202 protein-coding genes and 2 tRNA genes (1 of these 204 cut by a window edge) are annotated in these 230686 nt (G+C 32.4%); 115 read left to right on the top strand and 89 right to left on the bottom strand.

Annotated elements, in window-relative coordinates:
- Positions 1 to 124: 124 nt before the first annotated feature.
- The 3 genes from pruA to Q0891_RS04400 form a co-directional block, all read right to left on the bottom strand.
- On the bottom strand, positions 125 to 1753 hold the full coding sequence (gene pruA, locus Q0891_RS04390; protein WP_299099120.1) for an L-glutamate gamma-semialdehyde dehydrogenase: 1629 nt from the start codon (positions 1751 to 1753) through the stop codon (positions 125 to 127).
- 212 nt (positions 1754 to 1965) lie between these two features.
- Entirely contained in the window at positions 1966 to 2352 is a 387-nt protein-coding gene (gene apaG, locus Q0891_RS04395; protein ID WP_299099122.1) for a Co2+/Mg2+ efflux protein ApaG, read from the bottom strand.
- A gap of 162 nt (positions 2353 to 2514) precedes the next feature.
- Positions 2515 to 3768 (bottom strand): DUF5103 domain-containing protein, encoded by a 1254-nt coding sequence (locus Q0891_RS04400; RefSeq protein WP_299099124.1) that lies wholly within the window; start codon positions 3766 to 3768, stop codon positions 2515 to 2517.
- A 164-nt stretch (positions 3769 to 3932) separates the two neighbouring features.
- Here Q0891_RS04400 and Q0891_RS04405 point away from each other — a divergent pair, with 164 nt between their 5' ends.
- The 6 genes from Q0891_RS04405 to nqrF all read left to right on the top strand — a co-directional run bounded on the left by Q0891_RS04405 (position 3933) and on the right by nqrF (position 10040).
- Positions 3933 to 5285, top strand: coding sequence for a Na(+)-translocating NADH-quinone reductase subunit A (locus Q0891_RS04405; RefSeq protein ID WP_299099126.1), 1353 nt, complete (start codon positions 3933 to 3935; stop codon positions 5283 to 5285).
- Complete coding sequence (locus Q0891_RS04410; protein WP_299099128.1) at positions 5285 to 6511, top strand: NADH:ubiquinone reductase (Na(+)-transporting) subunit B; 1227 nt, start codon at positions 5285 to 5287, stop codon at positions 6509 to 6511. Before Q0891_RS04405 ends, Q0891_RS04410 begins: the two co-directional genes overlap by 1 nt.
- A gap of 2 nt (positions 6512 to 6513) precedes the next feature.
- The gene (locus Q0891_RS04415; RefSeq protein WP_299099130.1) at positions 6514 to 7263 is read left to right on the top strand and encodes a Na(+)-translocating NADH-quinone reductase subunit C; all 750 of its coding nucleotides are present in this window, start codon (positions 6514 to 6516) and stop codon (positions 7261 to 7263) included.
- 3 nt (positions 7264 to 7266) lie between these two features.
- A complete protein-coding gene (locus Q0891_RS04420; RefSeq protein WP_299099132.1) occupies positions 7267 to 7899 on the top strand; it encodes an NADH:ubiquinone reductase (Na(+)-transporting) subunit D in 633 nt (210 codons plus the stop codon).
- 74 nt (positions 7900 to 7973) lie between these two features.
- Positions 7974 to 8714, top strand: coding sequence for an NADH:ubiquinone reductase (Na(+)-transporting) subunit E (gene nqrE, locus Q0891_RS04425; protein ID WP_299099134.1), 741 nt, complete (start codon positions 7974 to 7976; stop codon positions 8712 to 8714).
- A 12-nt stretch (positions 8715 to 8726) separates the two neighbouring features.
- Positions 8727 to 10040, top strand: coding sequence for an NADH:ubiquinone reductase (Na(+)-transporting) subunit F (gene nqrF, locus Q0891_RS04430; protein WP_299099136.1), 1314 nt, complete (start codon positions 8727 to 8729; stop codon positions 10038 to 10040).
- Positions 10041 to 10460: 420 nt separating this feature from the next.
- Here the strand turns inward: nqrF and Q0891_RS04435 are convergent, their stop codons facing one another.
- A complete protein-coding gene (locus Q0891_RS04435; RefSeq protein ID WP_299099138.1) occupies positions 10461 to 13175 on the bottom strand; it encodes a T9SS type B sorting domain-containing protein in 2715 nt (904 codons plus the stop codon).
- A 144-nt stretch (positions 13176 to 13319) separates the two neighbouring features.
- On the bottom strand, positions 13320 to 13676 hold the full coding sequence (locus tag Q0891_RS04440; RefSeq protein WP_299099140.1) for a cupin domain-containing protein: 357 nt from the start codon (positions 13674 to 13676) through the stop codon (positions 13320 to 13322).
- 87 nt (positions 13677 to 13763) lie between these two features.
- Between Q0891_RS04440 and Q0891_RS04445 the strand changes: the two genes are divergently transcribed.
- The 8 genes from Q0891_RS04445 (at position 13764) to Q0891_RS04480 (ending at position 24494) form a co-directional block, all read left to right on the top strand.
- The gene (locus Q0891_RS04445; RefSeq protein ID WP_299099142.1) at positions 13764 to 14630 is read left to right on the top strand and encodes a DUF4846 domain-containing protein; all 867 of its coding nucleotides are present in this window, start codon (positions 13764 to 13766) and stop codon (positions 14628 to 14630) included.
- Between the two features lie 20 nt (positions 14631 to 14650).
- On the top strand, positions 14651 to 15028 hold the full coding sequence (locus Q0891_RS04450) for a Na(+)-translocating NADH-quinone reductase subunit F (RefSeq protein ID WP_299099145.1): 378 nt from the start codon (positions 14651 to 14653) through the stop codon (positions 15026 to 15028).
- A gap of 1 nt (position 15029) precedes the next feature.
- Positions 15030 to 16007, top strand: coding sequence for an FAD:protein FMN transferase (locus tag Q0891_RS04455; RefSeq protein WP_299099147.1), 978 nt, complete (start codon positions 15030 to 15032; stop codon positions 16005 to 16007).
- Positions 16008 to 16146: 139 nt separating this feature from the next.
- Positions 16147 to 17418: a hypothetical protein gene (locus Q0891_RS04460; protein WP_299099149.1), complete on the top strand. Its 1272-nt coding sequence runs from the start codon at positions 16147 to 16149 to the stop codon at positions 17416 to 17418.
- A 420-nt stretch (positions 17419 to 17838) separates the two neighbouring features.
- Complete coding sequence (locus Q0891_RS04465) at positions 17839 to 19803, top strand: histidine kinase (RefSeq protein ID WP_299099151.1); 1965 nt, start codon at positions 17839 to 17841, stop codon at positions 19801 to 19803.
- A 7-nt stretch (positions 19804 to 19810) separates the two neighbouring features.
- Complete coding sequence (locus Q0891_RS04470; RefSeq protein WP_299099153.1) at positions 19811 to 20560, top strand: LytTR family DNA-binding domain-containing protein; 750 nt, start codon at positions 19811 to 19813, stop codon at positions 20558 to 20560.
- 98 nt (positions 20561 to 20658) lie between these two features.
- The gene (locus Q0891_RS04475; RefSeq protein WP_299099155.1) at positions 20659 to 23304 is read left to right on the top strand and encodes a T9SS type A sorting domain-containing protein; all 2646 of its coding nucleotides are present in this window, start codon (positions 20659 to 20661) and stop codon (positions 23302 to 23304) included.
- Positions 23305 to 23429: 125 nt separating this feature from the next.
- Positions 23430 to 24494, top strand: a complete 1065-nt coding sequence (locus Q0891_RS04480) for a hypothetical protein (protein ID WP_299099156.1) — start codon at positions 23430 to 23432, stop codon at positions 24492 to 24494.
- Between the two features lie 118 nt (positions 24495 to 24612).
- Here Q0891_RS04480 and Q0891_RS04485 read toward each other — a convergent pair whose 3' ends face one another.
- The 3 genes from Q0891_RS04485 to map are packed head-to-tail and all read right to left on the bottom strand — an operon-like array spanning position 24613 to position 26577.
- On the bottom strand, positions 24613 to 24981 hold the full coding sequence (locus tag Q0891_RS04485) for a DUF423 domain-containing protein (RefSeq protein WP_299099158.1): 369 nt from the start codon (positions 24979 to 24981) through the stop codon (positions 24613 to 24615).
- A gap of 11 nt (positions 24982 to 24992) precedes the next feature.
- Positions 24993 to 25757: a class I SAM-dependent methyltransferase gene (locus Q0891_RS04490; protein WP_299099160.1), complete on the bottom strand. Its 765-nt coding sequence runs from the start codon at positions 25755 to 25757 to the stop codon at positions 24993 to 24995.
- A 1-nt stretch (position 25758) separates the two neighbouring features.
- A complete protein-coding gene (gene map, locus Q0891_RS04495; RefSeq protein WP_299099163.1) occupies positions 25759 to 26577 on the bottom strand; it encodes a type I methionyl aminopeptidase in 819 nt (272 codons plus the stop codon).
- 126 nt (positions 26578 to 26703) lie between these two features.
- Between map and Q0891_RS04500 the strand changes: the two genes are divergently transcribed.
- Entirely contained in the window at positions 26704 to 27978 is a 1275-nt protein-coding gene (locus tag Q0891_RS04500) for an acetyl-CoA hydrolase/transferase C-terminal domain-containing protein (RefSeq protein WP_299099165.1), read from the top strand.
- A gap of 4 nt (positions 27979 to 27982) precedes the next feature.
- Here the strand turns inward: Q0891_RS04500 and Q0891_RS04505 are convergent, their stop codons facing one another.
- Positions 27983 to 28381, bottom strand: a complete 399-nt coding sequence (locus Q0891_RS04505; RefSeq protein ID WP_299099167.1) for a BT0820 family HAD-type phosphatase — start codon at positions 28379 to 28381, stop codon at positions 27983 to 27985.
- A 47-nt stretch (positions 28382 to 28428) separates the two neighbouring features.
- Positions 28429 to 29946: a 2,3-bisphosphoglycerate-independent phosphoglycerate mutase gene (gpmI, locus tag Q0891_RS04510; RefSeq protein ID WP_299099169.1), complete on the bottom strand. Its 1518-nt coding sequence runs from the start codon at positions 29944 to 29946 to the stop codon at positions 28429 to 28431.
- A 262-nt stretch (positions 29947 to 30208) separates the two neighbouring features.
- On the opposite strand from gpmI, the gene Q0891_RS04515 reads away from it, so the two are divergent.
- Positions 30209 to 30604, top strand: a complete 396-nt coding sequence (locus Q0891_RS04515; RefSeq protein ID WP_299099171.1) for an ankyrin repeat domain-containing protein — start codon at positions 30209 to 30211, stop codon at positions 30602 to 30604.
- A 45-nt stretch (positions 30605 to 30649) separates the two neighbouring features.
- Here Q0891_RS04515 and Q0891_RS04520 read toward each other — a convergent pair whose 3' ends face one another.
- The gene (locus tag Q0891_RS04520; RefSeq protein WP_299099173.1) at positions 30650 to 31417 is read right to left on the bottom strand and encodes a M48 family metalloprotease; all 768 of its coding nucleotides are present in this window, start codon (positions 31415 to 31417) and stop codon (positions 30650 to 30652) included.
- Positions 31418 to 31567: 150 nt separating this feature from the next.
- Between Q0891_RS04520 and Q0891_RS04525 the strand changes: the two genes are divergently transcribed.
- Entirely contained in the window at positions 31568 to 31993 is a 426-nt protein-coding gene (locus Q0891_RS04525) for a GNAT family N-acetyltransferase (RefSeq protein WP_299099175.1), read from the top strand.
- A 2-nt stretch (positions 31994 to 31995) separates the two neighbouring features.
- On the opposite strand, the gene pepE is transcribed toward Q0891_RS04525, so the two are convergent.
- On the bottom strand, positions 31996 to 32703 hold the full coding sequence (gene pepE / locus Q0891_RS04530) for a dipeptidase PepE (protein ID WP_299099177.1): 708 nt from the start codon (positions 32701 to 32703) through the stop codon (positions 31996 to 31998).
- Between the two features lie 153 nt (positions 32704 to 32856).
- Between pepE and Q0891_RS04535 the strand changes: the two genes are divergently transcribed.
- The 6 genes from Q0891_RS04535 to Q0891_RS04560 all read left to right on the top strand — a co-directional run bounded on the left by Q0891_RS04535 (position 32857) and on the right by Q0891_RS04560 (position 39406).
- Entirely contained in the window at positions 32857 to 33693 is an 837-nt protein-coding gene (locus tag Q0891_RS04535; RefSeq protein ID WP_299099179.1) for a carboxypeptidase-like regulatory domain-containing protein, read from the top strand.
- On the top strand, positions 33680 to 34471 hold the full coding sequence (locus Q0891_RS04540) for a hypothetical protein (protein ID WP_299099181.1): 792 nt from the start codon (positions 33680 to 33682) through the stop codon (positions 34469 to 34471). Before Q0891_RS04535 ends, Q0891_RS04540 begins: the two co-directional genes overlap by 14 nt.
- Positions 34472 to 34518: 47 nt before the next feature.
- Positions 34519 to 35025, top strand: a complete 507-nt coding sequence (locus Q0891_RS04545) for a DUF6702 family protein (protein ID WP_299099183.1) — start codon at positions 34519 to 34521, stop codon at positions 35023 to 35025.
- A 64-nt stretch (positions 35026 to 35089) separates the two neighbouring features.
- On the top strand, positions 35090 to 37387 hold the full coding sequence (locus tag Q0891_RS04550; protein ID WP_299099185.1) for a M1 family metallopeptidase: 2298 nt from the start codon (positions 35090 to 35092) through the stop codon (positions 37385 to 37387).
- A 103-nt stretch (positions 37388 to 37490) separates the two neighbouring features.
- The gene (locus tag Q0891_RS04555; RefSeq protein ID WP_299099186.1) at positions 37491 to 37781 is read left to right on the top strand and encodes a twin-arginine translocase TatA/TatE family subunit; all 291 of its coding nucleotides are present in this window, start codon (positions 37491 to 37493) and stop codon (positions 37779 to 37781) included.
- Positions 37782 to 37897: 116 nt separating this feature from the next.
- Positions 37898 to 39406 (top strand): S8/S53 family peptidase, encoded by a 1509-nt coding sequence (locus Q0891_RS04560; protein ID WP_299099188.1) that lies wholly within the window; start codon positions 37898 to 37900, stop codon positions 39404 to 39406.
- Positions 39407 to 39468: 62 nt separating this feature from the next.
- On the opposite strand, the gene Q0891_RS04565 is transcribed toward Q0891_RS04560, so the two are convergent.
- The 11 genes from Q0891_RS04565 to kynU all read right to left on the bottom strand — a co-directional run bounded on the left by Q0891_RS04565 (position 39469) and on the right by kynU (position 48775).
- Complete coding sequence (locus tag Q0891_RS04565) at positions 39469 to 40110, bottom strand: O-methyltransferase (RefSeq protein ID WP_299099190.1); 642 nt, start codon at positions 40108 to 40110, stop codon at positions 39469 to 39471.
- A gap of 33 nt (positions 40111 to 40143) precedes the next feature.
- Positions 40144 to 40371, bottom strand: coding sequence for a hypothetical protein (locus tag Q0891_RS04570; protein ID WP_299099192.1), 228 nt, complete (start codon positions 40369 to 40371; stop codon positions 40144 to 40146).
- Between the two features lie 54 nt (positions 40372 to 40425).
- Positions 40426 to 41511, bottom strand: a complete 1086-nt coding sequence (locus tag Q0891_RS04575; protein ID WP_299099194.1) for an amidohydrolase family protein — start codon at positions 41509 to 41511, stop codon at positions 40426 to 40428.
- Positions 41512 to 41563: 52 nt separating this feature from the next.
- Positions 41564 to 42043, bottom strand: coding sequence for a 3-hydroxyanthranilate 3,4-dioxygenase (locus Q0891_RS04580; RefSeq protein WP_092447721.1), 480 nt, complete (start codon positions 42041 to 42043; stop codon positions 41564 to 41566).
- A gap of 102 nt (positions 42044 to 42145) precedes the next feature.
- Positions 42146 to 42928 (bottom strand): SDR family oxidoreductase, encoded by a 783-nt coding sequence (locus Q0891_RS04585; protein ID WP_299099197.1) that lies wholly within the window; start codon positions 42926 to 42928, stop codon positions 42146 to 42148.
- Positions 42929 to 43054: 126 nt separating this feature from the next.
- Positions 43055 to 44494 (bottom strand): aldehyde dehydrogenase, encoded by a 1440-nt coding sequence (locus tag Q0891_RS04590; RefSeq protein ID WP_299099199.1) that lies wholly within the window; start codon positions 44492 to 44494, stop codon positions 43055 to 43057.
- On the bottom strand, positions 44491 to 45135 hold the full coding sequence (locus Q0891_RS04595) for a hypothetical protein (protein ID WP_299099201.1): 645 nt from the start codon (positions 45133 to 45135) through the stop codon (positions 44491 to 44493). The genes Q0891_RS04590 and Q0891_RS04595 overlap by 4 nt, the downstream gene beginning before the upstream one ends.
- A 70-nt stretch (positions 45136 to 45205) precedes the next feature.
- A complete protein-coding gene (locus Q0891_RS04600; protein WP_299099203.1) occupies positions 45206 to 45601 on the bottom strand; it encodes a RidA family protein in 396 nt (131 codons plus the stop codon).
- A gap of 132 nt (positions 45602 to 45733) precedes the next feature.
- Positions 45734 to 47131, bottom strand: a complete 1398-nt coding sequence (locus Q0891_RS04605) for an NAD(P)/FAD-dependent oxidoreductase (protein WP_299099205.1) — start codon at positions 47129 to 47131, stop codon at positions 45734 to 45736.
- A gap of 28 nt (positions 47132 to 47159) precedes the next feature.
- Positions 47160 to 47513 carry a hypothetical protein gene (locus Q0891_RS04610; RefSeq protein WP_299099207.1) on the bottom strand — a complete coding sequence of 118 codons (354 nt, stop codon included), beginning with the start codon at positions 47511 to 47513 and terminating at the stop codon, positions 47160 to 47162.
- Positions 47510 to 48775: a kynureninase gene (gene kynU, locus Q0891_RS04615; RefSeq protein WP_299099209.1), complete on the bottom strand. Its 1266-nt coding sequence runs from the start codon at positions 48773 to 48775 to the stop codon at positions 47510 to 47512. Before kynU ends, Q0891_RS04610 begins: the two co-directional genes overlap by 4 nt.
- A gap of 156 nt (positions 48776 to 48931) precedes the next feature.
- Between kynU and Q0891_RS04620 the strand changes: the two genes are divergently transcribed.
- A complete protein-coding gene (locus tag Q0891_RS04620) occupies positions 48932 to 50332 on the top strand; it encodes an ATP-binding protein (protein ID WP_299099211.1) in 1401 nt (466 codons plus the stop codon).
- Positions 50333 to 50490: 158 nt separating this feature from the next.
- Here Q0891_RS04620 and Q0891_RS04625 read toward each other — a convergent pair whose 3' ends face one another.
- Complete coding sequence (locus Q0891_RS04625) at positions 50491 to 51174, bottom strand: hypothetical protein (RefSeq protein WP_299099213.1); 684 nt, start codon at positions 51172 to 51174, stop codon at positions 50491 to 50493.
- Between the two features lie 41 nt (positions 51175 to 51215).
- On the opposite strand from Q0891_RS04625, the gene Q0891_RS04630 reads away from it, so the two are divergent.
- Entirely contained in the window at positions 51216 to 52025 is an 810-nt protein-coding gene (locus Q0891_RS04630; RefSeq protein ID WP_299099215.1) for a methyltransferase domain-containing protein, read from the top strand.
- A gap of 118 nt (positions 52026 to 52143) precedes the next feature.
- Here the strand turns inward: Q0891_RS04630 and msrA are convergent, their stop codons facing one another.
- The 3 genes from msrA to Q0891_RS04645 form a co-directional block, all read right to left on the bottom strand.
- A complete protein-coding gene (msrA, locus tag Q0891_RS04635) occupies positions 52144 to 52806 on the bottom strand; it encodes a peptide-methionine (S)-S-oxide reductase MsrA (protein WP_299099217.1) in 663 nt (220 codons plus the stop codon).
- A gap of 126 nt (positions 52807 to 52932) precedes the next feature.
- Entirely contained in the window at positions 52933 to 53718 is a 786-nt protein-coding gene (locus tag Q0891_RS04640) for a C4-type zinc ribbon domain-containing protein (RefSeq protein ID WP_299099218.1), read from the bottom strand.
- A 2-nt stretch (positions 53719 to 53720) separates the two neighbouring features.
- The gene (locus Q0891_RS04645; protein ID WP_299099219.1) at positions 53721 to 54815 is read right to left on the bottom strand and encodes a Nif3-like dinuclear metal center hexameric protein; all 1095 of its coding nucleotides are present in this window, start codon (positions 54813 to 54815) and stop codon (positions 53721 to 53723) included.
- Between the two features lie 40 nt (positions 54816 to 54855).
- On the opposite strand from Q0891_RS04645, the gene lpxK reads away from it, so the two are divergent.
- Positions 54856 to 55854 carry a tetraacyldisaccharide 4'-kinase gene (gene lpxK / locus Q0891_RS04650; RefSeq protein WP_299099220.1) on the top strand — a complete coding sequence of 333 codons (999 nt, stop codon included), beginning with the start codon at positions 54856 to 54858 and terminating at the stop codon, positions 55852 to 55854.
- Here lpxK and Q0891_RS04655 read toward each other — a convergent pair.
- The 6 genes from Q0891_RS04655 to Q0891_RS04680 all read right to left on the bottom strand — a co-directional run bounded on the left by Q0891_RS04655 (position 55847) and on the right by Q0891_RS04680 (position 61978).
- Positions 55847 to 58087 carry an ATP-binding protein gene (locus Q0891_RS04655; RefSeq protein WP_299099221.1) on the bottom strand — a complete coding sequence of 747 codons (2241 nt, stop codon included), beginning with the start codon at positions 58085 to 58087 and terminating at the stop codon, positions 55847 to 55849. The genes lpxK and Q0891_RS04655 overlap by 8 nt on opposite strands.
- Positions 58088 to 58137: 50 nt before the next feature.
- Positions 58138 to 59133, bottom strand: a complete 996-nt coding sequence (gene gap, locus Q0891_RS04660; RefSeq protein WP_299099223.1) for a type I glyceraldehyde-3-phosphate dehydrogenase — start codon at positions 59131 to 59133, stop codon at positions 58138 to 58140.
- Positions 59133 to 60005, bottom strand: a complete 873-nt coding sequence (lipA, locus tag Q0891_RS04665) for a lipoyl synthase (protein WP_299099225.1) — start codon at positions 60003 to 60005, stop codon at positions 59133 to 59135. The genes gap and lipA overlap by 1 nt, the downstream gene beginning before the upstream one ends.
- A gap of 114 nt (positions 60006 to 60119) precedes the next feature.
- Positions 60120 to 60665, bottom strand: coding sequence for a sigma-70 family RNA polymerase sigma factor (locus Q0891_RS04670; RefSeq protein ID WP_299099227.1), 546 nt, complete (start codon positions 60663 to 60665; stop codon positions 60120 to 60122).
- Complete coding sequence (locus tag Q0891_RS04675; protein ID WP_299099229.1) at positions 60656 to 61768, bottom strand: glycosyltransferase; 1113 nt, start codon at positions 61766 to 61768, stop codon at positions 60656 to 60658. Before Q0891_RS04675 ends, Q0891_RS04670 begins: the two co-directional genes overlap by 10 nt.
- 6 nt (positions 61769 to 61774) lie before the next feature.
- The gene (locus Q0891_RS04680; RefSeq protein ID WP_299099231.1) at positions 61775 to 61978 is read right to left on the bottom strand and encodes a membrane or secreted protein; all 204 of its coding nucleotides are present in this window, start codon (positions 61976 to 61978) and stop codon (positions 61775 to 61777) included.
- Positions 61979 to 62110: 132 nt separating this feature from the next.
- Between Q0891_RS04680 and aqpZ the strand changes: the two genes are divergently transcribed.
- Positions 62111 to 62797, top strand: coding sequence for an aquaporin Z (gene aqpZ, locus Q0891_RS04685; protein WP_299099233.1), 687 nt, complete (start codon positions 62111 to 62113; stop codon positions 62795 to 62797).
- Positions 62798 to 62873: 76 nt separating this feature from the next.
- On the opposite strand, the gene Q0891_RS04690 is transcribed toward aqpZ, so the two are convergent.
- The 5 genes from Q0891_RS04690 to Q0891_RS04710 all read right to left on the bottom strand — a co-directional run bounded on the left by Q0891_RS04690 (position 62874) and on the right by Q0891_RS04710 (position 67152).
- A complete protein-coding gene (locus Q0891_RS04690) occupies positions 62874 to 63662 on the bottom strand; it encodes an anti-sigma factor (protein ID WP_299099235.1) in 789 nt (262 codons plus the stop codon).
- Positions 63663 to 63664: 2 nt separating this feature from the next.
- Positions 63665 to 64207, bottom strand: coding sequence for an RNA polymerase sigma factor (locus Q0891_RS04695; RefSeq protein ID WP_299099237.1), 543 nt, complete (start codon positions 64205 to 64207; stop codon positions 63665 to 63667).
- Positions 64208 to 64405: 198 nt separating this feature from the next.
- Positions 64406 to 65419, bottom strand: coding sequence for a UDP-N-acetylmuramate dehydrogenase (gene murB, locus Q0891_RS04700; protein ID WP_299099239.1), 1014 nt, complete (start codon positions 65417 to 65419; stop codon positions 64406 to 64408).
- On the bottom strand, positions 65419 to 66609 hold the full coding sequence (locus Q0891_RS04705) for a pyridoxal phosphate-dependent aminotransferase (protein WP_299099241.1): 1191 nt from the start codon (positions 66607 to 66609) through the stop codon (positions 65419 to 65421). Before Q0891_RS04705 ends, murB begins: the two co-directional genes overlap by 1 nt.
- Before the next feature lie 117 nt (positions 66610 to 66726).
- Positions 66727 to 67152 (bottom strand): DUF1573 domain-containing protein, encoded by a 426-nt coding sequence (locus Q0891_RS04710; protein WP_299099243.1) that lies wholly within the window; start codon positions 67150 to 67152, stop codon positions 66727 to 66729.
- A gap of 186 nt (positions 67153 to 67338) precedes the next feature.
- Here Q0891_RS04710 and Q0891_RS04715 point away from each other — a divergent pair, with 186 nt between their 5' ends.
- On the top strand, positions 67339 to 69969 hold the full coding sequence (locus tag Q0891_RS04715) for a valine--tRNA ligase (protein ID WP_299099245.1): 2631 nt from the start codon (positions 67339 to 67341) through the stop codon (positions 69967 to 69969).
- A 39-nt stretch (positions 69970 to 70008) separates the two neighbouring features.
- Here the strand turns inward: Q0891_RS04715 and Q0891_RS04720 are convergent, their stop codons facing one another.
- The 7 genes from Q0891_RS04720 to purH form a co-directional block, all read right to left on the bottom strand.
- Positions 70009 to 70344, bottom strand: a complete 336-nt coding sequence (locus Q0891_RS04720; RefSeq protein WP_299099247.1) for a hypothetical protein — start codon at positions 70342 to 70344, stop codon at positions 70009 to 70011.
- A gap of 10 nt (positions 70345 to 70354) precedes the next feature.
- The gene (gene rodA / locus Q0891_RS04725; protein WP_299099249.1) at positions 70355 to 71635 is read right to left on the bottom strand and encodes a rod shape-determining protein RodA; all 1281 of its coding nucleotides are present in this window, start codon (positions 71633 to 71635) and stop codon (positions 70355 to 70357) included.
- Positions 71635 to 73572: a penicillin-binding protein 2 gene (gene mrdA, locus Q0891_RS04730; protein WP_299099251.1), complete on the bottom strand. Its 1938-nt coding sequence runs from the start codon at positions 73570 to 73572 to the stop codon at positions 71635 to 71637. Before mrdA ends, rodA begins: the two co-directional genes overlap by 1 nt.
- Positions 73569 to 74075: a rod shape-determining protein MreD gene (gene mreD, locus Q0891_RS04735; RefSeq protein ID WP_299099253.1), complete on the bottom strand. Its 507-nt coding sequence runs from the start codon at positions 74073 to 74075 to the stop codon at positions 73569 to 73571. The genes mrdA and mreD overlap by 4 nt, the downstream gene beginning before the upstream one ends.
- Positions 74068 to 74889 (bottom strand): rod shape-determining protein MreC, encoded by an 822-nt coding sequence (gene mreC, locus Q0891_RS04740; protein WP_299099255.1) that lies wholly within the window; start codon positions 74887 to 74889, stop codon positions 74068 to 74070. The genes mreD and mreC overlap by 8 nt, the downstream gene beginning before the upstream one ends.
- 10 nt (positions 74890 to 74899) lie before the next feature.
- Entirely contained in the window at positions 74900 to 75928 is a 1029-nt protein-coding gene (locus Q0891_RS04745; RefSeq protein WP_092444594.1) for a rod shape-determining protein, read from the bottom strand.
- A 193-nt stretch (positions 75929 to 76121) separates the two neighbouring features.
- A complete protein-coding gene (gene purH / locus Q0891_RS04750; protein WP_299099257.1) occupies positions 76122 to 77651 on the bottom strand; it encodes a bifunctional phosphoribosylaminoimidazolecarboxamide formyltransferase/IMP cyclohydrolase in 1530 nt (509 codons plus the stop codon).
- A 144-nt stretch (positions 77652 to 77795) separates the two neighbouring features.
- Between purH and Q0891_RS04755 the strand changes: the two genes are divergently transcribed.
- Positions 77796 to 79049, top strand: a complete 1254-nt coding sequence (locus Q0891_RS04755) for an ABC transporter permease (protein ID WP_299099259.1) — start codon at positions 77796 to 77798, stop codon at positions 79047 to 79049.
- Positions 79050 to 79073: 24 nt separating this feature from the next.
- Here Q0891_RS04755 and Q0891_RS04760 read toward each other — a convergent pair whose 3' ends face one another.
- On the bottom strand, positions 79074 to 79532 hold the full coding sequence (locus Q0891_RS04760) for a GAF domain-containing protein (RefSeq protein ID WP_299099261.1): 459 nt from the start codon (positions 79530 to 79532) through the stop codon (positions 79074 to 79076).
- A 90-nt stretch (positions 79533 to 79622) separates the two neighbouring features.
- Between Q0891_RS04760 and xrtF the strand changes: the two genes are divergently transcribed.
- The 6 genes from xrtF (at position 79623) to Q0891_RS04790 (ending at position 84464) form a co-directional block, all read left to right on the top strand.
- Complete coding sequence (xrtF, locus tag Q0891_RS04765) at positions 79623 to 80168, top strand: exosortase family protein XrtF (protein ID WP_299099263.1); 546 nt, start codon at positions 79623 to 79625, stop codon at positions 80166 to 80168.
- Positions 80168 to 80596 (top strand): exosortase F system-associated protein, encoded by a 429-nt coding sequence (locus Q0891_RS04770; protein ID WP_299099265.1) that lies wholly within the window; start codon positions 80168 to 80170, stop codon positions 80594 to 80596. The genes xrtF and Q0891_RS04770 overlap by 1 nt, the downstream gene beginning before the upstream one ends.
- 104 nt (positions 80597 to 80700) lie before the next feature.
- Entirely contained in the window at positions 80701 to 81060 is a 360-nt protein-coding gene (locus tag Q0891_RS04775) for a hypothetical protein (protein ID WP_299099267.1), read from the top strand.
- A 74-nt stretch (positions 81061 to 81134) separates the two neighbouring features.
- Positions 81135 to 83372, top strand: a complete 2238-nt coding sequence (locus Q0891_RS04780) for a TonB-dependent receptor (protein WP_299099269.1) — start codon at positions 81135 to 81137, stop codon at positions 83370 to 83372.
- 87 nt (positions 83373 to 83459) lie between these two features.
- A complete protein-coding gene (locus Q0891_RS04785; RefSeq protein WP_299099271.1) occupies positions 83460 to 83831 on the top strand; it encodes a heavy-metal-associated domain-containing protein in 372 nt (123 codons plus the stop codon).
- A gap of 21 nt (positions 83832 to 83852) precedes the next feature.
- Positions 83853 to 84464, top strand: coding sequence for a hypothetical protein (locus Q0891_RS04790; RefSeq protein ID WP_299099273.1), 612 nt, complete (start codon positions 83853 to 83855; stop codon positions 84462 to 84464).
- 36 nt (positions 84465 to 84500) lie between these two features.
- Here Q0891_RS04790 and Q0891_RS04795 read toward each other — a convergent pair whose 3' ends face one another.
- The 8 genes from Q0891_RS04795 to miaB form a co-directional block, all read right to left on the bottom strand.
- Positions 84501 to 85169, bottom strand: a complete 669-nt coding sequence (locus Q0891_RS04795; RefSeq protein ID WP_299099275.1) for a DUF6090 family protein — start codon at positions 85167 to 85169, stop codon at positions 84501 to 84503.
- A gap of 126 nt (positions 85170 to 85295) precedes the next feature.
- Complete coding sequence (gene groL, locus Q0891_RS04800; protein WP_299099276.1) at positions 85296 to 86924, bottom strand: chaperonin GroEL; 1629 nt, start codon at positions 86922 to 86924, stop codon at positions 85296 to 85298.
- Positions 86925 to 87030: 106 nt separating this feature from the next.
- The gene (gene groES, locus Q0891_RS04805; protein ID WP_299099278.1) at positions 87031 to 87306 is read right to left on the bottom strand and encodes a co-chaperone GroES; all 276 of its coding nucleotides are present in this window, start codon (positions 87304 to 87306) and stop codon (positions 87031 to 87033) included.
- Between the two features lie 176 nt (positions 87307 to 87482).
- Positions 87483 to 87827, bottom strand: a complete 345-nt coding sequence (gene secG / locus Q0891_RS04810) for a preprotein translocase subunit SecG (protein WP_299099280.1) — start codon at positions 87825 to 87827, stop codon at positions 87483 to 87485.
- Position 87828: 1 nt separating this feature from the next.
- Positions 87829 to 88770, bottom strand: coding sequence for a hypothetical protein (locus tag Q0891_RS04815; RefSeq protein WP_299099282.1), 942 nt, complete (start codon positions 88768 to 88770; stop codon positions 87829 to 87831).
- A 3-nt stretch (positions 88771 to 88773) separates the two neighbouring features.
- Positions 88774 to 89277 (bottom strand): LptE family protein, encoded by a 504-nt coding sequence (locus Q0891_RS04820; RefSeq protein ID WP_299099284.1) that lies wholly within the window; start codon positions 89275 to 89277, stop codon positions 88774 to 88776.
- A gap of 71 nt (positions 89278 to 89348) precedes the next feature.
- Positions 89349 to 90623: a sigma-54-dependent Fis family transcriptional regulator gene (locus Q0891_RS04825; RefSeq protein ID WP_299099286.1), complete on the bottom strand. Its 1275-nt coding sequence runs from the start codon at positions 90621 to 90623 to the stop codon at positions 89349 to 89351.
- Positions 90624 to 90625: 2 nt separating this feature from the next.
- Positions 90626 to 92071, bottom strand: coding sequence for a tRNA (N6-isopentenyl adenosine(37)-C2)-methylthiotransferase MiaB (miaB, locus tag Q0891_RS04830; RefSeq protein WP_299099288.1), 1446 nt, complete (start codon positions 92069 to 92071; stop codon positions 90626 to 90628).
- A 205-nt stretch (positions 92072 to 92276) separates the two neighbouring features.
- Here miaB and Q0891_RS04835 point away from each other — a divergent pair, with 205 nt between their 5' ends.
- The 9 genes from Q0891_RS04835 (at position 92277) to Q0891_RS04875 (ending at position 103371) form a co-directional block, all read left to right on the top strand.
- Positions 92277 to 93062 carry a hypothetical protein gene (locus Q0891_RS04835; RefSeq protein ID WP_299099290.1) on the top strand — a complete coding sequence of 262 codons (786 nt, stop codon included), beginning with the start codon at positions 92277 to 92279 and terminating at the stop codon, positions 93060 to 93062.
- A 44-nt stretch (positions 93063 to 93106) separates the two neighbouring features.
- Positions 93107 to 93538 carry a hypothetical protein gene (locus Q0891_RS04840; protein ID WP_299099292.1) on the top strand — a complete coding sequence of 144 codons (432 nt, stop codon included), beginning with the start codon at positions 93107 to 93109 and terminating at the stop codon, positions 93536 to 93538.
- A 154-nt stretch (positions 93539 to 93692) separates the two neighbouring features.
- Entirely contained in the window at positions 93693 to 96224 is a 2532-nt protein-coding gene (gene topA / locus Q0891_RS04845; RefSeq protein WP_299099295.1) for a type I DNA topoisomerase, read from the top strand.
- 6 nt (positions 96225 to 96230) lie between these two features.
- On the top strand, positions 96231 to 97397 hold the full coding sequence (locus Q0891_RS04850) for a formimidoylglutamase (RefSeq protein ID WP_299099298.1): 1167 nt from the start codon (positions 96231 to 96233) through the stop codon (positions 97395 to 97397).
- 159 nt (positions 97398 to 97556) lie between these two features.
- On the top strand, positions 97557 to 98912 hold the full coding sequence (gene gldK, locus Q0891_RS04855; protein ID WP_299099300.1) for a gliding motility lipoprotein GldK: 1356 nt from the start codon (positions 97557 to 97559) through the stop codon (positions 98910 to 98912).
- A 75-nt stretch (positions 98913 to 98987) separates the two neighbouring features.
- The gene (gene gldL, locus Q0891_RS04860) at positions 98988 to 99626 is read left to right on the top strand and encodes a gliding motility protein GldL (protein WP_299099302.1); all 639 of its coding nucleotides are present in this window, start codon (positions 98988 to 98990) and stop codon (positions 99624 to 99626) included.
- Positions 99627 to 99675: 49 nt separating this feature from the next.
- Entirely contained in the window at positions 99676 to 101250 is a 1575-nt protein-coding gene (gldM, locus tag Q0891_RS04865) for a gliding motility protein GldM (protein ID WP_299099304.1), read from the top strand.
- A gap of 50 nt (positions 101251 to 101300) precedes the next feature.
- Positions 101301 to 102212: a gliding motility protein GldN gene (gene gldN / locus Q0891_RS04870; RefSeq protein ID WP_299099306.1), complete on the top strand. Its 912-nt coding sequence runs from the start codon at positions 101301 to 101303 to the stop codon at positions 102210 to 102212.
- 118 nt (positions 102213 to 102330) lie between these two features.
- Entirely contained in the window at positions 102331 to 103371 is a 1041-nt protein-coding gene (locus Q0891_RS04875; RefSeq protein ID WP_299099308.1) for an FAD-binding oxidoreductase, read from the top strand.
- A 44-nt stretch (positions 103372 to 103415) separates the two neighbouring features.
- On the opposite strand, the gene Q0891_RS04880 is transcribed toward Q0891_RS04875, so the two are convergent.
- Positions 103416 to 103799: a DUF983 domain-containing protein gene (locus Q0891_RS04880; protein ID WP_299099310.1), complete on the bottom strand. Its 384-nt coding sequence runs from the start codon at positions 103797 to 103799 to the stop codon at positions 103416 to 103418.
- Between the two features lie 112 nt (positions 103800 to 103911).
- Here Q0891_RS04880 and Q0891_RS04885 point away from each other — a divergent pair, with 112 nt between their 5' ends.
- The 8 genes from Q0891_RS04885 to Q0891_RS04920 all read left to right on the top strand — a co-directional run bounded on the left by Q0891_RS04885 (position 103912) and on the right by Q0891_RS04920 (position 115268).
- Complete coding sequence (locus tag Q0891_RS04885; RefSeq protein WP_299099312.1) at positions 103912 to 105822, top strand: ABC-F family ATP-binding cassette domain-containing protein; 1911 nt, start codon at positions 103912 to 103914, stop codon at positions 105820 to 105822.
- A gap of 69 nt (positions 105823 to 105891) precedes the next feature.
- The gene (locus tag Q0891_RS04890) at positions 105892 to 107031 is read left to right on the top strand and encodes an HlyD family efflux transporter periplasmic adaptor subunit (protein WP_299099314.1); all 1140 of its coding nucleotides are present in this window, start codon (positions 105892 to 105894) and stop codon (positions 107029 to 107031) included.
- Positions 107031 to 110228: an efflux RND transporter permease subunit gene (locus Q0891_RS04895; RefSeq protein WP_299099316.1), complete on the top strand. Its 3198-nt coding sequence runs from the start codon at positions 107031 to 107033 to the stop codon at positions 110226 to 110228. The genes Q0891_RS04890 and Q0891_RS04895 overlap by 1 nt, the downstream gene beginning before the upstream one ends.
- Positions 110218 to 111537 (top strand): TolC family protein, encoded by a 1320-nt coding sequence (locus Q0891_RS04900; protein ID WP_299099318.1) that lies wholly within the window; start codon positions 110218 to 110220, stop codon positions 111535 to 111537. The genes Q0891_RS04895 and Q0891_RS04900 overlap by 11 nt, the downstream gene beginning before the upstream one ends.
- Before the next feature lie 12 nt (positions 111538 to 111549).
- Entirely contained in the window at positions 111550 to 111732 is a 183-nt protein-coding gene (locus Q0891_RS04905; RefSeq protein ID WP_299099320.1) for a CPXCG motif-containing cysteine-rich protein, read from the top strand.
- A 130-nt stretch (positions 111733 to 111862) separates the two neighbouring features.
- The gene (locus Q0891_RS04910; protein ID WP_299099322.1) at positions 111863 to 112705 is read left to right on the top strand and encodes a Two component regulator three Y domain protein; all 843 of its coding nucleotides are present in this window, start codon (positions 111863 to 111865) and stop codon (positions 112703 to 112705) included.
- A 168-nt stretch (positions 112706 to 112873) separates the two neighbouring features.
- Positions 112874 to 112946, top strand: a tRNA-Met gene (locus tag Q0891_RS04915).
- Positions 112947 to 113348: 402 nt separating this feature from the next.
- A complete protein-coding gene (locus tag Q0891_RS04920; protein ID WP_299099324.1) occupies positions 113349 to 115268 on the top strand; it encodes a T9SS type A sorting domain-containing protein in 1920 nt (639 codons plus the stop codon).
- A 636-nt stretch (positions 115269 to 115904) separates the two neighbouring features.
- On the opposite strand, the gene Q0891_RS04925 is transcribed toward Q0891_RS04920, so the two are convergent.
- The gene (locus Q0891_RS04925; RefSeq protein ID WP_299099326.1) at positions 115905 to 120692 is read right to left on the bottom strand and encodes a hypothetical protein; all 4788 of its coding nucleotides are present in this window, start codon (positions 120690 to 120692) and stop codon (positions 115905 to 115907) included.
- A 362-nt stretch (positions 120693 to 121054) separates the two neighbouring features.
- Here Q0891_RS04925 and Q0891_RS04930 point away from each other — a divergent pair, with 362 nt between their 5' ends.
- The 16 genes from Q0891_RS04930 to Q0891_RS05005 all read left to right on the top strand — a co-directional run bounded on the left by Q0891_RS04930 (position 121055) and on the right by Q0891_RS05005 (position 148718).
- Complete coding sequence (locus Q0891_RS04930) at positions 121055 to 122497, top strand: DASS family sodium-coupled anion symporter (protein WP_299099328.1); 1443 nt, start codon at positions 121055 to 121057, stop codon at positions 122495 to 122497.
- 138 nt (positions 122498 to 122635) lie between these two features.
- Positions 122636 to 125428, top strand: a complete 2793-nt coding sequence (locus Q0891_RS04935; RefSeq protein WP_299099330.1) for a LuxR C-terminal-related transcriptional regulator — start codon at positions 122636 to 122638, stop codon at positions 125426 to 125428.
- Positions 125429 to 125681: 253 nt separating this feature from the next.
- Entirely contained in the window at positions 125682 to 128717 is a 3036-nt protein-coding gene (locus Q0891_RS04940; protein ID WP_299099332.1) for a TonB-dependent receptor, read from the top strand.
- Positions 128718 to 128732: 15 nt separating this feature from the next.
- Positions 128733 to 130268, top strand: coding sequence for a RagB/SusD family nutrient uptake outer membrane protein (locus tag Q0891_RS04945; RefSeq protein ID WP_299099334.1), 1536 nt, complete (start codon positions 128733 to 128735; stop codon positions 130266 to 130268).
- Between the two features lie 11 nt (positions 130269 to 130279).
- The gene (locus Q0891_RS04950) at positions 130280 to 132022 is read left to right on the top strand and encodes a LamG domain-containing protein (RefSeq protein ID WP_299099336.1); all 1743 of its coding nucleotides are present in this window, start codon (positions 130280 to 130282) and stop codon (positions 132020 to 132022) included.
- Between the two features lie 103 nt (positions 132023 to 132125).
- On the top strand, positions 132126 to 133499 hold the full coding sequence (locus Q0891_RS04955; RefSeq protein ID WP_299099338.1) for a glucoamylase family protein: 1374 nt from the start codon (positions 132126 to 132128) through the stop codon (positions 133497 to 133499).
- Between the two features lie 2 nt (positions 133500 to 133501).
- Positions 133502 to 134860, top strand: coding sequence for a glucoamylase family protein (locus Q0891_RS04960; protein WP_299099340.1), 1359 nt, complete (start codon positions 133502 to 133504; stop codon positions 134858 to 134860).
- A gap of 10 nt (positions 134861 to 134870) precedes the next feature.
- A complete protein-coding gene (locus tag Q0891_RS04965; RefSeq protein ID WP_299099342.1) occupies positions 134871 to 135668 on the top strand; it encodes a prolyl oligopeptidase family serine peptidase in 798 nt (265 codons plus the stop codon).
- 6 nt (positions 135669 to 135674) lie between these two features.
- Positions 135675 to 138014 (top strand): beta-glucosidase BglX, encoded by a 2340-nt coding sequence (gene bglX / locus Q0891_RS04970; RefSeq protein WP_299099343.1) that lies wholly within the window; start codon positions 135675 to 135677, stop codon positions 138012 to 138014.
- A 6-nt stretch (positions 138015 to 138020) separates the two neighbouring features.
- Entirely contained in the window at positions 138021 to 140240 is a 2220-nt protein-coding gene (gene bglX / locus Q0891_RS04975; RefSeq protein WP_299099345.1) for a beta-glucosidase BglX, read from the top strand.
- Between the two features lie 10 nt (positions 140241 to 140250).
- A complete protein-coding gene (locus tag Q0891_RS04980; RefSeq protein ID WP_299099346.1) occupies positions 140251 to 142854 on the top strand; it encodes a glycoside hydrolase family 2 TIM barrel-domain containing protein in 2604 nt (867 codons plus the stop codon).
- Positions 142855 to 142932: 78 nt separating this feature from the next.
- Entirely contained in the window at positions 142933 to 143817 is an 885-nt protein-coding gene (locus tag Q0891_RS04985; RefSeq protein WP_299099347.1) for an alpha/beta hydrolase, read from the top strand.
- Position 143818: 1 nt separating this feature from the next.
- Positions 143819 to 145525, top strand: coding sequence for a sulfatase (locus tag Q0891_RS04990; RefSeq protein ID WP_299099348.1), 1707 nt, complete (start codon positions 143819 to 143821; stop codon positions 145523 to 145525).
- A 3-nt stretch (positions 145526 to 145528) separates the two neighbouring features.
- Positions 145529 to 147376, top strand: coding sequence for a family 43 glycosylhydrolase (locus Q0891_RS04995; RefSeq protein ID WP_299099349.1), 1848 nt, complete (start codon positions 145529 to 145531; stop codon positions 147374 to 147376).
- A 1-nt stretch (position 147377) separates the two neighbouring features.
- On the top strand, positions 147378 to 148202 hold the full coding sequence (locus Q0891_RS05000) for an endonuclease/exonuclease/phosphatase family protein (RefSeq protein ID WP_299099350.1): 825 nt from the start codon (positions 147378 to 147380) through the stop codon (positions 148200 to 148202).
- 57 nt (positions 148203 to 148259) lie between these two features.
- Positions 148260 to 148718, top strand: coding sequence for an RNA methyltransferase (locus Q0891_RS05005; protein WP_299099351.1), 459 nt, complete (start codon positions 148260 to 148262; stop codon positions 148716 to 148718).
- Positions 148719 to 148806: 88 nt separating this feature from the next.
- Here the strand turns inward: Q0891_RS05005 and rho are convergent, their stop codons facing one another.
- The gene (gene rho / locus Q0891_RS05010; protein WP_299099353.1) at positions 148807 to 150519 is read right to left on the bottom strand and encodes a transcription termination factor Rho; all 1713 of its coding nucleotides are present in this window, start codon (positions 150517 to 150519) and stop codon (positions 148807 to 148809) included.
- Between the two features lie 213 nt (positions 150520 to 150732).
- Here rho and Q0891_RS05015 point away from each other — a divergent pair, with 213 nt between their 5' ends.
- On the top strand, positions 150733 to 151143 hold the full coding sequence (locus tag Q0891_RS05015; protein ID WP_299099354.1) for a DUF4293 domain-containing protein: 411 nt from the start codon (positions 150733 to 150735) through the stop codon (positions 151141 to 151143).
- Between the two features lie 63 nt (positions 151144 to 151206).
- On the opposite strand, the gene Q0891_RS05020 is transcribed toward Q0891_RS05015, so the two are convergent.
- Entirely contained in the window at positions 151207 to 151701 is a 495-nt protein-coding gene (locus Q0891_RS05020; RefSeq protein ID WP_299099356.1) for a metallophosphoesterase family protein, read from the bottom strand.
- A 96-nt stretch (positions 151702 to 151797) separates the two neighbouring features.
- Here Q0891_RS05020 and truA point away from each other — a divergent pair, with 96 nt between their 5' ends.
- Positions 151798 to 152544, top strand: coding sequence for a tRNA pseudouridine(38-40) synthase TruA (gene truA / locus Q0891_RS05025; RefSeq protein ID WP_299099680.1), 747 nt, complete (start codon positions 151798 to 151800; stop codon positions 152542 to 152544).
- A gap of 28 nt (positions 152545 to 152572) precedes the next feature.
- Positions 152573 to 154342 carry an ABC transporter ATP-binding protein gene (locus Q0891_RS05030; protein WP_299099358.1) on the top strand — a complete coding sequence of 590 codons (1770 nt, stop codon included), beginning with the start codon at positions 152573 to 152575 and terminating at the stop codon, positions 154340 to 154342.
- A gap of 96 nt (positions 154343 to 154438) precedes the next feature.
- Here the strand turns inward: Q0891_RS05030 and Q0891_RS05035 are convergent, their stop codons facing one another.
- The 4 genes from Q0891_RS05035 to folP are packed head-to-tail and all read right to left on the bottom strand — an operon-like array spanning position 154439 to position 157610.
- Positions 154439 to 155218, bottom strand: coding sequence for a DUF3667 domain-containing protein (locus Q0891_RS05035; RefSeq protein WP_299099360.1), 780 nt, complete (start codon positions 155216 to 155218; stop codon positions 154439 to 154441).
- The gene (cdaA, locus tag Q0891_RS05040; RefSeq protein ID WP_299099362.1) at positions 155218 to 156000 is read right to left on the bottom strand and encodes a diadenylate cyclase CdaA; all 783 of its coding nucleotides are present in this window, start codon (positions 155998 to 156000) and stop codon (positions 155218 to 155220) included. Before cdaA ends, Q0891_RS05035 begins: the two co-directional genes overlap by 1 nt.
- Positions 156001 to 156035: 35 nt before the next feature.
- A complete protein-coding gene (locus Q0891_RS05045; RefSeq protein ID WP_299099363.1) occupies positions 156036 to 156779 on the bottom strand; it encodes a hypothetical protein in 744 nt (247 codons plus the stop codon).
- Positions 156780 to 156782: 3 nt separating this feature from the next.
- Positions 156783 to 157610: a dihydropteroate synthase gene (gene folP / locus Q0891_RS05050; RefSeq protein WP_299099364.1), complete on the bottom strand. Its 828-nt coding sequence runs from the start codon at positions 157608 to 157610 to the stop codon at positions 156783 to 156785.
- Positions 157611 to 157799: 189 nt separating this feature from the next.
- On the opposite strand from folP, the gene Q0891_RS05055 reads away from it, so the two are divergent.
- From Q0891_RS05055 to Q0891_RS05080, 6 genes are all read left to right on the top strand, one after another.
- Positions 157800 to 158342, top strand: coding sequence for a DUF1599 domain-containing protein (locus Q0891_RS05055; RefSeq protein ID WP_299099366.1), 543 nt, complete (start codon positions 157800 to 157802; stop codon positions 158340 to 158342).
- 18 nt (positions 158343 to 158360) lie between these two features.
- Entirely contained in the window at positions 158361 to 159455 is a 1095-nt protein-coding gene (locus tag Q0891_RS05060; protein ID WP_299099368.1) for a BT_3928 family protein, read from the top strand.
- Positions 159456 to 159612: 157 nt separating this feature from the next.
- Positions 159613 to 160689 (top strand): ABC transporter permease, encoded by a 1077-nt coding sequence (locus Q0891_RS05065; protein ID WP_299099682.1) that lies wholly within the window; start codon positions 159613 to 159615, stop codon positions 160687 to 160689.
- 190 nt (positions 160690 to 160879) lie between these two features.
- Positions 160880 to 161629: a triose-phosphate isomerase gene (gene tpiA, locus Q0891_RS05070; protein ID WP_299099370.1), complete on the top strand. Its 750-nt coding sequence runs from the start codon at positions 160880 to 160882 to the stop codon at positions 161627 to 161629.
- A gap of 200 nt (positions 161630 to 161829) precedes the next feature.
- Positions 161830 to 162666 carry a 50S ribosomal protein L11 methyltransferase gene (prmA, locus tag Q0891_RS05075; protein ID WP_299099372.1) on the top strand — a complete coding sequence of 279 codons (837 nt, stop codon included), beginning with the start codon at positions 161830 to 161832 and terminating at the stop codon, positions 162664 to 162666.
- Positions 162667 to 162730: 64 nt separating this feature from the next.
- Complete coding sequence (locus Q0891_RS05080) at positions 162731 to 163003, top strand: ATP-dependent Clp protease adaptor ClpS (RefSeq protein ID WP_157362944.1); 273 nt, start codon at positions 162731 to 162733, stop codon at positions 163001 to 163003.
- A gap of 141 nt (positions 163004 to 163144) precedes the next feature.
- On the opposite strand, the gene Q0891_RS05085 is transcribed toward Q0891_RS05080, so the two are convergent.
- The 6 genes from Q0891_RS05085 to Q0891_RS05110 form a co-directional block, all read right to left on the bottom strand.
- On the bottom strand, positions 163145 to 163414 hold the full coding sequence (locus Q0891_RS05085) for a heavy metal-associated domain-containing protein (protein WP_299099374.1): 270 nt from the start codon (positions 163412 to 163414) through the stop codon (positions 163145 to 163147).
- 107 nt (positions 163415 to 163521) lie between these two features.
- Positions 163522 to 164928: an MBL fold metallo-hydrolase gene (locus Q0891_RS05090; RefSeq protein WP_299099375.1), complete on the bottom strand. Its 1407-nt coding sequence runs from the start codon at positions 164926 to 164928 to the stop codon at positions 163522 to 163524.
- 71 nt (positions 164929 to 164999) lie between these two features.
- Positions 165000 to 165803, bottom strand: a complete 804-nt coding sequence (locus Q0891_RS05095) for a sulfite exporter TauE/SafE family protein (protein WP_299099377.1) — start codon at positions 165801 to 165803, stop codon at positions 165000 to 165002.
- 1 nt (position 165804) lies between these two features.
- Positions 165805 to 166221, bottom strand: coding sequence for a DUF6691 family protein (locus Q0891_RS05100; RefSeq protein ID WP_299099379.1), 417 nt, complete (start codon positions 166219 to 166221; stop codon positions 165805 to 165807).
- Positions 166222 to 166223: 2 nt separating this feature from the next.
- Positions 166224 to 166781: a YeeE/YedE thiosulfate transporter family protein gene (locus Q0891_RS05105; protein WP_299099381.1), complete on the bottom strand. Its 558-nt coding sequence runs from the start codon at positions 166779 to 166781 to the stop codon at positions 166224 to 166226.
- Positions 166782 to 166836: 55 nt separating this feature from the next.
- The gene (locus Q0891_RS05110; protein WP_299099383.1) at positions 166837 to 167472 is read right to left on the bottom strand and encodes a Crp/Fnr family transcriptional regulator; all 636 of its coding nucleotides are present in this window, start codon (positions 167470 to 167472) and stop codon (positions 166837 to 166839) included.
- A gap of 85 nt (positions 167473 to 167557) precedes the next feature.
- Here Q0891_RS05110 and Q0891_RS05115 point away from each other — a divergent pair.
- A tRNA-Arg gene (locus Q0891_RS05115) sits at positions 167558 to 167631 on the top strand.
- A gap of 119 nt (positions 167632 to 167750) precedes the next feature.
- Here Q0891_RS05115 and Q0891_RS05120 read toward each other — a convergent pair.
- Entirely contained in the window at positions 167751 to 167903 is a 153-nt protein-coding gene (locus Q0891_RS05120) for an SsrA-binding protein (RefSeq protein ID WP_299099385.1), read from the bottom strand.
- A 566-nt stretch (positions 167904 to 168469) separates the two neighbouring features.
- Here Q0891_RS05120 and Q0891_RS05125 point away from each other — a divergent pair.
- Positions 168470 to 170428, top strand: coding sequence for an endonuclease (locus Q0891_RS05125; protein WP_299099387.1), 1959 nt, complete (start codon positions 168470 to 168472; stop codon positions 170426 to 170428).
- Positions 170429 to 170505: 77 nt separating this feature from the next.
- Here the strand turns inward: Q0891_RS05125 and Q0891_RS05130 are convergent, their stop codons facing one another.
- Complete coding sequence (locus Q0891_RS05130; protein ID WP_299099389.1) at positions 170506 to 172848, bottom strand: M56 family metallopeptidase; 2343 nt, start codon at positions 172846 to 172848, stop codon at positions 170506 to 170508.
- 1 nt (position 172849) lies between these two features.
- Positions 172850 to 173209 carry a BlaI/MecI/CopY family transcriptional regulator gene (locus tag Q0891_RS05135; protein WP_299099391.1) on the bottom strand — a complete coding sequence of 120 codons (360 nt, stop codon included), beginning with the start codon at positions 173207 to 173209 and terminating at the stop codon, positions 172850 to 172852.
- 166 nt (positions 173210 to 173375) lie between these two features.
- On the opposite strand from Q0891_RS05135, the gene Q0891_RS05140 reads away from it, so the two are divergent.
- Positions 173376 to 174326, top strand: coding sequence for a calcium/sodium antiporter (locus tag Q0891_RS05140; protein WP_299099393.1), 951 nt, complete (start codon positions 173376 to 173378; stop codon positions 174324 to 174326).
- 58 nt (positions 174327 to 174384) lie between these two features.
- Here the strand turns inward: Q0891_RS05140 and Q0891_RS05145 are convergent, their stop codons facing one another.
- Positions 174385 to 175410: a glutamine synthetase beta-grasp domain-containing protein gene (locus tag Q0891_RS05145; protein WP_299099395.1), complete on the bottom strand. Its 1026-nt coding sequence runs from the start codon at positions 175408 to 175410 to the stop codon at positions 174385 to 174387.
- Positions 175411 to 175588: 178 nt separating this feature from the next.
- Between Q0891_RS05145 and Q0891_RS05150 the strand changes: the two genes are divergently transcribed.
- From Q0891_RS05150 to Q0891_RS05170, 5 genes are all read left to right on the top strand, one after another.
- Positions 175589 to 177775, top strand: a complete 2187-nt coding sequence (locus Q0891_RS05150) for a glutamine synthetase III (protein WP_299099396.1) — start codon at positions 175589 to 175591, stop codon at positions 177773 to 177775.
- 205 nt (positions 177776 to 177980) lie between these two features.
- Positions 177981 to 178118 carry a hypothetical protein gene (locus Q0891_RS05155; RefSeq protein ID WP_299099397.1) on the top strand — a complete coding sequence of 46 codons (138 nt, stop codon included), beginning with the start codon at positions 177981 to 177983 and terminating at the stop codon, positions 178116 to 178118.
- A gap of 203 nt (positions 178119 to 178321) precedes the next feature.
- Entirely contained in the window at positions 178322 to 178975 is a 654-nt protein-coding gene (locus Q0891_RS05160) for an outer membrane beta-barrel protein (RefSeq protein WP_299099399.1), read from the top strand.
- Positions 178976 to 179013: 38 nt separating this feature from the next.
- The gene (locus Q0891_RS05165; RefSeq protein WP_299099401.1) at positions 179014 to 180192 is read left to right on the top strand and encodes an AIR synthase related protein; all 1179 of its coding nucleotides are present in this window, start codon (positions 179014 to 179016) and stop codon (positions 180190 to 180192) included.
- A gap of 20 nt (positions 180193 to 180212) precedes the next feature.
- Positions 180213 to 181217 carry a DUF3078 domain-containing protein gene (locus Q0891_RS05170; protein ID WP_299099404.1) on the top strand — a complete coding sequence of 335 codons (1005 nt, stop codon included), beginning with the start codon at positions 180213 to 180215 and terminating at the stop codon, positions 181215 to 181217.
- Positions 181218 to 181227: 10 nt separating this feature from the next.
- Here the strand turns inward: Q0891_RS05170 and Q0891_RS05175 are convergent, their stop codons facing one another.
- Together Q0891_RS05175 and Q0891_RS05180 are read right to left on the bottom strand one after the other, a co-directional pair.
- Positions 181228 to 181887: an ATP-binding cassette domain-containing protein gene (locus Q0891_RS05175; RefSeq protein WP_299099406.1), complete on the bottom strand. Its 660-nt coding sequence runs from the start codon at positions 181885 to 181887 to the stop codon at positions 181228 to 181230.
- Positions 181888 to 181948: 61 nt separating this feature from the next.
- On the bottom strand, positions 181949 to 182236 hold the full coding sequence (locus Q0891_RS05180) for a hypothetical protein (RefSeq protein ID WP_299099408.1): 288 nt from the start codon (positions 182234 to 182236) through the stop codon (positions 181949 to 181951).
- A gap of 242 nt (positions 182237 to 182478) precedes the next feature.
- On the opposite strand from Q0891_RS05180, the gene prfA reads away from it, so the two are divergent.
- From prfA to Q0891_RS05200, 4 genes are all read left to right on the top strand, one after another.
- Positions 182479 to 183555 (top strand): peptide chain release factor 1, encoded by a 1077-nt coding sequence (gene prfA / locus Q0891_RS05185; RefSeq protein ID WP_299099410.1) that lies wholly within the window; start codon positions 182479 to 182481, stop codon positions 183553 to 183555.
- A 28-nt stretch (positions 183556 to 183583) separates the two neighbouring features.
- The gene (gene lepB / locus Q0891_RS05190; RefSeq protein WP_299099413.1) at positions 183584 to 184255 is read left to right on the top strand and encodes a signal peptidase I; all 672 of its coding nucleotides are present in this window, start codon (positions 183584 to 183586) and stop codon (positions 184253 to 184255) included.
- Entirely contained in the window at positions 184256 to 185077 is an 822-nt protein-coding gene (pyrF, locus tag Q0891_RS05195; RefSeq protein WP_299099415.1) for an orotidine-5'-phosphate decarboxylase, read from the top strand.
- Between the two features lie 85 nt (positions 185078 to 185162).
- The gene (locus Q0891_RS05200; RefSeq protein ID WP_299099417.1) at positions 185163 to 185945 is read left to right on the top strand and encodes an ABC transporter substrate-binding protein; all 783 of its coding nucleotides are present in this window, start codon (positions 185163 to 185165) and stop codon (positions 185943 to 185945) included.
- Between the two features lie 155 nt (positions 185946 to 186100).
- Here the strand turns inward: Q0891_RS05200 and Q0891_RS05205 are convergent, their stop codons facing one another.
- Entirely contained in the window at positions 186101 to 186811 is a 711-nt protein-coding gene (locus Q0891_RS05205; protein WP_299099418.1) for a DUF4197 domain-containing protein, read from the bottom strand.
- Between the two features lie 165 nt (positions 186812 to 186976).
- Here Q0891_RS05205 and Q0891_RS05210 point away from each other — a divergent pair, with 165 nt between their 5' ends.
- Positions 186977 to 188107, top strand: a complete 1131-nt coding sequence (locus Q0891_RS05210; protein WP_299099420.1) for a TlpA disulfide reductase family protein — start codon at positions 186977 to 186979, stop codon at positions 188105 to 188107.
- A gap of 37 nt (positions 188108 to 188144) precedes the next feature.
- On the opposite strand, the gene Q0891_RS05215 is transcribed toward Q0891_RS05210, so the two are convergent.
- Both Q0891_RS05215 and purU read right to left on the bottom strand, forming a co-directional pair.
- Complete coding sequence (locus tag Q0891_RS05215; protein ID WP_299099422.1) at positions 188145 to 189245, bottom strand: OmpA family protein; 1101 nt, start codon at positions 189243 to 189245, stop codon at positions 188145 to 188147.
- A gap of 280 nt (positions 189246 to 189525) precedes the next feature.
- Positions 189526 to 190380 (bottom strand): formyltetrahydrofolate deformylase, encoded by an 855-nt coding sequence (purU, locus tag Q0891_RS05220; RefSeq protein WP_299099424.1) that lies wholly within the window; start codon positions 190378 to 190380, stop codon positions 189526 to 189528.
- A gap of 145 nt (positions 190381 to 190525) precedes the next feature.
- Between purU and Q0891_RS05225 the strand changes: the two genes are divergently transcribed.
- The 4 genes from Q0891_RS05225 (at position 190526) to Q0891_RS05240 (ending at position 196043) form a co-directional block, all read left to right on the top strand.
- Positions 190526 to 193963: a methylmalonyl-CoA mutase family protein gene (locus Q0891_RS05225; RefSeq protein ID WP_299099426.1), complete on the top strand. Its 3438-nt coding sequence runs from the start codon at positions 190526 to 190528 to the stop codon at positions 193961 to 193963.
- Positions 193964 to 194111: 148 nt separating this feature from the next.
- Positions 194112 to 194585 carry an OsmC family protein gene (locus Q0891_RS05230; RefSeq protein WP_299099427.1) on the top strand — a complete coding sequence of 158 codons (474 nt, stop codon included), beginning with the start codon at positions 194112 to 194114 and terminating at the stop codon, positions 194583 to 194585.
- A gap of 245 nt (positions 194586 to 194830) precedes the next feature.
- The gene (locus Q0891_RS05235) at positions 194831 to 195370 is read left to right on the top strand and encodes a sigma-70 family RNA polymerase sigma factor (RefSeq protein WP_299099429.1); all 540 of its coding nucleotides are present in this window, start codon (positions 194831 to 194833) and stop codon (positions 195368 to 195370) included.
- A gap of 58 nt (positions 195371 to 195428) precedes the next feature.
- Positions 195429 to 196043, top strand: coding sequence for a DEAD/DEAH box helicase (locus Q0891_RS05240; RefSeq protein WP_299099431.1), 615 nt, complete (start codon positions 195429 to 195431; stop codon positions 196041 to 196043).
- A gap of 3 nt (positions 196044 to 196046) precedes the next feature.
- On the opposite strand, the gene Q0891_RS05245 is transcribed toward Q0891_RS05240, so the two are convergent.
- Positions 196047 to 196442, bottom strand: coding sequence for a hypothetical protein (locus tag Q0891_RS05245; protein ID WP_299099432.1), 396 nt, complete (start codon positions 196440 to 196442; stop codon positions 196047 to 196049).
- Positions 196443 to 196564: 122 nt separating this feature from the next.
- On the opposite strand from Q0891_RS05245, the gene Q0891_RS05250 reads away from it, so the two are divergent.
- Positions 196565 to 197002, top strand: a complete 438-nt coding sequence (locus Q0891_RS05250) for an Lrp/AsnC family transcriptional regulator (protein ID WP_299099434.1) — start codon at positions 196565 to 196567, stop codon at positions 197000 to 197002.
- Here Q0891_RS05250 and Q0891_RS05255 read toward each other — a convergent pair whose 3' ends face one another.
- Genes Q0891_RS05255 through Q0891_RS05265 form a run of 3 tightly spaced genes read right to left on the bottom strand, consistent with a single transcriptional unit; the run spans position 197003 to position 199575 of the window.
- Positions 197003 to 197977, bottom strand: a complete 975-nt coding sequence (locus Q0891_RS05255) for a YpdA family putative bacillithiol disulfide reductase (protein ID WP_299099436.1) — start codon at positions 197975 to 197977, stop codon at positions 197003 to 197005.
- Positions 197978 to 197986: 9 nt separating this feature from the next.
- Positions 197987 to 198364, bottom strand: coding sequence for a VOC family protein (locus Q0891_RS05260; RefSeq protein WP_299099438.1), 378 nt, complete (start codon positions 198362 to 198364; stop codon positions 197987 to 197989).
- Entirely contained in the window at positions 198364 to 199575 is a 1212-nt protein-coding gene (locus tag Q0891_RS05265) for an MFS transporter (protein WP_299099439.1), read from the bottom strand. Before Q0891_RS05265 ends, Q0891_RS05260 begins: the two co-directional genes overlap by 1 nt.
- A 234-nt stretch (positions 199576 to 199809) precedes the next feature.
- Between Q0891_RS05265 and Q0891_RS05270 the strand changes: the two genes are divergently transcribed.
- Positions 199810 to 200412 carry a DUF1684 domain-containing protein gene (locus Q0891_RS05270; protein WP_299099441.1) on the top strand — a complete coding sequence of 201 codons (603 nt, stop codon included), beginning with the start codon at positions 199810 to 199812 and terminating at the stop codon, positions 200410 to 200412.
- Positions 200413 to 200526: 114 nt separating this feature from the next.
- Here Q0891_RS05270 and crcB read toward each other — a convergent pair whose 3' ends face one another.
- Together crcB and Q0891_RS05280 are read right to left on the bottom strand one after the other, a co-directional pair.
- Complete coding sequence (crcB, locus tag Q0891_RS05275) at positions 200527 to 200892, bottom strand: fluoride efflux transporter CrcB (protein ID WP_299099443.1); 366 nt, start codon at positions 200890 to 200892, stop codon at positions 200527 to 200529.
- Between the two features lie 45 nt (positions 200893 to 200937).
- Entirely contained in the window at positions 200938 to 201972 is a 1035-nt protein-coding gene (locus Q0891_RS05280; protein ID WP_299099445.1) for an SRPBCC family protein, read from the bottom strand.
- 89 nt (positions 201973 to 202061) lie between these two features.
- Here Q0891_RS05280 and Q0891_RS05285 point away from each other — a divergent pair, with 89 nt between their 5' ends.
- The 12 genes from Q0891_RS05285 to Q0891_RS05340 all read left to right on the top strand — a co-directional run bounded on the left by Q0891_RS05285 (position 202062) and on the right by Q0891_RS05340 (position 219711).
- Complete coding sequence (locus Q0891_RS05285) at positions 202062 to 204098, top strand: dihydrofolate reductase (RefSeq protein ID WP_299099447.1); 2037 nt, start codon at positions 202062 to 202064, stop codon at positions 204096 to 204098.
- 169 nt (positions 204099 to 204267) lie between these two features.
- Positions 204268 to 205425: a DUF3095 family protein gene (locus Q0891_RS05290; protein ID WP_299099449.1), complete on the top strand. Its 1158-nt coding sequence runs from the start codon at positions 204268 to 204270 to the stop codon at positions 205423 to 205425.
- A gap of 151 nt (positions 205426 to 205576) precedes the next feature.
- On the top strand, positions 205577 to 207142 hold the full coding sequence (locus tag Q0891_RS05295; protein WP_299099451.1) for a phospholipase D family protein: 1566 nt from the start codon (positions 205577 to 205579) through the stop codon (positions 207140 to 207142).
- 228 nt (positions 207143 to 207370) lie between these two features.
- Positions 207371 to 207817: a DUF2059 domain-containing protein gene (locus Q0891_RS05300; RefSeq protein WP_299099453.1), complete on the top strand. Its 447-nt coding sequence runs from the start codon at positions 207371 to 207373 to the stop codon at positions 207815 to 207817.
- 84 nt (positions 207818 to 207901) lie between these two features.
- Entirely contained in the window at positions 207902 to 210877 is a 2976-nt protein-coding gene (locus Q0891_RS05305) for a TrlF family AAA-like ATPase (RefSeq protein ID WP_299099455.1), read from the top strand.
- Between the two features lie 4 nt (positions 210878 to 210881).
- Complete coding sequence (locus Q0891_RS05310; protein WP_299099457.1) at positions 210882 to 211148, top strand: hypothetical protein; 267 nt, start codon at positions 210882 to 210884, stop codon at positions 211146 to 211148.
- A 69-nt stretch (positions 211149 to 211217) separates the two neighbouring features.
- On the top strand, positions 211218 to 211943 hold the full coding sequence (locus Q0891_RS05315; protein WP_299099459.1) for a tRNA-uridine aminocarboxypropyltransferase: 726 nt from the start codon (positions 211218 to 211220) through the stop codon (positions 211941 to 211943).
- A 107-nt stretch (positions 211944 to 212050) separates the two neighbouring features.
- Complete coding sequence (locus Q0891_RS05320; protein ID WP_299099460.1) at positions 212051 to 213253, top strand: aspartyl protease family protein; 1203 nt, start codon at positions 212051 to 212053, stop codon at positions 213251 to 213253.
- Positions 213254 to 213307: 54 nt separating this feature from the next.
- Positions 213308 to 213532, top strand: a complete 225-nt coding sequence (locus Q0891_RS05325) for a hypothetical protein (protein ID WP_299099462.1) — start codon at positions 213308 to 213310, stop codon at positions 213530 to 213532.
- A gap of 12 nt (positions 213533 to 213544) precedes the next feature.
- Positions 213545 to 214033, top strand: a complete 489-nt coding sequence (locus Q0891_RS05330) for an ATP-binding protein (RefSeq protein ID WP_299099464.1) — start codon at positions 213545 to 213547, stop codon at positions 214031 to 214033.
- Between the two features lie 226 nt (positions 214034 to 214259).
- Entirely contained in the window at positions 214260 to 215504 is a 1245-nt protein-coding gene (locus Q0891_RS05335; protein ID WP_299099466.1) for a glycosyltransferase family 4 protein, read from the top strand.
- 10 nt (positions 215505 to 215514) lie between these two features.
- Positions 215515 to 219711, top strand: coding sequence for a phosphodiester glycosidase family protein (locus Q0891_RS05340; protein ID WP_299099468.1), 4197 nt, complete (start codon positions 215515 to 215517; stop codon positions 219709 to 219711).
- Positions 219712 to 219807: 96 nt separating this feature from the next.
- Here Q0891_RS05340 and Q0891_RS05345 read toward each other — a convergent pair whose 3' ends face one another.
- The 4 genes from Q0891_RS05345 to Q0891_RS05360 form a co-directional block, all read right to left on the bottom strand.
- The gene (locus Q0891_RS05345) at positions 219808 to 220713 is read right to left on the bottom strand and encodes a TIGR01777 family oxidoreductase (RefSeq protein ID WP_299099470.1); all 906 of its coding nucleotides are present in this window, start codon (positions 220711 to 220713) and stop codon (positions 219808 to 219810) included.
- Between the two features lie 380 nt (positions 220714 to 221093).
- On the bottom strand, positions 221094 to 221774 hold the full coding sequence (mnmD, locus tag Q0891_RS05350) for a tRNA (5-methylaminomethyl-2-thiouridine)(34)-methyltransferase MnmD (protein ID WP_299099472.1): 681 nt from the start codon (positions 221772 to 221774) through the stop codon (positions 221094 to 221096).
- Position 221775: 1 nt separating this feature from the next.
- Positions 221776 to 222234 carry a hypothetical protein gene (locus Q0891_RS05355; protein ID WP_299099473.1) on the bottom strand — a complete coding sequence of 153 codons (459 nt, stop codon included), beginning with the start codon at positions 222232 to 222234 and terminating at the stop codon, positions 221776 to 221778.
- A complete protein-coding gene (locus Q0891_RS05360; protein ID WP_299099475.1) occupies positions 222212 to 222712 on the bottom strand; it encodes a DUF4920 domain-containing protein in 501 nt (166 codons plus the stop codon). Before Q0891_RS05360 ends, Q0891_RS05355 begins: the two co-directional genes overlap by 23 nt.
- Positions 222713 to 222829: 117 nt before the next feature.
- Between Q0891_RS05360 and Q0891_RS05365 the strand changes: the two genes are divergently transcribed.
- Complete coding sequence (locus tag Q0891_RS05365; protein ID WP_299099478.1) at positions 222830 to 223903, top strand: branched-chain amino acid aminotransferase; 1074 nt, start codon at positions 222830 to 222832, stop codon at positions 223901 to 223903.
- A gap of 55 nt (positions 223904 to 223958) precedes the next feature.
- Here the strand turns inward: Q0891_RS05365 and Q0891_RS05370 are convergent, their stop codons facing one another.
- Both Q0891_RS05370 and Q0891_RS05380 read right to left on the bottom strand, forming a co-directional pair.
- On the bottom strand, positions 223959 to 224345 hold the full coding sequence (locus Q0891_RS05370) for a nucleoside triphosphate pyrophosphohydrolase family protein (RefSeq protein ID WP_157362990.1): 387 nt from the start codon (positions 224343 to 224345) through the stop codon (positions 223959 to 223961).
- Positions 224346 to 224643: 298 nt separating this feature from the next.
- Positions 224644 to 225297 carry a YceI family protein gene (locus tag Q0891_RS05380; protein ID WP_299099482.1) on the bottom strand — a complete coding sequence of 218 codons (654 nt, stop codon included), beginning with the start codon at positions 225295 to 225297 and terminating at the stop codon, positions 224644 to 224646.
- 154 nt (positions 225298 to 225451) lie between these two features.
- Here Q0891_RS05380 and Q0891_RS05385 point away from each other — a divergent pair, with 154 nt between their 5' ends.
- From Q0891_RS05385 to Q0891_RS05410, 6 genes are all read left to right on the top strand, one after another.
- Positions 225452 to 226003, top strand: coding sequence for a nucleotide exchange factor GrpE (locus tag Q0891_RS05385; protein WP_299099485.1), 552 nt, complete (start codon positions 225452 to 225454; stop codon positions 226001 to 226003).
- Between the two features lie 49 nt (positions 226004 to 226052).
- Positions 226053 to 227174 (top strand): molecular chaperone DnaJ, encoded by a 1122-nt coding sequence (gene dnaJ / locus Q0891_RS05390; RefSeq protein WP_299099487.1) that lies wholly within the window; start codon positions 226053 to 226055, stop codon positions 227172 to 227174.
- Between the two features lie 330 nt (positions 227175 to 227504).
- Positions 227505 to 228431 (top strand): ABC transporter ATP-binding protein, encoded by a 927-nt coding sequence (locus Q0891_RS05395; RefSeq protein ID WP_299099489.1) that lies wholly within the window; start codon positions 227505 to 227507, stop codon positions 228429 to 228431.
- A 2-nt stretch (positions 228432 to 228433) separates the two neighbouring features.
- Positions 228434 to 229747: an ABC transporter permease gene (locus tag Q0891_RS05400; protein ID WP_299099491.1), complete on the top strand. Its 1314-nt coding sequence runs from the start codon at positions 228434 to 228436 to the stop codon at positions 229745 to 229747.
- Between the two features lie 4 nt (positions 229748 to 229751).
- On the top strand, positions 229752 to 230624 hold the full coding sequence (locus tag Q0891_RS05405) for a mechanosensitive ion channel domain-containing protein (protein ID WP_299099493.1): 873 nt from the start codon (positions 229752 to 229754) through the stop codon (positions 230622 to 230624).
- Positions 230625 to 230642: 18 nt separating this feature from the next.
- Positions 230643 to 230686, top strand: partial view of a DUF6268 family outer membrane beta-barrel protein gene (locus Q0891_RS05410; protein ID WP_299099494.1) — the beginning only. The gene runs 847 nt beyond the window's last position; 44 of the gene's 891 nt are visible here — the first part of the coding sequence; the start codon lies at positions 230643 to 230645; its stop codon lies off the right edge, out of view.

Consider the following 230686-nt stretch of genomic DNA (forward strand, 5'->3'; position numbering starts at 1 on the left):
CTGAGCATTACATAATGCTCAGGTTTTTTATGTTTTAATTTAAATTTTGTTAACTCGTTTAGAGTTATAAAAAAGTCCTTAGAAATTTTTACTTCTAAGGACTTAGTTTTTTTGATATTTAGAATTATTCTCCTAAGAATGGATATCTGTAATCTACTGGAGTTACAAATGTTTCTTTTATTAATCGAGGAGACACCCAACGTAATAAATTCTGAGCACTACCAGCTTTATCATTTGTTCCAGATGCTCTAGCACCTCCAAATGGTTGCTGACCTACAACAGCACCAGTTGGCTTATCGTTGATGTAAAAGTTACCAGCACAGTTTTGTAAGGCTTTAGTTGCTTCTTCAACAGCATAGCGACATGTAGATAGTATAGCACCAGTTAATGCGTATTCACTAGTTTCATCAACTAATTTTAAAGTTTCAGAATATTTATCTTCATCATAAACGTAAATTGTCATTACAGGTCCAAATAATTCCGTAGACATGGTGTCGTACTTTGGGTTTGTAGTTACGATTACAGTAGGCTCAATAAAATAACCTTTAGATTTATCATAACCGCCACCAACTATAATTTCAGCTTCATCAGATGCTTTCGCTTCATCTATGTATTTAGCAAGTTTATCAAAAGAACCTTCATGTATAACCGCAGTTACAAAATTGCTCATATCTTCTGGTGAACCTTGTTTAAAAGAGTTTACATCTTCAATGACAAAGTTTTTTACTTCTTCCCAAATGTTGCTAGGAATATATGCTCTAGATGCTGCGCTACATTTTTGACCTTGAAATTCAAAAGCACCTCTAGAAATTGCTGTAGCTACTTGTTTTGGTACTGCCGATTTATGAGCAACGATAAAATCTTTTCCTCCTGTTTCTCCAACAATTTTAGGATACGTTTTGTACGTATGGATATTATTTCCAATTTGTTTCCATAGCTCTTTAAAGATAAAAGTAGAGCCAGTGAAATGTAAACCAGAAAAATCAGGACTAGATAATACCGTTTCAGTGATCATTTGAGGATCTCCAAAAACAACATTAATAACACCATCTGGCACACCTGCTTCTTTAAAAATATCCATAATGATTTTAGCAGAATAGATTTGGCTGTCACTTGGTTTCCAAACAACAACATTACCCATCAATGCCATACAAGCTGGCAAGTTTCCTGCAATTGCAGTAAAGTTAAACGGTGTAACTGCATAAGTGAAACCTTCAAGAGGTCTATATTCTACACGGTTCCAGGCATCACTAGTGCTTTCTGGTTGTTCCATGTAAATGTCAGTCATAAACTGAACATTAAAACGTAAGAAATCTATAAATTCACAAGCTGCATCAATTTCTGCTTGGTGTATAGTTTTAGATTGTGCAATCATAGTAGCAGCATTAATTTTTGCTCTATAAGGACCAGCAATTAATTCAGCGGCTTTTAAGAAAATACCTGCACGTTGTTCCCATGGCATTTGAGACCAAGATTTACGTGCTTCTAAAGCTGTAGATATAGCATCTTCTACATGACTCTTTTCTGCTATATGGTATTCTCCAACGATATGTTTATGATCGTGTGGAGGAGACATGGTTCTAGTATTTCCTGTTTTAACGTCTTTACCGTTAATGTACATTGGTACTTCCACTTTACTGTTAAACATAGTTTTATATGTCTCTTGAACAGCTTTACGTTCTGGAGAACCAGGTGCATAAGACTTTACAGGCTCATTGACTGCAACAGGTACATTAAAGAATCCTTTTCCCATAATATATTTGTTTTTTTTAGTTGATTTTTGAAAGTGCAAAGGTACAATTTTTAACAGAGAAATATTTTGTAAAATGTTATAGTTCTGTGAAGATTTAACCTAGAAAACTTAATAGCCGTATTTATATTCAATGTATCGAATCTTGATTTAGAATAATTACTGAAAGCATTTTATCCTAAATTGAAATAAAAAAAATAACAAAACCGTTGAGGTTAGTTAAGCGCAAAGGGTGCACTTAGTTTAAAAGAAGGAATGTAGACTTTAAATTTATTGGTCTTAGATAGGTTGATCATATTATAATGACCTTGCATAGCACCAAAAGGAGAGGTTAATAGACAGCCAGAATTATACGTGTGAGACTCGCCTGGTTTAAGAACTGGTTTTTTGCCAATAACACCTTCGCCTTCTATAATTTCTTCATTATTTAATGCGTCTAGAATTTTCCAGTGTCTAGTGTTAAGTTGTACAGAATCTTTGCTTTGGTTTTCAATAGTTACTTTATAACCAAACGCAAAATGCACTTTATAATTTTTATAAAATGTGCCTTCAAAATTGGTTTCTACGGAAATTTTAATTCCACTTGTAACTTGTTGTACCATATAATTGAAAATTGTGCTATGCTAAAATAGTATAATTTTTGATTGAAACACCATAAATCGCTAAAGTGCTCATAATTTTAACAAATACAAGATTTGATGTACTAATAATTTGGAAAAAGGAAGAAAACAAGTCGCTTTTTCGTTAAAATCGAAATTAAAAAATTAGTTTGTAATGTTTGTAGAGGAGGCTTCGCCATAACCAATTATGCGATCAAAACGCGCACCTAAATCTCTATAATAGACTAATGCTTTGTAATTGTTCTCTGTTTGCCAAAAATTACCACTAATAGCACCTTCGTCAATTGCTCCCGTTTCTTTGTCTACTGCGACATACTTGTAATTATAAAACCCTTGCTTCAAAAGCATTGTGTTTTCGTAGCGTTTACTTTCTGTATTATATTCCATTTTTGTGAATGGATCAATAGCGTAAGCATTAAAATTACCATATATATGAATATCTTTGTCCTTGATTTCGTCATGTGAAAGTGAAAAATGGATCATGGTGTAGTCTGCTTCAACATCAACGTTATCGGTATCGATAGCAGTTATTAGAAAATTTCCGTTAATATCAGGATTGTAAGTGTATGGTAAGTCTTTTCTAGAAATATTAGTATAAAGGTAATTATTGTATAACTCTTTTAGCTGAATAAATTGAACACCTACATTTGCGGATCTAACATCCTTGTTTTCATAAAACCAAAACTCATTACCAGCCCAAAAGGCTGATTCAGTATCATAACGATAAATAAGTTCATTACCCAAAGTGTATTGTGGTTTTAATCCTGAAATAGATGTATTTTGATTGTTGTTCTGAATAATTAGAGTTTTAATATTGTCTAATGGATTGTTGAAATTAGTACCATTAGTTGAAATAACAATGTCTACGGATTGCTTTTCTCCAATGACCTGCACATCTCTTGATCGCTTTACGCTAACACCAACATTCACATTGTCTTCGTATACCATGAATTTTCTACTAAACATTAATTCATCATAATCATCATAGATAGAAATAATATAATTACCACTTTTCAATAGTCCTAAAGTACGTGAGTTTGGTATTTGTAAATCGTAATGTGAGTATATCTGATAGGTGTTGAATGAATTTTCATAAGTTAATATACGTTGATTGTCTAATCCTTTAAGGTACTCAGATTTTACTAAAGAAGAGGGTGTCCAGTCGTAATTGAAATGCTCAATGACGTAATAAAAATCTTCTTCATTTGCTGTAAGTGCATCAAATTCTAACTCTAATGATTCGCCAAGCTTTAAAACAGGAAGTTGTCCCTCAGTTGTATTACTTTTAAAGGTAATTGTTTTAATAAAATCTGGTGGATTTACTTCTTCGGTTACTTGTGATAGCAATACCAATGGTGTAATTGCAAATAAAACTAGGTTGAAAATATTTTTTTTCATCATATAATTTGAGCGATGTGTAAAGATAATCAAAATTCATGCCTATAAAACGCGCAGCTTATTTATAATGATTACAAATAAAAAAAGATGCTTTTATTTCAACTGTTTTTTAAAGCATTAATTCGTAAATTCGCACGGATTTTTAGATAACTAATCTTTAGTATATGTCAAAAGACATCAAAATTAAAAAGGGTTTAGATATAAAGCTAGTCGGTGAAGCCGAGAAAGCAACGGAAAATGCTATAATCAGTAATTTCTATTCTATAAGACCTGAAGACTTCCACAGTATTATTCCAAAATTAGTAGCAAAAGAAGGTACACGTGTAAAAGCGGGTGAAACTTTATTTTACAATAAAGATAATGAAGCTATGAAATTTGTTTCGCCAGTATCTGGTGAGATTACAGAAGTACAACGTGGACCAAGACGTCGTATCGACGCCATAAAAATAACAGCAGATAAGGAACAAGCTTATGTAGATCATGGTAAGTTTGACTTGACCTCTGATGCAGAAAAAACAAAAGCACATTTATTAGCAACTGGCTGTTGGTCATTTATTAAACAACGTCCTTATGATGTTGTGGCTAAAGCAGATGTTACACCAAAGAATATTTTTATTTCTGGTTATGCAAGTGCACCTTTAGCCGCAGATTTAGACTTTACCTTAGCGGGTAAAGAAGCTGAATTACAAGCTGCAGTTACCGCATTAGCTAAATTAACTGAAGGTAGTGTTCATATTTCTGTGGGTAAGAGTTCTAACTCGCCTTTAGCAAATTTGCAAGACGCTATAACTTATAAAGTTTCTGGACCACATCCATCAGGAAATGTTGGTACATTAATTAATAAGGTAAGTCCTGTAAATAAAGGTGAAGTTGTTTGGACTGTCAATGCACAAGATCTTGTTATCATTGGAGAGTTATTATTAACGGGAAAGTTTAATGCAGAGCGTGTTGTTGCTTTAGCAGGTTCTTCAGTTAAGAAACCTAGATATTTTAGAACTAAATTAGGTTCAGAAATAGCTACAATGATATATGATAATGGTGTTGAAAGAGATGGTAACGATAGAATAATTTCTGGAAATGTTTTAACAGGGAAACAAGTAGCGCCAGATGGTTTCTTGGATTATTACAGTAACGTAATTACTGTGATTCCAGAAGGTGATGACTACGAGTTTTTTGGATGGAACAAGCCCGTTTTTAACAAAGTATCTACATCTAGAGCTTTAACTTTTTCTTGGTTAAGCCCTAAGAAAAAATACGATTTAAATACAAATACTAATGGTGAGCATAGAGCATTTGTAACTACAGGTACATTTGAGGAGGTTTTTCCTTTAGATATTTACCCAATGCAAATTTTAAAAGCTTGTATGTATCAAGATTTAGATGAAATGGAAGCATTAGGAATGTACGAAGTTGCACCAGAAGATTTTGCTTTAACGGAATTTGTATGTGTTTCTAAACAACCACATCAAAAAATTATAAGAGAAGGATTAGACTTAATGCTAAAAGAAATAGGATAATGGGTTTAAAACAAAATTTACATAATTTTAGAGAGAAGAATAAAGATAAGAAGTGGTTGCCAGCATTTTCTGCAATTCATACCTTTTTATTCTTACCAAATGAGACAACTCATAATGGTACTCATATAAAAGCGGCAGATGACTTAAAGAGAACAATGAACACTGTTATTATGGCAATGGTTCCTTGTTTAATCTTTGGAATGTTTAATGCAGGTTATCAACATCATTTAGCATTTGGAGAGATTCAACAGGCTACAGGTGGATTTTTTAGTGCAGAATTCTGGACGTTAGATAACTTCTCGGTTGGTTTCTGGAAAGTAATTCCACTGGTAGTTGTATCATATGTCGTTGGTTTAGCTATTGAGATTTTATTCGCGATAAAAAATAGCCACGAAGTAGAAGAAGGATATCTAGTAACAGGTATGTTAGTGCCACTTATTGTGCCAATTGATACACCATTATGGATGCTAGCAGTAGCAGTTGCTTTTGGTGTTGTTATAGGTAAAGAAGTTTTTGGTGGTACAGGAATGAATATTCTTAATCCAGCGTTAACAATACGTGCATTCTTATTTTTCGCATATCCAACATGGATGTCAGGAGATAAAGTTTGGGTTCATGGTGCAGTAGAACAAGATCAGTTAATAGCAGCTGGTGAGAATGTAGATGCCATTTCTGGTGAAACAATCTTAGGTAGTTTAGCTCAAAACAAAGGTGCAGGTTATGAAATCATGGATATGTTTTATGGTTTAATTCCTGGTTCAGTAGGTGAAACGTCTACACTTTTAATTTTGTTAGGAGGTTTATTCTTAATCTTCGCTAAAATTGGAAGTTGGAGAATTATGCTTTCATCTGTAATTGGCGCCTTAGTCATGGGATTAATTTTTAACGGTGTTGTGGCGCAAGACTGGATTACAGAGTCTAGTAAGTTTTATGGATTAATGAGCACAGATTTCTGGCAACATCTACTAATTGGTGGTTTTGCATTTGGTACTGTGTTTATGGCTACAGATCCAGTAACAGCTTCACAAACAGCTAAAGGAAAATGGATTTATGGTTTCTTAGTAGGATTTATTTCTATTATGATACGTGTATTTAACCCAGCATATCCAGAAGGTGTAATGTTAGCTATTCTATTAATGAATGTGTTTGCACCAACTATTGACCATTACGTGGTTCAAGGAAATGTTAAGAAAAGAATGAAACGTGTAAAAGCTAAAGTTGCGTAATCATGGAACAAAGAACAGATAAAAACTCATATACTATTATTTTTGCCATTGGTATGGTATTAATTGTAGGCGTCATATTAGCAGGTATTTTTTCATTGACTAAGCCAATTATTACGGTAAATGAAGAAATTGAAAAGCAGCAAAATATTTTGTATGCTATGGGAGTTAATGAAAATGAAGGTACAAGTGCAAATTTTGTGTCAGCAGAAAAGGCACCAGAACTTTTTAAGCAATATGTTAAGCAGCAATTGGAAGTTCAAGGTGGCACAGCTGTTGAGAATAACGAAGCTTATTTAATTGATGTAAAGAAACAACAAGCCAATGCAAAGAATGGTGGTGTTAGAAAACTACCTTTATTTGTTGGTGAGAAAGATGGTAAAACATTTTATATCGCACCAATAAGAGGAAAAGGACTTTGGGATGCTATTTGGGGTTATGTTGCCTTAGATAAAGATATGGTAGTACAAGGAGCCTATTTTGACCATAAAGGAGAAACGCCAGGACTTGGTGCAAATATTAAGCAACGTTTTTTTATGGATGATTTTTATGGTGAACATTTATTGTCTGAAGCAGGTGTGTTTAAAGGCATCACTGTTGCAAAGGGTAATGCAGATCCAAAAAATAATGACAAAACAGATAATGAGGTTGATGCCATTGCAGGAGCAACAATTACTGGTGATGGTGTTACAGCAATGATCAAAAAAGATTTAAAGTTGTATTTACCTTATTTTGAAACTTTAAAAGGAAACTAAAACATGGGAAAAGACAGTAAATTAATATTAGACCCATTAGCAGATAATAACCCAATTACAATACAAGTACTTGGTATCTGTTCTGCATTAGCAATTACTGCAGAATTAGAAGCATCTATAGTAATGTCTATATCTGTATTATTTGTATTAGGTATTGGTAACGTTGTTATTTCTTTGATGCGTAACATTATTCCATCGAAAATTAGAATTATTGTTCAACTTATTGTTGTTGCAACATTAGTAATTATAGTAGATTTAGTTTTAAAAGCTTTTGCTTATGAGCTAAGTAAAACGCTTTCAGTATTCGTAGGATTAATTATTACTAACTGTATAATTATGGGACGTTTTGAAGCCTTTGCATTAGGAAATGGTCCTTGGAGATCGTTTTTAGATGGTATTGGTAATGCTTTAGGATATGGTGTAATTCTTATAATTGTAGGATTCTTTAGAGAGTTATTAGGATCTGGAACTTTATTAGGTTTTCCTGTATTAGGAGATCCAATTGAAAAAACGGGATTATATGCTATAGGTTATGAAAATAACGGATTTATGTTATTATCTCCAATGGCATTAATAGTTGTGGGTATTATCATTTGGATACAACGTAGTAGAAACAAAGCATTAATAGAAGATTAAATTAGTTGATAGATAATGGTTATTGGATAGTAGATTCTCCAATAACTTTAAACTAACAACTAAAAACAAAATATATGGAACATTTAGAATTATTTTTCAAATCGATATTTATAGATAATATGGTATTTGCTACATTCTTAGGAATGTGTTCATACTTAGCAGTATCTAAAAAAGTGTCAACTGCTGTTGGTCTTGGAGCTGCTGTTATATTTGTCCTTGCAATTACAGTACCTTTAAACTGGTTACTAGATCAATATATCTTACAACCTGGAGCATTGTCTTGGTTAGGTGAAGAATATGCAAATTATGACTTAAGCTTTTTATCATTCATTATGTTTATTGCTACCATTGCAACAATGGTACAATTAGTAGAGATAGTCGTGGAGAAGTTTTCTCCGTCGCTATATAATTCTTTAGGTATATTTTTACCTTTAATTGCTGTTAACTGTGCCATTTTAGGTGGTTCACTTTTTATGCAGTCTAGAGAAATTGAAACCTTAGGATTAGCATTGAACTATGGTATTGGGTCAGGTATTGGTTGGTTCTTAGCCATATTAGCAATTGCTGCTATTAGAGAAAAAATTAGATATAGTAATGTACCACCTGCATTAAGAGGTTTAGGTATTACATTTATTATTACTGGCCTAATGGCAATTGGGTTTATGAGTTTTGGAGGAATGTTGACTGGAGGTGATGAAGAAGGTGAGCCAACTACAGAACCAACAGCATCTATAGAAGTTATTAAAGAAGATATTAAAAAAGAAGAAGCTAAACTTAAGTCAGACTTAGAGATAGCCGAAAATACAAACAAGTAATTGATTAGTATTATGATATTAGCTGCAAGCACAGTCGGAACCATAGTAGCAACGGTAACAGCCTTTTTGGTGGTTACTTTGATATTGGTTGCCTTATTATTATTTGTAAAACAAAAACTTTCACCTTCTGGTCCTGTGACCATTAAAATTAACGGTGAACGTGAAATTGAAGTTGGTTCTGGAGGTACCTTATTAAGTACATTGGGTAGCCAAAAAATATTCTTACCATCTGCATGTGGTGGAGGTGGAACTTGTATTCAGTGTGAGTGTCACGTTTTAGCTGGTGGAGGAGAAGCTCTACCAACTGAGATTCCTCACTTTACAAGAAAAGAATTAGCTCATGGTGCACGTTTATCTTGTCAGGTAAAAGTAAAACAGGATATGGAAATTACCATTCCAGAAGAAGTATTTGGAATTAAGAAATGGGAGGCAACAGTAGTATCAAACTATAATGTGGCAACATTTATTAAAGAATTCGTAGTTGAGATTCCAGAGGATATGAACTACAAGGCTGGTGGTTATATTCAAATTGAAATCCCTAACTGTGAGATAAAATATTCTGACATGGATATTTCTGCACACCCGGAAGATCATCCTGGAGAACCAGATAAATTTGAAGCGGATTGGGATAAATTTGGTTTACGTCCATTAGTGATGAAAAACGAAGAACTTGTTGAAAGAGCATATTCAATGGCTTCTTATCCTGCGGAAGGAAGAAAAATTATGTTAAACGTGCGTGTTGCGACACCTCCATTTGATAGAGAAAAAGGTGGATGGATGAATGTAAATCCAGGTGTAGCTTCATCTTATATATTTAATCAGAAGATTGGAGATAAAGTAACAATTTCTGGACCTTATGGAGAATTCTTCATTAATGATTCTGATTCAGAAATGCTATACGTTGGTGGTGGTGCAGGTATGGCACCAATGCGTTCTCACCTATACGAATTATTTAGAACCTTAAAAACAGGTCGTAAAGTAACATATTGGTATGGTGGGCGTTCTAAAGCAGAATTATTCTATATCCATTATTTTAGAGCTTTAGAGAAAGATTTCCCGAACTTTAAATTCTTTATTGCATTATCTGATCCTACGGAAGCAGATAACTGGCAACTAAAAGAAGATGTAAATGATGAGTCTGGTGATGGATTTACAGGATTTATACACCAAGTGGTAATAGATCAGTATTTATCTAAGCATGAAGCACCAGAAGATATAGAATTATATTTCTGTGGACCGCCATTAATGAACCAAGCTGTTCAGAAAATGGGTGAAGATTTCGGTATTCCGGATGAACACATTAGATTCGATGACTTTGGAGGATAGATGTCACAAGATATCTAATGTATCAAACTTATTCTAATAATAAAAAAAACCAACGTATTAACGTTGGTTTTTTTATTATATATAGTTTATATAAATACGGTGTTTACTGATGTTTGCTATTGTTATTACATCGCATAGTTGAAGAATAAAAGGGAACATTCATCTAAATTGATTAACTGCTAAATAATTGAAACTCCAATTAGTGGTGATATCCAACCAACAGTTAATATTCACTTTGATCCTTGAAGTATTGCTAATAAATTTAAGGACTTATTAATTTAATTTGACTCAATTAAATATTAGATGTACCTGATGTATAGAATTTCAAAAGATTTCTATGGATAAATTACTTACAATTTAATTTGATTTAAATGAATGCAAGGTACTCTGAGAGTGGTAATAAGGAGAAAGCATCATCTGCTAATGTTTTAATGTAAAATGACCAGTAGCCGATTCTCCATCTTTATAAATTACCTTAAACCAATAATCGTTTGTTGGCATAGTAATATCCTTTCGTTTTCCATCCCAAGTAAAGCTATTTTGTTCATTTAGAATGGCGATAAGTTTACCATATCTGTCAAAAATTCTTACAGACTCAAAGTTATTAGTATCGACGCCTTTTATTCTCCAAAAATCGTTTTTAGAATCATTGTTAGGTGTTATAAACTTTGGATAACCAATTAAGTATAATTTTTTAAATATTGTTTCTTCGCATTGGTTAATATCCCTCACATAAATGGTTTGAATTCCGGATGGTATATGTTGAAAGGTATAGGTATTGGCATTACCATAAAAATTTAAGTTGTCTATAGAATATTCGTAATTACTGTTACCACTAACTTCTACAATAATAGTATTATTGTCATAGTTTAAATCAACATCAATGTTTTCAAATATAGGTGGCTCATTTTGTATTAAAGTATATGTTTTAGAATTAGAACATTCTACGCCATTTAATACATTGTAAGCAATATGAGTATATGTTCCGCTTGTATAAGACGTGAATTGACGTGTGTTAAAGAGAAGTTCGCCACTACTATTTAACCATTCAAATCTTGTGTTAGAATTGTGTCCTGTTAATACTATCGGTTCGTTTTGACAAAACGTATATTCATCTTCTAAATCAATAATAGGCACACTATTTACAATTAAATTTATTGGAGCTAAACCGCTACAAGCCAACCCACTTTCCTCGGCTCTAATCCAAACAGTTGTAGTTGAAGAGGTTAAATTAGACCTTATGTCATTTTGAGTAGTCTGGGCGTCAGCTAATGATGGGTAAAAATTTATATCGGTGGTAATAGGAATATTTAGTGCTTCTCTAACATGTTCTTTAACTTCAAGAATCATAAACAAACCTTCATCGTTATTATCAATATTGTCAGAGTTCTCACAAACATAAAAGTTTGGTATATCAATAGTCTCGGTATAAATAGCATTCAAAAAGAACGACGTTATGGAAGCACAACCATTAGAATTATATACTTTAGCAAAGACCTCTTGATTCGGAACTAAATTAGTATAATTTTCAGGGTTTGAAATAGGATTAGAATTTTGATCCGCATCTTCAAAACTCTCAAAAAACGTGAATTCTTCTTCCAAATAATTATCGAGAATTCTTTCTTTTATGTTGTTGAGATTAAACACAGAAATCCCATCAGTATCAGAATCACATTGAATAAGTTCTTGGCTTGCAATTAAATCTGGAGTATCGAATACCGAAATCCTTTTAGAGGTAGTAATTTGTCTATCATTAACGGTAATTGTAGCTGTTATATTAAAAGTACCTGTGCTCTCATAAGTATGACTAGGAATGATATCATTAGAGGTATTACCATCTCCAAAATCCCATTGAGCTGCTGTAATGTTTGAATAGGTATCTACTTCGAACAAAGCAACTTTATCTTTGCAAAATGTATCACTTGTAATTCTAGTTCTGAAGTATGATTGTATAAAGTTTGGTAAACCTAATCTTGAAAAACTACCACTTAACTGAATACCAGTATGATTGTAGTTTACAGCAGATTCAAGATTTAAAGGACTATTAATAACACCAACATTGTCAGATCCAATATCTGGACTTTCAGTCAGCGCTCTGTATATTTTACCATTTTTTGCAAGCTGTAAACTTCCCGGAATTGTTACGCCAATATTTTCATGTAAAATAGTAATTTCACTACCTCCATTATAGGTTTCTAAATCATATTGAACTAATAAATCCTTTTTTTCTGAATCCTCAGGAACAGTACCAGTGGAAGTATCTAACATACCTTGGCGTCTCAACGTAGCGTATAGCTTATTCGAATCTTTAGAGAATGCTAAACCATATGCAGAAACGACTTCAAAAAACACCTTCGTTGTGAAAAGACTACGTCTGTTACTAACTTCTCCATTACTGCTGTCAAATGTAAATGTGTATAGATGTTTGTTAACATCATCATCAAGAAAATTACTTATGGCAATTTTTGTTCCGTCAGGAGAAAATTTCATTATACCCTCTTTTCTACCTACAAAATATAAATTGTCTGTTATAATTGGATTATCAATTGTTCCGTCCGTATTTATCTTGTATGCGTAAAACGAAAAGTAATCATCGTTATCATTTTTTTTAGTGGTTAAAACCCAAATAGATTGACCATCATCATGGTGAACCGCTGTAACTTTTCCAATTTCAGCACCTGATAATAAAAGAATGTCATTTTCTATAACCTCACCTAAACCAACATTAGCTGTCATATCTACTGTTGAATAATAAAAACCATCAGTACCTATAGAAAACACATAATACTGATCTACAGAATTAGGAATAGGAACGATTATAGAGTTTTGATCAGCGCCAGCATTACCGTTAATATTAGCACCATTTGCCATAGTATCATGGTTCTTATTCCAAATGGTTTGGCTATTGGTATAAAATAATAAGTTTCCATCAAAATCTGAAATACTCGCACAACCAGCAGGCGCAAACATGCTACTATTGTTAATGGCCTGAATATTATCAGGCGTTTCAAAATTTAAACCAGCATATTGTCCAAATAACCAATTATTTGTTTCGTTATTTTGGGCACAAATGGAAAGACTTAAAGTAAATGCAAAAACGTAAGTAAGATTTTTAATAATAAATTTTAATTTCAAAAAATTAGAAAAAATCATTTTTGAGTAGTTAGGTTAGGTAAAATGGATAGATTTTGCTTAAGCATTAAAGGTAATTAATTTTTAATTAAGAAAATGTTAATGTGCTAAAATACACGATAAAGTGTTGTATTTGTTAGCTGTATCCTATTTGTACTCCATAATTAAATATACAGAAGTGGTTTCTCCTATATTTAAGACTTCGTGGGAAGTAATTGAATCTTTACTAAATGTATAACCTGTAGGTACACTTACTTCTCTAACGCCAGAATCATCAGTGATTCTAAACTTACCGCCAACTAAAGTGTAACCAACATGTGGATTATGGTAATGTTTTTCATGACCAACTCCAGGTTCAAATGTACATTTAAGCACTCTCAATTCTTCATTGTCTTCTAAAATTTCGCATACAGATTGCCCTTTCCAGCCAGCTTCTAAAGGATCTGGTAATTTCTGGTCTTCATTACAGTTAATAAAAATCAGAAATATTACACATAGGGTCAATAGTGACGGTTTTATTTTCAAAATACGATTAGACATTATTATTTATAATTTTATAACAAAAGGTGTAAGTATAACGTTCTTAAGGGTATGAAAAAAGGATTATTTATAGTTTTAGTTTTATTCGCTATTGCGGTTTTGGCATTTCAATTGACTCCAGTTCAAAAAACAGTTGATACGGTAGTCTCAGTTATTGATACACCAAGCCTAATAAATAAAGATAGCTTAACTATAAGCACAAGAGTAAATATACCTGAAGGTTATGAACGTCCAGACTACGAAGCCGGAAGTTTTGAAGACCATCTTAGAAATTATAAATTAAAACCCTTTGGTAGTAAAATTATTAATTATGATGATACTAACTATTTTTGGCAAGGCGGACATATTGGTGTTTTAGAAATACCTGTCCCGAAAAACGGATTGCAGCAATGTGCAGACGCGCTAATTAGAATTAGAAGTGAATTCCTTTGGAACAAAAAAAGAAAGGATGAGATAGGTTTTAATTTTACATCTGGACATTATTGTTCTTGGCTAAAATATGCAGAAGGGTATCGACCCAAAATTAACGGCAATAATGTGTCTTTTCATAAAACTGCTCGTGCTAATTCCTCTAAAGATAACTTCTATAAATACCTTAATTTAATCTATATGTATTCTGGTACTTTATCGCTTTTTAATGAGCTAGAATCAGTGAAAGCAGAAGATTTAAAAATAGGAGATATGCTAATAAAAGGTGGTTCGCCTGGTCATATAGTTTTAATTTGTGACGAAGTTATTAATGATGAAGGTAAAAAGTTATTTTTATTATGCCAAGGAAATACACCAGCGCAGAGTGTTCATTTGGTTAAAAATCTTGAAGACACCAATATTTCTCCTTGGTATCATTTGGAGGATGATGCAGTAGTTCCTGTTTCTAATTATACATTTAGTAGTTCAAAATTTGTGAGGTTTAAATAGCAACTTCGTATCTTTGTTATATGAGTAAACCGCTAACGCCTCAAGAAGTACATAATTTAGCTATGAACCACGTAGGTAAAGACCTAGAAGCACGTGGCTTTGAGTTTGTGGCAATAAATAGTACATTAAAAAGGCATCCTCAATTTGTATGTATTGACAAGAATAGTCAATATTATTTTGTAATAGTAAGAGCCGTTATTTTACCAGAAAACCCTAATAATTATGATGTTGTTTGGATGGAGACTTTCAAAAAACACGCTTATGAAAAAGATGCCAAAGTACTATATGCTGGTGTTGGTTTGGGTAATCCTGCAGGTGAAGATTTACCAATTCATTTAGATGAGGATTATTTAATTGAATATAATGGAATACAAGTAATTGAAATGAATTTAAACTAATATGAAGCAATTACTAGCACTAGTCTTAATAATCAGTTTGTATTCTTGTACTGATGATGTGCCAAAAAACATTAAACTTTCAGGTGCCGTTTTTGGTACGAGTTACAATATTCAATATTACTCTGCTGATGATGTAAATTATCAAAAGCAGTTTGATAGTTTGTTTACTGTTGTTAATCAATCATTATCTACTTACATTCCAGATTCTGATATATCCAAACTTAATAGAAATGAGATTACTAAGATAGATTCTCATTTTGAGAATGTTTTTAAAGCTTCAAAAATAATTTATAGACAAACCGAAGGTGTTTTTGATCCTACGATAGGTAATGTTGTAAACGCTTGGAATTTTGGGTCAGAAAAGAACAAATTTCTAACCGATAGTTCAACAATAAATAATCTTATGAAGTTTGTTGGTTTTAATAGAGTGGGCTTGGTTGATCATCATATAAAAAAGTCTGAAGAAAGCTATTTAGAATTTAATGCAATCGCAAAAGGTTATGGTATAGATGTTATAGCTAACTTTTTAGAATCTAAAGGAATTGAGAATTACTTAGTAGATATAGGTGGAGATTTAAGAACATCTGGTGTAAATATAGAAAGTAAAAAAGGTTGGGCAGTTGGAATCGATGATCCTAATTTTGAAGGAGAACAGTCTTACTCTAAGGTAATTACCCTGAAAAATGAAGGTATGGCAACGTCGGGAACATATAGAAAGTTTAAAACAGACGAAAACGGAAATCGTTACGCACACATAATAAATACCAAAACCGGCTATCCTACAAAAACTAATATTCTAAGCGTTTCTGTTATAGCCCCTAATTGTATGTTGGCAGATGGTTATGCAACCGCTTTTCAGGCAATGGGAATTGATAAAGTAACCTGGTTTTTAAACACACATCCAGAATTGAAGGTTTATTTTATTTATGAAGATGAAAACAAACTCTTAAAAACTTTAAGCTTAAATGGTTTCCCATAGTCTCTCCTACTTTTTTTAAATATTATTTTGCACAACAGCCCTAATATTGGGTATGGTATCGAATAAATTAATGCACAACTCTAAATTTTTAGTAGTTTGTTGACCTTTAATTATTTACCAACGTGTTTATTTTATAATTATGAAATCAAAAATTACGATACTAATACTTGCGTTTTTATTGCCTATTTCATTATTCGCTCAAACTAACAGTGAAATAGCTGATGTATATGTAAAACGATCTGAAGCCTTTTTCTTTAATTCGGACATGGATAGGTCTTTAGAGATATTTAATAAAGCTCTAAAATATATGGACAGCGTACCTAATAGTCGTGTGGCTAAATTGGGCACCTTGATACATTTTGAACATAAGCAGTTTTTTGAAGCACGTTCTTACGCTAAATGGTATTTTGATTTAGAAGAGGATAAGACGACTGAAGATTATCAATTTATGTTAGAAACCTATGTAAATATTCAGGAAGAAATTGATAACCATATTGAAGCACAAAAGCAGTTAGAAATTAAGCGACTTAGAGAAGACAAAGAAGCAAGACGAATTGACTCCCTCAAGAGTTTATGGAAATCTAAGTCAAAAGAGTTTGTTGTGGAAATAGATAGTATTTATAAATTTAACACCTATAATTTAGCTGTATTTGCTAAAGATGGGCAACTCGGTATAATGAATGATCTTGGAGAGGTTGTAGAAAAGCCTCAAGATTTTAATCATCATATCTCATATGATGGTTATGTTTTGCTACTAGATAAACCAAGTAATCCTACTAAAATTTACGCGTATCATTATAAGAGTAAAGAAGGGTTTTTATTACCAAGTGTTTCTGAGTTTAATTCTAGTTCTACGCATTACGGTAAGGTAATGTTACCTAGAGCCAATGGGTTATTGGTAACATATCCTAACAATGCAAACAAAGCTTTTATTTATAATTTACAGAGCAAGTCTCTTATGGCTTCAACAAATTTAAAAGAATTTCTAAAGACGTTAAAGAAAAATGATATTATTGAAAAATTTAAGGATGAAGAAATTCGTATAAACAAATTGTGGTTAACATTAGGAAATGAAATAGGAGCTGGATTCTATGAATTATATGAGAATGATGAGAGATATGGTTATTTAAATACCTCAGATGGTAAAATTTATGACGTTAGTTATTACAACTTTTTAGGTGGATTTAACAACGGTAATTTTGAATTAATAGAAAACGGAAAGCGCTTTTGGTTAAATACCGATGGCGTAAGACGAGAAACTAATAATAATGAAGACGGTAAATACCAAGGTAACTCTAGGTTTGTGAAACAGCCAGATGGTAATTATTATATACTTCAGAACAGAGACGGTAAAGATTATTTAATTATTGGAAAAAATGCCCTATTAAATAAAGAGCAATTTGTAAAATAGTAGATTCTTTCGTTGAAAATCTATTCACAATGGCACAGCATAATTCATGGGATTTTTGAAGGTCAAAACAGATTACTTTGAGTTAAATCTTTATATTTTAAAAAAAAATTAAATTTTTTGTGACTTATCAAGAAATGTTGTTTCTAAACTAATGAGTGCCATAAACACTCAATAATAAAGAAAGTTGTACCAGGTTAGGGTGGTGCAGCTTTTTTTTGTGCCAATAATTAAATATGTCTCTACTTATAGAGCACTATTGAGAATACATTTTTTATTATTTCAATAGTAAACTATAGCATTTTAAAGGTTTAAAATATCCGTAAATCAATTATTTAGAAGTTAAAAAGTGTTTTTTAGAAGTTTAAATAAAAACACCTAATATCTTTCGTTTATATTAGTTGTCAATAATTTAGACTAACTATGAAGCCCAATTTACTTAAATGCCTAATTTTACTTTTTCCTATATTATGTACCTCTCAAGAATTAGTTAAAGATAGTTTGTTGCTTCATTTTAATTCTATTACAAACGATAGTTTGCGCAACTTAGAATTTAGAAAAGCAGCCATAACCTATAAAAATTCTAATCCTAAATTGCATTTGTTTGTTCTAGAAAATGCATTAAAAAGAACAAAAAGTAAAAAACATTTAGCCCAATTTACAGCTCAAAAAGGCATGTATTTTGAAAAAAAAGGGCAAATAGATTCAGCAATTGCTTATTATAATAATGCCATATCAAAATTTCAAATTATAAATGATAGTCTAGATCAATATAAAGCTAAAAGCCTTTTGGCAAATGCCTATATCGCAAAAGGTGATTATGAGTTAGCTATTCAAACTATTAAAAAAAATATAACTTTTTTTGAAAGCAAAGAAGGCCATTCTAGAGATGTTCTTTTCAATAAAAACAATTTAGGCGCTTTATATGTAAGTATAAAAGATTGGGAAAACGCAAAAACTTATGTAGAAGAAATTTATAAGCACCCAATTACAAAAAAAAATAAAAGAATGTTAAGCAGTACGCTTATTAACCTAGTAGCCATACATACCGAGGTTAATGAGCTAGATAAAGCTTTAAATTATGCGCACGAAGCCGAAACTCTAGAAAAACGACCACGTAGTTTGGCTAATTTATACCATAATTTGGGTAATCTATATATGCAAAAAGCCAATTATAAAAGTGCAGAAAGCTATTTCTTAAAAAGTTTAAAATTAAACGAAACCTTAAAAAGTGAAGATGCAATACAAATAAACTATAACAACCTTGGGCAAAATGCAATACGTTGGGGTAAATATAAAATTGCAGAACAGTATTTGTTACAATCTAATGCGTCGTTAAAAACATCAAATAATATAGTTTCTCTTGCCACAAACTATAAGTTACTATCATCATTAAATACCAAAACCAAAAATTATAAAAAAGCATTAGAATACAGTTTAAAAGAAAAACAAATTAGCGATTCTATTCTGGGTATTGAAAAACAAAAAGCCATTGCCGATTTTGAAGTAGCTTACCAAACCGAAAAAAAAGAACGCGAAAAAGACATCGCGCAGCAAGAGCTTAAAATATCAAAACTAGAAAGTACAAAAAACAAAAACTTGTTTTACAGTACTTTAATTATAGCAGGTTTGTTATTGCTAACTGGAATGTTTTATTACAGCCGCTTTAAAATCAAGCAAAAAGCTGAGTTAGTAACCTTAGAGTTAAAAGAAACCCAAAAACGATTGGCTTTAGAAAAGCAATATAAAGACAGCGAACTAAAGGCGTTAAAGGCACAAATGAATCCACATTTTATATTCAATGCCTTAAATTCTATTCAAGATTATATTGTGTTAAATCAGAAGAATTTAGCAAGCGATTATTTAGGTAAGTTTGCCGATTTAATTCGTAATTATCTTCATTTTAGCGATACAGGTTTTATTTCTGTTCCTGAAGAAGTTCATAATTTAAAACTTTATTTAGAATTAGAAAAATTGCGTTTTGAAGACGCTCTAGATTTTACATTTAATATTGAACCCAAGGTAAATTCCGAAACCATTAAAATACCAACAATGTTAATACAACCTTATGTAGAAAATGCGTTGAAACACGGTTTGCTTCATAAAAAAGATAATAGAACGTTACGTATTTCAATAGCTAAACAATCAGAAAAAATAATAGAATGTATTGTTGAAGATAATGGTGTTGGTAGAGAAAAATCTAAAGCAATTAACCAAAAACGTGAGCATCAACATAAATCGTTTGCATTAAAAGCCACAACACAGCGCTTAGATTTGCTCAACTTTGGTAAAGAACGAAAAATTGGCGTAGAAATTATCGATTTAAAAAACAACCAAGAAGCGCTAGGTACTAAAGTAATTTTACAAATACCAATTTTAAATACATAGTTTAATTATGAAAGCATTAATAATAGACGACGAGAAAAAAGCAAGACAAGTTTTGCAAATATTGGTAGAAGAAAATTGCCCAAAAATAACCTCTATTTTACAAGCCGATAATTTGTTAACTGGCGTAGAGTTAATAAAACAACAAGCGCCAAACATTGTGTTTTTAGATATTGAAATGCCAGAACATTCTGGACTAGAGATTTTAAATTTTATTGAAAAAGAAGTTCATAATTTCGAGATTATTTTTACTACAGCTTATAGCGAATATGCCATACAAGCGTTTCAGCTTTCTGCTATAGATTATTTGTTAAAACCTGTACGACCAAGTCAAGTAAAAGAAGCAGTAGATAAAGCTGTGAAGTTTTTAGGGAATACGCAAATAAATAAGCGTCTTAACGAATTAAAGGTAAGTTTACAAAATTCAAACTTTAAAAAAATAGGATTACCAAATGCAGATGGTATTAAGTTTGTAGACTTTAATGATATTATAATGCTCGAAGCAGATGGTATGTACACCAACGTATCAACTACTAACGATGGAACCATTTTAGTAAGTAAACCCTTAAAATTCTTTGTAGAAACCCTAAATAAAATAAAAACATTTTACCGTCCGCACCGTTCACACCTTATCAATCTTTCTTACATAAAAGCCTATGTTAAAAAAGACGGTGGTTACATTGTTATGGAAAACGACCAAGCGGTTTCAATTTCAAACGATAAAAAAGAAGAGTTTTTAACCATTGTACAAAATATATAGGCTTTAAAAGTTGAAAACCCTATTTCAGAAATTTGCCATTAAATACAGTAAGATTTAGTGGCATTTTTGTTTTCATAAACTATAAAACCAAATTTATTATGAAAACAAAATTACTCGTAATGTGTTTATTTCTGGGTGTAACCATTGCCCATTCCCAAGTCTATGTAGATGCAAGTGCTACAGGAAACAATGACGGTACAAGTTGGGCAGATGCATATAATAATCTACAAAGTGCTTTAAATAGTAACCCAGCTGGTACATTTTGGATAAAAGCAGGTACTTATATACCTGGAGCGAATAGAACAGATAGCTTTAATTTAACTAATAATCAGAAGCTATATGGTGGATTTAATGGAGCGGAAGTTAGTTTGTCTCAGAGAAATCCAGTGGTAAACATTACTATTTTATCTGGTGATATTAATGGTAATGATAACACGTTGTTTTCTGCTTCTGACCCAAATAGAGTTGAAAATAGCTATAGAATTATAAATGTTAGTGGAGATGGTGTTGTTATCGATGGTTTTAATATTAATAACGGAAATGCTAATGGATCAGCAACTACAGAGAAAGAAGGATCAGCTGTTAGTATTAATATATCAAGTAGCCTTAAAATAAATAACTGTAAATTTATGTATCATACCTTAACTAGAGGTGGTGTCATTAGAACTATTGATGTTGCACCACAAGTGAATCTTGAAATCACTAACTCTATCTTTAAAGATAATGAATCGTCATTCGCAACTGTTTATTATGGTCGAGCAAATGGGAATTTAGATATTAAATTAGAAGGGTGTTTGTTTTCAAATAATATTTCATTGTCAACTACTGGCTCTTTAATTTGGCTTAGGCAAGATATTTCAGGTAGTCAAAGTGCCGAAATTATAAATTCTACATTTTCAGATAATTCGTTAGATTCTAGTAGAGCAATAATTGATAAACTAAATATCAGCGGAGGTACAGTTATCTGTCAAATATATAATTCAATATTCTGGAATAATGGTGACGGTACAGGTGATTTTTCAGATGCAGTAGAATCTGGAACAAGTGGTTCTGTTGTAAATAGTATTTCTAATAATAGTTTTACAAGTAGTTCTAGCACATCAAATGTTTCAAACACAAATCCGTTGTTTACAGATTCTGTAAATGGAGATTATACGTTACAATCTTCGTCACCAGCAATAGACAGTGGCGATAATACTAAAGTGTCTGCTTCTATACTTACAGATTTAACTGGTAATCAACGTATATTTAATACCACTGTAGATATGGGGCCATATGAGTTTGGCTCTAATACTACAACAACTGCCATTGTATATGTAAATGCTAATGCTGCTGGTGCAAATAATGGTACCAGTTGGTCAGATGCATTTACAAGTTTAAAAAATGCGGTTGATAATTATACGAATGTACCAGTAGATTTTTGGATTGCTGCTGGTACTTATTTACCAGGAAACATTAATACTCAAAGTATAGAACCTGGGCAAAATCATAAATTTTACGGTGGTTTTAACGGTACAGAGACCCAATTATCTGAAAGAGATTTTATTGCAAACAGAACCTATATAAATGGTGATATTAATGGAGATGATAGCGGCTCTTTAGAACAAAACAACACGTCTAAAGCTGATAATACATATCGTTTATTTCAAGTTTACAACGATGGTGTTCTTTTTGATGGTTTAGTTTTTGTAAATGCATTTGCATTAGGCTCAACAGCAAATGGTAGTATTGAACGTATGGGTTCTGCTATTTATGCCTCACATGAGTTTCAAGTTCAAAATTGTGAATTTTATGATAATCTTAGTTATAATGGCGGTGTTATTCAAATGCAGCAACAAACATCAGGTGCAAATCATAACATTAAAATATATAATTCTATTTTTCAGGATAATTTTTGTGGAGATGGTGTAATTACAACCTCAAATGGCACTAGTACTAGTCTTAATCTTGAAATTGAAGGTTCTTTAATTACGGATAATTTCTTTAGTCGTGGTCTCATATCTGCTAACGCAGCACGTAATGGTGTCAATATGGTATGTAACATTACAAATACAACCATAGCAAATAACGAAACTGATAATGCGATAAATTTCATTCAGGTGTTGCGTAATCGTATAGGCTCAAATTCATCTTGTGCCTTTAATATTGAAAATTCTATTATCTGGAATAATTTTACCGCAGCTTCAGGTACTAATCAATCTGTAAGACTAAATGGTTTGTCAAATGGCGATACAAGTGGAGGTGGAACTGAAGGAGTGGCTACTTTAGGTTTTTCTATTGCTGAATCTACTATCGGAGCGACATCTACAAATAACACGTCTTCAAATAATCCATTATTTGTAGCAGCAACAGATTATACATTGCAAGCAGCATCACCAGCTGTAGATGAAGGAGATAATCAATATGTTACGCTTAGCGAAGATTTATTAGGCAATGCTAGAATTTATGGAAGTGCCGTAGATATGGGAGCTTATGAGTTTGGTTCTTCATTATCAATAGCTGATGTAGAAGTTAATATAACAGAAGTTAAACTGTATCCAAATCCTGCCTCTAACATCATAAACATTATATCAAACCACGTTAATATTAAATCGGTAGGTATCTATGATGTTTTAGGTAAACAAGTTTTAGCTAAAACTAATAAGAAAGATATAAATGTATCTGATTTAAGAAGTGGAATGTATATCGTTAAAATTGAGTTCGAAAATAATACAAGTACTTCAAAACGCTTTATAAAATTATAGACAAAATAGAAGAGGACCATTAATATTGCTCTTATTTGCTTAAACATTAAAAACAAATTCAAGAATCATTTAACGACCTGTGTTAAAGAAGTTTGGTTGTGATTTGGTTCTAAAAAACAAACAAAATGAAAAAAAAAATAACATTAGCGCTAGCACTTTTTTTAACCCTTGTAAGTTTTTCTCAACAATCCCTTTTTGAAACATTAGAATCTCATGGAGAAGAGGCTGTATACCAACGTTATTATTCCGTGTATAAAGATGATGATGACAAACAAGTAATTAAAGGTAAGCAATACCAATTAAAAGTAGAAATTCTAAAAACTCAAGGTGTTTATTCTGGTATAAAATTAGTTGGTGCAACAAAAGACGATAAAGCAGGTATGTATACCCTAGATGTCACAAAATCTAAATCAAGCAAAATGTATGGATATCCAAATGTATCTCATTTAGTAGATAAAATTTCTAGAAAAGGATTTGTTGTTATAGGTGATTACATTTTTAAAATAGGGAATGTTTGGAAAGAAAGCGATGGATATGGCTTTAATAATATAGATGAAATATACATAAGAGTTGGTGCTGATGTCACAGAAGAGTCAGAGGTTGATGGTAAAAAGAAAAAAAAGAAAAAAAAGTTTGGTGCTTTCATGGGTAAATTAAAAGATGCAGCTATGAATAAAGCACCTGCCGAATGTACAAGTCCTGCATGTAAAAAAGCAGAAAGTATGAATTTAAATAGGTATGTATTAGATTATCTTGAAGAAATGAAAGCAAAGCAAGATGGTTACATGCTTACAGCAAAGGATAAAGCAGATATTGCAAAAATTGAAAATGCAGAGAAATCGTATAGTGATGGGATAGCTGATTACAATAATAAATATAAGAGAAAACCTGAATATCAGCGAGTGCTTCAAAACAATATTAATGCACAAGCAAGTAAAGATCGTAAAAACTTTATACGTGTTGAAGGTACAGATGCTAAAGTAGAAAATTGTAAATACTACATAAAAAATGTAGGTTCTACTACTTATAAATATACAAATTCATCACAGAAAATTGGGAGTATTCTACCTGGAAAAACTCAAGAATTTAGCTGTTATTACTTAGCTTTTGTGGCGGAAGGTGCGGATAAAGGAAAGTTAATTGTCAATGGAGGGCAAAGCTCTAGAGGCAAAACACGGACGGTAAATTAATAGTTTTATAGGGTGTGAAAATTAAGGGGAATTATAAAATAAAAAGGGAAGTCAAAATATTGGCTTCTCTTTTTAGTTCTTAAATGCTACTCATAATTTAAAGATAATTAATGCTGCACTAAAATGCTTGAAAAACAATCAATAGCCAACCATTTACTAAAAGCAAACCACCAATTGGAGTTACAGGTCCTAAAAACCGAAGTTTTTTACCTTTAGCATCAGATAAAACTAAACCGTAAATACTAAAAGAGAAGAGTATTATACCGATTGTAAAACACCAATACGTTGCTGAGGTTACATTGGTTGCGCTAAGTCCTAATGCTAATAATACGACGGCGTGATACATTTGATATTTAACACCAACCTCAAAACTATGTAATTGATCTGTGGTTAAAATTTTTTTTAAGGCATGTGCTCCAAAAGCGCCAAATATGACAGATAACATACCAAAAAGTGCACCTGTTGCAATAATAATATTTTGTGTCATGTTGAAAAATTTTATTTAAAAACAACAGGAATTATCTCACCCTCTGCTAACCTGAATTTATCAATATCTCCTTGAGATAATTGAGTTGTATAATCTATTTCTTCAACCTTAAAACCTATAGAGCGCAGTTTGTCAAAATAATCTCTACCATAAACTCTAACATGATCGTATTGCCCAAAAATTTTAGCACGCTCAGCTTTATTTGTAATGCTATCGTCCTCAAAAGTTTCAGCTCTATTTAAATCTTGCGGAATTTGAAAAATGCCATAACCACCTGGTTTCATAACTCTGTACAATTCTTGCATAGCTTTAGTATCATCTGGTATGTGTTCTAAAACATGGTTACATAGAATAACATCATAGCTATTGTCTTCAAAAGGAAGATTACAAATGTCAGCTTTTACATCTGCAATTGGAGATAATAAATCGGTTGTGGTATAGTCTAAATTTTTAAGTTTTTTAAAACGTTTTAAAAAACACTGTTCTGGCGCAAAATGAAGTACTTTTTTATCTGCTGAGAAGAAGCTGGTCTCATTCTTCAAATAAAGCCATAATAATCTGTGTCGCTCCAATGAAAGTGTAGAAGGCGAAAGTACATTTGGTCTTTGGTTACCGTAACCATATGGTAAAAATGTTCTAAAACTTTTTTCATCTATGGGATCTGTATATTTACTGCCTTTTAATATAAAAGCTAAAATAGGTTTTATCAAGTAACTTAACCTTATTAGTAAAGGTCTGGGAATAAAATTGAGAAAAAATTTAAAAACTGATTTCATTTTATAATACCAAAGCCTTTTGTCTAAAAGGATCCTCTTCATTAGTTAAAATCCCTAAAGCTTCATGCACGTATCCAAATGTTGAAAGAATTTCTGGCTTTCCATCTACAATAGCGATATCATGTTCAAAATGCACACTTGGTTTTCCATCTTGGGTAACAATTGTCCATCCATCTTTTAATTGTTTTACTTTATGAGTTCCCATGTTTATCATAGGTTCTATAGCCACAACCATACCTTCTATAAATTTCTTACCTCTACCACGTTTTCCGTAATTTGGCATTTCTGGATCTTCGTGCATTTTTTTACCTAATCCATGACCAACTAATTCTCTAACGACACCATAGCCTTGAGCTTCGCAATGTTGTTGAATAGCATACCCAACATCACCAACACGATTACCAGTTTTTAACTGTTCAATCCCAACATATAAAGATTCCTTTGTAATCTTTATTAATTTTTTAGTGTCTTCATCAACATTTCCTATCTCAAAAGTATAGGCATGGTCACCATAAAAGTCATTCATTAATGCGCCACAATCTATAGACACAATATCGCCATCTTTTAAAGGAATGTCTGTAGGTAAACCGTGTACAACAGCTTCGTTTACACTACATAGTAAAGTAGACGGACAATCATAAAGGCCTTTAAAACCCGGTAGGGCACCATGATCTCTAATGAATTCTTCAGCGATTTTATCTAAGTGATTTGTAGTTACACCTTCTTTAGTTTCTTTGGCTAACATACCTAAAGTTTTAGATACAATTAGAGCACTTTGGCGCATTAATTCAATTTCTTCTGCAGTTTTTACTATAATCATGTTTCATTCTATTGAGGGGCAAAGATAGGTAATTATAATAATTAAAATATTCATCAAAACATGATATATCGCAGTTTCTAAATAAGATTACTAATATAAATTTGTAATCTAATTACATCTCAAATTATGTTTAAAACAGTAACAGCAGAAACAGCTTTAGAAGTTGTAAAATCTAATGATCGAGTTTATATTCAGGCTGCTGCGGCTGCACCTCAAACATTAATTAAGGCATTAACTGCACGAAGTGAAGAATTAAGAAATGTTGAGATATGCCAATTACATACTGAAGGAGAAGCGCCTTACGCCAACCCAGTTTTAAGTGATAGTTTTCATGTTAACTCATTCTTTATTGGTAAAAATGTTAGGCATACTATAAAAGCAGGTAATGGCTCATATACTCCAGTTTTTTTAAGTGAATTACCAAGATTGTTTAAGCAGCGCATTTTAGAATTAGATGTTGTACTTATTCATGTATCAATACCTGATCGTCATGGCTACTGTTCATTAGGTGTGGCTGTTGAGGCTGTATTAGCAGCTATTGATAATGCTAAGATAGTCATAGCTCAAGTTAATCCGCAAATGCCTAGAACGCATGGAGCTGGAATAATTCACATATCTGAAATTGATTATTTTGTAGAAACAGATGAAGCTATACCAATACATATTAATCCTGAACCTAATGCTATTGAAAGAAAAATAGGAAATAGTGTTGCTAATTTAATTGAGGATCAAAGTACCTTACAATTAGGTATTGGTTCTATACCAAATGCCGTTTTAAAAAGTTTGGTTAATCATAAAGATTTAGGGCTTCATACCGAAATGTTTTCGGATGGAGTTATTGATTTGATTTTAAAAGATGTCATTAATGGTAATTATAAAAAGATAAATAGAGGTCGTGCACTCTCTACATTTGTTATGGGTTCTAAACGATTATATGATTACGTGGACGATAATCCATTCATAGAAATGCGAGCTTCTAATTATACCAATAATCCGGCTTATATTAAACAAAACCCTAAAATGGTAGCGATAAACTCTGCGATAGAGGTAGATTTAACAGGGCAGGTTTGTGCGGATTCGATAGGTTCTCATATGTATTCTGGAGTTGGAGGACAAATAGATTTTATAAGAGGAGCATCTTTAAGTCAAGGCGGAAAAGCAATTATAGCACTACCTTCTGTTACAAAAAATGGTGTGAGTAGAATTGTTCCTATTTTAAAAGCAGGAGCAGGTGTTGTTACTACCAGAGCACATGTACATTACGTAGTTACAGAATATGGAGTAGCAAATTTATATGGCAAAACAATAAAACAACGTGCAAAAGCATTAACTAATATTGCGCATCCAGATCATAGATTAGCAATTGATAAACAATATTTTGAATTACTAAGAGGTGAATAGAATTCTATCTTTGCCACCACTTTTTCTTTGGGATTTTAATGTCTGGCTTTTCATTAGTAATGATTTGGTAGACTTCTCCCCAACCTAGAATTCCTCCAATGTTTCTGTCGTCAATGAATAAATCAGCATGAATTTTTCTACTTCTGCTGTAGTCATATTTTTCTTCAGGGAAACTAGCATTAACAGCATAAAATTCAATGCCGTTTTCTTTACAAAACTCAACAGCTTCATCTAATTTAGAACCGCATCTATAAGTCCATAAAATGAGTCTGTGACCATCATCTTGTAATCGCTTTAAAGTTTCAAACGCAAAAATTCGAGTTTTTCCAATTTTAGGATACGCATCGTCTACTATGGTACCATCGAAATCGACTGCTATTATTAATCTGTTTTGAAAATTCATGCTATTAAATAATTGTAGGTTGGGGCAAAGTTACAACATTAACGTTTTTATACAAGACTTTCTTGTGTCATTGCTTTTGGTTGAGGGATTCCAATAAGTTTAAGTATTGTTGGTGCTACATCTCCTAAGATGCCGTCTTTAATTGATTTTAAATCTTTATCAATTAAAATAATAGGTACAGGATTTGTAGTATGTGCTGTATTTGGAGAACCGTCCGGATTAATCATAGTTTCACAATTACCATGATCCGCAATTAAAATAGTAGTATAATCATTATCTAATGCTGTTGTTACCACATTTTTCACACACTTATCTACAGCTTCACAAGCTTTTATAGCTGCTTCCATAACACCTGTATGCCCAACCATATCTCCATTTGCAAAATTTAAACAAACAAAATCAACTTCTCCTTTCTTAAGTTCAGGGACTAAAGCATCTGTTAATTCAAAGGCACTCATTTCTGGTTTTAAATCATAAGTTGCAACTTTAGGAGAGTTTCTTAAAATTCTTGTTTCGCCTTCAAAAGGTTTTTCTTGACCACCAGAAAAGAAGAACGTAACGTGAGGATATTTCTCCGTTTCGGCTATTCTAATTTGCTTTTTATTGTGTTTTTCTAATACTTCGCCTAAAGTTTCAGAAAGGTTATCTTTATTAAACACAACATTTATGCCTTTATAATTATCATCATAATTGGTTAAGGTTACATAATGAAGATTTAATTTATGCATGTTTTGCTCATGAAAATCACTTTGCGAAAGCACTTCAGTTAACTGACGACCACGATCTGTTCTAAAATTGAAGAAGATCACAACATCATCATCTTTAATCGTAGTAATTGGTTGATTATTGCTATCTGTAGCGATTAAAGGTTTTATAAATTCATCAGTAACATCATTATCATAATTGTTTTGAATAGATTGTGATATGTTCTGTGTTTTTTCGCCTTCACCATTTACCATTCCGTCGTAAGCTAATTTTACACGCTCCCAACGTTTATCTCTATCCATAGCGTAATAACGACCAGTTACTGTAGCAACTTTACCTGAGGTTTTAGCCATATGGCTTTCTAAATCAGTAATAAATCCTTTGCCAGATTTTGGGTCTACATCTCTACCGTCTGTAAAAGCATGTACAAAAACATTTTCTAAGCCATAGTCATGCGTTGCGTTTAATAATCCGAATAAATGATTAATGTGTGAGTGCACACCACCATTGCTAACTAAGCCTAATAAATGAACATCTTTATTATTTGTTTTAGCATACTCAAAAGCATCTTTAAGCACTTTTTCTTCTCTTAAAGTTTGCTTTTCTACCGCAAGGTTAATCTTCACTAAATCTTGGTAAACAATTCTACCTGCGCCCAAATTCATATGTCCAACTTCACTATTTCCCATTTGTCCTTCTGGTAAACCAACATGTAAACCATCGGTTCTTAAGCTAGCGCTAGGATATTTTTTATATAGTGAATCTATAAATGGTGTTTGTGCATTGTCAATTGCTGAAACTTTTGGATCTGGCGATTTCCCCCAACCATCTAAAATCATTAAAATAACCTTCTTATTCATGTGTAAATGTTTTATGTATCAAAGATAATACATACAACGGTATAACAATTCTGTATCCTCAAAAAAAATTATAGAGTTAACTAATTTTTATTTTTATGTAATCTGTTGGTTTTACAGTTATTAGGTTTTGTGATTGTATTAACATATTTGTTTTCAAAGCGTTAAAGAAATGTTATAAAATTATATTACTGTAACAATTTAAATTTGATGTCGTCTATTTAGTATAATCAAAAAACAAATCATTTAATTTAAATCTTTCATCATGAAAAAATCAGTAGTAGTTTTAGCCTTAGCATTAGGCTTTTCAATCAGTAATTTAAATGCATCGAACGTTGCTTTGTTTTCAAATGTAACTGACGTTATTGTTCAGACCGTAGAAGTTAGTCCCTTATGTAAAGCAGTTGCTACAGGAAATACGGAAGAAGTAAAAAAATTAATAAAAAATGGAGTAGATGTCAATGCCAAATCTAATGGAATGATGCCAATTCATTATGCTGCAAAATACAATCGTGTAGATTTAATAAAAGTATTAATAACAGCTGGATCCGAAATTCATAGTACTTGTGATAAAGGCTATTCAGCGTTAACATTGGCTAAAAAAGCAAATGCAAAAGAGGCTGCATTGTTTTTAAAGCGTTTTAAAAAGAAAACGGCCTAGGAGTGGGCAATTATTTGAGTTAGTTTGCAAAAAAAAAGCGTCCTATTAGGACGCTTTTTTATATTTAGAAATAGCTTCTCTTATTTTTTCAATTCTATTTTCAGGGTCAGGATGTGTACTTTGCATCTCTGGTGTTCTGTTTGGTCCAGCTGCCGCTTTAAGTATTTCCATAACACCTATCATTTCTTCAGGATTATAACCTGCATCCATCATAAAAACCACTCCGAGTTCATCACTTTCTAATTCGTCGCCTCTTCCGTTTTTTAATAAAGATCCATTTCCAATTTGCTGAGCAACGCCACCCATATCTATAGCAGAACTTCCCATGGCTAATGTTTTCCAAAAATTGGCATTTGTTATTCGCTCGTTAGAATGCTTGCCGAGTACATGACCAATTTCATGACCTAAAACACCAGCTAATTGATCCTCATTTTCTAATTTTGAAAATAATGAATAGGTTATAAAAATCTGACCACCAGGCAATGCAAAAGCATTAATTGTTTGCTCATCTGCTAACAAATGAAATTCATATTTATATGGCGTATTTTTAGCTAAACTGCTATTTACTAATTTGTTACCAACATTATCTACAAGAGCTTGATATTGATTGTTTGGATGCAATCCTCCATGCTGCTGTGCCATGCCAGGTGCGCTTTGTAGCCCAATAGCAATTTCTTCTTGTGGTGATAAGGATATCGCCTGTTTTTTTCCGGTATATGGATTCACTTCTTCTTGGCTGCACTTCCTTAAAAACGCAAAACCTGCGATAGCTACAAATATTAAAATACGTATTTTAAAATTACCTCTTCTCATAATTGATGGATTAATGGGTTCAATTTACAAAAGTTTGACACAAGTTTTAGTCTTAAGTCATTGATAAGAAACATTTTTTGAAAGTTATTCAAAAATAAATGGACTTATTTATCATTAAATTATCCTACATTTATTCAATTTAATGAAGATATGAGTTACCAATTTAGCATAATTTCTAATGAAAATTTAGACCAAATAATTCCTTTAGTCTATGAGTTAAATGACTTCAAAATAAGTGAAGTTATTTTGAAGACTAGATTTAATGAAATGAAAAATCAAAACTATGAATGCGCAGTGATTTTGGCAGATAATGAATTAGTTGGAGTTACAGGCATGTGGTTTTGCACAAGGCATTATATCGGGAAATCAGTAGAATTAGATCATGTTTTTATCAAACCAGAGCACAGAGGAAATGGCCTTGGTAAGCAATTTATGGCTTGGATCAATAATTATGTAATAGAAAAAGGGTGTAATTCTGTTGAGTTGAATACCTACGTGCAAAATAATCCTTCACATAAATTTTACTTTAATGAAGGATTTGAAATTTTAGGGTATCACTTTTTGAAAAAACTTTAATCTTATTTTAAAAATTCGAGATTAGTAGTTGTTTTAATTTCATATGGTGCTTTGCCATATTCAAAAATTCTTGCGTCCAATTGTCCTTCTAACGTCAACGTATTTTCTTGAACCTTAACCCAACTGCCTTCTCTTAGACCAATAACAGGTTGGGTATTAAAAGCATGAAATTCTTTAATACGCGTTTCTCTAGTTTCTCCCATATGTTTACTTCCTTCAATTGGGTCTAAATAATGTGGATTAATATTAAATGGCACTAATCCCAAAGTTTTAAAACTTGGAGGATACATAATTGGCATATCGTTCGTTGTGTTCATGGTTAAACCACAAATATTACTACCAGCACTCGTGCCTAAATAAGGTGTTCCCTTAGCTACAACATTTTTTATCGTAGATAAAACGTCATTTTTATAAAGTTGAGATACCAATACAAAGGTGTTTCCACCACCAACAAAAATACCTTTTGCCTTTTCTATAGCGTTTTTAGCACTTTTAAATTCATGTATGCCTTTTACTGATTTTCCAATGGAATTAAAAGCTTTTGCAGCAATAGCAGTATACTCATCATGAGATATTCCGCCAGGTCTGGCATAAGGAATAAATAATATTTCATCTGCAGACTTAAAATGAACTTTAAGTTCGTCTAACAAATATTCTAAATAACCACTACCATGAATGGTTGACGTACTTGCAATTATAATCGATTTCAATTTTTAGATTTTTTTGTCAAAATATGAATTCTAAACAGGAATGAAAAATTAAATTTAATAGAAATCAAAAAAATGATTTAACAAAAGTTTGACTGACATTATGGTTATTTTTAAAATATAAAACCGAACTTTAGAAAACTAACCCAATACATTATGAAACCAATTATATTTTTTTTGTGTTGCTTATTGTCGTTATCTATTAATAGCCAGGAAATTAGTAGAATTTCTATTAATGGAAGAATTGTTGTGGCTTCGGAAGATAAAGAAGGAGTGACAGTATTTAATACCTCTTCTAATAAAGGAACAACTACAGACGAAAACGGAACGTTTAAGATTGCAATTGCGCTTAATGATGTAGTAGAATTTGGAGCATTACAGTTTCAGGATTTTAGTGTTGTTATTTCTGAAAGTGTAATGGAATCCAGGCAATTAACAGTAATTTTGGTTGAAGAAGTTAACAAATTAGATGAAGTCGTTTTATTGCCTTTTGGTCTAACAGGAAATTTAAATGCAGATTTCGAAAACGTAAGAACTTACAATGTAGATTTAGATGCCATATATTTTGGACTAGACCATATTGAAGACTTTGAATTTTCAGCAGATTATAAAACTGAAGCAGAAAATTTAGCTTTTAATGAGTATAATCCAAGAATGGAGAATATGCTAAATTTAATTAATGTGGCAGGTTTTTTAATGAAACAAATTGTTAATATAGACGGTGTTGGCCTTGATAGAATTAAATTTAAATCAGAAAAAGAAAAACAAGCAATAGATAAAACACCTTTTAAGCAAGCCCTAGATGATTATAGCGTTAACTATGTTCACACCAATTTCGATATTCCTCTAGAACAAATGGAAGCTTTTACCGATTATGTAGAAAAAGAAGGTGTAAACCAAAAGTTGTTTGCCGATGATAAGGAATTAGAATTACTAGAACGTATTTCTCAATTAAGTAAATCTTTCTTAAAAACGTTAAGTGAAGAAGATTAAAATACTAATAATAGTAACTGCGTTTTTATCAATAAGCATTACTAACGCTCAACTGAATAATGTAAGTGGTCAACTCATTGCCAATGATGAGGTTGCTGGGCTTCATATTCAAAATAAATCTCAAGCAAAATATACTATATCTAACGAAGATGGTAGTTTTATCATTGAAGCAAAAGCATCAGACACTTTAGTGATTTCTGGTGTTCAGTATAAAAAGAAAGAGTTCATAATTACATCCGAAATTATAGAAATAGGGCACTTTAATGTTTATCTCATTGAAAATGTTAGCGAGTTAAATGAAGTTGTAATTGGAAAAATATTGACGGGAAGCTTAGAATCTGATGTTGAAAACTCTGATGCCGAAACCGAGATTAATTTTTACGATTTAGGAATTCCTGGTTATAAAGGCAAACCGCTCACACAAAACGAACGCAAACTTCATGATGCAGATGGTGGAGGTCCAATTTATACGGGATTAGGAGTTAATGTTCATAAATTACTCAACAGAGTGAGTGGTAGAACAAAAAAACTAAAAAATATTGTAGAATTAGATAATAGAGAAGCTTGCACAGAGCGACTAAAAGGAGAATATGAGTCTATTTTATTTGAAAAAGATACGTTAACAAAAAGTCTTAGAATTGAGTACTTTTTATTTTGTCAAGAAGACGAAGAATTCTTAAACTTGTGCAATGCAAATAACGAATTAAAATTACTTGAATTTTTGCAAGCAAAACTATTAGCGTACCAAGAAAATAGAAAATCTGTAACTGAAGATTAAATTTTGGAATACGTTTTGAGATACCAAAAAGAACTATAAAAATTTTTATGAAATCATTACAATTATTAATTACCTTTTTAATACTTCCACTTTTTTTATCTAACCAAAGTTCGCATGAATATTATGTGAGTGTAACGGAAATTGAATACTCTGAAAAAGAAGCGTCTCTTCAAATTATAAGTCAGATTTTTATAAATGATTTTGAAACGCTCATTCGTAAACGATATGATGAATCAATAACCTTAGATTCTAACGATGAATCTGAAAAAGTAGAAACCTACATGAAGCGTTATTTAGAAGATAAACTCAAAATTAAGGTAAACGACAATGCTGTTAAATTCAATTTTATAGGGAAAGAATATAAAGAGGATATTACGTATTGTTATCTAGAAATTCCTAATATTAAAGATATAAATTCTATAGAAGTATCAAACACATTATTATTTGACGTGTTTGACGAGCAACAAAATATCTTAAGGATGAAGCTCTTAAATAAAAATAAAAGTTTTTTATTAGTTCCTGGCAATGAAATATGTGCGTTAAACTTTAAATAAAAAACTTTGTATGCCATCTTAAATTCTTATTTTAGGCTTCACTTTTAATCACAACTAATTATTTATGAAAATTACTAAGTACTTTTTATGCGCTTTGTTATTCTCAACATTCAGCATGTATGCTCAAGATGAGGAAAAGCAAGAGCGTCAACCTGGTCACACCAACGAAAATAAGTTTAAACAACTTTACGATGAGTTTGCGACACCAAATATGTTTAGAACAGGCTCTGGAGCGCCAGGACCAGCATATTACCAACAACAGGCAGATTACAAAATGGATATTGAAATCGATGATGTAAATGCTAAGCTTTATGGAGATGAAACTATTACTTACACAAATAATTCTCCTGACGATTTAAAATACCTTTGGGTACAATTAGATCAAAACATGCGTGCTAGAGATTCTAAAACACCACTTATTCGTTCTTCTGGAATTGGACCAGCAACTTCATCTGCAGGTGCAGTTAAATCTTATTTAAAAGAATCTTTTGATGGTGGTTTTCATATAGAACATGTTAAAGATGTAAATGGAAAAGATTTACAACACACCATAAACCGTACAATGATGCGAGTAGAATTACCTAGCGTTTTAAAATCTGGCGATAAATTTTCTTTCCAGATAAAATGGTGGTACAATATTAACGATCACGTTAAGGATGGTGGACGTTCTGGTTACGAGTATTTTGAAGAAAATGATAATCGTATCTATGTAATGGCTCAGTTTTATCCTCGTATGGCTGTATATAACGATGTAGAAGGATGGCAGAATTCTCAATTTTGGGGACGCGATGAGTTTGCATTACCATTTGGAGACTTTGATGTAAATATTACAGTGCCTGCAGATCATATATTAGATGGTACAGGCTTCTTAGTAAACCGTGAAGACGTGTTTACTAAAGATATGATGAAACGTTTTAAGAAAGCGAAAAAATCATACGACGAACCTGTTATGATTGTAACACAAGATGAAGCTGAGGTATCAGAAAAGTCTAAAAGTAAAAAGAAAAAAACATGGAAACTTTCTGCACAGATGGTACGTGATTTTGGTTTTGCGACATCTCGTAAATTTTTATGGGATATGATGGCTGTAAAAGTAGGAGAGAAGGATGTAATGGCAGTGTCTTTATATTCTAAAGAAGGAAACCCGTTATGGGAACAATGGTCAACTAAAGCTGTTGCGAGTACATTAAAGTCATATTCTCGTATGACGTTTGATTATCCTTACCACAAAGCAATTTCTGTACATGCACCAATGGGAATGGAATACCCAATGATTTGTTACAACTTTGGTCGTCCAGATAAGGAAGGGAATTATTCAGATAGAACAAAATACGGAATGATCAGTGTTATTATACATGAAGTTGGCCATAACTTTTTCCCAATGATTGTAAACAGTGATGAACGTCAATGGACATGGATGGATGAAGGATTAAATACATTTGTTCAGTATGTGGCAGAGCAAGATTTTGGAGAGTGGTATCCAAAAGCATTATCTCCAAGTGATAAAGCTTATCCATCGAGGCGTGGACCAGCAAAAAATATTGTGAGATATATGGGCGGAAATCAAGATTACATTGCGCCAATTATGACAAAAGGTTTAAATACTTACCAGTTTGGTAACAATGCATATAGTAAGCCAGCAACAGGATTAAATATACTTAGAGAAACAATTATGGGTCGCGATCTTTTTGATTATTCTTTTAGAGAATACGCAAACCGTTGGATGTTTAAGCACCCAACACCAGAAGATTTCTTCCGTACTATGGAAGATGCATCTGCTGTAGATTTAGATTGGTTTTGGAGAGGTTGGTTCTACACTACTGATTACACAGATATTGGTATAAAAGAAGTGAAGAAGTTTGCTGTGACAGCAACACCAAATGAAAATGGTAAACAATTAGCTGAGCGTTACAATAGAGACCCAAATAGCTTAGTGTATTTTATTGAAGAAGGAGCAGAAGGTTATGATGACGCTATTAAAAAAGCAGAAGCTATTGATGATTTGCCTACTGTAAAAGAATACATCATGGATAATTTTACACCTGCAGAACAAAAAGAAATGAAGGAAACGCCTAAATTCTTTTATCAAATTACTTTTGATAAGCCAGGTGGATTAGTAATGCCAATTATTGTAGAATATACATATGCAGATGGTACAACTGAAAAAGAAACATATCCTGCTCAAATTTGGAGATACAATGATAAGGAAGTTAGTAAAGCAATAGCAAGTGAAAAAGAAATTGTTTCAATAGCTTTAGATCCAGATTTAGAAACTGCTGATGTGGATACAAGTAACAATTCGTGGCCTAAAGAAGCTGTGACAAGTGAATTTGACAAGTTTAAAGACAAAGTAAAAGACTAAAACTATTTAGTATGTAAAGAGAAGCCGATTTTTTTTAAAATCGGCTTTTTTTTATTTTTAATTTCACTAGGTATAATTCACAAACTCACTTTATATTTGCATTATGATACATCACTTAACATTGTTATTTATTGGAGGTGCCGAAATAATGGTAATACTACTAGTTGTGGTTATGTTTTTTGGTGCAGATAAGTTACCAGAAATAGCTCGCGGTTTAGGTAAAGGTATGCGTCAATTGAAGGATGCTACAAATGATGTTAAGCATGAAATCACCAAAAGTGCCAAAGAAAGTAATATTATTGATACTGAAGTAACTAAAAATGTGAAAGAGGAACTCAATAAAGTAAAAGATGATTTAGAAGACTTCACTGGATCATTAAAAAGAGATAAGTAATTTTATTATTGTTATCTTAAAAGGTAGTTTTTTGCCAAAATCACAAAATTCACTTTAAAATTTTATAATATATTTAATATATTTAGGAAATAAATTAATCAACTAAATCATATTAAATGAAAAAAATGTACCGTTTGGCAATGTTCGCATTGGCGATTGCCGTAGTTTCTTGTTCTAAAGATGTTATTGTTGAGACTGAAACCGTAACTGAAGCATCTCAAACTCCAGAAAAAGCTTTAACCATTCAGCAAATAAACCAGCGAATTACAGAAAGTATTGAATCTACTGGAGATTTTGATTGGAATGATCAAGAAGCTCATTTTGTTTGGAGCGCATTAATGCTTGGCCAGAATGTATTAACCGTTGGCTATGGTAATGAAGGTCAGAGTTACAGTGAAGAAGTTGATGTAGAATTAATTCAAAAAAAGAACGACTTACTTTCAATTATTATGTCAACTGAACAAGTAGATAAAGATGATTTTAAAATGAAAGAAGATGAAATTCTTACCGTTTTTGATGCAGAAGTAACGAAATTAGAAACTATCATAGCACTTAGAAAAAGTGATTATGTCAGGTATTTAGAGCCAAATGGGTATAATCATTATGTAGCAGGTTCAGTACAAAAATCGAGCTCAGGTTGCGATAAAAGTGCAGATTATATTAGTACTGCTCATTATACAACAACCACGCCTAATAACGTACAAGTATCTTGGCATTTTAATGAACACAACATTCAAAGTGCTTGGAATATGTCTACTGGTTCAGGTGTTACAATTGGATTAATTGATACAGGTATTTCAAGATATCAATCACTATTAACTTCAGCAGGTATTAATGATGGTTATTCATCTGGTCGTTATGTTCAGAAATATGGAACTTTTATAGATTCTAATTGGTGGTGGTCTAGTAATTATGATGGTCCAGATGACAAATGTGGACACGGAACAGCAATGGGTTCAACAATGGCGTCTCCTAGAAATAATGATGGTATGCCAGTTGGTGTAGCATACAATGCTAATTTGGTAGCATATAGAGCAACAGAAGATGTGTTACTTAATGATTACCATGAGCGTAAAGGAGTTTCTAAAGCCTTAACGCAATTAGGAAATAGGAGTGATGTGAAAATTATTTCTATGTCTATCGGCTATGTATGGTCAATAGGTAATATTAAAGACGCTGTAAGATATGCTTACGGTAAAGGGAAATTGATTTTTGCAGCTGGCGGAACTTCAACTAGTTTTACAAATGGCTTTGGTGTAATTTTTCCGGCAACAATGAGTGAAACTGTAGCAGTAACAGGTGTAAATGACGGTAATAACTATGAACGTTGTGAAACTTGCCATAGTGGAAGTAAAATAGATTTCACAATTATAATGGAAGGAGATAATAATACAAGTAAAGCACCTCCTGTTTTAAACTTTTATAATGGTCAACGTCGATATACAGGTGGTTCTTCTGCAGCAACAGCAACTACAGCTGGTATCGCGGCTTTAATTTGGTCTAAGTATCCAAATTGGAGTAGAACACAAATATTAAATAGGTTAAAACAATCTGCAGACCTTTATCCTTATAAGAGCAGTAGTTTTGGATATGGAAATATTGATGCGCTTCAAGCAGTACAATAAAGTTTAATACTATGTACAATAAAAAATCCTCTTCAATTTTGAAGAGAATTTTTGTTTTACCTTTATTTTTTTCTACTAATTGTCAATCCATCTCTAATAGGAAGCAGTACAGTTTCAATCCGTTTATCTTCTTTTAAAAGGGTGTTGTAATCTAAAACCGCTTTGGTAGATTTATCTTTTTCGTCTAAGGGTTCTACAACTTTTCCGTGCCATAAAACATTATCTGAGAGAATTATACCTCCAGAATTTAACTTGTCAATTATTAAATGAAAATAATTAGAATAGTTAGGTTTATCTGCATCTATAAAAACTAAATCGAAAGTTTTATCTAGTTCTGGAATAATATCTAAAGCACTTCCTGTATGCTGAATAATTTGTTTTCCATAATTAGATGTGTCAAAATACTTACGTTGAAAGTCAACCAATTCTTCATTAATATCAATAGTATGCAATTCGCCAGCACTAACTAAACCTTCAGCTAAACACAATGTAGAATAACCAGTAAACGTGCCTAATTCTAAAATAGATTTTGGTCGTATTAATTTAGAAATCATACTCAATACACGACCTTGATAAGGTCCACTGAGCATAATAGGTTGTAAAACCTTCTGATATGTTTCTCTAGTGAGTTGTTTTAATAAATCAGGCTCTTGTTCAGAATGTGCAACAACATAGTTGTCTAGATTTTCTGGTAAGAAGTACATATCTATAAATATTTAAAAGAAATGAAAAATATATTATTCAGCAGACTCTTCTTTCGGTAATTCTAGCTCAGTTTCTTCAACTTCTGGTTTTCCCATGAAGAAAAGAACAGCACCTATAACAACAAGTCCGATTTTAATTGCCCAAGCAGGAAACGTACCTAATTCATCAATCCATCCTAAGAATCTAATCGTTAATCCTATGTAAGGTAAAATGATTAATGCTAGGCCAATTACAGCCATGTATCCTCCAATTTTTTTCATAATTTATTTAGTTGGTTAGAGTTTAAATATAGACATAAAAATTAAATTTCAAAGCTAGGATGTTATTCTGGTAATTAACTTTTGTTTAGCGTCTTCATCCTCGCCACACAACCATTGAATAACATTATCTTCCCAAATGGCATCGCCTTCAGTTTCTGTAATTATCTCTCTGTCAATGGCTAAGTCAATTATTTTTCCAGGATAAGAAGACTGTTTTTCGCTTTCCATTTCCCCTAATGGATAAGGGTCATCAAGTCCCATTATCACTTGTTTAGAACCTTGATTTCTTATTAATAACTCTAATCCTCCAGTATCATGCACTAAAGTGTCAAAGAAGATGTTTTTATGTCCTACGGCTTTTCTAGGATGACTTTTGCCTTCAAATAAATCTGGTCGTCCATCAAACCCTTGGATACGTCTTCCTAAATTAATTTGTGCTAATTGTCCGCCATGAGCAAAACAAGTTCTCATATTAGGATATTTATCTTGGTAACCATTTAAAGTTAAAAAGTGATACGCATCGCCACATTGTGCGAGCATCCAAATTAAGTGAAAACGCCATGATGTGTTTTCTAATTTTATAAACTTTTCACCATCGTAAGGATGGATTTCTACAGCCAAGTTATATTTGTTAGCCATTTCAAAAATGGGTTCGTTTTCTTCATCAAAAATACAACGCCAAGTACCTATAGAATCCATATAATGTGTTGGTAAACATAATAATCGCATACCTAATACTTCTACGCAACGCTCAATTTCCCAACAAGCACTTCTAACAAAACCAGGATGAACCACAAAACCACATGTAAATTTACTCGGATGATTATGTTGCACTTTGGCATTAAAATCATTCTGAAAACGTAAAGCTTGCTTCATTTCTTCAACCCTTAAGCCATTACCATAAAGCTGAGATAAATTTAAAACAACAGCGTGGTCTAGCTTATTACGCTCCATCCATTCTAATTTTTCATCTAGGAAGAAACTAGAATCTGTGATAGGACGATTCCAATCTTTTTGAAGCATAAATTTTCGGTCTTTATCTACCCAAAAAATACCTTTGTCTTTCATGAACTGCGGAATTTCTTCAGGATAGGGAAGAAGGTGTGAATGACCGTTTATTCTTAGTTTGCGTTTACTCATATTAGGGTTGAATTGCGAGAGGTTTAATTATGAAATCTTTTTAATTTCTAGTTTAGTCTTTCTTAATAGTCTTATTATATCTGTCAAAAATGGCAGGCATATCAGTTTCTATATTATCCAAAGTAAATTCCTCTTCGTATAGCAGACTAGCATCTTTTTCAGAGTACCATTGCAGTTTGTCTTTTACGCCTTCATCTCTCGGATATTCTATAACTAAACCAACTGTATTTGGTCCACGTTGTGGCGAATGCGGTACTTTTGGTGGTAATAAAAATATATCACCTTCTTTAATATGAATGTCTTTTGGTACACCATCATCAATGACTTTTAAAACAATATCACCTTCTACTTGATAGAAAAATTCTGGTGTTTCATTATAATGATAATCTGTACGGTCGTTAGGTCCACCAACAACCATTACAATAAAGTCGCCATCTTTCCAAACCACTTTGTTACCAACAGGTGGTTTTAATAAATGACGATTTTCTTCAATCCATTCTTTAAAATTTATGGGTGGAAATAATTTGCTCATGGTTATATTGATGATTTTTGTCATTCCTGCGTAGGCAGGAATCTATGTTATTATTGTTTTTATTTTGGATTCCTGCTTTCGCAGGAATGACAAGTCATAAAGTTACAAAGATTTTGTTCGTCCACCATCAACAGGAAGATTAATTCCATTAATATAACTTGCGCGTTCACTTGCTAAAAATGTAATCGCATCGGCAAGTTCTTCTGGTTGCGCAAAGCGTTTTACTGGTACTGCATTTTTCATGACATTAGCAGCTTCTTCTTCCGTGTTTCCTGATTTAGCCGATTTATTTTTAATAATTTGAGTTAAGCGTTCTGTGCCAGTGGCTCCTGGTAACACATTGTTTACCGTAATACCGAATTGACCGAGCTCATTGGCCAAAGTTTTACTCCAATTGGCAACGGCTCCTCTAATGGTGTTACTAACGCCAAGTCCATCTAAAGGCTGTTTCACAGACGTTGAAATTACATTGATGACACGACCAAAACCTTCTTCTTTCATAAAAGGAACAATGGTTTGAACTAGAACATGATTGCACTTTAAATGTTGCGTAAAAGCCGATTCAAATTCATCAACTTCAGCAGAAAAAATAGGACCTCCTTTTGGGCCACCTGTATTATTTACCAAAATATGAAAACCATGATTTTCTGAAATGTATTCTGAAACCTTAGTTTTTAAATCTTCCGGATTCGAAAAATCAGCAACAATATAATCGTGTGTTCTTTGCTGAGGTAATTCTGAAAGTACCGTTTTTAATTTGTCTTCGTTTCTAGCAACAAGTGTGACTTGCACACCTTCTGTGGCTAAGGCTATGGCTGTTGCTTTTCCTATTCCTGCTGTGCTTCCGCAGACTAGTGCGTATTTGTTGTTTAGTTGTAGATTCATAAGCCCATCCCAACCTTCCCAAAGGGAAGGGGTTTTGTTTAGAGTTATTATTTTAAAAATTTATTCAATTTATATTTAGAGTTCCAATCTAGTTTCTTCCCTTATGGGAAGACGGAAGATGGGCTTCTAGTATTTTATACAAACATTTTTAGCCTCTGTAAAAAAGCGCAAGGCTTCAAATCCACCTTCTCTTCCAACACCTGAAGCTTTTACACCACCAAAAGGTGTCCTTAAATCGCGCATCATCCACGTGTTTACCCAAACAATACCTGCTTGTAATTGGTTGCTGAGTTTCATGGTGCGTTTTAGATTGTTGGTCCACAAAGTTGCTGATAAACCATATTTAACTTTGTTTGCCATTTCTAAAACCTCGTCTTCTGTGTTGAAAGGCATTATGGTTACTACAGGCCCAAAAATTTCTTCTTGGTTCACTCTGCAGTCGTCATTTGGCACTTCAATAACGGTTGGTTCTAAATAATAGCCGTTTTCAAATCCTGCTATAGTTACTTCATTGCCTCCACAAAGTACAGTTCCATTTTCTGTTTTTGCGATGTTGATGTATTCTTTTACTTTTTCAAGATGTGGTTTTGAAACTAAAGCACCAATATTGGTGTCTGTTTCGGAAGGATGTCCGACTTTGAGTTGTTTTACTTTTTCTACAAAGTCAGTCTTGAATTTTTCATAAATAGAAGCTTCAACAAATATGCGACTACCACACAAACAAATCTGCCCTTGATTGGCAAAGGACGAACGTACTGTGGTGTTCAGCATATCGTCGTAATCGCAATCGGCGAAAATGATATTTGGGTTTTTTCCGCCTAATTCTAAGGATAATTTTTTAAACATTGGTGCAGCGACTTTGGCAATATGTGCGCCTGTTGCTGTGCCTCCTGTAAAGGAAATGGCTTTAATATCTGGATGCTCAATAATAGCTTGTCCTGTGGTGGTTCCTAAGCCGTGAATAATATTTAAAACACCTTCAGGCAAACCTGCTTCGTTACAAATTTCGCCAAGTAAATAAGCCGTCATTGGTGTGACTTCACTTGGTTTGGCAACCACACAATTTCCTGCAGCTAGTGCTGGGGCGATTTTCCAGGTAAATAAATAGAGTGGTAGGTTCCATGGCGAAATACAGCCTACAACACCAATAGGTTGACGCAAGGTATAGTTAATGGCATTTTGACCTACAGATTCATGACTTTCACTCGCGAATTGCGTAATGGCATTACCAAAAAAACGAAAGTTACTCGCAGCTCTTGTAATGTCAACCGCTTTAGCTAAACTTATAGGTTTGCCGTTGTCCTTACTTTCAGCTTCGGCAAAACGGTCAAGGTTAGCTTCTAATAATTCTGAAATTTTAATTAGAATCCTGCTTCGTACCTCTAACGTGGTTTGCGACCATTGCTTAAAAGCAGCTTTCGCACTTTTATAAGCTTCGTCAACATCATCTTTGGTTGAATTAGGAATTTGTCCATAAATCGCTCCATCTGATGGGTTATAATTATCTATCCAGTTGCCTTGAATTGGATTTTGGAATTTTCCGTTTATGTAGTTTTTGATGTTCATCTTGTCCAGCCGCCTGCGTAGTCTTTAAATTGCCACTTATTATTTGTTTTTTCATATAGAAACCCAGAACCATTTAGATAGGAAAAATCTACTTCTATATATGCTTTGTTTAATGGTTTATTAAAGATAGGTTTACTTATAGAGACACTTCTGTTTTTCTTTAAATACTGATAAATACTTTCTAATGAATCCTTTGTTACAAATACTTGTTCTTCTACTAAACTATCTCCAATATAAATATTTTTCCTAATGTTTTTCCAGTCGATTATTTTATGTCCATTAGGTTGAATGTTTTCTATATTAAAATCGTTATCTAAATATTGATTATACACAAAAGAAGAGTCTTTTTCATTTAAGGTCATTGCAATGATTTGAATATCGGATTTAGTTTGAGTTGTACCTTTAACTTTATCATTGATTAGTCTTTTAGAGTTAACAATTTCTTTATTAAAAATTAATGCATTTTTGTATCTACCCGAAAGAACTATTGAATCTTTTAAAACCTCTTTTAAAAAATCAAGTTTATATTTTTCCGTAATTATTGGGTATCCATTTGAGTCATAGTTTATCAACTCATCCTTGCTGTTTTCACAAGATAAACTCAAAAGAAAAATTAATAAATATGTATAATATAGTTTCAAATAGTAATTAGTTTTTAATGCTATGCGATTCCTCGTCGCTACGCTCTGTCGGAATGACAACGATGATTCTTTATTTTGGTTTATAAGCCATAACTTTTATTTCAACCACTAAATCAGGATGCGGTAATTGATGAACCGCAACAGTTGTTCTGGTTGGTCCTGTTTCCTTTTCAAAGAATTCTGCATAGGCTTTGTTGTAATCTGCAAAATCATTCATGTTGACTAGAAAAGACGTAACGTCAACCACATCTTTAAGGCTTGCTCCAACTTTTGCTAAATTTTTTTCTATGTTTTTTAGAACTTCTTGGGTTTGTGTGTAGGCGTTTAGACGTTTTGTTCCCATCTCGTCAATCAGGTCTACACCTGCAATGGTGTTGTCTGCACGTCTAGAACTCGTACCTGAAATGAATATAAAATCGCCTACTTGTTTTACGTGTGGATATGCTCCTCTTGGTGTTACTTCCATATGTTTAAAAAGCCCCTTTTAATTTCCCGAAAGGGAAAAAATCAGAGCGAAAAATTGAGTTAATATTTATAATCAATATTTTTTATGCGTCAATAGTTCCTTCCCTTAGGGAAGGTTCGGATGGGCTTTTTTTTATAATCCCGCAATCCTATCATCTTCCAAAATAGCTTCAGTTTCCGCGTTTACTTTGTCTAAAATATCTTTTAAATTGTCTTCTGATGAAATTACTTTATCAGTTAACATATTCAATATGGCCTTGTCTTGTGCGCGTCCTTTTAACATGGCTTGTCTATAACCGATGTTTTCATTAAAGGTAACTAAACTATATTTTGAGGAATACGCATTTTGAAATTCTTTTTCTAAAGCCATTTCGATTTTTCGTTTTTCTTGAAAAATAGGATTCGCCACATGACCTTTCATTTCATGGAAATTGTCAATGGCTAAATCGGCAATAGCGTCTGTATCTTTCTTGCGGTTTTTCTCGTACGTTTTAAATATCGCTTCCCAATTCTCTAGGTTTTGGTCTAGTACTTTATCGAATTCAACCACATCTTCAAACGATGCATTCATACCTTGTCCATAAAAAGGGACGATGGCATGTGCAGAATCTCCCATTAATAAGGTATTGCCTTTATAATGCCATGGCGAACATTTTACCGTTCCTAAGGCTGCTGTTGGATTTTCAAAAAAGTCATCGACTAAGTTTGGCATAATGGCTAACGCGTCTGGAAATTCTTTTTGGAAGAATTCCGTTACGGCTTCTGGTGTTGTTAGATTGTTAAAATTGTATTCGCCTTCATCAAAACTTAAAAATAATGTGACTGTAAAACTGCCATCTAAATTTGGTAACGCAATGAGCATAAAGCTGCTTCTTGGCCAAATATGTAAGGCATTTTTATAGGTTTTATAATCGCCAGTTTCAGTTGGTAAGAAGGTTAATTCTTTATAGCCATGACTTAAATAGTCTTGAGAGAAACTGAATAAAAATTTCTTACCCAAATAATAACTTTTTCGCAAAGCTGAACCTGCGCCATCCGTTGCTATAATGCAATCTGCGTCTTCTACAAATTCGTCTTTTGAGTTATAATCTTGAAATAAAGCTGTTGTTTTTTCAAAATCTACAGACTTACATTTTTTGTTAAAATGTATAGTGACATTATCATGTTTTTCGGCTTCATTGAGAAGTAGAGCGTTTAAATCGCCTCTAGAAATTGAATTGATATATTCGTAATCTCTTCCGCTATAATTAGATAAAAAAGTATTGCCTTCTTTATCGTGAAGCATTCTACCATTCATTGGTATGCATAAATCATTGACTTTATCTTCTAAACCAACGAGTTTAATAGCTTTGTTGCCTCTGTTAGAGAAGGCTAAATTAATAGAGCGACCTGCAGAAATGTCTGTTGTTCTAAGGTCTGGGCGCATTTCGTAAACGGTTACGTTATAACCGCGTTGTCCTAATCGTAATGCTAATAGGCTTCCGCAGAGTCCTGCGCCTATGATTAGTATGTTTTGTTGTTTGTTACTCATTTTGAAAATTTTACTTCAAATAACGTAATTAACTGTTTTGATGCTTTAAAAGGTTTTTTATGTCTTGAATTTCTTCATACGATGGTCTAAACCTATTTAAATTAATAATTTGTTTTCTGTTTTGACGGTTTATTACATACAAATTATTGTTGTTAGAATTGAATTTGAGACTTGAAAATAGTTTGTATTCTACATTTTTTATCAAATCATTTTTGATGACTAGAAGTACTCTTTTATCAGTAATAATTAAATAATCATGCCCTAAGTTAAAGAAATAATATAACAGTCCTAAAATTTGATATTCCCAAAAACTAGCCTCAGACTTTTTCTTGATTTTTAAGAGTATATTTTCATCTTTTATAAGGGTAAAGATTTTGTTCATAAAAGTGCTTTCATCTTCTCAACCATTAAATACACATCTTCAAATGAATTATATAAAGGAATTGGTGCGCATCTTATAACATCGGGTTCTCGCCAATCGCTAATAACGCCGGATTCTGTTAATTTATCGTGTAAGGATTTGTCGGCATTTAAAACTTGAATAGAGAGTTGGCAACCACGTTCATCTGGATGTTCTGGTGTGATGATTCTGATAGTATCTTCGCCTAATGTTTTTAATAGAAATTCGAAATAACCGGTTAGCTTTTTCGATTTTTTTAGGATTTTATCAAATCCGACTTCGTGAAACATATCCAATGACGCTTTGATGGCAGCCATGGATAATATTGGCGGATTACTTAATTGCCAACCTTCGGCTCCTGGTAAAACATCAAATTCGTGACGCATATTAAAACGTGTGTCTTTATTGTGGCTCCACCAACCTGTAAATCGGTTGAGTTCTTTATCATAAGCATGACGCTCATGTACAAAGCAACCCGATAAGCTACCTGGTCCTGAATTTAAATATTTATAAGTACACCAAACGGCAAAATCTGCTCCAGAATTATGTAAGTCTAAATCTACGTTTCCGGCACCATGAGCACAATCAAATCCGACTTTACAGCCATAACTATGTCCTAAGTCTGTAATACGTTTAAAATCGAAAAACTGCCCTGTGTAATAATTGACACCTCCAACCATAATAAGCGCGATTTCGTTGCCGTGAGTTTCAAGAATTTTTTCTAAATCTTCGTAACGTAATAATTCTTCATCTTCTCTCGGTTTCCAGAGAATCAATCCTTCTTTATCATCATAGCCATGATGTCTTAATTGGGATTCTACGGCATATTTATCTGAAGGGAAAGCATCACTTTCAATCAGAATTTTATAACGGTCTTTTGTTGGTTGGTAAAACGACGCCATCATAAAATGCAGGTTCGCCGTTAAGGAATTCATAGTAACTACTTCTATGGGTTTTGCACCAACGAGTTTAGCAGTGGCTTCGGTTAAAAATTCGTGGTATGGTAACCATGGGTTTTTAGCATCCGTATGGCCTTCAACGCCGAGATTTGCCCAATCTTCTAATTCTTGATTGATGTATGCCTTGGTTGATTTTGGTTGTAAGCCAAGTGAGTTACCACAAAGGTAAATAAGGTCGTTTCCATCCTTGTCTTGTGGAATGTGAAACTGATTTCTGTACTGAGATAATTCGTCTAATTCGTCTTGTTGTTTTGCATAATCAAGACCTAGTTTATAGTTGGACAATTTGAAAAATTTTTCGGATTGTAACAAAAATAAGATAATTATATGATTTTTTTATAATTGTTAAATGCCTCAATTATTAGATGACTAATTTGTAAGAATTATATTGTCTAATAAACAAATTCTACTTAGATTTAGTGTAATCAATCAATTTATTATATGCTTAAGAAACTATGGTCATCATACTATGAATGGTATATTCAGTTTAGTGGGTTTTCTAGAGGAAATGAACAAGACGAATTATCTTATTTTAGAGATCGACTTTTCATTTCAATTCTCCTCTTAATTTTACCTTTAGGGCTGATTTCATATATTCCAAGTGCTATTTTTAGTATTATTTTGGATAAATGGAATGTCTTCTATGCGGATTCTATCGCTTTTTTGCTCATTTGCTTTTTATTTTTTAATAATAAAATGAGCTTAAGTCTTAAGAAAAACATATTTTCTATTAACCTATTTGTATTATCATTTGCGCTTGTTGTGTATATTGGTTTAAGTAGTAGTAGTAGTAGTAGTGGTTTGTTATTGTTTATGTTAAGTGTTTTAGTAACACTCTATAGTGGAAAGAAAGCAGGACTACTTTCAGTATTATATACTGGCTGTGCTTATGCCTTAATAGCCGTGATTTTTTATTTTCAACTTTTTGACTTCCCTTTTTTTGAAGATGAGGTGTTTGAGGTTGTAGTCATCGTTTTCCTTAATAATGTACTTTTTATTTTGATGACTGTTTTTTCGGTTTCTTTTTTAATAGATAAGATTAATGCTGCGCTTATTAAAGAAAGTAAATTACAAGATGAACTTATAGAAAAACATAAGAATGTAATAATCGCAAAAGAAAGAGCAGAGCAATCTGATCAGTTAAAATCTGCTTTTTTGGCAAATATTAGTCATGAAATAAGAACACCAATGTATGGGATTTTGGGCTCAGCCGAACTTTTAAAAGATTATGAAACTCAAAATGATGAGGATTTTAAAGAGTTTGTTGATGTCATTGAACAAAATGGTTCAAAATTGCTTGATGTTATCTCAGGAATAATTAATATTTCAGAAATAGAAACAGGCGTTATGAAACTTAATATTACTAGATTCAATATTATTGATACCATTTCTTTAATGTATGAACAATATCTGCCAGAAGCCCAATTAAAAGGTGTGCTCTTTATTTTTGAAAATAATATTTTAAAGGATAATTCTGAGATATCAACAGATGAGGCTAAGTTGGTTGTACTGTTAAAGAAGTTGATAGAAAATGCTATAAAATTCACATCGGAAGGTGAACGTATTATTTTAAGAACATCCATGAATAGTTTAACCTTAGACGTGTCTTTAGAAGATACAGGTATTGGTGTGCCAGACGATAAAAAAGACACTATTTTTAATCCTTTTTATCAAGTAGACGTCAATAATAAAAATGCATTACATGGGTCTGGTATAGGTTTGTCTATTGCAAAAGCTTATGCAGAATTACTTGGTGGCAGTTTGTCTTTAATAAGTGCAGAAGGTGTAGGCTCTACATTTATGTTTAGTATTCAGAGCAATTTGAACGTGAAAGCCAATTAAATAATAGATTTTTAAAAAAGAGAAAGCACTTCTATTAGTAATAAAAGTGCTTTCATATATATAGACGCCAAAAGGCGGAAAATGTAAGCTATGCGTATTTAAATAAAAATTTAGAACGCGAATCTTACATTATAGATTGCAAATGTAATGCCATACTATTAGTTTACCAAAGTAATACTCACATCTGTAAAATTTAAGTTCCAATTACCGTCAGCCATTTTGTGATCTGTGGCAATTTTTATGCCGTTATAAACTTTATAGTTCTCAAAAGTGGTAGTTAATGAAGGTTTTTTTGAGTTTCCTTTTCTAAAAACCCATTCTCTAATCATAAAGTCGTTATCGTAATAAATATCATAAGCATCACCAGGTGTATAACCACCTTCGTTAGGATATGTTATCGTAAGCATATTTAATTGTTTCTTGCTTATTGGTGCAACTGTAAATGTCGGTTCTGATACTTTTGCTGAGCTATCCCAAACTAATTGAAAAGGTACTAATAACCAATATTTATCATTAATGAATTTTTGGTCAGTATTAACATGCGTGCTATCCATTTGGCTTCTACGGTATTTTATATTGGTTTCGCTAGTTGTCATTTTGACCTTATCATTTTTAGGAAACCATGTCCATGATCTTCCTTTGCCTTTAATCGTGTCTCTATCGACTTGGAAAGTAAATTTTACTTCCGATACATTTTTCCAGTTTTCAAAACCATGTGCATTCGCTATTTTTTCTGTAATAGTTAATTCTTTTACGTTTTCAGAAACTGGTGTTTCAGTTTTATCAGATTTACAAGAAACGACAAGGAATAGACCAATCAAACTTATATATAATGCCTTCATATTAAAAAGTTGTTATAAATTACATGCAAAATTAACCAACCATGAAAGACAACACTAATTATTTTGAAGTAAATAAATCGACATGGAATAAGAAAGTAGCTATACATGCACAGAGTGAAATGTATAATTTGGAGGCTTTTAAAAATGGAAAAACATCCTTAATGCCTTACGAATTAAAGGCTTTAGGTATTGTTGAGGGAAAGTCACTATTACATTTACAGTGTCACTTTGGGCAAGACACCTTGAGTTGGAGTAGAATGGGAGCCAAGTGTGTTGGTGTAGACCTAAGTAATGAGGGCGTAAAATTGGCAAAGCAACTAAATGAAGAATTAAAGTTAGATGCTGAGTTTGTGTGTTGTAATGTTTTAGATACATCACAGAATATTACCGAAGCATTTGATATTGTTTTTACAAGTTATGGCGTTATTGGGTGGTTACCAGATTTAAAACCTTGGGCAAAAATGATTGCGGAACGTTTAAAGGTAGGAGGAACGTTTTACATGGTAGAGTTTCATCCCATTGCGTGGATGTTTGATTATATAGATGGACAGCCAAAAATGAAATACCATTACAGTCAAGATGAAGTGATATTCGAAGAATATGAAGGTACTTATGCTAATGAAGATTCTGAAATGGTAAGTAAAGAATATGGCTGGAATCATGGATTAAGTGAGGTTGTAAATGCATTGATTGAAGCCGGATTGCAAATTGATTACCTCAATGAATATGATGAAAGTCCGTATGATGTATTTCCGGATTTAGTAAAAACGGAGTCTGGAATGTATATAATGGAAAATCAATTATTTCCTATGATTTTTGAGTTGAAAGCTACTAAGAAGGAGCCCCTTTAATTCCCCAAAGGGGAAAACTGTGCAATCTCAATTTATATTAATAGTACCTGAAAACCTAGTAAATTTTAAAATCTACTAGGTTTATATAAATATCTAGACCTGCTAGGTTTAATTATAATTAATGCTTTTCTTCTTCCTTTAATAGTTCCGGAAATTTAGCTTTAAATTTATTTAATCTAGGAATAGATACATTCCTTATATAGCCTTGATTTGGGTGAAGCCTTTCATAGTTTTGGTGGTAATCTTCACCAACCCAAAATTTTTGAAAAGGATAAACCTCTGCAGCAATTGTAGCATCTAATTCTTTAGCTAAAGCCGCTTTTTTATCTTCTATTATTTTCTTCTGCTCATCGTTTTGATAAAAAATAATTGAACGGTATTGCGAGCCATGATCTGGTCCTTGTCCATTAACTTGTGTTGGGTTTTGAGAGCCAAAATAAACATCTACTAATTCAGAGAAACTAATAACTTCTGGATCGTAAATAATTTCAACCGCTTCTGCATGGCCTGTTCTACCTGTATTACTTGCTTCGTAAGTTGGGTTTTCAGTAAAGCCACCAGAATAACCAGAAATAGATTCTTCAACGCCTTTTACACTTTCATAAACAGCTTCAACACACCAGAAGCAACCACTAGCAAAATAAGCTCTTGCTTTTCCGTCTTCTAGAGGAACTTCAACAGGTTCTGCATCAATAACGGCTTGTTGTTCTGGGTTAACTTGTGCTTGATTATGGCAGCTAAATATTAAACTTAGACTTAATACGGAAAGTAACTTTTTCATATTTATAATTTTTCTTTTTTTGTCGACTTAAGGTACAAATCCTTAACACCAATTATTCTAAAATTATCTTAAATAAAAAAAGCCCTTGCAGTTGCAAAGGCTTTTTTTTATAATATGTAATGATAATTACTTACTAAGCTTAGTAAATAATTTATTCATTTTTACTTTTTCTTCTTCAGCTAAAGCAGCATCAACTAAGATACGTCCACTGTGCTCATCAGTAATTACTTTTTTACGAGAAGCAATTTCTACTTGTACTTGTGGTGGAATTGTAAAGAAAGAACCTCCAGAAGCACCACGCTCAATAGCAACAACAGCTAAACCATTTTTAACGTTGTTTCTAATTCTAAGGTATGCTTTTACTAAACGGTCATCAATTTTCTTTTGAAAATCTAAAGACTTATTAATTAACGCTTCTTCTTCTTTTTCAGTTTCCTTTAAGATCTCGTTAAGCTCACCTTTTTTGTGCTTTAAGTGTGCGTTACGGTCTTTTAAACGGTCTTTAGTGTCAGAAATAACTACTTTTTTCTGCTCTATTTGCGCTTTAAATTCTTTAATGTGCTTTTCAGCCAATTGAATTTCTAGTTCTTGAAATTCAACTTCTTTAGTCAATGAGTTGTACTCTCTGTTATTTCTAACATTTTTTTGTTGCTCACTGTATTTTTTAATTAAAGTTTTTGCTTCTTCAATTAAGTTTTTCTTTCCTTTAATTTCGTCGTCAATAATAGTAAGGCTATCATTTAGCTTTTCCATTCTTAAGTTAAGTCCTTCAACTTCGTCTTCTAAATCTCTAACTTCTAACGGAAGCTCACCTCTGACATTTCTTATTTCATCTACTCTAGAGTCAATTAATTGTAAATCATATAGTGCTCTTAATCGCTCTTCAACAGAAACTTCAGCTTTTTTTGCCATAATTATAAATACTTTATCGGATTTGTATTTGTCTTTGATAAAATGATTGCAAAATTAGTAATTTTTTTCGAGAGATAGTCTACTAAAAACGATTTTGTGAACTGTTCGCTTTCATAATGTCCAATATCTGCTAATACAATACTATTTTCTGCACTAAAAAAGTCATGGTATTTTAAGTCGGCAGTAATGAAAATGTCAGCATTGGCGGCTTTTGCGGCTGATATAGCAAAACTGCCTGAGCCACCTAAAACCGCTATGCGTTTAATAGTTTTATTTAATGATTTAGAATGTCTAATACACTCCGTATTCATCTTAGTTTTAATATATTTTAAACAATCTTCCGTTTTCATTGCCGTTTTTAGTTCTCCAACCATTCCCATACCAATCTGTTGGTTGGCATTTTCTAATGTTGAAATTTCATAGGCGACTTCCTCATAAGGATGTGCTTCAAATAATGTTTTTAATACTTTTGATTCTAGGTGCTTTTTGAAAGTAACGGAAATCGCGACTTCCTTTTCGGTATGTAATTCTCCTTTTTTTCCAATAACAGGATTAGAATTTTCATTGCCTAAGTATGTGCCTTGTCCTTCAACATTGAAGCTACACGATTCATAGTTGCCTAGACTACCAGCACCAGCCTTAAATAAAGCGGATCTTAAATTTGCTGCATTTACTTTAGGAACATAAGTTTGTAATTTTTTTATTGTACCAGATTGCGGAATTAGTATTTGCTTGTTTATTAATTCTAATTGATTACAAATAATTGAATTAACGCCATTTATAGCATTGTCTAACGCTGTGTGAATAGAGAAAATTGCGATGTTATATTGAATTGCTTTAATAACCACACGCTCAACATAAGTTTTTCCTGTTAATTTTTTTAAACCCGAAAAAATGATAGGATGGAAGCTTACTATAAGATTACAATTGTTTTCAATCGCTTCGTCTACAACGGCTTCAAGCGTGTCAAGAGTAACAAGGATGCCAGAAACTTTTTCATTTTTATCGCCAACTAAAAGACCAACGTTATCAAAATCTTCAGCATAAGCTAAAGGCGCTAAGTTGTGTAAGTGATTAATTACGTCTTGTATAATCATAAGTGTATATTTGTTTCAAAAATAATATAATTTAGTCATCGTGAACTTTATCCGTATCATATTGTTTCCTATTGTGCCCATTTATTATCTGATAACATGGTTAAGAAATTGGTTATTTGATATTGGTGGAATTTCTTCTAAATCTTACGACGTCCCTGTTATATGCGTTGGAAATTTAAGTACTGGAGGAACAGGAAAAACACCAATGATTGAATATTTAATAAGGCTATTGAAGGAAGAAAAGGATATTGCAACTTTGAGTAGAGGTTATAAAAGACAGACTAAAGGATTTGTTTTAGCAGATGACAAAGCAAATGCTGACACTATTGGAGATGAACCTTTTCAATTTTTTAGAAAATTTAAAGATGTAAGCGTTGCTGTTGATGAAGATAGACAAAATGGGATTGAAAACCTGATGGAATTAAAACCAGATCTCAACGTTATTTTATTAGATGATGCTTTTCAACATAGAAAAGTTAAAGCAGGTTTTAATATAATGTTAACCGCTTATAATAACTTGTATTATAAGGATTGGGTTTTACCTACAGGGAATTTGCGAGAGCCTAGATCAGGAGTTAAACGCGCAGATATAATTGTTGTTACAAAATGTAATAAAGATATCTCGGAAGCAAAAAAGTTGGAAATTGCATCTCGTATTCAGCTTAGAGATCATCAGCAATTGTTTTTTAGTTATGTAGATTACTCATCAGTAGTAAAGTCCGTAAACTACAAATTGAACTTAGATGAATTGCCAGAATTTACACTTGTCACTGGTATAGCAAATGCAATACCACTTGTAGAATTTTTAAAAGAGAAAGACTTAAAATTTAATCACTTAGAATTTAGTGATCATTACAGTTTTAAGGAGTCTGATATTGAGACAATAGCTTCAAAATCATTAATAATTACTACGGAGAAAGATTTTGTTAGGTTGTCTAGATATGTGGAATTAAAGGATAAATTGTATTATTTGCCAATAGAAGTTAAGATAGATAATTCGGCAGAATTTAATGCTTCAATTATAAATTATATTAACTAAAGTAACTTGAGACTATTTTTTCTCCAGACAAGGCTGCGTGCAATTTAGTTTCAAAATCATCTTGTTTAAATGGTTTAGAAATAATGTCATCAAATCCGGCTTCTCCAAATTCGTGCATTTTATCTTCTAAGGTTACAGCCGTAAGTGCAAAAATTGTTAGTTCTTTATCAAAAGTTCTAATGATTTTTGTGGCTTCTAATCCGCTAATTCCAGGCATATGGATGTCCATTAAAACAACATCATATTCTACCTCTTTTACTTTTTCTACTGCAGCTTCGCCATTATCTACCACATCACAATATAGATTCATTTTGTTAAGAATCTTTTTGGTAATCATTTGATTAATCTTATTGTCTTCTACAATTAGAATTTTAACGTTACTTAAATCTAAACTATCCATCTTATTAACTTTTTTAACTTCCTCTATTTTTGGTTTTTCAGCATCTTTATCATATTCTAATGGTAGTTCAAAAAAGAATGTTGTGCCTTTACCAAGCTCACTCTTTAGATAGATTTTACCTTTTAGAATTTGAATAAGTCCTTTTACAATAGATAGGCCTAGACCTGTTCCTCCATATTTTCTGTTAATTTGAACAGAACCTTGAGAGAAGCTATCAAACATTTGACCTTGCTTTTCTTTTGTAATTCCAATACCATTATCTTCAATTTCAAAGCGAAGGTTGTACATGTTGTCTTTTGCATCAACTTTGTATGCTTTTACCCAGATGTCTCCATCTTTTGTGAATTTAATAGCATTTCCAAGTAGGTTAATTAAGATTTGGGAAATCTTTAGTTGGTCACCAATATAGGTTTCTGGCAACCCTTTTTCATATTCGAAATGAATTTTTGTGTTTTGGTCATTAGCAGAATTACTAAGTGCCGAAATCACATTTTCTAATTTATGTTTAAGATTAAAGTTTTCTGGGTCTAACTCTACCTTATTTGCTTCAATTTTATTTATTTGAAGGATGTCATTAATAAATGTTAGTAGGTAATCACCCGAGAATTTTAATGATTTTAAATGTGGTACTTGATGTTCTTTAGGTTCTTCATCTAGAAGCATATTTGTTAAGCCAGTGACAGCATACAATGGTGTACGTAACTCATGTGTAACCGTAGATAAGAAATTTGCTTTGGTTTTAGAGGCTAACTCTGCTTTCTCTTTTGCAACGATTAATTCATCGTTCTTTTTGTGAAGCATTGTATTGGTATTTAACCTAATATTATTGTTTTTATATAACGATAATGTTAATAAAGACAATATTGTGATTAGTGCAATACTTAAAATTGTAGTAATTCTAGTAAAGGCACTTTCTCGAGTAACTTCATCAATTTGAGCTTGTAATTGCGCATTTTCGGCATCTTTATATTTATCAATATTTTGACCAGACATACCAGGTGGTAAATTATCTCGTTTTATATTTAAGATAGAATCAGATAGTTGTATATGCTTAGTAATATAATTATAGGAGCTTTTATAATCGCCATTTTTTTTGTGGATATCGCTAAGTACAACATAAGCTTCGTTAATGTTTTCTAAGATATCATTCTTTTTAGCAATAGCTAAGCCTTCTTCTGCTTGAGATTGAGCTATTCTTGGCTGATTTAATGCATCTGAAACTTTTGCGCTTTCAATAAGAGCACTACTTAAACGGTCCTTTTGACTATGTTTTTTCGCTAGAATTATAGTTTTAACCAACTGAGATTTGGCTTCTTCATAACGTTTTTGAGCAATAAATATCTTTGCTTCATTAAGAGTTACATCTGAGATATAAGATTCTAAATCTTCTTGTTCGAATAAATTTTTTGCTGAATTAAAATATTGTAGCGCATATTCATATTCTTCTAAATTACTATGAATAACACCTTTAATGTTATAGGTAATAGCTAAGTTAGCGTAGTCGTCAATTTTACGTTGAATTTGAATGGCATTGTGCAGAGAACCATTAGCTAAATCTGGTTTGTTAACTAGAAATTGAACTTTGGCAATCTTGGTATGAATTTTACCTTGATTTATTTTATCGTCAATTTTTTGAGCAATTAATAATGCCTTATCTAAATTGTCTTGAGCATCGTAGTATTTACCACGATCATTGTCTAATTTAGCCTGAGCTAAGTGATTTTGAAGCTGTAACGTTAAGACGTCAGTATCTTCAACGCTATCTTGTTGCGCAAAGATTAGACTACAAAAACATGCTAAAAATACAAATATGTAATATTTGAAACGGGACATTCAGCTCAATTGATTTGAGGCAAATATAAATATTTATTCGATAAAAGCTATTATTTTACCGATAAATTGCATAAAAGGTCTAAAATTCTTGAACTATATCCTGTTTCATTATCATACCAACCAACTATTTTTACCATGTTTCCGATAACTGAAGTCATTTGAGAATCAAAAATGCAAGAGTGCGGATTACCTACAATATCTATGGATACTATAGGGTCTTCTGTATATTCTAAAATATGTTTTAACTGACCTTGAGCTGCGTTTTTAAAAATTTCATTCACATGTTCAATAGATGTTGGCTTTTCAACATTAATTGTAATATCTGTTAAAGAACCGTTTGCTACTGGTACTCTTATACCACAGCCACCAATAACATCTGATAAATCTGGAAATATTTTAGTTAACGCTTTTGCTGCTCCTGTTGTTGTTGGTACAATAGATTGACCTGCTGCTCTAGCTCTACGCAAATCTTTGTGTGGTTGATCATGTAAACTTTGATCTGTTGTATAGGAGTGAATTGTTGTTATATATGCTTGCTTAATGCCAAGATGCTTTTTAATTAATGCAATCATTGGTGCTGCGTTGTTAGTAGTACAAGATGCATTAGAAATTATAGTTTCATTACCATTTATCGTATGGTCATTAACACCTAGAACAATAGTTTTAATATCATCTTCTAACGCAGGAACAGATAAAATAACACGTTTAGCACCATTAGAAATATGATATTGTAGGTCTTGTTTTGTTTTAAATTTTCCGGTTGATTCTATAACAAATTCCGGATTAACTTTAGTCCAATCTATGTTTTTAGGATGCGGTGCACTATAGATAGGAATTGAAACACCATTAACAATAATATGATTATCATCATGAGAAATGGTTTCATTTAAAACACCATGAATACTATCATATTTTAATAAATGACTTAATGTTTTAGCATCTGCTAAATCATTTATAGCAACTATTTTTAAATTAGGATTGTTTAAAGCAAGTCTAAAAACACGGCGACCAATCCTTCCAAAACCATTAATGGCAATAGTAATCATTAATTAATGTGTTTTTGCGCTTTATAAGAAGATCTCACTAAAGCACTACTTTCAACATGTCTAAATCCTAACTCTAATCCTATTTCTTCATATTCTTTAAATTGATCAGGATTAATAAATTGTTTTACAGGTAGATGTTTTTTACTTGGCTGAAGATATTGGCCAATTGTAACAACATCGACATCGTTTTCTCTTAAATCATGAAGCGTCTGTATAACTTCTTCACGTTCTTCACCAAGACCTAGCATAATTCCAGACTTTGTTCTTCGTTGCCCTTGTGCTTTTAAATATTTTAAAACACCTAAACTACGATCGTACTGTGCTTGTATTCTAACCTCACGAGTTAATCGTCTTACAGTTTCTATATTATGTGATACAACTTCTGGTGCTACATTAATAATTCTGTCTATATGTTTTTCTATGCCTTGAAAGTCAGGAATAAGGGTTTCTAGGGTTGTTTCAGGATTCATTCGTCTAACTGATTTTACAGTTTCTGACCACATGATGCTTCCCATATCTTTTAAATCATCACGATCTACACTAGTTAAAACGGCATGTTTTATCTGCATAAGTTTTATAGATCGCGCTACTTTTTCTGGCTCATCCCAATCAACCGTTTCTGGTCTACCTGTTTTAACACCACAGAATCCACAAGAACGTGTACACACATTGCCTAAAATCATAAACGTTGCTGTACCTTCTCCCCAACATTCTCCCATATTAGGGCAGCTACCTGAGGTGCAAATCGTATTTAGTTTATACTTATCAACTAAAGATCTTAATTCAGTATATTTTTTACCTGTTGGTAATTTTACTCTTAACCATTTTGGTTTACGTTCTGGTAAAATATTTGAAGCGACTTTGGTTTCCATGCAATATCAATTTCTTAAAGCAAAGATACGAAGTAAATAATAAATTAAGTTGAATGTGGTAAAGGATAACAAATACTACTTTTAACAATTTTTAGTTCTGTTTCTGTATAGAATTTATGCTTTAACAATAATGGCAGCAAGTAGTTTTTTTGCGCGTAAAAGTTTAACTTTTACGTTGTTGATAGGTTCTTTAAGTTCTTCAGAAATGTCCTTATAACTTAACTCCTGAAAATATCTAAGATTAATAACTTCTTGATAATGAGGTTTTAATTTTTTGATATCTCTAAGTAAATTTGCTAAATTTTGTTCTGTAATGATCTTATCTTCAGGTGTAGGAGAATCATCTACAATTTCAAAGTAATTCTCCTCATCATCTTTTGAGGTGTTTTTGATAGATTTTTTCTGTTTTCGAACTAAATCAATATGAAGGTTTTTAGATATGGTAATTAACCAAGTTTTAAATTTGAAAGCTTCGTTATACGTGTCAATTTTATCGAAAGCTTTAGAAAATGTTTGAATAGTAATGTCCTCAGCATCATTTTCATTTAATGTGCGTTTCAGTTGAAAAGCATAAACATCGTTCCAGTACGTATCTAGCAAAAATTTAAACGCGCTTTGTTCTTTATTTTTGGCTTTAGTAATGGCTTCTTTTATTTCCAATGTTTCGGTTTCGATATCTTATTAGCAATAAAGATACTTAATTGTGAAGTAATTAAAAACACTTCTAAAATAGGAGCTAAAAAAATAAGATCAGTTTCTTCGAGTTTTTTAGCTGTAAATCCTATGCAAAGCCATTGAATAATAAATCGAAGACCAATTAAACTTGCTGTCCATTGCCAAGGAAATGCCGTTAATAATAGAGTAATACCTAGTAGCCAAAACATAAGTTGCGATATGTAAAATACACCAAGTAGAAATTGATGTTTTACCTTATATAAACGAGCAGTACTGATATGTCTTCTTTTTTGAGTTATCCAAGTTTTAAAGGATGGCTTGGCTTCGGACACTGTGAAACTTTCTTTTGAAAAACATAAAGCTGTGTTCGATGAGGTTGCGACTTCATTGATAAATAAGTCATCATCACCAGATTTAATATTTATATGGTTGTTAAAACCGCGATTATTGAAAAATAATTCTTTTCTGTAAGCCATGTTTCTGCCAACTCCCATGTATGGTAATCCTAATTTTGCATAAGAGAAATACTGCATAGCAGTCATTACCGTTTCAAAACGTATAATTTTATTTAAAAACGAATATTTCTTTTTAGCGTAGGCACCATAACCTAAAACTATAGATTCTTTATTAGAAAAATGAGAACTTATATGAGAAAGCCAAAGGTTGGAAGTGGGTACACAATCTGCATCTGTAAATACTAAAAAGTCATTTGATGAGGCTTTAATACCTAAGGTTAATGCGTATTTTTTATTTCCCCAAAATGCTTCGTTACTTTTAACATCAACAATTTTTATGTTTGAGTTTTTAGAAGCAAAATTCTCCATGATTTCTAATGTGTTATCACTAGAACTATCATTTACTAGTACAATTTCGAAATTAGAATAATCTTGGTTTAATACGGATGGTAAGTTTTTTTCTAAATTTTGAGCTTCATTTTTGGCACAAATAATTACAGAAATAGGAATCTGTTTTTTTAAGCGAGTTTCTGATCGTTTTATTGCAAAAGAAAATAAAAAACAAGCGTAATAAACTACTTGAATTATAACTACTACAATAAATGCATAAAACAGTATTGTGATAAATGCCATTAAGGTTTAAGAATGTTGAGGTTCGCTACAATCTTGGTATTGATCAGGAGTTTTACCGCAAAAACCACAAGCTTCCCCTTCTTTATTTAGCATTGGGTTTTGACTTGCACACGTACCAGCAAATTCACCATCTTTTTTTGCCCATAATTTAATGGCAATTCCGGCTACACCTAGAGCTAATAAAGCAAGAGTAATTAATAGTAATTTCATTATTCTTCTAAATTTTGCACAAAGATAATACTTTTACTTTGAATCCTTATTGTTAAATTTTGTGACTTAACTTATTGATTTAGTGTCTTATTAGCATTAATCATTTTTTACTAACTAATTAATTTATCAATTATGAAAAAATTATTTGCAGAGTTCTTTGGAACTTTTTGGCTTGTTTTTGGAGGTTGTGGTAGTGCAATTTTTGCAGCCGGAATTCCAGAATTAGGTATTGGATTTGTAGGCGTTGCTCTAGCCTTTGGTTTAACAGTTTTAACTATGGCTTATGCTGTTGGTCATGTTTCAGGTGCACATTTTAATCCTGCAGTTTCTATAGGTCTTTGGGCTGGTGGAAAATTTGATGCCAAGGATTTGCCTGGTTATATTATTGCTCAAGTTATTGGAGCAATTGCAGCTGCTGGAGTTTTGTATTTAATTATTTCTGGTAAATCAGGATTTGATGGTGTAGGTGGTTTTGCTGCTAATGGATATGGTGAGTTGTCGCCAGATGGTTATAATATGGTTTCTGCTTTAATAGCCGAATTTGTATTAACGGCATTTTTCCTTTTGGTTATTTTAGGAAGTACGTATCCTAAAGCACCTAAAGGTTTTGCTGGTATTGCTATTGGTTTAGCTTTAGTCTTAATTCATTTAATTAGTATACCAATAACAAATACGTCTGTAAATCCGGCGAGATCTTTAAGTCAAGCGATTTATGCAGATGGAGCTTATTTATCTCAAGTATGGTTATTCTGGGTTGCGCCTATTGCTGGTGCAATTGCTGGTGGTTTAATACACAAAACTTTATTTTCTAAAGATTAGGTGCTAAGAATTATAAACAAAAAGAGGCGCAATATTTATTGCGCCTCTTTTTGTTGTTATTTATAAATTAAAACTTCTATTGATTTTTTAATGATACTTCTGCAACTTCAGTATCTGTTTCAATTGTATCATCTTTAGATTTAATCTTTATGCTCAATGCTAGTGCATCTTCCATATATGGAATTTGCTTTAACTTACGGTCAGACTCATCTAATATACCTAAGTTAACCATTTTGTCTTGCATTTCTGCCCAAATCTCATAGTGCTGCTCTTCTGGTAATTGTGGTAGAGAGATAACATCAATCATTGACGTTTTTTCAATAGGATTAATATAAGCAACCGTTTTTAAGTCTTTTGCACGATCATTTCCTGTAATTAAATATTTTTTAGAATCAGGATTGTTTAATTTTAATAATTCTCTAGATAATTGATCTAGCTTAGAGTTATTAGTTTCTATATCACTTCGTAAGTCATAAATTTCATCAACAACAACATTGTTTTCGTTGTTTAATTGCATGTTCTTTTGATATAACATAAATGATGTCGCAGCAAATAATACCGCAGCTGCACTTGCTGCAATACTATACCAAGGCGTTTTTCTGCTCTGTACTAAATTGATAACTTTAGTATCATTCGTTTCTTCTAATGACTCTAATATATCTCCTAAAATATCATGAGGCACTTCTGTAGCACCTGCTTTTGCAATGATTTCTAAATTATCTTGAAGTTTTTCATAAGCATCTGAAGCTTCAGGATAGTTTGAAATAAAGTGTTCAACTTCTTTAGATTCTTCCAAAGAAGTATCTCCAACTAAATACTTATTTAGTAAGTTGGAGTTTAAAAAAGTATGTAATTTTTTTTCCATGATTAACTATTTTCGGGATCGTAAACTTTCTTTAATTCACGTAACCCTATTTTTAATCTAGACTTTATTGTACCAAGCGGAATTTCTAGTTCGTCACTAGCTTCTTGCTGTGTCATCCCTTGAAAAAACAAGGCATCTAACACTATTTGGTATTTTTCTTCTAGTCGCCCAACATGTTCCTTTATGTCCATTACATCTTGGTTTAAATTAGATGTTGGTAGGATATATACGTTAGAAGTTTCAATTTGGACTTCTTTTTGAAAACGATTATTAAAACTTCTTAGTTTATCTATTGCTGTATTTCTTGCTATACGGAACAGCCAAGTAAATAATTTTGCCTTAGAAGGATCGTATTTTCCGGCGTTTTTCCAAACTTTAATAAAGGTTTCTTGTAGAGCATCTTGTGCTACTTCCTCATTAATTGTTATTTTTATAATAACACCATATAAGCTATTTGAATAGTTTTCGTAAAGTAAATTTAATGCACGCTTATCTCCTTTCTGAAGTAAAGTGATTATTTTTTTCTCTATTGGTGTTATACTCAAAGTGTTAAAGTTTGTTTTTTTTGTTTCTAAAACATCCAAATTGGATTTCTAAACGTAAATATAATTAAATACACCTTATATAGGTGCCCTCAATATATTTTTAGAATAGTTTTATCTTCATAAAAGTTTGATTAATAGCATATTCAAAAAAAAATTATTCTAGATTCAAAAGTCCCAATCCAAATTGGGACTTTTGTATTATATAATATTGACCTCTGTTTCTATTGTAATACTAAATAGTCTTTTTACTGTTTTTTTAATCAACAATGCGAGTTCAAAAATTTCTTTTCCTGTAGCATTTCCATAGTTAACTAATACTAAGGCCTGTTTATTATGCACACCATAGTCATTGAAGCGTTTTCCCTTGAAGCCTGCTTTTTCTATGAGCCATCCAGCAGGAACTTTAATAGCATCTTCAGATATTTTATAGGAAGGAACTTCTGGGAAATTGCGTTCTATTATAGCGAATTCCTTAGCAGTAATAATTGGGTTTTTAAAAAAACTACCACTATTACCAATCTCTTTTGGATCTGGTAGTTTGCTTTGTCTTATGGCAATAACAGCATCTGAAATATTTTTAATCGTTGGGTTAATTACACCCTTTCGCTCTAACTCATTAAGAATAACACCATAATCTGTATGCAATTGATGATTGTTGGTAGTTAATTCTAAATTGACGCTAGTAATTACATATTCTCCTTTTAAATCTTGTTTAAAAATAGATTCTCTGTAATCAAAATTACATTCAGACTTTAAAAAGGTGCGTTTAGATTGGTCTTTAATATTTATAGCTTCACAACTATGAAAAACATCTTTTAGTTCAACACCATAGGCGCCAATATTTTGAATAGGTGCAGTGCCAATATTTCCAGGTATTAACGATAGGTTTTCTATACCGCCAAAGTTGTGCTCTAAACACCAAAGAACAAAGTTGTGCCAGTTTTCACCAGCCATAGCCTTAATCATTACTTTTTTTTCTGATGTCGTAACAACTTCAATACCTTTTAAATTAATATGAAGCACTAAAGCGTCAATATCTTTAGTTAATAACATATTGCTACCACCACCAAGAACAAACAACGGATTGTTATGATGTTGTCTTAATATTTCAGTAAGTTGATCAATAGAAGTTATATCGCAATACGATTGCGCTTTAGCTTCTATGCCAAATGTATTGAATGATTTTAAGGAAGCATTTTTTATAATGGTCATTAGTCTTTGTAAACTTTTAAAGCTTCTTTTAAAATTTCAACTGAAGTTCTTAAACTATCCTCATTAAGTACATATGCAATTCTTATTTGATTTAAACCTACGCCTGGCGTTGAGTAGAAACCAGCTGCTGGTGCAACCATAACTGTATTGTTCTTATAATGAAAAGACTGTAAGAGCCATTTAGCAAAATCATCAGAATTTTTTACTGGCAATTCAGCGATACAATAAAATGCTCCATTAGGTTTGGCCACTTTTACACCTTCAATTTTTTCTAATTCTTCAATTAAAATATTTCTACGCTTAACGTATTCTTCCTTAACATCGTCAAAATAACTTTGCGGAGTATCTAGAGCAGCTTCACTTGCAATTTGGGCTAGTGTAGGAGGACTAAGTCTCGCTTGCGCAAATTTTAGAGCAGTCTTTATAAATTCTTTGTTTTTTGAAACTAAATATCCAATACGTGCACCACACATACTATAACGCTTAGAAACAGAATCAATTATGATTGCATGCGCCTCTAGTCCTGGCTCTTGTAGTATTGAGTAATGTTCTACACCATCATACACAAACTCTCTATAAACTTCGTCTGCAATTAAAAATAAATCATGCTTTTTTACTATTGCTGCTAATTGTTTAATCTCAGCTTTAGAATATAAATAACCTGTAGGATTTCCTGGGTTACAAATTAAAATAGCTTTTGTTTTTGGGGTGATTAATTTTTCAAATTCTTCAATAGGAGGTAAGGCGAAATTGTTTTCAATTTTAGAAATTACAGGTACAACATTTACGCTTGATGCTGTTGAGAACCCATTGTAATTTGCATAAAATGGTTCTGGTATTATAATTTCATCATCCTCATCCATTATACTACCAAAAGCAAATAATAGTGCTTCACTTCCTCCAGTAGTGACTATGATATCGTTATGCGAAACTTCAATCTCGTTACGCTTGTAATAATTAGCAATTTTTACTCTATAGGCTTCAGAACCTTCAGAACGTGAATATGCTAAAATATCTAATGAATGTGTTTTTACAGCATCTAAAGCTACGGCAGGTGTTTTAATATCTGGTTGACCTATATTAAGATAGTAAACTGTTTTTCCACTTTTATGCGCTTCTTCAGCATATGGTACCAATTTTCTAATAGGTGATTCGGGCATTTTGATACCCTTGTTTGAAATTTTTGGCATTTGGTTTGAATTTTAGGATGCTAAGTTCTGAAAAATCTAATGTAAATTAGGATAATTTTTCAAAAAAAAAGAGTCCTCAAAATGAGAACTCTCTTCATATAATTTTTTAGAGTTTAATTATTCTTCAATAATACTTTTACTCTTCTTTTCTAAAACACTTGTTTTATTTGCTTCTACAACCATTCCTTTAATTCTAAGTGCAACCGTTTTTGGTTCTGCATTAGTCGTTATAGTAATCGTTTTAGCAATTTTATTAAGATTATTAGTATTATATTTTACTATAATTTCTCCAGTTTCTCCTGGTAAAATTGGCTCTTTTGGCCAGCTAGGAACTGTACAACCGCAAGTAGATTTTGCATTTTCTATAATAAGTGGTGCATCACCTGTGTTTGTAAATTCAAATGTTCTTTTTCCGTCAGCACCTTTTTCTATTGTGCCATAATCGATAACATTAGTCTTAAATTCTATTTTCGGTTTTGCGTCTTGCGCATAAGTCGCAAAACTAATAAGGCTAACAAATAATACTGCTATTAAATTTTTCATCATTTTATTTTTAAAATTGATTATTCAAAACTAGTTACTTTTTAGTTCCAATCAAAATTTATTAGACGTAATACATACCATTTAACAGAATTTATGGTTTTTCAACCCATATTGTTACGCTAATAATTTTTCGAAATAGGAATTATAAGTACTTTTGTCAGTTATATTACAAAAACGATACCAAACATGGAAATTCCATCAAAATATAATGCCTTGTCAGTAGAAAGTAAATGGTACAACTACTGGATGGAGCACAACTATTTTCACTCTACACCAGATGATAGAGAACCTTACACCATTGTAATTCCGCCACCAAACGTAACAGGGATTTTGCACATGGGACATATGTTAAATAATACCATTCAAGATGTGTTAATTAGACGTGCACGTTTGTTAGGTAAAAACGCATGTTGGGTTCCTGGTACAGATCACGCTTCTATTGCTACAGAAGCCAAAGTTGTTGCTAAATTAAAGGCACAAGGCATCGATAAAAATGATTTAACTAGAGAAGAATTTTTAGAGCACGCTTGGGAATGGACAGAAGAATATGGAGGCGTAATCTTAGAGCAGTTAAAGAAATTAGGTTGTTCTTGTGATTGGGACAGAACAAAATTTACAATGGACGACGATATGTCTGAAGCTGTAATTAAGGTTTTTGTTGATTTATATAACAAAGGCTTAATTTATAGAGGCTACCGCATGGTAAATTGGGATCCAGAAGCCAAAACTACGTTATCTGATGAAGAAGTAATCCATGTTGAAAAACAGGGTTTATTATATTATTTGGAATATAAAATTGAAGGTAGCGATGAAAAATTAACCATTGCAACCACAAGACCAGAAACTATTTTTGGAGATTCTGCTATTTGTATCAATCCAAATGATGAACGCTTTACGCATTTAAAAGGTAAGAAGGCGATTGTGCCAATTTGTGGACGTGTTATTCCTATTATTGAAGATGAATATGTTGATGTTGAATTTGGTACAGGTTGTTTAAAAGTAACACCAGCTCACGATGAAAACGATAAAGTTTTAGGCGACAAACACAATTTAGAAGTTATAGATATCTTTAATGAAGATGCTAGTTTAAATAGCTTTGGATTACAGTTTGAAGGTCAAGATCGTTTTATAGCCAGAAAAGCAGTCGCGAAAGCATTAGAAGAAGCCGGAATTTTAGTAAAAACTGAAAACCACCTTAATAAAGTAGGAACATCAGAACGTACAAAGGCAGTTATAGAACCAAGATTAAGCGATCAATGGTTTTTAAAAATGGAAGATTTAGCAAAACCTGCAATTGATGCTGTATTAAAAACTGGCGATGTAAAATTATTTCCAAAGAAATTTGAAAACACCTATCGTCATTGGATGGAGAATATTCGCGATTGGAATATCTCACGTCAATTACTTTGGGGACAACAGATTCCTGCGTATTTCTATGGCGATGGAAAAGAAGATTTTGTAGTTGCTGAGTCTATTGAAGACGCGTTAAAATTAGCAATAGAGAAAACAGGCAACCAACAACTAACAACTAGTAACTTAAAACAAGATACTGATGCGTTAGATACTTGGTTCTCATCTTGGCTTTGGCCAATGAGTGTTTTTGATGGCATTAGAAACCCTGAAAACGACGAAATAAAATATTATTACCCAACAAATGATTTGGTAACTGGTCCAGATATTTTATTCTTTTGGGTAGCACGTATGATTGTTGCTGGTTACGAATATAAAGACGAAAAGCCTTTTGAAAATGTGTATTTAACTGGTTTGGTTAGAGATAAACAAAGGCGAAAAATGTCTAAATCTTTAGGGAATTCGCCAGATGCTTTAAAATTAATTGAAGATTATAGCGCAGATGGTGTTAGAGTAGGATTGTTGTTAAGCTCTGCAGCCGGAAACGATTTAATGTTTGATGAAGCCCTTTGCCAACAAGGAAAAGGTTTAGGGAATAAAATTTGGTCTGCATTTTACCTGACTAATTTATGGGAAGTGGCAGATATTGAACAACCACAATCCAGTGCAATAGCAATTGAGTGGTTTGCTTCTAAATTTCAGAAAGTATTAATTGAAATCGAAGATCACTTTAGTAAATACAGATTGTCTGATGCTTTAATGGCTATTTATAAATTGGTGTATGACGATTTCGCCTCTTGGTTGTTAGAGATCGTAAAACCAGCATATCAGCAGCCTATAGATTCAAAAACCTATAATGCTGTTATGGCGATTTTTGAAGATATCCTAAAAGTGGTTCATCCATTTATGCCATTTATTACTGAAGAAATATGGCAATCGATTAGTGAACGAACACCAGATGACGCGTTAATCGTTTCAACATGGCCAGAAGCAAGACCAGTTAATGAGGCTTTGATTTCTGAATTTGAATTTGCAACGGAAGTTATTTCAGGAATTAGAAACATAAGAAAACAAAAGAATATCGCTTTTAAAGATGCCATTGGTTTTTCTGTTGTAAATAATGAAAATGTAAATACAACATTTGATGCTGTAATTTCTAAATTAGGAAACCTAGAAAGTTTCGATTATGTAATCGAAGCTGTAGAAGGTGCTTTAACGTATAGAGTAAAATCTAATGAATACTTTATTCCTATGGAAGGCAGTATAGATGTTGAAGCTGAAATTAAGAAGCTAACCGAAGAATTAAGTTATACTGAAGGTTTCTTAAAATCTGTTCAAAAGAAGTTATCTAATGAACGTTTTGTTGCAGGTGCACCAGAACAAGTTGTCGCTTCAGAGAAAAAGAAAGAAGCTGATGCTTTGGCTAAGATTGAAACTTTAAATGCTAGTTTAGCTAGTTTAAAGTAATATTTACAACCTACAAGGTTTCTAAAATCTTGTAGGTTTTTATTTTATCACTTCTTTGTCTAAAAATATTATACTGTATCTTGGCTTTCTCGCTGAGATATTTACTTTAAAATATCTATTGACGTAATTATTGTTAGAACCTCTATCTATAGATAAAGTATTTTGATATGATTTTCCTTCAAAACTGTATTCATATCTAATTTTAGGATGAAGTTTTGCTGTTCGATATTGTTTAATGACTTTACCAACTACTTCTATTTTGTGATTTTTAATTTCTGTTTCTTCGTAATGAGTATTTAATTGGAAAAAGAAATAACCAAAAGTAATTAAACAGAATAATATTAAAATAAAAGATTTTGAAATTGGTTTATCCATTTCTATCAGTTTACCACTCATTTATCTTATTACTATCGAGCTTCACAAAAATAAAGAGCAGAATAGTAAAACCCCAAAGTCCGGAGCCACCATAGCTAAAAAAGGGTAGTGGAATACCAACAGTTGGTATTAAACCCATTACCATACCAATGTTAATGGTAAAGTGAACAAATAGAATGGCCGCAACGCTATAGCCATAAACTCGACTAAATTGTGATTTTTGAGCTTCAGCCAAATAAAGAATTCTAATAATTAAAAACACAAATGTTATAACGACAAAGCTAGTGCCTAAAAATCCCCATTCTTCACCTACTGTACTAAAAATATAATCTGTTTCTTGTTCAGGAACAAACTTTCCGGTTGTTCTAGTGCCTTCTAAAAATCCTTTTCCGGAAAAACCTCCTGAACTTATGGCTTGTTCCGATTGAATAAGGTTATAGGCTTCAGATTTTTTCATTCGTTCTAGCTTAGCAGGATCTTTTTCTAATCGAAGCCAAAGACTAATTCTGTTTTGTTGATGCGGTTTTATACCATGTTCATAGAACAATTTTACACCGTAAGAAAAGGCAATACTTATCAGTAAAACTAATATATATTGTAAAATAGAACCACGTTTTTTCTTTCTGAAAAAATAGACACTGATTAAGACAATTGAGACTATAATAGCCGTAATTAAGATTCCAAATTTAAGACCAAGTACAGCAAGAATAATTAAGGAAAGTCCAATAATTAAATAGATTTGCTGCAAACCTTCTCTGTAGAAGACAAAGAAAAATGCCAAATATACAATGGTACTACCTGCATCATTTTGAAGTAAAATTAATAAAGCAGGAAAGAATATAATAGCTGTTACACGCAACTGATCTTTTATGGTTTGCATATTAGTCTGTAAATCGCTTATATACTTAGCTACTGCAAGTGCTGTAGCGAATTTAGCGAATTCACTAGGTTGAATGGTCATGCTGCCAATTCCATACCATGAGCGCGCTCCATTAACGTCTTTACCAAATATAAAAAGACCAATTAAGGCCAGAATGGCGACTAAATAGATGATACTCGCAAACCGTTCGTAAAATTTTGCTTCAAAAGATAGAATAAGGATAACCAAAACAAAAGTTAATCCTAAAAACACAAGCTGTTTTCCATAAAGTTGGGTTGTGTCAAAGTAATTGGTAACTTCTCCAACATGAGATGCTGATAAAATATTGAGATACCCAAAACCCACCAGCAACAAAAAAAGAATGATGATAATCCAATCGAACTTAAAACCTCTATGATTTTCTCTTAACATTAATAATTCAAGTTTTGAAGTTCAGAATTGGTATTAATAGAATATTCATCAATTACTTGAAGCGTGGTTTCTCCGTTAATTTTAAAAGGCTCGCCAGAATAAGGCTTTTTATATTCGTTTTCTAGGCTATGCGTTAAAATCCACTTTTCTAAGTCTGTTCTTGTAATGTGACCTTTTATGTATTTTTCAATCATTAAACTTGCCATTCGTCCTGCAAATCGACTTCCCCAATATCCGTTTTCAACAAAAACAGCAATTGCAATTTTAGGGTTATCTTTTGGTGCAAAAGCGACGAAAATTGAATGGTCAGTTAGTTGTGTCTTAACACTATCTATTTTAATAAAATTCTCTGCTGTACCAGTTTTACCACAGATATCAATACCAGGAATTCGTAGTGATTGCGCTGTTCCTTTGTTATAAACATCAAACATACCTTCTATAACGGGTTCAAAATGACGTTTATCAATAGTGGTATGGTTAGGTGTTTTAAACTTTTTAGGAATAGTATCGCCTTCAATATTTTTAATGATGTGTGGCGTGTAGTAATATCCACGATTTCCTATCGCAGCTGCCATATTTGCTAATTGAATTGGAGTTGCTTCTACTTCGCCTTGTCCAATAGCATTAGAAACGATGTAAGTAGATCCCCAACGATTATCGCCATATTGTCTATCATAATAATCGCCATCAGGAATTCTTCCTTTTCTTCCTACGGATAAATCATTGTTGAGATAATTACCTAAACCAAAACTTTTTGCATGATCAGACCAAATATTCATGCCTTTACCTGCATCATCATATTTGTCTACAATGCGTCGGTAAACATTTACAAAATAGGCATTACAAGATTGTGCAATTCCTGCATTCATATCTACAGGGCTCCTATGATGGTGGCAACCTGTGAGTCGTCTACTTCCGTAATAATAGCCCATTCTACAAGTGAACTTGTCGCCAACATCTACTACATCTTCTTGTAAGCCAATTAAAGCATTTATAACTTTAAAAGGTGAACCTGGAGGATACTGTGCTTGTAAACCTCTATCAAAGGTTGGCATGTTGATCGTATCTCTAAATAGTCGGCTAAAATTCTTGTTTCGTTCTCTTCCTACTAATAAATTTGGATTATAACTTGGCCCAGTCACCATTGCTAATATTTCGCCACTTTGAGGATCAATAGCAACAATACCGCCACGTTTATGTTTCATAAGAAGTTCACCATAGGCTTGTAAATCTGAATCAATGGTAATAGTGATATCTTTTCCTGGTTTTGGTAATGTATCATAAATACCATCTTTGTATGGACCAATATTTTTATTATGTCTATCTTTTTGAATAAATTTTATTCCCTTTACACCACGCAAAACATCTTCGTAAGATAATTCTATACCTTGCTTTCCAATAAGATCTCCTAATTTGTAATACGGTTGACGTTTAATTATTCTACGGTTAACTTCACCAAGATCTCCAAGTACATTAGCTCCAATGCTAGTTTGATAAAATCTAAGGGATCGTTTTTGAATATAGAAGCCTTCAAATTTTCTCATTTTTTCCTGAAGAACAGCATAGTCTGTTTTAGAAAGTTGAGGTACAAAAGGTGAAGGTAGTCGAGGGGAATAGTTTCGAGCTTTGTTTAATTTTTTAGCGTATTCTTCTTTCGTGATTTTTAATAATCCGCAAAATTCTTCAAGTTCTAAAGAGTCTAAAGGAGATACTTCTCTCGGAATCACCATGACATCGTATGATGGTTGATTGGCGACTAGTAATTTCCCATTTCTGTCATACACATAACCTCTTTTTGGGTAATTGTAAACTTTTCTAATAGCTGTGTCTTCAAAAATATTATATGTAGAACTATTATAAACTTGGAGATAAAATAAGCGCGCAATAAAAACTAGACCAACAAGTAAAACAGTTGCTAGAAGTAATAATTTTCTCATTTCTTATTTCGGCTAAATAGAATTATAATCAATACACTAAGTATTATTGTAAAAATACTAGAAAATAACGTCTTTTTTAGAACTAAAAGTATGTTGGAAATGTTAAAAATTTCGAGAGAGAATAATATTAAATGATGTATTAATGTACCTAAAGTAAGATAAGTAATAAGGCTGCCAATGTCTGTAGTACTAAATTTGATACTCTGATGTTCGTAAAGCATACCAAAGGAACTTTTCAATAGAACTGGTCTGGCATATGCTAGAGATACTGCAGCCGCTGCATGAACACCTCCTGAGTCTGAGAACAAGTCAACTAACATACCTAGTATAAAACTAGATAATAATAAAACCAGTCTTTCATCTCTTATAGGAAAAAGGAAAATAAATATGATATAAATATAAGGATTGATATACCCAAAAAGATTAATCTGATTACATATCACTACTTGTACTAAAAGTAGCACTATAAACCGGATAGCATTAATACCTAGAACACTATTCATTGCTGCTGTTTTCTAAGTTAATAATTTCTGGTCGATTTAGATTTTCTAAAATGTATATGGTTCCAAGGTTAGTCATGTCATTAAACAATTTAACCTGTATAGTGTAAGTGTCTCCACTAATATCACTTTCAAAACTTGAAATACTACCAATACCAATTCCTTTAGGGAAAATAGAGGATTGACCACCAGTTTCTATGGTGTCACCTATTTTAACTGGTGCATATTGCGATACATCTTCTAATTGAACAAAATTTGGCGACTTGCTATCCCAAGTTAATGAGCCGATATGATTAGATGTTTTAAGCTTAGCATTTATTCTGCTTTTAGCATTTAAAATAGATAATACAGTTGCGTAGTTATTAGAAGTGTTATCAATGATGCCAATAATACCGTTTGATGTTATAACTCCAAAATCTTCTTTTATACTGTCATTTTTACCTTTGTCTATGGTTAGAATATTGTTTGGCAGAGCGTAACTATTTTTATATACATCAGCAATAGTCACTTTATATTTACCTTTTGTATTTGTGCTATCAATAAAAGTAGAATCTGTTTGCACGTTTAGATTAAGTAATTGTTCTCTTAATCGTTTGTTTTCCTCAGCAAGGGTGTTATTTTCTGTTTTTAAATTGAAATATTGATCCACAGAATTCATGGTACCATAAACTCCACCAGTTAAAAAGTTGGCAGAATTTATAAATTTACTCCTGTGGTAAGAATGCGATTGAATGGTAAGAGCTAAGGCAATACTAAAAAGCAATAAAAACAACAGAAATGTTTTGTTTCGTATAACAAAATTGAAAATTTGTTGCATTATTTATGGCTTATTTAATCAATACGCTTTTGTATTTAGGTAAGTTTTTAAGTACAATACCTGTACCTCTTACTACGGCTCTTAATGGATCTTCAGCGATATAAACAGGTAAATCTGTCTTTTGTGATAAACGTTTATCTAAACCTCTTAACATAGATCCTCCACCAGCTAAATAAATACCAGTATTATAAATATCTGCAGCCAATTCGGGAGGCGTTTGAGATAATGTTTCCATAACAGAATCTTCAATTCTAAGAATAGATTTGTCTAATGCTTTTGCAATTTCACGGAATGAGATTTGAACCTGCTTAGGTTTTCCCGTCAATAAATCACGACCTTGAACGCTCATATCTTCTGGAGGTAATTCTAAATCTTCAGTTGCGGCGCCTATTTGTATTTTAATTTTTTCTGCAGTTCTATCACCAACATATAAGTTATGTTGAGTTCTCATGTAATAAATAATATCGTTTGTAAATACATCACCTGCTACTTTTACAGATTTGTCACAAACAATGCCACCAAGAGCAATCACTGCAATTTCAGTAGTTCCACCACCTATATCTACAATCATATTTCCTTTTGGTTGCATAATGTCTACTCCAATACCAATAGCTGCTGCCATTGGTTCGTGAATTAAATAGACTTCCTTACCATTAACACGTTCACAAGATTCTTTTACTGCTCGCATTTCAACTTCTGTAATACCTGAAGGAATACAAACAACCATACGCAAAGCCGGATTAAAGAATTTCTTCTTTAAAGCTGGTATGTTTTTAATAAACATACTAATCATTTGCTCAGAAGCATCGAAATCTGCAATTACACCATCTTTTAATGGACGAATTGTCTTAATGTTTTCGTGCGTTTTTCCTTGCATCATGTTGGCTTCTTTACCAACGGCTATGATTTTTCCGCTAATGCGGTCTCTTGCTACTATAGATGGATTATCTACAACTACTTTGTCATTGTGGATAATCAATGTATTTGCGGTTCCTAAATCTATGGCTATTTCTTCCGTTAGGAAATCAAAAAATCCCATGTGCTATACTTAATTATTTGGGTTATTCCTGTCTTTATATTAAGACTATCTGTAAAAGTAGTAAAATATACGTTATTTATACCTTTATAGATGTTTAAAGCAAGAATTTTTTTCTTAGTTATTTTGAATGCTAAAAAACTAGTAACCAAGATTTCTACTGTACCGAAATTATTTCGGTACAGTAGAAAGAAGTTTAATGTTTAAAATGACGTGTTCCTGTAAAGACCATTGCCACATTATTATCATTACAATAGTTAATGCTTAACTCATCTTTAATAGAGCCACCTGGTTGAATTACAGCTGTAATACCTGCGTTATCTGCTATTTCTACACAATCTGGAAAAGGGAAAAATGCATCACTGGCCATTACAGCTCCTTTTAAATCAAAATTAAATGATTGTGCTTTGTGAATGGCTTGGTTTAAAGCATCAACTCTACTTGTTTGTCCTGTGCCACTTGCACACAATTGTTTTCCTTTTACAAGTACAATGGTATTAGATTTTGTATGCTTACAAATTTTTGAAGCGAAAATAAGGTCATCTAGTTCGTTAGAGCTAGCTGTAGTTTTAGTAACTGATTTTAAACCTTCTAAAGTATCTGTTACGTTATTTCTGTCTTGAACTAAAACACCATTTAAACAACTTCTTACATTCGTTTTTGGCATTTCAATATCTTGAAGAATTAAAAGAATTCTATTTTTCTTTCCTTTTAAAATTTCTAAAGCTTCAGGAGAGAAAGAAGGCGCAATTACGACTTCACAAAATAACTTATGAATTTCTTCTGCTGTTGCTAAATCAATTTCAGAATTACTGATTAAAACACCTCCAAAAGCAGAAACCGGATCACCAGCTAATGCATCTACATAAGCTTGGTGTATTGTATCGCGTTGTGCTAATCCACATGCATTGTTGTGTTTTAAAACAGCGAATGTTGGTGCATCGTTTTTAAATTCTAACATTAAATTTACAGCTGCATCAACATCTAAAAGGTTATTATAACTTAATTCTTTACCATGTAGTTTAGTGAAAATCTCATCAAAATCTCCAAAGAAAAATCCTTTTTGATGTGGGTTTTCGCCATATCTAAGTACTTTTCCTTTTGTTTCAGAAATTTTTAAAGAAGGGATTTCATGATTTTTATTGAAGTAATTAAAAATAGCGGAATCATAATGAGAGGAAACATTAAAAGCCTTAGCAGCAAATTGTTTTCTATCTTCTTCAGAAGTTACACCATTTTTTGTTTCCAATAAATCTAAAAATTCAGCATAATCATCTACAGAGGATACGCATGTAACATCTGCATAATTTTTAGCTGCAGCTCTAATTAAAGAAATACCTCCAATATCAATTTTTTCAATAATATCTTGGTTGCCTGCGCCAGAAGCTACTGTTTTTTCAAATGGATATAAATCCACAATTACAACATCAATTTGCGGAATATCAAATTCTTTTAATTCGGCAACATCACCATCGTGGTTTTGACGATTTAAAATGCCTCCAAAAACTTTTGGATGTAATGTTTTTACTCTACCACCAAGTATAGAAGGGTAAGAGGTTACGTCTTCTACAGGTACCACGTCGATTCCTAAATCTTTAATGAATTTTTCGGTTCCTCCAGTAGAATAAATTGTGACGTTGAGATCGTTTAATTTTTTTACAATTGGTGCTAATCCATCTTTACTAAAAACTGAAATTAGTGCCGATGAAATGGTTTTGTTACTCATAATGTTGTGTTGTGTTTTAGATGTGGCAAAAATACGTATATTCACAAAGAAAAACTTAGTCCACAATGTAGTTTCTTTAAGTTTTTTGTAACAATAAATTGTTGAAAACGTCCTATCTTTAAAATGTTATAAAACAACGGTTGCATGCTAGTATATTTTCGATTACTAAAAGAGAGTTTTTCATTTGCTATTAATGCACTTAGAAATAATAAACTCAGAACGTTTTTATCACTTTTGGGAGTAACTGTTGGGATTTTTTCAATTATTGCTGTGCTGGCAGCAGTAGATTCTTTAGATAAAACAATAACATCGCAGCTAAGCTCTTTAGATAGTAATACCATGTATGTTGTAAATAGGTCTTTTGGTCCTACGGAAGTTCCACGTTGGCAACGCGAATCCTTTGATCCTATTACATTTAATGAATATAAGAGTTTGAAGTCATCGTTATCTGATGCAGAGCATGTCGCATTTCAACTCGGCGTAAAACCTGAAAATATCAGGTATGAATCTGAATTAGTAAGTGGAGTAAATACTGTAGTGGTTTCGCATGAGTTTACAGATATTCAAGTATTAGAATTTGATAAAGGACGGTTTTTTAATGAATCAGAATCTAACTCAGGAAGACCAGTTGTGGTCATTGGTTCTGAAATCGCAAAATCTCTTTTTGGTGAATTTGAACCAATCGGAAAAAGAGTCCGAATTTATGGTCAAAAATTTACGGTAATTGGTGTGGTTAAAAAAGAAGGTTCTGGGCTCTTAGGAGACAGTAATGATGTCTCTATTTTTCTACCAGCTAATTTTGTAAGAAATAAATTTGGAGATAACAATCCTAATAATATGCCTATTGTAATTATTAAACCCGCTAAAGATGTTGATATAGACGGCTTAAAAGCAGAAGTATCGCAAATACTTAGAAACAAACGCGGACTAAAGCCTAATGAGATAGACACCTTTTTTGTTAATATAATAGCTGGCTTGCAAAGTGCAATTGATGAAATGTTAGGTGTGTTAAACTTAATTGGTTGGGTAATAAGTGGATTTTCATTATTAGTTGGTGGCTTTGGTATCGCTAACATTATGTTTGTTAGTGTAAAGGAACGCACTAATTTAATCGGAATTCAAAAATCTCTTGGAGCTAAAAATAAGTTTATACTATTTCAATTTTTGTTTGAAGCCGTTATTCTTGCTGTTGTAGGTGGTATTGTTGGTTTAATCCTAGTATACTTAGGTACTATAATAGGGAGTAGTTTTACAGATGATTTTGAATTTGTCTTATCACCTCAAAATATGCTGTTAGGATTCTTTATTTCTTCAATGATTGGTTTAGTTTCTGGGGTAATTCCTGCATTAACTGCATCGCGCTTAGATCCTGTAGAAGCTATTCGCACAGGAATGTAATATTTTAAAATTCCTTATTAGGAATTAACTTAAAATAGAAGCCACTTTTTTACAAACGAATTCTAAAAATTTTTCATCAGCATCGGTAAAAGGATCAGGTGTGTTAGAGTCAATATCTATTTGTCCAATATTTTCATTATTAACAAAAATAGGAATAACAATTTCGGCTTTAACTGTTATGCTACAAGCTATGTAGTTGTCTTGTGCAGCAACATCTGGTACAACAAAATTTTCGTTACTAACCGCAACTTGTCCGCAAATACCTTTTCCAAAAGGAATAACGGTATGGTCTGTTGGTTCACCAACATAAGGACCTAATTTTAGTTCGTTTTTATCTCCATTTTTAAAATAAAAACCTACCCAATTATAATAAGTAACGTTGTCTTCTAAGGTTTCACAAATTAATAAAAGACGTTCGTCAACACTAAGATTTTCTTGAGCTATGATGCTTTCTATTTTTGGTTCTAATGCTTGTAAATTCATAAATGGAAAAAACTTTTGGTAAAAGTATTTAAAATGCGCTATTTTGAAATACCGTTTTTATAAATTTAACAACAAATTATTAATTTTAACTTGAAGGCACTTTTAATAAAATATAAATCTGTAATCCGTTTTATTATCACTTTTTTGGGTGTGTATGCTGTTCTAACTATGGGCTACAATGTGTACTTAAATATGTCTGATGGTTCTAAATATTATCCAGATTATTTAACACATTTAGTTGCGGAGCAAACCACTTTGGTTTTAAATAGTTTAAATTACGAGGCAGAGATTTTACCACATCCTAATGAGCCTTCTTTAAAAATTATAATTAATAAAAAGTATGTGGCGCGTGTTATTGAAGGTTGTAATGCCATTAGTGTTATTATTTTGTTTTTGTCCTTCATAATTGCGTTTGCAGGAAAATTAAAAACGACTTTATTTTTTGGATTAGCTGGCAGTATTATAATATATGCTTTCAATCTAATTAGAATTGTAATTCTTTCAGTAGGTCTATATCATTATCCTTGGCGACGAGAAATTTTACATAATGTTATTTTTCCTATGTTAATTTATGGAACTGTATTTTTACTTTGGATGATTTGGGTTAATCGGTTTTCTAAAAAAAGCAACGGCTAATGCAGAAGGTTGTAACTTATATTTCAGTAGGACTATTATTCTTGTTCTTAATCCTTATAAGAACTTTTGAAGACGTCTTATTTTATGATCCCTATTTAACTTTTTTTGAAAACGACTACTTATACATGGACAGTCCTAGACGAGAAGTCGCAAAACTTGTCTTATTTACATCCATTAGGTTTGTCTTAAACACATTAATTTCATTAGGTGTATTATATGTTATATTTAAGGATATGAGTATCATTAAATTTTCAACCCTTATTTACGCAATCGCATATATCTTACTTTTAATTCCGTTTTTATATTTTGTGATTAATCCTAAACAAGAAGATTACTATTTATTTTTTAATGTTAGACGATTTTTAATTCAGCCGATAGGGTTAATTCTTTTATTACCTGCTTTTTATTATTACAGAATGAATCGTTAATAGTTTTATAAATCAATTTTCGATAAATAAGAATTTTGTAAATTTGTAACGTGAATTTTGCAATTACACATAAAATATTTTCTATAGCACTATCTTTTTTGGTTTTGATTTTATCATTATCATTAACTATAGAGAAGCACTTTTGTGGAGAAACATTAGTTGATGTTTCTATTTTTTCTGAACCAGACAATTGCTGTGATGATAGTTTAGAAGTTGCAAAATCAGACACGATAAAAAAAAGCTGTTGTAAAGATGAAGTTGATATTTTAGATGGCTTATCTGAAATTACAATTAATTCATTTGAAGACTTAGATGTCATACATCAGCAAGTATTATTTGCATATAGCTACTCTTATTTAAATCGTTTTGAAGATTTTTCAAATGGAGTTATTTCTTATAAAAATTACTCACCTCCCAAACTCATTAAAGATATTCACGTCTTAGATGAGAAATTCCTTATTTGATTTTAGATATAACCCTTAGAAACAAAAGGATGCACGCTATGTTGTGCAGTTAGTTATATTTATAAATCAAACAAATGAGAATAAATTTAATATTAATTTTTATGGTTTTGTCGCACGCGCTGTCAGCACAAGATCAATTAAAAGGCATTGTCTCTGAATCGAGTACAGGAAAAGTTTTGCCTTTGCCAGGCGCAAATGTATATTGGTTAGGTTCCTCAATAGGAGCTGTTACTTTGGAAGATGGTACTTTTCAGTTACCCTATAAATTTTCATATAACAAATTAGTAATTAGTTATGTGGGTTTTAAAACAGATACATTAACCGTTAATGAAAACAGTTATATTAACCATATACTACAGTCTAGTGAAGAATTAGATGCTGTTGAAATTAAAACACGGAATATACCGACTAGAAAATCGTATTTAAAAGCGGCAAATACGTTTACAGTAACCAAATCAGAGTTGCTAAAAGCGGCTTGCTGTAACTTATCTGAAAGTTTTGAAACCAATCCGTCAATTGACGTAAACTTTGCTGATGCTGTTTCAGGTACTAAGCAAATAAAAATGTTGGGATTAAATTCGCCTTATATTTTAATAGCTACAGAAAACATACCAACAATTAGAGGTGCGTCTCAAGCATATGGACTAAGTTTTATTCCTGGTACTTGGGTAGAGAGTATTCAGATAACCAAAGGAACAGGGAGTGTCGTCAATGGATTTGAGAGTATTGCCGGTCAAATAAACGCGGAGCTTGTAAAACCTTCTAGCGATGACAAGTTATTTGTTAACCTTTATGGTGCATCTAGTGAGCGTTTAGAATTAAATACGCATATCAATACAGAGGTTTCGGACAAATGGAGTACAGGTTTGTACTTGCATGGTAATACGCATCAAGAAAAACACGATGTTAATGATGATGGCTTTTTAGATATGCCTCTATACAACCAGATTAATGTATTAAATCGTTGGCAATATACTAATCTTGAAAAAGGCTTCGTCAGTTTTATAAATCTAAGATATTTAAATGATGAAAAACAAGCAGGACAAGTTGAATTTAATCCAGATACAGATAAAGGAACTACAAATTTCTGGGGAAGCAAAATTAATACGGAACGTTTTGAAGTGGCTGCAAAATTAGGCTATGTAAATCCAGAAATTCCCTATCAAAGTTTCGGTTTTCAAACCTCCTTTAGTCATCATAACCAAGATTCTTATTTCGGACTAAATCTCTACGATATTCAGCACAATAGTTTTTATTCTAATTTGGTGTATAACACAATCATTTCAGATTCTCGTCATAAAGTAAAAACCGGTTTAAGTTTCACTTACGATCATTATGATGAGTTGGTGAATACAGATACTTATGAACGTACAGAAAATTCTATTGGAGGTTTTTTTGAATATGCCTACGATAATTTAGATAAATTAACAATGACTGCAGGTATTAGAGTAGATCAGCATAATAGATTGGGATTTTTTGTTACACCGCGTTTTCATTTACGATATACGCCTTGGGAGAAATCGGCTTTGCGTTTTTCAGTAGGAAGAGGGAAGCGTAGTGCTAATATTTTTGCTGAAAATCAGAATATGTTTTCAAGCTCTAGGCAAATTAATATTGTAAATTCAGGAGGTAAAATATATGGATTAGACCCTGAAATTGCTTGGAATTATGGTGTGAGCTATTTACAAGGGTTTAATCTGTTTGATAGAAAAGCTGATGTAACTTTTGATTTTTACAGAACTGATTTTCAGAATCAAGTTATTGTAGATTGGGAAAATCCTTTTGAGGTAAATTTTTATAATTTAGAAGGTGATAGCTATGCTAATAGTTTTCAGTTTGAATTTAATTACAATGCTTTTGAAGGTTTTGATATAAGAACCGCATATAAATATTACGATATTAAAACAGATTATAACTCTGGTAAGCTTGAAAAACCATTAATACCTGAGCATCGTTTGTTTGCTAATACTTCTTATGAAACTGAAATTACTAAAAATGGTTCGCAATGGAAATTTGATGCCACTTATAATTGGTTAAGTCAGCAACGTTTTCCTAGCACAGTTTTAAGTTCTGCAGAATATCAATTAGATGATAAAACGCCAACAATAGCAACATTAAATTTGCAAGTTACTAAAGTGTTTTCTCCTAAATTTGAAGTATATTTAGGAGGCGAAAATGTAACTAATGTAAGACAAAGTAATCCAGTGATAAGTGCTGATAATCCGTTTGGATCAAATTTTGATAGTAACTTTGTATATGGTCCAATATATGGAAGTATGTATTATGCTGGACTGCGGTATAGGATAAAGTAATCGTCAGTCTTGGGAAACCAGGAATTCAAAATGAAAAATTAAATAAATAGATTCCTGCCTTCGCAGGAATTACAAAAAACATTTAAAATGAAAAAAATAGTATTAATCTTTACATTATTAATTACAACAATCGTTTTTGCTCAAAATAAAAATGCTAAAGCCAGTATAGAGGTCGATGGTGTTTGTGGTATGTGCAAAGAACGGATAGAAAAAGCTGCAATTAGAACCAAAGGTGTAAAATCAGCGGTTTGGAATGTAGATACACACGAGTTAAAACTCATATATGATGAGCGAAAAACCGATTTAAAAACCATTTCTACGAGTGTGGCATCTGTAGGTCATGACACCAAAGAGATAAAAGCTACTGAAGAACAGTATAATTCTGTACATCCATGTTGTAAATATAGAGACGAAGAAGTAAAGAAAGATCATGAACCTAAAAAAGAAACAAAAGAATAATAAAAAACTTAAAATTAAAATATGAAGTATAATTATTTATTTATAGCTCTGTTTTTCATAGCTACCAGTGTTAATGCCCAAAAAGATTATGTTATTACTGTTGACGGTAAGGACTATGAAATTGCTTTAGATAGTAATGAAGATGTTAAGATTAAGGGTAAATTGGTTAACATTGCTTTAAAGAAAAAAGATACTTTATTATTAGATGATGATTATTTTGAACTTAAGTATACTAAACAACACAAAGTATCTCGAGTAGAAATAGAATCAGATATAGAACAAATAATGTTAATGACAGCTGGAGGCTCTGGATTAATTATTCAAAAGTATGGTTCGTTTAATCCAAGTATGCTTCAAGAAATGATGATGAATGAGGTAACAAAAGAAAGCGTGAGTTATGGTTATAACTTGAAACGTGAAGATTATGATAAAGAATTATCCTCTGGCGAAACCATTAAAGTTCTTAAGTCCGTTTTAACTTATAAAGGAGAAACTGAAGTTTATGAAGTGATGGCACATGGAAAAAAAGATGAAGGTATAATAGTTATGACTCTGAATATGAATCTTGGCGTTGAAGACGGAGGAGAGGATATGATACAACTCATGTGGAATTCATTAAGTATTAAACCATAGAAAAAAATTAAGCCTGAATTTATTCAGGCTTTTTTTTTAAATATAATTTAGAGCAGCATCAATTTCTGAAATTAAAGTATCGCAGCTGTTAATACCAAGATTTGTAGCTTCTACCTTATCACTAAATGTAGTTAACAATGCACGAACAATGTTTTTTAATTTTATTTCATCTAAAAATGGAGCATTTCCTTTAGGTATCTGGTCATAATCTGCATTATTAACGAGATAATTGCCTAAGTAATCTTTTATTAAACTAGTATGTCTAACATAAACATCTGATAGTTCATCATAGTTAGAATAATGTTGTTGAATAGCTGTTTTTAGTTTAAAGTCTTCAATAAGTTTTAAATCACCTGAGTTGATTAAGGTTTTGTAGGTTATATTTTTTGGACTGAAATTTTCATACTTCAAAATTGCAAAGATGTTATTCATTAATTGCATGTTTTGCTCATTTTCAGAATTCAATTGAGGAATAATTTTTGAACAAATATTTATTTTTTTAGTTATCGCTTTAATATTCTGCTCTAATTGAATTTTATCAGCCTCTACATCACTCTTTAGGTTAATTAAGTATTCTTCTCTTAGGTTATTGTCTTTTACGTTATCGGAACATTTATTCATGCTAAAGGCTATTGTAATGCCAATTATAACAATAACTATTTCTCTTAATGTGTATTTCCAAGTTGCTTTTGTAGTCTTTGCCATAGAATAGATTAATTAGTTTTCTAAAGCTAAGAAAATTATATATAACAAAAGCCCTTGATTTTCATCAAAGGCTTTTAAAATTTATAACTGACCAAGGTCAATGATTTATCTATGGCGATTCGCCATCTACATCATACCTGGCATTCCGCCTCCACCCATTGGCATGGCTGGTGCATCTTCTTTAATATCTACCAATGCACATTCCGTAGTTAAGATCATACCTGCTACAGAAGCTGCATTTTCTAAAGCAATACGAGTTACTTTTTTAGGATCAATAATACCAGCTTTAAGCATGTCAACATAAGTTTCAGTTTTAGCATCATAGCCAAAATCTTTTTTACCTTCTAAAACTTTATTGATAACAACAGATCCTTCACCACCAGCATTCTCTACGATAGTACGTAAAGGAGCTTCTATAGCTTTATTCACAATCTGTACACCAGTTGTTTCATCTAAATTATCTGTTTCTATTTTTTCTAAAGTTTTCTTAGCTCTTACTAAAGCAACGCCTCCACCAGCTACGATACCTTCTTCAACTGCAGCACGTGTAGCATGTAAAGCATCATCAACTCTATCTTTCTTTTCTTTCATTTCAACTTCAGAAGCAGCACCAACATATAGTACGGCAACACCACCAGCTAACTTAGCTAAACGTTCTTGCAGTTTTTCTTTATCGTAATCTGAAGTAGTTGTTTCTATCTGAGCTTTGATTTGGTTAACTCTGGCTTTAATGTCAGCAGCTTTACCTTCTCCATTAACAATTGTAGTGTTGTCTTTGTCAATAGTTACAGTTTCGGCAGTTCCTAACATAGTTAAGTCTGCATTTTCAAGAGAAAAACCTCTTTCTTCAGAAATAACAACACCACCTGTAAGGATAGCGATATCTTCTAACATTGCTTTACGTCTGTCTCCAAAACCTGGTGCTTTTACAGCAGCAATTTTTAATCCACCACGCAATTTGTTAACTACTAATGTAGCTAATGCTTGTCCTTCTACATCTTCTGCGATGATTAATAATGGACGACCAGATTGCGCTACTGGTTCTAATATTGGAAGAATTTCCTGTAAGTTAGAAATCTTTTTGTCAAATAATAAAATGTAAGGATTTTCTAAATCAGCGATCATTTTATCAGAATCTGTAACAAAATAAGGTGATAAATAACCTCTGTCAAACTGCATACCTTCTACAACATCAACGTATGTTTCCATACCTTTTGCTTCTTCTACAGTAATTACGCCTTCCTTACCAACTTTTCCGAATGCTTTAGCGATTAATTCACCAATAGTATCGTCATTGTTAGCAGAAATTGCAGCAACTTGCTTAATTTTATCAGAATCGCTACCTACTTTTTTAGATTGTTTATCTAAATCTTTTACGAGAGCTTCAACAGCTTTATCAATTCCACGTTTTAAATCCATTGGGTTTGCACCAGCAGCAACGTTTTTAAGACCTTCTTTAACGATCGCTTGGGCTAAAACAGTTGCAGTTGTTGTACCATCACCAGCTAAATCGTTAGTTTTAGAAGCGACTTCTTTTACCATTTGAGCTCCCATGTTTTCAAGCTCATCTTCTAATTCAATTTCTTTTGCAACAGAAACACCATCCTTAGTTACAGAAGGTGCTCCAAATGATTTTCCAATAATTACGTTACGACCCTTAGGACCTAATGTTACTTTTACTGCATTTGCTAAAGCATCTACACCACGCTTTAATCCATCGCGTGCTTCAATATCAAATTTTATATTTTTTGCCATGTTTTTTAGTTTTTGTCATTCCTGCGAAGGCAGGAACCTAATTTATTTAAGTTTATATTGTGGATTTCGCATTAAGAGTGGGAAATCACATAATTAAGAGTTGATATTAAATTATCGCCAAGATGTCACTTTCGCGCATCATTAAATAATCTTTACCTTCTAATTTAAGTTCAGTTCCTCCATATTTTCCATAAAGAACAGTATCTCCAACTTTTACAGTTAAAGGTTCGTCTTTTGTTCCGTTTCCTATTGCCACAACAGTACCTTCTTGTGGTTTCTCTTTTGCGTTATCTGGAATAATAATTCCTGATGCTGTTTTAGTTTCAGCTTGCTTAGGTTCTACAAGAACTCGGTCTGCTAATGGTTTAATGTTTAAGCCCATTTGTTATATGTTTTTTAAATTATTTAATTGTTAATTTACGCTTTAGCGTAGTTCGAAAATTATGCCAATTAAGGTGGACTGACAAAGTTTCATATTGAATTAGTTTTTGATTATGAGAATAAAAAAAGCCAACTTAAAAAAGTTGGCTTTCTATATTGCAAAATAACTAGTATGTGTTATTCCGTATCTGCTCCCTCTGCTGTTGCACCATCATTTGTTGCTGGTGTAGACATTGGTAATTCTGTAGACTCTTCTGCATCGTAAGCTTTAGATTCTGTAGAACCTCCAGAACCAATAGTTAAATTAGATGCTAAAATTAATACGATTAAAGCTGTTGCTAAAAACCAAGTACTCTTATCTAAAAAGTCTCCTGTTTTTTTAACACCACCCATTTGTTGTGTGCCACCACCACCAAATGAAGAAGATAATCCTCCTCCTTTAGGGTTTTGTACCATAATTACTACGACTAGTAAAAAGGCAACGATTACGATTAGTACTAAAAATATTGTAAATGCACTCATTTTATTTTGTATTATTATCTTTTAATTCTTTTACCAATTTTATTTGGTGTGCAAAGAAACTACTTTTTTCTGGATATTTCAAACTTAAAATTTTGTAAGACTGAATTGCCTTATTATAGTTTTTCTGCTCTAAATAAATTCTTGCCAAAGTTTCAGTCATTAAACTGTCTGAAATAACGTCGTCATTGTTTACTAACTTTGGTTTTGGAGCGTTATCTGTAATTGGTTTTATTTTAGGATTTTCACTAATAAACTTGTCGATTAGTGCTAATTTATTTTCTAAAGGTGAAGTAGGCGCTTGTTCTGAAATCTCCTCCGTAACCTCTGGTTCATCAATTGTGACTTCTCTGTTGATAGGCTTAAAACTTGTGATTTTTAACCATTCCGTAAATGAATGATTTTCCGATTTATCAAAATCTAAGGGTTTACCAATGTTGAGTTGTTTTTCTGGAGTAATGTTTTTGAAATCAACAGCTATAATAGAGTCTTCTAGTTTTGGAGATTGAGAAGCTTCTTTTGGCTGAGGTAATGGTTTAGCCTCAAATAAATCTGGATCTAAAACACCTTCTGTTGCTTTTATTTGTTCTTTTAAAGCATCATCAATAGTTACACTTTTATTAATTGAAATATCATCTACTTCATTAACTTCAATACTTTTGATGTGCTCTATGTTTTGCTTTATTTGTTGTGATATTTCATTTTGATTAAATTCAGCAGATGTAATATAGTCAAACAACACACTACGATCAGTAGTATGTGCTGCTGTAATTTTTAAAGCATTATTGTATTTGTAACTATCGGCTTGTTTAAGACCTTTTAAGTAAAGCGCTCTTAATGTTTGAAAATAAGGATATTCCTTTATTGCAGAAGAAAGTTCGTCAGTTTGAGACGCAGAAATTGCTTCTGGCTTTTGAATTAAATATGTTAAATTTTCAAGTTGCATATTTTACCAATCTGCTAATGATGCGTTAAGAATATCTTGTGTTAGTCGTTCTAAAATTTCATCGAATGCAGTGTCTTTAACGCTTCCTGTTAATTGCTCACTCGCACCATAATCATAAAAGAATGAAAATCGCTTATCAAAATCTTTTTCTTCATCCTTGGTATTGATATATCTTACCTGTACACTAATGGTTAAACGGTTTTGAGCGGCAGTATTTTCTGCGGTTGCAGTCATAGGTGCAATTCTATATTCTGTAATTTCGCCTTCGTAAATAACTTCGCCACCAGTATTTACCAAGTTAGAGCTCGTTTGGTTAACGATTAAATCTTGTAATGCATTTGTAAATAATTGGTCTAAACCTGGCTCAACAAGATCTGCTGTATTCTGAAAGAAATTAACTTGAAATGTATCTGGCGTATCGGTAATACCAGTAAATGAATAATTTACTTTGCATCCAAAACTTACAAGGCAAACTGCTAAAACTAAAATGTATTTAAAGTTATTCATTTAAAAGGCTTTTATATTGTATAGGTTTTTTAGTTAACGATATTTACGCTAGGATGTTTCTTAATATAATCCTAAAGATCAAATTGTTTAATTTTTCTATATAAAGTTCGTTCGCTAATCCCTAACTCTGCAGCAGCTAATTTACGTTTTCCGCTATGTCTTTCTAAGGATTTTTTAATCAATTCTAATTCCTTGTCATGTAAAGATAAGGTTTCCTCTTCTTCTATTTCTTCTGCAAAATGATATTTATCTTCATTTTCGGTAGAAATTTCTTCAGGTTGATCTGTATGCGAAGTGTGTGCCGGAATTGATAATACTTCTAAATCTTCAATAGAAGCTTCAAAATCTTCTTCTTTATCGTCGCCGTAAATTTTCTGAATTAAATGTTCGTTGTCTTTTTGAACATCACTAGTAGTTCCTGTTTTCATCAGTTCCATAGTCAGTTTTTTAAGATCATTAAGATCGCTCTTCATGTCAAATAAAACCTTATATAAAATCTCACGTTCACTGCTAAAATCACTTTCTGATTTTGTACTACTTACAACGGCTGGTAAGTTACTACCTGTATTTGGTAAATAGTTCTGCAATGTAACACCATTAATAGTTCTGTTTTGCTCTAGTACAGAAACTTGTTCAGCTACATTTCGTAATTGTCTAATATTACCATTCCATCGGTATTTTAGTAATAAACCAACGGCATCATCTGTTAACTTTACAGTTGGCATTTTATATTTTAAGGCAAAATCACTAGCGAATTTTCTAAATAATAAATGAATATCGTCTTTACGGTCTCTAAGTGGAGGTAAATTGATTTCTACAGTACTTAGTCTGTAGTATAAATCTTCTCTGAATTTCTCCTTCTTAATAGCTTCAAACATATTCACATTTGTTGCAGCTACAATTCTTACATCAGTTTTTTGAACTTTAGAAGAACCTACTTTTATAAATTCTCCATTTTCTAAAACACGCAGTAAACGTACTTGTGTGGTTAATGGTAATTCTCCAACTTCATCTAAAAATATGGTTCCACCATCGGCTACTTCAAAATAACCAGAACGTGTAGATGTTGCACCCGTAAAAGCGCCTTTTTCATGTCCAAACAGTTCACTATCAATTGTGCCTTCTGGTATCGCCCCACAGTTTACTGCTATGTATTTACCGTGTTTTCTGTGTGATAATTGATGAATTATTTTAGGAATACTTTCCTTACCAACACCACTTTCTCCTGTGACTAATACAGAAATATCAGTAGGCGCAACCTGAATTGCCTTTTCTATGGAACGATTGAGCTTAGGATCATTTCCTATAATTCCAAAACGTTGTTTTATGGCTTGAATAGATTCCATAATTAATTTTGTTTAGAATAACCAACAGCTTTACCAATTAGTGTTGCACTTGTACAATCGGTAATTAATACATTTACTAAATCTCCTACTTGATAATGCTCTTTTGGGAATACAGCAACTGTATTGTCTGAAGTTCTTCCAGACCATTGTTCGTCAGATTTCTTAGAAGCTTTTTCTATTAAAACTTCTACAGTTTTATTTAGGTTTTGGCGCGTGTTTAGCTCACTATATTTACGTTCTAATTTTACTATTTCTGTTAGTCGTCGCTTTTTAACGGCTTCAGGCACATCGTCTTCCATTTTACGGCCAGCCAATGTTCCAGGGCGTTCCGAGTATGTAAACATATAGCCAAAGTTATATTTTACGTAATCCATTAAGCTTAGTGTATCTTGGTGGTCTTCTTCAGTCTCGGTAGGGAAACCTGCAATTAAATCGACACTTATAGAACACTCAGGTATAATTCGTTTTATGTTATCTATAAGCTCAAAATACTCTTCACGCGTATGAAGCCTGTTCATTTCTTTTAATATACGGTCGCTTCCGCTTTGCACAGGTAAGTGTATATGCTTACAGATGTTATCATATTTTGCCATTGTTTCAATGACATCTAATGTGAAATCTTGAGGATTAGATGTAGAAAAACGAATTCGCATCTTAGGTTGTGCTTTTGCACATAATTCTAAAAGGTTAGCAAAGTTTACTGCTGTAGCTTTTTGTAAATCAGTTGCGTTTACAAAATCTTTCTTTAAACCACCACCATACCATAAGTAGCTGTCTACGTTTTGTCCTAAAAGAGTTATTTCTTTAAAGCCTTTAGACCATAAATCGTTAACTTCTTCAATTATACTTTGCGGATCCCTACTTCGTTCTCGTCCTCTAGTAAAAGGAACAACACAAAAAGTACACATGTTATCACAGCCACGAGTTATAGAAACAAAAGCAGTAATTCCATTAGTGTTTAGTCTTACGGGAGAAATATCGCCATAGGTTTCTTCTTTTGAAAGAATAACATTAATGGCATCTCTACCTTCATCTACTTCGGCAAGTAAATTAGGTAGGTCTTTATAAGCATCTGGCCCAACAACTAGATCTACAATTTTTTCTTCTTCTAAGAACTTTGTCTTTAGTCGTTCTGCCATACATCCTAAAACGCCAACCTTCATTTTTGGGTTAGTACGTTTTACTGCATTATATTGTTGTAAGCGTTTTCTAACGGTTTGTTCTGCTTTATCTCTAATTGAACACGTGTTTACTAAAACCAAGTCAGCTTCTTCAAGCGTCTGTGTCGTATTAAAACCTTGTTCTGATAAAATAGAAGCCACAATTTCACTATCACTAAAGTTCATGGCGCAGCCATAACTTTCTATAAATAGTTTACGTTTATTACCTTCTTTATTGTCTAAAATTAAGGTTTCACCTTGTTTATTTTCGTCTATAGTTTTTTCCATCAGTTGTAGTGAATACTGCAAAATGCAATAAGCATGCAAAGATAATATTATTTTAGAGATTGTGACAAAGTGGCAGTTATAAAATCGTTAATGTTTAAATTTAACTATGCATAAAAATGATTTATTTTTAGCATTGGTCTACTCATTTGCTTGAATAATTGCAAAAAATAGATTTCTTTTGAAGTACTAACTAAAATAATAAAAGATGAATACCATTGAAATGAAACGTAGAATTGGAAGTGCTAAAGATTTAGATTTCGGCACTATTTTTAATCAATCTATTGAGTTGTTTAAGAAAGTTTGGGTTCAAGGATTGGTGGTTTTGTTACTCGGAATGGTTTTGGCAATGCCTATAGGAATGCTTGTTTATATTCCTTTAATTTTTTCTGGATTCATGGATTTTTACTCTAGTACTTACGATCCATATAGTTCAGCGCAACCAGAAATTGGAGCAATGTTTTTTGTTTCTATGGGATTTGTTTACCTCATTTTAATTTTAGGAATGAGTATAATAACACTTGGTCTTAATGCCGCATTTTATAGAATATGTAAGATTAAGGATTTAGAGCAAATGGGAAGTGAAGATTATTTTTATTTCTTTAAAAAACCATATTTAGGTAAAACGATAAAACTAGGATTGGTATTTGGTGGTATTTTACTATTATCCTTTATGCTATGTTTCTTTCCTATTATTTATGTTTCAGTTCCTTTAGTTTTTTTGGTAACCATTTATGCCTTCAATCCAGATATGGCTATTTCAGATATGGTTAAAATGGCGTTTGATTTAGGAAACAAGAAATGGTTTGTTTCTTTTGGATTAATTTTTGTTTCTGGGTTTTTAGCATTCGTCGTAGGTTTCTTTATGTGTTTTGTAGGTATGTATGTTACGAGATCTTTTTCATATTTACCTGTGTATTTTATATATAAAGAAGTTATTGGGTTTAATGATGAAGACGGATTACCTAAAATTGAGGAAAATACAAGATTTTAACGCAACCTATTTGTAATTTTTACATCTATATAATAAATGGTATAATGAAAAACAATACACTTTTTGCCTACATGTTAATGTGTATACTGCTATTAAATATGCAGTGTGACACTGATGAAACTATAACTATAGAACCTTGCGGTTTAGATATTATAATAGATGATTTAGCTTATAACGAAAGTGAAGGTTATGCTATCAATGAGGTTGTTATCGAAAATGACTGCATAACATTAGGGATTTCGGGTAGTGGTTGTGACAGTGATAATTGGGTTATGACGTTAATAGATTCTGGTAATGTAGCAGAATCATTGCCACCACAACGTTATCTAAAATTAGACTTAACTAATAATGAAGTGTGTTTAGCCTTTTTTACTAAGTATGAGGAGTTTGATTTATCACCTTTGAGAGTTGACGGTTTAAATGAAGTACTTTTAAACATTGAAGGATTTTCAGAGCCGTTGCTCTATACATATTAGTTATAAATATTTATAAACTGTGAAAGCCTTACAATACGTAAGGCTTTTTCCGCTTTATAAACCATAAAAATTACGTTAAAAAGCGTGCTATTTACGACCAAATTAGGATTGTAACTTAATTTTCACATACATTTGTAAACGCAAAATTTTAAGAATGTCGAAGAATCTAGTTATTGTTGAGTCACCTGCTAAGGCAAAAACCATAGAGAAATTTTTAGGAAAAGATTATAAAGTAGAGTCCAGTTTTGGGCACATTGCAGATCTACCATCTAAGGAATTAGGAGTTGATGTTGATGGCGATTTTATGCCAAAATATCAAGTGTCAAAAGATAAAAAGGATGTTGTAAAAAAATTAAAAGACTTAGCGAAGAAAGCAGACATTGTATGGCTAGCGAGTGATGAGGATCGAGAAGGAGAAGCAATTGCTTGGCATTTAGCTGAGACCTTAAAATTAGATAAAGAGAAAACAAAGCGTATTGTTTTTCACGAGATTACAAAGTCGGCAATTAATAAAGCGATAGAAAATCCAAGAAGTATCGATTATAATTTAGTAGATGCACAACAAGCAAGGCGTGTATTAGATCGTATTGTTGGTTATGAATTATCTCCTGTTTTATGGCGTAAGGTAAAAGGAGGGTTGTCTGCAGGACGTGTGCAATCTGTTTCTGTACGTTTAATTGTGGAACGTGAGCGCGATGTACAAGCCTTTGAAGCTAAAGCATCTTATCGCGTAGATGCTGAGTTTACCAATGAAAACGGAAATTCGTTTAAAGCAAAATTACCTAAGAATTTTAATTCAGAAAAAGAAGCATTAGAATTTCTTAATAATAATACAGGAGCAACATATCAGGTTTCAGATTTACAAAAGAAACCTGCTAAGAAATCTCCAGCAGCACCATTTACAACGTCAACACTTCAACAAGAAGCATCACGTAAATTGGGATATTCGGTAAGTAGAACGATGTCTAATGCACAACGTTTGTATGAAGCTGGTCTCATTACTTATATGAGAACAGATAGTGTTAATTTATCTGATGAGGCTAAAAAAGGAGCAGAGAAAGAAATAATTTCGGCTTACGGATCAGAGTTTAGTAATCCTAAAAACTATAAAGGAAAATCAAAAGGTGCGCAAGAAGCTCACGAAGCTATACGACCAACAGATTTTTCTAATCATACTGTTAATGCAGAACGTGATCAAGCAAGATTGTATGATTTAATCTGGAAACGTGCTATCGCTTCTCAAATGAGCGATGCTAAATTAGAACGTACGAATCTAAAAATTCAGATTAATGCAAAAAATAAAATTAGCGAGCAGTTTACTGCGAATGGAGAAATCATCACTTTTGAAGGCTTTTTAAAAGTATATTTGGAAGGTACTGATGATGAAGACGCAGAACAAGAAGGTATTTTGCCAGATTTAAAAGTTGGTGAAGCACTTAAAAATAAATACATCACAGCGACAGAACGTTTTACTAGACCACCAGCAAGATTTACTGAAGCATCGTTAGTTAAGCAATTAGAAGAATTAGGTATTGGTCGTCCGTCAACATATGCGCCAACAATTTCTACAATACAAAATAGAAATTATGTTGAAAAAGGAACGCATGAAGGTGATGAAAGAAAATACAAACAGTTGGTATTTGAAGATCAAAAGATAAAAGATAATACACTTTCTGAGCAAACAGGATCTAATAAAGGAAAATTAGTGCCTACAGATATAGGAATGATTGTTACAGATTTCTTGGTAAATCATTTTGAAAGCATTTTAGATTATAACTTTACTGCTAAAGTAGAAGATAAGTTTGATGATATTGCAGAAGGAAAAGAAGATTGGCGAGAAATGATGAAAGATTTCTACAAAGGGTTTCATCCACAAGTAGAAGATGTGCAAGAAAACGCCGAACGTGAATCTGGTGAACGTATTCTAGGGACAGATCCTAAAACGGGTCGTCAGGTCAGTGTGCGTTTAGGTAAATTTGGACCAATGGTGCAGCTTGGTGTCATGGAAGATGAAGAGAAACCGAAGTTTGCTAGTTTGTCTCCAGATCAACAGCTAAATTCTATTACTTATGATGAAGCAATGGATTTGTTTAAGCTTCCAAAAGCTTTAGGTCATTATAAGGAGGAAGAAGTAGAAGTGAACAATGGACGTTTTGGACCTTATGTGCGTTTTGGTAAAAAGTTTGTGTCTCTACCAAAGGGTGTTGATCCTTTAAGCGTAGATATGGATGAGGCAATGATATATATTAAGGAGAAAGAATTAGCAGATGCTCCTATATATATGTACAAAGATTTAGAGGTAACTAAAGGTAAAGGACGTTTTGGACCGTTTATAAAATGGAACAATATGTTTATCAACGTTAATAAAAAATACGATTGGGATAATTTATCAGAAGAAGATATTGTGACTCTTATTGAAGAAAAGATTCAAAAAGAGATTGATAAAGTTATACATAACTGGGAAGATGAAGGTGTACGTGTTGAGAAAGCGCGTTGGGGAAGACACAATATTATAAAAGGCAAGCAAAAAGTAGAGCTAGCCAAAACTGTAGATGTTACTAAAATGACTTTAGAAAAAGCATTAGGTATTCTCGAAAAAAATGCACCTAAAAAGAAGGCGCCAAAAAAGAGAGCTACAAAAAAGAAGACTACAGCAAAAAAGAAAACGACAACTAAAAAGAAATAATAAACTATGAATTTTAATTTTTTAACGCCTGTATCAGATGCGGTTTTGGCTCACAATGAACTAACAGCGCAACAATCACTAGGAAGAAAAATTAAAATACATTCACGCCAAAACGGACTACCTGATTTAGAAGGTGTACAATTAGCAATTATTGGCGTACAAGAAAATAGAAACGACGTTAATTATATTGGTGCCAAAATTAATTTTGATACTATCAGGAAAACTCTCTACACATTATTTCCTGGTAATTGGCACACAACATTAGCAGATCTTGGTGATATAGAACCAGGTGAAACAGTTGAAGATACTTATTTTGCAATCCGTACTGCAATAGCAGTTTTAGTAGAAAAAGATATTATACCTATTATTTTAGGGGGAAGTCAAGATTTAACTTACGCTAATTATAGGGCATATGATGCTTTGTTGCCTATGGTAAACATTGCAAGCATAGATACTAATTTTGATTTAGGTGATGCAAGTCTTCCTATTAAGAACAATAGTTATGTTGGTAAAGTAATTGTTGAGGAACCTTATAATCTCTTTAATTATGCAACAATAGGATATCAAACTTATTTTAATTCTCAAGAAGAATTAGATCTCATAGAAAAGTTGTACTTTGAAGCCTACCGTTTAGGAGAGATATCTGGAGACATTAATAAGGTAGAACCTTTATTAAGAGATGCACACATTGTATCTGTAGATTTAAAATCTGTAAGAGCAGCTGAGGTTAGTGATAACCAAAAATATTCGCCCAATGGATTTTCAGGTAAAGAGATTTGCGCTATCAGTAGATATGCAGGTATTAGTAATAAGGTATCGTCGTTTGGTATTTATGAATATCATGGGTCAAAGAACGATAATGCAACATCTATGTTAGTGGCTCAAATGATATGGTATTTTATAGAAGGTGTTAATTGTAGAGTAAATGATGATTCATTTAAAGACGAAAAGTATTATCAGAAATACAATGTATTAGTTGAGGATGATGAATTAATATTTTTCAAAAGTTTAAAAACTGGGCGTTGGTGGATTGAAATACCTTTTTTGCCAAATGTTAATAATAAATTAAAAAAGCATACGTTATTACCATGCATGCACTCCGATTATGTGTTAGCAACGCAAGGTGAAATACCAGAACGTTGGTATAAAGCTTACAGGAAGAATAGCTTCTAATTTGTGCATTTTGTCGGATTTTTACGTTTTTTCAGTCGACGAAATGCTTATTTTAAGGATGAAATGCAAAAAAAATGAAAAAAAAGTTGTTTATTCGAAAATATATAAATATGTTTACGACCTCAAAAATAATAATGACTAATTTAACCTCGAGTTACTATGAATATTAAGAAGTTTATTTTACTAACCGCAGTACTAGTTTTGGTAGCCAGTTGTAATTCTGGAGACCGTGGACAATTGGTAGGAGTCAAAGGTAAAGCATGGCATCCAGAAAAGCCATATGGAATGACACTTGTTCCAGGTGGAGCTTTTATTATGGGTAAATCTGATGATGATTTAGCTGGTGTACAAGATGCACCTACTAGAACAGCAACCGTTCGTGCATTTTACATGGACGAAACAGAAATTACAAATAGCGAGTATCGCCAATTTGTAGAATGGGTAAGAGATTCTATTCTAAGATTAAAATTAGCTGAAATGGCTGACTTAGAAGGAAAGACACCAGGAAGTGGAGATATTGGAGAATTTGCATATAAAGATGCAAACCCAGAAGATCTTAACGCTTACGAGAGCTACATGCAAAATACCTACGGCAATGAGCAAAGAAAAATTAATCGTGACGTTGAGTTATTTTTAGATACAGATGATTATCCAGATGAATTGTACGCAGAGGTTATGGACGGTATGTATTTACCTTTAGAAGAGTCATATAATGGACAACGTACTTGGGATGTGAAACAATTTAAGTTTCAGTATACCTTTATGGATATCCAAAAAGCAGCGAAAAACAGAGGTCTTAAGCGTTCTGAGGTTGTAGTTCAACAAGAAGTTGAGGTATATCCAGATACTACAGCTTGGATTAGAGATTTTGCATACTCTTATAACGAACCAATGCACAATGATTATTTCTGGCATGATGCTTATGGCGCATATCCAGTAGTAGGTGTATCTTGGAAACAAGCACAAGCCTTCTGTCAGTGGAGAACATTATATCACAATGCGGATAGAAAGAAAAGAGGTGTACACGCTGTAAATTCTTATAGATTACCATCTGAAGCTGAGTGGGAATATGCTGCTCGTGGAGGATTACAAGGTGCCTCATATCCTTGGGGTGGACCTTACACTAAAAATGATAGAGGTTGTTTTATGGCAAACTTTAAACCATTACGTGGAGATTACGCAGCAGATCAAGCTTTATATACAGTAGAAGCTGATGCTTATGATCCAAATGATTTCAACCTATATAACATGGCTGGAAATGTTTCAGAATGGGTAAATGGTTCTTACGATCCTGCATCATATGAATATGCATCGTCAATTAATCCAAATGTAAATGATCCAAACAATGCTCGTAAAGTAGTAAGAGGTGGATCTTGGAAAGATGTTGCTTACTTCTTACAAGTAAGTTCAAGAGATTACGAATATGCAGATTCTGCAAGAAGTTATATCGGATTTAGAACAGTTCAAGATTACATGGGAACTGAAGTAACGAATAACACAGCAACTAATAAATAAAACTTAACTTAAACTATATATTAATCCCAAATTGAGTCTAACAACCAAACTCAATTAAAACTAAAATTTAAAATCATGGCACAAAAGAAATTATCAACAATGAATATGGTCTACGGACTTGGAGCTGCAATTGTAATTATTGGAGCATTATTCAAAATCCAACACTGGCCTTATGGTTCTGCTATCCTTACTTTAGGAATGATTGTTGAAGCAGTAGTATTTACAATCTCAGCTTTTGAGAAACAAGGAGATGACTTAGATTGGTCATTAGTTTACCCTGAATTAGCTGGTGGTCAGTCAGCAGGTGGTAAAAAGAAAAAAGCAATAGAAGAGCCTAAAGATGCTGAAGGTTTATTATCTAAAAAATTAGATAACTTATTAAAAGATGCAAAAATTGATGGTGCTTTAATGGCAAGTTTAGGAGACAGCATTAAAAACTTTGAAGGTGCAGCAAAAGGAATCTCTCCAACTGTAGATTCAATGGCAGCACAAAAGAAATATAGTGAAGAAATGTCTTTAGCAGCAGCTCAGATGGAATCTTTAAACAGTCTTTATAAAGTACAAATGGACAGTGCTAACCGTCAAGCAGCTATTAACGAAGAAGCTGTTGAAAATGCAACTAAATTAAAAGAGCAAATGCAATCTTTAGCGTCTAACCTTTCATCTTTAAATGGTGTTTACGGTGGAATGTTATCTGCAATGAATAAAAACTAATTGGTTTTATAATCGATTTAATTAATAAACAATTAAAAACTAATTAGAAATGGCAGGAGGAAAACAGTCCGCAAGGCAAAAAATGATTAACCTAATGTATTTGGTATTTATTGCAATGATTGCAATGACAATGTCAAAAGAAGTATTATCTGCATTTGGTTTAATGAACTCTAAATTTGATAGCGCTAATGAATTAGCAGCTACTTCAAATGAAGGTATACTTTCTCAACTAGAGAAAAAAGCTGAGGAGAAGCCGCAAGAATTTGCTGTAGTAGCAAGTAAAGCACAACAAATTAGCAAAGTATCTGATGCTTTTTACAAGTTTATCGAATCTGTAAAAGAGGAAGATATTGTTAAAAAAGGAGGATACATTAGAGAAGAAAATGGTCAGTTACCTTACGAAGAAATGGATAAAGGTGATAAACTTGATGAACTTTGGTTTACGGGTGATCGTTATACTAAGCGTGGTGACGAGATCGTTGCAGCAATAGCTAAGTATAAAACTGATATCAAGAAGATCGTTGGTGATGATGTAAAATGGTCTAAAGTAATTGAAAGTTTTGAAAAGCGTTTCAGTTTAGAAGAAGTTGTAGATAGTGAAGGAGCAAAGAAAAAATGGTTAGATTATCATTTTCAAGGCTTCCCAGCAATTGCATCTTACACTAAGTTAACTGCTATGCAAAATGATATTAAAGCTACTGAGACTAATATGTACAATGGTTTCTTAGGAAACTTAGTAACAGAAGCAGTATCGTTAAAAAACTATAAAGCTATTGTATTAGCTGATAAGTCTGCATTTTTTGCAGGTGAAAAGTTTCAAGGTAGAGTTGTATTAGGTAAATATGCTAATGTAACACCTACTAAATTAAGTGTTCAAGGTCAAGAAATTGATTTAACTAACGCTATTGATTCTACTGGAGCGGCAAAATTAGATTTCAGTGTTGGTAATGTTGGTGAGCACCAAGTTGAAGGTAAATTTACTTTTATTGAAGACGGAAAGCCATTAGATATTCCAATTATAGGAAACTATGTTGTTGTACCAAGACCAAACTCTGCTACAATATCTGCAGACAAGATGAACGTTGTTTATCGTGGTGTTGCTAACCCAATGACTATTTCTTTTGCTGGTGTCCCAGATAATAAGGTTTCTGCAAGTGGAGCTGGTTTATCTAAAGCTTCAGGTGTTGGAAAATACTTAATGAAGCCAGGTTCAGGTAGAGAAGTAACTATTAATGTTTCTGCTACTTTAGATGATGGTTCTAGAGCTAGTGATCAACAAACATTTAGAATTAAAGATATTCCTAAGCCTACAGGTACTATATCTGGTAAAGATGGTATTGTAAAATTACCTAAGCGTAACTTAGAGATTGGTACAGTGGGAGCTAAATTAGAAGATTTCGTATTTGATTTACCAATTAACGTAACATCTTTTAAAGTAAAAGTTCCTGGTCAGCCAACTGTAATAGTATCTGGTACTAAGATGAATAGCCAAGCAAAATCAGCAATTAAAAGAGCACGTAAAGGTGACGTTGTAACGATTTTTGATATCAAAGCTAAGATTCAAGGAAATGCTTCTTACAGATTAAAAGGAGTGTCACCAGTTGCTGTTGAAGTAACGAACTAATTGATAGAAGTATCAATAAAATAAAATCCCAAATTATAATAAAAAATAAGATGAATTTAAAAAGCTTTTTATGTATAGGAATAGGCGTGTTAGCTGCAAACACTATGTTTGCGCAGGCTAATATCCTAAATGCAAAAATACCAGAAGAAATTGGTATGAAAACTGAAGCGCAGTTACTTCTAGATAACGACAAGCCTTTAGAATATGGATATGTTGGTGATAGAGATATCTTATTTTCTAAAATGACTTGGGAAAAGATTGTCTTAGACGAACGTGCTAACTTTCCATTATATTTTCCAATTGAAGATAACTTAGGTGATGATAGAAAATCATTATTTAAAGTATTAATGTCTAACATTGAAGATGGTACAATTCCAAAGGTATATGCAGATGCATATTTCACAGAAGAACGTACTATGGAAGATTTAGCACCAGCTTTAAAAACAGAATTTATTACTGATGAAGGTATTGAATGGATGAATGCCGAAGGTGTATCAGATACATCAGAAGTTCCTGAAGAATATGTTATTCGTCGTGAAATTGGAGCAGCAGATATCAATTCTTATTTAGTTAAAGGATTATGGTATTTTGATAAGCGTCAAGGTGAATTAAAGTATCGTATCTTGGCAATTGCACCTGCAGCGCCAGATGTTAACTTTATTGATTCTGATGATGAAGCTAATAAAGAACCAATAGGATTATTTTGGGTGTTTTTTCCAGAAATCAGAGACATTCTTCATGAAGCTAAAGCATTTAACAACAAGAACAGTGCAGTGCCACTTTCATTCGATCACTTATTAAACAGTAGACGTTTTAGTGGAGTAATCTACAAAGAAGAAAATGTTTATGGTGATAGAGAAGTTAAAGAATATGTTGCTGAAAATGCATTAATGCAGCTGTTAGAATCTGAGCGTATCAAAGACAAAATCAGAAATTTTGAACAAGATATGTGGAGCTACTAATTAGCTACAACATAAAATATATAAAAGCGCTCACTTATTAAGTGGGCGCTTTTTTTTGCAATCATATTATTGTTATTACTAAGGTGATCAGCGAATAGAATTATTTATTTTTGCATGTATGAAAGAAGTAGATTACATCATCGTTGGTTGTGGGTTAGCAAGTATTGCGTTTTGCGAAGTATTACAGAAAGAAAATAAAACCTTTCGCGTGTTTGATGATCAATCTCAAAAATCATCTATTGTTGCTGCAGGATTATATAATCCTGTAATCTTGAAGCGTTTTTCAGAAGTTTGGAAAGCTAAGGAGCAACTCGCCATTGCAATTCCTTTTTATTCTAGCTTAGAAAACAAATTAGATATTTCCATAGATTATAAACTTCGAATTTTAAGGCGTTTTACTTCTATTCAAGAACAGAATAAATGGTTTACAGCAAGTGACAAACCGAGTCTAGAAGACTTTCTTTCTACTGTATTAGTTAAAAATGATAATGATTGTATTGATGCAACTTTAGGTTTTGGTGAAGTTTTGCATGCTGGTAGAATAGATACTAAAATGCTTATTAATGGTTATCGTGATCATTTAAAGGAAAATGATAGTATTGAGGAAACCACATTTGAACATAATAAGTTACAAGTTCTTTCAGAATTTGTTACCTATAAGGACATAAAAGCCAAACATATTGTATTTGCAGAAGGTTTTGGTGTTAAACAAAATCCCTTTTTTAAAGAAATACCGTTAACAGGGTCAAAAGGCGAAATAATTACCATTAAAGCAGTTGACTTACAAATTGATTATGCTATAAAATCTTCTGTATTTATTATTCCACTTGGAAATGATTTGTACAATGTTGGAGCCACATATAATAATGACGATAAAACTAACACACCTACAGAGAAAGCAAAAGAAGAACTTATTTCAAAATTAAAAACCTTTTTAAAATGTGATTTTGAAATAGTGAAGCACGTTGCAGGTGTAAGACCAACAGTAAAAGATAGAAGACCTTTAGTTGGTAGACATGCTGTACATAAAAATTTATATGTGTTAAATGGATTAGGTACGCGAGGTGTTATGATTGCACCTTATGTGGCAGGTAAATTATTTCAACTTATTGAAAATAATCACGCTCTAGATTCTGAAATTGACGTGAATCGATTTTAGTATCTTAAATTCTAAAGATGAAGTTGAAGCTTTTTACAAATCCGTTAAGCTTTACTTTTTTCTTTATCATAACTTATAAAAAAGTTAATCCATATGTTGCGAGAAAGCCGCATTATTATAGGCATAAACACCACTAGTGTTACAATAATTGCTATAAATGCAGTAATAACGGAAGATTCAAAGATAGAGTAGCTAACTACAAAAGCAGTTACTGCAAAAGCGACAGCTACAGCGTAACTTACATACATAGAGCCATAAAAGAATGAAGGCTCTATTTCATATTTAGTATTACAATGAGAGCATGTCTCATTCATTTTTATAATTTCTGATAGTGCGTATGGGTTTTTATTCACGTACATAGATTCTTGATGACATTTGGGACATGCACCAAAAAGAATACTATATAATTTCATTCCTTTTCTAATCATAATTAAACCTTTACTTTTGCATTTTTAAAAACAATACAAAGATAAAATTTAAAAATCCTTGTATTGTAACAATTGTAACTTAATTAAGTGCATTGTCATATTCTAAATTCTTATGTTAAATATCCATAATCTTTCTATATCATTTCAAGGAGAATACCTTTTTGAAGAAATTACATTTAAACTGGGTCTTGGAGATCGAATAGGTTTAATAGGTAAAAATGGAGCTGGTAAATCTACTATGCTCAGAATTTTATCTAAAGAACAAGAAGCCGATTCTGGTCAGATTGCTGCAGATAAGGATATGAAAATTGGGTTTTTAAAACAAGATATTGATTTTGATTTAGGAAAAACCGTTTTAGAGGAATCGTATCAAGCTTTTAAAGAAATCAAGAAGTGCGAAGCACAATTAGAAGAGATTAATACACAGCTAGCTGAGCGTACAGATTACGAAAGCGAATCGTATAACCAACTTATGATTGATTTAAATGACGTACAACATCAGTACGAGATTTTAGGTGGTTATAATTATCAAGGTGAAACAGAAAAAATTCTTCAAGGTTTAGGTTTTAAGCGTGAAGATTTTGATAAATTAACAGATACGTTTTCTGGTGGATGGCGAATGCGTATAGAATTAGCAAAGCTTTTACTTCAAAATAATGATTTGTTACTTTTAGATGAGCCAACGAATCACTTAGATATTGAATCTATAATTTGGTTAGAAAACTTTTTAAAAGGTTACAGTGGTGCAGTAGTGATTGTATCTCACGATAAAATGTTTTTAGATAATGTTACCAACAGAACTATTGAAATTTCATTAGGTAGAATTTACGATTACGCTAAACCATATACTCAGTTTTTAGCTTTACGTAAAGAAATGAAAATTCAGCAATTGGCGGCACAAAAGAATCAAGAGAAACAAATACAACAAACCGAAAAGTTAATTGAAAAATTTAGAGCCAAAGCTTCAAAAGCAACGATGGCACAATCGCTAATTAAAAAATTAGATAAGATTGATAGAATTGAGGTGGATGAGGATGATAACAGCGTTATGACCCTTAATTTTCCGGTCTCAGTAACACCCGGAAAAGTAGTTGTAGAAATTGAAAATGTTTCTAAAAAATACGGCGATTTACAAGTGTTGCATAATGTAAATTTGTCCGTGCCAAGAGATATAAAAACGGCCTTTGTTGGTCAGAACGGTCAAGGAAAGTCAACTTTAGCAAAAATTATAGTTGGTGAATTAGAACATGAAGGTAAGTTAAACCTAGGTCATAATGTGCAAATTGGTTACTTCGCACAAAACCAAGCTGAGTATTTAGATGGTAATAAAACTGTTCTAGACACAATGATTGATGCTGCTAATGAAACCAATAGAAGTAAGGTTAGAGATATTTTAGGATCGTTTCTATTTAGAGGTGAAGAAGCCGAGAAATATGTTAGAGTATTGTCTGGAGGTGAGCGAAACAGATTAGCATTGGCTAAGTTGTTATTACAACCGCTCAATGTTTTAATAATGGATGAGCCAACCAACCACCTAGATATAAAATCTAAAAATGTATTAAAGGAAGCATTAATAAAATTTGAAGGCACTTTAATTTTAGTATCTCACGATAGAGATTTTCTACAAGGCTTAACAGATACGGTTTACGAGTTTAAAGACCAAAACATAAAAGAGTATTTAGGTGATATTGATTTTTATTTAGAAAAACGTAATCTCGAGAACCTACGGGAAGCAGAAAAAAGAACAGTTATTGCTAATACACCTAAAGAAAGCAATAAACAGAATTACGAAGACCAAAAGAAATTGAAATCTTTAAATAACAAGTTGAGTAATATTGAATCTAAAATTAATCAACTAGAAAAAGATATTAAAACTGATGATGTAAAATTGGCAACTGATTATGATAAAACAGCTTCAGATCCAAAGTTTTTTGATGCTTATCAGAAAAAGAAAAAATCATTAGAGCAGTTAATGGAAGATTGGGAAACAATCCAATTTCAACTTGATGAGATTTCAGGTTAACAATTAAGTTTTTTTTAACGTAGTGGCTCAAGTATATAGGTAAATTTGCAGCTTACCGACCATCTCATTATGTTAAGAAAAATTATTTTATCTGTGCTAGGCATTGCATTTCTTGTAGGTGCCTTTATTTATGCAAACTATTTAATTGATAATAAGCACAAGCCTAAACCCGTTGTACCCAAGGTTGTTAAAACCGTAATCGTAGATACGGTTAAAAATGGAATTGTTCCTGTTGTAATTTCTGCCAATGGAAATTTAAGCAGTAAACAACGTGTAGAATTATACTCAGAGGTACAAGGGATTTTTAAAGCAGGTTCAAAACTATTCAAACCAGGACAAAAATTTACTAAAGGAGAAACCCTTATACGTTTAGATGCATCAGAATATTATGCTAGTGTGCAATCTGCAAAAAGTGAATTGTATAATAGTGTAGCTGCAATAATGCCAGATTTACGTTTAGACTTTACAGAAGTGTATCCTAAATGGCAAGCATATTTAAATGGTTTCGATTTAAATAAAACAACTCCAAAACTTCCAGAGATTTCAGGTGAAAAAGAAAACTATTTTATTACAGGTCGTGGTATTGTTAGTGCATACTACAATGTTAAAAACTTAGAACAGCGATTAACTAAATATAGAATTGCAGCGCCATTTACCGGTATTTTAACAGAAGCATTGGTTACAGAAGGAACTTTAATTAGAAGCGGTCAAAAATTAGGAGAGTTTATAAACCCTTCTGTATATGAAATGGAAGTGGCTATAAGTAAATCTTATGCAGATATCTTAAAAGAAGGCGAAAGTGTTAGTTTAACTAGTTTAGATAAGACCAAAGCTTACCAAGGTATTGTATCTCGTGTTAATGGAAGTATTGATGCGACAACCCAAACTATAACTGTATACATTGAGGTAAAACACGAAGATTTAAAAGAAGGCATGTACCTTGAAGCTAATTTAAATGCTGAGAAAATTGAAAACGCCATTGAGATTGATAGAAACCTTTTATTGGACAGTCAAGAAATATATGTTGTTAACGATAGTTTGTTAGATGTTATTACCGTGAAGCCAGCTCATTTTTCTGATGAAACAGTAGTTTTAAAAGAAGTGCCAAACGGAACTATAATTTTAAAAAAGCCAGTTCCTGGCGCTTACGCAGGTATGCATGTAAAAGGTGTAAAAACTAATGTTTCAACAAATGATACGATTCAATAATGAGAAAAATAATTGAATATTTCATAAGATATCATGTTGCAGTAAATGTTTTAATAATAGCATTTATAATTTTTGGTGTAATTGGAGCAGTATCCTTAAAGTCATCCTATTTTCCGCTAACTGAGTCTAAAATCATTACGGTTGCTATAGCTTATCCAGGAGCCTCTCCACAAGAGATAGAGGAAGGAATTGTACTTCAAATTGAAGATAACCTTAAAGGATTAAAAGGCGTTGATAGAGTAACATCTACTTCCAGTGAAAATGGTGGAACTATAACGGTTGAAATAGAAAAAGGAGAGAGCTTAGATTTTATGTTGCTAGAAGTTAAGAATGCAGTAGATCGCGTACCTTCTTTTCCAACAGGTATGGAACCATTAGTAGTATCTAAACAAGAAGCCGTAAGAGAAACAATTTCATTTGCTATTAATGGTAAAGATATTCCGTTGGCAACGCTAAAGGAATTAGCGAGGCAGGTAGAAACGGATTTGAGAGCTCTAGATGGCATTTCTCAAATTGAACTTTCTGGCTTTCCAGAAGAAGAAATAGAAATTGCAGTTAACGAACTCGATTTGCTAGCCTATAATTTAACCTTCAATGATGTTGCCGTTGCAGTAAGTAATGCAAATATTTTAGTTACAGGTGGAAATGTAAAAACCGTTGCTGAAGAATACTTAATTAGAGCAAACAACAGACAATACTATGGTAAGGAACTCTTAAATATTATTGTTAGAGCCTCTTCAGACGGAAAAGTCATTCGATTAAAAGATGTTGCTGTAGTAAGAGACCGATTTTCTGAAACGCCCAATGCTACTTATTTTAATCAAAATTTAGCGGTTAATATTACTGTTACAAGTACTAATAATGAAGATTTGATTTCTTCCGCAGATAAAATTAAAGCCTATATTGAACAGTATAATCAAAAATATAATAATGTAAAATTAGAAGTAGTTAATGATAGGTCCATAACATTAAATCAAAGAACAGATTTATTAACGGAAAATGCCATTGTAGGTATGCTGTTGGTATTACTGTTTTTATCAATTTTCTTAAATACACGTTTGGCATTATGGGTTGCTTTTGGTTTACCTATATCGTTTTTAGGGATGTTTATTTTTGCAGCGCAGTTCGATGTAACCATTAATGTATTATCATTATTCGGAATGATTATTGTAATTGGGATTTTAGTTGATGATGGTATTGTAATAGCAGAGAATATCTATCAGCATTATGAAAAAGGAAAAAAACCTATCCAAGCAGCTATCGACGGTACATTAGAGGTAATTCCACCAGTGGTTTCTGCAATTATAACCACATTATTAGCTTTTTCTCTATTCTTCTTTTTAGATAGTAGAATTGGTGAATTTTTTAGTGAAGTCGCTGTTATAGTGATTTTAACCTTAGTAGTCTCATTAATTGAAGCTTTAGTGATATTGCCTGCACATTTGGCACATTCTAAAGCATTAAGAACACAGAAAGTAGATGAAAACCCATCTAAAATAAAACGATTTTTCTCATTTATGAGGGGCATTAATACTGGTGGAGATCGCTTTATGGCTTTTTTAAGAGATAAAGTTTATACACCATTACTAGATAGAGTTTTACGTTATAAAATTTTCTCTTTGGGAGTGTTTATTGCTTTATTGATATTAACATTTGGTTCGCTTGGAGGTGGAGTCATTGGTGTTACCATATTTCCTAGAGTAGCTAGTGATGCTGCCAATATAGAATTGGTAATGCCTGCAGGAACCAATGTGAAAATTACAGATTCTATTATTTCCTTAATTGAAGAAAAATCATTTATTGTAAATGAAGAACTTACTGAGAAATACTTAAAAGGAACTGGCAAACAATTGTTTGAAAATACAATAATAGATATCAGTAGTAGCTCTAGCGCAAGATTAAGAATAAACTTATTACCAGGAGAAGAAAGGCCAGATGAGATCAAGGCAGATTTAGTTACTAATCGACTAGAGGAATTGGTTGGGCCAGTAATAGGAACCGAACGATTAATCTATGGTTCTGGTGGTAATTTTGGAGGTAGCCCTGTCTCTGTGTCCTTGCTAAGTAATAATATAGAAGAGTTAAAAGCTTCAAAATTAGAGCTTAAAAAGTATTTAGAATCTAATCCATTACTTAAAGATATCGGTGATAACGATCCTGCAGGTATTAAAGAAATCAGATTAGAACTTAAAGAGAGTGCTTATTTGTTGGGCTTAGATCTGAGTAGTGTAATGTCTCAAGTACGTGCTGGTTTTTTTGGTGCGCAAGCCCAACGTTTTCAAAGAGGACAAGACGAAATTAAAGTTTGGGTTCGTTACGATTTAGAAAATAGAAGTTCTATAAACGATTTAGATGCTATGCGCATTGTAACCACTTCTGGTAAGCGTGTTACTCTAAAAGATATTGCAGATTATAGTATTGCCAGAGGTGATGTTGCAATTAATCACTTAGAAGGTAAGCGAGAAATTCAAGTCTATGCAGATTTAAAAGACCCAAGTACTAGTAATACAGATATTATAGATGATATTAAAACATCTTTTATACCTCAATTACGGTCTAAATATCCTTCTATTAATGCATCTTATGAAGGGCAGAATAGAGAAAAAGATAAATTAACTGGTTCTTTAGGAGTAGCTGGTCCAATAATATTATTATTAATCTATATTACCATAGCTTTTACTTTTAGAAGTTATTCACAGCCATTTTTACTTATTTTACTAATACCTCTAAGTTTAACGGCTGTTGCTTGGGGACATTGGTTGTTAGGCTTTCAAGTTAATGTATTATCGCTCTTAGGGATTATTGCCTTAATTGGTATTATGGTAAATGATGGACTTGTTTTAATAGGTAAGTTTAATAGTAATTTAAAGGAAGGAATGGCCTTTGAAATGGCACTGTCCGAAGCTGGAAAATCACGTTTTAGAGCGATATTCTTAACTTCAGTAACAACAATAGCTGGTTTAGCACCTCTATTATTAGAGAAAAGTAGACAAGCTCAGTTTTTAAAACCAATGGCAATTTCAATTTCTTTTGGTATTGCATATGCCACTATACTAACGTTATTAGTTTTGCCACTATTCTTGTCTTTTAGTAATAGTATAAAAAAGAACGGAAAATGGTTAGTGACAGGTAAGGATGTTACAAAAGAAGAAGTAGAACGAGCAATTATTGAACAAAATGAAGCTAATGACCACTAATGTTAAAATTATAATACTTTTTATTTTGTGTCATTTGAGTATAAATGCACAAGAAATATTAACAAAAGAAGAGGCGGTATCTAGTGCTTTAGAAAATAATTACGGTGTTAAAATTGCTAAAAACGCAGTTTCTGTTGCTGATAATAATAAAAGTATTCTTAATTCAGATTTTTTACCAACGGTTTCGGCAAGTGCAGGTGCTAATTATTATGTAGATAATACAGAAGCGGAATTTTCAGACGGAAGAGATGATGCGGTTTTAAATGGTGCTGAGAGTTCTAATTATAATGCCAGTATAACTGTTAATTACACCATTTTTGACGGATTGGGTAGACGTTATAATTATAAACGATTGAAGGAACAATATCAGTTGTCCGAGTTACAAGCAAGAGAAACTATTGAAAACACAATATTGCAATTGTTTTCTGTTTATTATAATGTAGCACAACTTACGGATAATTTAAATGCCTTAGAAGAAACTTTAAATAACACAAAAGATAGGCTGCTTAGAGCAGAATATCAATTTGAATATGGCCAAAATACGAAACTAGAAGTTTTAAATGCTGAAGTAGATATAAATACAGACAGTATCAATATAATTAATACAAAGCAAGATATAAAAGTTGCTAAACGCGATTTAAAACTTGTTTTGGGAGAATCATTTTCTACAGATTTTAATGTTGAAACAGAAGTTGCTTTTTTACTAGAATTGCAAAAAGATAGTTTATTCGAAAAGGCAAAATCTCGTAATATATCATTATTGCAAACTGATAAAAATATAGCCATTAGTAAATTGGATATCAATTCGGGAAAATCAAATTATTTGCCCACTATTGATTTGTACGGCTCATACGGTTGGAATAAAAATAACAACAACGCTGTAGCTTTATTGGCAGTTTCTACGAACACAGGTCTTTCTACAGGTTTGAGTCTTAGTTGGGATATATTCGATGGAGGTTCGACTGTAACAACAATAAGAAATGCAAAATTAGATTTAGAAGCTCAAAAACTTCAAAAGGAGCGTATTTTATTAACCATTGAAAGAGACTTTAATAACGCTTGGGATAATTATCAGAACAAATTAGAGATTTATAATATACAGGAAAAGAATATCATTACGGCTCAGAATAATTTTGATCGTACCGAGGAAAAGTTCAAAATTGGTCAGGTAAATTCAATTGAGTTTAGGCAAGCACAGGTTAATTTACTTAATGCAGAATTAAGTAGAAATCAGGCAAAGTTTTCTGCTAAACTATCAGAGTTAGAAGTGCTTCAAATCAGTGGCGAATTGTTGAATATTAAGTTTTAAATAAATCGGGTTATGGACGAGTATTTTTTTCAATGTCCTTATTGCTGGGAGCAAATTTCAATGCTTATTGATAGGTCTCAAAGCCGTCAAAAATACATAGAAGATTGCGAGGTTTGTTGCAATCCAATTCAATTATCAATCGTTATTGAGAATCAGGAAGTTGTAAGTTTTTATGCGGACAATATAGAACAATGATTGACTATAATAGTCTGATTATAAACATTTTTAGTTTTTACTATGTAGTTCATCGAAAAATGTTGTCGTTTATAGTGTAATTATGTATATTCGTTGCGTTATTGTGTCCCTCCACAAAAATCTACTAGTTATGAAGACACTAAAAATAACAATTCTATTCTGTTTAGTATCAGCATTTTCCTTTGCTGAAGTTTCTCAAATTCAAAAAGCAGCACTTGTAGATTTATATAATGCAACTAACGGCGAAGCTTGGAAAAATTCATGGGATTTAGAAGAGCCAGTTTCCTCATGGTACGGAATAACGTTAAAAGATGATAATGTTGTCGAAATTAATATGAGTTTCAATGACATGGAAGGTACCTTACCGGAATCAATTTCAGATCTAGAATACCTTAAGGTCCTAAATTTAGCTTTTAATAAATTAGAAGGTAAATTACCTAAATCATTAACTTCTATAATTACTTTAGAAGAATTGAAGCTGTTTTCTAATAAGTTTAATGGTTCTATACCAGGAGACATTGGCAATTTATCAAACTTGAAATCTTTAGAATTATATAATAATGATTTTTATGGCGCAATACCTAATTCAATAGGTGACTTAACTAATCTAGAAAATTTAATGCTAAGTAGTAACTTATTAATGGGAACACTACCAGCCAGTTTATCAAAATTACAATCATTAAAAGTTTTGAGTGTATTTGATAATAATTTATTTGGCACAATTCCATCTTCAATAGGTCAACTAACAGAATTAGAAGAGTTAGTGTTATCTAACAATGCTTTTTATGGAAATTTGCCTGGAGTTTTAGTAGAATTAACAGGTTTGAAAACATTATTGTTAAGCAATAATCAATTCAAAGGAAATTATGCTGTGTTAAAAGAATTACTACCTAATATTGTAGATTTTGATTTAGATGAAATAAATTTAAAAGGAGCTATTGCAACCTTAGATAATGAAGATGATGAGGACTAAATTATAATCATATAATGAGAATAACTATAGCGCTAATTTTTATTAAGCGTTTTTTTGTATTAAGTCTTTTGTATATTAAAAAAAGTATTATCTTTGCAGTCCTAAAATGATATAGTCGGCATTATGAACCGAAAGTTAAAAGCTAAGAAAATCATTTTATAATTAAATCGCGGGATAGAGCAGTAGGTAGCTCGTCGGGCTCATAACCCGAAGGTCACTGGTTCGAGTCCAGTTCCCGCTACTAAGTTTAAATTATTGAAAAACGGTTTAGTTTGCGCTAAACCGTTTTTTTATTCCTTTAAGTAATACCTTTCATGGTAATTCACTATAAGAGAATTTTATCTTTCTTTCTCATCATTAAACTTTATATCGATTTCAAAAAAACTATTAGTTAACGTGCTATACTTCAGTTTCTTAATCTATATTTTTGTAGTAAATAGACTATATTTTAGTGTTGTTTATCGATTAATTTGTTCTTATTATCTGATATTGTAAGAAAAACACTTGCATTTTGTCTAAAAAGATTAGAAAATATTTCTTCTTATCAAAAAAAATAGTATTTTCGTTTAAATGCAAATAAATCCGACAAAGTGTAAAATTGTAAAGTTCGGTTATAGTGTCTGTTTTATAAATACCAATTATTATGTTACGTTATTATCGTTTTTTAAATACTACTTCAATTTTTAAAAATAATTATTTTAAATCTAATTATAAGGTTAGATATTACTTAGCATTTGTAATGCTATTTGCTATGCTGTTGTCAAGTCAAGCGCAGCTAAGTGTTAGAAACAATAACTACATATTTGTTAATGACGAAATTGTATTTGTAAATAATGCAATTACGTTAGGTGAATCAGATTCAAAATTTTATCTAAGAGATGAAGCTCAGCTTATACAAGGTGAGGAAACTTCTTTAAATACGGGAATAGGAGAGTTGAGCGTCTACCAAACGGGTAATTCTAGTACTTATACCTATAACTATTGGTGTTCTCCAGTAGGTAATAATTCTATAGCGCAAGGGAACGAGGCTTCGCGCGTTAATCTCATTAATGAGGCTACTAATAATGTGACTTTAGACGATCCAACTGGTTTAATATCTAGTGCTAACGTTTCTTTTACTTCTGGTTTTGATGGGTTTTCATCACCTGTTTTAACGATATCTAATCGTTGGTTGTATACCTATAGTACGTCTAATAATTATGCAGATTGGAATTATGTAGGAGAATCGTCATCAATTTTACCTGGTTTAGGTTTTACTATGAAAGGCGTAGCAGGTACAAACAATCAATTGTATGACTTTAGAGGAAAGGCGAATAATGGTACAATTAGCAATATGGTTACACCAAATAAGTTTACACTAATTGGCAATCCGTATCCATCTGCTATTGACGCTTTGTTGTTTATTCACGATCCTCAAAATACAACTTTGAATAATGGTCCATCGCCTCAACCTACTACAACAGGTGCTTTATATTTCTGGGAACAATCTGATGAAGGGTCTCATAATGTTGCTGATTATATTGGAGGTTATGCTTCTTACACCATTTCTGATACAGGAATGGAGAGCTTTGTTAATGCCATGTTTTCTGCCTATGACGGTTATGGAAATTCTGTTCCATTAGCTCCGTCACCTAGTGGTAATATGGGATCTAAAATATCAAAACGTTTTATTCCTATTGGTCAGGGTTTTATGGTAGAAGGTGCGAGTGGTATACCATTGGGATCAAATGTGTATGTTAAGAATGCACATAGAGTGTATGAAAAAATATCTGATAATAGTAGTGTCTTTTTTAGAAGTGCTGTAACACAAAAAAATGCATCTTCAGAAGGAGCAAATGAAGTTTTATATAATGAATATGGACTAAATATTGTGCCAAGTGATTATAAAAGATTTCGTTTAAATGTTACTTTCAATGATCAATTTACAAGGCAATTAGTACATAATTTTCATGATAGTGCTACACCTAACTTTGATTATGGATTAGAGGCTAAATCGCCTAGTGAAGCACCAACTGACGCTTTCTGGATACTAAACACTGAGCCTTTTACGATACAAGCAAGCGCATTTACTCCAGATTTGACGATACCAGTTGCCGTGAAGTCAGAGAATCAACAACAATTAAAGTTTAGTATTTTCGATATTCAAAATTTTGAAGAATCTCAACCTATTTATTTACATGATATAGAAAATGATATTTATATAGATCTAACGCAGCAAGACTATGATATAAATATTGAGGCCGGAAATTTTAATAATAGGTTTCAAATTGTATTTGTAAATGCTAGCACATTGAGTGCAGATACAATAAATAAACACCAGTTGGATGTTTTAATAAACAATGAAAATTCAGTATTTAGTCTTTTAAACCCAAATAGCCGAAATTTAAAATCTTTTCAGATCTACGATGTCAACGGGAGAGAGGTTTTAAATTATTCAATTTCATCGTTACAAGAGCGTTATGAATATTCTTCAAAGCCTTTAAGTGATGGGATTTACATCGCCAAAATTCAAGTTGAGGGTAATACATCATTCACTAAAAAGCTTATTGTAACACAAAAATAATGGGGTCCACTAATTGTTTATTTTATGAATAATTATTTTCTTCTAAAGATTTTGATAAGCTATTAAAATTCAGCAATATAATTAAGTTTAGTTTGAAGCAAAGGAAATTCAATACATAAATTGTTCTATCTAATTATTGATTATTAGATATTTACTTGCTCAATATTTAATTATCTAAATAGATAAGCTGATTAATTATTATTACATAACCTAAGTTCTAAAATAATTTATATTGCGCTAAGTATTTATTACGTTTTATATAACAACAAATAAACTCAACTTTGACTATATAATTAGCTTTGTTGCTGCTAGTAGATAAATCTTCCATCTATTTATAATAAAGTCTAAAACATTAATTTTAAGACGCTCTAATCTGTTGCATTTATATCTAGTTAGGTTTAATGTTTGAATATATTGATAATGACACAAGAAATATCTTTAATTTGAGTGATAAAACCTTGTAATTGAGGTTGAGTAGATTAATTATAGCTTTTTCTGAATACTAATAAGAATGTATTTAAACTGTCGGTTTGAAAAAAAACTTATATAAACCTCTTATTAATGTTTAGTACAAAAAAAAGTCAAGATGAACTTACAAGTTCATCTTGACTTTTTTTTAATACGGTGTATAATGATTTAGTTTACTGTAGCCGTAACATTAGATTCTGAATATCCCCAATTGTCACTTCCAATATTTCTTCCCCATAGTGATATCGTATAGGTTCCACTACAATTACTATTTGTTCCACTAGTACCTCCGTAACCAGTTGTGTTGTCATGATTGACTTCGGAAAAACTTCCTCCAGATAAATTGATATCAGAACAATCACCACTTCCGATTAAACGGACTTCAAAGTTTAAAGTATCAGTAGTGCTAGTTCCCGTTAATTTAACAATTGTTGACCAATTAACTAATATAACATCACCATCTAAAACATCTAATGAAGCAGAGGAACTAGAAATTCTTCTCCATTCATCTGAGTTATTATAGTTTGCACTAGTTCCTCGAGCAAATGTAGCACTCCTGGTTGATCGAATGTTTAAAACACCTTCACTGTCTGCATATACTACTCTGTTTCCTGAATTACTTAATTCTCGTACGCGGACAGATCCATTATTAATATCTAACTTTTGAGTTGGAGCAGTTGTGCCGATACCTAGCCCAGTTGTGGTCAAAGTCATACCTGTGCTGGTGACTACTGCTGTACCTGCAGTAACACCTTCTGCTATTTCAAATGACATTGCAGCATTTACATTGTTATCAACATTTACGCTAATTCGTGCTGCATTGCCATCTACATCTGGTATTCTAGAAGTGTTGTTAAATGTAATATTTGCGTTTCCACCACCATCATTAGCTGTAAGTGCTACTGATCCTGTATTGATGCCGGTTTCTAATCTATTTACTGCAATTTGTGTATGTGTTGATGCTGCTCGACCTACTTGAATAATGCCACCATTCACATTTAGTTTTTCCTCAGGATCTGACATACCAATTCCTACTTTATTAGTATCCGCGTCCACTGCAAATGTATTACCGTCCACACGAAAAGCATTATCAGCTGAACTAGCAAAATGAAGAGTGTTAGTATTTAAGTTAACTGTACGGTCAGATGTTAAAGTTCCATTAGTACTATAAATATTGTCATTAATTCCACCACCAGCTGCCACAATTTCAGCGGCTGTTCTTCTTCTAATATTACCGCTTGAGTCTCTAGTTAGAATATTATCTGTTGCATCACCACTATTAACGGTTCTTATCCTTAAGTCTCCATTGATATCTAGTTTAGCAGTAGGATTTGAAAGGCCAATACCAACTTCGTTATCACTACCTTCAATAACTAAAGTACTAGAATCGAAATTAACATCGAAGTTATTCTGTGTGATATAACGATTTGCAGTAATAATACCATTATTGCTGTAAAAATTATCATCGCTTCCACCGCCAGCAGCCACAATTTGCGCAGCTGTTCTACGACGAATATTTCCGCTAGAATCTCTTGTTAAGATATAATCACTGTCTTCTCCGTTATTAACGGTTCTAATTCTAGCCGTACCACTAACATCTAATTTAGCAGTAGGATCACTTATGCCAATACCAATATTACCTCCATCTTCTATAAAGAAATCATCCGTGTTATTTGTACCTAATCTTACTTGTCCGGATCCACGATTACGGAAATACATAATACCATTACCTTCATTGTCAATAATGAAATCGCCATCTGTGCCATTATTTCTAATAATCTCGGCATCATTAGAAGCGTCCGCATCTGAGTGGAATTGTATTCTAGAGTTTCTGTTACCAGTACCCATTTCGTTAAGTCTAAAGTCTCCATCGCGAGAAACATTTGTTCCTAATCTACTATTCCCATTAACATGAAGTCGTTCAGCGGGAGTAGTGGTTCCAATACCAACATAACCGTTATTGTTAATTCTTACTCTTTCATTATTATTTGAATAAATGGCTAAAATTCCATCTCCTTGTTGTTGTAAACCTGTATCAGTATCACCAATGGCTAAATCTATATTAGGATTGCTAGTGCCAATACCTACATTATTAGAACTCCCATCAATAACCAAGGTGTTTGCATCAAAATTAACATCGAAGTTGTTCTGAGTAATATTACGATTACCAGTGATAGTACCACTTGTGGAATATATATTATCATCACTTCCGCCACCAGCTGCCACAATTTCAGACGCTGTTCTTCTTCTTATATTACCGCTTGAGTCTCTAGTTAGGATATTATCAGTTGCCGCACCATTATTAACGGTTCTTATTCTAAGGTCTCCATTGATATCTAGTTTAGCAGTAGGGTTTGAAAGACCAATACCAACTTCGTTATCACTACCTTCAATAACTAAAGTGCTAGAATCGAAATTAACATCGAAGTTATTCTGTGTGATATAACGATTTGCAGTAATAATACCATTATTACTGTAAAAATTATCATCGCTACCACCTCCTGCAGCCACAATTTGCGCAGCTGTTCTACGACGAATATTTCCGCTAGAATCTCTTGTTAAGATATAATCACTGTCTTCTCCGTTATTAACGGTTCTAATTCTAGCAGTACCACTAACATCTAATTTAGCAGTAGGATCACTTATACCAATACCAATATTACCTCCATCTTCTATAAAGAAATCATCCGTGTTATTTGTACCTAACCTTACTTGTCCGGATCCACGATTACGTAGATACATTATTCCGTTCCCTTCGTTATCGATAATTAGGCTACCATCTACGCCATTATTTCTAATAATTTCAGCATCATTAGAAGCGTCCGCATCTGAGTGAAATTGTATTCTAGAGTTTCTGTTACCAGTACCCATTTCGTTTAGTCTAAAGTCTCCATCGCGAGAAACATTTGTTCCTAATCTACTATTCCCATTAACATGAAGTCGTTCAGCGGGAGTAGTGGTTCCAATACCAACATAACCGTTATTGTTAATTCTTACTCTTTCATTATTATTTGAGTAAATGGCTAAAATTCCATCTCCTTGTTGTTGTAAACCTGTATCAGTATCACCAATGGCTAAATCTATATTAGGATTGCTAGTGCCAATACCTACGTTATCTGAGCTACCATCAATAAATAAAGTGTTGGCATCAAAATTTACATCGTAATTGTTTTGTGTTATATTACGAGTACTTGTAATTGTGCCACTTGTGGAATATATATTATCATCACTTCCGCCACCAGCTGCCACAATTTCAGCTGCTGTTCTTCTTCTAATATTACCGCTTGAGTCTCTAGTTAGAATATTATCAGTTGCCGCACCACTATTAACGGTTCTTATTCTAAGGTCTCCATTGATATCTAGTTTAGCAGTAGGGTTTGAAAGACCAATACCAACTTCGTTATCACTACCTTCAATAACTAAAGTGCTAGAATCGAAATTAACATCGAAGTTATTTTGTGTGATATAACGATTTGCAGTAATAATACCATTATTGCTGTAAAAATTATCATCGCTTCCACCACCAGCAGCCACAATTTGCGCAGCTGTTCTACGACGAATATTTCCGCTAGAATCTCTTGTTAAGATGTAATCACTGTCTTCTCCGTTATTAACGGTTCTAATTCTAGCCGTACCACTAACATCTAATTTAGCAGTTGGATTACTTATACCAATACCAATATTACCTCCATCTTCGATAAAGAAATCATCCGTGTTATTTGTACCTAACCTTACTTGTCCGGATCCACGATTACGTAGATACATTATTCCGTTCCCTTCGTTATCGATAATTAGGCTACCATCTACGCCATTATTTCTAATAATTTCGGCATCATTAGAAGCGTCCGCATCTGAGTGAAATTGTATTCTAGAGTTTCTGTTACCAGTACCCATTTCGTTTAGTCTAAAGTCTCCATCGCGAGAAACATTTGTTCCTAATCTACTATTCCCATTAACATGAAGTCGTTCAGCGGGAGTAGTGGTTCCAATACCAACATAACCGTTATTGTTAATTCTTACTCTTTCATTATTATTTGAGTAAATGGCTAAAATTCCATCTCCTTGTTGTTGTAAACCTGTATCAGTATCACCAATGGCTAGATCTATATTAGGATTGCTAGTGCCAATACCTACGTTATCTGAGCTACCATCAATAAATAAAGTGTTGGCATCAAAATTTACATCGTAATTGTTTTGTGTTATATTACGAGTACTTGTAATTGTGCCACTTGTGGAATATATATTATCATCACTTCCGCCACCTGCAGCTACGATTTCTGCTGCTGTTCTTCTGCGGATATTACCATTTGAGTCTCTAGTTAATATATTATCAGAGTCAGCACCATTATTTACAGATCTAATTCTGGCTGCTCCATTAACATCTAATTTTGCAGTTGGATTGTTAGTACCAATACCAACTTCATTTTCATTACCTTCAATAACTAATGTATTAGAATCTATATTTAGTTCGTAATTACCGGTCGTAAGTGTTCTGTTGGCATCTAATATTAGATTAGAATTTGCAATATTGGTATCTGATCCTGTCGTTATATCGCTTATAGGTACCGTTGCCGTATTACCATTTTCTAGCGTAATGCTTAGATTAGCTCCTATAACACTAAAGTTAGATACTTTTTGATTATCGGCATTAGAGCCAGCTGCGACGCGAACCCATACACTATTATCCCAATAGTAGTATCCAGGCTGAACATCACTGATCAGTTGTGTATTGTAAATTAATAGACTTTCAACATTACCACCAGTAATGGTTGTGGTATCGTTTGTGCTAGTTAACTCTACTCTGGGAATTAGAATACCTTGTGAATTTGATTCTATATCCAAGATTGAAGAAGGATTAGGTGTTGTAGTTCCTATACCTACCTGAGCATTGGAATAAGTGCAAAAGCCAAAAAATAATATGGCAATTTTAAGGCTTGTCGAGAATTGAGGTTTCATTTTTCTGTTATTTGATGGTACAAATAAATATAAAAATCCGATTAAATGCAAGTTTTTCCGATAAAATGTAAAATTGTAGGCGGAATTTCTTTCTAATTTGATTCAATATGTAAGAAAAATGACAATAATTTTTTGTTGTATGCCTTTTTTTAGAAGTTATTAATTGATGGTTAAATCTACTTATTAGAAAAATAAGCAATACCTTACATATCAGTATTTATTTTGAATATTCAATTAATATGTACCTATTGTTTTTCTAATTGTATTGAAATAGAGTCGTTTTTATAATTTTTAGTTTTCAACAACATATTTCTCTATTGAAAAATTATCTTAATATTTTAGTACTTATATAATTCTTATAAATGAGTTTATCAAAGAAAAAAATAGGATTATTCTTAGGTCCAATTGCTTTCATTTTCATCAAATTGTTTTTTAATCCGGAAGGGTTAGATGCTACAGCAAATGCGGTTTTGGCATCAACGATTTGGATTGCAATCTGGTGGATAACAGAGGCTATAGCTATACCTGCAACTGCATTACTACCCATTGTGTTGTTTCCTTTGTCTGGCGGATTGTCTTTAAGTGAAACAACGGCTTCTTATGGACATAAGTATATTTTTTTATTTGTAGGAGGTTTTATTTTGGCAATAGCTATAGAGAAATGGAATTTACATAAACGAATTGCTCTAAACATTATCAAAGTAGTTGGTACTAATATTAGTAGAATTATTTTAGGTTTTATGGTGGCAACTGCCCTATTGTCAATGTGGATTTCTAATACAGCTACGGCTGTAATGATTTTGCCAGTAGGTATTGCTATAGTTTTGCACCTTCAGGATAACCCAGAAACTAAAGAAAACGAGAATTTAATTTTTGGGAAGGCATTAATGTTGGCAATTGCATACAGTGCGTCAATTGGTGGTATGGCAACATTAATTGGCACACCTCCTAATTTAGTATTGGCAGGTGTTGTAGAAAATACATATAATACCGAAATTACATTTTCTCAATGGTTTGCTTTTGGTTTTCCTATCAGCATAATACTTTTAATTATATGCTGGTTTTATTTAACTCGAATTGCATTTAAATTTAAACAAAAAGAGTTTCCTGGAGGAAAACAAGAAATAGATAAGCAATTGGCAGCATTAGGAAAAATGACCTACGAAGAAAAGGCTGTATTAATTATTTTTTCAATTACTGCTATTGCTTGGATCGCTAGATCTTTCTTATTGGTAAAGTGGTTACCTGCAATTGATGATACAATTATTGGAATGATCGCATCTATGGTTTTGTTTTTAATTCCGAGTAAATTGAAAAACTCAGCATTAGTAAATTGGGAAGATGCTGTTAAATTGCCTTGGGGAATTCTTCTGCTTTTTGGTGGAGGTATGGCATTAGCTAGTGGTTTTGAGTCATCTGGTTTAGCTGCTTGGATAGGAAATCAATTGACGACCTTAATAGGTGTTTCTGTATTTGTAGTATTAATTGTTTTAATTTCATCGGTAAATTTTCTCACGGAAATCACATCTAATATGGCAACAACCGCGATGTTATTACCAGTATTAGTATCATTAGCAGTTATTCTAGATATTCATCCCTATATCTTATTAGTTAGTGCTACAGTAGCAGCATCTTGTGCTTTTATGCTGCCCGTTGCAACACCACCAAACGCGGTTGTATTTGGTTCTGGTTATTTAAAAATTAGTGATATGGTAAGAAAAGGAATTTGGATGAATTTAATTTCAATTGTTATCCTCACATTATTTGTTTATTTCATCTTACCATTAATCTGGAATTTAAATTAATATGAATCAATAAATTACAGGTTTGATCTATTGGAGAAAACGTTTTACAATTACCATTTTTTGTTCAAAGCATATATTCTTAGTTTATAATTATTACTTTTAAATCGTTTTCAATACAAATGAGTCATCGCAAAAAAAATGATTAAACGTTTTACATATATAAGTCTTCTTATCTCTTGTTTATTTTTTTTTAAAGCGAATGCTCAGTTTTCACCTCAAATTCAAAATTATAGTTTAGCAGAATATAAAGCCGCTAATCAAAACTGGGATATTACACGTTCTGAGGATGGCTATGTTTATGTCGCAAATAATAATGGGCTTTTGGTTTATGATGCCTTAAACTGGAAGTTTTATCAATTACCAAATAAAACAACTGTACGTTCAGTTTTTGCACATAACGATCTCATATTTACAGGATCCTATGAGGAGTTTGGCTATTGGAAAAAAGATGAATTTGGGATTTTAAATTACAACTCCCTTAGTGATGATATTATAGACCTTATTTCACCAAATGAAGAAATTTGGCAAATTGTAAAAATTAAAGACAAAATTATCTTTAGGTCTTTTCTAAATATTTATATCTATGATTTTAAGAAAGTAGTTCAATTAAGGCCTATGTCTGCTATAATTTCTTGCAATGTTGTAGATGATAAACTGTACGTTTGTACTTTAAATAAAGGTATTTTTTCTTTAGAAAGTGATGAATTAAAACCTTTTTATTTTGATGAACAATTAGCCGATACTAAAATAGTGTCACTAACTAAATTTAAAGATGGATTACTGGTCTTGACTTCACTAAAAGGTAGTTATTATTTGTATAATAATGAATTAAAGCCGGCTGGTTTTGAGATTGATAAAGAAATAAAACAGCATCAGCTCAATAAATTTGCACAGTTAACTAATGGAGAAATGGTATTTGGGACCATTAAAGATGGCGTGATAATTACAGATTCTCAAGGGAAATTTAAATCTCATGTTAGTAAGGAGAATGGGCTGTTAAATAATACGGTTTTAGGCCAATTTATAGATGCATCCAATAACTTATGGTTAGGTTTAGATAATGGGATTTCAAAAATTGACTTAGATAGTCAGCATTATTTTTATAATGATCAATCAGGAAAACTTGGTGCTGTGTATGATGTATTGCGGTATAAAGGATCTATTTACATAGGAAGTAATACAGGACTCTTTAGGTTAGATGAAAATGAAAGCCTACAATTTATTGAAGGATCTCAGGGTCAAGTTTGGGATTTAAAAATTATTGAAGATCAATTATTTTGTGGGCACAATGAAGGAACATTTATTGTAGATGGCGATCAATTAACCTTAATTTCGGATTTTACAGGAGGTTGGACAATTAAAAAAGTTCCAGAAAGTAGTCATACCTACATTCAAGGAACTTATACAGGCCTTGTAAAGTTTAAAAAAAACAATGATAAATGGATTGTAAAACATTTAGGTAAAACCACAATTCCATCTCGTTTTCTAGTTTTTGAAAATCCTAATACAGCTTGGGTCGCACATGCTTACAAAGGGTTGTATAGAATTAAATTTGATGCAAATTATGATTCAATTTCTAGTGTTAAATCATATAGTAATAAAGGAATAGTTTCAGATTTTAATCTAAGGGTTTATAATATAAAGAACAATATAAGTTTTAAAACAAATGATGGTTGGCAAAAATATGAGCCAATTATTGACTCCATTATTCCGTACAATTTGCTTAATGAAAAATTTGGGAAAGAAAGCTATATAATTTCTGAAGAAGATACCAATCAAATAGCGCTTATAAATAAAGAAGGTGTTATTAGCTTAAAAACATTAAATAATAATACGGATAGTATAACGTTTGGCAACCGAAGAATTAAAAATCGTTATGTAGTCGGTTATGAGAATGTTTCTAAAATTGAAGATTCCATTTATGGCCTTAATTTGGTGAATGGTTTCATGATGATGGAGAATAGTTTTAAAAAGAATCTCGAATTAGTGAAACCTAAAATTCAATCTATTTCAATAAATAAAAAATCAATAGTTCTTCCGTCTGATAATGAATCTATCACATTAGAGTACGGAGAAAATTTAGAATTAGAACTCACATCACCAAAATCTAATAATCATTATTTTGAATATAACTTGTCTAATAATGAAGATAATTGGTATAGAGTTGATAACAATACCATTGAGCTTACTAATTTAATAGAAGGTGATTATAAAATCAAGTTCGTAGCAAATAACGACTTTGGAAATGTTTCGCCAATACAAAGCTTTGAATTCGAAATAAAACCACCTTGGTATAGAGGTGCATTAGGAATTTTACTCTATATCTTAATTTTTGCACTTGCAATTATTGGCTTCTTCTATGTACAGAAGAGAAAAGTATTAAGGCAACAGCGACTTATTAAAATTAAATATCAAAAAGAACAACAAAAATTATTGAGGGAGAAAACACTGGAGAATGAAAAACGAATTGTGCAATTAAAAAACGATGCCCTTCAAAATGATATAAAGCTAAAAAGTAAACAATTAGCAAATAATGCTATGGCTTTAGTTAAAAAGAATGAGTCCTTGCAAGAAATCAAAAAGGAATTAATGATTAATAAAGATGGCTTTCAAAATTACTACGCCTATAAAAAACTTTTAAAACGCGTGGATAATTCTATTGTGTTAAAAGACGAATGGGAAGTTTTTGAGTACAATTTTAATCAAGTGCACGATGAGTTTTTTGTGAAGTTAAAGCAACAAAACCCAAAATTAACACCAAAGGATTTAAAAATTTGTGCATACATCAAAATGAATTTATCCTCTAAGGAGATTGCACCTTTATTAAACATCTCTGTGAGAGGTGTAGAAACACATCGTTATAGACTTAAAAAGAAATTAAATTTAGAAAATGATACTTCTATAGTGGATTATTTATTGAATATTAAATAATCAACACTCTATTTTATCAATTAAGTAATTATTCACTACGTCATTACTACGTCATTCTGTTAAATAACGTGTATCTACAACGTTTTTTTAGTAGCTTTAGAGTACGTCAATCTAGGATATTTCTCTAAAATGACTAAAAATAAAATGAGTGACGTATTTAAAATGTAAATAGATGTTAACAGTATTTAACATTAGGTTATAATTTAGACAAATACAAAAACTAAATAATCAACTCTAATATTTATTAATTTCTATGAAAACAAAATTCAGTTTATTGTTAATGCTGTTTTTTTCAATTTGTGCTTTCGCTCAGCAGATTGAGATTAGCGGAATTGTAACAACCGAAAGTGATGGGATGCCTTTGCCAGGAGCAAATGTCCTAGTACAAGGAACAAGTAGAGGTACTACAACAGATTTTGATGGTAAATTTACTATTAAAGTAACTTCAGGAGAACGCGTTGAGTTTAGCTACATTGGCTTAGAGACTCAAGTAATAGTAATTGAGAACCAAACAGAGCTAACAATTATTCTAAAAGATGACGTAGCTTCATTAAATGAAGTCGTTGTAATAGGTTATGGTACTCAGAAAAAAGAAGATTTAACAGGTGCAATTACTACAGTGAAGTCTGATGACATTGAAAAAACACCTAACAGTAACGTAATGCAATCTTTACAAGGTAAGGTTGCAGGTGTTCAAATTACAAGCAGTGGTTCTCCAGGAGGATCACCAAATGTGAGAGTAAGAGGTGTAAACTCTTATTTAGCAGGTAATAATCCATTATATGTTGTGGATGGTATGTTTTATGACAACATTGATTTTCTAGATTCAAGTCAAATTGAAACCATCTCTGTTTTAAAAGATGCTTCGTCTATTGCTATTTTTGGACAAAGAGGTGTAAATGGTGTTATTATCGTTGAAACAAAAAATGGTAAATTAGAACAAAAACCTGTATTTACTTACACAGGTTATTCAGGGTTTCAAAATGCTCAGAACGTTGTCAAAATGGCTAACGCAGAGCAATTTGTTACTATGGCTTATGAGTCAGGATCACAAGCAGATATTGAGTTTGTAGAAAATGCCATTCAACGTTATGGAAGAAGTAGAGTAAACCCTAATATTCCAGACGTCAACACAGACTGGTATAAAGAAGTATTGCGTGTGGCTCCAATTACTAGTCATGGAATTGGTGTAACAGGTGGAACGGAAAATACAACTTACGGTGTTAATGCTAACTATTTTTCACAAGATGGAATATTAGATATGAAAAATGAATACGAACGTTTCAATATTCAATCTAATGTAGAGATAAAACTTTCTGATCGTATTACTGTAGGTACAAATGCTATTTTTAGTAATGCTACACAGTACAATCCTGAAAATGGTGCATGGTTTCAGGCGTATTTTGCGGTGCCAATATTACCAGTTTATGATTATGTAAATACTGAAGCAGATCCAATTGCTTTTTCAGATGCAACAGCATTAGGTTATCGTGGATCTCAAAATCCGTTTCCTGCAATGACTTTTAATGATAATCAGGTTAAAACCAGAAAAGTTTTAGCAAGTATGTTCTTAGAAGTAGATATAATCACAGATAAACTAAAGTTTAAAACAGCTTATAGCCATGATTATTCTACAGTTTCTGAGCGAAATGTAAGATTACCATTTTTTATATCAGAAAATTCACAGCGTGAGACGTCTTCTATAAGACGAGCTGAATTAAAATTTTCTAATCAATTATGGGATAATACATTGACGTTTAAAGATAGTTTTGGCAATCATAATGTAACCGTAATTGCCGGTACTTCATATCGCGATGATCAATTCAATACGTTTTCGGCAACAGGTAATGATGTTCAAGGAATTGGTCTTGAGAGCTCATGGTATTTAAATTTTGCAGATCCTACAACCTTCAGTAATCAAGTTAATGAAATAGGTGATAGGTTTTATTCATTTGCGCTTTTTGGTAGGTTAGAATATAGTTACAAGGATAAGTATTTATTAAATGCTACACTTAGACATGAAGGTGATGGTAGATTCCCAAAGAAGTTATGGGAAACAACACCATCAGTAGGTCTAGGTTGGGTAATATCTAAAGAAGATTTCTTTGAAGAGAACAACCTTTTTAATTTTTTAAAATTAAGAGCTTCTTGGGGAAAATTAGCTAACGGATCATTAGGTGGAAGTACAGGTACTAGAACGGTATCACAAGTAGTAACCGATATAGGAGATATACCTACAAATGGAATTTTAACGACAAATACGTTTCAAAACTTACGAAGAGAAATCTTGGAAGAAATGAATTTTGGTATTAGCTCACGTTTATTTGATAATAAATTAAGTTTAGAATTAGATTATTACATCAGAGATACGGAAAATCTAGTTTTACCACGAGAAGTGCCTATAACAGCAGAAGTGGTAAATGATAACATTGGCGAAATGAGAAACCAAGGTTTAGAAATAGCTGCTAATTGGAGTCAAACCATAAATGATAATTGGAGTTTTTCTATTGGTGGAAATATTGCAACTTTAAAAAACGAAGTTACTCAGATAAATAGCGAGCAAGGATATTTTGATACCGGAAGTGCAGAATTTCGTCAAAGGCTTATTGTAGGTGAACCTGTCAATGCCTTCTTTGGTTGGGAAGTAGCTGGTGTATATCAAAATGATGAGCAAATTGCATCTAGTGCTACAGCACAGTGCGAATTAACGGAAAATAACAACGAATTAGTTCCAGGGGATTTTATCTATAAAGATCAAAATAATGACGGAAAAATTGATGCAGATGATAGAGTTGTTTTAGGTTCATATTTACCAACGTTTAATTATGGTGGTAACATTAATGTAGCTTACAAAAACTTTGATTTTTCTGTTGCTATTTCTGGTCAAACAGGAAATAGTATTCTAAATAGAAAAAGAGGTGAAGTTATCTTTACTAATGATACAAATGTTGATGCAGAATTCGCAATTAACAGATGGCATGGTGAAGGAACTACGAATTCATTCCCATCATCAGAAGGTCGCAGAAAGGCTTGGAATCAAAAAATGAGTAGCTTCTTTGTTGAAGATGGCGCTTATTTCAGAGTTCAAAACATACAATTAGGTTATAGAATTCCCTCAAGCAGTTTTAAAGGGAAATTTTCGCCAGATGTTAAGGTAACTCTTACTGCTGAACGACCAATTACAATTTTTGATTATAATGGTTTTAATCCTGAAGTGGCAAATGGAGTAGATCGTCAAACCTACCCAGTACCAGCGGTTTATACTTTAGGAGTTAACATTAAAATATAATAAAAAAAGCTAAACATGAAAAATTTAAAACAAGTAACAAAACAGCTGGCTTTAATGTTGGCGGTCTTTACAGCATTCTTTGCTTGTACAGATAAATTAGAAGAAAACGACGGACAACTGGCTGCAGATGATTTAGATTTAACCATTTCAGAAGATATGATTCTTCCACTTATTGGTGCATATTCAGCAGTTTATTCTAGAGGATGGGAAGATCCTTTATTAATAGGTGTGAGAGGTGATGATGTAAACGCAGGTGGATTAGGAGATCAGCCGCAGTTTGCAGATACAGATCTATTTGTATACGACAATGGATTTTGGATGTACAACCAAATATGGGAAAACTTTTATGGAGACATAGTAAGAATTGTTAGTTCACGAGAAACAATTCAAAATTATAAAGATTTTGCTATAGGAGATTACGTTGATAAAGCAGACCAATATATGGCAGAGTGTAAAGTGTTAAGTGGATTTACACATTTTCAAATGTCAAGATTATGGGGAGATATTTTTATCATTAACTCATCTGATATTACATCAGAATTAGAGAATGGAGTAAAAACTAAAGCTGAGGTAATGCAATATATATCGGATTTAATGGATGAAGCAATTCCGTTTTTGCCAAATCAAAGACCTAATGAAAGAGAAGATGTCTCTGCAGGCGTAACTAAATATACGGCATTAGCAATTAAAGCTTTAGCAAATTTAGAATTAGAGAATTACCAAGGTGTAGCAGATGCAACTAGCGAAATTATAAGTTCAGATAAGTTTAATTTATATCCAGATTTTTACGAGTTGTTTAAAAAGCCTGGCGAAAGAAGTAATGAAAACCTTTTTGAGCTTCAATTCTCAGATTACAATACAGAATCAGGAGCTACAAACAATCACTTATATGCGCCATTTGGACCTTCTAGTTGGACACCTGCAGTCTCAACAGCTTCTGGAGGATGGGGTTTTTATGAGCCAAGTTTAAAGTATATCAAGTTTATGATTGATAGAGGTGATCAAACAAGGTTAGTAACTAGTGTGAATTTTACACCAAGAGGAATGGATGAATTAATGTTAGATCCTAATTATGCTACCTTACCTAGCTATATTTCTAATACAACATTAGATGGCGATATATTTAACGATTATCCTAGGGCTATGTTTGGTAGTGGTAAACACTATTTACCATCAAACCAATTAACACCTGGTAGAAATAGTTATGGCTCAAGTAAGAATTTCATTGTAATTAGATATGCAGAAATATTATTAATGCATGCAGAAGCACTGACACAAGGAGCTACTAGTTCTGCGATGACAGCAGATCAAGCTGTTAATATGGTAAGAGGAAGAGTCGGAATGCCTTCACTTACTGGTGTAACAAATGACCAAGTTATGGATGAAAAATTTGCTGAACTTGGTATGGAATGGGGTGTTCGTTATTTTGATATGATTCGATTAAATAAATATGACGAATTAAGCTACGATGGCAGAACTTTTACCGCAGATAAAGAGCTTTTACCTTATCCGCAGAATCAATTGGATTTGTTACCACTTAATAACAATTAAAAAATAAGAAAATGAAAAATATAAAAACATACATATTTGCATTAACGGCTTTGCTAATGTTAGGTTCTTGTTACGAAGGGATTGATCCAATCACAGCGGTAGATCCAGGTAACGATGTTGGAGCACCAGTTATTTCTATTGTAAAACCAAGTGAAGGTTTTGAGATACAAGTGCCAGAACCAGTGACTTCAACAGCAATAGAGTTCAGAGTAGAAGATGACATTGAAATTATGTCAGTTTCTGTAAGTCTAGATGGACAAGTTATTGCAGCTTTCGATTCATTTTTAGACTATAGAATTTTTAATAGTGAATTTGTTTACGATAACATTACAACTGGTGAACACGTATTACAAGTTACTGCTGTAGATATAGTAGGGAATGAAACTATAGCAACGTCAAATTTTAGTAAAGAACCACCTTATACACCACTTTTTAGTGGAGAAACATTTTACATGAATTTTGATGGTAGTTATACTGAATTGGTAACAGTTACGGATGCTACAGAGGTTGGTATGCCAAGTTTTGCTCCAGAAGCTCGTGTGGGTTCAGGTGCTTATGCTGGTGCTACAGATTCTTATTTAACATTCCCGACAAGTGGATTGTTAGGAAATCAATTTAGTGCTTCATTTTGGACCAAAGTTAATGCAGATCCAGACCGTGCAGGTGTCTTAGTTATTGGGCCACCAGATGATGCAAATCCTGATGCCCAAAATAACAGAACAAGTGGATTTAGATTATTTAGAGAAAATGCAGGAGGCATGCAACGTTTTAAGCTTAATGTAGGTAATGGTACTGCAGATTCTTGGTTTGATGGAGGTACTGATGCAGATGTAGACCCAACAACAGATGAGTGGGTACACATTGCATTTACTATTTCAGAATCTGAAGCGGTTGTTTATATCAATGGAGAAGTCGTAAAGCAAGGCACATTAGATGGTGGAGTTGATTGGACTGGTTGTGATGTGCTATCTATAATGTCTGGTGCTCCAAGGTTTTCAGGTTGGGGACATGAATCTGATAGTGGTTATATGGATGATTTAAGATTATTCAATATCGCTTTATCACAAGATGAAATTGTTGGAATGATTGCGCAAAGTGACGAAATTTTTAAACTAGGGTTTAATGGTAGTTATACCGATAGTTACAGTGATGAAGATTGTACAGAAGTAGGAAACCCTTCTTATACAGGATCTAGTGATGCTTATGAAGGAAATAATGCTTATTTAGGTGCAACTGATTCGTATTTAACTTTCCCAACAGCTGGCTTACTAAACGAAGAGTTTTCTGCAGTGTTTAGATACAAAGTAAATGAAACGCCAGATAGAGCAGGTATTTTAGTAATAGGTCCACCAGATGCGGATAATCCAGATGCTCAAAACAATAGATCTAGTGGTTTTAGGTTATTCCGAGAAAATGCAGGTGGATTACAAAGAATAAAATTAAATGCAGGTAACGGCACAGCCGATTCTTGGTTTGATGGTGGTGCAGACGCAGATATTGATCCTACAAGTAACCAATGGCATCAAGTCGCGTTTACAATATCAGCTACAGAATGTGTTGTATATATTGATGGTGTTGTGGTAAAACAAGGCGAATTCTCAGGTATAGATTGGACGGATTGTGATGTGTTATCTATAATGTCTGGAGCACCAAGATTTACAGGATGGAATCATAATTCCGATGAGAGTGCAATGGATGATTTAAGAATATTTAAAAAAGCACTTTCTCACACAGAAATACTTTCAATGCTATAATAGTATTGTCTTTAAATAAGATATTTTGTTTGAATTAGTCTTTATACCTTTAGCTGTATTTGTCTATGATAAATGCAGCTAAAGTTTATCTAAATTTTAGTAAATGAAAAAATCAAAACATATACATTTTGTGATTTTGATAACTGGGCTATTACTCATATTTTCTTGTAGTAATACCAATACCACCAAAGAATTAAGTGAAGCTATACAAGAAGAAAGTGAGTCTTTTAATGAAGAGCTTCTAGATAAAGTTCAACATCAAACATTCAACTATTTTTGGGAAGGTGCAGAGCCTAACTCAGGTTTGGCCAGAGAGCGTATTCATATGGACGATAAGTATCCATCATCTCCAAAAAATACAGTAACAACAGGTGGAAGTGGATTTGGACTAATGGCTATATTGGTTGGTGTAGAAAGGGGTTGGATAACTAAAGAACAAGCTATAAGTAGGTATCATAAAATAGTAAGTTTTTTAGCTAAAGCCGATCGTTTTCATGGTGCTTGGCCACATTGGATCAATGGAGAAACAGGTAAAGTTTACCCTTTCGGAAAAAAGGATAACGGTGGAGATTTAGTTGAAACAGCTTTTCTGATCCAAGGATTACTTACCGTTTCTGAATATTTTAAAGGAACCAATCCTGAAGAATTAGAACTTAGAGATAAAATAGATAAATTATGGAAAACAGTTGAATGGGATTGGTATACAAAAAATGGAGAAGATGTTTTATATTGGCATTGGTCGCCTGAATATGAATGGGAAATGAATTTTCCAGTTGGTGGTTATAATGAATGTTTAATAATGTATGTACTCGCAGCTGCTTCTCCTACACATTCAATTAAAAAATCTGTATACGATAAAGGTTGGGCACGTAACGGAAATATTATTTCTAAAGATTCAATGTATAATTTACCTTTGGTTTTAGATTATTTTGAACATAACGAGGCACAAATAGGACCCCTTTTCTGGGCACACTATTCATACTTAGGATTAGATCCCAATGGGCTTTCAGATCAATATGCAGATTATTGGGAGCTCACTCAAAACCATGCTAAAATTCATTATAAATATGCGGTAGAAAATCCTAAAGAATATAGAGGTTACGGCGAAAATCTTTGGGGACTAACATCGAGCTATTCAATAAAGGGGTATTCGGGTCATAGACCAGGAGCAGATTTAGGCGTTATCTCGCCAACAGCAGCACTTTCTTCATTTCCATATACACCAAAAGAGAGTATGCAAATGCTAAAATATCTATATAAAGAACAAGATTCTTTAATTGGCAAGTATGGACCTTATGATGCCTTTAGCTTGCATGACAAATGGAGCAAACCAAGGTACTTAGCAATAGATCAAGGGCCAATTCCGGTAATGATAGAGAATTATAGAACTGGCTTATTGTGGAATTTGTTTATGAGCAATACAGATGTCAAAGCAGGCTTAGATAAACTAGGCTTTACTTACACTATAAGAGATTAAATATGAAAAAATATAGTTTATTAATTATTGTAGTCCTTTTGTTCAATTGTGGTTCAGATGATGGACCAGGTTGGCAAGAACCTTACGATCCTAGTGATGATGATCCAATTGTTGAAACATTAACTGACGAGGAAATAATGGATTTAACTCAAGAATTAACGTTTAAATATTTTTGGGATTTTGCAGAAAGTAATTCTGGTGCAGCAAAAGAGCGTTATCATCCTAATGATCCTTCAAACAGTCAAAATGTTGTCACAACAGGAGGTAGTGGCTTTGGGCTGATGGCAATACTAGTTGGTATTGAAAGAGGATATATTTCAAGAGAAGAGGGTTTTAACAGATTAGATCAAATTTTAAACTTTTTTGAAAATGCAGATCGTTTCCATGGAGCTTGGTCGCATTGGATTGATGGTAATACAGGTAACGTAATTCCTTTTAGTGATCAAGATAACGGTGGCGATTTAGTAGAAACAGCACTTTTTGCACAAGGTTTAATTTGTGTAAAAGAATATTTTAAAGATGGTTCTGCGGAGGAGGCAGCATTGGCAACTCAGGCAGACACATTATGGAAAGGTGTAGAATGGGATTGGTACACTCAAAACCAGAATGCATTATACTGGCATTGGAGTCCTACTAATGGATTTTCAATTAATTTAGAATTAAAAGGTTATAATGAAACGCTTATTGCATTTGTATTGGGAGCTGCTTCACCAGATTATACAATACCGACGGAAGTGTATCATCAAGGATGGGCAAGTAACGGTAATATTGTGACATCTTCTAGTCAATACAATATACCATTAATTCTAGACCATGCAGGTTCTGGAACTGGTCCCTTATTTTGGGCACATTATTCGCACTTAGGCTTAAATCCCGAAAACTTAACAGATCAATATGCGAATTACTGGGATTTAAATGTGAATCATACCAAAATTAATTATCAATACTGTGTTAACAATCCAAATGATTTTGAAGATTATGGTGAGGAGTGTTGGGGTTTAACAGCAAGTTATTCAAGAAATACAGATGGCTCAACAGGCTACTTAGCGCACGATCCTCAACATGATATAGGTGTGATTTCTCCAACAGCAGCAATAAGTTCAATTCCATATACACCAGAAGAATCATTAGCAGCAATGCATTATTTTTATTCAAAGAAGGCTATTTTATTAGGTGCAGCAGGCTTTTATGATGCATTTAGTCCTGAGTATAATGACTGGGTAACAGAACGTTATTTAGCCATAGATCAAGGTCCGCAAATTATTATGATAGAAAACTACAGAACTGGTTTATTATGGGATTTGTTTATGCAGAATGCAGATGTGCAAAATGGTTTAACAACACTTGGGTATAATTATTAATAACATATATATGAAACATTTTATTTCTTTTTTTTCATTGGTATTATTTACTTCATTTTGTTCGTTAAACGCACAAGAAGGAAAATCATCTAAAGATCTATTTTCTTATGAAGCGCATGTTGTAGATTCAGATACTTTAAATTATAGAATGCTTTTACCTGAAAACTTTGATGAATCAAAAACATATCCTTTGGTGTTATTTCTTCATGGTGCAGGTGAGAGAGGGGATAATAATAAAAACCAACTTGTGCATGGTAGTAGTTTATTTTTAAATGAAACCACTAGAGATTCATTACCTGCAATTATAATATTTCCTCAATGTGCTAAAGGTGATTATTGGTCTAAATTTGAAGCTGATCGTACTACAAAACCAATTACTTTCAAATATAAATACAATGATAATCCTACTACAGCGATGGCTTTAGTAATGGATTTAATGGATAACATGGTAAGCCAACCATTTGTAAAAACAGACCAAGTTTATGTAATGGGTTTGTCAATGGGTGGCATGGGAACTTTTGAAATTTTATATCGCAAACCCAAAATGTTTGCAGCAGCAATTCCTATTTGTGGAGGTGGTGATCCAGAATCCGCAGTATCCTATGCAACAGATGTACCTTTATGGATAATTCATGGTGCTAAAGACGATGTTGTTGATCCTAAATTATCTCTAAGTATGGCGTCTGCAATACTGAGTGCAGGCGGATTTCCTAAATTGACCATCTACGATTTTGCAAATCATAACAGTTGGGATCCTGCTTTTGCCGAACCAGAATTATTAACATGGCTTTTTTCAAATTCTAAATAAATTAAAATGACAAATCAATTGACTTCAAAATTCGTAATTCTTGCAATTATTACGTTGATTTTTACAAGTTGTAAAACTGAAACTAATTCTGCGCAGTCCTCTTCGGTAGATAAAAATCCATATGCAGCTCAAGTAGATTCTATTTTAGCCCTTATGACTTTTGAAGAGAAAATAGGTCAACTAAATTTACCTGTATCTGGAGATATTACAACTGGTCAGGGAACAAGTTCTAACGTAGGTAAAAAGATAAAAGACGGTTTAGTTGGTGGTATGTTTAATATTAAATCTGTTGAAAAAATAAAAGCAGTTCAAAAAATTGCTGTTGAGGAAAGTAGACTGAAAATTCCATTACTATTTGGTATGGATGTTATACATGGTTATGAAACAACATTTCCTATTCCCTTAGGTTTGTCTTCTTCTTGGGATTTAGAATTAATTGAAAAAACAGCTCGCATGGCAGCAACTGAAGCTAGTGCAGATGGTATTAATTGGACATTCTCTCCTATGGTAGATATTTCTCGCGATCCACGTTGGGGAAGAGTCTCAGAAGGCAACGGTGAAGATCCTTACCTAGGAAGTAGAATTGCTGAAGCTATGGTAAAAGGATATCAGCAAGATGATTTAAGCAAAAATAACACGCTAATGTCATGTGTAAAGCATTTTGCGTTATATGGCGCGTCAGAAGCTGGCCGAGATTATAATACGGTTGATATGAGTAAAATAAGAATGTATAACGAATATTTAGAGCCTTATAAAGCAGCAGTAGATGCTGGTGTTGGTTCAGTTATGGCATCTTTTAATGAAATTGACGGTGTGCCAGCAACAGGAAATAAATGGTTATTAACAGAATTATTAAGAGATGATTGGGGATTTAATGGATTTGTTGTTACCGATTATACTGGTATTTATGAGATGATGGCTCACGGTATGGGTAGCGAAGAACAAGTTGTTTCTCAAGCACTAAACGCAGGTATAGACATGGATATGGCTGGCGATTCGCGAGTTGCTTCAGCCGCCTTTATAAAATCTTTAAAAGGTGCTTATAATAAAGGATTGGTATCTATGGTAGAAATTGATACTGCTGTAAAACGTATGTTAACCGCTAAATATGAGCTAGGATTGTTTGAAGATCCATACAAGTATTGTGATTCAGAAAGAGCAAAAAAGGAGGTGTTTACAACCGAAAATAGAGCTTTTGCTAGAAAAGTAGGTGCAGAATCTATGGTGTTACTTAAAAATGAGAATAATCTTTTGCCGTTAAAAAAAGAGGGAACGATTGCACTAATCGGACCATTAGCAAATAATGCAGTAAATATGGCAGGTACTTGGAGTGTAGCGACACAACAAGAAAAATCTAATCCGTTCCTGTCTGGCTTAAAAACGATTGTTGGTAATACAGCTAATATACTTTATGCAAAAGGAAGTAATATTGATTATGACCTAGAGCTTGAAAAAAGAGCCACCATGTTCAATAAAGATATACCAAGAGATGGTAGAACAGATCAGCAACTTTTAGATGAAGCTTTAAGTATTGCAAAAAAAGCTGATGTCATTATTGCAGCTATTGGAGAATCAGCAGAGTTTAGTGGAGAAAGTAGTAGTAGAACAGAAATAGGAATTCCTCAAGTTCAAAAAGATTTATTGAATGCACTTTTAAAAACAGGTAAACCTGTAGTTCTAGTTTTATTCACTGGTAGACCTTTAGAATTGGTTGAAGAAAATGAAAATGTACCAGCAATTCTTAATGTTTGGTTTCCTGGCAGTGAAGCAGGTTTGGCAATTTCAGATGTGTTATTTGGCTATGTAAATCCATCAGGTAAATTAACTGCAACATTTCCTAGAAGTGTAGGGCAAATTCCAATTTTTTACAATCATAAAAATACAGGAAGACCTTTATCGAATGAAGAAGGGAAATTTGAAAAATTCAAGAGTAATTATATTGATGAGCGTAATGAGCCTTTATATCCATTTGGTTACGGATTAAGCTACACTAAATTTGATTATTCTAATTTCAATATAAGTAACCATTCTATTACCATGGATGGAACGATCGATGTTTCTGTAGATGTAACAAATTCTGGTAATTATGATGGAAAAGAAGTTGTGCAACTCTACATTAGAGATGTTGTTGGCTCTGTAACACGACCGTTGAAAGAATTAAAAGGCTTTCAAAAAATTGAAATTAAAAAAGGAGAAACTAAATCCGTTACATTTAAATTATCAGTTGAAGACTTAAAATTTTATAATTCGAATTTAGATTTTGTTGCGGAACCAGGAAAATTTCATGTATTTGTAGGTACAGATTCTACAACTAAGATGATGAAAGAATTTGAACTGACTAAATAATTTAAAATGAAATTAAAACCTCTTTACATTGTTGTTATAAGTTGTATTCAGATCAGTTTTGCTCAAAATTATGAGACTAAAGTAGATTCATTAATGCAATTAATGACACTACAAGAAAAGATTGGTCAAACCACAATGTATAGCGGAAATTGGGATCAAACAGGTCCATTTGTAGGCTCGGACAATGGAAAATATATTCGGGAAGGCAATATGGGAGCAATGCTAAATGCGATGTCTGTAAAGGGTACACGTGATTTACAAAAGATTGCAGTTGAAGAATCTCGTTTAGGTATTCCATTATTGTTTGGTTATGACGTTATCCATGGTCATCGTACAATTTTCCCAATCAATTTAGGCTTGTCCGCAAGTTGGGATTTAAGAATGATTGAAGAAAGCTCACGAATAGCTGCTGAGGAAGCATCTGCGGAAGGAATTCATTGGACATTTGCACCAATGATTGATGTTTCTAGAGAGCCACGTTGGGGAAGAATATCAGAAGGTGCGGGTGAAGATGTATATCTTAATAATAGAATTGCAGAGGCTTATGTAAAGGGATTTCAAGGCGATGATTTATCACAACACAATACTATTTTAGCGTGTGCTAAACATTATGTCGCTTACGGAGCTGCCCAAGCAGGTAGAGATTATCATACTACAAATATGGGTGAAGGTGAATTGCGAAATGTATATTTACCGCCTTTTAAAGCCGCTGTTAACGCTGGTGTAGAAACTTTTATGTCTGCATTCAACGAGTTGAATGGTGTGCCAACATCTGGTAATAAATTCACTTTAAGAGATATTCTAAGAGATGAATGGAAGTTTGATGGTTTTGTAGTTTCAGACTATACTTCGATTAATGAAATGATTAATCATGGTTTTGCAAAAGATAGTATTGATGCCGCAAAAATAGGAATGAATGCTGGTGTAGATATGGATATGGTAGGTGACGTTTATCGTTTGCATCTTCAACAATTAATAGAAGATGGAAAGGTGTCAGAAACTTACATAAACGATGCTTGCAAAAGAATCCTTATGGCAAAATATAAGCTTGGTTTGTTTGATGATCCATACCGTTATATCGATGAAAAAAGAGAGGCAACAACAAAATACAGACCAAAATTTTTAGCAAAAGCTCAAGAAATAGCTTCAGCATCTTCGGTATTGTTACAAAATAAAAATGAGACCTTACCGCTTTCTAATACCACAAATACAATTGCTTTTATCGGACCTTTAGTAAAAGATAAAGCAGATATTCTAGGTAATTGGGCAGCAAAAGGTGACAGGTATGGTAAGGCTATAAGTATTTTTGAAGGACTCTCAGCGTATTTAAAACCAGAACAAATCCTATTCGCAAAAGGATGTGATATTTTAACGGATGACGAATCTGGATTTGAAGAGGCCATAAAGATTTCTAAACAAGCAGATGCTATTGTTTTAGTAATGGGTGAAGATCATCACATGAGTGGAGAAGCGGCTTCTAGAACCGATTTAAAAATACCTGGAATTCAGCCTAAATTGATTAGGAAAATTCGTGAAGCAAATCTTACTAAAAAAATTACTTTGGTTTTAATGAATGGTCGTCCATTAAATCTGTCTAAAGAAGTGGAACTGGTAGATGCTATTCTAGAAATTTGGTTTCCAGGGACAATGGGTGGCGCAGCTACTGCAGATTTGCTATTTGGAAAAGTGAATCCTTCAGGTAAATTAACAGTTACTTTTCCTAGGAATGTTGGGCAAGTTCCAATTTATTACAACATGAAAAATACAGGAAGACCAATACCAGAACACTGGCCAAAGGCAGATTATAAGAGTAATTATATAGATGTCGCTAATACACCTTTGTTTGCTTTTGGGCATGGTTTAAGCTACACCAGCTTTAAATATTCAGAATTAAAATTATCTTCGGAAACATTGACGTATTCAAATGCAATTGAAGCCAGTATTGAAGTTTCAAATACAGGTAAATTTGATGGTTATGAAATAGTTCAACTTTATATACATGATAAAGTAGGAAGCGTTACAAGACCTGTTAAAGAGCTAAAAGGCTTCGAAAAAGTCTTCTTAAAAAAAGGACAAACTAAAACGATAACATTTACTATTACTGTTGAAGATTTAAAATTTTACAACAGTGAAATGACATATGGTGTGGAAACGGGCGAATTTGAAATTGCCATAGCTCCACACTCAGACTTTAAATTTAAACACGCATTTAACCTTATAGATTAATAGCTGCTCTATGCCACACTCAATTAATAATATTAAATCCCTTTGTTTGTTTCTTGGTGTGGTTTTTACATGCCTTAGTTTTTCTCAATCTATAACTATAAATTCTGGTTGGCACTATTCTGAAAACAATACGGAATGGCAAACCGTTAATATTCCACACACATGGAATCAATTAGATGCCTTTGATGATACATCTGGTTACAGACGCGGATTAGGTTACTACAAAAAGCAAATTTTTATTTCTTCTACAGAAAAAGAAGAGGTTCATTATTTAAAATTTAATGCTGTTAACCAAGAAGCAACGGTCTTTTTAAATGGTAAAAAAGTTGGAAGTCATAGAGGAGGTTACACAGCTTTTGTTTTTAATATTTCTGAATATATTAAATACAACACAGTTAATTTAATAGAGGTAACCGTAGATAATTCTCATAATGAAGATATTCCACCTCTAGATGCCGATTTTACGTTTTATGGAGGTATATATCGCGATGTAGAACTAATTGCCTTACCAAAACAGCATTTTAGTTTAGATGATTTTGCTTCGGATGGATTTTATATTAATTACCCGCAGGTTTCTGAGGAGAATGCAACTGTTGAGGTTACAGGGCTTCTAAATAATTTAAGCAAGAAAAAGGAAAAGGTTGTTGTGCAATTTACCTTGTTTGATGCTGAAGGTAGTATTGTAAATACGCATTCTGAAAAATTAAAATTAAAGTCACAATCTAATAACAAATTTGTGGTTACGCTCCCAGTAGTGAATACGCCAAAACTATGGTCGCCAGATAATCCTTATTTATATAAATTACAAATGAGTCTTCAGGATAGTGAAGGTGTAACTTTAGATTCAAAATCATCAAATATCGGTTTTCGTTGGGCTTCTGTAGATCCCAAAAAAGGATTTTTCTTAAACGGAAAACCTATTAAACTCATAGGTGTTAATCGTCATCAAGATTATGAGAATTATGGAAATGCAGTTCCGCTTTCACTTCAAAAGGAAGATATAAATATCATTAAAGAAATGGGTTCTAATGTCATTCGTTTTGCACATTATCCACATGCTAGGGAACTTTATGATAAATGTGATGAATTGGGTATAATCGTTTGGACGGAAATTCCTATTGTAAATAAAGTAACAAATTCTGAGTCTTTCTTTGCTACATCTATTAACATGCAAAAAGAGCATATAAAACAATATTATAACTATCCATCTGTAATAATGATGGGTTATATGAACGAGATCTTTTTAGGCCTAGCTTTTGATAAAAAAGAATCTGAAGAGGAAAAAGAAGCACGTAAAATATTTACCTACGATCTTGCAAAACAGTTAGAAGACTTAACCAGAAAAGAGGCGCCAAACCATATCACTGTGATGGCGCTACATTTTAATGAACTTTACAACGAAACTAAGATAGCAGACCTATCTATGCTAGTGGGTTGGAATTTGTATTTTGGGTGGTATCATGATAAAATAAAGGATCTAGGTGTTTTTTTAGATGATCAGCATCAACGCTTTCCTAATCGGTCACTTTTGGTTTCAGAATATGGGCCAGGTGCTGACGTGCGTGTTTCAGCAACACATCCTTCTCGATATGATTATTCTCAAGAATACCAATTATTGCTGCATTCTGGCTACGTAAATCAAGTAACAGAACGCGAATTTGTTTCTGGTATGACGGCTTGGAATTTTGCGGATTTTGGTTCAGAATTTCGTGGAGAAACAAAGCCACATATTAATCAAAAAGGATTGGTGCAATATAATCGTGAACCTAAAGAAATTTATCATTGGTATCAATCAGTTTTAAAAACTGAAACACCGTCTGTTCATGTGGCTAATTATTTAAAAGATATCACATTGGTAGATACAGATGCACACGAAATTGTAGTGTTTTCTAATCAAGAAAAAGGTCAACTATATGTAAATGACAATTATATTAAAGATATCAATTTTGAAACTGGCATTGCAAAAGCAACTGTAAGTTTTAATGAAGGAATAAACACCGTTAAAGTTGAGACAAAAAACGCATCACATTCAACGGACTTTAACGCTAAAATTATAAAGAGCCTAGAAAGTAATACTGTAGACAAGTTAGCTATTAATGTTGGTACACATATTAGTTTTAGAGATGAGGTGTTGGGAACCACTTTTATAAGTGACAGATCATATTCTCAAAATTTATTTGGTTATGTCACCGATTCAGGAAAATGTAAAAGAAAATTAATTCCTTTTAATGTTTCTAACACCATTAATGACGCTGTCTATCAAACCGTTCTCTTAGATTGTAATACCTACAAAGTAGACTTGGCTGATGGATCCTATAAAGTGACTTTATATTTTGTAGAACCTGAATTAAAAAATAAAACTAAAGTACTTTTTAATTTAACAACAGACACAGACAATTCAGAAGCAGATTTAATGCATCGCATTTTTGATATTAAATTGAATGATAAAAAAATAGCAAATCAATTTAATATGGCAAAGGAATATGCAGATAAATACGGCATAGAACATTCTGCAAAAGTAAATATTGCTAATAATGAAGGTTTAACAATTTCGTTAAACCCTATTAAAGGCGAAACAGTTATGAGTGGAATTTTAATAGAAAAAATAGACTAAAAATTCTGGTAAAACCACTAAAATCTAACAGGAAAAATAAAATAAGTAATGGCATGTAATTTGATAAAACATAGAGAAATGAAGAACCTATTAATTATAATGCTATCAATTTTCACATTCGGTCTTTCCTCACAAAATAAGGAAACATATATCTATTCTATAAAAGGAAACGACACCCTGAAATTGGATGTCTTTACACCAAAAAACATAAAAAAAACGGATTCATTACCTGTGTTGCTTTGGATGCATGGTGGCGGGTTTCAGGGTAGTCATAGAGCGCATCCTGTAGATAGTAAGTTAGTAAAACATGTCGCAAAACATAAAAATTACATTGGTGTATCTATTGATTATCGTCTTTTAAGAAAAGATAAAGCGACAGGTTTTGGTTGCGATTGCACCAAAGATGAAAAATTAGAAACCTTTAAACAAGCCACCATAGATTTTTTAGATGCTGCTAAATTCTTGGTAGATAATGCAGAAATGCTGCAAATAGATACAACTAAAATTATAGCAGGAGGTAGCAGTGCAGGAGCAGAAGGCGCACTTAATGCAGTGTTTATGAAAGACTATTTTATTGCTGATAAAGAAAAATATAATGAGGTTAATTTTGCTGGAGTATTTTCATGTGCAGGTGCCGTTGTCGATGCTAGTTATATAAATGAGGACAATGCTATTCCTACAGTTCTTTTTCACGGAACAGAAGATCAATTGGTTCCATTTGGTAATGCACCACATCATTTTTGTAAACCAACAAAAGCAGGTTACATTATTCTCGATGGTTCTCAAGTTGTAGTGGAGAAATTAAAAGAATTTAAGACCTCTTATTACTTCAATATTGTGAAAGGTGGACGTCATGAAATTTCAAGAATTCCATTCGAAGATTTAGATAAGGTTTTTAACTTTTTCAAGAAAACGATAATGGACGAGGATGTTGTTCAAACTACTATTATTAAAACTAAGTAACATGAGATTTTTGTCAATAATCATTGTTTTACTTTTTACGATTCAATCGTGTAAAAATAAAGGCAACGATACATCAGTAAACTTAAATGAAGTTGAGAATTCTGCACAGCGACCAAATATAGTATTTATTATGGCAGATGATCATGCAGAGCAAGCCATTAGTGCTTATGGTCATCCTATAAGCAAATTAGCACCAACGCCAAATATTGATCGTATAGCTTTAGAAGGTGCGATATTCAAGAATAATTTCTGCACTAATTCAATTTGTGGACCAAGTAGAGCAGTAGTTTTAACAGGTAAATTTAGCCATCAAAATGGATTTAGAATGAATGGCGATCAATTTGATGGTAGCCAACAAACATTCCCTAAATTGTTACAAAAAGCAGGTTATAATACAGCTGTTATAGGAAAATGGCATTTACATGGTTTACCAGAAGGTTTTGATTATTGGAATATATTAACAGATCAAGGTAATTATTACAATCCAGATTTTATTGCAATCAATGAAAAAACAAAGGCTGCAGATACAACACGTATAGAAGGTTACGCTACAGATATAATTACACAAGATGGAATTGCCTATCTTAATTCGGTTAAAGATAAAGATCAACCTTTTATGCTAATGCTTCAGCATAAAGCGCCACACAGAAATTGGATGCCAGCTTTAAGACATGCTAATAAATTTGATAATGTTGAGTTTGAATTACCAGATACCTATTTTACAGCCCACGAAGGTTCGCTTAGCTCACAGCAACAACAACAAACGATTTATAAGGATATGTATGAAGGTCATGACTTAAAATTGACCAAAGAGAAAGGAAGCCCAGAGTTAGCACACAATCCTTGGAAGTCGGATTTTAATAGAATGACAAAAGAACAAAGAACAGCTTGGGACAAAGCGTATCAGAAAAAAAATGATGCTTTCCACGATGCGAATTTATCTGGTTCAGCTTTAGCTAAATATAAAGGTCAACGTTATCTGCAAGATTATTTAGCTACCATAGCTTCAGTTGATGAAGGTGTGGGTGAGGTTTTAGATTTTCTTGAAGAACATGGTTTAGCGGAAAACACCATTGTAATTTATACTACAGATCAAGGTTTTTATCTAGGAGAAAAAGGATGGTTTGATAAACGTTATATGTACGAAGAATCATTAGCTATGCCTATGGTTGTAAAGTATCCTTATGCTATTAAACCAGGAACAATAATTGAAGATATGACGCAGAATTTAGATTTTGCCGAAACGTTCTTAGACTATGCGCAAGCAAATATACCAGCAGACATGCAAGGTCAATCGCTTAGACCGTTGTTAGAAAATAAATTTGAAGGCGATGATTTTAGAGATGCCGTGTATTACCATTACTATGATTATCCTGCATTTCATATGGTAAAAAAGCATTATGGAATTCGTACAAAGCGCTATAAACTAATGCATTTTTATGATGATATTGATACTTGGGAATTATATGATTTAGAAGAAGATCCTAAAGAGATTCATAATCAAATTGATAATGAAAAGTACGATGCTATTGAGGAAGAATTAAGAATAAAGTTAGCAGTATTACAAGCTAAATATAAAGTTACACCAACTGATTTTGAGCGTGCACCAGAAGAGCAAGTAAAACGAGGTTATAAGCAATTTGAAAGATTAAGAGGACACTCAGGTACATCTTATAATCCTCAAACTGATGAAGACATTAAATTATAAACTATGAAGAACATACTTTTCTTATTCGCTATTGCGGTCTTGTTTTCTTGTAACTCAAATAAAAATGAGGCAACAGAGAATGGTCTTAATTCAGAGGAGAAATCAGAAATAAAAAAAGGATTTGAAACCTATATTAATCCGTTAGATATAGATTATACATATATGGTTTATAATTCTAGTAAAAATAAGTCGTATCGATCTGGTGCAGATCCTGCAGTTATTGAATTTAAAGGAGCGTATTATATGTTTGTAACACGCTCTTTTGGCTATTGGCATTCTACCGATTTAGTAAATTGGGAATTTATAAAACCACAACAATGGTTTTTTGAAGGAAGTAATGCGCCAACTGCATTTAATTATAAAGATTCGTTAGTTTATTTTGCAGGTGATCCTGCAGGTTATGGAAGTATTCTTTATACTGATGATCCAAAATCTGGAAAATGGACACCAACAGCATCAATTTCAAATAATATCCAAGATTCGGAATTATTTATTGATGATGACGGCAAAACATATTTATTTTGGGGCTCTTCTAATGTGCATCCACTTCGTGTAAAAATGCTCAATAAAGATGATCGTTTTTTAGAAACAGGTGTTAAAAAAGAACTATTCAACCTAGATGAAGAAAAACATGGCTGGGAACGTTTTGGAGAAAATAATTTTCATCCAACCTTAAAAGACGGTTATATGGAAGGTGCGTCTATGACAAAGCATAATGGCAAATACTATTTACAGTATGCAGCACCAGGAACTCAGTTTAATGTATATGCAGATGGTGTTTACGTTGGTGATACACCTTTAGGTCCTTTTAATTACATGAAAAATAATCCTATGAGTTTTAAACCAGGTGGTTTTACAAATGGAGCAGGTCATGGTATAACGGTAAAACAAACCAATGGTCAATATTGGCATTTTGCAACTATGGCTTTAGCGTCTAATGCGCAATGGGAAAGACGATTATGTATGTTCCCTACTTATTTTGATGCTGATGGATTGATGTACTCTAATACAGAATATGGAGATTATCCGCGTTATGGCGCTAATCATCCTACCAAAGCAGGTCAGCATAATGGTTGGATGTTATTGTCTTATAAAGGTGATGTAACCGTGTCGTCCTCGTTAAAGCAAGTTATGAAATTTACATCAAATGATGATGAGGTGACAGTTACCGAACTACCGAAGGAAATAAATAAAAATGGTGCTATTATTTCTAAAATTTTAACGGATGAAAATCCAAAAACATTTTGGGTTGCAGAGGCAAACGATAGTAGACAATGGATAACAGTAGAGATGCAGAATGCAGGAACTATTCACGCATTTCAACTAAATTTTCATGATCATGAATCTGGTATATACACACGTATAGACGGATTAAAACATCAATTTAGTATTGAGGTTTCTGAGAATGGCAAAGATTGGAAAACCGTTGTAGATAGAAGTAGCAGCGAAAAAGATACGCCAAATGCTTACATAGTTTTAGATGAACCTACTATGGCAAAATTTGTGCGTTATAACAATGTAAAAGTGCCTGGAGAAAATTTTGCAATGTCGGAGTTTAGAGTTTTTGGCTTAGGAGTTGGAAGTCAACCAGAAAAAGTTTCAGGATTTAAAATCAAGCGTGAGGAAGATCGAAGAGATATTTCTTTTTCATGGAACCCAGTTAAAGGTGCTCAAGGCTATAATATTCGTTGGGGAATTGCTAAAGATAAATTGTACCAATCGTGGCAAGTATATGATACTAATAAACATTTTATGCGTTGTTTAGATAGGGATACACCTTATTATTTTAGCATAGAAGCCTATAGTGAAAACGGAATTTCTGAAAAAAGTGAAATCATTTATATCGAATAACATGAAACATATTTTAACAATCTCTCTACTAATGTTCTTAACAATTTTACCTGCACAAGAACTAAACGTAATGTCCTATAATATAAAATTAGATGCACCAAAGGAAGGTAAAAATAGTTGGACCAATAGGAAGGCATTTTTTATTAATCAGATTAAGTTTCACGAACCAGATGTTTTAGGCGTACAAGAAGCGATGCCAAACCAGATGATGGAAATGGATAGTCTTTTAGTAGATTATAGTTTTGTTGGTGTTGGTAGAGATGATGGAAAGGATAAAGGCGAGTATTCTGCAATTTTTTACAAAAAAGATAAGTTTCAACTTGAGAGCTCTAATACGTTTTGGTTGTCAGAAACACCAGATAAAGTCTCAATGGGTTGGGATGCTGTATGCAATAGAGTTTGTACTTATGCTTTATTTAAAAATATAGATACAGGAAAAAAATTCTACTTATTTAATACACATTTTGACCATGTTGGTAAAGTAGCTAGAGTACAAAGCGCTGTCTTAATTGATAAGAAAATAAAAGAAATTAATACAGAAAATTATCCTGTAGTTCTAAGTGGTGATTTTAATATGGAGGACGATCATGAAAGTATTCAGTTTTTGTCTAAAAATTTAAACGACAGTAAAAATGTAGCAGAACTAACTTTTGGACCAATAGGAACTTATAATGGTTTTCATTTTGATCAACCTGTAATTAGACGCATAGATTATTTATTTGTTAGTAAAGATATTGATGTAAAAAAGTATGCTGTTTTAAGTGATTCGTGGGATTTAAAATATCCATCAGATCATTTTCCGATTATGATTTCCTTCAATTTATAACTCTAATCTCATAGCAATCAATTTCGTTTAGAGCACGAGCTTTCTTAGTTTTGTGATATGAATGATAATTTTACGAATGAATTCTTCGGTATAGGAATTCAAAATGGAAAAACACCTGAAAATTTAGGTGTACTGTGGCGATCAGCTCAAAATCTTGGTGCTAGTTTTATTTTTACCATTGGTAATCGTTATGCAAAACAGGCCTGTGATACGCACAATGCCGTAAAATCAATGCCATATTTTCATTACGATACGTTTGATGATTTTTATAATAACATCCCAAAAGGAGCAAGGCTTGTAGGTGTAGAATTAACTGAAGACGCTGTGTCTTTAGAAACCTTTAATCATCCTAGACGATGTGTGTATTTGCTTGGCGCAGAAGATCATGGTTTATCTAAACAAGCTATAGAGAAAAGTCATTTTCTAATAAAGTTTCAGTCGCAATTAAGTCTTAACGTTTCCGTTGCAGGTAGTATTGTGATGTATGATAGAGGTATTGCTAAACCACGTGTTTAATTCAATAGTTTAATCTTTTATATTTAAACATAAAAAAAACCTTGAACGTTTAATTCAAGGTTTTTTAATAAAATATATTTAAAGCGTTTTATCCATTCATAGAAATTAAAAACTCTTCATTATTTCTTGTTTGTTTAAAACGATCATTAATGAATTCCATAGCTTCAACCGGATTCATATCTGCCAAATACTTACGCATTACCCACATTCTTTGAATCGTGTTCGCATCTAAAAGAATATCATCACGTCTTGTACTAGATGATGTTAGGTCAATTGCTGGGAAGATTCTACGGTTAGAAATCTTACGATCTAATTGCAGTTCCATGTTACCAGTTCCTTTAAATTCTTCAAAAATTACTTCGTCCATTTTAGAACCAGTTTCTGTCAATGCTGTGGCAATAATTGTTAAAGAACCACCATTTTCAATATTACGAGCAGCACCAAAGAAACGTTTAGGTTTATGTAATGCATTGGCATCAACACCACCAGAAAGTATTTTTCCTGATGCTGGTTGAACCGTATTATAAGCTCTAGCTAAACGTGTAATTGAATCTAATAAAATAACCACATCGTGGCCACATTCTACCAAACGTTTTGCTTTTTCTAATACGATATTCGCAATTCTTACATGCTCATGAGCTTCTTTATCAAAAGTAGAAGCAATGACTTCACCACGTACATTACGTTGCATGTCTGTTACTTCTTCAGGACGCTCATCAATAAGTAAAATCATTTGATAAACTTCTGGATGATTGGCTGCAATAGCATTAGCAACATCCTTAAGTAACATAGTTTTACCCGTTTTTGGTTGCGATACAATCATACCACGTTGTCCTTTTCCAATAGGAGCAAACAAATCCATAATACGTGTAGAAATTGTCGCTTGCTTTTCGGCTAAATTGAATTTCTCTTGTGGAAATAAAGGAGTTAAGTGCTCAAAAGCTACTCTATCTCTAACCACATTTGGACTTTGTCCATTAATTTTACTGACCTTAATTAAAGGGAAATACTTTTCACCTTCTTTAGGAGGTCTTACATGTCCAAGAACTGTATCACCAGTTTTTAATCCGAATAAACGAATTTGAGATTGCGAAACATAAATGTCATCTGGTGATGATAAATAGTTATAGTCAGATGATCTTAAGAAACCATAACCGTCTTGCATAATGTCTAAGACTCCTTCACTCTCAATAATAGCATCAAATTCAAAATCTGGCTCACGATAGCGATTTCTGCTATCCTTATTGCCATTATTTTTTTGATTATTGTTGTTTCTGTTGTTATTTTTAGATTGGTTGTTCTGTCTTTTATCATTGTTTTGATTAGAGTTAGAACGTCTCTTGTCGTTAGACTTGTTATCCTGGTTTTTGTGTTGAGGATTTTCCTTGTTGGAATTGTCTTTTTTCGTTTTGTCATTTTGTGACCTAGTGTCTTTACCAGAAGAATCACTTACTTTATCGTTATTAGATTTAGTGTTTCTAGGTTTTTGTGCTCTAGGCTTTTCTTCCTCTTTTTTATCCTTATCAGTAAACTCTATGGCTTTTTGATCTTTGTTTTCTTGAGGTTTTTTCTGAACTCTAGCACGCTTTTGAGGTGCTTTAGCTTCTGCTTTCGCTGATTCTGGTTTAGCTTCAGTTTCTACTTTAGCTTTAACCGCACCAGGATTGGCTGCTTGGTAATCTAAGATTTGATACACCAAGTCTAATTTTTTTAATGTACGGTATTTTGGTACGTTTAGTTGTTTCGCTAACTCCTGTAATTCAGGTAGTTTCTTAGCTTTTAACTGGGAAATTTCAAACATTCGAATGTTGTATATGTATTATAATTTGATATTATTAATTCAATATTTTCTAAATGAAATAAAAAGAAAAAAAGAGAGATTAATTTGGAAGATTATAAAGATGTAACTCAGTATGTTACTTCTTACTATTGCAATAATACAATTTTATTTTAAAACATTTTCTATCTTTTTAAAAAATAAACTACTAATTTTGCAGAGCTTTTTTAGTAAAATATGATTCAACGCATTCAAACCTTATATTTATTTTTAGCCGCAGGTATTTCTGCAGGCTTAATATTTGTGTTTCATTTGTGGTTAAATAATGAAGGCGTTAAAGTATTCGCCTTAGATAATTACACATATCTAGGCTTATTTTTAGGATCTGCATTATTATCATTAATTTCAATTTTTAGTTTTAAAAACAGGAAGTTTCAATTTGTTTTGGGACGACTCAATATAATATTAAACTTTATTTTACTAGGAATCTTTGTATATCAATCGCAAAATTTATCTGGAGAAACTAACGTTTCTGAGAAAGGTATTGGGATTCTTCTTCCTATTTTTTCTATTGTGTGTTTAGTCTTGGCTAACAAGGCTATTAAAAAGGATGAAGATCTTGTGAAATCTGTAGATCGATTACGATAGACCTAAAATCTTAGTAGTATTAGTGTGAAAAACCCAGGCGCTGCCGTCTGGGTTTTTTGTTTTTTATCGGGTTTCAAATTCTATCACTTCCAAGTCTGTTATATTTTTACCTTCAATTTTAAAACGAAGCATCGTTCTCACTTTATGAAAGCCATGTTTACCTGCAGCTCCAGGATTCATGTGTAGTAAATCTAATTTTTTGTCTGGCATCACTTTTAAAATATGTGAATGACCTGTGATAAATAGATCTGGCGGATTTGCAGCTAAAGCCTCTTTTACTTTATTACTATACTTTGGTGGATAACCACCAATGTGAGTAATCCAAACATCAACACCTTCGCACATAAATCTATTATGTAAAGGGAATTCAGCTCTTGCTTTAGCGTTATCGATATTCCCGTAAACGGCTTTTAAAGGTTTTAGTTCTACAATACGATCAGTTACTGATAAGTCGCCAATATCACCAGCATGCCAAACTTCATCAGCTTGTTTTACATATTTTAAAATAGCATCATCAATGTAACTATGTGTGTCAGATAAAAGGAGAATTTTTTTCATATTTGCTTTTTACGAAGACAGAAATCTTATTAATTATTTAGGATTTCTTTAGCATCTAAAACTGTAACTTTGCATTTAACAAAAGTAAGATTTCTATTGCGATTTTTCATAGAACTTTCATATAATGGTAGAGCATATCATGGTTGGCAAAACCAACCCAATGCTATTTCTGTGCAAGAAGTATTAGAAAAGGCTTTGTCTACTATTTTGAAAGCTAAAATTTCAATTATGGGAGCAGGTAGAACAGATGCTGGTGTACATGCATCACAGATGTTTGCTCATTTTGATTTTGATGGCGAATTTCAATCGAAAGATTTAGTGTATAAGCTCAATTCGTTATTACAAAAAGATATTGCCGTTACATCTATTTTTGAAGTAAAACCTGAAATGCATGCGCGTTTCTATGCAACGAGCAGAACATATAATTATAAGATTTCTACTTCAAAAAATGTTTTTGATTATGATTATGCTTATCTCGTACATCTACCTCTTAATCTAGAAGCGATGAATGAGGCTTGCAAAATTCTATTTCAATATAAAGATTTTCAATGCTTTTCTAAGTCGAATACAGATGTAAAAACGTATAATTGTGATATAATGGAAGCCTTTTGGGAACAAAAAGAACATCAGCTAATATTCACAATTAAAGCAGATCGTTTTTTGAGAAACATGGTAAGAGCTATTGTTGGCACGATGGTAAATATTGGTTTAGGAAAATTAAATCCAGAAGATTTACATCATATCATTACTTCTAAAAATAGGAGTGAAGCCGGATTTTCGGTGCCAGCACATGGCTTATATTTAGAAGAAATAGTGTATCCTGAAACAATTAAAATAAACTAAAAAGATACTGAAGCAAGTTCAGTAGAAGATGGCAGAAAAGGAAAAGAAAATATTTGATGTATCGTTGTTTACACGATTACTGCAGTACATAAAACCGTATCGCACTGTTTTTGTAATTTCATTAATTTGTGTTGTTGGCTTAGCAGTTTTTGGAGCACTTAGACCTTATATTTTAAAAGAAGCTATTGACGTGCAAATAGCAGATAAAAAATACAATGGCTTTGTCTTGTATATGGTTATTATGCTTGTGCTCTTAATTTTAGAAGTTATTTCTCAACTCCTGTTTATTTATTATGCAAGTTGGTTAGGGCAGTCTGTGGTTAAGGATATCAGAGTTAAGCTGTTTAAGCATATGCTTAAATTTAAAATGACCTATTTCGATAAATCTTCGGTAGGTGTGTTAATTACAAGAGCAGTAACTGATATGGAACGTATAGCAGATATATTTGGGCAAGGTCTGTTTATGATTTTTAGTGATATTCTGAAAATGTTAGTAGTAGCAGGCTTTATGGCATTTATAAATTTAAAGCTTAGTCTTATTGTTTTTGTGACCATGCCAATCGTGTTGTTTGCAACAAAGATCTTTCAGAAATATATGAAACGTGCTTTTGAAGATGTACGTACGGAAGTTTCTAATTTAAACTCATTTGTGCAAGAACGTGTAACAGGAATGAAAATTCTTCAATTGTTTACAAGAGAAGAAACGGAATACAAGAACTTTAAAGCCATTAATGAACGTCATAAAAACGGTTGGATAAAAACGGTTTGGTATAATTCCATATTCTTTCCTATTGCTGAGTTTTTAGGATCATTAACTTTGGCAATGGTTATTTTAGTTGGTGGATTTGATGCGCTCACAAAAGTGCCAGGTACAACACTAGGTGATTTAATTTCATTTACGATGTTTATTCCAATGTTGTTTAGACCATTAAACCAAATCGCCAATAAATTCAACACCTTACAAATGGGAATGGTGGCTGCAGATCGTGTTTTTAAAGTATTAGATACAACATCTAATATTGATGATTCTGGTACTATTGAGGCTAATCATTTTAAAGGTGCTATTGCGTTTAGTGATGTAAGATTTTCTTATGTAAAAGATGAAGAGGTCCTTAAAGGAATTTCTTTTAATGTTGAAGCAGGAGAAACAATTGCAATTGTAGGAGCAACTGGTGCAGGAAAATCAACGATTATTAATTTGTTGAATCGTTTTTACGATATCAATTCAGGAATTATTAAAGTCGATGACACTGATATAAAAGACATGACTTTAAGTTCATTAAGAAGCCAAATAGCAGTAGTATTACAAGATGTGTTTTTATTTGCAGATACAATTCTTAATAATATTACATTAAATAATGAAAATATTACTGAGGAAGATGTTGTGAAAGCTGCGAAGGCGATTGGGATTCATGATTTTATTTCTAGTTTGCCAAACGGTTATCATTATAATGTGAAGGAAAGAGGTGTGATGCTATCTTCTGGACAGCGCCAATTAATTTCGTTTTTAAGAGCTTATGTCACTAATCCAAGTATTTTAATATTAGATGAAGCAACGTCTTCTGTAGATTCATATTCAGAGCAATTAATACAAGATGCAACCGATAAAATTACGGAAGGTAGAACATCTATAGTTATTGCTCATCGATTAGCTACTATACAACAAGCAGATAAAATCATAGTGATGGATGCTGGAGAAATTGTAGAAATTGGTACGCACAAATCACTTCTTGAAAAAGAAACAGGTTACTACAAAAACCTTTATGAAGTACAATTTTTAAAGGCAGAAGCGGTTTAGTTTTGCTAAAAAAAAAAACTGTATTGTAAATAGGTTTGAGGTATTTATAAATTATTTTAAAAATTATACAAAAGGATTTGAAGTCTACATAATGTTTTAAATAGATAGTATTATAAATAGTAAAGTAATTATAATACCAATAATAAACATGGAGGTCAATGCGATGAAACTTGCAATGATGAATCTCAAAAATGCAGCCCAAAACGTATCTTTAAATACGCGTTTCAAAATATAGAATAAATAAAGAAGTGTTGGAATAAATAATGCTAAAGATACTATATAGTATTCAACGCCTATTATGGCGAATAAGGTTCCAAATACAGCTGTAAGTATAATAATTTGAGCATTATAATATAAATTAATAACAATATGTTCTGTGTAATTATAAACTCTTTCGTTTAAGATATAATAGGTAAACCATGTCCCAAAGGCGTAGAAGGGAACAAATAAAATATATAATATACTCTGGGATTTGCTAAAAAAATCAGTGTTGATATTTTTGAAAGGATTATCTTTTTGTGATGATGAAGAATTAAGGCCGTCCACAAAACCACTCTGAAAATCTAAAGATTCTTTAAAAAACGTACTCATTATAAATAACTGAATACCAGCTAAGGTTAATGCAATGGCAAAATATTGTAAAACATCAATATATTTTTTTCTTGTCCCATCTATATAACTAACAATAACCATTTCTGGTTTAGTAAAAAGATGAATAAAAGTGCGCAGGAATTTGTTATCTACGCAAAGAAATTGCTCATTAACTTGCGCGACTAAAACTTTTGGTTTTAATCTATTCTGAATGATTTTTGCACCACACTCGTCACAAAATTTTTGTGATTCCCTTAATGTATTATTACAGTTTTTACAGTTCACTAGCCTAAATCTTCTTTTATTTTTTGAATGAGATCGTCAGTGTTACTGAACATAACAAATTCTCCATTTTTAATATAAGATATTTGCCCTGTTTCTTCACTTACACAAAGTGCTAATGCATCAGTTTTTTCGGTAATACCAATTGCAGCTCTGTGACGTAATCCAAATCGCTCCGGAATATTCTTTTCATTGTTAACAGGCAAAATAACACGTGTCGCCTTAACCACATTTTTATCAATTATAATTGCGCCATCATGCAATGGACTATTTTTAAAAAAGATACTTTCTATGATGGGTTGAGAGACTAAAATATTCATTTCGTCTCCAGTGTTTGTCAAAAAATCGAGATTGTTGTTGCGTTCAATTACAATTAAAGCACCAGTATTTGAAGATCCCATTTTGTTACAAGCATTAATAATAGCATCAATATCTGTAGAGGTTTGATCTTCGTTTTTTAAGAATTTAAAGTTCTTAAAAATCCCTTTTTTACCACCAATATTTGTGGAGCCAACGAGCAATAAAAATTTTCTAATTTCTGGTTGAAAGACCACAATCAAGGCAATAATACCAACCTTCATAAAACCATCAAAAATGCTGTATAGCATCTGCATATTGAGATAGTCGGTTAAACGCCAAGCAAAATAAATAACAAGTATTCCGATAAAAATATTGATGGCAACAGTACCTTTTACAAGCTTATATATGTAATATAGAAGAATAGCAACGAGGAAGACATCCACGAAGTCTATAAATCTAAAATCCCAAAGTTGTAAGTTTTCCAAGCGATTAGTGTTTTTGCTAATTTAATAATTAATGTTTAGTAAATGAATTCAGTAGAGTCAATTATTATTTTCGCTGAGTCCAATTTTGATAATTCTGACTTTATTGAAATATAATCCTGAAAAGTCATGTTTTCATCAAAATAAGGTTTTAAGTAGAAAAGGTTAACCGATTTGTTAGTCCCAATTAAGAAATTACAATAATCTTGAATCATATTCTTCTCGACCTTAGCACTTCCAAAATAAATGTCTTTAATTGAATTGAATTTTATCTCAAATTCTTGAGTTATATCAGGACCTTTATGAAAACCGTTCATTAAAGAATCATTTAGCTGAGAGGTCTTTTCTTTAAGTTTTTGTTCGTTTATAATTTCTGAATAAGAAAAGTCAATTGAATATTTATAAGTCTTATAAGAAGTATCCGTAAAATCCATAAACCCCAGATTTTCAATACTTATATCATTACATGAAAAGTAATTTCTAGCCGCTTCATTTTTATGCATTTCTGCATTTCGTTTTTTGTCTTGTAAGAATTTAATGTGCGGAATAGCTTGTTTTAATGTCAAACGTTTATCTACATTAACCAGCCAATTGGTAGTAATTATTAAATTCTTTCGGTTTAATAATGTAGAATCTGGTTGTGTTTCATCATAAAATATATAAGCAGGAGACACATCTAAGACTTCTGTTATTTCTGCGTTTTCAATTTCTGGCAATAGTAGAACACGTTCGTTATCACAGCTAAAGCAACATAGAATGATTAAGAGATATATAATGCGCATAGGTTAATTAGATTTCAGTTGATTATAAAGTGTAATACATTCCATGGCTTCTTTAACATCATGGACGCGTAATAGTTTTGCACCTTTTTGCAAAGCAACCATGTGTAAGGCGGTTGTGCCATTTAAAGCTTCTTGTGAGGTTGAATTCAAAGTTTTGTAAATCATAGATTTTCTAGAAATTCCAGCAAGGATAGGCTTGTCTAGCATCTGTAATAACTCTAATTGGTTTAATAATTCAAAATTTTGTTCTGTTGTTTTTGCAAATCCAAATCCAGGATCAACGATTATATCATTAATTTTTTCTTGGTGTGCAGCTTCAATACGTTCGGCAAAATAAGAAATTACTTCTTTGGTTAAATCAGTGTATTGCGTTTGCTGTTGCATGGTTTTGGGCGTGCCTTTCATGTGCATCATTATATAAGGCACACTAAGTTTTCCAACGACTGCAAGCATATTAGAATCAAGTTGACCTGCCGAAATATCATTAACTAAAGCAGCACCAGCTTCAACACTTTGTTTAGCAACTTCACTCCTAAAGGTATCAATAGAAATTAAGATATTAGGAAAATGCTTCAATATTAACTCAATGACAGGTAAAACACGACTAAGTTCTTCGGCTTCACTAACATCATCTGCATTTGGTCTAGAACTGTACCCACCAATATCTATAAAAGTGGCTTGGTGTTTTAGCATGGTTTCCACCTGATTTAAAATTTCGGTTTCATCCTTGTATTTTCCACCATCAAAAAATGAATCTGGTGTAACATTAAGGATTCCCATTACTTTAGGCATCGATAAATCGATTAATTTTCCTTTACAATTTATATTCATGTTTCATCTTATAAAGGCCTTAAGAAAACTTTAAACCTCAAACTTTGAACTTCTAATTTATTTATGCGAAATTTACGGAAATTTTACTCGATAATCGAGAATTACATTATTCTAGTAAAGCCGTTATTCTAATTGTATTTAGGCTAACTAATTTTTTCAAACTTTATACTAGAATCTAATTTTTAATAGATGCAAGATACTTCAAAACAATACGATGCTGTTATCGCAAAATGTAGGGCACTTTTTGTAAATAAAATGAGTGATTATGGTAGTGCATGGCGCATTTTAAGATTACCATCTTTAACCGATCAGATTTTTATAAAAGCACAACGCATTAGAGGCTTGCAACAAAACGATGTTAGAAAAGTAGATGAAGGCGAAGTAAGCGAGTTTATTGGCATTATTAATTATTGTGCCATGGCATTGGTACAATTAGAAAAAGGTGTGGTGGAGCAACCAGATTTAGATACTGAAGAAGCTACAGAACTTTACGACGAAAAAATTGCGGTCACTAAGCAATTAATGCTAGACAAAAATCACGATTATGGCGAAGCTTGGCGAGATATGCGTGTAAGCTCATTAACCGATTTAATTTTACAAAAATTATTACGCGTAAAGCAAATTGAAGACAATGCTGGGAAGACTTTAGTAAGCGAAGGTATTGATGCTAATTATCAAGATATGATTAATTATGCTGTTTTTGCAATGATTCATTTAGGAGAAGGTCAATAGTTTAGAAGATATAATTTTATGAAATACATAGTACAACTTAGTAGAATATTTACAGGAATATTATTTATAATTTCAGGATTTATTAAGCTAAATGATCCGTTAGGATTTTCATACAAACTTGAAGAGTACTTTAGTGCAGATGTCTTAAATATGGAATTTTTAATTCCATTTGCGCTAGGTATTTCTGTAATTGTAGTGGTATTTGAGGTTGTTTTAGGTGTATTTCTTTTAATAGGCTATAAACCAAAATTTACCGTTTGGAGCTTACTATTAATGATTGTGTTTTTTACGTTTTTAACGTTCTATTCTGCTTATTTCGATAAAGTTAAAGATTGTGGATGTTTTGGAGATGCGCTAAAACTAACACCATGGGAAAGCTTTACAAAAGATTTAATCTTACTTGTTTTAATTTTAATATTGTTTGTGGGCATAAAACATATCAAACCAATTTTCACCAAACTGCCAACAACAATTATTGCTTTGTTAAGTTTTATAGTTTCACTTTGGTTTGGTTACCATGTTTTAATGCATTTGCCATCTATTGATTTTAGAGCATATGCCATTGGTAAAAACATACAAGAGCAGATTATAACGCCTGAGGATGCGCCAAAGCCAGTTTCAGAATATACTTGGACGTTTAATGTAAATGGCGAAAACCAAGAGTTTATTACAAATGGTAGTTATCCAAAAGTAGATGGAGAATATGTGAGTGTAGAAACTAAAGTCATTGATGAAGGATACATTCCACCAATTCAAGATTTTACGATTGAAGTCGATGGAGAAAACCAATTAGACTATTTCTTAGGTATAGATAAATTACTAATTATTACCATTTATGCTAAAGAGAAAACCGAAGCACAAGGTGTAGCTGAGATAAAAGCATTAACTGATAGAGCTATAGCAAAAGGATATACTGTAATTGGTATTTCGGCTTCAAGTTCAGATGATATGGCGCAATTGGCTAAAGAGAACGATCTTAAATTTAACTTTTATGCTACCGACGAAAAAGTGGTAAAAACCATAGTGCGTTCTAATCCAGGTGTCATAATTTTAAATAAAGGCACAGTGGTGAACAAAGCTCACTGGAATGATTTTGAAGATGTAGAATTGTAGTATTCGGTTTTCAGTGTTCAGTAAGCAGTTCACAGTATTCAGTAACAGTAAGCAGTAGTCAGTATCTAGTTATAGGTTTACTCTATGAATTGCGTAATTTATAAATTTTGAATTCAATTTTTTAACAACCAACAACCAACAACCAACAACCAACAACCTGATACGATATTTAATAAATAAAATCTTCTACGCATTCATCACTTTATTAGGTGTAGTAACAGTCATTTTCTTTTTATTTAATATTCTACCAGGTGATCCGGCAAAAATGATGTTAGGTCAAAATCAAACAGCAGAACAAGTCACAGCAGTAAAGCAAAAGTATGGATTCGATAAACCCATTGGGACACAATTTTTATATTATCTCAATGATTTATCACCAATTTCATTTCATTCAAATTCGCAATCAGATTACACGTTTTTAAGTCCAAATAAATATGCAGCAACAGAACTATTTACCATAGGAAATACAACAACAGTTCTAAAAGCACCATACCTTAGAGAATCCTTTACCAAACAAGGCAAAAAAGTAACGCAAGTTATAGGCGAAACTATTCCAAATACCTTTGTTTTGGCAGTTTCAGCCATTGTAATAGCAATAATTTTAGGTATTATTTTCGGAATCATTTCAGCATTATATAAAGACACTTGGATAGATAAAACCATTCAAATTTTAAGCACATTTGGTATGAGTGTACCATCGTTTTTTTCTGCCATTCTTTTCGCATGGTTATTTGGCTTTGTTTTACACAAATACACCAATCTAGAAATGACTGGTAGCTTATATGAGCTAGACGATTTTGGAGAAAAAATGACTATAAAATGGAAAAACCTTATACTGCCAGCAATTGTTTTAGGTATAAGACCATTGGCAGTAGTCATTCAATTAATGCGAAATTCATTATTAGAAATCCTCAATCAAGATTACATACGTACCGCTAGGGCAAAAGGCTTAAGTGAGTTTCAGGTTATTAAAAACCATGCCGTAAAAAATGCATTAAATCCAGTGGTTACGGCAATTTCAGGATGGTTTGCATCCATGCTAGCAGGCGCTGTTTTTGTAGAGTATATTTTTGGGTGGAATGGCCTCGGAAAAGAAATTGTAAACGCGCTAAACACCTTAGATTTACCTGTAATAATGGGTGCCGTTTTAGTCATTGCCATTATCTTCATAACCATCAATATTTTTGTAGATATCATCTACGCATGGTTAGACCCAAGGGTAAAACTATCATAAAAAAAATGACAGATTTTTTTACAATTTAGCGATTCAACTTAACAACAAAAAATAATTCGCATTTCTACAACGTTTGCGCTGATTATTTGAGCTTTCAGACCAGATTTGTGTCGTCTTTTTATCTTATTTTTGTATTGTAAAATTACAAGTCAATAAACACTTCTTTTTTAAGAAGTTAATACATAACATTATGAGAAAAAACATAGTAGCCGGAAACTGGAAAATGAACAACGATTTAGCACAAACTGAAACGTTAATTACAGCCTTACAAGGTCAAACCAAAACCTCAAATGCAGAGGTAATGGTAGCACCAACATTTACAAATCTATGGCACGCTTTTCAATCATTAAGAGAATCAGATATAGAAGTCGTAGCACAAAACATGCACTTTGCAGAAAACGGAGCTTACACAGGCGAAATCAGCGCAAGTATGTTAAAAAGTATTGGTGTTAAAACTGTAATTTTAGGTCACAGTGAGCGTCGTGCTTATTTCAATGAAACGGATGAGTCTTTAGCCAAAAAAGTAGACGCAGCATTAGCAAATGATATGCGCGTAATTTTCTGTTTTGGAGAAGAATTAGCAGACCGTAAAGCAGGTAACGAAGAAGCTGTTGTAGGTAGCCAAATAAAAAACGCATTGTTTCATTTAGGCGCAGAAGCTTTCAAAAATATTGTGTTGGCTTATGAGCCAGTTTGGGCCATTGGAACAGGCGAAACTGCAAGCCCTGAGCAAGCGCAAGACATGCATGCGTTTATCAGAAAAACATTATCAGACAAGTACGGAAACGACCTTGCAGACAGTGTTTCTATCCTTTATGGAGGAAGTGTAAAGCCTGCAAATGCGCAAGAAATTTTCTCTAAGCCAGACGTTGATGGTGGATTAATTGGAGGTGCTGCACTTAAGGCCGAAGATTTTTACGCTATAGTAAACGCGTTTTAAATTTTAACTAATTAGGGCGTTACCACAAGGGTCGCGCTATACACTATATCTTTTTATTCGGTGGCTTCTGCTTCGCTCAGCCACCAAATAAAAAGGATGCCGTTTCTATCGCTAACGCATGCAATCCAATGCTAGTGATAAAGACAAAAGTCAATTAATTACCAAGGGTTATTCAACCAATCGTATATCAAAAAAATAAGATGTCTAATACAATTTACATAGGTTACAATTTTAAAGTAAAACCACTACAACCAGCCACCGAAATTCTAATTGCAGAACTCGGTTACGCAGGTTTCGAAAGTTTTGTAGAAACCGAAGAAGGAGTAACTGCATACATTCAAAAAGAGGAATGGAATGAAAACATCTTAGATGATATCTATATTTTAAGTTCAGAGGAGTTTGAAATTACATCAGAATTCAACGAAATAGAGCAAACCAACTGGAATGAGGAATGGGAGCAAAACTTTAACCCAATCATTGTGGATGATTTAGTATCTGTACGTGCACCATTTCATGAAAAACCAGACACTAAATACGATTTAATTATAGAACCCAAAATGAGTTTTGGTACAGGTCATCATGAAACCACACATATGATGATTCAGCATATCTTAAGAAACGATTTTACGGGTAAATCGGTTTTAGATATGGGTTGCGGAACAGGTGTTTTGGCTATTTTAGCAGAGAAAGTTGGTGCAACTAAACTAGATGCTATTGATATAGATAATTGGTGTTACCTAAATAGTTTAGAAAATGTAGAACGTAACGATTGTCATAACATTTCAGTTTACGAAGGTGATGTAAAGTTGTTAGAAGGTAAAACGTACGATAGCATCATTGCTAATATCAATAGAAACATTCTTTTATCAGATATTCCAAGTTATGCCAAATGTTTAAACACTAATGGAACACTGTTTTTAAGTGGGTTTTATGAAGAGGATATTCCAATTATAACGGCAGAATGTGAAAAACACATGTTAAAATTGAATGAAACTATACAAAAAGGACGTTGGGTATCGTTAAAATTTATAAATTAGTAGAGATTAACAAATAGAGTCTGTCACACTAAGTACACAAAACGTACTTAAAAAGCGATTTAAGATGACAAAAGAAAAATACTCAGAAGAGCTGCTTTTACAAGAAGAAGTCGTAAAAGAAAATGAAATTGTGTTGTTTAATGATGAGGTTAATACCTTCGACCACGTTATAGATACTTTAATATATGCATGTGACCACATGCCAGAACAAGCCGAACAATGTGCTTTATTAGTGCATTACAAAGGTAAGTGTACGGTAAAAACTGGGCCTTACGAAGATTTAGAGCCTAGATGCTCTAAGCTTTTACAAGCAGGCCTTAGTGCAGAAATAGTTTAATAAAAAATCCCACGTTGAGTGGGATTTTTTATTTGTAACCTTTGCTAATTCTGTCATTCTGAATTTGTTTCAGAATCTAATTTATAATGTTACGAGATTCTGAACCAAGTTCAGAATGACAAACATAGACTATAATTAGGTTTACTTCGTCATTCTACCAACAGCACAACTCACAAAAGACTTTGCCTTTTTTGGTAATGAGTTAGCATCTCCAACAATAGGGTAACCTAAATCTGATAACTTCTGTTTTACAGATTCAATTTCAGTTACAGAAACCGTATTAAAACTGACTTCATCAGTATCGTTATTAACTTCAACTTCAGAAATCCCATCTAGTTTAGATAATTGTGTCACGATTGTATTTGCACAACCACCACATTTTAAGTTCTGTATGTTAAATGAATTTTTCATGTTTATTAGTTTTTATAGACTACTACTTGAGTCTTATTTTTCATTATTAATGATTTAAAAAAGACCTGCTAGGTTTTTAAAACCTGCTAGGTCTAGTCATTATTTATCTATAATGTTGTAGGACAAACAAAATCAGTTACTGGTAAATCTGTATTTTTAATAGCACCAAAACCACCTTCAACATCAATTAAATTATTATAACCTCTTGCTTTTAAAATAGACTCGGCAATAACAGAACGATAACCTCCAGCACAATGTACATAATAGGTTTTGTCTTTATCTACCTCGTTCATCTTTTCATTAATAAAGTCTAAAGACAAGTGTTGTGCATCTTCTATATGAGATGATAAATACTCGCCATCCTTTCTTACATCTAAAATATTAAGTTTGCTTTCTTTGGCTTTTGCGGCAAATTCTTCAGCTGAAATAGATTGTAAGGTTTCAATGTCTTTTCCGGCGTTTTGCCAAGCTTCTAATCCACCTTCAAGATAACCTAAGGTATTATCATAACCAACACGCGATAATCTTGTTACAGCTTCTTCAGATTTACCTTCAGGAACTACCAAAACAATAGGTTGTTTAATGTCTTTAATTAAAGCACCAACCCAAGGTGCAAATCCACCATTTAATCCTATAAAAATAGATTTAGGAATATGTGCTTTTATAAAGTCGGCTTGAGTTCTAACATCTAAAACTAATGCAGCCTCATGGTTAGCCATAGCTTCAAACTCTTCTGGATTAAGTGGCACGTTTCCTGTTTTTAAAACAGTTTCAAACGTATCGTAACCCATTTTATTCATAATTGCATTTTTAGCAAAATATTGTGGAGGAGGAGCAATGCCATCTAAAACTTCTTCAACAAATTCGGCTTTTGTCATATCTGCACGCAGCGCATAATTTGTTTTTTTCTGTTCGCCTAAAACACCAACAGTTTCTTTGCTTAAATTTTTACCACAAGCAGAACCAGCTCCATGTGCAGGATAAACGATAACATCATCTTCGAGCGTCATTATTTTATTTCGAAGCGAATCGTATAACATGCCAGCTAAATCTTCTTTTGTTAAATCAGATTTAATCGCTAAATCTGGTCGGCCGACATCACCTAAAAATAAAGTGTCACCAGAAAAAATAGCGTGATTTTTTCCATTTTCATCAATTAAAAGATAAGTTGTAGATTCTAAAGTGTGTCCTGGTGTATGTAATACTTTAAGCGTTACATTTCCAAGTTTAAGCTCTTCACCATCTGTTGCAGTATGTATGTTATATTCTGTAGTTGCTCCAGGTCCAAATACAATTGTTGCTCCTGTTTTTTTAGCCAAATCTACATGTCCAGAAACAAAATCAGCATGAAAATGTGTTTCTAGAATATATTTAATTTTTGAATTGTTAGCTTCTGTTTTGTCAATATACTGCTGTACTTCCCTTAAAGGGTCTATTATAGCAACTTCTCCTTCTGATTCAATATAATAAGCACCTTGTGCTAAACAGCCAGTATATAATTGTTCAATTTTCATAAATAGTAGATATTATAGTGCAAATTTACAAAAGTTCATTTTCCGAAATGTGATATTTGTCACAAAGTCTGTTAAAATAACTCTTTATAAGTAATATAAATTGCCATGATTAAAGTGAAATAGCCAAAGCCTCTTTTTAAGCCTTTAGCGCTAATTTTTTTAGATAACGCTAACCCAATAAATATGCCAATTATTGAAATGATAGTAAATCTAATTAAGAAATTCCAGTCAATTTCTATGGTATTTAAATCGCCTAAAAATCCTATTAAAGATTGTATTGCTATGATAAATAAAGAGGTACTTATTGCTTTTTTGATAGGTAGTTTGACTAAAAGGACCAATGCAGGTACAATTAAAAATCCACCACCAGCACCAACCAAGCCAGCTAATGCACCAATACCAATGGCTTGTGTACCAATAGCTAAGTAATGATTACTGTCGTACTCCTTTATTTCTTGCTCAGTTGTGATTTCTTTAGACTTTATCATAGACCAACCTGCTAAAAGCATAATGAGCGCAAAAACTAACATTATAAAAAGAGAATTGGTTAAGTGAAACTTGCCTATCGAAAATAAAACATCTGGTAGGTTAGGTATCACTAAGCTTCTCATCATAAAAACAGCAAGAATTGAGGGTATTGCAAAAATTATTGCTGTTTTAAAGTCGATTGTTTTTTTTCTAATATTTCTAAATGTTCCTATTAATGAAGTACTACCAACCACAAATAGAGAATAACTAGTAGCTACAATAGGACTAAATCCTAAAAAATAAACCAAAATAGGAACTGTTAAAATAGAGCCACCTCCTCCTATAAGTCCAAGAACGAGTCCAACAATTAATGCACCGAAGTAGCCTATTATCTCAGTTAATTCCATTTTAATGTGGTAGTTTATCTTTTGTTAAGCCGTACACATAAGTTCCTAGTAATGCAGCAGCAATTACAACTAATATAGAGAATGCACCAGTACCAATTAAGATGTACATTGGACCAGGACATGCGCCACATAGTGCCCAACCTAAACCAAAAATAATGCCTCCTAAAATATAACGAATGAATCCACGATCTTTTAAAGGCACTCTTAAAAATGAACCTTCTATGTTTTTAATTTTAATTTTTTTTGAAACTAATAGTAAAATTATTCCTGTTATAACGGCAGAACCAATAATACCATACATGTGGAAGGACTGAAACTTAAACATTTCAAAAATACGATACCATGAAACGGCTTCAGATTTTACTAAAACAATACCGAATACCATACCTACGGTTAAAAATTTTAAATACTTTCCCATAATTAAAATAGTATTGGATATATAAGATGAATCATAATTAAACCTCCAGCAAAAAAGCCTATTACAGCAATTAATGATGGTAATTGCAAACTGCTTAAGCCTGTAATCGCATGGCCAGATGTGCAACCACCTGCATAACGCGTACCAAAACCAACTAGAAACCCACCTACAATTAGTATTAAAATACCTTTAATACTAAAGACAGCATCCCAACTAAATAATTCTGGTGGTACTAAACTTTGCCCAACATTACTAAATCCAAATGCGTTTAAATCTTTTATGGTGGCTTCACTTAGATTAATATTTGTTGGATTAGACAATAGATAATGAGCAATAAATCCACCTAAAATTGCACCTAATACAACAACGAGATTCCAGCGTTGGCTTTTCCAATCGAATTTAAAGAATTCAACACGTTTACCAGCACCTCCAATGGCGCATAAGGTTCTTAAGTTAGATGACATGCCAAAAGTTCTTCCAAAATAAAGGAGAAGAAACATTATTATTGCCAACAAAGGTCCAGTAACAAACCAAGGCCAAGGTTGTAAGATGTATTCCATATTAATAGATAGTAAAAATAAGTTAGTTGAAAAAAAGGTTGTGTGACAAAAGTTGCTAAAAGTCTAAAACAGAGATTTTATTTCTGCCAAGTTCTATTTTATTTTCGCGTTCTAGCTGTTTTAAAAGTCTTGAAATAACTACTCGTGAGGTGTGCAGGTCTTCTGCAATTTCTTGATGCGTAATTTCTAGATTAGTGGAAGCAGAAAGTTTAACGTGATCTGTGAGGTATTTAAATAAACGTTCGTCCATTTTCATAAACGCAAGTGTGTCTATAGTTTCTAGCATTTCGTCAAAACGAATTTGATAACTTTGAAGTATAAAGTTTCTCCACGTTTCATTGGTATTAAACCAAAGTTTCATGTTTTCAATTGGTATCATTATTACTGTGACGTCTTCATCTGCTATCGCTCGTATTTTACTTACAGATTTTACCATACAGCAAGTCAATGACATGGCGCAAGTATCACCAGATTCTAAAACATAGAGTAAAAGTTCGTCTCCATTATCATCTTCTCTAAGTACTTTGATGTTTCCAGAAATTAAAAGAGGAATGTAATTTAAGTCTTGACCTATATCTATGATTATGTCTAATTTTTTAAACGTTTTTAAAAAGGCAACATTAGCAATTTTATCGATTAATTCTGAATCGAATAAGTAGTTGAATGGTTGTAATAAATCTGTAGAAATCATACCTCAAAAATACTAATTTAAAAATTTGAAATAAATAGTTTGGCTATGATTTAATAAATGTATTATATTTGCACCCACTAAAAAAGGCCTCGTGGCGCAACTGAATAGCGCACTTGATTACGGCTCAAGAGGTTACAGGTTTGAATCCTGTCGAGGTCACAAGAATATAAAGTTCATTTCTTAATTGAAATGGACTTTTTTTTTGGATTTTTTAAAAGCAGTCTCGCTTTTTAACAATAGGGAATACTGTGCTTTTATTTAAAATGCGTTGATATATCTTAGTCTAATGCGTTTTTGGTAATATAAACACGCCAGCCTATAATAGCTAGTTGTAGCTTAGAGGCTTTGCTTAAATCTAATTGTTTTTTAGAGTAAGAAGGTAATATGGCTTTATTAAGTTGAGCTAAGATTTTAAAGATTTTGTTTTTCATTATATATTGAATAGTAAATCTTTAACAAAAATAGTAAAACTTATTCTAGAACTAAGCTTCACATTTTTATGATTGGTGATTAGTTGGTTACTAATTTAAAATATTGAAATTATTATTTCAATAATTAATTTTGCTAGAGTCATCATAGTTTTTTGGTTTTAGTGGTTAATAAAATACGTTGTTTGCTTGATTGAGTTTTCAATATATAACCACAACATATTGTCTTCCAAATAATTTTAATGAAATCGACGAAATTGAATTCTAAATTATAACTATATTAATCATAGTTGTTATAATATTTTGTGACTTGTCTGTATGTAAGTATTGAAAATGAACTAAAATTCTATTTTTAGTATTAATTTGATACTTTTGTAGGGCTTTTTTCAATGGGTTTTGCGAAACCTAGAGGTATTTGGTCATAAAATGGCTCTATTTTGAGGTTTTCATCTTTTTACAAAACTATTTTTATGACAAAACTCATATTTTATTTCATTGGTTTTTAGTATTTAATTTAGTCATAACATATACCTATATTATTCGGTTATCTTTGTATAAAAAAATATAGCATGAAAAAAATTACATTGATTGTATTCTTACTAATATCCGGAATTAGTTGGTCTCAAGTTTTATTGATAAATGAATTAGATGCAGATTCACCGAGTACAGATACCGCGGAATTTATTGAATTAAAATCTGAAACGCCTAATTTCTCAACAGACGGTTATATTCTTGTTTTTTTTAATGGTTCTAGTAGTGGAGGAGATAAAAGTTATATGGTTATTGATCTTAATGGCTACTCAACTGATATTAACGGATTACTAGTGGTTGGTAGTGAAGGTGTAGCTCCATTTCCTCAATTAATTATTTCACAAAATATAATACAGAATGGTGCAGATGCTGTTGGAATATACCAAGCTACAGTAGAGGATTTTCCAGAAGGTACTTTAGCAAATCAAACGAATTTAATCGATGCTCTCGTTTATGATACAAATGATGCTGATGATACAGGCCTAATGACTTTATTAGGACAAACTGAGCAACATAACGATAACGGAACAAATGCTAATCCAAAATCAATACAAAGATATGTTGATGCTATGGACAATGTTACATTTGCTGCTGCTACACCAACTCCTCGTAGAGAAAATGATGGTTCTGGCACAGCTGTAAATCCAATAACTATTTCTGTTGCACAGGCACAGTATGGTGAAGATGACATGTTTGATATCACATTTACAATAGAAACGGCTCCAGATTCAGATTTAAACTTCAATATTAATTTAGATAATTATGGTTTTAATACATCAGACTTTACAGGTAATACAAACTTAATCATACCAAGTGGCCAGAATTCAGTAACCACATCAATTACTTTAGTAGATGATTCTTTAGATGAAGGTGACGAGGTTGTGCAAATTAAGTTTGTGGATTTGGTAGAGCCAATTATAGCTTATAATAACTATGTTGAGGTTAGGATTGTAGATAATGATTTTACAATAGCTCCATTTGGAACACCATTAAATCCTACAACAGGAATTGTAGAAAGTACGCAACCAGATGGCTACTACGATAGCACAGATGGTTTGGCTGATCTAGCTTTAAGACAAGCATTGCAAGATATCATTGCAGATCCATCAATAGTAAGAGCACAAACTTATGCAGATGTATTAGCTATATTAAATGAAGCAGATCAAAATCCAGCGAATAGTAACCAAGTTTGGCTACTTTATACTGAACAAGGAAGAGCTAAGTTAGATGTACAAACGGGATCTGATAATACAGACAAATGGAATAGAGAACATACCTTCCCAAGATCCTTAGGAGGGTTTTTTGATATAGAGGAAGATGAAGTTGCAGATGGGATCGATATATATTGGACAACCAAAGTAGATTCTTTGCGTCATGGCAATTCTGATGCGCATGCACTAAGAGCGGCAGATGCTGCAGAAAATAGTACAAGAAATAATCAGCATTATGGTGAGTATAATGGACCAACTGGTACTTTGGGTAGTTTTAAAGGCGATGTAGCACGTAGCGTGTTATATATGGAAATTAGATATATTGGTTTGTCTGTAGAAAATGGTTTTCCGAGTACAACAGGGCAACTTGGCGATTTAGCTACGCTTTTAGATTGGCATAGAAATGATCCGCCAGATGATTTTGAAATGAATAGAAATAACATCGTATATAGTTGGCAGAAGAATAGAAATCCATTTATAGATCAGCCGTTAATGGTAGAATATATTTGGGGAGATAATGTTGGAGATACTTGGATGCAATCTTTAAATGTTGAAACCAATGAGACTTTAGAGGTTTCAATTTATCCAAATCCTTCAACAGGAAGAATCTATCTTTCAGGATTAACCAATAAGGCAGATGTTGAAGTCTTTTCGGTAGAAGGTAAACTCTTAAAACAATTTACAGCAGTAGAAGACTATATTGACTTAGATCTATCTAGTGGTTTATATATGATGAAACTACTAAATAATAACCGTTCGGTAATTAAAAAAATAATACTTAAATAAAGGGGTATAATCCTTATGAAAGTTAAAAAGCCAAGCTAAATTATTCTAGCTTGGCTTTTTTAGAAAAACTATCTGGATTATTCTATGGATCTTGCTATCAATGTCTCTTCAGATATGCCAAATTCTATATTAGGAATTCCGCTATTAGATTTCCAGTTACCACTAGATTTTGAACCATTATTGTTTGAAATACTGATTTTTAAACTAGTAATTTCGTTTAATTTATTGCGTCTTATTTTTGAATACTTTACAATGATGCCTTTCTTTGAGAGTTCCATTTTATAACTTTCTAAACTATCATCGGTTGAATTTTTTGAAATATAAAACAAAGTACCATTATTTGCATCGTTTTCATTATCAGTATAGGTAATATGTTTTCTTTCACTATCTGAAGACCAGGAATTGTTATCCTTTAAACTAATAACGATAACGCCATTTTTGCCTTTTTCTCCGTAAGTTTTTATAGCTTTTTCATCCTTTAAAACAATGATGCCCTCAATGTCGTCAGGGTTTAGTTTTTTTAGTGAATCTGAGTGTACTTCTTTGCCGTCAACAATAATAAGCGGTTTAGGATTTTGGCTATTAGAGAGCCTAATATTGTCAATTTTATTTTGTTCCGTTTGTAAATTCTTATTTTCTTCTTTTGTTATTTGTGTTGTATTAGAGTTTACGTCTTCATAATAAATTTGAGATGGCTTCTCTAAACTACGATTTACTCGCAATGTATCTATGGTAATAGTTATAGTGTCTTTAGACTTTGCTTTGCCCATTGAAGTTTGTAGTCTATTGCCAGTTGTGTTTTCGTCATGATTTTGAAATGTGCTTACCTTAAAATTACCATCGTCATTCATTTCAAAATAGAAAGGATCAATACCATTTTGGTCCTTTTCCTTGTAGATTGTTGATCCGTATTCTGTAATAAATTCAATAGCGATATTTGCGATCTCGTTATCGTTATTTCGTTTTATTTTATTGATAAACATTGTAACGTTATGCAATTTTAAAAACTTAGCCATTTTATCTAAACTTTCACTATTCATGTCTTTAGTGAATTTCACTTTTATAGATTCTGAAATAACTTGAGATCCTGACTTCTCTTTTTTTGTATTATTCTGAATCTTATTTTTAGTGTTATGTAAATTAGAATTTTTCAATTCATTTTCATTGTAAATTCCAGCTTTTAGAATTGCTTGATGTGCTCGTTTGGTTAGTTGATCTAAAATTGTGTTATCATATATTTTATGATCTTCATCAAAGTGAATAGTGGCACCATTTATTCTTCCAACATAACCGCCACCATAACCAGAGAATTCTTTATAGATAATGAAAGCATCTATTGTATTTTTAGAATTACCTCCACCATATTTATGATTGTTTAGTTCTAAAAAGATATCGATTAATTCATTATTAGTGTTACGTTTTATTTGACTAAAAACTAAAGTGCCACCTTTTTGTTCTATAGAATTAGACATGCTTTTTAATTCTTTATCTGTTGTGGTTTTTGTGACTACAAACTCTATAGTGGAGTCTTTTACACTAACAGAAGTTACGTTGTCTACATAGATATTTTTAGTATTCATACTTAATAACATTGCCCCTAAAAGTGGTATCATTAATAAATACTTTAATTGATTCTTCTTTTTTGATCTTGATTTGTTTAACATAAGAATTCGTTTTTTGATTGATGAGTTAAAAAAGTTGTTTGTAATTGACATGTTGTGATTTGCAACACTTGTTTTTAATAATAAATGTTGGTATTCTTTTTTGTCAGTAGAGTTTTTAAGAGTAGTTAAATCTGCAATGTACTCTAAGTTTTGTTGAATCTCTTTTCGGTAAAGCCAAATTAAAGGGTTAAACCAGAAAACAACGCAAGCGAGTTGTGTGAATAATATATCGATGGAATGGAGCTGCTTTGCGTGTGTTTTTTCATGAGTTAGTATTATCTCTAACTCATCAGCGCTATAGTTTTTTGGATTATAAACGATCCATTTAAAAAATGAAAATGGAGTAACCTTACTATTTATAATAACATACGTAAATTGTTGATCTTTCTGTTTAGGGTTTTTTAATAACAATACAATTAAAGATCCAAACTGAAATAAAAATTGGCTAAAAAAAATAGACAATCCAATATAATATAGAATTGAAAATAGGTTTAGCCAATTAAAAGATTGTTCCGTTGTTGTGTAGGTTTCATTAGTATTGACTAATGAATTTGGTGTAAATGTTGTTTCTGTAATTGGTATAGATTCAATTACTATATAATTTGGTATCACAATTAATGGGAAAATCAGTGCTATTATTAATCCTAATAAAAGAAAAGATCTATTATGTTGGAAAAATGTTTCTTTCTTTAAAAGAAAGAAAAAACAAAAGTAAAATATGGCGATTACGGCAGAAGCTTTTAATAAATATTCCATATTATTTTTTGTTTTCAATTAAACTAATAATTTCTTTAAGCTCATCAACACTTATTTTTTCTTCTTTGGCGAAAAAAGAAACTACATTTTTGTAGGAATTATTGAAGTAGTTTTCAATAGCCGTATTCATAAATTTTGTTTTGTAGTCTTCTTTGGAGACAATTGGAAAATATTGATGGGTTTTACCATAGGCATTATAGCTTACGTAACCTTTCTCCTCTAAATTTCTAATTATTGTGGAGAGTGTATTATAGTGAGGTTTGTCATCGTTAATTTCTGATAAAACATCTTTTACGAATGCTTTTTCAAGCCTCCATAAAATGTGCATTATTTCTTCCTCTTTGTTTGTAAGCTTCTGCATGATTAATTTATATAGATTAACTTTAAATCAAATATATAACTATTTTTATAGTTATAAAACTACTTTAATAGTTATTTAACGAAAAATCTAGTTTTGGATATCTGTAAAAAGTAAATAGTATCTTCGCAGCTTTAATAAATTAAGGTATTAAAAAGTAGAATAGAGAATGAGTGTATTTTATGTTATTGCTGGTTTAGCACTATTGGTTGTTGGTGGAGATTTTTTAGTTAGAGCGTCCGTAGGATTGAGTTTTAAACTTAAATTATCCAAATTGGTAATAGGTATGACTGTGGTTTCTTTTGCAACTTCAGCACCAGAATTATTAGTGAGTTTACAAGCGGCTTTAGATGGCGTTTCAGATATTTCGCTAGGCAACGTCATAGGATCTAACATTGCAAATATTGGTTTAGTTTTAGGAATCACAGCCATCATTGCGCCTTTGGCAGTAGACAGAGAGTTTTATAAATTAAATTGGCCAATGATGATGTTGTCTTCTTTTGCATTATACTATTTTTTATGGAATGATAATATTTTAACTGCTACAGAAGGTGCAATTATTTTTATTGCATTAATCGTATTTCTAGTAGTATTAATTAGAAGCTCAAGAAAAAAGACAAAAGCCAATATGGAGGACGTAGATGATGCGCTTTCAACGGTTTCTAACTTTAAAATTACAATGTGGCTGCTAATAGGAGCGGCTGGCTTGTATTTTGGTTCAGAATGGCTAGTAAGAGGAGCAAAACAGTTAGCAGAAGATGTAGGTGTTAGTGATTACGCTATTTCTGTAACAGTAATTGCAATTGGTACTAGCGTACCAGAATTAGCGGCTTCTGTTATTGCTGCATTAAAGAAAGAGAAAGCGCTGTCATTAGGAAACTTAATTGGGTCTAATATCTTTAATATTGCATCGGTTTTAGGGCTTACTGCTATTATTAAGCCAATTGTTGTAAATCCCGCAACACCTCAGATTTTATCAACTAATATATGGTGGATGATCGCTTTTGCTGCCATTTTAATTCCATTGATAATGATTCCTAAGCGTTTTGAAATAGGAAGACTAAAAGGAATGCTGTTATTTGGGGCTTATTTAATCTTCATATATATATCTTTAAAATAAGGGAAATAAAAAAGGCTTGTAGAAACTACAAGCCTAAGTATATAATTATTAGTGCTAATTAAGAAATATTAGCGCTTTTTACAGTCTTAATAATTCTTCCTGCAATTTTGTATGGATCACCATTAGAAGCTGGTCTTCTATCTTCTAACCAACCTTTCCAGCCTTTTTCAACTGCAATAATTGGAATACGGATTGAAGCACCTCTATCAGAAACTCCCCAAGAAAAGTCATTAATTGAAGCTGTTTCATGATCACCTGTTAAACGTTGGTCGTTAAACTCACCGTAAACAGCAATGTGTTCTTTTACTACTGGACGGAACGCTTCACATATTTTTCCATAAGTTTCTTCAGAACCACAAGTTCTTAAAACTTCGTTAGAGAAATTAGCATGCATACCAGAACCATTCCAATCCATATCTTTACCTAACGGTTTTGGATGATAATCAATATAATAACCATACTGCTCAGTTAAACGGTCAAGTAAATATCTTGCGATCCAGATTTCGTCTCCAGCTTTCTTTGCACCTTTAGCAAATAATTGGAATTCCCATTGTCCTGATGCTACTTCTTGGTTAATACCTTCAAAGTTTAAACCAGCATCGATACATAAATCTGCATGTTTTTCAACTAATAATCTTCCGTGTGTGTTTTTTCCGCCAACAGAACAGTAATACATTCCTTGAGGTGCAGGATATCCACCAATTGGGAACCCTAAAGGTAATTGAGTTTTAGTATCCATAATAAAATACTCTTGCTCAAACCCAAACCAAAAATCATTATCATCATCATCAATAGTAGCTCTACCATTAGAAACATGTGGTGTGCCATCTGCATTTAAAACCTCAGTCATTACTAAATAACCGTTAATCCTTGCAGGATCTGGGTAAATTGCAACTGGTTTTAGTAAACAGTCAGAAGAACCTCCTGAAGCTTGTTTAGTTGATGATCCATCAAAAGACCACATCCCTAATTCTTCAACAGTTCCTTTAAAGTCTTCATGTTCTTCTACTTTGGTTTTACTTCTCATATTTTGAGTTGGGAAGTAACCATCAAGCCAAATGTATTCTAATTTAATTTTTGCCATAATGAAATTTTGTTTATATAATATATAGTTACAAATATTGTTATTTTTTTTCTGTACTCAAAAAATTCAGGGGCTTTTCAATGAAATGTTATCAATTATTGTTAACAAGCCATATTTTTATATGGGTCGCTGAAATAAATTTAATTATTTAGTATTTTTGCCCCCTAATTTTATCAATATGTCAACGCTAAGATTTCATGCTGTAAAAGCATCATTAAAACGTAAACCTTTAAAGATTAAAGAAACTAAAAGACAGTCCGAAATCTTCGGATCTAATGTGTTTAATGAGGTTGCTATGCGCCAATATTTAACCAGTGAAGGCCTAAATAGTGTAACCGAAGCCGTAGAAAAAGGATCTAAAATTGATCGTAAAATCGCAGATCATATTGCCACAGGAATGAAGGAATGGGCAATTTCTAAAGGTGTGACGCATTACACACATTGGTTTCAACCACTAACTGGTGCAACAGCAGAAAAACATGATGCTTTTTTTGAAACTATAGGTAATGGTTTAGCTATAGAAAAATTCGATGGTGGTCAATTAGTGCAACAAGAACCTGATGCATCTAGTTTTCCTAATGGTGGCATAAGAAATACTTTTGAAGCGAGAGGATATACAGCTTGGGATCCTACATCACCTGCATTTATATACGATGGTACATTATGTATCCCAACAGTATTTGTTTCTTATACTGGCGAAGCTTTAGATTATAAAACACCGCTTTTAAGAGCGCTGCATGCTGTAGATAAAGCATCAGTTGCCATCTGTAAATATTTTGATAAAAATGTAAAAAAGGTAACCGCTTCTTTGGGTTGGGAGCAAGAGTATTTTTTAATAGATAGAGCACTGGCAACATCAAGACCAGATATTTTACTCACTGGAAGAACGCTTTTTGGACATTCACCAGCAAAAGGGCAACAGTTAGATGACCATTATTTTGGATCTATACCAACTAGAGCAATGTCTTATATGAGGGATTTAGAGCATCAATGTATGTTATTAGGTATTCCTGTAAAAACGAGACATAATGAGGTTGCACCAAACCAATTTGAATTAGCACCTATTTACGAGGAAGCTAATTTGGCTGTAGATCATAATTCCTTATTAATGGATATTATGCAAAAGATAGCAAAGCGTCACGATTTTACAGTATTAATGCACGAAAAACCGTTTGTAGGTGTCAATGGATCTGGTAAACATAATAACTGGAGTTTAAGTACAAATACAGGTGTTAATTTATTGTCGCCAGGGAAAACTCCTATGAGTAATCTACAGTTTTTAACATTTTTTATCAACACAATTATAGCTGTACAAACGCACGAAGAATTATTGAGAGCAGCCATTGCATCTGCAAGTAATGATCATCGTTTAGGTGCTAATGAGGCTCCACCTGCAATCATATCCGTTTTTATTGGTGACCAATTAACTAAGGTGTTAAATGAGTTAGAATCCGTAACAAAAGGTAAACTATCACCTAAAGAGAAAACAGATTTAAAATTGAATGTTGTTGGTAAAATTCCTGAAATTTTAAGAGATAATACAGATAGAAATAGAACGTCTCCTTTTGCATTTACTGGAAACAAATTTGAATTTAGGGCCGTAGGGTCAACAGCAAATTGTGCTAATCCTATGACAGTTTTAAATTCAATTGTAGCAAAGCAACTTATAGATTTTAAAGTCGAAGTTGATAAGCTTATAGATGATAAAGACATGAAGAAGGATGATGCTATATTCAACGTCCTTAGAGAGTATATTAAAACCTCAAAAGCTATATTGTTTGAAGGGAATGGATATAGTGAAGCATGGGAAAAAGAAGCAAAGAAGCGTGGTCTAAGTAATAATAAGACAACACCTGAAGCATTAAAAATTAAAAAAGCAAAATCTACAATTGAGTTGTTTGAGAATTTAGGTGTATTAAATAAAGTAGAATCAGAAGCACGCTATGAAATAGAAATCGAAGAGTATATTCTTCATGTTCAAATAGAAAGTAGAGTTAGTGGAGATTTAGCAAGAAATCATGTTGTGCCAACTGCAGTAAAGTACCAAAATATTTTAATTAAAAATGTTATGGGCCTAAAAAGTATTTATGGCGATCATTATAAAGATTATGCAAAAGAGCAGTTGTTATTAATTGAGCAAATTTCAAAACATATAGAGGCTATTAATTCATTAGTAACAAAAATGATTGATGGGCGTAAAATTATTAACAAGTTAGAAGATTTAGATAAAAAAGCAGATGGTTATTGTCATAAAATAAAACCACTGTATGAAGATATCAGATATCATTGTGATAAATTAGAAATTATGATAGATGATGAATTGTGGCCTTTAACGAAATATCGAGAATTATTGTTTACCAAATAAGTACTTAAAACCTTGTTTTTCATTGTTTTGTTATGCTAGCATAAGTATATCTACGTATATGAATTATTTATTATGTGTCGTTTGTCGATGACATTAAACTAGTTATCGAAAAGGTGGCTTAAAGTTGTTAAATTATTCAGTGGAGTCATTTTATAAGCCTGATTATGTCGTATTTTTGTCTCGCTATTAATCAATAATTTATAAAATGAAAAAGTTACTACTTAGTGTAGCGATACTTATTGGAGCAACATTAGTTCTTTCACAAGATAAATCTGAGGATTTAAATCAAGTGACAACTGAAGATGTTGTTAACATTCAATCTTCGCTTCAAGCGGAATCTTAATTTTAAGATAAACCTAAGGTATTTATTACCACTAACATAGAGGATAAAATCGAATATCGGTTTTATCCTTTCTTTGTTTTACAGAATAATTAAGTTGGTGCTTTTATGTGCTGAATTATTTTCTATATTGCGAGCCGCCTCACTATCTATAATGACATAAGCTTATTTCTAATATAAGGTTTATGACTTTAAAATTCAATGCTTTGATAAATTGCATTGCAATACCACTAGTTTGTTTAAATTCTGTCAGTGCTCAGGAGTCTACACTAAAAGCAGATAGAATAAACAAGCACAGATATGCTTTTTACAACAGTAGAGGAACAAACTCAATAGATTTAGCCATTGGTTCTTCAATCTTAGATATAGATTATCCTGACTTTGATTATGAATCGTATTTTAGAGTGGGTTATAAAAAGCATATAACTAGTCATTTAAGTTTGGGTTTAACTTTTAATAAGTATAACGTTGCTATAAATGATACTTATAACGAAGGATTTATGTCTTTTGATCTCAATGCGGAATTTCTATTAAGTCCTTTTACAAAATTCTCTCCTTTTCTTTATGTTGGTGGTGGCTATAATGCTGCAAATTATTTTGAAACTGCTACAAATAAAGCTCAGGCTGGTTTTGGGCTAGAGTATATTATAACCACAAAATTGGGCCTTAAGCTTTTTGGAGAATACAATTATACATTCACAGATGAACTCGATGGATTAATAAGTGGAGATACTGATGATTCGTTTATAAGAGTGGGATTAGGGCTTCATGTTTATTTTGGTGGTAAAAAGAAAAAGGAAATGTATCAAAGAAAATTAAAAACAGTAATTAATTCCAACCTAATCGTTCCATATAATTAAACGCAATTCTTACTTTTGTACCACCAACACAAATGTCCATGAGTAATTCGGTTAGTAAAAGATATGCGCAAAGAGGTGTTTCAGCTTCAAAAGAAGATGTTCACAATGCAATTAAAAATATTGATAAAGGTTTATTTCCTAAAGCCTTTTGTAAAATAGTACCAGATTATTTAACAAACGATAATGATTATTGTTTAATAATGCATGCAGATGGTGCTGGTACAAAATCATCCTTAGCCTACATGTATTGGAAAGAAACTGGAGATATTTCTGTATGGAAAGGTATTGCTCAGGATGCATTGATAATGAATATTGATGATCTACTATGTGTTGGGGCAACGGATAATATTATGTTGTCTTCTACCATAGGAAGAAACAAAAATTTAATTCCAGGAGACGTTATTTCTGCAATTATTAATGGAACAGAAGAATTAATTGAAGATCTAAAGTCCTTCGGAGTCACAATTCATTCTACAGGTGGAGAAACTGCGGATGTTGGTGATTTAGTTAGAACCATAATTGTAGATTCTACTGTAACTGCTCGTATAAAACGAAGCGATGTTATAGATAACGCTAATATTACGGAAGGAGATGTTATCGTTGGTTTAGAATCATTCGGTCAATCCTCTTATGAAAAGGAATATAATGGTGGCATGGGTAGTAATGGTTTAACATCTGCTAGACACGATGTGTTTTCTAAATATTTAGCTAATAAATATCCTGAAAGTTTTGATGCTGCTGTACCAGAAGATTTAGTGTATTCTGGCCAAACAAAACTAACTGATAGTGTAGAGAATACACCAATAGATGCAGGTAAGTTAGTACTATCACCAACCAGAACTTACGCGCCAATTATAAAAGCAATTTTAGATAAATATAATAGTAACGACATTCACGGAATGGTGCATTGTAGTGGAGGAGCACAAACCAAAATTCTTCATTTTGTTGATGATCTACATATTGTAAAAGATAATATGTTTACTGTTCCACCGTTATTTAAACTGATTCAAGAACAATCTAAAACAGATTGGAAAGAAATGTATCAAGTATTTAATTGTGGTCATCGCATGGAATTGTATGTAAAACCAGAAGTAGCAGATGCTATTATAGAGATTTCTAAGACATTCAATGTTGATGCCAAAATTATTGGTAGAGTAGAAGCTTTAGAGAAAAAGAAGTTAACGATTACCAGTGAATACGGTACGTTTACATATTAAGTTTAATTTTTTTTTCAGACATGAAAAACTATTCGTGGTTTATATTTAGTGCTTTTATTTTATGTACAAGCGTGTTGTGTGCACAACCAAATTCTTTGTTCTTTCAAAAGAAAAAAAATGATCAGATAATATTAGGTTGGCGAACACAAAAAGAAGTTGGTTTTAACTTAAATCAAGTTTCTTTTACTAATTGGAATTCTGGTGGTACCAATTCAATATCCGGAATTTTAACAGGGAAAGCTTCAGCAAAATACAAACAAGAAAAATGGTTTTGGAACTCTAACTTTAATATTAATTACGGATTAAATAAGCAAGAAGGACGAGAATTACGCAAAACTGACGATGCCATAGAAGTCATTTCTAATATAGGTTTAGAGAAAGATCCAAAAAGTAATTGGTTCTATTCTTCAAAGTTTAGTATAAATACGCAGTTAGCCAATGGTTTTAATTATCCTGATAGAGATAATCCAATATCTAAGTTTTTAGCGCCAGGTTACATGTTTTTTGGAGTAGGTATGGAATACGGAAGATTTATAGAACGTATGTCTTTTTATGGGTCGCCTTTTACTTTAAAAACCACTTTTGTCTTAGATGATGATTTGGCTAATAAAGGTGCTTTTGGTGTTGATCCTGCAATTTATGACCTAGAGGGAAACATTGTTAAGGATGGTGAAAAGATTAAGCAAGAATTAGGAATTTTATTAACTAATCAATATCAGCAAGAAGTTTTTGAAAACATTAAAGTGACTAGTCTTTTAAGACTGTACACGGATTACATTAATAGTTTTGGTAATATAGATTTAGAATGGGAACTTAATTTAGACATGAAGGTTAATAAATTTGTAAAAGCGTCGTTAGGCTCACATTTGAGATATGATAATGATATTAAAGTTGAAGTTGAAACCAATGAAATGACAAATGAAGAAAATGTCATTGTTGGGCCAAAATTACAATGGAAACAAATTTTGGGTGTTGGTGTAGTTGTCGATTTAGATAACTTTTTGAAGTCTAATTCAAACTCGTAATTTTTGGTTGTTAAAGGCTACCTTCACTTAAATATTTATAGTCTTCTAGTTCCGTTAACGCATTAATTTTTTTAGTCGCTCCATTCTTTAGAAGATAAATGGTATCCGAAGTATCTATAATGTGCTGATACATGTGATCCGTTATAATAATTATTTTGTTTTTCTTTTCTTCAGTAATTAACTTTTTCACAGTTTCAATATATAAAGGTGCTATATGGGAGAAAGGTTCATCTAAAAAAACAATGTCGCACTTAGCCTTAAGAATAATGTAGGTTTCAATTATTCGTCTTTCGCCTCCAGACAGATTTTTAAATTTTGAATTTTCATAGCTAGCAAGCGATTCAAAGTTTTCTGAAAACAACTGCCATTCCATTTTATATAATTTAAAAATGAATGATAACTTAAAACTACTTGGAATAAAGTTGTATTGAGGTAAATATTTAGCGATTCCTGTAGCGTATAATGGTTTTAGTATAGGTTTGTTGTCAATTCTAATAAGTTTATATTTTGGTTTCAGGTTACCAAAAGCAATGTTGAGCAAACTACTTTTTCCACAGCCATTGCTTCCTAAAATAGCTGTTACTTTTCCTGTTTCAGCCTTTAGGTAAATACCGTTTAAAATGCGTTTGTTCTTAAAGTAAAGTTCTACATTGTCTAATTCAAAAATCATTTAATTCATATAAATTCGCTCCTTTAGTGCGATTAATATTGGGTTCTAGAAATATAAGTGTTTAAGTAAACTCTCTAAAAATGGTTAAGTAAATAACCGTTAGTAAACAATCTACTAAAAACATAATTGAAAAAAGCTTAAATGGCGAAATTCCTATGTTTTTATAAAACGTCAATTTGCGTTTATTAGGAGTTTCGCTCACATAATACCACGCAAAAACCGTAAGAAACAATTTGGTTGCTATTGCTGGTGCTATCTGTGCATTAAAAAATGAGACAACCACAGTAATCACAAAAGACCAAACCACAAACGGTTTATAAAAAGATAGTATAGCTAGGAACCGATACATATTACATATTTAACGCTTCTTTTATCCGTTTTATTTCTCGAGCGACTGAGAGATGTTTTTTTAACACCTCTAGTTTAAAAGATTTTGGTTATTCAGTGAAAACTGAAGCTTTCATTTTTAGCCATATATCACAACTAAAACTCTGTTCTTTATTATAAAAGTAAAATGTGCTTAACTAGTTTTAGTTAGTCACCTTTTATCTTAAAAAAATTGTATTTTTGAATTCCAATTTTTGAAGAGCCATGTTAGAGAAATTACAAATAATAAAACAACGTTTTGATGAGGTAAATGACCTTATTATTCAACCAGATATTATATCAGATCAGCAACGCTATACAAAGCTGATGAAAGAATATAAGGATCTTAAATTAATTGTAGATAAAGGCGAAATTTATAAAGAGGCTACAGACAATGTTACTGAGGCCGAAGAAATTATTGCAGATGGTTCTGATGCCGAAATGGTAGATATGGCTAAAATGCAATTAGAGGAGGCTAAAGAAACTATAGATAAGCTAGAAGAAGAAATTCGTTTTATGCTTATTCCTAAGGATCCAGATGATGCTAAAAATGTTGTAGTTGAAGTACGTGCAGGAACAGGTGGAGATGAAGCCAGTATTTTTGCAGGTGATTTATATAGAATGTATTCTAAATACTGTAGCGATAAGGGCTGGAGAGTGGATGTAGTAAGTCAGAGTGACGGAACATCTGGTGGATTTAAAGAAATAATTTTTGAAGTTTCTGGTGAAGACGTATACGGAACATTAAAATTTGAAGCTGGTGTTCACCGTGTACAGCGTGTACCACAAACCGAAACCCAAGGTCGTGTTCATACAAGTGCTGCAACCGTTATGGTACTGCCAGAAGCTGAGGAGTTTGATTATGAATTAGACATGACAGAAGTACGTATTGAGCGTACAACGTCTACAGGTCCTGGTGGTCAATCCGTAAATACAACCTATTCTGCAATAAAGCTGCATCACGAGCCAACCGGAATGATTGTTAGTTGTCAAGATCAAAAATCTTCACATAAAAACTTAGAAAAAGCATTAAAGGTATTACGTTCGCGTTTATATGATTTAGAATTAGCCAAGCAACAAGCAGCAGATTCTGAAAAACGAAAAAGTATGGTAAGCTCTGGTGATAGATCTGCAAAGATTAGAACGTACAATTATCCACAAGGACGAGTAACAGATCATAGAATTGGTTTAACGCTTTACGATTTATCTAATATTATCAATGGTGATATTCAGAAAATTATAGACGAATTAATGTTAGCTGAAAACACAGAGTTGTTGAAAGCTAGTGATGATGTAATATAAACACAAGCCTCTTTTTGAGGCTTTTTTTATGGACAAGAAAAAAATCATATTTCTCATTGCAGCATTTATAGTCTTCGTGATGTTGTTTAGATGGTCTGGAGTCATTAGGACGTATAGTATAAGTTCAACTTCAAGCGAACCAAATTTAAAAGTTGGAACTACAATCTTAGGTTCTAGTTTAGTAAAGCCAAAACGATTAGACTTTGCATATTTTAAATATTCAGATAGTTTAGACGGTTGGACAATAGTGAAAAGATTAATTGCGATACCAGCGGATACATTAGAATGTAAGAATGGGAATTATTTTGTTAATGGAAAAAATATTGATGAAGACCTAGATTTAAGATTCTTGTATAAGATGTTACCTCAAGATTATGATACATATATAAAAAATAATGTTATAAATCCTGAACTAAATTCGCACTATAGAGCAGATACAATTAAAGTTTTTTTAGATGATTCGTTTGTAAAAACACTTCCTGTAAAATTAGAAAGACACTATTACATGGGTATTGAAAGTTTATCTAAAGCCATTTTTCTTAATCATTCTAATTGGAATTTTAATAATTTTGGACCCATTGTAATACCAGAGGGGAAGTACTTTTTTTCAGGAGATAATAGAGATAATTCTTATGATTCAAGGTATAGAGGATTTGTAAATGAAGCACATATATTAGGTACAGTTTTAATTAATTTTTAAATGACAACAACTCAACTCACAACCCAAATTAACAAAAAGAAATCCTTTCTCTGCATAGGTTTAGATATTGATTTAGATAAAATTCCGAAGCACTTATTAAAAGAGGATGATCCCATTTTTGCTTTTAATAAAGCAATTATAGATGCAACGCATCATTTGTGTGTTGCATATAAACCAAATACCGCATTTTACGAAGCATACGGAATTAAAGGTTGGCAAGCTTTAGAAAAAACAATCAACTATCTAAACGAAAATCATCCCGAAATTTACACCATTGCAGATGCTAAACGAGGCGATATTGGTAATACAAGCACCATGTATGCGAAAGCATTTTTTGAAGATTTAGGGTTTGATAGTGTAACGGTTGCACCTTATATGGGAAAAGATTCGGTAGAACCTTTCTTAGCTTTTGAAGATAAGCATACCATACTTTTAGCCTTAACATCTAATCAAGGAGCATTTGATTTTCAAACAAAGACTGTGGATGGTGTTGAATTGTATAAGCAGGTTTTAGAGACTTCCAAATCTTGGAAAAACTCTGAAAATTTAATGTACGTTGTTGGTGCAACTAAAGCTGAATTTTTAGGAGATATAAGAAATATTATTCCAGATAATTTTTTACTTGTTCCTGGTGTTGGTGCACAAGGTGGAAACCTGCAAGAGGTTTGCAAGTATGGAATGAATAATTCAGTTGGTTTGTTAATTAATTCTTCAAGAGGAATTATTTATGCTTCAAACAAAATGGATTTTGCGGAAGCTGCCGCTAAAAAAGCGGAAGATTTACAATTGCAAATGGCTATTGAGTTAAATACAAATAGTTAAAGTCCAATTATTATATTAGGTTTTAGTTTCGTTGTTTTAAATCGCCAGGATTGTTAGTCTCTGTTACTAATTTTGATATACTTTTATGAATTACACAGACCAACTAAAAAGAGATATTAAACTTAATGGGACGCCAAAACGAATCATTTCGTTAGTGCCTTCTCAAACGGAATTGCTTGTAGATTTGGGTTTAGAAGCTTCAATCGTTGGTGTTACTAAATTTTGTATTCATCCTAAACATCTTAGAATTTCTAAAGCCGTAGTTGGTGGCACCAAACAAATTAATCTTAAAAAAATAAAAGATTTAAACCCAGATCTTATTCTCTGTAATAAAGAAGAAAACACAAAGGAAATAATTGAAGAATTGGAAGGGGTTGCGCCAATTCATATCAGTGATATTTTTAATCTAGAAGATTGTTTTGAGTTAATTAGAATGTATGGCGAAATCTGTGGTGTAGAAACTAAGGCGTCAGAATTAACTACTACTATTCAAGCGGAACGAGTGGAATTTCAGCTTCATCAAAAAAATAACGAAGAAATAAAAGTGGCTTACTTTATCTGGAAAAAGCCTTGGATGGTTGCGGCTTCAGATAATTTTATAAATATAATGCTGAGTGAAGCGGGTTTTACAAATGCCTTTAAAAATCAAAAACGCTATCCTGAAATTGAGTTAGATAATTCTAACTTAGCCGAAGCCGATATTATATTTTTATCCAGTGAACCTTTTCCTTTTAAGGAAGAACATGTTTTAGAGTTTATTCAGAAATTCCCAACTAAAAAAGTCAAAATTGTAGATGGCGAAATGTTTTCTTGGTATGGAAGTCGCTTGTTAAAGGCCTATGAGTATTTCAAAACACTAAATGTGTAGGTGCAAAAAAGTCGATACTTCTCTAAATACCGACTTTAAACTAACAATCTTAATCTAACTAAAGACCAACTACTAACTCAATCTTTTGCACAGCAAAAATATTTGATTTATATGAGATGTATGTTAACCTAATATTAGCTAACGATTAAATGTAATTAATCTTGTAATGCAAATACTTTTTGTAATAAATCTGTAGTACGAGAAGAAGCCTTGGTTCTAATTTCTTTCTCTTCAACAGCAATCATAGTATATACACCTTTAAGTGCTTCGTTAGTTACGTAATCTGTAAGATCAGGATTTACGTTGTTTGTTAATGGGATATTGTTGTATTTTGTAATAAGATTTGTCCAAATTTGATCTGCACCTACTTTACTAAATGAATTCTCAATAACTGGCTTAAATTTGTCGTAAAGCGCAGTTTCTGTTTTAGTTGTTAAGTAAGATGTAGCTGCATTGTCTTCACCTAACAAGATGTTTTTTGCATCATCGAAAGTCATTTCGCTAACTGCCGTTACAAAAATAGGAGTTGCTTCTTTTACTGCATCCTCTGCAGCTCTGTTAAGAACTTTTAAACCTTCGTCAGCAAGACTGCTTAATCCAATTTTACGTAAAGCAGAATCTACTTTTTGTAAATCATCAGGTAATACTATTTTTACTAATTCGTTTTTAAAGAATCCATCTTCTTGCGTTAATTTGGTAACTTGTTTGTCTATTCCTAGATCTAATGCTTCTTTTAATCCAGATGCAATATCAGTACTACTAAGTACGCCTCCAGATTGTGGTATTTGGTTTACAACTTCTTGTAATTCGTCACAAGAGTTAAAAAATAATGTAAAACAAAGGAATGCTGCTAATAATCGTTTCATGATAATGTTTTTTTATTTTTTGCAAATATATACTAAAGTAGAGCCTTTTAGGTTTAATTATTAACCAATAATTGTTAATAGTAATATTTTTAAAAGCCTATTTAATTTTTCAAATTATTACTTTAGCATCATATTTGATTACAGTTAACAAAACTATCATATTTAATGGAATTAATTAGAAACAGAATCCTTATTGTATTGTTAATTTTTATCGGTTTTGGCAATGATGTTCAAAGCCAGATTAAAGTTTCAGAATTTTTACAGGAATCTAAGATTGCATCTGCAGAAAATAATAAGTTATATTTTGTCGATTTTTGGGCGACTTGGTGTGGACCTTGTATAACAGCAAAGGAGCATTTAGGCGTATTACAAAAGCAGTTTCCAGACGATTTATATATTGTTTCATTAACTTCAGAGAACCCTTTAGTTGTAGAACGTTTTTTAAAAAAGAAGCCTGCTGACTTGGCAATAGCTATTGATTATAATAAAGAAACGTTCAAAAATTATGAAGTTGCTGTATTGCCAGATGGCGTACTTTTTAATAGCCAAGGAAAAGTATTATGGCGAGGTGGCGCACCAGATTTGAAGAAGGAAGTTGTTTCTCGTTTTTTAAGACAGCAGTCTTCTAAATCATCATTAAACTCTTTTTTTAGTGTAGAAGTTATTGAAGAGGATATTGTTTCAGAATATGTGCCAAGTGAAGCGTTAGAGATAAAAGCACTAGATCATAAGGTAGATGAATTAGCAGTAGTAGATGCTAAAGATTATTTAAAATTAACAGGATCATTAAAGCAAATCGTGGGTTATCTCGCAAAAATTTATAAAAATCAGATTATCTTAGATGAGAGTCTTAATACTAATTACGAGGTTTATTTTAAAAAACCTTTGAATACAAATGAAAATTTGGCTGTTAAACTTGTTAATGAAATGAATCTCGGTGTTGTTAGAAAATACAATGAAGGTGAAGGGATTAGTTTTGTAGCAGATGCCTCAAAGTTTTGGGATACCAAACAAATAGATTGGGGAAGTAATAATGCCAAATATTTGGTTGGTGATGCTCAAATAAAAGCAGATAATGTATCCTTAAGAGATGTGGCTTATCAATTGGCTTACGTTTTAGATATGCCAATAATTGTACCAGAAGATAATTTGGTAAGCCTTTCTCTACATGATTGGGACTTTCATTATAAGTTCTTTCAGTTGATGCAGTCTGATTTAGAAGATAACTTCGGTATCACTGCAGAAAAGAAAATAGTATCATATCCTGTTTATCATATACAAAAAAAAGCTCCTTAAATAAGGAGCTTTTTTATGCGGTTGTAATACGTAATTCTTAGTTACTGATAACTCTAAATTCTGTACGTCTGTTGTTTTGGTGTTGAGACTCAGAACAGTCAACGCCATTAGAACATCTGTTTCTTAATTTAGTTTCTCCAAATCCTCTTGCAGTTAATCTGCTTCTAGAGATACCTTTAGATACTAAATAGTTTACTACAGAATTAGCTCTTTGTTGAGATAAAGATTGGTTAAAATCATCGTTACCTCTAGAATCTGTATGAGACATAATTTCAATACTTACGTTAGAATCAGTTAAGATTGGTAATAAAGTACTATCAATTGTCTTTTTAGAAGCTCCTGTTAATCTTGCACTACCTAATTCGTAATAAACTGGTAATACATTAGGATCTAATAATTCACATTCAACTTCTTCCCAAGTAGTAATTCCACCTTTTTTGTCTAATACTGTTCTCGTTACAGTTTGGTACTGTGCAGCAATTGTATTCGTAGTAGTAGAAGCTGGCGTGTCAATAACTCTTTTCTTAATAGTAGTGTACTCAGCAGGAATATCAATTTCATCCATTCTTGCAGGTGTTTTGATAACACGTTTTTTGTAAGATGTCGTTTGTTCAGCTACAGGTACAGAGTTTGTACTAGCGTCTGAAGATAATGTTGTAAATCCAACATCTCTAGATTGTGCAGGATACTCAACGAAACAAGCAGCAACACAATCATCTTTATTTACAGAAGGACAATCTTCTAATATTTTGTATTCCCATCCTGAAGTTTGAGGGTAAACTTCAAATGTTCTAGAATCGTTACCAAAAGAAGCTGGTACAACTTTTAAGTCTGTACGGCTTTCTTGTTTAACGTAAGGTACTTCTACTGTTTCGTAAGTCGCAGGTACGTAAACAAACTTTTTAGAAGCTTCTTTTACTAATACGCTTTCTTCTACAGTTTTGTATGTTGCAGGTACAACTTTCAAAGTTGTGTAAGCAGGATACGTTTGTATTGTTTCTTCTACTTCTTTAAAAGAATCTTTAGTGATACATTTTACGTAACATTTTCCTGGTTCTGGATTGGTTGGTAAACCTTGTGCTTGTGAGAAGCCAATTCCGGCTATAAAACACACCAATAATAATAGCTTTTGTTTCATGGATAAAATAATTAAATTAGTTAATAGATAACATTTTGTTCAACAAGAAAAATATTTCCTTGCATATTATTAGATACAATAATATAAGAATGGTCACATTAACTTTTAGTTAGGATACCTGCTAATGAATAAAGTATTGCTTTTTGGAAGATTTGATTGTGAATAATCAATAAAGGGTGTGGCAATATATGAAATAATTCAAATTTTTAACATAAAAAATACGAATTATTTATATTATTAAGATTTGTTGCTGAAACTAATTCAGTTTTTAGGAAAATATTTAAGAGAAAATAACCGTCTTATTATTAAAAACCATCACTTTTCTATTCGCATGAAGTTTAATAGCATTAGACAATACTATTTTTTCTAAGTCGCGTCCTTTGGCAATTAAATCTTTAATAGAATGTGTGTGAGAAACATGTGCAACATCTTGTTCAATTATAGGTCCTGCGTCTAGCTCTTCTGTAATATAATGACTCGTTGCTCCAATAATTTTTACACCACGCTTGTAAGCAGAATGATATGGTTTTGCGCCAACAAAAGCAGGTAAGAAAGAATGATGAATATTAATGATTTTATTAGGATATTTATCAATTAAAGTTTCAGAGACAATTTGCATATAACGCGCTAAAACTATGAAGTCAATATTATTGGCTTCTAAAAGTTTTAATTGCTGTTGTTCGGCTTCTTGTTTTGTGCTTTTTGTAACAGGAACATGATAAAATGGAATATTAAAACTATCTGCAATAGGTTTTAAATCCATATGATTACTTAATATAAAAGGAATTTCAAGGAATAATTCTCCAGAGTTATAACGGCCAAGAATATCATATAAACAATGGTCGTATTTTGATACAAATAAAGCCATTTTTGGTTTCTTCTCCGCAGCATAAATACGCCATTTTAGCTTAAATTTATCAACTAAAGTGCTTCTAAATAATTCTTTAAAAGCTTCAATAGAAAATGAATCAGATAAAAACTCACATTCTAATCGCATAAAAAAGATGTTTTGCTCTCTATCTACATGCTGATCTATGTAAACAATATTACCATCGTTTGAAGCCATAAAATTGGTCACCGAAGCGATAATATTAGACTGATCTTCGCAATTAATAAGTAAGGTTATTTTCTGCATAAAATTAAACTTGAATGAGCTGATAAAAGTAATTAAAAATGTAAGCGATACAGACTTTCTTTAAGTTTTAGATATTTGTTGATTATTGCTGTAATTTTTTGAATAATCCGTAAATTGCAAGCCTAAAACAGATTATTTTTTAAGAATGATACAAGCTATACCATATAAGCCAAAATATAAAGTAAGAATAGTTACTGCTGCTTCTTTATTTGATGGACACGATGCATCTATAAATATAATGCGTCGTATTATTCAATCTACAGGTGTTGAAGTCATCCATTTAGGGCATGATAGAAGTGTAGATGAGGTTGTAAATACAGCTATTCAAGAAGATGCTAATGCTATTTGTTTAACCTCTTATCAAGGTGGTCATAACGAGTATTTTAAATATATGTACGATCTTTTAAAGGAAAGAGGTGCAGAACATATTAAAATTTTTGGAGGTGGAGGAGGTGTGATTCTACCTTCTGAAATTAAAGAATTGATGGATTACGGAATCGCTAGAATTTACTCTCCAGATGATGGTCGTGCGATGGGTTTACAGGGCATGATTAACGATTTGGTAGAACAATCCGACTTTGCGATTGGAGATACTTTAAATGACGAATTAGAAATACTTCCAACTAAAAACCCAAAAGCAATTGCTAGAGTGATTTCTTCTGCCGAAAACTTTCCAGAAGTTGCAAAAGACACTTTAGATAAAATTCATATTAAAAATAAAGATTCTAGAACTCCAGTTTTAGGAATTACAGGAACTGGAGGCGCAGGAAAATCTAGTTTAGTAGATGAATTAGTTCGTCGTTTTTTAATAGATTTTCCAGAAAAAACAATTGGTTTAGTATCTGTAGATCCTTCTAAACGTAAAACTGGAGGTGCACTTTTAGGTGATCGTATTCGTATGAATGCTATTAATTCTCCAAGAGTTTATATGCGTAGTTTGGCAACACGTCAATCTAACTTAGCATTATCTAAATATGTTAATGAAGCGGTTGAGGTTTTAAAAGCTGCAGAATATGATTTAATTATCCTAGAAACGTCAGGAATTGGACAGTCTGATACTGAAATTATTGAGCATTCTGATGTTTCACTTTATGTTATGACACCAGAATTTGGTGCTGCAACACAATTAGAAAAAATCGATATGCTAGATTTTGCAGATCTAGTTGCCATTAATAAATTTGATAAACGTGGTTCTTTAGATGCCTTACGCGATGTAAAAAAACAATACATGCGTAATAACAATCTTTGGGATACACCTCAAGAAGAATTGCCTGTTTACGGTACAATTGCATCACAATTTAACGATCCAGGAATGAATACGCTTTACAAAGCCATCATGGATAAGTTGGTTGAAAAAGCAGATTCTGACTTAAAATCTACTTTCCATATTTCGGATGAAATGAGTGAAAAGATTTTTGTAATTCCTCCAAGTAGAACACGTTATTTATCTGAAATTGCTGAAAATAACCGTGCTTATGATAAAACAGCTAACACACAAGTTGAAGTTGCACAGAAATTGTACGGAATTTACAAAACTATTTGTTCCGTAATGGATGTCACATCGAGTACAGTCGAGATATCTCTTATTGGCAAGCAAGGACTAGATCAAGACGAGATCCTGAAACAAGTTCAGGATGACAATAGGACCTTTATAAAACTCCTTATAGCTGAATTCGACCGTGTAAAATTAAACTTAGATCCTTACAACTGGGAAGTTATTACTGGTTGGGACGAAAAAGTAAATAAATATAAAAATCCAATCTATAGCTTTAAAGTAAGAGATAAAGAGATTAAAATTGAAACACATTCTGAGTCGCTTTCTCACTTACAAATTCCAAGAGTAGCTTTACCAAAATACCAAGCTTGGGGCGATTTATTGCGTTGGACATTACAAGAAAACGTACCAGGAGAATTCCCATATACTTCAGGATTATATCCTTTTAAACGAACAGGAGAAGATCCAGCACGTATGTTTGCAGGAGAAGGTGGGCCAGAACGTACCAACAGACGTTTTCACTATGTGAGTGCAGGTTTACCAGCAAAACGTTTATCCACCGCTTTTGATAGTGTAACACTTTATGGTAACGATCCAGATTTACGTCCAGATATCTACGGAAAAATAGGTAATGCAGGAGTTAGTATTTGCTGTTTAGACGATGCTAAAAAACTATATTCTGGTTTCGATTTAGCAAACGTTATGACATCGGTAAGTATGACCATTAATGGACCAGCACCAATGTTGTTAGGTTTCTTTATGAATGCTGCCATAGATCAACAATGTGAATTTTACATTAAAGAGAATGGTCTTGAAGACGACGTCGAAGCAAAAATTGCAAAACTTTATAAGGATAAAGAACGTCCTACTTATAATGGTGATTTACCAGAAGGAAACAATGGTTTAGGTCTAATGTTATTGGGTGTTACAGGAGATCAAGTATTACCAGCAGATGTGTATGCAGAGATTAAAAAGAATACCATTGCGCAAGTAAGAGGAACGGTTCAAGCAGATATTTTAAAAGAAGATCAAGCACAAAATACTTGTATTTTCTCTACCGAATTCGCACTTCGATTAATGGGAGATGTACAAGAATATTTTATCGAGAATAATGTACGTAATTTTTATTCGGTGTCTATCTCTGGATATCATATTGCAGAAGCAGGCGCTAACCCAATTACACAGTTAGCATTGACGTTATCTAATGGTTTCACTTACGTGGAATATTATTTAAGTCGTGGTATGGACATCAATAAATTTGGACCAAACTTATCGTTCTTTTTCTCAAACGGAATCGATCCAGAATACGCAGTAATTGGTCGTGTAGCACGTAAAATTTGGGCCAAAGCCATGAAGAATAAGTATGGTGCAAATGCAAGAGCGCAAATGTTGAAATATCATATTCAGACGTCTGGACGTAGTTTACACGCTCAAGAAATTGACTTTAACGATATACGTACAACGCTTCAAGCTTTATACGCTATTTACGATAATTGTAACTCATTACACACTAATGCGTACGATGAAGCTATTACAACGCCAACAGAAGAATCGGTAAGACGTGCTATGGCAATTCAATTAATTATCAATAAAGAGTTAGGATTAAATAAAAACGAAAATCCAATTCAAGGTTCTTTTATTATTGAAGAATTAACCGATTTAGTTGAAGAAGCCGTATTACAAGAATTTGACAGAATTACAGAACGTGGTGGTGTTTTAGGAGCTATGGAAACGATGTACCAACGTAGTAAAATACAAGAAGAGAGTTTGTATTATGAAACCTTAAAGCACAACGGGAAGTTCCCAATTGTAGGTGTAAATACATTTTTAAGTTCTAAAGGTTCTCCCACAGTAATTCCTGCGGAAGTCATTAGAGCAACAGAAGAAGAAAAGCAATTTCAGATTAAAACTTTAGAGAATTTACATAAAGCAAATGATACTAAAGCGATGCTTAAAGACTTACAAAACAAAGCCGTTAATAACGAAAATATTTTTGAAGCCTTAATGGATGTTTGTAAAGTATGTAGTTTAGGAGAAATAACCTCAGCGTTGTTTGAAGTAGGTGGTCAGTATCGTCGTAATATGTAAGTAGAGAACTCAGTTTTCTTTTTTCTAAAAATGATGCGAATCACTTATACTGAGCGCAATCGAAGTATCTTTTGAAGAACTTTAAATATAATTATAACCAAAAGCGTTTCATTTTTAGAAACGCTTTTTTTACTTTCAATAAAAAGTTATGTCAATAAAACACACGTTTAAAGCGCAAGTCAATTGGACTATTAATGAAGGCGGAAGTACGAGTAATCCAAGAACCTTTAGCCGAAATCATGAGGTTTTAATTGCCAATAAAACGTCGGCATTACAAGTGTCTGCAGCAAAACCCTTTAGAGGCGATGACGCGTTATACAATCCAGAAGATTTATTATTGTCGGCTTTAGTTTCATGCCATATGATGTCTTATTTATATGTGTGTGCACAACATAATATTGAAGTTTTAAGCTACACTGATAGCGCAGAAGGTGATTTAGAAGTGGTAGCAAATGGAAGTGGAAGTTTTAAATGTGTGCGATTAAAACCAGTGGTAACTATCAAAGATTCTGACCAAAAAGATTTAGCATTACGTCTTCATGCTAAAGCCAATGCACTTTGTTTTATAGCTAATTCTTGTAATTTTCCTATTTCGCATGAAGCCACTATTGTTGTGGAATAATTCACATTGAAAAAAATAATCCTATTGTTTTGCATCTTTTCTGAAACATTCTCGTCTATTATATGAACATTAAAATCATATATCATGAAAAATATAGAATGTAATTGCAACTGCGATGGTTGCTCAAAAGGAAATTGCAACAATTGCACATGTGATAACTGTACATGTACCAATTGTAACTGTTAAATTACTGTTAGTTCGGATACGATATTTTGTGTCCGAACTAATTTTATTTACTTTAGAATATGACTACAAAAGAGGTTTGGGCAATTTATGCAGACGATGTAAAATACTTTATTTTAAGTAAGGTAAAGAATGTATCAATTACAGAAGATATTCTGCAAGACACTTTTATTAAAGTGCATACCAAACTTCATACGTTAAAAGACGAGACTAAGCTTAAACCTTGGCTATTCTCCATTGCACGTTATACAATCTTAGATTATTTTAGAACAAGTAAACATACGTTTCTCGTTGAAGAATTAGAACTAGAAGCAGATCCAGAACCAAAAGAACATTCTGAGCAAGATTGCTTAAGAGGCATTATAAAAAGTTTGCCTAAAAAATATAGAGATCCTTTATTTTTAAGTGACATAAAAGGCTTAAAACAACAAGAGGTTGCTGACCAATTAAAACTATCGTTACCAACGGTAAAATCACAAATACAACGTGCTAGAAAACAGATAGCGCAAGGATTTATGGATTGTTGTGGCTTTAAAATGAATGACCAAGGACATTTGGTTGGAGAAATACAAGACAAAGCAGACTGTAAAGTATGTCATTAATAGTATCTTTGATGCTTAAAGCTTAAATTATTAATCGAGCTATTTTATAATCAACACCATGTCTTTCAAAAAACTACACCCTTTCTTAAAAGAATCTTTAGAAAACGCAGGTTTTGAAACTTCAAATCCATTTCAGAAAAAAGTATTACCTGTTTTAAAAGGTGGCTCAGATGCGTATGTAATTGCGCCTAAAGGTAAGGGGAAAACTACAGCATTGATTATAGCAACGATTCATAAATTAAAAGCTGCTGCTTTTGAAGATTCGCCAAGAGCAATTATTGTGGTAAACGATAAGCAAGATGCCTTAAACTTAAAAGAAGAATTTGAGAAATATACATATCCAACAGATTTAAGAGTCTATGCGCTTTATGATGAGTATGATATTGAAAAACAGAAAACAGAAGTCTATTACGGACAAGATATTGTTATTGCAACACCTTCTAGATTAAGTAAACTGTATTTTTTAAATGGAATTCATTTAGGTGAGGTTCAACTATTTGCTATTGAGGACGCTGATTTTTTAGCTCGAAATAACGGTTACAATCACATATTAAGATTATCTGAAAGTCTTACTAAATGTCAGTTTGTTATTATTGCAGATGAGTTAAATTCTAAAATAAAGAATTATCAGAATTCATTTATGAGTAATGCTCAATTGGTAAAGCAGAAATAAATATTATAGCGTCATCATCCAATGATGCTTCAGTTTTCTAAATTTCCTTAATTCACCACGAAGAATTGGTAAGTATTCTCTACCATTACTATTAGATTTTTCAAGTCTTCTACAGTTACTATACAAACGTGTCGTTAAGATATCTAAACTCTCTAAATGCTTGTTTTTTTTATCTGTGCAACGTTCTTGTTCTGCACTAATTATACGAGGTGCAAGATTTGTAGATTGTTGAACGATATCTCCTGTGAAATAAATGTGTTCATCCTCAGACCCATCTGGATTCAAATAAGACAAATCTTGATTTAAATACGTTGAAATGCTTCGGGAGAGCACAATAATATCCATTGCCTTTTGATATACAGGTAGTTCTGAAAAATTCGATGGTAGGTTGTAATTCATGTTTTCAATAGCAATACTGACGAAATTAAGGACTAAAAATCAAAGTTGACTTTAAATTTTAAAGAAATAAGCTATATTTACTTTAATAATATTTTAATTTTAGACCTTTTACTTTAGTAATTATGGATAAATTGAATTGGAAGATTTTAAAGTGTCTTCAACAGAATGCTAGGATGTCTAATGCAGAAATTGGACGACGCGTTGGTATCACATCACCTGCAGTTTCCGAGCGAATAAAAAAGATGGAAGATGCCGAAATTATACAAGGCTATACAACATTTATTTCGCCCTTTGAAGTCGGTTATCAGCTAAAAGCACTGATTACATTAAGAGCATTTATGGGTATGCTAAAACCTTTTTTAGAAAAAGTTAAAACCTATGACGAAGTAGTTAATTGTTACCGAATTACAGGTAACGAAAATATTGTGATGGAAGTTGTTTTAAAAAATCAAAAGCATTTAGAAAGTTTCATAGATCAATTAATTAGCTTCGGCGAAACAAAAACACAAATTGTATTGTCTCATGTGGTAAAGCACAGCGAAATAAAACCACTAAAATAGTTAGCCAATACTATGTTCAATATGAGCGGCTATTATTTTAGCATGAATTCTTGAGTTTTCAATAAACCATTTATGTGTTTCTAGTCCACCACAAATTACACCTGCTAAATACATACCTTCAACATTAGATTCCATGGTGTTTTCATTATAAATAGGAATTTGTTTTCCGTCTCTAGATAATTCAATTCCGGCTTTGGCTAAGAATTGAAAATTTGGTCTGTAGCCTGTTAAGGCAATTACAAAATCATTAGGAAGTGTTATTATGCCATTCGGCGTATTTACAGTTATTTCATTGGCTTTAATTTCCGTAATGTCAGAATTAAAATAGGCTTTTATACTTCCTTCTTCAATTCTATTAATAATATCTGGTCTTACCCAATATTTTACACGTTCGCCAACAGCAACATTTCTAATGATCATTGTTACATGGCCACCTTTTCTAAAAATTTCTAAAGCGGCATCTACAGATGAATTACTAGCACCTACTATAGCAACATTTTGTAAGGTATAAGGATGCGCTTCTTTATAATAATGTAACACTTTTGGTAAATTCTCACCAGGTACATTTAGCAAGTTAGGAATGTCATAAAACCCAGTCGCAATAATTACTTTTTTGGTTTTATAACTGTTTTTATCTGAAATTACCGTAAATCCATCAGCTGTTTTTTCAAAAGATTGCACTGCCTCAAATAAGTTTATATGTAATTGATTTGAGGTTGTAACACGTCTGTAATATTCTAAAGCTTCACTTCTGGTAGGCTTCGGGTTATTGCTAATAAACGGAATATCATCAATTTCTAATTTATCTGAGGTGGAAAAAAATGTCATATTTAAAGGGTAATTAAATAAGGAATTGGTTAAAGCTCCTTTTTCAATTACAGTGTATTTCCAACCACGTTTTTTACATTCTAGTGCGCACGCAATTCCAATGGGTCCAGCACCTATAATTATAACGTCTTTAAGTTCAGTATTCATTTTTCAATTTTAATTGATTCGCCAAGGTGGATTTTTTCTGTTGCTTCCAGCATGATAGATAATTATCTCATGTCCATCAGGATCATTTAAATGTATATCAGTCCACAACCAAGATTGATCAGCAATTTCAGAATTAAAAGTAATACCTTTTTCTTTGAGTTCAGAAACCGTTTTAGAAAGATTTTCAACTTCAAAGTAGAGTGTTATCCCTTTATTAATAATTAAATCTTCCGTCTGATGAAGGGAAAATGTTGTATCGCCTTCAGGACATTCAAAACGCGCGTATCTTGGTAAGGCGTCTACAATTAGATTTAATCCCAGTTTTTTATAAAATCTGACAGACCTTCTAGTGTCTGTTGATGAAATTGTTATTTGATTTAAATTCATTAAAGATTATTTTTTATTCGTTTTTGCAGCCAAATAGAAAGTAGTACAGCTATAACACTATACAAACCTGTTATTATCCAATTAATTTGGTAGCCAAGATTATATATGATATCCATGCCTATTTTTGGTCCAACTATTGAGGCTAAGGCAAAAGACATAGTATATAAAGCCATATAACTCCCTTCATTACCCTTTTTTGCTCTACTCAAAGCAAAAGCATTAGTGTAGGGAAACCCTATCATTTCAGCAAAAGTTAATAATATTATATTTATGACTAAAATGCCAACCCAAGCATCAAATAAGAGTACAAAGTAACTAATGGCAAATAAAACTGCACTTATTAATATGAGTTTAGTATGTGACATATTTTTAGACTCTAAATACGCAATTAGTGGCATTTCTAGCGTTACAATTATTGCACCATTGATAAACATAATAAATCCTGTTTGTAATTCGGTTAAGCCATAAGCATCAAAATGATAAATTGGAATTGAAGTTATTAATTGAAAAAATGATAATGCAATTAAAAAACTAATCCCAAAAAAGATGAGGAATGACTTATCTTTATAAACCGCATTTCTATTTTGTTTATGTATTAATTTTTCTTCCTGCGTAAATTTTCGTTTCGTTTCTTTTATAATAAATCTAAACAGTATTATTGCCAAAATACAAGTGATTCCATCTATCCAAAATAAAAGATTGTAACCATCTAAACCAATGATAAATCCGGCAATTATTGGACCAAATGCCATGCCTAAATTAATAGCCAACCGCAATAGGGTAAGCGATCTTGTTTGGTTTTCGGGTTTACTATATGTTTTAAGCGATACAAATAAAGCTGGTCTAAAGGTGTCCGCAATACTCATAAGAATCAGTATACAAATACACAAGCCTAAGAACGATGTTATGTATTGTAAGGCAATAAAACCAAATCCAGTTAAAAGTAAACTGTAAAACATAACTTTATAAAAACCTATCATATCGGTTAATTTTCCACCTAACCAAGAGCCTATAAATGAACCTATACCAAAGCACATTAAAATAGTCCCAGCATCTGGAATTGAAAATTCTAAATTTTCTTTTAGATACTTAGATAGAAATGGAATAACCATTGTACCAGCTCTATTTATTAGCGTGATGAGTGCGAGCCACCAGATTTCTTTAGAAAGCCCTTTAAAATTATTGATGTAGTTGTTATATAATGTTTTCATGTTATTGGTTGGTATAAAAATAAAAAGTCCGACGATAACGTCGGACTTTTAAATATTGTTAATTAGTATATGTGTATAGCTACAATAGATAATGCATCCGAAGGATTCTCGAAGAATTCGATTTGGTTTGCTTTGTATATCTAATGACTTGAAACATTATTTTTCTTTATTTACTGAGTTCAAAGCTACAATAAATTTTTGTAAATCGTATTTTTGAATTTCAAAATTTTAGAAATGAAGACTATTTTAATACTCCTTTTTGTAACATTATCAATGAGTTGCACTCAGAGTAAGCAGCCAATTAAGGAAGGTACAGCTTGGCAGAAAAAAATGAATGCAGACTTTAAGGATGCTTCAAAATCGCCTTTAAAGTCAAAGGACAGAAAAACTTTTAGTGGTTTAGACTTCTTTGATTTTGATTCTACTTTTGTGGTAACAGCTGCTTTAAAAAGAACACCAGATACAGAATGGTTTGAAATGAAAACCACAACAGATAGATTGTCTTTAGAGCGCGTTTTTGGCGTGTTAACCTTTAATATTAATGGAAAATCTTTTCAACTCAATGTTTATCAAGGAAAAGAATTAATGCGTGAAGAAGGTTTTGAGAATTACCTGTTTTTACCGTTTTTAGATAATACCAATGGAAACTCTACCTATGGTGGTGGACGCTATATCGATTTAAATATTCCTGATGGCGATACCATGATCATTGACTTTAATACTGCTTACAACCCTTACTGTGTTTATAATGATAAATTTTCTTGTCCAATTGTGCCTAGGGAAAATTATATTGATACAAAAATTGAAGCAGGTGTGAAGATGTTTGTGAAAGAGTAGAATCTTTTTAGTTTCAAAGTTTCAGAATTACTCCGTTTCAGAGCTTCAAAGTTCTAATTTGAAATTTTTTCTTTGCGGCTTTGCGATTTAGCGAGAAAAATTAATTTCCAACATCTACTTAGCCAAATACATGCCTAAAAACACGGCTAAAAATCCAATTATAAAACTAGCAATAGTATAAATAGCGAAACTCATAAAGTCGCCAGATTTCAAAAATATATGATTCTCATAAGCAAAGGTTGAAAATGTTGTAAATCCACCACAAAAGCCAGTAGCTAGAAGTAATGTTTGACTCTGTGATAACGTGTCGTTTTTTGCGGCAAGTCCTAAGATTATTCCAATGAGTAAACTTCCTATAATATTGGCTGCAAACGTTCCGTAAGGAATACCAGTTTCAGAATTATTAAGCCATTTTCCTATAATATATCGTAAGGAACTTCCAAACCCTCCACCAAGAAAAACGAGTACTATTTGTTTCAAATTTATCCTTTTACTTTATTGTTGTTTGCTTTCAGTCTTCAGTCTTCAGTCTTCAATCTTATCCTCAACTTCTACATAAATCTCAGTTACCCATTTCGCAGGATTTAACTCACTCATAGGATCATTTAAATAGGTTTCGAGCATTGCGCCACCTTCAACCATAACTAAATCATTAGCCGAAATATATTTCATAGTGGTTTCCCATGCTTCTCGTAGGTTGCTATAGTTTCCGGTTAATACTGTTTTTACAGCTCTAAAAGAGTCTAGTTGTCCTGTTAAAATATCGTCTTCAGTGGTTACGACTTTAGAATTTGTTGGTATGCAACAAGAAAAAATAACAGCATCGTTTGCTTCATCCCATTTATGATATAAAATAAAAGGAGGTCCAGCCATAGTTACATTATGAGTCATAGCATAAGCACCAACTTTTGGAAGCATTGCAGTCATGTTTTTTTCAAAATCACTAAATTTACAAGACATGGTGTTGTATAAATAATAACCACCACTATGTTGTGTAACACCTTCAGTTTTTATGCTATAAACTTTCATCTCTTTTTGAATAACACTATCTAAAAGTGTTAATCCTCGTTCATAATGAGGTCCAATTTGTTTTTCCATGCCTCCCATAAACGTAGAAAACATCTTGAACACAAAAGGTAAATCCTTACCAGATATAGTCCACGTTACTTCAGTAGCACCATCTTTGGTTGGGTTAAAATCCCAAGAAACATCAGATTTAGGAAACTCTCCAAATTGCATTTCTTGTGTTATAGAAGTGTTTGGTGTTGCTTTTATTGTTTTCATAACACCGATGCCATCTTCGTCTTCCCATGTGTACGATCCACCAACACCTTTGGTATTTTCGTCAAGTGTCATTATAAGTTCTGGGTTTTCTTCTTTCCAAGAATTCCATGGTTCCCAGTTTTTAAAGTCAATCACATTATCGTACACAACAGAAGGTGGTGCTTTAATGATTTTGCTGCGTGTAACTTCAAAAGAATTAGGTTGTACAGCAATATAAATTGACAATCCTATAACGAGGATCAGCAATAAGAAAAGTATATATTTAACAGCTTTCATTTACTAAGATTATTTTGCGTTTCTCAAAGATAGTGATTTTATGATATGTGATATAAACCTTATCTTTGGTTTCAACTAAAAAATATAACATGAATATAAAATCATTTTTAAAAATTGGTCTTTTTGCCTTATTAATAGTGGGTTGTAAGGATCAAGTTCAAACTGAAATTGCTGAAGCAGAAGCGACTGTGGAACAAGAATTCAGTTTTAATGTTGAAGAATTTGCAGACATTAAGGTTCTACGTTATCAAATTCCAGGTTGGGATAATTTAACCCTTAAAGAGCAAAAGTTAGTGTATTATTTAACGGAAGCAGGTTTGGCAGGTAGAGACATTATGTGGGATCAAAACTACAGACATAATCTTGCTATCAGAAAAGCTTTAGAAACGGCTTATACAGAATATAAAGGCGATAAATCCACGTCAGACTGGACAAATTTTGAAACCTATTTAAAACGTGTTTGGTTTAGCAATGGTATTCATCATCATTACTCAAATGCTAAGATAGTGCCAGAATTTTCAAAAGATTATTTAAATAAGTTATTGTCAGCAACGAGTGCAACGTTAGAAGGCGAAGCGTTTGAGGTATTGTTTAATGATAAGGATTCTAAAAAAGTAAATCAAGCCAAAGGTGTTGATAATGTATTAGAATCTGCCGTTAATTTTTACGGACCAAATGTTACAAACAAGGATGTTGAAGATTTCTACAAAACTAAAAAATCGCCAGATCCAAAGAAGCCATTATCTTATGGCTTAAACTCGCAATTGGTAAAAGAGAATGGTGTTTTAAAAGAGCGCGTTTATAAATCTGGTGGACTTTACGGTTCTGCAATTGATGAAGTTGTAAAATGGTTAGAGAAAGCAAAAGGTGTTGCAGAAAATGAAGCTCAAGGCAATGCTTTAGGCTTATTAATTGACTATTACAAAACAGGCGATTTACAAACTTGGGATGATTACAATGTCGCATGGACAGCAGCAACAGAAGGCAATGTAGATTATATTAATAGTTTTATTGAAGTGTACAATGACCCATTGGGTTACAGAGGCTCTTATGAAACTATTGTACAAATTAACGATTTTGATATGTCTAAAAAAATGGCTGTGTTATCTGATTATGCACAATGGTTTGAAGACAATTCGCCTCTAATGGCAGAACACAAAAAGAAAGATGTTGTTGGTGTAACCTACAAAGTAGTTAACGTAGCTGGTGAAGCTGGTGATGCATCGCCAAGTACGCCAATTGGAGTTAATTTACCAAATGCAAACTGGATTAGAGCTGCCGTTGGAAGTAAATCTGTATCCTTAGGAAACATCATCCATGCATACAATAATGCTGGTGGTTCTGGTCGTTTAAAAGAATTTGTAAATGACGAAGAAGAACTTCAACTTGAAGAAGCATACGGACAATTAGCAGATAAATTACACACAGCGTTGCATGAAGTTATTGGTCATGCCTCAGGACAATTAAATCCTGGTGTTGGCGAAACAAAAGAAACACTTAAAAATTATGCATCTACTCTAGAAGAGGGAAGAGCTGATTTAGTTGGTTTGTATTATTTGTACGATTCTAAATTACAAGAATTAGGATTAGTTGAAGACTGGAAAAAAGTAGGAAAAGCGGCTTACGATGGTTACATCAGAAACGGTTTAATGACGCAATTAATTCGTTTAAATCTAGGTGATGATGTAGAAGAGGCGCATATGAGAAATAGACAATGGGTTTCTGCTTGGGTTTTCGAAAAAGGAAAAGCAGATAACGTTATTGAAAAGGTTACAAGAGACGGAAAAACGTATTTCAATATTAATGATTACGAAAAACTACACGCACTTTTTGGTGAATTATTAAAAGAAACACAACGTATTAAGTCTGAAGGCGATTTTGCAGCCGTTGAAGCTTTAGTAGAAGGATATGGTGTAAAAGTAGATCAAGCAATACACGCAGAGGTTTTAGAACGAAACAAACAATTTCCGTCGCCTCCTTATAGTGGTTTTGTAAACCCAGTGTTGGTGCCAGAAACAAATGATGCTGGCGACATCACCGCAATTAAAATTACACAGCCAAATGCTTTTGCAGAACAAATGCTAAACTATAGTAAAAACTACAGTCATTTACCTGCAATAAACTAATTCATTGAGAAATTTAAGAGTATAAAAGCACTTGCAATTCTGTAAGTGCTTTTTTATAGGATAGATTATTTTTTTTAAGATGAAGGTTATTGCGCATCATATTAGAAAAAGGAATAATTTAGAGGCAAAATAAGATGATCAAATTTAAACAAAATAGCGTGAGCCCTAAATGGTAGAAAACCTAAAATACTATAACCATCTAAAAAAACATGCAGGTACACTTGTAGAGTTACTAGATACTGAATCTGCTTTTTCAGATGTGCCAGATACTTGGCATGTTGTTGTAGTCGATATTTTAAATTCTACACAAGCTGTGGATCAAGGTAAACATCATAAAGTTAATTTAACAGCCACAGGCGCTATTATTTCCGTTTTAAATTTTATTAGAAAAGTAAAGCAAGGTGTAGAAATTCCCTACTTTTTTGGAGGTGATGGTGCAACCTTTATAATACCGACTTTATTTTTAGGTAACATCATTCAAATCCTAGATAATTACAGTATTCATATTAAGAACCACACAAATTTAGTGCTTAGAGTAGGTCATATTTCGGTAAGTTATTTAATGGGTCAAGACTATGGTTTAAAAATGGCAAAGCACCAATTAACCAACCAATTATCAATACCTGTAGTTTTAGGTGATGGTCTAAAGAAGGCAGAAGACATTATCAAAACTAATTTTGAAGAGAAGCGGACTAATTTCGAAAAAATGCTTTTGAATTTAGAAGGCATGGAGTGTCGTTGGAAACAAATTGAGCCTGACCAATCTGAGAAAAAAGTAGTGTGTTTGTTGCTAGATGCTCGCCATGAAAAAGATCAAAGATTAATTTACAGAGACGTCATTAATAAAATGGATACGGTGTTTGGCGATTTTAATGAACGCCAAATTATTAAAACAGATAATTTAAAATTAAATTACAGTATTCTCACAATTTGGGAAGAGATGAAAATTAGCTTACACAAGCAAAGTTTAGGTTACTTGTTTAAAAAATGGTTTTCAACTCTTATTGGTAAATTTTATCTCAACCTTTCTGCTGACGGCAAAAACTATTTAGAACAGATTGGGCAATTATCGCACACCTTTATGCTAGATGGTATGATTAATACCGTTTTTACAGCAGAACAATCTAAAATAGATGAATTTACAACCTATTTAAATCAACTCGAAAAAGACAACAAACTCATTTATGGTATTCATGTGACGCATGCATCAGTAATGTCATGCTACGTGTTAGACCGAAAAACCAAACACTCACACTTTGTCGACGGAACAGAAGGCGGTTACACCTCTGCAGCAAAAATGTTTAAGCAAAAGTTGAAAAACCAATAGTTGCAGAGTTTTTATCAAATTCGTCAGTTCGAGTGAATTTTTCGATTGCAATGCGTAAAATTAGTATCGAGAACAAGAATTTATACTCAAAATCACTCGAACAGTCGTTTTATCATATTTTTGTTTTCATAGACTAAAATTATTTACAACAATGCAAACCCAACCAAAACAGTCACAATACCATTTCTTAAAACAAAACATCGCGTTTTTATTACTAGTATTCGTTGTAATTACATCATGTAAAAACGAACCAGAACCAACACCAGAAACTGATTTTTGCGCTAGTATTCACAGAGACGAAACCACATCACTTTCTCAAGAACTCGAAGCACTCAATGAAAAGATGGAAACCCAAACTGGTGTCTATGTTTTAGAAGACGGAAGCGGTTCTATGGTAGCCAGAGCATGGTTGAGTGAGTATGCCGAAGAGACCATAGACATTCAATATTTTATATTTTCATTAGATAACGTTGGTCTTATTGCTTGCGATTATCTTATTAGAGCCGCAGATCGAGGTGTAAAAGTGCGCATTCTTGTAGATGATATTATGGTAGATGCAGATATCGAAGATATTTTAAGCTTTGCATCTCATGAAAATATTACTGTAAAAATCTACAACCCTGGTGTTAACTTAGGCAAAAACCTATTCGGGAAACTAAAAACCTTCACAACCGATTTTAGGTCTGCCAACCAACGCATGCACAACAAAACTTTTATTGTAGATGGTAAAGTAGCCATTACAGGCGGACGCAATATTGCAGACGAATATTTTGATTACGACCACGAGTACAATTTTAGAGACAGAGACATACTCTTATTAGGCAAAGTTTCAAAAACTATGAATACCTCTTTTGAGGACTTCTGGGACAGCGATTTAAGCCAAGACGTCACCACAGTAGTAGACCATTTACCAACCAACACAACCGAACCTAACAGATTTGATGCCTTGCATGAGTATGCCTGTAACCCAGAAAATTTCTGGCCACAAGTAAGAACACGTATTGCCAACCTACCAAAAACCTTTAAAAACATTAACGCTTCCGGAAAATTAGTATGGTTAGACGATGTGCAATTTATCTCAGATATTCCCGGAAAAAACGATGGCACCAACGGACTAGGAGGAGGCGGACGCTCTACCACAGCATTAATAGAATTGGTAAAAAACGCAAAAACGACCATAGACATTCAATCACCATATTTGATCACAGGCAGTTTAGCGCAACGCTTATTTACAGAAGCCACAGCAAGAGGTGTAAAAGTGAGAATCCTCACCAACAGCTTAGCCTCAACCGATAATTTAGAAGCCTTTAGCAGTTACCAAAGCAGCAGAGCAACCTTATTAAAAACAGGTGTACGCATTTTTGAGTTTAAACCAGATGCCGAAGAACGCATAAGTATTATGACAGGCGAACTGCAAGAAACCCTAGAGCACAAACCCATTTTTGGCTTACATGCTAAATCCATGGTTGTAGATAACAAAATCACTGTGATTGGTACTTTTAATTTAGACCCAAGAAGTGCCAATTTAAATACCGAATGTGTAGTCATTGTTAACTCGCCACAAATTTCAGAAGGTGTTTTAAAAGGTATGGAAACAGAGTTTAAGCCCGAAAACTCGTGGGAAACTACTTTAGACTACAATCCAGATGCTGAGGTAGATAACTACAAACGTCTTAAAACTTGGACGCGCAAAATTCTGCCAAAGTCTATTTTGTAACGCCTTTGGTGTCTTCTTTTAAATTTGAAAAATACGTAGATCTACGTATAGGTTTCTTCTTACTTTTTGTTAATTTTAACAAGTAGCATATGTCTTTTCTTAAAGATTAATAATTAGTGTTTTAATCACAATAAAGAAAGCTAAGAGTAACCCAATAAAGATTGCTAAAAACTCGAGGTTGTAAACGTATGCTAAACCCAAAATATTAACCAATTAATTATTTACACCATGAGAAAAGTATTAACCGTATTTTCATTTTTAATTTTATTTAGTACATCTGCTTTTGGCCAAGTAGAGACAGATTATGCTAAAACATTACGTAAAATGTTTGAAGTTTCTGGTACAGAACAAACATTTCAAACTGTAATAAAACAGATGTTTTCAATGTTTAAGCAACAATATTCTGCAGTTGATGCTGAGACTTGGGAAGAGCTAGAAGCCGAATTTTCAGATACGTCTTTAGACGATTTAACTGCTATGTTAGTACCTGTTTATGAGAAATACATGACCGAAGCAGACTTAAAAGAGCTTATAAAATTTTACGAATCTCCAGTGGGACAAAAATTTGCTAAAAGTACACCTTTAATTACCCAAGAATCCATGCAAATTGGGCAACAATGGGGAATGGCGATAGGTGAAAAATTTGCAGAAAAAATGAGAGAGAGAGGGTATTAGTATAATTATTTAAATTTCAACAACACTTTAGGTTGCTTTACAGGGGATTAAGTGTTGTTAAAATGTTGCTATAAAAAGATGAAAATGATAAATAAAGGCTCTGAATGGAATAAATGGAACTTTCACGTTCATACTAAGGGAACAAATAAAAATGACCAATTTAAATCAGTATCCGTTAGTACTTTTTTTTATGAATTTTTTAAAAAAGCTTACGAAAATAAAATAAATGCAATAGGAATTACAGATTATTTCTCTATTGAAAAATACCTAGAAGCAGTAAGCTATGTTAATGATATTGAAAATAAATTAAATGATGATGAGTCAAAGCTATTTTCAGAAGATGAAATAACATTTATTAAAAGTATTTTTTTATTTCCAAACGTAGAATTAAGAATGCTCCCTTCTACTGACAGAGCAAGATTGATAAACATACATTGTTTGTTCAATCCTGATTATGTTAAACATTTAGAAAATGATTTTTTTGCTCATATAGAAAACCAAGATAATCATAAAATGAATCGTCACGGATTAACTGAATATGGCAGAAGTTTAGACGATTCTATAACCGATAAAAACATTCTTTATAAGAAAGGTGTAGATAATTATATTATAGATTTAAAATCTTTAAAAAAGATAGTAGATAATAATGTTAATTTTAAAGATAATTGCCTGTTCGTTGTTAGTAATTCTAATAACGATGGTGCCTCAGCAATTCAAAAACATTATGATTTATTTGAAAATGAAGGAGGTGCTTTAGATGGGTTAAGAAAATCAATTTATGGACTTTCTCATTCAATCTTCTCTACGAACAAAAAAGATATAAAATATTTTCTAGGTAAAAGACTTGAAGGTACACCAGGCTATAATGAAGAAATATACAAAAAAGAGATTTCTGAAGTAATTAAACAAAGAGGTTCGTTAAAAGCTTGTATTGTAGGTTGTGATTCGCATACTGAAAGTACTTTATTTAGTAAATTTACTTGGGTAAAATCTTCTTTAACTTTTGAGGGCTTAAGACAAATATGTTACGAACCAGAACAAAGGGTTAAAATACAAAATGAAAAACCTGATTTCAAAGAAGATAAAGTAATTATTAATGATGTAAAATTTCTTTCTACAGAGAATATTTTTACAAAAAACACAATAAACTTAAACCCAAATCTTAATGTAATAATTGGTGGGAAATCTTCTGGAAAATCAATATTATTATTATACTCAATAGCAAAAACACTACTTCCCGAAGATTCAATTTTAAGAAACGAAACTGGTAATGAAAAATATGATCTTAAAGCGATTGATTCTGAGTTTAATTTTGAAATAACTACAAAAAGTGGAATTAGTCAAAAAATGTTTAGAGACTCGAGTGAAAACTCTATCATTCCAGATATAAAGTATATTCCACAAAATTATCTAGTAAAATTAGCTGAACCTGAAGTAAATAAAAAAGGGAAGTCTTTAAATAAATTAGTTCGAGATTTAATAAATGAAGATTCTGAGTCTAAATTGAAGTATGATCAATTTATTAAAAACGTTAAAGAAAAGGACAAACAACGAGAATCCTTAATTGATAAGTACTTTGAATTATTGGATGAAATATTAAAACTAGAAACAGAATTAAAAATTAAATCCAATAAAGAGGTTTTAGAAAAAAATATTTTATCAAATACTGAACAAGTTGAAAAATTAAATAAGGAATCAGGTTTAACTGAAGCTCAATTAGCAAAATATAAAGAAGTTCAAGTAAAATTAGATGTATTTGATATTAAGCAAAATAATTTTAAAGAAGATTTAAGTTATATACAGAGTACATTAAGTCAAATCAATAAACTAAGCCAAGATCTTTTAAATAGTAAAAATGATTTCTTAAAAAACATAAAAACCAGAGAAATACAAGAACATTATGAAGATGAATTATCTCCTATAAATGAACTTAGTGAATTAATCTCAAATTCATTAAATAATATCGAAATAGAAACTGATGAATCTAGTAAAAGAAAATTTAAGAATGATAATGTATTAAAAACTAACCTAACATCCTTAACTAAAGAAAAACAATTGTTAAATAAAGAGCTTGAACCTTTTCAACAAAATGATAAAGTCAAAAAGAAAATTGAAGTACTAAACAACTCTATATCAACAGATAAAAAATTACTTTTAGATATAACTTCTTTAAATGATAAAATAATTGAGAAGAAAAAAAGTTTAGAGTCAACTCAAAGAATTATTTTTTCGTTATATGAAAAATCATATAATGAATATACCGAAATAATATCTGGATTGGAAGATAGAACTCAACAATTAGAAAGAGATGGTCTAAAAATAAATGGTATTTCACAATTTAACTTCAAAAAATTCAGTAAAAACATAATAGGATTTAGCGATGGTCGCAAAGCATCTTATAATAATTATTCTATTTTAGATTCTTTAAAAAAATCGACAGACAAAACAGATTTTTCAGAAATGAAAGATCAATTAGAAGAGATCTTTTCTGACATTCTCAATGACAAATATTTAATATTACAAAGAATTTCAAAAAAACAAGCAATTAAGACTTTATTGGACGATTACTTTTATGATTATTGGAAGATAATTTACAAAAATGATAAATTAGGAGAAATGTCAACTGGGAAAGCTAGTTTTGTGATTTTAATGCTAATCATTGGTTTAAGTAAATCTAAATCACCAATTCTAATTGATCAACCTGAAGATAATTTAGATAACAGATCAATAACGTCTGATTTAGTTCATTACTTAAAAAACAAAAAACTAGAAAGACAAATAATTATAGTAACTCACAATGCAAATATAGTTGTGAACTCAGACTCAGAAAATATAATAGTTGCTAATCAAAAAGGGCAAAATGAAACTGAATCATCCAGCCCCTATAAATTTGATTATATAAATGGGGCTTTAGAAAATACTTTCAATAAAATTGACTCCGAAAAAGATTTATTAAAATCAATGGGAATTAGAGAACACGTTGCTGATATTGTAGAAGGTGGAAAATCAGCTTTTATTTCAAGAGAAAAAAAATACAGATTTAAAAATAACATTGCCTAACATCGTGCATGTATACGAAAGGAAACTTCCAATTGCAGAAAATGTTTATTGTGTTTTTTACATTCCAGCATTTAAAAACCAATCTAAGGGTGTCTACATAGAATATTTGGGAATTGAAAGTAGTCCACGATATTTAGAGAGAAAAGAAGAAAAATTAGAAATATATAACAAGTACCAATTTCAGTTGATCGAGTTGATAGATGATGAAATGCAAAACATAGAAGAGGTTTTAACTCAAAAGTTAATTAGTTTTGGTATTACAGTATACTAAAATAAATTTCAAGTATTGTATAAAATATACCAACGAGTTGTTCTAAGTAGTAACAAATAAACCCTCAATTTGCAACCAAAAACAAAAGAACCAAGACTAACCTGTTACAACTGCATGAGTCCTAAAAGCACTTGTATTTGTAGTCACATAAATTCTGTTGAGACCCAAACCCGTTTTATTATTTTAATGCATCCAAAGGAGTACAAAAAAGAGAAAAACGGAACAGGCCACATGACGAAGCTTCAGCTTCAAAATTCAGAGATTATAGTTGGCGTCGATTTCACAACACATAAGCGCGTTAATGAGATTTTAAACTCGCAAGACAATTGCTTTTTGTTGTATCCAGGTAAAGCGAGTTTCAACTTATCGCTTGGCAGTAGTGCTGAGATTAAGTCGAGTTTAGGAAAAAGTCCACACATCTTTATCTTAGATGGTACTTGGCCTTGTGCGCGCAAAATGCTTAAATTGAGTAAGAATTTACAAGCCTTAAAACGCGTGAGTTTTGATAACACTATTACATCAGCATTTATCATTAAACAACAACCAGAACCACTTTGTTTAAGCACTATTGAGTCGGTTTACACGGTTTTAAACTTACTTAAAGAAGGCGGATTAGAAGATTGCGATACTTCTAATTTCTTGTTGCCATTTCAAAAAATGATTGCGCATCAGTTAGATTATATGCGCAACCCAAACCATAAAAACTACAGTTCTCAAGGAACTATTGAGCTTCCAGAAAAGAACATGTACAAGAAAAACACGGAGCGAAATACCATTTTTGAGCAAGAGTATTAAAAATCTTTTAACCCTCAGGCAACCATAACAATAAAATTAGCGTCTAGTAGTATAAAGGGATAAATTAAAGTTTATTCCATTCATTAATCAATCAAAAAACGCTAATTATGAAATTACATCAATTATTTTACGCAGTCCTTATTTTAGTAACATTATCTAATTGTGCAGGTTCAAACATTGACAACGTCTTAAAACAAGGCGACGTAGTGCAAGAAAATTTTAAAACAACCATTCCTTTTACATATGTTAATGGTTGGATGGTTTTAGAAGTAGAAATTAGAGATAAAGCTTATAATTTTATTCTAGATACTGGATCTTCTAATATTGTAACAACAGAATTTGCTGAGGCACTGAATTTAAAAGTGCTTGGAGCTGAAGATATAGAAGATGTCAACGACACTAAAAATTCAACCGAATATGCAACAATTGATAACGTTACAATAGGTAACGTAGATTTTAAAAACACAATTACAGGTATTGCAGACCTCAATAAGATAACAGAAATAAGTTGTACAAAAATACATGGTCTTTTAGGGTCTAACTTAATGCGAAAAGCAGTTTGGGATTTCGATTTTCAGAATCAGACCATTACAATAGCTAATGACGAAAGTAAATTAGGCATTCCAACAGAAACTATAGATTCTAAAATGTATATTGGGACAGCAGGAATACCTTCTATTACATTAAAAATTAATGGTCAGAAAGTGCTAAATAATAAGGTGGACTTTGGAAATGGTGGTACTAATCTATTAAGAGGAGACTACTTTATTGAGCAACGAGAAGAAGGTTTAATTACAAATTATGTAAAAGGCAGTCAAAAAGCATTCGGTGGATTTGGTCGTACAGAAGCTAAACCATTTTATCATACCATGATTAACGAGTTGCAAATTGGTAATCATAAAGTCAATAATTTATTTACTACAGTAAAAAGTGGTGCTGGCAATAATTTAGGATTAGCATTTTTTAAAAATTACAGAGTTATCTTAAACTGGAATAAGAAAAAAATACGAATGATAGAAGTAACCAAAGCAGGAAATGACACCTATAATTCATATGGTTTTTCTACATTTTATAATGAGAACGGCGTAGCCGTTAATGCAGTAATAGAAGCCTCTAGTGCCTCTAAAGTGCTACAACAAGGCGATAAAATATTAAGTATAAACCATATCAATTATGCTAATATAACCGATGAGGAATATTGCAGCTTCTATAGAGATGGTTATGATAACGGTAAAGAAACCTTGGCAATTACCATCTTAAGAAATGATGAAGAATTATCGTTTCAATTACTAAAAACCAAGTTGTTGTAATTAATTATAAAACAGAACAACAACTCTTGTATATTGCAGTAATAAACAATGTCTATGAAACTTAACTTGTTATCCTGCGATGCACAACGACCAGATAAAAGAGCAATTGCAAACTGTATTACTGAAATTTCTTTAACAGGAAATCCGTCTTTATCTAATGAGCTCACAGAAATCCTTTTAGAAGGCGATGCTGTTGATGTTGAGGTAAGCGACAAAAATTCTGGTTCGGCTTTAAGAGCTTTACGTAAATTAGATATTGATTATGAAATCATAGACTAAAACACACACAAAATGATTCATCTAATTGTAGGTAATACAGGTTCTGGTAAAACCACTTATGCAAACGAGTTAAAACGAAGAATTAACGGTTTGGTGTTTTCTATTGATGTGTGGAATAACGTATTGTTTATGCCAGACAAAAAGGAAACGGATGGGTTAGATTGGTTTTTAGAGCGCATAGAACGGTCCGAACGTGTAATGTTAGATTTAATTCATCAATTAGAAGGGTCTAAGACAGACGCTATTTTAGATTTAGGATTGGCTAAAATTGGACATCGCGAAAAGTTTAGAAAATTCGCAGAGATGAATAACTACGAGATAAAACTACATTTTCTAGACGTGCCTAAAGCCAAACGTTTAGAGCGTGTTATGAAACGTAACGAAGACAAAGGCGCTACTTTTGAGTTTGAAGTCACTGAAGAAAACTTCGATTTTATGGAAACTTGGTTTGAAAAACCAACGGAAAAAGAACTGAACGACGCTTTTGTAATTTCAGAATAAAGCGCATTAAAACAAAAAGTTTTAATGCGCTTAAGAGCTCAAAATCCTTGTAATCTAGAATTTCTAAATTATCATTTCGTTAAGATAAGCGACCTAAATTATAGTACACATAATTAAATATCACTTAAATTTTTGAAGTCATAAATCTATACATACAGCACTTCAAAACCTTTTAATCTACTTTTCAATTCGCTATATTTAAAGAACTCAAAACTTTAGATAACATATGCGAATAGGAATTATTATAGGAAGAATTGGAGGTGTAGATGGTGTAGCGCTCGAAACCGAAAAATGGATAGATGTATTAAAAAAGCTAGGACATGAAGTCTTTATTATGTCTGGCGAATTTGAATCCTGGGAAATGGATTACGACCACGATTACCTGTATCCACCTTTATCTTTCTTTTCCGTTGAAGCAGAATGGGGACAACGTAAGGCCTTTTTTGAGCCAGACGATGACCCTTATCCTTTGCTAGGTCACGTTGAGGATGCTTCAAATAAAATTCATCAAGCAATGGAAGCTTGGGTTTTAGAAAAACGCATACAAGTGTTGCTCTCGGAAAATGCCTCAGCTTTACCTTGCCATTTATCAATGGGAGTTGCCATTAAAAAACTGGTTAAATCTACAGGTTTACCTATTGTAACACACGACCATGATTTTCATTGGGAGCGCGGCGAACGTTACGTCTCTGTACATCCAGAAATTAATAAATATGTAGATGATAATTTCCCTTTATTATTACCAGGAGTTAAGCATGCGGTTATTAATACGTTTGGTGTAGAAACCTTTAAAAATCGTTTTGATATTGATGCCACGTTGGTGCCAAATGTTATGGACTTTAATCGTGTATATGGTGTGCCAACACCAGAAAATGAGTTTTTTCTTAGAGATGTTGGTGTTCTAAAAGATGAAATTGCGCTACTACAAGTGACGCGTATTGTAAGACGAAAAGGGATTGAAACAGCCATTTCTCTAATAGACCAACTAAACGATAAAAAACTAAAATTAGTTATTACTGGTAATAATAATGACGATGAAAATAAGACCTATTATAATGAGTTAATAGACCAAATTCACGATTTAAATTTATCGAGCCAAGTCATATTTGCAGCACATAAGGTTTTAGACCATAAAGATTTATCTGATGTATATGCACACGGAAGAGCAGCGACTTATTTTAGTACGTATGAAGGATTTGGTAATGCCTTTGTAGAAACTGTTTTAGCTAAAAAACCAATTTTTGTAAATGATTACAAACCGGTTTATAGTCAAGATATAGGGAACAAAGGTTTTGAAACGGTAATGATTTCAGATGGTAATCTCACGCCAGAAAGTGTGCAGCAAATGTCTGATATAATTTACAACCCAAAACGTTGTATTGAGATTGGAGAATATAATTTCGAAATTGGTAAAAAACACTTTTCGTATGAAGTATTAGAAGAAAAGTTAAGCCAATTATTTACATTTTAAGAATTAAAACATGACGACTGATAAGACAACAACAAAAATTACAACGATATTAAATGAACTTAAAAATGAAAAAATAAATACCTGGTTTGATTTAGGTTTATTTATGGATAAATTTAAAGAGCAGAAAAAAACTTCTGCTTTTAAAGGCAATGTGACCACTTTCGATTCGCATATTGAAAAAGGAGGTATCGCATTCCTAACCTTTTATTTTACCATTGATGGTATTACAGTTGAAACTGAAAAGTATGCCAAAACCTTCAAAAATATCTATCCTAATATTCCGGTACATTTTATTGCAGGCGAAATAAAAGAGGAAGCAGATGAGTTAATTCCAAAAACGGCCTTCAAAAAAGTAATTCCAGAAATGGAAGCTTTTGATGCTTGGCCTTTGTACGAGGATTTCTTTAAAATTAAAATGGAACGTGGTAGTGAAGCCTACAATAATCTTATTGGTAAGTTTTGGGCTGAGGTGTTAGTGCTTGTAGAAAAATTAGGAAGTTACATTGAGGAAAATAACATTTCCATGTTATACCTTATTAATGTTTGTTCTAATCCTGGTAACGTGTCTTTGGCATTAGCAACGGTTTTAATTTCAGAATATTTAGGCATTCCTGTGATTAATAATAATCATGATTTTTATTGGGAAGGTGGTAATAGAGACGTTGAAATTAAAAAGAAAGGCCTTAAAAAAGGACCAAGAGATTTCTTTTTTCACAATGCACATGTTGGCGAATTTTTCTCAATTATAGAAACCATTTATCCATGGGAAAGTCGCTCTTGGATGAACGTGAATATCAACAGAATTCAGCAAGACCATTTAATCAATGTTAATGGTCATAATCCGGCAAACGTAGCCTTATTAGGTACAGCAGTAGATACCAAATTGCATGCCATGAGTAAGCGCGATATTATTAAAGCGTTTATGCAAGTCTCTACTATTTTTGCCAATAAAAAGGAGACAATTACAGTACATACAGCGGCACATCATACCGAAAGTAAAAGGTCTTTAAAGCCTATTTTATTAGGTCATAAAACCATTAAAAAATTCGATTTTGTAAACAATAACATCGTCTTTTTACAACCTACACGTGTCATTAGTAGAAAGTCTATTGAGTTGAATTTTAAACTCATTAAACGTTTATTTTCTTATGATTCTTTTGCTGAAAAATTCATTACTAATCCACAATTAAAGTTGTCCTTAATTGTTTCAGGACCAATTCCGCATGGTCAGCAAAACTATTATCACGACTTAAAAAAGGATTTCAAAAAATTCTTAAAAGACCTTCCTAAAGAATTTAAATCGCGTGTATTACTTGGGTTTTTATTTAGTGAATTCGATAAAAACGATTTTAAAAAGAAGCATAAAAAACCATTAGATATTAAGCAGCTTTTTGATGTGGCTTCACTTATTTTATTACCAAGTCAAACCGAAGGACGCGGTTTACCAATTATAGAAGCTGCAGCTTGCGGAACACCAATTTTCTGTAGACAATATGAGCCAAGAGAAGTATATGATGAGGTCATTGGTAGACATTTAGATGAGTCGCTTCGTCTTAATGTTTTAGAATTTAAAGGGTCTAAAGTACCAAAGAAATTGGCAGAACGTATTTGCGACCACGTGTTTTATCCACAGAACAGAATGGTAGATGTAACGCATAATAGAAGCGTTATTAAAAAGCGTTACAGCCTAGAAGCCTTAGAGAAAAACATACGTTATATTTTAAAACGTATGTATTATCAATTGGTGTCGGTTTCAATTGAAGATAATCCGCAAGTGATTAATTTATTGAAACAATACAAAGCGTCTGTAGATTTTGAAAACGATGACCTTAATGCTATTCTCAATAAAAAAACAAGACATTATTTACCTGGTTATGGTCGTTTGTCTTTTATGCATTATTTAAAATCATTGATAGACCCAAGTTTCTTTAGAGTTGAAGAACAATTGGTAAAAGGTCGTGTGATGCGTTATGCGAGAACCATGGAAAATGATATTCCAGATTTGGTAAATACCAATCTTGAAGTGATTCATAAATATTACAATGCTATTGATGATATTTTTAAATACGTAGATGGCGAAATTTCTATTCGTCACGACCATGCTTTGGCCTATCGTCATAGAAATAAGAAGTCTTATGCATATCAGGCCTTTACGCTTCAAGAAATTACAGGTTTGGTAAATATGATTTATACAGATGTTTTTAAACCAGAACATTTACCAGATTTAACCTTAGCGCCACAGTTTTTTGCCGATTGGGAATTAGCCCTTTTTCAATTAACCAATAGTAAATATTTAGGTATTGATGACCGTAAAATTTTAACCAAGAATTTAAAAAAGAATGTGCCTAAAGGGTATTTTCCTGGTCGTTATATTAAGCATGAATTAGAGTATTTTGTACTACAACCAATTCGTGCACAATTAAATTTAACCATACAGCAAGAGTTAACATCAGAAATACTGGATGCCAATGTAGATAAGTTAGAAAAAGTTTACATTTTTATTCACGAAGCTAGAATTACAAAATGGTTCTCTAGTGCAGATATTAAAGACTATTTAGAAAGCGGAAAAGAGCCAGAATTAGGCTTGTTGTATAAAGCAGGTGTTGTTCGTATAATTGAAACCAAACAATGGTCAGAAGGTGTGCATTTTCCACAAATGGGACCAAAAGCCATCAAGATTTTACGAGATATTAAAGAGGCGAATGGCTTCTTAATTACCAATGGAGAATCGGCTGCAATGATGACTGATATTATTGAAATTGACCATTTTCATATCGGAAAAGTGCTGTATGGCATGACGGCTAAAATCATGGGAATTCCTAAAGGTAGTGGCTTCATTCAGTTTGTACCAGCAGGTGTGCGTACAACCTTAGCGTATCCTACACCAATACAAACCGCAAAAGATTTTGATGATGTACTTAAAAGTGATTTATATCAAGATTTAAAAGACACCTTAAGCGAAAAGGAATTGTTGAGTATCGTCACTAAAGATGCAATTGAAAACGGTACACCAATTGAAAAATTATTACTTCAAATAAAAGAAGACTTAAAATTATCTAAAACCGTTGAGAAAGTAAAATCATCGTATGCAGGAGGCGTGTATGAAGATGGTTTGCCTTGGAGTGGTGTTTTGGCAGAAATAGATACTAAAAAACACCATTGGAAGTTCGCGGCACATATTGCTAATAAAGAACCAAAAAATGTACCAGCACTTGTAAAAGAGTACAAGAAGAAAAGCAAAAACCCAAATAAAATTGAATTGGCTTGGAATGGTGGTTATATTTTAAATCCGGAATTGGTTGGTAAACTCGGACTACCAGAAACCTACATTGGTTCGCCTTTAGGTTTGCTAATTATGGATAACAAAGTGTTTTGTCCACCACTTTTTAATAAGCCTGCTTTTATCATTTATAAAAATGGCGATGTAGATATTAGAAAAGTGAATAGTAAAGCGGGTTTAACCGTTAAAGGAAACGAAAAAGACTTAACATTTACGAGTGCTCATTACAATACACATAGCGAAACAGAACCTTGTTTTTACGATTTATCATTTACTGAAGAAACCTACAAAGGCAACGGAAATGTAATTGTTAGAACTGCAGGCAATACGGTAAAAGAAATTATAAAAACAAAGCCTAAAGAAGATGTAAAAGTGATTCCTGTTGGAATTACATTATCTATTCCTGAAGTTTTATTTTCAGAAACTATGTTTGAAGAAGGTAAGCCGTTATCAATTCAATTATTAGAACCAGAAGAAAATCCTTATAAATGGGATGAGATTTCTTATGCCATTGAAGCAGGACCAATGTTAATAGAGGAAGGCCATCAAATTCTAAATATGGAAGACGAAGGTTGGAAAACCACCAATTCTATTAAAACACAAGCAGCACGTTTGGATTTTACAGATATGAGAGGTCCAAAAATTGCGGTTGGTATTACCAAAGAAGGTAAATTAATGGTGTTGATGGTAAACGGTCGTATTAGAGAATCTGTAGGTGCTACGCATTTTGACATGGTAGATATTCTATTAAAATACGGAATGGATAAAGCAATGGGCTTTGACCCAGGAGGAAGTAGTACTTTGGTTGTAGATGGAAATATTATGAATATTTCGCCATACAATAAAAATTACGAAAAAGACATTTATGCTTTACCACCAGAACCTAGATTTGTAGCCAATGCTATTATGGGTTGGATTGAAGACTAACATGAAATACTAATTATAAAAAAGAGGCAAATAGTGATATTTGCCTCTTTTTATTTATCAATTTCTGTCAACTGTCAACTGTCAACTGTCAACCATCTATCCCAACAAATCCTCTAAAGCAGGTTTCAAATTCACATACTGAAAATTAAAACCTTCATTTTCTACTTTTTGAGAACTGACACGTTGACTTTCGAATAAAAGAATGTGCATTTCGCCCAAAACTAATTTCATAGCGAATTTTGGAATATTAGGTAAAATCAACGGACGATGTAACACTTTAGCAGCAAGTTTAGTCAGTTCCTTATTAGTAACCGCATTAGGCGCGACACCATTATAAATACCTTCTAAATTTTGTTGTACCGCAAAGACAAAGAGTGACGCTAAGTCTTTAACATGAATCCAGCTTTGCCATTGTTTTCCACTACCAAAAGCCGCACCAGCACCAAACTTTATGGGTTTTACAATTTCGGGTAATGCACCACCATCTTTGGCTAAAACTAACCCAATTCTTATCTTGGCGACCTTACAACCTAAAGCTTTAAATCCATCCACTGCAGCTTCCCATTCTTTAACCACTTTACCTAAAAATGAATCTGAAATTTCGATAGTTGTTTCTTCGTAATAATTAACCAAGCTCGTTGGGTAAATGCCAATAGCGCTGGCAGAAACCACATGGTCAATTTTATAACTATGTGTTTTTATGGTGTCTTGAAGCAGTTGCGCAGTTTTTGTTCTGCTTTCTAAGATTTGTTTTTTGTAATCCTCTGTCCAACGTTTAGAAATAGAAGCACCAACCATATTAATAATGGCAGTAACACCTTCAAAACAAGTGTGGTCTATTTCGTTTTTATTGGGATTCCAATAGAAACCTTTGTAATTGTCTGCTGTACTAAGTTTCGATTTTGAAGTCGTTAAGTAATGTACATTAATGCCTTCTGTATGACATTTTTTTACAATTTCTTGTCCTATTAATCCTGTTGCACCTGTTATTAAAACGGTCATTTTCTTTTTTATGTAAAGATACGAAAGGTGTAAAGGTTCTGTAAGTGTTTTAGTTAGGATTTAACGTTTGAAATATTAATGCATACGTTTCCGTCAGTTCGAGTGATTTTGAAGTACGAAAAAATTGTATCGAGAACCTTGTTAATAGAATAGCTTCTCGATACAAATTCCTAAAAAGGGAATTTTACTCGAAGTGACGATAAGGTTAATTTATGTTTATACAAATATTGCTGAATGCTATTCACTCTTTTTTGTTGCTCTCAACATTTAATTTACTATTCGTTCATTGAATGTTTCATTGCTTTTAACATTTAGCTCGCTATTTGCTCACTGAATGTTTCGTTGCTCTCAACATTTAGCTCATTGCATGTCGCTGAATGTTACGAGCCCTTTTTTTGGGCTCGTAACATTTCACGTTTTCCAGGAGGTCCAGGTAAGCGCTCAACAATAAAACCAACAGCTTGCATAGCACGTCTTACACTTCCTTTAGCAGAATACGTTACTAAAACACCATTGTCTTGTAAGGCGTTATACATTATTTTAAAAATATCTTCGGTCCATAAATCGGGTTGAACGCGAGCACCAAAAGCATCAAAATAAATGATGTTGTAAGCATTGACAGCTGTGATATCTTTGAAGAATTTTTCCTGTTTTTCTAATTTAAAATCTGGAGTGATATCGTGTGTTGTTTCCCAAGACGTACTGTGTAATTTATTAAAAACGGCTTCGTGAGGTTTAGAAATTAATTCCACATAATTAAGCTGGTTAATTTCTTCAAGCTGAACAGGATAGGCTTCAACACCAGTATAATTGAGTTTTAACTTCAATTTTTCGGCTTCAATCAAGGTTAAAAACGCATTGAGACCTGTGCCGAAACCAATTTCTAAAATGGAAATGGGTTTAGATTCTGAAACAAATTCAGAATAAAAAAGCAAACCATGTTTTAAAAATACGTGGTTTGCTTCTTGTATGGCACCATGAATGGAATGGTATTGCTCGTTCCAATCTTCTATTTGAATGGTTTTAGAACCATCTGAGGTGGTAATTATTTTTCGTTTCAATTTATTGAATCAATAGTTTTTTAATCTTTGGAATTGGTCCTGTACATTCTGTTTTATGGCAACCTAAACAATTATTAATTGATGCATTGTAACGTTCTTTTAAATCTACGTTAGAGATGGTATCTATAATGGTTTGTTGCGACTCAATAAATACATTTACAAAACTATTCCAAGCAGCTGTTCTGCCTTTTTTATCAGTCATTTCTGCCGAGTGTAATTTAGCTAAATCCAAAGGCAAATGCGTTGGTGTTTCGCCAGCTATAATTTGTGCTTTTAACTGTTGGTTATAAGCATACATGGCATTCATGAAATTCGCCATTTCAGAAGGTTGATACATATCGTATTCAACCACTTTCTTAGTAGTTGATTCAGCTACTTTTTCCTCGTTTTTACAATTTATTAAGAGTAGAAATGAAAATAAAAATAAACTGAGATATTTATTGTTGTAATAAAACGCCATCTGCTTCAAAACGGTATTCAAACTTAGGTTCTGTTATTTTATTTACTTCTTCTTCAGATTTTCCAGCATCTTCTGCGTAATGTCTTAATTCATCAACAGAAGTTTCAGATACAAAAGCTTTACCGTGAATTACAACTTCGCCTTCAGCATTTAAAGGCATAAAAAAACCGTAATCTTTAAATTTCACCATGACTTCTTCTGAACCAGCATCAATAGTCATCCAACACCCTTTTTTAGAACAAACTTCAATTATTTCCCCTTTCATTTTAGAATTAATAGTGTCGCCAACTTTTAAACCTTTGTAATGTTCCATCATTCGCTCAGGAGAAAGTGCATCATTATCTGTGATTTCTTTACCAAAAGATGCGTAGGCAATTTCTTTAGTAGCTTCTTCGCTAGTGTCAACCTCAGTTTTAGTTTCGTTTTTGCATGAAAACAGGGCGAAACAAATTGCGGATAGTAAAATTATTTTTTTCATTATTGATAGATTTTTTATTGAATAATTATCGATTTGTAAATTTAAACAATTTTAAGGAATATTACTTTTTTTTAACGCTGTCGATTATGTATTTTTGTTGCTAAACATCATTTAATTATGGCTATTCAGACACAGAATATTAGCATTGAAAAATCTGAAACTACAAAGATTAATAGTGTAGATTTTAGTAAACTAGATTTTGGAAAAGTTTTTACTGACCATATGTTTGTCTGTGATTACGAAAATGGCGAATGGCAAGCACCTAAAATTATGCCCTACCAAGCGATGACTTTTGAGCCGTCTGCTCGGGTTTTTCATTATGGTCAAGCTGTTTTTGAAGGTATGAAAGCTTATAAGGATAATGATGGAAAAGTTTTTCTTTTTAGACCAAAGCAGAATTTTGATAGAATAAATAAATCATCAGAACGTTTGGCCATGCCTGCTTTTCCTGAAAATTATTTTTTTGAAGGTTTAGAAGCCTTATTAAAATTAGATAATGATTGGATTAAACCAGGAATTGGTAACTCGTTATATATACGCCCTTTTGTAATTGCAACCGAACCAGCTATTTCGGCTTCACCTGCAAATACTTATCGTTTTATGATTATCTGTTCACCAGCACAATCGTATTATAACTCACCAGTACGTGTATTGGTTGCAGAGCAATTTAGTAGATCTGCAAATGGAGGTGTTGGTGCTGCAAAAGCGGCTGGAAACTATGCTGCACAATTTTATCCTACAAGTTTAGCGCAGAAGGAAGGGTTTCAGCAAATAATCTGGACAGATGCTGATACGCATTCATATCTTGAAGAAGCAGGAACAATGAATGTGTTTTTTAGAGTGAATGACAAGTTGATTACCGCACCAGTTAGTGATCGTATTTTAGATGGTATTACACGTAAGAGTATTATTCAATTAGCTGAAGATTTAGGAATTACCTGCGAAGTAAGACAAGTAAAAGTTGATGAAATTAAGCAAGCTGCAAAAGCTGGCAGTCTTAAAGAAGTATTTGGAGCAGGTACAGCAGCTGTAATCAGTGAGATTTCTGCATTTCAGCATAATGAGGAATTATTTGAAATTTCTGGTGTTGGAGCAGAGGATTCTTATGCTAAATTGTTTAAACAAACTTTATTGAATATACAGTATAATGTATCTGAAGATAAACATGGGTGGAGACGTGAAGTTAAATAATACGCTCTTTAGATATATACTTACATAAAAAAAAGCAGCCAAATGGCTGCTTTTTCTATGATTCTAAAATCTCTTTTATGTTGGGTTTAAAATAGTTTGGGCCTTTTAAAACTTTGCCATCTTCTCGGTAAATTGGTTCACCATCAGCGCCTAATTTACTCATATTACTGCGTTGTATTTCTTCAAAAACTTCTTCTATTTTGTGCTGCATACCATGTTCTATAATAGTACCACATAAAATATAAAGCATATCGCCTAATGCATCAGCGACTTCAACCAAGTCATTGGATTTTGCTGCTTCTAGATATTCTTCGTTTTCCTCTCGCATAAGTTCATAACGCAATAAGTTTTTGTCTAGACCAAGGTCTGCTTTTGGAGTTTCGCGATGTCCTATCTTAAAAGCTGTATGAAAAGCTTTAACTGCATTAATTTTGTCTTGCATAGTTGTTGGTTTAATTCCTATTTTTGCATAAAAATAAGAAGATGTTTAGTACTGGTCAATTGATTTTTGGAATATTATTTTTTATAGCTTTCGTAATTATTGTAGGTTACCAGTATCGTAAAGATCTTAAACTACATAGAAAATATTATAAAGGTACTATTTGGATTCTACTTGCCTTTATAGGTTTTATTGGTATGATCGCTGCTATTAAGTTTATATTTATGTAAGTTAAATATTAACAAAAAAAAAGCAGCCATTTAATGACTGCTCTCTCTTTACAACATAAATATAATTATGCTTAAGCTTTTGTTGCCGTTAAGGTAACCTTCATTTCAATATCATCATTAATAAATTTATCTCCTAAATTATCAAAGAATGATTTTGAACCATACTCAACATTCCACTTAGAACGGTCAATAGTAAAGGTTTCACTAGTTAGAGCAATCATATCATCTTTAATTTCTGTAGTTACAGGGAAACTGATATTATTTGTAGCTTCTTTTATCATTAAATTTCCCGAAAGCATGGTTTTGCCTTCTACAGTTTCAATACCTGTAATTTCAAATTTAGCTGTTGGGTGTTTTTCAACGTTAAAAAAGTCAGCATTTTTTAAATGACCAACAAGTTTAGCGTTACCTTCTTCTTCAGCAGGAATATCACTAACAACAATACTATTCATATCAATTGTAAAACTTCCACTTTCAATAGTTTCACCGTTAATATCTATAGTACCTTCAGATATTGCAATCGTTCCAAAGTGAGAACCGGTTGGCTTAAAACCTTTCCAGCTAATACTAGATTCTTCAGTGTTTACGTTATAGGTTGTAGCTGAGACTTCAGCAACGGCAGCTTCTTCAGCCTTCGTTGTTTCAGCTTCTTTAGCTTTGTCTCCACAGCTTACAAATGTTATTATAGTAATTAATGTAAAAATTTTAAAAAATTGGCTTTTCATATCAATGTTTTTTTATGAGTTAGTTAATGTTAAACAAAGGTAGGTAATAGTAAGGTGAAATTATGATAAAAAAATGTTAATGACATTTTGACATTTTTATAATAATGGCAGTACTTTTGCCAATTCTAAATCAAAGATTTAAATAGAACTCAAAATGAGTAAAAAAGATAAGAATACAAAAGTAGAAGAACCACAAGTTGAGGATCAGGCTACAACAACAGCAGAGGCTGATGCAGAAATTCAAGAAAAACGTTCTCCAGAGGAGCAATTGCAAGATCAATTGGTTGCAGAGAAGGATAAATTTATGCGATTGTTTGCTGAATTTGAAAACTACAAAAAGCGTACAACAAAAGAGCGCATAGAATTGTTTAAAACTGCTAGTCAGGATGTAATGGTTTCTATGTTACCTGTTTTAGACGACTTTGAGCGTGCATTGATGCATATTGAAGACGATAAAGAGGCAGAAGAGCTAAGAAAAGGTGTTTTATTGATATACAATAAATTGGTAAACACTTTAGAACAGAAGGGACTCTCTAAAATAGCAGTGAACAAAGGTGATACATTTAACGCTGATGATCATGAAGCAATTACGCAAATCCCAGCACCATCAGACGATTTAAAAGGAAAAATTATTGATGTTGTAGAACACGGTTACAAATTGGGAGATAAAGTAATTCGTTTTCCTAAAGTCGTTATAGGGCAATAAAATCTATAATACGAGTTCCAAATATTTGTGAAACGAAGAAATTAAGTTGATGAAAGAAGATTATTACGAAGTATTAGGCATAAGTAAAGGTGCAACAGCAGGAGAGATAAAAAAGGCGTATCGTAAGATGGCTTTAAAATATCATCCAGATAAAAATCCTGATGATAGCAGTGCTGAAGAAAAATTTAAGAAAGCAGCCGAAGCTTACGAAGTTTTAAGTGATGCTGACAAAAAAGCACGTTATGATCAATTTGGTCACCAAGCCTTTGACGGTAATGGTGGAGGTGGCTTCGGTGGAGGCGGAATGAATATGGATGACATCTTTAGTCAATTCGGAGATATTTTCGGAGGTGGCTTTGGAGGAGGTGGATTCAGTGGCTTCGGTGGAGGCGGTAGACAACGTGTTGTTAAAGGAAGTAATTTGCGTATTCGTGTTACTTTATCTTTAGAAGATATTGCTAATGGCGTAGAAAAGAAAATAAAAGTAAAACGTAAAATACAAGCGCCAGATACAACTTATAAAACGTGTGAAACTTGTAATGGGACTGGTCAAGTGACTAGAGTTACCAATACTATTTTGGGTCGTATGCAAACTTCTGCAGCTTGTCCTACATGTGGTGGAGCCGGTCAGTCTATTGATAAAAAACCTTCAGATGCAGATGCACAAGGGTTAAAAGTATCAGAAGAAACAGTTACTGTTAAAATACCAGCAGGTGTCGTTGATGGTATGCAATTAAAAGTTACAGGAAAAGGTAACGACGCACCAGGTAATGGTATTGCCGGAGATTTATTGGTTGCTATACAAGAAGAAGAGCATGCGACATTAAAACGCGAAGGCGATAATTTACATTACGATATGTATGTGAGTTTACCAGATGCTGTATTAGGAAATTCTAAAGAAATAGATACTGTTACTGGTAAAGTAAGAATAAAAATAGAACCAGGTGTTCAGTCTGGTAAAATCTTAAGATTAAGAGGTAAAGGAATACCAAGTATTAATGGTTACGGAAAAGGTGATTTGTTAGTGCATGTAAACGTCTGGACACCAAAGACTTTAAGTAAAAAACAAAAAGCATTTTTTGAAAGCATGAGAGAAGATGAGCATTTTGAGCCTAAACCAGAAAGCTCGGATAAATCTTTTTTTGAAAAAGTAAAAGATATGTTTTCATAATAGGCTTCTTTTTAAGAAAAAATACTATATTTGAATTATCGCTAATAATAATTGGCGATAATTTTTCTTTTTCATAGCAATTTTTTCCCATCCTTGTCTAACCATAAGGGTGGGTTTTGTTTTTGTAGTCGTTACTATAAATATCAATAATTTATGCTTCGGTTCGTTAGATTTAGTGTATATTCTTCATAATACAATTATCAGAACTAATTATTTTTTAGACCTATTTTTGATTAATTAAATTTAATACAAATTGTATGGTATAATTATTCAATATCTATTACATTTAATATCTTTACGTAATAACCAAACCCTAAAATTTAGTTTTGTATGAATGACTTGTTAGTTGCTAATTCCGTTTCTAAAAATTTCGGAAAGTTTAAAGCACTAAATGAAGTATCTATTGCTGTGCCAAAAGGTAGCATATTTGGATTACTTGGTCCAAACGGAGCAGGTAAAACCACGTTAATAAGAATTATTAACCAAATAACAATGCCAGATCAAGGTACTGTTCTTTTAGATGGTCAGCCATTAAAACCAGAACATATTAGAGATATTGGTTACCTGCCAGAGGAGCGAGGCTTGTACAAGTCTATGAAAGTTGGTGAACAATGTCTGTATTTGGCACAATTGAAAGGGTTGAGTAAGACTGAGGCTAAAAAGCGATTAAAGTATTGGTTCGAAAAATTAGAAATTGGAGATTGGTGGAACAAAAAAATACAAGAACTAAGTAAAGGGCAAGCTCAAAAAATTCAGTTTGTTGTTACTGTATTGCATCAACCAAAATTATTGATTTTTGATGAACCGTTTTCTGGTTTTGATCCTATTAATGCAAATCTGATTAAGGACGAAATTTTACAATTAAGAGAGGAAGGTGCAACAGTCATCTTTTCTACACATAGAATGGAGTCTGTGGAAGAATTATGTGACCATATTGCATTAATACATAAATCTAACAAAATTTTAGACGGAAAGTTAAATGACATTAAACGTCAAAATAAGACAAATACTTTTGAGGTAGGTTTAGAGTCATTAGATAAGGATAGAGTTTTTGCTGAAATTCAGGATAAATTTGAAGTGCTTCCGGCAACATTTAGAAATTTAAATGATGATATTAAATTAAATATTAAGTTAGGAGAACACAATTCTCCCAACGATTTACTTTCATTTTTAACATCTAGAGCACAAGTGCATCACTTTGTAGAAGTTATACCTTCTGCTAGTGATATTTTTATTCAAACAATAAAAAATAATTAAGGATGAATCACTTACCATTAATTATAAAACGTGAATATTTCACAAAGGTGAAGAATAAATCATTTGTGATTATGACTTTTTTAAGTCCGCTTATAATGATTGCTCTAATTGCCGTAGTCGCTTATTTATCTCAATTAAATAATGATAAGCAACGAACCATTTCTATTTTAGATGAAACGGGTTATTTAAAAGATGTTTTTCAAAATACGGATAACACTACATATACAAAGTTAAATGGTCTTGAATTGGAAGACGCATTGATTCTAGTAAAGGAAAAGGAGGATTATGGCTTGCTACACATTGCAAAAGTAGATTCTTTAAGTGTATTTGCGGATAATGTAAAATTCTATTCAGAAGATTCACCTTCCCTTAGTATTATGTCTGGACTGGAGCAAAAAATAGAAAAACGATTACGAGAAATGAAGCTTCAAAAAGATGGCGTTTCAATAGCACAAATTGAAGCCTCTAAAACTAATATAGAAATACAGCAAGAGAGTTTTGAAGGTGAAAAAAGTTCTAAAATAGATAATGTTGTAAAATTAGCATTTGGTGGCGCTGCAGGTTACTTGTTATTTATGTTTATTATCATTTATGGTAATATGATAATGCGCAGTGTAATTGAAGAAAAAACAAGTAGAATTATAGAGGTTATTATTTCGTCTGTAAAACCCATTCAGCTTATGATGGGTAAAATAATTGGTACATCTTTGGCAGGTGTTACTCAATTTGTAATTTGGGTAATCTTGGGAGGTGTTTTAATGGTTGTTGTATCAACGATTTTTGGAATTGATTTAACGCAGGTGCAAACACCACAGCAAGAAATGATGAACCAAGCGATACAAGCTGAAGGAGCGCAAGCGATGGCTGAGAATTTAATAGTTGCTATAGGTAATTTGCCAATGACCAACTTAATAATTGCATTTATGTTTTTCTTCATTGGTGGTTATTTACTTTATAGCTCGCTATATGCAGCTATTGGTGCAGCAGTGGATAATGAAACAGATACGCAACAATTTATGCTGCCTATTTTAATGCCACTAATTTTAGCCGTTTACGTTGGTGTTTTTACAGTTATTGAAGATCCACATGGAACAGTCTCAACAGTATTTTCATTTATTCCATTAACGTCACCCGTTGTTATGTTAATGCGTATTCCGTTTGGTGTACCGCTTTGGCAACAAGGATTGTCATTGTTGTTGTTAATTGGGACTTTCATTTTAGCAGTGTGGTTTGCGGCTAAAATTTATAGAGTAGGAATTTTAATGTATGGTAAAAAACCAACTTATAAGGAATTATTTAAATGGTTGAAATATTAACTTAATGATTCAAAATTTCACTGAAATAGAAGAAAAAATTACTGAGAGTACCATTTGGGAAAAAACCAAGGAATTCTTAGGCTTACATATGGATATCGGTAATGATATCAGTATTTCTATTTTGGATGTAATCATTATTGTCACTGCAATTTTTTTAACTACTATAGTTTTAAGGGTAGTTTTAAAAATCATTACCAGAAAATTACCTAACGAAGATAAGGGCAAATTTAACGTGGTATATGGCTATTTTAGATGGGTAGTTTATCTTGTTATCTTTTTAATAACACTTAATAGTGTGGGCGTCAATGTTACAGCTGTTTTTGCTGCTTCAGCGGCTTTACTTATAGGTATTGGTTTAGCGTTACAAACGTTGTTTAAGGATATTATTTCTGGTGTTTTTATTTTAATAGATCAAACTGTACATGTAGGCGATATTATTGAAATTGAGGGTAAAGTAGGTAGAGTAGAGGAAATAAAATTAAGAACTACTAGAGCTGTTACTATAGATAATAAAGTATTGGTAATTCCCAATCACTTGTATCTAGAGAATAGTCTTTATAATTGGACACAAAACGGCTCTACTACAAGAGAAAATGTGGAAGTTGGTGTAGCTTACGGAAGCGATGTACAATTGGTTAGAAAATTACTTCTGCAAGCCGCAAGTACAAATGATGATGTGTTATCTATGCCTGAACCAAACGTGGTTTTCACAAATTTTGGAGACAGTGCTATAGAATTTAAATTGGTTTTTACATTATCGGATAGCTTCAAGGCACAATTTCCTAAAAGCGAAATACGTTTTGAAATTGATCGACTGTTTAGAGAAAATAATATTTCCATACCATTTCCACAGCGCGATATACACATTATTAAATAAGAAAAATAGAAAGATTAAATGAATTTACGCTTATCAAAATGTTATACTTTACTCGTCATATT

The organism is uncultured Winogradskyella sp., assembly GCF_947498005.1.
Lineage (GTDB): Bacteria > Bacteroidota > Bacteroidia > Flavobacteriales > Flavobacteriaceae > Winogradskyella.

What these genes read in the sequence shown, in the direction of transcription:
- pruA (WP_299099120.1), bottom strand. Translation starts at nt 1,753, where the DNA reads ATGGGAAAAGGATTCTTTAATGTACCTGTTGCAGTCAATGAGCCTGTA.
- apaG (WP_299099122.1), bottom strand. Translation starts at nt 2,352, where the DNA reads ATGGTACAACAAGTTACAAGTGGAATTAAAATTTCCGTAGAAACCAAT.
- Q0891_RS04400 (WP_299099124.1), bottom strand. Translation starts at nt 3,768, where the DNA reads ATGAAAAAAAATATTTTCAACCTAGTTTTATTTGCAATTACACCATTG.
- Q0891_RS04405 (WP_299099126.1), top strand. Translation starts at nt 3,933, where the DNA reads ATGTCAAAAGACATCAAAATTAAAAAGGGTTTAGATATAAAGCTAGTC.
- Q0891_RS04410 (WP_299099128.1), top strand. Translation starts at nt 5,285, where the DNA reads ATGGGTTTAAAACAAAATTTACATAATTTTAGAGAGAAGAATAAAGAT.
- Q0891_RS04415 (WP_299099130.1), top strand. Translation starts at nt 6,514, where the DNA reads ATGGAACAAAGAACAGATAAAAACTCATATACTATTATTTTTGCCATT.
- Q0891_RS04420 (WP_299099132.1), top strand. Translation starts at nt 7,267, where the DNA reads ATGGGAAAAGACAGTAAATTAATATTAGACCCATTAGCAGATAATAAC.
- nqrE (WP_299099134.1), top strand. Translation starts at nt 7,974, where the DNA reads ATGGAACATTTAGAATTATTTTTCAAATCGATATTTATAGATAATATG.
- nqrF (WP_299099136.1), top strand. Translation starts at nt 8,727, where the DNA reads ATGATATTAGCTGCAAGCACAGTCGGAACCATAGTAGCAACGGTAACA.
- Q0891_RS04445 (WP_299099142.1), top strand. Translation starts at nt 13,764, where the DNA reads ATGAAAAAAGGATTATTTATAGTTTTAGTTTTATTCGCTATTGCGGTT.
- Q0891_RS04450 (WP_299099145.1), top strand. Translation starts at nt 14,651, where the DNA reads ATGAGTAAACCGCTAACGCCTCAAGAAGTACATAATTTAGCTATGAAC.
- Q0891_RS04455 (WP_299099147.1), top strand. Translation starts at nt 15,030, where the DNA reads ATGAAGCAATTACTAGCACTAGTCTTAATAATCAGTTTGTATTCTTGT.
- Q0891_RS04460 (WP_299099149.1), top strand. Translation starts at nt 16,147, where the DNA reads ATGAAATCAAAAATTACGATACTAATACTTGCGTTTTTATTGCCTATT.
- Q0891_RS04465 (WP_299099151.1), top strand. Translation starts at nt 17,839, where the DNA reads ATGAAGCCCAATTTACTTAAATGCCTAATTTTACTTTTTCCTATATTA.
- Q0891_RS04470 (WP_299099153.1), top strand. Translation starts at nt 19,811, where the DNA reads ATGAAAGCATTAATAATAGACGACGAGAAAAAAGCAAGACAAGTTTTG.
- Q0891_RS04475 (WP_299099155.1), top strand. Translation starts at nt 20,659, where the DNA reads ATGAAAACAAAATTACTCGTAATGTGTTTATTTCTGGGTGTAACCATT.
- Q0891_RS04480 (WP_299099156.1), top strand. Translation starts at nt 23,430, where the DNA reads ATGAAAAAAAAAATAACATTAGCGCTAGCACTTTTTTTAACCCTTGTA.
- Q0891_RS04485 (WP_299099158.1), bottom strand. Translation starts at nt 24,981, where the DNA reads ATGACACAAAATATTATTATTGCAACAGGTGCACTTTTTGGTATGTTA.
- Q0891_RS04490 (WP_299099160.1), bottom strand. Translation starts at nt 25,757, where the DNA reads ATGAAATCAGTTTTTAAATTTTTTCTCAATTTTATTCCCAGACCTTTA.
- map (WP_299099163.1), bottom strand. Translation starts at nt 26,577, where the DNA reads ATGATTATAGTAAAAACTGCAGAAGAAATTGAATTAATGCGCCAAAGT.
- Q0891_RS04500 (WP_299099165.1), top strand. Translation starts at nt 26,704, where the DNA reads ATGTTTAAAACAGTAACAGCAGAAACAGCTTTAGAAGTTGTAAAATCT.
- Q0891_RS04505 (WP_299099167.1), bottom strand. Translation starts at nt 28,381, where the DNA reads ATGAATTTTCAAAACAGATTAATAATAGCAGTCGATTTCGATGGTACC.
- gpmI (WP_299099169.1), bottom strand. Translation starts at nt 29,946, where the DNA reads ATGAATAAGAAGGTTATTTTAATGATTTTAGATGGTTGGGGGAAATCG.
- Q0891_RS04515 (WP_299099171.1), top strand. Translation starts at nt 30,209, where the DNA reads ATGAAAAAATCAGTAGTAGTTTTAGCCTTAGCATTAGGCTTTTCAATC.
- Q0891_RS04520 (WP_299099173.1), bottom strand. Translation starts at nt 31,417, where the DNA reads ATGAGAAGAGGTAATTTTAAAATACGTATTTTAATATTTGTAGCTATC.
- Q0891_RS04525 (WP_299099175.1), top strand. Translation starts at nt 31,568, where the DNA reads ATGAGTTACCAATTTAGCATAATTTCTAATGAAAATTTAGACCAAATA.
- Q0891_RS04535 (WP_299099179.1), top strand. Translation starts at nt 32,857, where the DNA reads ATGAAACCAATTATATTTTTTTTGTGTTGCTTATTGTCGTTATCTATT.
- Q0891_RS04545 (WP_299099183.1), top strand. Translation starts at nt 34,519, where the DNA reads ATGAAATCATTACAATTATTAATTACCTTTTTAATACTTCCACTTTTT.
- Q0891_RS04550 (WP_299099185.1), top strand. Translation starts at nt 35,090, where the DNA reads ATGAAAATTACTAAGTACTTTTTATGCGCTTTGTTATTCTCAACATTC.
- Q0891_RS04555 (WP_299099186.1), top strand. Translation starts at nt 37,491, where the DNA reads ATGATACATCACTTAACATTGTTATTTATTGGAGGTGCCGAAATAATG.
- Q0891_RS04560 (WP_299099188.1), top strand. Translation starts at nt 37,898, where the DNA reads ATGAAAAAAATGTACCGTTTGGCAATGTTCGCATTGGCGATTGCCGTA.
- Q0891_RS04565 (WP_299099190.1), bottom strand. Translation starts at nt 40,110, where the DNA reads ATGTACTTCTTACCAGAAAATCTAGACAACTATGTTGTTGCACATTCT.
- Q0891_RS04570 (WP_299099192.1), bottom strand. Translation starts at nt 40,371, where the DNA reads ATGAAAAAAATTGGAGGATACATGGCTGTAATTGGCCTAGCATTAATC.
- Q0891_RS04575 (WP_299099194.1), bottom strand. Translation starts at nt 41,511, where the DNA reads ATGAGTAAACGCAAACTAAGAATAAACGGTCATTCACACCTTCTTCCC.
- Q0891_RS04580 (WP_092447721.1), bottom strand. Translation starts at nt 42,043, where the DNA reads ATGAGCAAATTATTTCCACCCATAAATTTTAAAGAATGGATTGAAGAA.
- Q0891_RS04585 (WP_299099197.1), bottom strand. Translation starts at nt 42,928, where the DNA reads ATGAATCTACAACTAAACAACAAATACGCACTAGTCTGCGGAAGCACA.
- Q0891_RS04590 (WP_299099199.1), bottom strand. Translation starts at nt 44,494, where the DNA reads ATGAACATCAAAAACTACATAAACGGAAAATTCCAAAATCCAATTCAA.
- Q0891_RS04600 (WP_299099203.1), bottom strand. Translation starts at nt 45,601, where the DNA reads ATGGAAGTAACACCAAGAGGAGCATATCCACACGTAAAACAAGTAGGC.
- Q0891_RS04605 (WP_299099205.1), bottom strand. Translation starts at nt 47,131, where the DNA reads ATGAGTAACAAACAACAAAACATACTAATCATAGGCGCAGGACTCTGC.
- Q0891_RS04610 (WP_299099207.1), bottom strand. Translation starts at nt 47,513, where the DNA reads ATGAACAAAATCTTTACCCTTATAAAAGATGAAAATATACTCTTAAAA.
- Q0891_RS04620 (WP_299099211.1), top strand. Translation starts at nt 48,932, where the DNA reads ATGCTTAAGAAACTATGGTCATCATACTATGAATGGTATATTCAGTTT.
- Q0891_RS04625 (WP_299099213.1), bottom strand. Translation starts at nt 51,174, where the DNA reads ATGAAGGCATTATATATAAGTTTGATTGGTCTATTCCTTGTCGTTTCT.
- Q0891_RS04630 (WP_299099215.1), top strand. Translation starts at nt 51,216, where the DNA reads ATGAAAGACAACACTAATTATTTTGAAGTAAATAAATCGACATGGAAT.
- msrA (WP_299099217.1), bottom strand. Translation starts at nt 52,806, where the DNA reads ATGAAAAAGTTACTTTCCGTATTAAGTCTAAGTTTAATATTTAGCTGC.
- Q0891_RS04640 (WP_299099218.1), bottom strand. Translation starts at nt 53,718, where the DNA reads ATGGCAAAAAAAGCTGAAGTTTCTGTTGAAGAGCGATTAAGAGCACTA.
- Q0891_RS04645 (WP_299099219.1), bottom strand. Translation starts at nt 54,815, where the DNA reads ATGATTATACAAGACGTAATTAATCACTTACACAACTTAGCGCCTTTA.
- Q0891_RS04655 (WP_299099221.1), bottom strand. Translation starts at nt 58,087, where the DNA reads ATGTCCCGTTTCAAATATTACATATTTGTATTTTTAGCATGTTTTTGT.
- gap (WP_299099223.1), bottom strand. Translation starts at nt 59,133, where the DNA reads ATGATTACTATTGCCATTAATGGTTTTGGAAGGATTGGTCGCCGTGTT.
- lipA (WP_299099225.1), bottom strand. Translation starts at nt 60,005, where the DNA reads ATGGAAACCAAAGTCGCTTCAAATATTTTACCAGAACGTAAACCAAAA.
- Q0891_RS04675 (WP_299099229.1), bottom strand. Translation starts at nt 61,768, where the DNA reads ATGGCATTTATCACAATACTGTTTTATGCATTTATTGTAGTAGTTATA.
- Q0891_RS04680 (WP_299099231.1), bottom strand. Translation starts at nt 61,978, where the DNA reads ATGAAATTACTATTAATTACTCTTGCTTTATTAGCTCTAGGTGTAGCC.
- aqpZ (WP_299099233.1), top strand. Translation starts at nt 62,111, where the DNA reads ATGAAAAAATTATTTGCAGAGTTCTTTGGAACTTTTTGGCTTGTTTTT.
- Q0891_RS04690 (WP_299099235.1), bottom strand. Translation starts at nt 63,662, where the DNA reads ATGGAAAAAAAATTACATACTTTTTTAAACTCCAACTTACTAAATAAG.
- murB (WP_299099239.1), bottom strand. Translation starts at nt 65,419, where the DNA reads ATGACCATTATAAAAAATGCTTCCTTAAAATCATTCAATACATTTGGC.
- Q0891_RS04705 (WP_299099241.1), bottom strand. Translation starts at nt 66,609, where the DNA reads ATGCCAAAAATTTCAAACAAGGGTATCAAAATGCCCGAATCACCTATT.
- Q0891_RS04710 (WP_299099243.1), bottom strand. Translation starts at nt 67,152, where the DNA reads ATGAAAAATTTAATAGCAGTATTATTTGTTAGCCTTATTAGTTTTGCG.
- Q0891_RS04715 (WP_299099245.1), top strand. Translation starts at nt 67,339, where the DNA reads ATGGAAATTCCATCAAAATATAATGCCTTGTCAGTAGAAAGTAAATGG.
- Q0891_RS04720 (WP_299099247.1), bottom strand. Translation starts at nt 70,344, where the DNA reads ATGGATAAACCAATTTCAAAATCTTTTATTTTAATATTATTCTGTTTA.
- rodA (WP_299099249.1), bottom strand. Translation starts at nt 71,635, where the DNA reads ATGTTAAGAGAAAATCATAGAGGTTTTAAGTTCGATTGGATTATCATC.
- mrdA (WP_299099251.1), bottom strand. Translation starts at nt 73,572, where the DNA reads ATGAGAAAATTATTACTTCTAGCAACTGTTTTACTTGTTGGTCTAGTT.
- mreD (WP_299099253.1), bottom strand. Translation starts at nt 74,075, where the DNA reads ATGAATAGTGTTCTAGGTATTAATGCTATCCGGTTTATAGTGCTACTT.
- mreC (WP_299099255.1), bottom strand. Translation starts at nt 74,889, where the DNA reads ATGCAACAAATTTTCAATTTTGTTATACGAAACAAAACATTTCTGTTG.
- Q0891_RS04745 (WP_092444594.1), bottom strand. Translation starts at nt 75,928, where the DNA reads ATGGGATTTTTTGATTTCCTAACGGAAGAAATAGCCATAGATTTAGGA.
- purH (WP_299099257.1), bottom strand. Translation starts at nt 77,651, where the DNA reads ATGAGTAACAAAACCATTTCATCGGCACTAATTTCAGTTTTTAGTAAA.
- Q0891_RS04755 (WP_299099259.1), top strand. Translation starts at nt 77,796, where the DNA reads ATGCTAGTATATTTTCGATTACTAAAAGAGAGTTTTTCATTTGCTATT.
- Q0891_RS04760 (WP_299099261.1), bottom strand. Translation starts at nt 79,532, where the DNA reads ATGAATTTACAAGCATTAGAACCAAAAATAGAAAGCATCATAGCTCAA.
- Q0891_RS04770 (WP_299099265.1), top strand. Translation starts at nt 80,168, where the DNA reads ATGCAGAAGGTTGTAACTTATATTTCAGTAGGACTATTATTCTTGTTC.
- Q0891_RS04780 (WP_299099269.1), top strand. Translation starts at nt 81,135, where the DNA reads ATGAGAATAAATTTAATATTAATTTTTATGGTTTTGTCGCACGCGCTG.
- Q0891_RS04785 (WP_299099271.1), top strand. Translation starts at nt 83,460, where the DNA reads ATGAAAAAAATAGTATTAATCTTTACATTATTAATTACAACAATCGTT.
- Q0891_RS04790 (WP_299099273.1), top strand. Translation starts at nt 83,853, where the DNA reads ATGAAGTATAATTATTTATTTATAGCTCTGTTTTTCATAGCTACCAGT.
- Q0891_RS04795 (WP_299099275.1), bottom strand. Translation starts at nt 85,169, where the DNA reads ATGGCAAAGACTACAAAAGCAACTTGGAAATACACATTAAGAGAAATA.
- groL (WP_299099276.1), bottom strand. Translation starts at nt 86,924, where the DNA reads ATGGCAAAAAATATAAAATTTGATATTGAAGCACGCGATGGATTAAAG.
- groES (WP_299099278.1), bottom strand. Translation starts at nt 87,306, where the DNA reads ATGGGCTTAAACATTAAACCATTAGCAGACCGAGTTCTTGTAGAACCT.
- secG (WP_299099280.1), bottom strand. Translation starts at nt 87,827, where the DNA reads ATGAGTGCATTTACAATATTTTTAGTACTAATCGTAATCGTTGCCTTT.
- Q0891_RS04815 (WP_299099282.1), bottom strand. Translation starts at nt 88,770, where the DNA reads ATGCAACTTGAAAATTTAACATATTTAATTCAAAAGCCAGAAGCAATT.
- Q0891_RS04820 (WP_299099284.1), bottom strand. Translation starts at nt 89,277, where the DNA reads ATGAATAACTTTAAATACATTTTAGTTTTAGCAGTTTGCCTTGTAAGT.
- Q0891_RS04825 (WP_299099286.1), bottom strand. Translation starts at nt 90,623, where the DNA reads ATGGAATCTATTCAAGCCATAAAACAACGTTTTGGAATTATAGGAAAT.
- miaB (WP_299099288.1), bottom strand. Translation starts at nt 92,071, where the DNA reads ATGGAAAAAACTATAGACGAAAATAAACAAGGTGAAACCTTAATTTTA.
- Q0891_RS04835 (WP_299099290.1), top strand. Translation starts at nt 92,277, where the DNA reads ATGAATACCATTGAAATGAAACGTAGAATTGGAAGTGCTAAAGATTTA.
- Q0891_RS04840 (WP_299099292.1), top strand. Translation starts at nt 93,107, where the DNA reads ATGAAAAACAATACACTTTTTGCCTACATGTTAATGTGTATACTGCTA.
- topA (WP_299099295.1), top strand. Translation starts at nt 93,693, where the DNA reads ATGTCGAAGAATCTAGTTATTGTTGAGTCACCTGCTAAGGCAAAAACC.
- Q0891_RS04850 (WP_299099298.1), top strand. Translation starts at nt 96,231, where the DNA reads ATGAATTTTAATTTTTTAACGCCTGTATCAGATGCGGTTTTGGCTCAC.
- gldK (WP_299099300.1), top strand. Translation starts at nt 97,557, where the DNA reads ATGAATATTAAGAAGTTTATTTTACTAACCGCAGTACTAGTTTTGGTA.
- gldL (WP_299099302.1), top strand. Translation starts at nt 98,988, where the DNA reads ATGGCACAAAAGAAATTATCAACAATGAATATGGTCTACGGACTTGGA.
- gldM (WP_299099304.1), top strand. Translation starts at nt 99,676, where the DNA reads ATGGCAGGAGGAAAACAGTCCGCAAGGCAAAAAATGATTAACCTAATG.
- gldN (WP_299099306.1), top strand. Translation starts at nt 101,301, where the DNA reads ATGAATTTAAAAAGCTTTTTATGTATAGGAATAGGCGTGTTAGCTGCA.
- Q0891_RS04875 (WP_299099308.1), top strand. Translation starts at nt 102,331, where the DNA reads ATGAAAGAAGTAGATTACATCATCGTTGGTTGTGGGTTAGCAAGTATT.
- Q0891_RS04880 (WP_299099310.1), bottom strand. Translation starts at nt 103,799, where the DNA reads ATGATTAGAAAAGGAATGAAATTATATAGTATTCTTTTTGGTGCATGT.
- Q0891_RS04885 (WP_299099312.1), top strand. Translation starts at nt 103,912, where the DNA reads ATGTTAAATATCCATAATCTTTCTATATCATTTCAAGGAGAATACCTT.
- Q0891_RS04890 (WP_299099314.1), top strand. Translation starts at nt 105,892, where the DNA reads ATGTTAAGAAAAATTATTTTATCTGTGCTAGGCATTGCATTTCTTGTA.
- Q0891_RS04895 (WP_299099316.1), top strand. Translation starts at nt 107,031, where the DNA reads ATGAGAAAAATAATTGAATATTTCATAAGATATCATGTTGCAGTAAAT.
- Q0891_RS04900 (WP_299099318.1), top strand. Translation starts at nt 110,218, where the DNA reads ATGACCACTAATGTTAAAATTATAATACTTTTTATTTTGTGTCATTTG.
- Q0891_RS04905 (WP_299099320.1), top strand. Translation starts at nt 111,550, where the DNA reads ATGGACGAGTATTTTTTTCAATGTCCTTATTGCTGGGAGCAAATTTCA.
- Q0891_RS04910 (WP_299099322.1), top strand. Translation starts at nt 111,863, where the DNA reads ATGAAGACACTAAAAATAACAATTCTATTCTGTTTAGTATCAGCATTT.
- Q0891_RS04920 (WP_299099324.1), top strand. Translation starts at nt 113,349, where the DNA reads ATGTTACGTTATTATCGTTTTTTAAATACTACTTCAATTTTTAAAAAT.
- Q0891_RS04925 (WP_299099326.1), bottom strand. Translation starts at nt 120,692, where the DNA reads ATGAAACCTCAATTCTCGACAAGCCTTAAAATTGCCATATTATTTTTT.
- Q0891_RS04930 (WP_299099328.1), top strand. Translation starts at nt 121,055, where the DNA reads ATGAGTTTATCAAAGAAAAAAATAGGATTATTCTTAGGTCCAATTGCT.
- Q0891_RS04935 (WP_299099330.1), top strand. Translation starts at nt 122,636, where the DNA reads ATGATTAAACGTTTTACATATATAAGTCTTCTTATCTCTTGTTTATTT.
- Q0891_RS04940 (WP_299099332.1), top strand. Translation starts at nt 125,682, where the DNA reads ATGAAAACAAAATTCAGTTTATTGTTAATGCTGTTTTTTTCAATTTGT.
- Q0891_RS04945 (WP_299099334.1), top strand. Translation starts at nt 128,733, where the DNA reads ATGAAAAATTTAAAACAAGTAACAAAACAGCTGGCTTTAATGTTGGCG.
- Q0891_RS04950 (WP_299099336.1), top strand. Translation starts at nt 130,280, where the DNA reads ATGAAAAATATAAAAACATACATATTTGCATTAACGGCTTTGCTAATG.
- Q0891_RS04955 (WP_299099338.1), top strand. Translation starts at nt 132,126, where the DNA reads ATGAAAAAATCAAAACATATACATTTTGTGATTTTGATAACTGGGCTA.
- Q0891_RS04960 (WP_299099340.1), top strand. Translation starts at nt 133,502, where the DNA reads ATGAAAAAATATAGTTTATTAATTATTGTAGTCCTTTTGTTCAATTGT.
- Q0891_RS04965 (WP_299099342.1), top strand. Translation starts at nt 134,871, where the DNA reads ATGAAACATTTTATTTCTTTTTTTTCATTGGTATTATTTACTTCATTT.
- bglX (WP_299099343.1), top strand. Translation starts at nt 135,675, where the DNA reads ATGACAAATCAATTGACTTCAAAATTCGTAATTCTTGCAATTATTACG.
- bglX (WP_299099345.1), top strand. Translation starts at nt 138,021, where the DNA reads ATGAAATTAAAACCTCTTTACATTGTTGTTATAAGTTGTATTCAGATC.
- Q0891_RS04980 (WP_299099346.1), top strand. Translation starts at nt 140,251, where the DNA reads ATGCCACACTCAATTAATAATATTAAATCCCTTTGTTTGTTTCTTGGT.
- Q0891_RS04985 (WP_299099347.1), top strand. Translation starts at nt 142,933, where the DNA reads ATGAAGAACCTATTAATTATAATGCTATCAATTTTCACATTCGGTCTT.
- Q0891_RS04990 (WP_299099348.1), top strand. Translation starts at nt 143,819, where the DNA reads ATGAGATTTTTGTCAATAATCATTGTTTTACTTTTTACGATTCAATCG.
- Q0891_RS04995 (WP_299099349.1), top strand. Translation starts at nt 145,529, where the DNA reads ATGAAGAACATACTTTTCTTATTCGCTATTGCGGTCTTGTTTTCTTGT.
- Q0891_RS05000 (WP_299099350.1), top strand. Translation starts at nt 147,378, where the DNA reads ATGAAACATATTTTAACAATCTCTCTACTAATGTTCTTAACAATTTTA.
- Q0891_RS05005 (WP_299099351.1), top strand. Translation starts at nt 148,260, where the DNA reads ATGAATGATAATTTTACGAATGAATTCTTCGGTATAGGAATTCAAAAT.
- rho (WP_299099353.1), bottom strand. Translation starts at nt 150,519, where the DNA reads ATGTTTGAAATTTCCCAGTTAAAAGCTAAGAAACTACCTGAATTACAG.
- Q0891_RS05015 (WP_299099354.1), top strand. Translation starts at nt 150,733, where the DNA reads ATGATTCAACGCATTCAAACCTTATATTTATTTTTAGCCGCAGGTATT.
- Q0891_RS05020 (WP_299099356.1), bottom strand. Translation starts at nt 151,701, where the DNA reads ATGAAAAAAATTCTCCTTTTATCTGACACACATAGTTACATTGATGAT.
- Q0891_RS05030 (WP_299099358.1), top strand. Translation starts at nt 152,573, where the DNA reads ATGGCAGAAAAGGAAAAGAAAATATTTGATGTATCGTTGTTTACACGA.
- Q0891_RS05045 (WP_299099363.1), bottom strand. Translation starts at nt 156,779, where the DNA reads ATGCGCATTATATATCTCTTAATCATTCTATGTTGCTTTAGCTGTGAT.
- folP (WP_299099364.1), bottom strand. Translation starts at nt 157,610, where the DNA reads ATGAATATAAATTGTAAAGGAAAATTAATCGATTTATCGATGCCTAAA.
- Q0891_RS05055 (WP_299099366.1), top strand. Translation starts at nt 157,800, where the DNA reads ATGCAAGATACTTCAAAACAATACGATGCTGTTATCGCAAAATGTAGG.
- Q0891_RS05060 (WP_299099368.1), top strand. Translation starts at nt 158,361, where the DNA reads ATGAAATACATAGTACAACTTAGTAGAATATTTACAGGAATATTATTT.
- tpiA (WP_299099370.1), top strand. Translation starts at nt 160,880, where the DNA reads ATGAGAAAAAACATAGTAGCCGGAAACTGGAAAATGAACAACGATTTA.
- prmA (WP_299099372.1), top strand. Translation starts at nt 161,830, where the DNA reads ATGTCTAATACAATTTACATAGGTTACAATTTTAAAGTAAAACCACTA.
- Q0891_RS05080 (WP_157362944.1), top strand. Translation starts at nt 162,731, where the DNA reads ATGACAAAAGAAAAATACTCAGAAGAGCTGCTTTTACAAGAAGAAGTC.
- Q0891_RS05085 (WP_299099374.1), bottom strand. Translation starts at nt 163,414, where the DNA reads ATGAAAAATTCATTTAACATACAGAACTTAAAATGTGGTGGTTGTGCA.
- Q0891_RS05090 (WP_299099375.1), bottom strand. Translation starts at nt 164,928, where the DNA reads ATGAAAATTGAACAATTATATACTGGCTGTTTAGCACAAGGTGCTTAT.
- Q0891_RS05095 (WP_299099377.1), bottom strand. Translation starts at nt 165,803, where the DNA reads ATGGAATTAACTGAGATAATAGGCTACTTCGGTGCATTAATTGTTGGA.
- Q0891_RS05100 (WP_299099379.1), bottom strand. Translation starts at nt 166,221, where the DNA reads ATGGGAAAGTATTTAAAATTTTTAACCGTAGGTATGGTATTCGGTATT.
- Q0891_RS05105 (WP_299099381.1), bottom strand. Translation starts at nt 166,781, where the DNA reads ATGGAATACATCTTACAACCTTGGCCTTGGTTTGTTACTGGACCTTTG.
- Q0891_RS05110 (WP_299099383.1), bottom strand. Translation starts at nt 167,472, where the DNA reads ATGATTTCTACAGATTTATTACAACCATTCAACTACTTATTCGATTCA.
- Q0891_RS05120 (WP_299099385.1), bottom strand. Translation starts at nt 167,903, where the DNA reads ATGAAAAACAAAATCTTTAAAATCTTAGCTCAACTTAATAAAGCCATA.
- Q0891_RS05125 (WP_299099387.1), top strand. Translation starts at nt 168,470, where the DNA reads ATGAAAAAAATTACATTGATTGTATTCTTACTAATATCCGGAATTAGT.
- Q0891_RS05130 (WP_299099389.1), bottom strand. Translation starts at nt 172,848, where the DNA reads ATGGAATATTTATTAAAAGCTTCTGCCGTAATCGCCATATTTTACTTT.
- Q0891_RS05135 (WP_299099391.1), bottom strand. Translation starts at nt 173,209, where the DNA reads ATGCAGAAGCTTACAAACAAAGAGGAAGAAATAATGCACATTTTATGG.
- Q0891_RS05140 (WP_299099393.1), top strand. Translation starts at nt 173,376, where the DNA reads ATGAGTGTATTTTATGTTATTGCTGGTTTAGCACTATTGGTTGTTGGT.
- Q0891_RS05145 (WP_299099395.1), bottom strand. Translation starts at nt 175,410, where the DNA reads ATGGCAAAAATTAAATTAGAATACATTTGGCTTGATGGTTACTTCCCA.
- Q0891_RS05150 (WP_299099396.1), top strand. Translation starts at nt 175,589, where the DNA reads ATGTCAACGCTAAGATTTCATGCTGTAAAAGCATCATTAAAACGTAAA.
- Q0891_RS05155 (WP_299099397.1), top strand. Translation starts at nt 177,981, where the DNA reads ATGAAAAAGTTACTACTTAGTGTAGCGATACTTATTGGAGCAACATTA.
- Q0891_RS05165 (WP_299099401.1), top strand. Translation starts at nt 179,014, where the DNA reads ATGAGTAATTCGGTTAGTAAAAGATATGCGCAAAGAGGTGTTTCAGCT.
- Q0891_RS05170 (WP_299099404.1), top strand. Translation starts at nt 180,213, where the DNA reads ATGAAAAACTATTCGTGGTTTATATTTAGTGCTTTTATTTTATGTACA.
- Q0891_RS05175 (WP_299099406.1), bottom strand. Translation starts at nt 181,887, where the DNA reads ATGATTTTTGAATTAGACAATGTAGAACTTTACTTTAAGAACAAACGC.
- Q0891_RS05180 (WP_299099408.1), bottom strand. Translation starts at nt 182,236, where the DNA reads ATGTATCGGTTCCTAGCTATACTATCTTTTTATAAACCGTTTGTGGTT.
- prfA (WP_299099410.1), top strand. Translation starts at nt 182,479, where the DNA reads ATGTTAGAGAAATTACAAATAATAAAACAACGTTTTGATGAGGTAAAT.
- lepB (WP_299099413.1), top strand. Translation starts at nt 183,584, where the DNA reads ATGGACAAGAAAAAAATCATATTTCTCATTGCAGCATTTATAGTCTTC.
- pyrF (WP_299099415.1), top strand. Translation starts at nt 184,256, where the DNA reads ATGACAACAACTCAACTCACAACCCAAATTAACAAAAAGAAATCCTTT.
- Q0891_RS05200 (WP_299099417.1), top strand. Translation starts at nt 185,163, where the DNA reads ATGAATTACACAGACCAACTAAAAAGAGATATTAAACTTAATGGGACG.
- Q0891_RS05205 (WP_299099418.1), bottom strand. Translation starts at nt 186,811, where the DNA reads ATGAAACGATTATTAGCAGCATTCCTTTGTTTTACATTATTTTTTAAC.
- Q0891_RS05210 (WP_299099420.1), top strand. Translation starts at nt 186,977, where the DNA reads ATGGAATTAATTAGAAACAGAATCCTTATTGTATTGTTAATTTTTATC.
- Q0891_RS05215 (WP_299099422.1), bottom strand. Translation starts at nt 189,245, where the DNA reads ATGAAACAAAAGCTATTATTATTGGTGTGTTTTATAGCCGGAATTGGC.
- purU (WP_299099424.1), bottom strand. Translation starts at nt 190,380, where the DNA reads ATGCAGAAAATAACCTTACTTATTAATTGCGAAGATCAGTCTAATATT.
- Q0891_RS05225 (WP_299099426.1), top strand. Translation starts at nt 190,526, where the DNA reads ATGATACAAGCTATACCATATAAGCCAAAATATAAAGTAAGAATAGTT.
- Q0891_RS05230 (WP_299099427.1), top strand. Translation starts at nt 194,112, where the DNA reads ATGTCAATAAAACACACGTTTAAAGCGCAAGTCAATTGGACTATTAAT.
- Q0891_RS05235 (WP_299099429.1), top strand. Translation starts at nt 194,831, where the DNA reads ATGACTACAAAAGAGGTTTGGGCAATTTATGCAGACGATGTAAAATAC.
- Q0891_RS05240 (WP_299099431.1), top strand. Translation starts at nt 195,429, where the DNA reads ATGTCTTTCAAAAAACTACACCCTTTCTTAAAAGAATCTTTAGAAAAC.
- Q0891_RS05245 (WP_299099432.1), bottom strand. Translation starts at nt 196,442, where the DNA reads ATGAATTACAACCTACCATCGAATTTTTCAGAACTACCTGTATATCAA.
- Q0891_RS05250 (WP_299099434.1), top strand. Translation starts at nt 196,565, where the DNA reads ATGGATAAATTGAATTGGAAGATTTTAAAGTGTCTTCAACAGAATGCT.
- Q0891_RS05255 (WP_299099436.1), bottom strand. Translation starts at nt 197,977, where the DNA reads ATGAATACTGAACTTAAAGACGTTATAATTATAGGTGCTGGACCCATT.
- Q0891_RS05260 (WP_299099438.1), bottom strand. Translation starts at nt 198,364, where the DNA reads ATGAATTTAAATCAAATAACAATTTCATCAACAGACACTAGAAGGTCT.
- Q0891_RS05265 (WP_299099439.1), bottom strand. Translation starts at nt 199,575, where the DNA reads ATGAAAACATTATATAACAACTACATCAATAATTTTAAAGGGCTTTCT.
- Q0891_RS05270 (WP_299099441.1), top strand. Translation starts at nt 199,810, where the DNA reads ATGAAGACTATTTTAATACTCCTTTTTGTAACATTATCAATGAGTTGC.
- Q0891_RS05280 (WP_299099445.1), bottom strand. Translation starts at nt 201,972, where the DNA reads ATGAAAGCTGTTAAATATATACTTTTCTTATTGCTGATCCTCGTTATA.
- Q0891_RS05285 (WP_299099447.1), top strand. Translation starts at nt 202,062, where the DNA reads ATGAATATAAAATCATTTTTAAAAATTGGTCTTTTTGCCTTATTAATA.
- Q0891_RS05290 (WP_299099449.1), top strand. Translation starts at nt 204,268, where the DNA reads ATGGTAGAAAACCTAAAATACTATAACCATCTAAAAAAACATGCAGGT.
- Q0891_RS05295 (WP_299099451.1), top strand. Translation starts at nt 205,577, where the DNA reads ATGCAAACCCAACCAAAACAGTCACAATACCATTTCTTAAAACAAAAC.
- Q0891_RS05300 (WP_299099453.1), top strand. Translation starts at nt 207,371, where the DNA reads ATGAGAAAAGTATTAACCGTATTTTCATTTTTAATTTTATTTAGTACA.
- Q0891_RS05305 (WP_299099455.1), top strand. Translation starts at nt 207,902, where the DNA reads ATGATAAATAAAGGCTCTGAATGGAATAAATGGAACTTTCACGTTCAT.
- Q0891_RS05320 (WP_299099460.1), top strand. Translation starts at nt 212,051, where the DNA reads ATGAAATTACATCAATTATTTTACGCAGTCCTTATTTTAGTAACATTA.
- Q0891_RS05325 (WP_299099462.1), top strand. Translation starts at nt 213,308, where the DNA reads ATGAAACTTAACTTGTTATCCTGCGATGCACAACGACCAGATAAAAGA.
- Q0891_RS05330 (WP_299099464.1), top strand. Translation starts at nt 213,545, where the DNA reads ATGATTCATCTAATTGTAGGTAATACAGGTTCTGGTAAAACCACTTAT.
- Q0891_RS05335 (WP_299099466.1), top strand. Translation starts at nt 214,260, where the DNA reads ATGCGAATAGGAATTATTATAGGAAGAATTGGAGGTGTAGATGGTGTA.
- Q0891_RS05340 (WP_299099468.1), top strand. Translation starts at nt 215,515, where the DNA reads ATGACGACTGATAAGACAACAACAAAAATTACAACGATATTAAATGAA.
- Q0891_RS05345 (WP_299099470.1), bottom strand. Translation starts at nt 220,713, where the DNA reads ATGACCGTTTTAATAACAGGTGCAACAGGATTAATAGGACAAGAAATT.
- Q0891_RS05355 (WP_299099473.1), bottom strand. Translation starts at nt 222,234, where the DNA reads ATGGCGTTTTATTACAACAATAAATATCTCAGTTTATTTTTATTTTCA.
- Q0891_RS05360 (WP_299099475.1), bottom strand. Translation starts at nt 222,712, where the DNA reads ATGAAAAAAATAATTTTACTATCCGCAATTTGTTTCGCCCTGTTTTCA.
- Q0891_RS05365 (WP_299099478.1), top strand. Translation starts at nt 222,830, where the DNA reads ATGGCTATTCAGACACAGAATATTAGCATTGAAAAATCTGAAACTACA.
- Q0891_RS05370 (WP_157362990.1), bottom strand. Translation starts at nt 224,345, where the DNA reads ATGCAAGACAAAATTAATGCAGTTAAAGCTTTTCATACAGCTTTTAAG.
- Q0891_RS05380 (WP_299099482.1), bottom strand. Translation starts at nt 225,297, where the DNA reads ATGAAAAGCCAATTTTTTAAAATTTTTACATTAATTACTATAATAACA.
- Q0891_RS05385 (WP_299099485.1), top strand. Translation starts at nt 225,452, where the DNA reads ATGAGTAAAAAAGATAAGAATACAAAAGTAGAAGAACCACAAGTTGAG.
- dnaJ (WP_299099487.1), top strand. Translation starts at nt 226,053, where the DNA reads ATGAAAGAAGATTATTACGAAGTATTAGGCATAAGTAAAGGTGCAACA.
- Q0891_RS05395 (WP_299099489.1), top strand. Translation starts at nt 227,505, where the DNA reads ATGAATGACTTGTTAGTTGCTAATTCCGTTTCTAAAAATTTCGGAAAG.
- Q0891_RS05400 (WP_299099491.1), top strand. Translation starts at nt 228,434, where the DNA reads ATGAATCACTTACCATTAATTATAAAACGTGAATATTTCACAAAGGTG.
- Q0891_RS05405 (WP_299099493.1), top strand. Translation starts at nt 229,752, where the DNA reads ATGATTCAAAATTTCACTGAAATAGAAGAAAAAATTACTGAGAGTACC.